The 230,686-nt window shown below is 71.4% G+C and carries 203 protein-coding genes, 2 tRNA genes and 1 pseudogene (2 of these 206 running past the window's edge); 97 read left to right on the top strand and 109 right to left on the bottom strand.

All coding sequences use genetic code 11. The annotated features are described in order from the left end of the window. A protein-coding gene (gene glsA / locus ACFQGL_RS14395) for a glutaminase A (RefSeq protein ID WP_377511359.1) crosses the window boundary here: on the top strand, positions 1 to 127 show its 3' portion. 1,508 nt of this gene lie to the left of the window's left edge; 127 of the gene's 1,635 nt are visible here — the last part of the coding sequence; its start codon lies off the left edge, out of view; it ends in the stop codon at positions 125 to 127. 92 nt (positions 128 to 219) lie between these two features. Continuing rightward, positions 220 to 1,239, top strand: a complete 1,020-nt coding sequence (glnII, locus tag ACFQGL_RS14390) for a glutamine synthetase (protein WP_377511356.1) — start codon at positions 220 to 222, stop codon at positions 1,237 to 1,239. Between the two features lie 95 nt (positions 1,240 to 1,334). Here the strand turns inward: glnII and ACFQGL_RS14385 are convergent, their stop codons facing one another. The 9 genes from ACFQGL_RS14385 to ACFQGL_RS14345 all read right to left on the bottom strand — a co-directional run bounded on the left by ACFQGL_RS14385 (position 1,335) and on the right by ACFQGL_RS14345 (position 10,197). Next, entirely contained in the window at positions 1,335 to 2,057 is a 723-nt protein-coding gene (locus ACFQGL_RS14385) for an isocitrate lyase/PEP mutase family protein (protein WP_377511353.1), read from the bottom strand. Positions 2,058 to 2,312: 255 nt separating this feature from the next. Next, entirely contained in the window at positions 2,313 to 2,756 is a 444-nt protein-coding gene (locus ACFQGL_RS14380) for an NUDIX hydrolase (RefSeq protein ID WP_377511351.1), read from the bottom strand. A gap of 27 nt (positions 2,757 to 2,783) precedes the next feature. Then, a complete protein-coding gene (locus ACFQGL_RS14375; RefSeq protein WP_377511348.1) occupies positions 2,784 to 2,921 on the bottom strand; it encodes a hypothetical protein in 138 nt (45 codons plus the stop codon). A gap of 332 nt (positions 2,922 to 3,253) precedes the next feature. Beyond that, on the bottom strand, positions 3,254 to 3,958 hold the full coding sequence (locus ACFQGL_RS14370; RefSeq protein WP_377511345.1) for a TauD/TfdA family dioxygenase: 705 nt from the start codon (positions 3,956 to 3,958) through the stop codon (positions 3,254 to 3,256). 51 nt (positions 3,959 to 4,009) lie between these two features. After that, positions 4,010 to 4,342, bottom strand: coding sequence for a hypothetical protein (locus ACFQGL_RS14365; protein ID WP_377511342.1), 333 nt, complete (start codon positions 4,340 to 4,342; stop codon positions 4,010 to 4,012). 344 nt (positions 4,343 to 4,686) lie between these two features. Continuing rightward, a complete protein-coding gene (locus tag ACFQGL_RS14360) occupies positions 4,687 to 5,457 on the bottom strand; it encodes a hypothetical protein (protein WP_377511339.1) in 771 nt (256 codons plus the stop codon). Beyond that, positions 5,444 to 5,938, bottom strand: a complete 495-nt coding sequence (locus tag ACFQGL_RS14355; protein WP_377511337.1) for an RNA polymerase sigma factor — start codon at positions 5,936 to 5,938, stop codon at positions 5,444 to 5,446. Before ACFQGL_RS14355 ends, ACFQGL_RS14360 begins: the two co-directional genes overlap by 14 nt. A gap of 164 nt (positions 5,939 to 6,102) precedes the next feature. Continuing rightward, the gene (locus tag ACFQGL_RS14350) at positions 6,103 to 8,937 is read right to left on the bottom strand and encodes a PQQ-dependent sugar dehydrogenase (protein ID WP_377511334.1); all 2,835 of its coding nucleotides are present in this window, start codon (positions 8,935 to 8,937) and stop codon (positions 6,103 to 6,105) included. 90 nt (positions 8,938 to 9,027) lie between these two features. Continuing rightward, positions 9,028 to 10,197, bottom strand: a complete 1,170-nt coding sequence (locus ACFQGL_RS14345; RefSeq protein ID WP_377511332.1) for a ThuA domain-containing protein — start codon at positions 10,195 to 10,197, stop codon at positions 9,028 to 9,030. Positions 10,198 to 10,488: 291 nt separating this feature from the next. Here ACFQGL_RS14345 and ACFQGL_RS14340 point away from each other — a divergent pair, with 291 nt between their 5' ends. Beyond that, entirely contained in the window at positions 10,489 to 10,884 is a 396-nt protein-coding gene (locus ACFQGL_RS14340; RefSeq protein WP_377511329.1) for an MmcQ/YjbR family DNA-binding protein, read from the top strand. 81 nt (positions 10,885 to 10,965) lie between these two features. Here the strand turns inward: ACFQGL_RS14340 and ACFQGL_RS14335 are convergent, their stop codons facing one another. From ACFQGL_RS14335 to ACFQGL_RS14310, 6 genes are all read right to left on the bottom strand, one after another. Then, positions 10,966 to 11,511, bottom strand: coding sequence for a GNAT family N-acetyltransferase (locus ACFQGL_RS14335; RefSeq protein ID WP_377511326.1), 546 nt, complete (start codon positions 11,509 to 11,511; stop codon positions 10,966 to 10,968). 69 nt (positions 11,512 to 11,580) lie between these two features. Further along, positions 11,581 to 12,597 carry a LacI family DNA-binding transcriptional regulator gene (locus tag ACFQGL_RS14330; RefSeq protein WP_377511323.1) on the bottom strand — a complete coding sequence of 339 codons (1,017 nt, stop codon included), beginning with the start codon at positions 12,595 to 12,597 and terminating at the stop codon, positions 11,581 to 11,583. Positions 12,598 to 12,643: 46 nt separating this feature from the next. Beyond that, on the bottom strand, positions 12,644 to 13,663 hold the full coding sequence (locus ACFQGL_RS14325) for an ABC transporter permease (RefSeq protein WP_377511320.1): 1,020 nt from the start codon (positions 13,661 to 13,663) through the stop codon (positions 12,644 to 12,646). After that, a complete protein-coding gene (locus ACFQGL_RS14320) occupies positions 13,660 to 14,634 on the bottom strand; it encodes an ABC transporter permease (RefSeq protein ID WP_377511317.1) in 975 nt (324 codons plus the stop codon). Before ACFQGL_RS14320 ends, ACFQGL_RS14325 begins: the two co-directional genes overlap by 4 nt. After that, positions 14,621 to 16,165 (bottom strand): sugar ABC transporter ATP-binding protein, encoded by a 1,545-nt coding sequence (locus ACFQGL_RS14315; RefSeq protein ID WP_377511314.1) that lies wholly within the window; start codon positions 16,163 to 16,165, stop codon positions 14,621 to 14,623. Before ACFQGL_RS14315 ends, ACFQGL_RS14320 begins: the two co-directional genes overlap by 14 nt. A gap of 25 nt (positions 16,166 to 16,190) precedes the next feature. Beyond that, the gene (locus tag ACFQGL_RS14310; protein WP_377511311.1) at positions 16,191 to 17,267 is read right to left on the bottom strand and encodes an ABC transporter substrate-binding protein; all 1,077 of its coding nucleotides are present in this window, start codon (positions 17,265 to 17,267) and stop codon (positions 16,191 to 16,193) included. 331 nt (positions 17,268 to 17,598) lie between these two features. Between ACFQGL_RS14310 and ACFQGL_RS14305 the strand changes: the two genes are divergently transcribed. From ACFQGL_RS14305 to ACFQGL_RS14255, 11 genes are all read left to right on the top strand, one after another. Further along, positions 17,599 to 19,953 carry an AbfB domain-containing protein gene (locus tag ACFQGL_RS14305; RefSeq protein WP_377511308.1) on the top strand — a complete coding sequence of 785 codons (2,355 nt, stop codon included), beginning with the start codon at positions 17,599 to 17,601 and terminating at the stop codon, positions 19,951 to 19,953. Positions 19,954 to 20,044: 91 nt separating this feature from the next. Further along, the gene (locus tag ACFQGL_RS14300) at positions 20,045 to 22,924 is read left to right on the top strand and encodes a beta-L-arabinofuranosidase domain-containing protein (RefSeq protein WP_377511305.1); all 2,880 of its coding nucleotides are present in this window, start codon (positions 20,045 to 20,047) and stop codon (positions 22,922 to 22,924) included. 243 nt (positions 22,925 to 23,167) lie between these two features. Then, positions 23,168 to 24,124, top strand: a complete 957-nt coding sequence (locus ACFQGL_RS14295; RefSeq protein WP_377511302.1) for an ABC transporter permease — start codon at positions 23,168 to 23,170, stop codon at positions 24,122 to 24,124. Continuing rightward, positions 24,121 to 25,113, top strand: a complete 993-nt coding sequence (locus tag ACFQGL_RS14290; RefSeq protein ID WP_377511299.1) for an ABC transporter permease — start codon at positions 24,121 to 24,123, stop codon at positions 25,111 to 25,113. Before ACFQGL_RS14295 ends, ACFQGL_RS14290 begins: the two co-directional genes overlap by 4 nt. 29 nt (positions 25,114 to 25,142) lie before the next feature. After that, positions 25,143 to 26,810, top strand: a complete 1,668-nt coding sequence (locus ACFQGL_RS14285) for an ABC transporter substrate-binding protein (RefSeq protein WP_377511296.1) — start codon at positions 25,143 to 25,145, stop codon at positions 26,808 to 26,810. Beyond that, a complete protein-coding gene (locus ACFQGL_RS14280) occupies positions 26,807 to 28,549 on the top strand; it encodes a dipeptide ABC transporter ATP-binding protein (RefSeq protein ID WP_377511293.1) in 1,743 nt (580 codons plus the stop codon). The genes ACFQGL_RS14285 and ACFQGL_RS14280 overlap by 4 nt, the downstream gene beginning before the upstream one ends. Positions 28,550 to 28,787: 238 nt before the next feature. After that, positions 28,788 to 34,250 (top strand): ATP-binding protein, encoded by a 5,463-nt coding sequence (locus ACFQGL_RS14275; protein ID WP_377511290.1) that lies wholly within the window; start codon positions 28,788 to 28,790, stop codon positions 34,248 to 34,250. Between the two features lie 49 nt (positions 34,251 to 34,299). Further along, positions 34,300 to 34,800, top strand: a complete 501-nt coding sequence (locus ACFQGL_RS14270; RefSeq protein ID WP_377511655.1) for a class I SAM-dependent methyltransferase — start codon at positions 34,300 to 34,302, stop codon at positions 34,798 to 34,800. A 118-nt stretch (positions 34,801 to 34,918) separates the two neighbouring features. Then, the gene (locus ACFQGL_RS14265) at positions 34,919 to 35,602 is read left to right on the top strand and encodes a TetR/AcrR family transcriptional regulator (RefSeq protein WP_377511287.1); all 684 of its coding nucleotides are present in this window, start codon (positions 34,919 to 34,921) and stop codon (positions 35,600 to 35,602) included. Positions 35,603 to 35,607: 5 nt separating this feature from the next. After that, positions 35,608 to 36,531 carry an ABC transporter ATP-binding protein gene (locus ACFQGL_RS14260; protein WP_377511284.1) on the top strand — a complete coding sequence of 308 codons (924 nt, stop codon included), beginning with the start codon at positions 35,608 to 35,610 and terminating at the stop codon, positions 36,529 to 36,531. Continuing rightward, positions 36,528 to 38,117 carry an ABC transporter permease gene (locus ACFQGL_RS14255; RefSeq protein WP_377511281.1) on the top strand — a complete coding sequence of 530 codons (1,590 nt, stop codon included), beginning with the start codon at positions 36,528 to 36,530 and terminating at the stop codon, positions 38,115 to 38,117. The genes ACFQGL_RS14260 and ACFQGL_RS14255 overlap by 4 nt, the downstream gene beginning before the upstream one ends. A 55-nt stretch (positions 38,118 to 38,172) precedes the next feature. Here ACFQGL_RS14255 and ACFQGL_RS14250 read toward each other — a convergent pair whose 3' ends face one another. Both ACFQGL_RS14250 and ACFQGL_RS14245 read right to left on the bottom strand, forming a co-directional pair. Beyond that, the gene (locus ACFQGL_RS14250) at positions 38,173 to 39,666 is read right to left on the bottom strand and encodes a sulfatase family protein (protein ID WP_377511278.1); all 1,494 of its coding nucleotides are present in this window, start codon (positions 39,664 to 39,666) and stop codon (positions 38,173 to 38,175) included. Positions 39,667 to 39,744: 78 nt separating this feature from the next. Next, positions 39,745 to 40,236: a MarR family winged helix-turn-helix transcriptional regulator gene (locus ACFQGL_RS14245; protein WP_377511275.1), complete on the bottom strand. Its 492-nt coding sequence runs from the start codon at positions 40,234 to 40,236 to the stop codon at positions 39,745 to 39,747. Positions 40,237 to 40,346: 110 nt separating this feature from the next. Here ACFQGL_RS14245 and ACFQGL_RS14240 point away from each other — a divergent pair, with 110 nt between their 5' ends. The 3 genes from ACFQGL_RS14240 to ACFQGL_RS14230 are packed head-to-tail and all read left to right on the top strand — an operon-like array spanning position 40,347 to position 43,163. After that, positions 40,347 to 41,396 (top strand): LLM class flavin-dependent oxidoreductase, encoded by a 1,050-nt coding sequence (locus tag ACFQGL_RS14240; RefSeq protein WP_377511272.1) that lies wholly within the window; start codon positions 40,347 to 40,349, stop codon positions 41,394 to 41,396. Then, complete coding sequence (locus ACFQGL_RS14235) at positions 41,389 to 42,420, top strand: LLM class flavin-dependent oxidoreductase (protein WP_377511269.1); 1,032 nt, start codon at positions 41,389 to 41,391, stop codon at positions 42,418 to 42,420. Before ACFQGL_RS14240 ends, ACFQGL_RS14235 begins: the two co-directional genes overlap by 8 nt. Before the next feature lie 38 nt (positions 42,421 to 42,458). Further along, positions 42,459 to 43,163 carry an NADPH-dependent F420 reductase gene (locus ACFQGL_RS14230; RefSeq protein ID WP_377511266.1) on the top strand — a complete coding sequence of 235 codons (705 nt, stop codon included), beginning with the start codon at positions 42,459 to 42,461 and terminating at the stop codon, positions 43,161 to 43,163. Positions 43,164 to 43,272: 109 nt separating this feature from the next. Here ACFQGL_RS14230 and ACFQGL_RS14225 read toward each other — a convergent pair whose 3' ends face one another. After that, positions 43,273 to 43,842 (bottom strand): hypothetical protein, encoded by a 570-nt coding sequence (locus tag ACFQGL_RS14225; RefSeq protein WP_377511263.1) that lies wholly within the window; start codon positions 43,840 to 43,842, stop codon positions 43,273 to 43,275. Between the two features lie 123 nt (positions 43,843 to 43,965). Here ACFQGL_RS14225 and ACFQGL_RS14220 point away from each other — a divergent pair, with 123 nt between their 5' ends. Further along, on the top strand, positions 43,966 to 44,685 hold the full coding sequence (locus ACFQGL_RS14220; protein ID WP_377511260.1) for a hypothetical protein: 720 nt from the start codon (positions 43,966 to 43,968) through the stop codon (positions 44,683 to 44,685). Here the strand turns inward: ACFQGL_RS14220 and ACFQGL_RS14215 are convergent. Beyond that, positions 44,675 to 48,253, bottom strand: coding sequence for a WD40 repeat domain-containing serine/threonine protein kinase (locus tag ACFQGL_RS14215; RefSeq protein ID WP_377511257.1), 3,579 nt, complete (start codon positions 48,251 to 48,253; stop codon positions 44,675 to 44,677). The genes ACFQGL_RS14220 and ACFQGL_RS14215 overlap by 11 nt on opposite strands. Before the next feature lie 96 nt (positions 48,254 to 48,349). On the opposite strand from ACFQGL_RS14215, the gene ACFQGL_RS14210 reads away from it, so the two are divergent. Genes ACFQGL_RS14210 through ACFQGL_RS14195 form a run of 4 tightly spaced genes read left to right on the top strand, consistent with a single transcriptional unit; the run spans position 48,350 to position 52,251 of the window. Continuing rightward, complete coding sequence (locus ACFQGL_RS14210; protein ID WP_377511255.1) at positions 48,350 to 49,024, top strand: DUF7019 family protein; 675 nt, start codon at positions 48,350 to 48,352, stop codon at positions 49,022 to 49,024. Between the two features lie 20 nt (positions 49,025 to 49,044). Continuing rightward, positions 49,045 to 50,367, top strand: a complete 1,323-nt coding sequence (locus ACFQGL_RS14205; RefSeq protein ID WP_377511253.1) for a protein kinase domain-containing protein — start codon at positions 49,045 to 49,047, stop codon at positions 50,365 to 50,367. 53 nt (positions 50,368 to 50,420) lie between these two features. Continuing rightward, on the top strand, positions 50,421 to 51,518 hold the full coding sequence (locus tag ACFQGL_RS14200) for a hypothetical protein (RefSeq protein ID WP_377511251.1): 1,098 nt from the start codon (positions 50,421 to 50,423) through the stop codon (positions 51,516 to 51,518). Beyond that, positions 51,493 to 52,251 (top strand): tRNA-uridine aminocarboxypropyltransferase, encoded by a 759-nt coding sequence (locus tag ACFQGL_RS14195; protein ID WP_377511249.1) that lies wholly within the window; start codon positions 51,493 to 51,495, stop codon positions 52,249 to 52,251. The genes ACFQGL_RS14200 and ACFQGL_RS14195 overlap by 26 nt, the downstream gene beginning before the upstream one ends. A 9-nt stretch (positions 52,252 to 52,260) precedes the next feature. On the opposite strand, the gene ACFQGL_RS14190 is transcribed toward ACFQGL_RS14195, so the two are convergent. The 4 genes from ACFQGL_RS14190 to ACFQGL_RS14175 all read right to left on the bottom strand — a co-directional run bounded on the left by ACFQGL_RS14190 (position 52,261) and on the right by ACFQGL_RS14175 (position 58,231). Beyond that, a complete protein-coding gene (locus tag ACFQGL_RS14190; protein ID WP_377511247.1) occupies positions 52,261 to 52,524 on the bottom strand; it encodes a hypothetical protein in 264 nt (87 codons plus the stop codon). Positions 52,525 to 52,543: 19 nt separating this feature from the next. Next, positions 52,544 to 53,632, bottom strand: a complete 1,089-nt coding sequence (locus tag ACFQGL_RS14185) for a hypothetical protein (RefSeq protein WP_377511245.1) — start codon at positions 53,630 to 53,632, stop codon at positions 52,544 to 52,546. Between the two features lie 65 nt (positions 53,633 to 53,697). Then, positions 53,698 to 56,931, bottom strand: a complete 3,234-nt coding sequence (locus ACFQGL_RS14180; RefSeq protein ID WP_377511243.1) for a lantibiotic dehydratase — start codon at positions 56,929 to 56,931, stop codon at positions 53,698 to 53,700. A gap of 1 nt (position 56,932) precedes the next feature. Continuing rightward, the gene (locus ACFQGL_RS14175) at positions 56,933 to 58,231 is read right to left on the bottom strand and encodes a lanthionine synthetase C family protein (protein WP_377511241.1); all 1,299 of its coding nucleotides are present in this window, start codon (positions 58,229 to 58,231) and stop codon (positions 56,933 to 56,935) included. Positions 58,232 to 58,323: 92 nt separating this feature from the next. Here ACFQGL_RS14175 and ACFQGL_RS14170 point away from each other — a divergent pair. Both ACFQGL_RS14170 and ACFQGL_RS14165 read left to right on the top strand, forming a co-directional pair. Continuing rightward, positions 58,324 to 58,397 (top strand) — tRNA-Arg (locus ACFQGL_RS14170). 9 nt (positions 58,398 to 58,406) lie between these two features. Continuing rightward, a tRNA-Arg gene (locus ACFQGL_RS14165) sits at positions 58,407 to 58,480 on the top strand. 51 nt (positions 58,481 to 58,531) lie between these two features. Here ACFQGL_RS14165 and ACFQGL_RS14160 read toward each other — a convergent pair. After that, positions 58,532 to 59,374, bottom strand: coding sequence for a sigma-70 family RNA polymerase sigma factor (locus ACFQGL_RS14160; protein WP_377511239.1), 843 nt, complete (start codon positions 59,372 to 59,374; stop codon positions 58,532 to 58,534). Positions 59,375 to 59,446: 72 nt separating this feature from the next. On the opposite strand from ACFQGL_RS14160, the gene ACFQGL_RS14155 reads away from it, so the two are divergent. Next, complete coding sequence (locus tag ACFQGL_RS14155; protein WP_377511237.1) at positions 59,447 to 59,872, top strand: SRPBCC family protein; 426 nt, start codon at positions 59,447 to 59,449, stop codon at positions 59,870 to 59,872. Positions 59,873 to 59,930: 58 nt separating this feature from the next. Here the strand turns inward: ACFQGL_RS14155 and ACFQGL_RS14150 are convergent, their stop codons facing one another. After that, a complete protein-coding gene (locus ACFQGL_RS14150) occupies positions 59,931 to 60,692 on the bottom strand; it encodes a nucleotidyltransferase domain-containing protein (RefSeq protein ID WP_377511234.1) in 762 nt (253 codons plus the stop codon). Further along, positions 60,689 to 61,363, bottom strand: coding sequence for a nucleotidyltransferase domain-containing protein (locus ACFQGL_RS14145; protein WP_377511231.1), 675 nt, complete (start codon positions 61,361 to 61,363; stop codon positions 60,689 to 60,691). Before ACFQGL_RS14145 ends, ACFQGL_RS14150 begins: the two co-directional genes overlap by 4 nt. A 273-nt stretch (positions 61,364 to 61,636) precedes the next feature. Between ACFQGL_RS14145 and ACFQGL_RS14140 the strand changes: the two genes are divergently transcribed. Beyond that, complete coding sequence (locus ACFQGL_RS14140; RefSeq protein ID WP_377511228.1) at positions 61,637 to 62,203, top strand: DNA topoisomerase IV subunit B family protein; 567 nt, start codon at positions 61,637 to 61,639, stop codon at positions 62,201 to 62,203. A 115-nt stretch (positions 62,204 to 62,318) separates the two neighbouring features. Beyond that, positions 62,319 to 62,825, top strand: a complete 507-nt coding sequence (locus ACFQGL_RS14135; RefSeq protein WP_377511225.1) for a GNAT family N-acetyltransferase — start codon at positions 62,319 to 62,321, stop codon at positions 62,823 to 62,825. Positions 62,826 to 62,921: 96 nt separating this feature from the next. Here ACFQGL_RS14135 and ACFQGL_RS14130 read toward each other — a convergent pair whose 3' ends face one another. The 3 genes from ACFQGL_RS14130 to ACFQGL_RS14120 are packed head-to-tail and all read right to left on the bottom strand — an operon-like array spanning position 62,922 to position 65,388. After that, positions 62,922 to 63,683 (bottom strand): ABC transporter permease, encoded by a 762-nt coding sequence (locus ACFQGL_RS14130; RefSeq protein WP_377511222.1) that lies wholly within the window; start codon positions 63,681 to 63,683, stop codon positions 62,922 to 62,924. After that, complete coding sequence (locus tag ACFQGL_RS14125) at positions 63,680 to 64,450, bottom strand: ABC transporter permease (protein WP_377511219.1); 771 nt, start codon at positions 64,448 to 64,450, stop codon at positions 63,680 to 63,682. Before ACFQGL_RS14125 ends, ACFQGL_RS14130 begins: the two co-directional genes overlap by 4 nt. Next, entirely contained in the window at positions 64,447 to 65,388 is a 942-nt protein-coding gene (locus ACFQGL_RS14120) for an ABC transporter ATP-binding protein (RefSeq protein ID WP_377511216.1), read from the bottom strand. Before ACFQGL_RS14120 ends, ACFQGL_RS14125 begins: the two co-directional genes overlap by 4 nt. A gap of 241 nt (positions 65,389 to 65,629) precedes the next feature. Between ACFQGL_RS14120 and ACFQGL_RS14115 the strand changes: the two genes are divergently transcribed. Beyond that, a complete protein-coding gene (locus tag ACFQGL_RS14115) occupies positions 65,630 to 65,794 on the top strand; it encodes a hypothetical protein (RefSeq protein WP_377511213.1) in 165 nt (54 codons plus the stop codon). 14 nt (positions 65,795 to 65,808) lie between these two features. Here the strand turns inward: ACFQGL_RS14115 and ACFQGL_RS14110 are convergent, their stop codons facing one another. From ACFQGL_RS14110 to ACFQGL_RS14080, 7 genes are all read right to left on the bottom strand, one after another. Then, positions 65,809 to 68,607 (bottom strand): AfsR/SARP family transcriptional regulator, encoded by a 2,799-nt coding sequence (locus tag ACFQGL_RS14110; protein ID WP_377511211.1) that lies wholly within the window; start codon positions 68,605 to 68,607, stop codon positions 65,809 to 65,811. 223 nt (positions 68,608 to 68,830) lie between these two features. Beyond that, the gene (locus tag ACFQGL_RS14105) at positions 68,831 to 69,571 is read right to left on the bottom strand and encodes a GNAT family N-acetyltransferase (protein WP_377511209.1); all 741 of its coding nucleotides are present in this window, start codon (positions 69,569 to 69,571) and stop codon (positions 68,831 to 68,833) included. A gap of 217 nt (positions 69,572 to 69,788) precedes the next feature. Then, positions 69,789 to 70,496 (bottom strand): TMEM175 family protein, encoded by a 708-nt coding sequence (locus tag ACFQGL_RS14100; protein WP_377511205.1) that lies wholly within the window; start codon positions 70,494 to 70,496, stop codon positions 69,789 to 69,791. 149 nt (positions 70,497 to 70,645) lie between these two features. Beyond that, positions 70,646 to 71,389, bottom strand: coding sequence for a tetratricopeptide repeat protein (locus tag ACFQGL_RS14095; protein ID WP_377511203.1), 744 nt, complete (start codon positions 71,387 to 71,389; stop codon positions 70,646 to 70,648). Between the two features lie 89 nt (positions 71,390 to 71,478). Beyond that, on the bottom strand, positions 71,479 to 72,027 hold the full coding sequence (locus ACFQGL_RS14090; RefSeq protein ID WP_377511200.1) for a type 1 glutamine amidotransferase domain-containing protein: 549 nt from the start codon (positions 72,025 to 72,027) through the stop codon (positions 71,479 to 71,481). A gap of 142 nt (positions 72,028 to 72,169) precedes the next feature. Further along, complete coding sequence (locus tag ACFQGL_RS14085; protein ID WP_377511197.1) at positions 72,170 to 72,931, bottom strand: GNAT family N-acetyltransferase; 762 nt, start codon at positions 72,929 to 72,931, stop codon at positions 72,170 to 72,172. Between the two features lie 117 nt (positions 72,932 to 73,048). Further along, entirely contained in the window at positions 73,049 to 75,949 is a 2,901-nt protein-coding gene (locus tag ACFQGL_RS14080; protein ID WP_377511195.1) for an AfsR/SARP family transcriptional regulator, read from the bottom strand. A 261-nt stretch (positions 75,950 to 76,210) separates the two neighbouring features. Here ACFQGL_RS14080 and ACFQGL_RS14075 point away from each other — a divergent pair, with 261 nt between their 5' ends. Next, the gene (locus ACFQGL_RS14075; RefSeq protein ID WP_377511192.1) at positions 76,211 to 79,138 is read left to right on the top strand and encodes an AfsR/SARP family transcriptional regulator; all 2,928 of its coding nucleotides are present in this window, start codon (positions 76,211 to 76,213) and stop codon (positions 79,136 to 79,138) included. Positions 79,139 to 79,214: 76 nt separating this feature from the next. Here ACFQGL_RS14075 and ACFQGL_RS14070 read toward each other — a convergent pair whose 3' ends face one another. Beyond that, positions 79,215 to 79,562, bottom strand: coding sequence for a MerR family transcriptional regulator (locus tag ACFQGL_RS14070; RefSeq protein ID WP_377511189.1), 348 nt, complete (start codon positions 79,560 to 79,562; stop codon positions 79,215 to 79,217). A gap of 54 nt (positions 79,563 to 79,616) precedes the next feature. On the opposite strand from ACFQGL_RS14070, the gene ACFQGL_RS14065 reads away from it, so the two are divergent. Further along, on the top strand, positions 79,617 to 80,948 hold the full coding sequence (locus ACFQGL_RS14065) for a PhzF family phenazine biosynthesis isomerase (RefSeq protein WP_377511186.1): 1,332 nt from the start codon (positions 79,617 to 79,619) through the stop codon (positions 80,946 to 80,948). Between the two features lie 205 nt (positions 80,949 to 81,153). Here the strand turns inward: ACFQGL_RS14065 and ACFQGL_RS14060 are convergent, their stop codons facing one another. Both ACFQGL_RS14060 and ACFQGL_RS14055 read right to left on the bottom strand, forming a co-directional pair. Continuing rightward, positions 81,154 to 84,285, bottom strand: a complete 3,132-nt coding sequence (locus ACFQGL_RS14060; protein WP_377511183.1) for an NACHT domain-containing protein — start codon at positions 84,283 to 84,285, stop codon at positions 81,154 to 81,156. A gap of 42 nt (positions 84,286 to 84,327) precedes the next feature. Continuing rightward, complete coding sequence (locus ACFQGL_RS14055) at positions 84,328 to 86,121, bottom strand: ABC transporter ATP-binding protein (RefSeq protein WP_377511180.1); 1,794 nt, start codon at positions 86,119 to 86,121, stop codon at positions 84,328 to 84,330. A gap of 86 nt (positions 86,122 to 86,207) precedes the next feature. Between ACFQGL_RS14055 and ACFQGL_RS14050 the strand changes: the two genes are divergently transcribed. Together ACFQGL_RS14050 and ACFQGL_RS14045 are read left to right on the top strand one after the other, a co-directional pair. Beyond that, positions 86,208 to 86,633 (top strand): MarR family winged helix-turn-helix transcriptional regulator, encoded by a 426-nt coding sequence (locus ACFQGL_RS14050; RefSeq protein ID WP_377511652.1) that lies wholly within the window; start codon positions 86,208 to 86,210, stop codon positions 86,631 to 86,633. A 186-nt stretch (positions 86,634 to 86,819) separates the two neighbouring features. Further along, positions 86,820 to 88,604 carry an N-acetylglutaminylglutamine amidotransferase gene (locus tag ACFQGL_RS14045; protein WP_377511177.1) on the top strand — a complete coding sequence of 595 codons (1,785 nt, stop codon included), beginning with the start codon at positions 86,820 to 86,822 and terminating at the stop codon, positions 88,602 to 88,604. An 18-nt stretch (positions 88,605 to 88,622) separates the two neighbouring features. Here the strand turns inward: ACFQGL_RS14045 and ACFQGL_RS14040 are convergent, their stop codons facing one another. Next, positions 88,623 to 89,753, bottom strand: a complete 1,131-nt coding sequence (locus ACFQGL_RS14040) for a carboxylate-amine ligase (protein ID WP_377511174.1) — start codon at positions 89,751 to 89,753, stop codon at positions 88,623 to 88,625. A gap of 108 nt (positions 89,754 to 89,861) precedes the next feature. Here ACFQGL_RS14040 and ACFQGL_RS14035 point away from each other — a divergent pair, with 108 nt between their 5' ends. Beyond that, positions 89,862 to 91,229 carry a flavin monoamine oxidase family protein gene (locus ACFQGL_RS14035; RefSeq protein WP_377511172.1) on the top strand — a complete coding sequence of 456 codons (1,368 nt, stop codon included), beginning with the start codon at positions 89,862 to 89,864 and terminating at the stop codon, positions 91,227 to 91,229. Between the two features lie 24 nt (positions 91,230 to 91,253). Here the strand turns inward: ACFQGL_RS14035 and ACFQGL_RS14030 are convergent, their stop codons facing one another. Then, entirely contained in the window at positions 91,254 to 93,887 is a 2,634-nt protein-coding gene (locus ACFQGL_RS14030; RefSeq protein ID WP_377511169.1) for a discoidin domain-containing protein, read from the bottom strand. Between the two features lie 202 nt (positions 93,888 to 94,089). Beyond that, positions 94,090 to 95,289, bottom strand: coding sequence for an ROK family transcriptional regulator (locus ACFQGL_RS14025; RefSeq protein ID WP_377511167.1), 1,200 nt, complete (start codon positions 95,287 to 95,289; stop codon positions 94,090 to 94,092). A gap of 239 nt (positions 95,290 to 95,528) precedes the next feature. Between ACFQGL_RS14025 and ACFQGL_RS14020 the strand changes: the two genes are divergently transcribed. The 12 genes from ACFQGL_RS14020 (at position 95,529) to ACFQGL_RS13965 (ending at position 107,051) form a co-directional block, all read left to right on the top strand. Continuing rightward, positions 95,529 to 96,827 carry an ABC transporter substrate-binding protein gene (locus ACFQGL_RS14020; RefSeq protein WP_377511164.1) on the top strand — a complete coding sequence of 433 codons (1,299 nt, stop codon included), beginning with the start codon at positions 95,529 to 95,531 and terminating at the stop codon, positions 96,825 to 96,827. 70 nt (positions 96,828 to 96,897) lie between these two features. Beyond that, complete coding sequence (locus ACFQGL_RS14015) at positions 96,898 to 97,887, top strand: carbohydrate ABC transporter permease (protein WP_377511161.1); 990 nt, start codon at positions 96,898 to 96,900, stop codon at positions 97,885 to 97,887. Next, positions 97,880 to 98,719, top strand: coding sequence for a carbohydrate ABC transporter permease (locus ACFQGL_RS14010; protein ID WP_377511158.1), 840 nt, complete (start codon positions 97,880 to 97,882; stop codon positions 98,717 to 98,719). The genes ACFQGL_RS14015 and ACFQGL_RS14010 overlap by 8 nt, the downstream gene beginning before the upstream one ends. A 29-nt stretch (positions 98,720 to 98,748) precedes the next feature. Beyond that, positions 98,749 to 100,125 carry a GH1 family beta-glucosidase gene (locus ACFQGL_RS14005; RefSeq protein WP_377511155.1) on the top strand — a complete coding sequence of 459 codons (1,377 nt, stop codon included), beginning with the start codon at positions 98,749 to 98,751 and terminating at the stop codon, positions 100,123 to 100,125. Between the two features lie 116 nt (positions 100,126 to 100,241). Continuing rightward, positions 100,242 to 100,928 (top strand): TMEM175 family protein, encoded by a 687-nt coding sequence (locus ACFQGL_RS14000; protein ID WP_377511152.1) that lies wholly within the window; start codon positions 100,242 to 100,244, stop codon positions 100,926 to 100,928. Between the two features lie 56 nt (positions 100,929 to 100,984). After that, positions 100,985 to 101,536: a 2Fe-2S iron-sulfur cluster-binding protein gene (locus tag ACFQGL_RS13995; RefSeq protein WP_377511149.1), complete on the top strand. Its 552-nt coding sequence runs from the start codon at positions 100,985 to 100,987 to the stop codon at positions 101,534 to 101,536. Then, positions 101,533 to 102,525 (top strand): FAD binding domain-containing protein, encoded by a 993-nt coding sequence (locus ACFQGL_RS13990; protein WP_377511146.1) that lies wholly within the window; start codon positions 101,533 to 101,535, stop codon positions 102,523 to 102,525. The genes ACFQGL_RS13995 and ACFQGL_RS13990 overlap by 4 nt, the downstream gene beginning before the upstream one ends. Next, complete coding sequence (locus tag ACFQGL_RS13985) at positions 102,522 to 104,612, top strand: xanthine dehydrogenase family protein molybdopterin-binding subunit (protein ID WP_377511144.1); 2,091 nt, start codon at positions 102,522 to 102,524, stop codon at positions 104,610 to 104,612. Before ACFQGL_RS13990 ends, ACFQGL_RS13985 begins: the two co-directional genes overlap by 4 nt. A gap of 28 nt (positions 104,613 to 104,640) precedes the next feature. After that, positions 104,641 to 105,006 (top strand): ArsR/SmtB family transcription factor, encoded by a 366-nt coding sequence (locus ACFQGL_RS13980; protein ID WP_377511141.1) that lies wholly within the window; start codon positions 104,641 to 104,643, stop codon positions 105,004 to 105,006. Next, positions 105,006 to 105,722 (top strand): SRPBCC family protein, encoded by a 717-nt coding sequence (locus ACFQGL_RS13975; RefSeq protein WP_377511138.1) that lies wholly within the window; start codon positions 105,006 to 105,008, stop codon positions 105,720 to 105,722. Before ACFQGL_RS13980 ends, ACFQGL_RS13975 begins: the two co-directional genes overlap by 1 nt. A gap of 181 nt (positions 105,723 to 105,903) precedes the next feature. Further along, entirely contained in the window at positions 105,904 to 106,341 is a 438-nt protein-coding gene (locus tag ACFQGL_RS13970; RefSeq protein ID WP_377511136.1) for an NUDIX domain-containing protein, read from the top strand. A gap of 32 nt (positions 106,342 to 106,373) precedes the next feature. After that, positions 106,374 to 107,051 carry a DUF6891 domain-containing protein gene (locus ACFQGL_RS13965; RefSeq protein ID WP_377511133.1) on the top strand — a complete coding sequence of 226 codons (678 nt, stop codon included), beginning with the start codon at positions 106,374 to 106,376 and terminating at the stop codon, positions 107,049 to 107,051. On the opposite strand, the gene ACFQGL_RS13960 is transcribed toward ACFQGL_RS13965, so the two are convergent. Beyond that, positions 107,001 to 107,621, bottom strand: coding sequence for a helix-turn-helix domain-containing protein (locus ACFQGL_RS13960; protein ID WP_377511131.1), 621 nt, complete (start codon positions 107,619 to 107,621; stop codon positions 107,001 to 107,003). The two genes, ACFQGL_RS13965 and ACFQGL_RS13960, sit on opposite strands and share 51 nt — an antisense overlap. Before the next feature lie 47 nt (positions 107,622 to 107,668). On the opposite strand from ACFQGL_RS13960, the gene ACFQGL_RS13955 reads away from it, so the two are divergent. After that, a complete protein-coding gene (locus ACFQGL_RS13955; RefSeq protein WP_377511128.1) occupies positions 107,669 to 108,454 on the top strand; it encodes a class I SAM-dependent methyltransferase in 786 nt (261 codons plus the stop codon). 228 nt (positions 108,455 to 108,682) lie between these two features. On the opposite strand, the gene ACFQGL_RS13950 is transcribed toward ACFQGL_RS13955, so the two are convergent. Continuing rightward, positions 108,683 to 109,381 carry a TetR/AcrR family transcriptional regulator gene (locus ACFQGL_RS13950; protein WP_377511125.1) on the bottom strand — a complete coding sequence of 233 codons (699 nt, stop codon included), beginning with the start codon at positions 109,379 to 109,381 and terminating at the stop codon, positions 108,683 to 108,685. A gap of 56 nt (positions 109,382 to 109,437) precedes the next feature. Between ACFQGL_RS13950 and ACFQGL_RS13945 the strand changes: the two genes are divergently transcribed. Continuing rightward, positions 109,438 to 110,562 carry an FAD-dependent oxidoreductase gene (locus tag ACFQGL_RS13945; RefSeq protein WP_377511122.1) on the top strand — a complete coding sequence of 375 codons (1,125 nt, stop codon included), beginning with the start codon at positions 109,438 to 109,440 and terminating at the stop codon, positions 110,560 to 110,562. Here the strand turns inward: ACFQGL_RS13945 and ACFQGL_RS13940 are convergent. After that, positions 110,525 to 111,352: an aminoglycoside phosphotransferase family protein gene (locus ACFQGL_RS13940; RefSeq protein ID WP_377511119.1), complete on the bottom strand. Its 828-nt coding sequence runs from the start codon at positions 111,350 to 111,352 to the stop codon at positions 110,525 to 110,527. The two genes, ACFQGL_RS13945 and ACFQGL_RS13940, sit on opposite strands and share 38 nt — an antisense overlap. Between ACFQGL_RS13940 and ACFQGL_RS13935 the strand changes: the two genes are divergently transcribed. Together ACFQGL_RS13935 and ACFQGL_RS13930 are read left to right on the top strand one after the other, a co-directional pair. Continuing rightward, positions 111,243 to 111,845: an Imm51 family immunity protein gene (locus ACFQGL_RS13935; RefSeq protein ID WP_377511116.1), complete on the top strand. Its 603-nt coding sequence runs from the start codon at positions 111,243 to 111,245 to the stop codon at positions 111,843 to 111,845. The genes ACFQGL_RS13940 and ACFQGL_RS13935 overlap by 110 nt on opposite strands. A gap of 119 nt (positions 111,846 to 111,964) precedes the next feature. Further along, on the top strand, positions 111,965 to 112,507 hold the full coding sequence (locus ACFQGL_RS13930) for a hypothetical protein (RefSeq protein ID WP_377511113.1): 543 nt from the start codon (positions 111,965 to 111,967) through the stop codon (positions 112,505 to 112,507). A gap of 105 nt (positions 112,508 to 112,612) precedes the next feature. Here the strand turns inward: ACFQGL_RS13930 and ACFQGL_RS13925 are convergent, their stop codons facing one another. Next, complete coding sequence (locus ACFQGL_RS13925) at positions 112,613 to 112,975, bottom strand: winged helix-turn-helix transcriptional regulator (protein ID WP_377511110.1); 363 nt, start codon at positions 112,973 to 112,975, stop codon at positions 112,613 to 112,615. A gap of 108 nt (positions 112,976 to 113,083) precedes the next feature. Between ACFQGL_RS13925 and ACFQGL_RS13920 the strand changes: the two genes are divergently transcribed. From ACFQGL_RS13920 to ACFQGL_RS13905, 4 genes are all read left to right on the top strand, one after another. After that, positions 113,084 to 113,923, top strand: a complete 840-nt coding sequence (locus ACFQGL_RS13920; protein ID WP_377511107.1) for an NAD(P)H-binding protein — start codon at positions 113,084 to 113,086, stop codon at positions 113,921 to 113,923. 159 nt (positions 113,924 to 114,082) lie between these two features. Further along, positions 114,083 to 114,580 (top strand): hypothetical protein, encoded by a 498-nt coding sequence (locus tag ACFQGL_RS13915; RefSeq protein ID WP_377511105.1) that lies wholly within the window; start codon positions 114,083 to 114,085, stop codon positions 114,578 to 114,580. A gap of 221 nt (positions 114,581 to 114,801) precedes the next feature. Then, positions 114,802 to 115,365 carry a DinB family protein gene (locus tag ACFQGL_RS13910; protein ID WP_377511102.1) on the top strand — a complete coding sequence of 188 codons (564 nt, stop codon included), beginning with the start codon at positions 114,802 to 114,804 and terminating at the stop codon, positions 115,363 to 115,365. Positions 115,366 to 115,767: 402 nt separating this feature from the next. After that, positions 115,768 to 115,974, top strand: coding sequence for a hypothetical protein (locus ACFQGL_RS13905; protein ID WP_377511099.1), 207 nt, complete (start codon positions 115,768 to 115,770; stop codon positions 115,972 to 115,974). 65 nt (positions 115,975 to 116,039) lie between these two features. Here ACFQGL_RS13905 and ACFQGL_RS13900 read toward each other — a convergent pair whose 3' ends face one another. The 8 genes from ACFQGL_RS13900 to ACFQGL_RS13865 form a co-directional block, all read right to left on the bottom strand. Next, complete coding sequence (locus ACFQGL_RS13900; RefSeq protein ID WP_377511096.1) at positions 116,040 to 116,621, bottom strand: hypothetical protein; 582 nt, start codon at positions 116,619 to 116,621, stop codon at positions 116,040 to 116,042. A 92-nt stretch (positions 116,622 to 116,713) separates the two neighbouring features. Continuing rightward, positions 116,714 to 117,406, bottom strand: a complete 693-nt coding sequence (locus tag ACFQGL_RS13895; protein WP_377511093.1) for an alpha/beta hydrolase — start codon at positions 117,404 to 117,406, stop codon at positions 116,714 to 116,716. A gap of 78 nt (positions 117,407 to 117,484) precedes the next feature. Further along, a complete protein-coding gene (locus ACFQGL_RS13890) occupies positions 117,485 to 117,754 on the bottom strand; it encodes a hypothetical protein (protein ID WP_377511090.1) in 270 nt (89 codons plus the stop codon). 186 nt (positions 117,755 to 117,940) lie between these two features. Beyond that, the gene (locus tag ACFQGL_RS13885; protein WP_377511087.1) at positions 117,941 to 118,153 is read right to left on the bottom strand and encodes a hypothetical protein; all 213 of its coding nucleotides are present in this window, start codon (positions 118,151 to 118,153) and stop codon (positions 117,941 to 117,943) included. A 331-nt stretch (positions 118,154 to 118,484) separates the two neighbouring features. Next, positions 118,485 to 120,428 (bottom strand): ABC transporter ATP-binding protein, encoded by a 1,944-nt coding sequence (locus tag ACFQGL_RS13880; protein ID WP_377511649.1) that lies wholly within the window; start codon positions 120,426 to 120,428, stop codon positions 118,485 to 118,487. 138 nt (positions 120,429 to 120,566) lie between these two features. Next, a complete protein-coding gene (locus ACFQGL_RS13875; RefSeq protein WP_377511084.1) occupies positions 120,567 to 121,823 on the bottom strand; it encodes an MFS transporter in 1,257 nt (418 codons plus the stop codon). Then, on the bottom strand, positions 121,820 to 123,265 hold the full coding sequence (locus ACFQGL_RS13870; RefSeq protein ID WP_377511081.1) for an ATP-binding protein: 1,446 nt from the start codon (positions 123,263 to 123,265) through the stop codon (positions 121,820 to 121,822). Before ACFQGL_RS13870 ends, ACFQGL_RS13875 begins: the two co-directional genes overlap by 4 nt. A 55-nt stretch (positions 123,266 to 123,320) precedes the next feature. Continuing rightward, the gene (locus tag ACFQGL_RS13865) at positions 123,321 to 124,988 is read right to left on the bottom strand and encodes an NAD(P)/FAD-dependent oxidoreductase (RefSeq protein ID WP_377511078.1); all 1,668 of its coding nucleotides are present in this window, start codon (positions 124,986 to 124,988) and stop codon (positions 123,321 to 123,323) included. 151 nt (positions 124,989 to 125,139) lie between these two features. Here ACFQGL_RS13865 and ACFQGL_RS13860 point away from each other — a divergent pair, with 151 nt between their 5' ends. The 3 genes from ACFQGL_RS13860 (at position 125,140) to ACFQGL_RS13850 (ending at position 128,427) form a co-directional block, all read left to right on the top strand. Beyond that, entirely contained in the window at positions 125,140 to 127,377 is a 2,238-nt protein-coding gene (locus ACFQGL_RS13860; RefSeq protein ID WP_377511075.1) for a hypothetical protein, read from the top strand. A gap of 25 nt (positions 127,378 to 127,402) precedes the next feature. Further along, the gene (gene smpB / locus ACFQGL_RS13855; RefSeq protein ID WP_377511072.1) at positions 127,403 to 127,894 is read left to right on the top strand and encodes an SsrA-binding protein SmpB; all 492 of its coding nucleotides are present in this window, start codon (positions 127,403 to 127,405) and stop codon (positions 127,892 to 127,894) included. 80 nt (positions 127,895 to 127,974) lie between these two features. Further along, positions 127,975 to 128,427, top strand: a complete 453-nt coding sequence (locus tag ACFQGL_RS13850) for a VOC family protein (protein ID WP_377511069.1) — start codon at positions 127,975 to 127,977, stop codon at positions 128,425 to 128,427. Between the two features lie 6 nt (positions 128,428 to 128,433). Here the strand turns inward: ACFQGL_RS13850 and ACFQGL_RS13845 are convergent, their stop codons facing one another. Further along, a complete protein-coding gene (locus ACFQGL_RS13845; protein WP_377511066.1) occupies positions 128,434 to 128,847 on the bottom strand; it encodes a type II toxin-antitoxin system Phd/YefM family antitoxin in 414 nt (137 codons plus the stop codon). A 37-nt stretch (positions 128,848 to 128,884) separates the two neighbouring features. After that, complete coding sequence (locus ACFQGL_RS13840) at positions 128,885 to 129,457, bottom strand: GNAT family N-acetyltransferase (RefSeq protein WP_377511063.1); 573 nt, start codon at positions 129,455 to 129,457, stop codon at positions 128,885 to 128,887. A gap of 192 nt (positions 129,458 to 129,649) precedes the next feature. Here ACFQGL_RS13840 and ACFQGL_RS13835 point away from each other — a divergent pair, with 192 nt between their 5' ends. Then, complete coding sequence (locus ACFQGL_RS13835) at positions 129,650 to 133,114, top strand: ThuA domain-containing protein (protein WP_377511060.1); 3,465 nt, start codon at positions 129,650 to 129,652, stop codon at positions 133,112 to 133,114. A gap of 180 nt (positions 133,115 to 133,294) precedes the next feature. On the opposite strand, the gene ACFQGL_RS13830 is transcribed toward ACFQGL_RS13835, so the two are convergent. The 10 genes from ACFQGL_RS13830 to ACFQGL_RS13785 all read right to left on the bottom strand — a co-directional run bounded on the left by ACFQGL_RS13830 (position 133,295) and on the right by ACFQGL_RS13785 (position 142,807). Beyond that, positions 133,295 to 134,197: a GNAT family N-acetyltransferase gene (locus ACFQGL_RS13830; RefSeq protein WP_377511058.1), complete on the bottom strand. Its 903-nt coding sequence runs from the start codon at positions 134,195 to 134,197 to the stop codon at positions 133,295 to 133,297. Positions 134,198 to 134,377: 180 nt separating this feature from the next. Beyond that, positions 134,378 to 135,625 carry a purine-cytosine permease family protein gene (locus tag ACFQGL_RS13825; protein ID WP_377511055.1) on the bottom strand — a complete coding sequence of 416 codons (1,248 nt, stop codon included), beginning with the start codon at positions 135,623 to 135,625 and terminating at the stop codon, positions 134,378 to 134,380. Further along, entirely contained in the window at positions 135,618 to 136,415 is a 798-nt protein-coding gene (locus ACFQGL_RS13820) for a sugar phosphate isomerase/epimerase family protein (RefSeq protein WP_377511646.1), read from the bottom strand. The genes ACFQGL_RS13825 and ACFQGL_RS13820 overlap by 8 nt, the downstream gene beginning before the upstream one ends. A gap of 2 nt (positions 136,416 to 136,417) precedes the next feature. After that, positions 136,418 to 137,572 carry a dihydrodipicolinate synthase family protein gene (locus ACFQGL_RS13815; RefSeq protein ID WP_377511052.1) on the bottom strand — a complete coding sequence of 385 codons (1,155 nt, stop codon included), beginning with the start codon at positions 137,570 to 137,572 and terminating at the stop codon, positions 136,418 to 136,420. Next, positions 137,569 to 138,720: a Gfo/Idh/MocA family protein gene (locus tag ACFQGL_RS13810; protein ID WP_377511049.1), complete on the bottom strand. Its 1,152-nt coding sequence runs from the start codon at positions 138,718 to 138,720 to the stop codon at positions 137,569 to 137,571. The genes ACFQGL_RS13815 and ACFQGL_RS13810 overlap by 4 nt, the downstream gene beginning before the upstream one ends. A 37-nt stretch (positions 138,721 to 138,757) precedes the next feature. Continuing rightward, positions 138,758 to 139,513 carry an ABC transporter ATP-binding protein gene (locus tag ACFQGL_RS13805; RefSeq protein ID WP_377511643.1) on the bottom strand — a complete coding sequence of 252 codons (756 nt, stop codon included), beginning with the start codon at positions 139,511 to 139,513 and terminating at the stop codon, positions 138,758 to 138,760. Positions 139,514 to 139,556: 43 nt separating this feature from the next. Then, on the bottom strand, positions 139,557 to 140,558 hold the full coding sequence (locus ACFQGL_RS13800) for an ABC transporter substrate-binding protein (RefSeq protein WP_377511046.1): 1,002 nt from the start codon (positions 140,556 to 140,558) through the stop codon (positions 139,557 to 139,559). Between the two features lie 24 nt (positions 140,559 to 140,582). Continuing rightward, positions 140,583 to 141,425 carry an ABC transporter permease gene (locus ACFQGL_RS13795; protein WP_377511043.1) on the bottom strand — a complete coding sequence of 281 codons (843 nt, stop codon included), beginning with the start codon at positions 141,423 to 141,425 and terminating at the stop codon, positions 140,583 to 140,585. A gap of 328 nt (positions 141,426 to 141,753) precedes the next feature. After that, a complete protein-coding gene (locus ACFQGL_RS13790; protein WP_377511041.1) occupies positions 141,754 to 142,470 on the bottom strand; it encodes a cupin domain-containing protein in 717 nt (238 codons plus the stop codon). Beyond that, positions 142,463 to 142,807, bottom strand: coding sequence for a cupin domain-containing protein (locus ACFQGL_RS13785; RefSeq protein WP_377511038.1), 345 nt, complete (start codon positions 142,805 to 142,807; stop codon positions 142,463 to 142,465). The genes ACFQGL_RS13790 and ACFQGL_RS13785 overlap by 8 nt, the downstream gene beginning before the upstream one ends. A 93-nt stretch (positions 142,808 to 142,900) precedes the next feature. On the opposite strand from ACFQGL_RS13785, the gene ACFQGL_RS13780 reads away from it, so the two are divergent. The 3 genes from ACFQGL_RS13780 to ACFQGL_RS13770 are packed head-to-tail and all read left to right on the top strand — an operon-like array spanning position 142,901 to position 145,508. Next, the gene (locus ACFQGL_RS13780; protein ID WP_377511035.1) at positions 142,901 to 143,974 is read left to right on the top strand and encodes a LacI family DNA-binding transcriptional regulator; all 1,074 of its coding nucleotides are present in this window, start codon (positions 142,901 to 142,903) and stop codon (positions 143,972 to 143,974) included. A gap of 35 nt (positions 143,975 to 144,009) precedes the next feature. Continuing rightward, positions 144,010 to 144,981 (top strand): phosphotransferase family protein, encoded by a 972-nt coding sequence (locus tag ACFQGL_RS13775; protein ID WP_377511032.1) that lies wholly within the window; start codon positions 144,010 to 144,012, stop codon positions 144,979 to 144,981. Positions 144,982 to 145,022: 41 nt separating this feature from the next. Continuing rightward, the gene (locus ACFQGL_RS13770; protein ID WP_377511029.1) at positions 145,023 to 145,508 is read left to right on the top strand and encodes a GNAT family N-acetyltransferase; all 486 of its coding nucleotides are present in this window, start codon (positions 145,023 to 145,025) and stop codon (positions 145,506 to 145,508) included. A 41-nt stretch (positions 145,509 to 145,549) separates the two neighbouring features. Here the strand turns inward: ACFQGL_RS13770 and ACFQGL_RS13765 are convergent, their stop codons facing one another. The 4 genes from ACFQGL_RS13765 to ACFQGL_RS13750 form a co-directional block, all read right to left on the bottom strand. Beyond that, positions 145,550 to 146,059 (bottom strand): anthrone oxygenase family protein, encoded by a 510-nt coding sequence (locus ACFQGL_RS13765; RefSeq protein WP_377511026.1) that lies wholly within the window; start codon positions 146,057 to 146,059, stop codon positions 145,550 to 145,552. A 64-nt stretch (positions 146,060 to 146,123) separates the two neighbouring features. Next, on the bottom strand, positions 146,124 to 146,738 hold the full coding sequence (locus tag ACFQGL_RS13760; protein WP_377511023.1) for a bifunctional 4-hydroxy-2-oxoglutarate aldolase/2-dehydro-3-deoxy-phosphogluconate aldolase: 615 nt from the start codon (positions 146,736 to 146,738) through the stop codon (positions 146,124 to 146,126). A 55-nt stretch (positions 146,739 to 146,793) separates the two neighbouring features. Beyond that, positions 146,794 to 147,819 (bottom strand): sugar kinase, encoded by a 1,026-nt coding sequence (locus tag ACFQGL_RS13755; RefSeq protein ID WP_377511020.1) that lies wholly within the window; start codon positions 147,817 to 147,819, stop codon positions 146,794 to 146,796. Between the two features lie 90 nt (positions 147,820 to 147,909). Then, positions 147,910 to 148,779 carry a S1 family peptidase gene (locus tag ACFQGL_RS13750; RefSeq protein WP_377511017.1) on the bottom strand — a complete coding sequence of 290 codons (870 nt, stop codon included), beginning with the start codon at positions 148,777 to 148,779 and terminating at the stop codon, positions 147,910 to 147,912. Positions 148,780 to 148,964: 185 nt separating this feature from the next. Between ACFQGL_RS13750 and ACFQGL_RS13745 the strand changes: the two genes are divergently transcribed. Beyond that, entirely contained in the window at positions 148,965 to 150,140 is a 1,176-nt protein-coding gene (locus ACFQGL_RS13745; RefSeq protein ID WP_377511014.1) for a low temperature requirement protein A, read from the top strand. A gap of 17 nt (positions 150,141 to 150,157) precedes the next feature. Here ACFQGL_RS13745 and ACFQGL_RS13740 read toward each other — a convergent pair whose 3' ends face one another. From ACFQGL_RS13740 to ACFQGL_RS13705, 8 genes are read right to left on the bottom strand one after another with little or no spacing between them, the layout of a single operon-like run. Then, positions 150,158 to 150,730, bottom strand: a complete 573-nt coding sequence (locus tag ACFQGL_RS13740; protein WP_377511011.1) for a nucleosidase — start codon at positions 150,728 to 150,730, stop codon at positions 150,158 to 150,160. A 36-nt stretch (positions 150,731 to 150,766) separates the two neighbouring features. Next, a complete protein-coding gene (locus ACFQGL_RS13735) occupies positions 150,767 to 151,375 on the bottom strand; it encodes a hypothetical protein (RefSeq protein ID WP_377511008.1) in 609 nt (202 codons plus the stop codon). Between the two features lie 21 nt (positions 151,376 to 151,396). Further along, the gene (locus ACFQGL_RS13730; RefSeq protein WP_377511005.1) at positions 151,397 to 152,590 is read right to left on the bottom strand and encodes an ABC transporter permease; all 1,194 of its coding nucleotides are present in this window, start codon (positions 152,588 to 152,590) and stop codon (positions 151,397 to 151,399) included. Further along, entirely contained in the window at positions 152,587 to 153,324 is a 738-nt protein-coding gene (locus ACFQGL_RS13725) for an ABC transporter ATP-binding protein (protein ID WP_377511002.1), read from the bottom strand. Before ACFQGL_RS13725 ends, ACFQGL_RS13730 begins: the two co-directional genes overlap by 4 nt. Continuing rightward, positions 153,324 to 154,577, bottom strand: coding sequence for an efflux RND transporter periplasmic adaptor subunit (locus ACFQGL_RS13720; RefSeq protein WP_377511000.1), 1,254 nt, complete (start codon positions 154,575 to 154,577; stop codon positions 153,324 to 153,326). The genes ACFQGL_RS13725 and ACFQGL_RS13720 overlap by 1 nt, the downstream gene beginning before the upstream one ends. 46 nt (positions 154,578 to 154,623) lie before the next feature. Further along, positions 154,624 to 156,246 (bottom strand): sensor histidine kinase, encoded by a 1,623-nt coding sequence (locus ACFQGL_RS13715; RefSeq protein ID WP_377510997.1) that lies wholly within the window; start codon positions 156,244 to 156,246, stop codon positions 154,624 to 154,626. Positions 156,247 to 156,251: 5 nt separating this feature from the next. Continuing rightward, on the bottom strand, positions 156,252 to 157,016 hold the full coding sequence (locus tag ACFQGL_RS13710; protein ID WP_377510994.1) for a response regulator transcription factor: 765 nt from the start codon (positions 157,014 to 157,016) through the stop codon (positions 156,252 to 156,254). A gap of 58 nt (positions 157,017 to 157,074) precedes the next feature. Further along, on the bottom strand, positions 157,075 to 158,355 hold the full coding sequence (locus tag ACFQGL_RS13705) for an efflux RND transporter periplasmic adaptor subunit (protein ID WP_377510991.1): 1,281 nt from the start codon (positions 158,353 to 158,355) through the stop codon (positions 157,075 to 157,077). 160 nt (positions 158,356 to 158,515) lie between these two features. Between ACFQGL_RS13705 and ACFQGL_RS13700 the strand changes: the two genes are divergently transcribed. Further along, positions 158,516 to 159,154 carry a hypothetical protein gene (locus ACFQGL_RS13700; protein WP_377510988.1) on the top strand — a complete coding sequence of 213 codons (639 nt, stop codon included), beginning with the start codon at positions 158,516 to 158,518 and terminating at the stop codon, positions 159,152 to 159,154. Between the two features lie 126 nt (positions 159,155 to 159,280). After that, the gene (locus tag ACFQGL_RS13695; protein ID WP_377510985.1) at positions 159,281 to 159,712 is read left to right on the top strand and encodes a Rieske (2Fe-2S) protein; all 432 of its coding nucleotides are present in this window, start codon (positions 159,281 to 159,283) and stop codon (positions 159,710 to 159,712) included. Between the two features lie 17 nt (positions 159,713 to 159,729). On the opposite strand, the gene ACFQGL_RS13690 is transcribed toward ACFQGL_RS13695, so the two are convergent. The 5 genes from ACFQGL_RS13690 to ACFQGL_RS13670 form a co-directional block, all read right to left on the bottom strand. Next, positions 159,730 to 162,477: an Hsp70 family protein gene (locus ACFQGL_RS13690; protein ID WP_377510982.1), complete on the bottom strand. Its 2,748-nt coding sequence runs from the start codon at positions 162,475 to 162,477 to the stop codon at positions 159,730 to 159,732. A 71-nt stretch (positions 162,478 to 162,548) separates the two neighbouring features. Next, the gene (locus tag ACFQGL_RS13685) at positions 162,549 to 163,613 is read right to left on the bottom strand and encodes an OmpA family protein (protein ID WP_377510979.1); all 1,065 of its coding nucleotides are present in this window, start codon (positions 163,611 to 163,613) and stop codon (positions 162,549 to 162,551) included. Further along, positions 163,613 to 164,239, bottom strand: coding sequence for a helix-hairpin-helix domain-containing protein (locus ACFQGL_RS13680; RefSeq protein ID WP_377510976.1), 627 nt, complete (start codon positions 164,237 to 164,239; stop codon positions 163,613 to 163,615). The genes ACFQGL_RS13685 and ACFQGL_RS13680 overlap by 1 nt, the downstream gene beginning before the upstream one ends. A gap of 487 nt (positions 164,240 to 164,726) precedes the next feature. Continuing rightward, a complete protein-coding gene (locus ACFQGL_RS13675) occupies positions 164,727 to 165,266 on the bottom strand; it encodes a GNAT family N-acetyltransferase (RefSeq protein WP_377510973.1) in 540 nt (179 codons plus the stop codon). 9 nt (positions 165,267 to 165,275) lie between these two features. Then, a complete protein-coding gene (locus ACFQGL_RS13670) occupies positions 165,276 to 165,878 on the bottom strand; it encodes a hypothetical protein (RefSeq protein WP_377510970.1) in 603 nt (200 codons plus the stop codon). A gap of 69 nt (positions 165,879 to 165,947) precedes the next feature. On the opposite strand from ACFQGL_RS13670, the gene ACFQGL_RS13665 reads away from it, so the two are divergent. After that, complete coding sequence (locus ACFQGL_RS13665; RefSeq protein ID WP_377510967.1) at positions 165,948 to 166,190, top strand: hypothetical protein; 243 nt, start codon at positions 165,948 to 165,950, stop codon at positions 166,188 to 166,190. 202 nt (positions 166,191 to 166,392) lie between these two features. On the opposite strand, the gene ACFQGL_RS13660 is transcribed toward ACFQGL_RS13665, so the two are convergent. From ACFQGL_RS13660 to ACFQGL_RS13630, 7 genes are all read right to left on the bottom strand, one after another. Further along, positions 166,393 to 167,121: a RibD family protein gene (locus ACFQGL_RS13660; protein ID WP_377510964.1), complete on the bottom strand. Its 729-nt coding sequence runs from the start codon at positions 167,119 to 167,121 to the stop codon at positions 166,393 to 166,395. Further along, positions 167,118 to 167,774, bottom strand: a complete 657-nt coding sequence (locus ACFQGL_RS13655; RefSeq protein ID WP_377510961.1) for a GTP cyclohydrolase II — start codon at positions 167,772 to 167,774, stop codon at positions 167,118 to 167,120. Before ACFQGL_RS13655 ends, ACFQGL_RS13660 begins: the two co-directional genes overlap by 4 nt. Positions 167,775 to 167,831: 57 nt before the next feature. After that, positions 167,832 to 168,770: a lysylphosphatidylglycerol synthase transmembrane domain-containing protein gene (locus ACFQGL_RS13650; RefSeq protein ID WP_377510958.1), complete on the bottom strand. Its 939-nt coding sequence runs from the start codon at positions 168,768 to 168,770 to the stop codon at positions 167,832 to 167,834. A gap of 63 nt (positions 168,771 to 168,833) precedes the next feature. After that, a complete protein-coding gene (locus tag ACFQGL_RS13645) occupies positions 168,834 to 169,658 on the bottom strand; it encodes a methyltransferase domain-containing protein (protein WP_377510955.1) in 825 nt (274 codons plus the stop codon). Continuing rightward, a complete protein-coding gene (locus ACFQGL_RS13640) occupies positions 169,655 to 170,734 on the bottom strand; it encodes a glycosyltransferase family 4 protein (protein ID WP_377511640.1) in 1,080 nt (359 codons plus the stop codon). Before ACFQGL_RS13640 ends, ACFQGL_RS13645 begins: the two co-directional genes overlap by 4 nt. Then, complete coding sequence (locus ACFQGL_RS13635; RefSeq protein WP_377510952.1) at positions 170,734 to 171,132, bottom strand: 6-pyruvoyl trahydropterin synthase family protein; 399 nt, start codon at positions 171,130 to 171,132, stop codon at positions 170,734 to 170,736. The genes ACFQGL_RS13640 and ACFQGL_RS13635 overlap by 1 nt, the downstream gene beginning before the upstream one ends. 2 nt (positions 171,133 to 171,134) lie before the next feature. Beyond that, a complete protein-coding gene (locus tag ACFQGL_RS13630) occupies positions 171,135 to 172,118 on the bottom strand; it encodes a zinc-dependent alcohol dehydrogenase (protein WP_377510949.1) in 984 nt (327 codons plus the stop codon). Positions 172,119 to 172,243: 125 nt separating this feature from the next. Here ACFQGL_RS13630 and ACFQGL_RS13625 point away from each other — a divergent pair, with 125 nt between their 5' ends. The 4 genes and pseudogenes from ACFQGL_RS13625 (at position 172,244) to ACFQGL_RS13610 (ending at position 179,761) form a co-directional block, all read left to right on the top strand. Further along, positions 172,244 to 173,077: a CDP-alcohol phosphatidyltransferase family protein gene (locus tag ACFQGL_RS13625; protein WP_377510946.1), complete on the top strand. Its 834-nt coding sequence runs from the start codon at positions 172,244 to 172,246 to the stop codon at positions 173,075 to 173,077. Then, the gene (locus tag ACFQGL_RS13620) at positions 173,077 to 174,828 is read left to right on the top strand and encodes a sulfatase-like hydrolase/transferase (protein WP_377510943.1); all 1,752 of its coding nucleotides are present in this window, start codon (positions 173,077 to 173,079) and stop codon (positions 174,826 to 174,828) included. Before ACFQGL_RS13625 ends, ACFQGL_RS13620 begins: the two co-directional genes overlap by 1 nt. A gap of 229 nt (positions 174,829 to 175,057) precedes the next feature. Continuing rightward, positions 175,058 to 176,329: pseudogene (locus ACFQGL_RS13615) on the top strand (choice-of-anchor A family protein); the annotation flags it as partial. A 3-nt stretch (positions 176,330 to 176,332) separates the two neighbouring features. Then, entirely contained in the window at positions 176,333 to 179,761 is a 3,429-nt protein-coding gene (locus ACFQGL_RS13610; RefSeq protein ID WP_465263528.1) for a DUF7507 domain-containing protein, read from the top strand. 71 nt (positions 179,762 to 179,832) lie between these two features. Here ACFQGL_RS13610 and ACFQGL_RS13605 read toward each other — a convergent pair whose 3' ends face one another. Together ACFQGL_RS13605 and ACFQGL_RS13600 are read right to left on the bottom strand one after the other, a co-directional pair. Beyond that, positions 179,833 to 180,282 carry an iron chaperone gene (locus ACFQGL_RS13605; protein WP_377510940.1) on the bottom strand — a complete coding sequence of 150 codons (450 nt, stop codon included), beginning with the start codon at positions 180,280 to 180,282 and terminating at the stop codon, positions 179,833 to 179,835. Positions 180,283 to 180,394: 112 nt separating this feature from the next. Then, complete coding sequence (locus ACFQGL_RS13600) at positions 180,395 to 180,979, bottom strand: helix-turn-helix domain-containing protein (protein WP_377510937.1); 585 nt, start codon at positions 180,977 to 180,979, stop codon at positions 180,395 to 180,397. Positions 180,980 to 181,053: 74 nt separating this feature from the next. On the opposite strand from ACFQGL_RS13600, the gene ACFQGL_RS13595 reads away from it, so the two are divergent. From ACFQGL_RS13595 to ACFQGL_RS13570, 6 genes are all read left to right on the top strand, one after another. Then, the gene (locus ACFQGL_RS13595) at positions 181,054 to 182,628 is read left to right on the top strand and encodes an FAD-dependent oxidoreductase (RefSeq protein WP_377510934.1); all 1,575 of its coding nucleotides are present in this window, start codon (positions 181,054 to 181,056) and stop codon (positions 182,626 to 182,628) included. A 210-nt stretch (positions 182,629 to 182,838) separates the two neighbouring features. Next, entirely contained in the window at positions 182,839 to 183,798 is a 960-nt protein-coding gene (locus tag ACFQGL_RS13590) for a carbohydrate ABC transporter permease (RefSeq protein WP_377510931.1), read from the top strand. Continuing rightward, complete coding sequence (locus ACFQGL_RS13585; protein ID WP_377510928.1) at positions 183,795 to 184,640, top strand: carbohydrate ABC transporter permease; 846 nt, start codon at positions 183,795 to 183,797, stop codon at positions 184,638 to 184,640. Before ACFQGL_RS13590 ends, ACFQGL_RS13585 begins: the two co-directional genes overlap by 4 nt. A gap of 29 nt (positions 184,641 to 184,669) precedes the next feature. Continuing rightward, positions 184,670 to 186,076: an ABC transporter substrate-binding protein gene (locus ACFQGL_RS13580; protein ID WP_377510925.1), complete on the top strand. Its 1,407-nt coding sequence runs from the start codon at positions 184,670 to 184,672 to the stop codon at positions 186,074 to 186,076. A 195-nt stretch (positions 186,077 to 186,271) separates the two neighbouring features. Then, positions 186,272 to 188,032, top strand: a complete 1,761-nt coding sequence (locus tag ACFQGL_RS13575) for a hypothetical protein (RefSeq protein WP_377510922.1) — start codon at positions 186,272 to 186,274, stop codon at positions 188,030 to 188,032. 94 nt (positions 188,033 to 188,126) lie between these two features. Continuing rightward, positions 188,127 to 188,903 (top strand): methyltransferase domain-containing protein, encoded by a 777-nt coding sequence (locus ACFQGL_RS13570; RefSeq protein WP_377510919.1) that lies wholly within the window; start codon positions 188,127 to 188,129, stop codon positions 188,901 to 188,903. Between the two features lie 52 nt (positions 188,904 to 188,955). Here ACFQGL_RS13570 and ACFQGL_RS13565 read toward each other — a convergent pair whose 3' ends face one another. Genes ACFQGL_RS13565 through ACFQGL_RS13555 form a run of 3 tightly spaced genes read right to left on the bottom strand, consistent with a single transcriptional unit; the run spans position 188,956 to position 191,606 of the window. Further along, a complete protein-coding gene (locus ACFQGL_RS13565) occupies positions 188,956 to 189,732 on the bottom strand; it encodes a nucleotidyltransferase domain-containing protein (RefSeq protein ID WP_377510916.1) in 777 nt (258 codons plus the stop codon). 45 nt (positions 189,733 to 189,777) lie between these two features. Continuing rightward, the gene (locus ACFQGL_RS13560; RefSeq protein WP_377510913.1) at positions 189,778 to 191,130 is read right to left on the bottom strand and encodes a hypothetical protein; all 1,353 of its coding nucleotides are present in this window, start codon (positions 191,128 to 191,130) and stop codon (positions 189,778 to 189,780) included. A 2-nt stretch (positions 191,131 to 191,132) separates the two neighbouring features. Beyond that, a complete protein-coding gene (locus ACFQGL_RS13555) occupies positions 191,133 to 191,606 on the bottom strand; it encodes a cupredoxin domain-containing protein (RefSeq protein ID WP_377510910.1) in 474 nt (157 codons plus the stop codon). A gap of 100 nt (positions 191,607 to 191,706) precedes the next feature. On the opposite strand from ACFQGL_RS13555, the gene ACFQGL_RS13550 reads away from it, so the two are divergent. Next, positions 191,707 to 192,570 (top strand): copper resistance CopC family protein, encoded by an 864-nt coding sequence (locus ACFQGL_RS13550; RefSeq protein ID WP_377510907.1) that lies wholly within the window; start codon positions 191,707 to 191,709, stop codon positions 192,568 to 192,570. Positions 192,571 to 192,826: 256 nt separating this feature from the next. Then, positions 192,827 to 195,220 (top strand): ricin-type beta-trefoil lectin domain protein, encoded by a 2,394-nt coding sequence (locus tag ACFQGL_RS13545; protein WP_377510905.1) that lies wholly within the window; start codon positions 192,827 to 192,829, stop codon positions 195,218 to 195,220. Between the two features lie 60 nt (positions 195,221 to 195,280). On the opposite strand, the gene ACFQGL_RS13540 is transcribed toward ACFQGL_RS13545, so the two are convergent. Then, positions 195,281 to 196,243 carry a hypothetical protein gene (locus tag ACFQGL_RS13540; protein WP_377511634.1) on the bottom strand — a complete coding sequence of 321 codons (963 nt, stop codon included), beginning with the start codon at positions 196,241 to 196,243 and terminating at the stop codon, positions 195,281 to 195,283. A gap of 176 nt (positions 196,244 to 196,419) precedes the next feature. After that, entirely contained in the window at positions 196,420 to 196,806 is a 387-nt protein-coding gene (locus ACFQGL_RS13535) for a DUF2267 domain-containing protein (protein ID WP_377510902.1), read from the bottom strand. Positions 196,807 to 196,990: 184 nt separating this feature from the next. Here ACFQGL_RS13535 and ACFQGL_RS13530 point away from each other — a divergent pair, with 184 nt between their 5' ends. The 4 genes from ACFQGL_RS13530 to ACFQGL_RS13515 all read left to right on the top strand — a co-directional run bounded on the left by ACFQGL_RS13530 (position 196,991) and on the right by ACFQGL_RS13515 (position 199,153). Next, positions 196,991 to 197,323, top strand: coding sequence for a nuclear transport factor 2 family protein (locus ACFQGL_RS13530; RefSeq protein WP_377510899.1), 333 nt, complete (start codon positions 196,991 to 196,993; stop codon positions 197,321 to 197,323). 11 nt (positions 197,324 to 197,334) lie between these two features. After that, the gene (locus ACFQGL_RS13525) at positions 197,335 to 198,171 is read left to right on the top strand and encodes an SDR family NAD(P)-dependent oxidoreductase (protein ID WP_377510896.1); all 837 of its coding nucleotides are present in this window, start codon (positions 197,335 to 197,337) and stop codon (positions 198,169 to 198,171) included. A 106-nt stretch (positions 198,172 to 198,277) separates the two neighbouring features. Further along, positions 198,278 to 198,646, top strand: coding sequence for an ATP-binding protein (locus ACFQGL_RS13520; protein ID WP_377510893.1), 369 nt, complete (start codon positions 198,278 to 198,280; stop codon positions 198,644 to 198,646). Between the two features lie 129 nt (positions 198,647 to 198,775). After that, a complete protein-coding gene (locus ACFQGL_RS13515) occupies positions 198,776 to 199,153 on the top strand; it encodes a nuclear transport factor 2 family protein (RefSeq protein WP_377510890.1) in 378 nt (125 codons plus the stop codon). Positions 199,154 to 199,180: 27 nt separating this feature from the next. Here ACFQGL_RS13515 and ACFQGL_RS13510 read toward each other — a convergent pair whose 3' ends face one another. The 4 genes from ACFQGL_RS13510 to ACFQGL_RS13495 all read right to left on the bottom strand — a co-directional run bounded on the left by ACFQGL_RS13510 (position 199,181) and on the right by ACFQGL_RS13495 (position 203,453). Further along, on the bottom strand, positions 199,181 to 199,690 hold the full coding sequence (locus ACFQGL_RS13510) for a hypothetical protein (RefSeq protein ID WP_377510887.1): 510 nt from the start codon (positions 199,688 to 199,690) through the stop codon (positions 199,181 to 199,183). Between the two features lie 69 nt (positions 199,691 to 199,759). Next, positions 199,760 to 200,245 (bottom strand): molybdenum cofactor biosysynthesis protein, encoded by a 486-nt coding sequence (locus tag ACFQGL_RS13505; protein WP_377510884.1) that lies wholly within the window; start codon positions 200,243 to 200,245, stop codon positions 199,760 to 199,762. Positions 200,246 to 200,356: 111 nt separating this feature from the next. After that, positions 200,357 to 202,459: a PQQ-dependent sugar dehydrogenase gene (locus tag ACFQGL_RS13500; protein ID WP_377510881.1), complete on the bottom strand. Its 2,103-nt coding sequence runs from the start codon at positions 202,457 to 202,459 to the stop codon at positions 200,357 to 200,359. A 37-nt stretch (positions 202,460 to 202,496) separates the two neighbouring features. Continuing rightward, positions 202,497 to 203,453 (bottom strand): LamG-like jellyroll fold domain-containing protein, encoded by a 957-nt coding sequence (locus ACFQGL_RS13495; RefSeq protein WP_377510878.1) that lies wholly within the window; start codon positions 203,451 to 203,453, stop codon positions 202,497 to 202,499. A 132-nt stretch (positions 203,454 to 203,585) separates the two neighbouring features. On the opposite strand from ACFQGL_RS13495, the gene ACFQGL_RS13490 reads away from it, so the two are divergent. Both ACFQGL_RS13490 and ACFQGL_RS13485 read left to right on the top strand, forming a co-directional pair. After that, a complete protein-coding gene (locus ACFQGL_RS13490; protein ID WP_377510875.1) occupies positions 203,586 to 204,620 on the top strand; it encodes a LacI family DNA-binding transcriptional regulator in 1,035 nt (344 codons plus the stop codon). Positions 204,621 to 204,874: 254 nt separating this feature from the next. Further along, a complete protein-coding gene (locus ACFQGL_RS13485) occupies positions 204,875 to 206,254 on the top strand; it encodes a glycosyltransferase family 39 protein (protein ID WP_377510872.1) in 1,380 nt (459 codons plus the stop codon). 23 nt (positions 206,255 to 206,277) lie between these two features. Here the strand turns inward: ACFQGL_RS13485 and helR are convergent, their stop codons facing one another. Then, positions 206,278 to 208,455 (bottom strand): RNA polymerase recycling motor ATPase HelR, encoded by a 2,178-nt coding sequence (gene helR, locus ACFQGL_RS13480; RefSeq protein ID WP_377510869.1) that lies wholly within the window; start codon positions 208,453 to 208,455, stop codon positions 206,278 to 206,280. Further along, positions 208,427 to 210,109: an MDR family MFS transporter gene (locus ACFQGL_RS13475; protein WP_465263526.1), complete on the bottom strand. Its 1,683-nt coding sequence runs from the start codon at positions 210,107 to 210,109 to the stop codon at positions 208,427 to 208,429. Before ACFQGL_RS13475 ends, helR begins: the two co-directional genes overlap by 29 nt. Before the next feature lie 434 nt (positions 210,110 to 210,543). On the opposite strand from ACFQGL_RS13475, the gene ACFQGL_RS13470 reads away from it, so the two are divergent. Further along, the gene (locus ACFQGL_RS13470; RefSeq protein WP_377510866.1) at positions 210,544 to 210,948 is read left to right on the top strand and encodes a hypothetical protein; all 405 of its coding nucleotides are present in this window, start codon (positions 210,544 to 210,546) and stop codon (positions 210,946 to 210,948) included. Here the strand turns inward: ACFQGL_RS13470 and ACFQGL_RS13465 are convergent. Both ACFQGL_RS13465 and ACFQGL_RS13460 read right to left on the bottom strand, forming a co-directional pair. After that, positions 210,945 to 211,358, bottom strand: coding sequence for an NUDIX hydrolase (locus ACFQGL_RS13465; RefSeq protein ID WP_377510863.1), 414 nt, complete (start codon positions 211,356 to 211,358; stop codon positions 210,945 to 210,947). The two genes, ACFQGL_RS13470 and ACFQGL_RS13465, sit on opposite strands and share 4 nt — an antisense overlap. Before the next feature lie 34 nt (positions 211,359 to 211,392). After that, entirely contained in the window at positions 211,393 to 212,562 is a 1,170-nt protein-coding gene (locus ACFQGL_RS13460) for an LLM class flavin-dependent oxidoreductase (RefSeq protein ID WP_377510860.1), read from the bottom strand. 193 nt (positions 212,563 to 212,755) lie between these two features. Here ACFQGL_RS13460 and ACFQGL_RS13455 point away from each other — a divergent pair, with 193 nt between their 5' ends. Genes ACFQGL_RS13455 through ACFQGL_RS13435 form a run of 5 tightly spaced genes read left to right on the top strand, consistent with a single transcriptional unit; the run spans position 212,756 to position 217,311 of the window. Then, on the top strand, positions 212,756 to 213,733 hold the full coding sequence (locus ACFQGL_RS13455) for an aliphatic sulfonate ABC transporter substrate-binding protein (RefSeq protein WP_377510857.1): 978 nt from the start codon (positions 212,756 to 212,758) through the stop codon (positions 213,731 to 213,733). Further along, complete coding sequence (locus tag ACFQGL_RS13450; RefSeq protein ID WP_377510854.1) at positions 213,730 to 214,560, top strand: ABC transporter permease; 831 nt, start codon at positions 213,730 to 213,732, stop codon at positions 214,558 to 214,560. Before ACFQGL_RS13455 ends, ACFQGL_RS13450 begins: the two co-directional genes overlap by 4 nt. Then, complete coding sequence (locus ACFQGL_RS13445) at positions 214,533 to 215,264, top strand: ABC transporter ATP-binding protein (protein WP_377510851.1); 732 nt, start codon at positions 214,533 to 214,535, stop codon at positions 215,262 to 215,264. Before ACFQGL_RS13450 ends, ACFQGL_RS13445 begins: the two co-directional genes overlap by 28 nt. Positions 215,265 to 215,278: 14 nt before the next feature. Beyond that, complete coding sequence (locus ACFQGL_RS13440) at positions 215,279 to 216,685, top strand: selenium-binding family protein (protein WP_377510847.1); 1,407 nt, start codon at positions 215,279 to 215,281, stop codon at positions 216,683 to 216,685. Then, positions 216,682 to 217,311, top strand: coding sequence for a hypothetical protein (locus ACFQGL_RS13435; protein ID WP_377510844.1), 630 nt, complete (start codon positions 216,682 to 216,684; stop codon positions 217,309 to 217,311). Before ACFQGL_RS13440 ends, ACFQGL_RS13435 begins: the two co-directional genes overlap by 4 nt. A gap of 97 nt (positions 217,312 to 217,408) precedes the next feature. Here ACFQGL_RS13435 and ACFQGL_RS13430 read toward each other — a convergent pair whose 3' ends face one another. Further along, positions 217,409 to 218,260 (bottom strand): alpha/beta fold hydrolase, encoded by an 852-nt coding sequence (locus tag ACFQGL_RS13430; RefSeq protein ID WP_377510841.1) that lies wholly within the window; start codon positions 218,258 to 218,260, stop codon positions 217,409 to 217,411. A gap of 156 nt (positions 218,261 to 218,416) precedes the next feature. Between ACFQGL_RS13430 and ACFQGL_RS13425 the strand changes: the two genes are divergently transcribed. The 3 genes from ACFQGL_RS13425 to ACFQGL_RS13415 are packed head-to-tail and all read left to right on the top strand — an operon-like array spanning position 218,417 to position 219,915. Continuing rightward, entirely contained in the window at positions 218,417 to 218,737 is a 321-nt protein-coding gene (locus ACFQGL_RS13425) for a hypothetical protein (protein ID WP_377510838.1), read from the top strand. Then, the gene (locus ACFQGL_RS13420; RefSeq protein ID WP_377510836.1) at positions 218,731 to 219,024 is read left to right on the top strand and encodes a hypothetical protein; all 294 of its coding nucleotides are present in this window, start codon (positions 218,731 to 218,733) and stop codon (positions 219,022 to 219,024) included. The genes ACFQGL_RS13425 and ACFQGL_RS13420 overlap by 7 nt, the downstream gene beginning before the upstream one ends. A gap of 24 nt (positions 219,025 to 219,048) precedes the next feature. Then, on the top strand, positions 219,049 to 219,915 hold the full coding sequence (locus tag ACFQGL_RS13415) for a metallophosphoesterase family protein (RefSeq protein WP_377510833.1): 867 nt from the start codon (positions 219,049 to 219,051) through the stop codon (positions 219,913 to 219,915). A 53-nt stretch (positions 219,916 to 219,968) separates the two neighbouring features. On the opposite strand, the gene ACFQGL_RS13410 is transcribed toward ACFQGL_RS13415, so the two are convergent. Then, complete coding sequence (locus ACFQGL_RS13410) at positions 219,969 to 222,362, bottom strand: galactose-binding domain-containing protein (RefSeq protein ID WP_377510830.1); 2,394 nt, start codon at positions 222,360 to 222,362, stop codon at positions 219,969 to 219,971. Between the two features lie 95 nt (positions 222,363 to 222,457). Continuing rightward, positions 222,458 to 223,336 (bottom strand): glucose-1-phosphate thymidylyltransferase RfbA, encoded by an 879-nt coding sequence (rfbA, locus tag ACFQGL_RS13405; RefSeq protein ID WP_377510827.1) that lies wholly within the window; start codon positions 223,334 to 223,336, stop codon positions 222,458 to 222,460. 171 nt (positions 223,337 to 223,507) lie between these two features. Between rfbA and rfbD the strand changes: the two genes are divergently transcribed. Then, the gene (gene rfbD / locus ACFQGL_RS13400; RefSeq protein ID WP_377510824.1) at positions 223,508 to 224,434 is read left to right on the top strand and encodes a dTDP-4-dehydrorhamnose reductase; all 927 of its coding nucleotides are present in this window, start codon (positions 223,508 to 223,510) and stop codon (positions 224,432 to 224,434) included. A 27-nt stretch (positions 224,435 to 224,461) separates the two neighbouring features. Here the strand turns inward: rfbD and ACFQGL_RS13395 are convergent, their stop codons facing one another. Next, complete coding sequence (locus tag ACFQGL_RS13395; RefSeq protein WP_377510821.1) at positions 224,462 to 225,520, bottom strand: GDP-mannose 4,6-dehydratase; 1,059 nt, start codon at positions 225,518 to 225,520, stop codon at positions 224,462 to 224,464. Between the two features lie 249 nt (positions 225,521 to 225,769). On the opposite strand from ACFQGL_RS13395, the gene ACFQGL_RS13390 reads away from it, so the two are divergent. The 5 genes in view from ACFQGL_RS13390 to ACFQGL_RS13370 are tightly spaced (each overlapping or abutting the next) and all read left to right on the top strand, a layout consistent with a single transcriptional unit that may run on beyond the window. Then, positions 225,770 to 226,813: a sugar transferase gene (locus ACFQGL_RS13390; RefSeq protein ID WP_377510818.1), complete on the top strand. Its 1,044-nt coding sequence runs from the start codon at positions 225,770 to 225,772 to the stop codon at positions 226,811 to 226,813. Continuing rightward, positions 226,806 to 228,371 carry a lipopolysaccharide biosynthesis protein gene (locus tag ACFQGL_RS13385; RefSeq protein WP_377510815.1) on the top strand — a complete coding sequence of 522 codons (1,566 nt, stop codon included), beginning with the start codon at positions 226,806 to 226,808 and terminating at the stop codon, positions 228,369 to 228,371. Before ACFQGL_RS13390 ends, ACFQGL_RS13385 begins: the two co-directional genes overlap by 8 nt. Then, entirely contained in the window at positions 228,368 to 229,216 is an 849-nt protein-coding gene (locus ACFQGL_RS13380) for a class I SAM-dependent methyltransferase (protein WP_377510812.1), read from the top strand. Before ACFQGL_RS13385 ends, ACFQGL_RS13380 begins: the two co-directional genes overlap by 4 nt. Beyond that, complete coding sequence (locus ACFQGL_RS13375) at positions 229,216 to 230,067, top strand: class I SAM-dependent methyltransferase (protein WP_377510810.1); 852 nt, start codon at positions 229,216 to 229,218, stop codon at positions 230,065 to 230,067. The genes ACFQGL_RS13380 and ACFQGL_RS13375 overlap by 1 nt, the downstream gene beginning before the upstream one ends. After that, positions 230,067 to 230,686, top strand: partial view of a glycosyltransferase family 2 protein gene (locus ACFQGL_RS13370; RefSeq protein WP_377510807.1) — the beginning only. The gene runs 691 nt beyond the window's last position; only the first 620 of its 1,311 coding nucleotides appear in the window; the start codon lies at positions 230,067 to 230,069; the stop codon falls past the right edge of the window. The genes ACFQGL_RS13375 and ACFQGL_RS13370 overlap by 1 nt, the downstream gene beginning before the upstream one ends.

Genomic DNA, 230,686 nt, shown 5'->3' with positions numbered 1-230,686 from the left:
CCTGGAACGCGGCGCCGACCCGGCGATACGCGACCGCTGGGGAGGCACCTCACTCTCCGACGCCGAGCGGGGAGCACACGACCACGTCGTGGCGCTGCTCCAACCGGCGCCGGCCCTCGTGGGTTAGGCGATCGCCGCCCACCTCGTACGGACGGGCCCGTTCGTACGATCACCGTTGCACCGGGCCGAACCGTGGCCCGATCACAGGAGAAGGAACACATGGCGTACAAGGCCGAGTACATCTGGATCGACGGGACCGAGCCGACCGCGAAGCTGCGGTCCAAGACGAAGATCATCGCTGATGGTGCCGAGCCGGGGGTCTGGGGCTTCGACGGTTCCAGCACCAACCAGGCCGAGGGTCACAGCTCCGATCGTGTTCTGCAGCCGGTGGCCAGTTACCCCGACCCGATCCGGGGCGGCGCGAGCCTGCTGGTGCTCTGTGAGGTCCTGAACATCGACGGTACGCCGCACGAGTCGAACACCCGGGCGCTGCTGCGTCCGGTGGCCGAGCGGTTCGCAGCCCAGCAGCCGTTGTTCGGTATCGAGCAGGAGTACACGTTCTTCCAGGGCACGCGGCCGCTGGGTTTCCCCGACGGCGGATACCCGGCGCCGCAGGGCAGCTACTACTGCGGTGTCGGCGCGGACGAGATCCACGGCCGGGCCGTGGTGGAGAAGCACCTGGACAACTGCCTGGCCGCCGGGCTGTCCATCTCCGGTATCAACGCCGAGGTGATGCCGGGGCAGTGGGAGTTCCAGGTTGGCCCGCTCTCGCCGTTGGAGGTCGCCGACCAGCTGTGGATCGCCCGCTGGCTGCTCTACCGCACCGCCGAGGACTTCGGTATCTCCGCGACGTTGGACCCGAAGCCGGCCAAGGGTGACTGGAACGGCGCTGGCGCGCACACCAACTTCTCCACCCAGGCGATGCGTACGGGTTACGCGGCGATCATCGAGGCCTGCGAGTCGTTGGGTCGGGACGACAAGCCGTTGGAGCACATCCGCAGTTACGGCGCGGGTGTCGAGGCCCGGTTGACCGGGGCGCACGAGACGGCGCCGTGGAGCCAGTACAGCTACGGCGTGTCCGACCGGGGCGCCTCGGTGCGGATCCCGTGGCAGGTCGAGGTCGAGCAGAAGGGTTACATCGAGGACCGCCGGCCGAACGCGAACGTCGACCCGTACACCGTGACCCGTCTGATGGTCGACACCTGCTGCACCGCGTTGGAGAAGGCCGACCTCGTCTGACACCCCGGCCCAGCTCCACCGCAACGCGTGCCGGGTCGGAGGTGTCGACACCTCCGGCCCGGCGTCGCACCGGCTCGCGCCCGCTGCCGGCCTGGTCAGTTCGGCGCGCGCAGCCCCGCCGCGAGTTCGCCGATCGCGCTGATCGCGTACCGCTGCATTCCCGGGCCGAAGGTGATCCGCGTCGCGCCCAGACGTGCCAGCTCGGTCACGGACTCCTTGTCGGTCCCGGCGGCCATGTTGATCGGGCCCGCGATGCCCTCGCGCAGCACCGGAAACGCCGCGGTCGGCGCCAGCAGCGGGTACACGCAGTCCGCGCCGGCGGCCACGTACAGACCGGCCCGTGCCACGGCGTCGGCCGGGTCACCCGAGCCGAACAGGAACGTGTCGACGCGGGCATTGATGAACAGGGCGTCACCCGCCTCGGCCCGCACCTCGGCCAGCCAGTCCGCGTGCCGCTGGGGATCCTTGAGCGTGGCGTGCCCCTCGGAATCCTCCAGATTGCAACCGACCGCACCCGCCTCCAGGAGCCGCTCGACCAACTCGGCGGGGGCGAGGCCGTAGCCACCCTCGATGTCGGCGGACACCGGCACGGAGACGGCCCGCACGATCCTCGCCACTGCGGCGAACATCTCCTCGGCCGGGGTCGACCCGTCCTCGTAACCCAGCGAGGCGGCGATCCCGGCGCTCGGGGTGGCGAGCGCCGGGAAGCCGGCGTCGGCGAAGACCCGGGCGCTGGCCGCGTCCCACGGCCCCGGCAGGACGAGCGGGTCGCCGGCGGCACGATCGTGGTGCAGGGCGCGGAAGGTCGAGGCGGTCATCGTTGTCACAGCTCCAAGCGGTGGTGGTACGGAGAACACGTCGAGGATAGAAGCCAGGTACGCCGCGTTCTGGCCGTACCGCGTGCGACCCCGAACTCCGGGACGATCGCGGACTCGCTCGGGATCGGTCGGTGCGGCGCGACCGATCGGCGAGGTACGGGCCGCCGGACCAACTTTGAGTGTCAGAGCAGGGGCGCGGAGCACGTCGGCGGGTAACGACTGATAACGAAGCAGGCCGACCTCAAGCCGAACTCGCTACGTCGTCAGCCGGCGCTCACGCCAGCGCTGGATGGTCCGCTTGTACGGCTCGGGCATGTGCAGATGAGGCACCTCGTCGTACGTGAACACGCCGAGTTCCTTGTGCTCAGCGGAATAGACGAGGGCCTCGTCGCCGACGTAGGTGGCGCCGAAGCTCACGATGAACACATGCCGGATCGGCGTGATCACGTAGACCCAGGAGTCGATGATGTCGACCTCCGTGATCGTCAACCCGAGTTCTTCGGCGACTTCCCGGCAGACGCCGTCCTCGGGTGTCTCGCCCACTTCGAGCTTGCCGCCGGGCAACTCCCACTCGTCACGCTCGTTGCGCAACAGCGGCACTCGGCCGTGGTGATCGATGACGAGCTTGACCGAGATCGGCAGCTGGTATTCGACGTACCCCGGGTTTCTCTCCACCAGGTACGGCGGTCGCTCGGTCATGCGGGCGATCCTTCCATGGGTGCGGTGTCAGCTCGGGGCCAGCAGGAGAGCCGCGATGTCGTCGGCCCGCTTGAACCGACCGACGCCACTGCCGGGTTTGCTTTCTGCGTCCCTGATCAGCTTCTCCAGGTAGTGCAGCCCTCGATCGCGTGCGTCGTTGATCACCACCCTTGGCCCGGGCCACGATCGCGCGGAAGGTATGGAAGTACGGCTCGGCTCCAAACTCGCCTTCGTGGTCCCGGACGACCGAGCCGTACTCGGCATGGCGTTCCTCGCGTCGCAACCGCAGCAGGAGCGCATAGAGTGCGGCGAACCGGGACCGGGTGCGAACGGTGTGGTCGTCGAGGATGGCTCGCAGCAGCGGCTCGGGATCGGGGTACGGCTCGATAACGGCCCGGACTGCCTGCGGAAAGGCCAGGTCCGACGGCGACGGCACCTTCGACAGCGCGGCGACGAGGTGGGCGCGGCTCTGCGGCGACGAGGCCACCGGGCGCGGTTTAGGAACTCGCAATCGGAAACCCCCGGTTCAACCATGCGTACGGATGGTCGCTGTTGACTCTCGCCAGGAACCGCACCAGCCTACGATCCCCGGTGAATGCCGTCCGCCCGTGCAGGAATCGGTGATTGTGCACAAGGTAGCCGTCGCCCACGCTCAGGTGCAGATATCGCGTCGTCTCGGAGGTCAGGCGACGAACCTCGGCCACGAGATCGGTACGCCCATCGGGGCTGTGCGGGCCGGCGATCCGGTCGTCGCGGTATCGAATACGGGCGTGGCCGGGGATGAACTCAACCACCGGTGGGCCGGGCTGGCCGATCGTCGTCCTCAGCCGCAGACGAGCAACTGCCGCGTCCTCTGCCCGCTGGCGGACGAGCATCAGTAGCCGGGCGCCGTCCACCAGTGTGGTGACTCCGCCGGTCGTTGCCGGAGCGAGCATCAGCGTGGCGAGCACGCTGGGCGGCTGCACGTGCAGGCTGCGATCAGTGTGCGGAGACAGGGGGAGGTCGGTGAAGCCAGCCTCGTTGTCACTAACGTCGCTGCGGACCCGAGGCGCGATGACGGTCAGCCCGTCGGCCACCTGGTGCGGATGGTCGACCGGGACCGTCCAGCGATCGAGCAGAGCCCTGACCTCTGCGACGGTCCCCTGCTCGATCAGGACGACGCCGTCGCGGGCGAGCGTCGCGGGCAGCAGATCCGGATTCACCTCGACCTCGTGTTCCGCCTCTACCAACAGCATTCGCCCGCCTACCCGTGGTCAATCCTCAGGTTCGTCCAGTTCGGCGGCCGCCGGAAGCTGCGACCGGTCGGGGGGCCGCACCGGGGCGGGGGTGGGCAAGGCCCCCAGGCCGGCTCTGTCCAACGCGGTGTGCAGGGTCCCAACCAGTTCCTTGAGCACGTCCTCCCGAGCCTGGTTGTAGGCGAGTTGTGCCGCCGCACCGGCGGCGGCGCCAGCGCGCTCGTAACCACCCCAGGTCTCCAGCCACTCATAGGAACCGTTGACGCGACGCATGCGGACGACCCAGTAGATGGAGCCCTGCTTGCGAACTGTCCAGTAGCTGCCATCGGCCGTGTAGTTCCGGTACGCCATGCGGACCAACATATCGGCCGAACACGGATGCCACCTCAGCCTTACATCCACTTCGGATCCCGGGTGACACGCGCTTACGGGCCGAGGTAAAGCACCCCTGCAGCAAATCGCCGTTCACCACTAAAGGCCGATCGGTGGTACGCCAATCCTGCCTCTGGGAATGGCGCGTCGATGCCTGCAACGCGCAGAGCGACATCGGGCCGGTCGACAATTCCCATCGCCGAACTGGCGCAGCCGCACAGCAGTCACGCTCCTAGAATTTTGATCACGCTGGTGGTCCTGACTCTGGCATCGACGCTCTCCCCGCGCAGCCCCGACTACAGGCCCGCGCGGAGAGCGTCGTTTCAGCCCGGCAGTGCCGCTTTCACCACCAGCGAGGCGACCGAGGGCGGGAGCGGAACACCGAGAGTCAGCTCCTCCCCGCGCTCTTCGACCGGGCCGAGCACCACCGCGACCTCGTAGCGATCTGGGCTGGCCCAGATCTCGGACCAGGTCAGGGACGGGCACAGCGTCTCGCGCGGGCCGAGCTGCTGTTCGTGAGGTTTGCCGGGAGCGAGATCGAACCCGTCGCGGATCGCGTCGACGCCCTGGCCGCTGGTGTCGCCCGGCGGGTTGAGCATCGGTCCTCCGCCGACAATGACGCCGTCCTTCAGGTAGAGCACCTGAAGGAGCGATGGCGGGCTGGAGGCCACCTGGACCGCCCGCGTGGCGGCGAATGTCACCGTTATCGCGGGACCCGAGTCGCCGCTCACCTTGACCACCGAGGACACCCCTGCGGTGAGGATGCCTGCCGAAGTTGAACCGGGGTGGTCGTAGCGGTCGCCGCAGACGTACACCTCAGGCTCTTTTCCGGTGGTGGCGGTGGGCCCGGTGGACGTCGCCGGCCCAGGCGTGGCGCCCGTACCGGTGATCGGATCACCGCCGCCGACGATCCCGGCCGCGGCGACCGTCACCAACGAAACCACCAAGATCGACGCCGCGCCGGTGCCGGCCGCCAGGAGAGTGCGCCGTCGCCGGACACGTGCGCGCAGGCGATCGGTCGTGAACGACGGCGCAGCCGCCCGGTCTGCCAGGCTCGCCAGCCGCTCCCGCCACAGACGATCATCGGACGGCACTGTCGTCCTCCCTGGTGTCGTCGTTCAGCAGCCCGGCCAGGCGGCGTCTCCCGTCGTGCAGGTGGCGTTTCACCGTGCCGGCGCCGCAGCCGAGTTGCGCGGCGATCTCTGGAATGGGCAGATCGACGTGGTAATAGAGGACGACACACGCCCGCTGTTGTGGGGTGAGCGCCAGGAGCGCGGCCCGGAGGTCGTGTCGGGCATCAACGGCACGTGAGTCGTCGTCGATCCGATCCGGTGCCACCGCGAACGGCATCACCCGCCGCCACACGCCGCGCCGGCGGACCCGGTCGAGGTAGAGGTTGAGCACGGCCTTGCGAACGTACTGCTCGGGGTTGTCGATCTCGTCGCGTCGCGGCCGGGTGAACGCCCGCACCAACGCGTCCTGCACCAGGTCTTCGGCGTCGCTGTCATTGCCGCAGAGCAGGAAGGCGTAGCGTTTCAGCGCCGCGCCTCTGGTGCTGACGAGATCCGTCAGCACTCGCTCCCAACCGGCCACAACAGGGTCCCCTCGGTGTTGTCCTCAGCATCTTGGACGAACCAGAGGCCGTTCCGGTTGGGGCACCGATTGGCAGCTTGGTTGTCGCCGCCCTGGACGGAGCGCGGGCCCGGCATGGTGGTCGACCATGCCGGGCCCGCTGTCCATCAGCTGTTCAGCGTGAACTTCTCCCAGGGCCCGACCGCCGTGCGGTTGGCGATCAGCGGTGCCGCCCCGGCGTTCTCCGCGGTCACGATCTGGTTGTTGACCACGGCACGGAGGCTGACCGTCCCATCGGAGTTGTTGATGAGCTGGAAGGTCTCCCACGCACCGATCGCCGCACGGTTGGCGATCAGTGGCTCAGCGCCCGCGTTCTCGGCGCAGACGTACATGCCGTTGACGCGTGAGCGCAGGGCGATGTTGCCGTTACCGGCGTCGACCCGGTCGAACTGCTCGGCCAGCCCGACGGTGGTGGCCTTCGCGATCAGCGGTCCGGCACCGCCGTTGTCGGCCGACACGTACTGGTTGTTGATCTGCGCCCGCAGGCTGACCGCCCCGCCACCGCCACCCGAGCCGGTGGTGAAGGTGAAGGAGTCGACGTCGAACAGGTTCCCGGCCCCGCCCTTGAACACGAGGTACAGCGTGGTCGTCGCGGCGGGCGCGTTGGTGATGCCGCCGGAGACGGTGGTGAAGGTTTCCCAGCTGCCGGTGACCGGGACGGTGACGGTACCCAGCAGGGTGCCGGTTGCCGATCCGGCGCGTACCTCGATGGTGCCGCCGGCACCCGCCGAGGAGACCCGCGCGCTGAACTGGGTGGCATTGGCCAGGTGGTACGGCTGGTACGAGATCCAGTCGTTGTTCTCGATGAAGCCGGCGGTCCGGCCGCCCTCGGCGCTGGCGTGGTCGGCGAGCTGGACGCCGGACTGGGCGCCGAAGTGCTCACCCTGCCGGTGTTTCGGCTGGAGCGTCTTGATGCTGTGCGTGGTGAGCCCACCGTTGTCGGTGTAGGAGGCGTCGAAGACGCCGAAGACGTTGGCCGCCGCGTCGTGCTCGCCGTCCACCGGGATGGTGATCGTGCCGCTGCAACCGGTCTTCGAGGTGATCTGGTGGGCGTGGCTGTCGTGGCCCAGCGCGTAGTTGAGGGTCACCCGACCACAGTTGATGGTGCCGTCCTGCGGGTCGCTCACGGTGATCTGGAACGGCACGGTGTCACCGAAGTTGAAGAGCTGCCCGTTGTTGGGCACGGTGAGCGTCACCGTGGGCGCGGTGTTGCCGACCGTGACCACCGGGCTCGCCGTACCGGACAGGCCGGTCGGGTCGGTGACCCGCAGGGTCGGGGTGTACGTGCCGTTGGTGGTGTACGTCTTGGTCGGGTTGGCCGCCGTCGAGGTCGTACCGTCGCCGAAGGTCCACAGGTAGCTCAGCGCCCCGCCCTCCGGGTCGGAGCTGCCGGCCGAGGAGAAGTTCACGGTGAGCGGGTTCGATCCCGAGGTGGGGTTCGCCGTCGCGACCGCGACCGGGCTGCGGTTACCGCCGCCGATGTACTCGACCCGGAAGAGCGCCTGGTCGTTCGCCCCGGTGCCGTAGTCCAACACGTAGAGCGCGCCGTCCGGGCCGAAGGCCATGTCCATCACCTGCGTACCGGTCCACGGGAAGTTGGAGATCTCCCCGCGCGAGCCGTCGCCGTTGACCGCGATCGCCTTGATCCACCGGCGACCGTACTCGCCGGCGAAGAACTGGCCGTCCAGCGACGCGGGGAACTTGACGCTGGAGTTGAGCCCGGCGTTGTACCGGTACACCGGTCCACCCATGGGCGACTCCGAGCCGCCGCCGAACTCCGGCGGTGAGCCCGCCTCACCGCCGTACCGGATCCAGCTCGGCTTCGCCGCGGGCAGCGTGGTGAGGCCGGTGTTGCGGAACGAGTTGTTCGTCGGCCCGCTCGTGCAGTTGTACTTGGCCTGCGACGGCCCGGACGGGAAGGTGTACTCGTTGTACGTCTCGGCCGTCGTGTTGGTGCCGGTGCAGTACGGCCAGCCGTAGTTGCCGGGCCCGGTGATGCGGTCGAACTCGACCTGACCGCCGGGGCCACGGTTCGGGTCGGCCCCGCCGGCGTCCGGGCCGTAGTCACCGAGGTAGACGATGCCGGTCGGCTTGTCCACGCTCATCCGGAACGGGTTCCGGAAGCCCATCGCGTAGATCTCCGGACGGGTCCGGGCCGTGCCGGGCGGGAACAGGTTGCCGGACGGGATGGTGTACGAGCCGTCCGCCTGCGGCTTGATCCGCAGCACCTTGCCCCGCAGGTCGTTCGTGTTGCCCGAGGAGCGCTGGGCGTCGAACTGCGGGTTGCGGTCGGTGCGCTCGTCGATCGGCGTGTACGAGTTCGACTCGAACGGGTTGGTGTCGTCCCCGGTGGTCAGGTACAGGTTGCCGGCGGCGTCGAAGTCGATGTCACCGCCGACGTGGCAGCACTGACCCCGGTCGTTGTCGACCTGGAGCATGATCCGCTCGCTGCCGATGTTGAGCGTGTCGTCGGCGTTCAGGGTGAACCGGGACAGTCGCAGGTGCCCCTTCCACCGGTCGAAGTCCGCGGCGGTCCCGTTCGCCGGCGCGTCCCCGGCCGGAGTGCTCAACGTTGGCGAGTAGTAGAGGTAGACGTACCGGTTGCTGGCGAAGTTGGGGTCGACGGCGACGCCCTGCAGACCCTCCTCGTCGTGGGTGTAGACCGAGAGGGTGCCGGCGACCTTGGTGTTGCCGGCCGCGTCGGTGACCCGCACGGTGCCGTTGCGGGCCGTGTGGATCACCGAACGGTTGGGCATGACGGCCAGGGACATGGCCTCGCCGAGCTCCGCCCCGCCGGTCGCCAGAGCGACCTGCTGGTAGTCGGCGGCGGGGATGACAGCCGCCTGGGCGGTGGACGGGGCGGCTACGGCCAGGGTCACGCTCGCGGCGGCGGTGAGCGCCGCGACGAGTGCCCGGGGCCAGCGCCGGGGATGAGCACGCATGATCGTCCTTTCTCGACGACCAGGGGCGGGGCGCGCGGGGGCGCGCCCCGACCGGATGGTGGCGACGGTGGGGGTGGTGTGGCGCGATTGTCAGCCGGTGACGAGGTCGAACTTCTCCCATTGACCGATGGCGGCCCGGTTGGCGATCAGCGCGGCGGCACCCGCGTTCTCGGCCACGACGTACTGGTTGTTGACCACCGCCCGGAGACTTACCGTGCCGTCGGAGTTGCGGACGAGTTGGAAGGTCTCCCAGGCGCCGACGGCGCCCCGGTTGGCGATCAGCGGGGCCGCGCCGGCGTTCTCCGCCGCGACGTACAGGCCGTTGGCCTTGGCACGCAACGCCACGTTGCCGCCGCCGAGGTCGACCACGTCGAACCGCTCGGTGGTGCCGGCGGTGCTCTTGTTGGCGATCAGCGAGGTGGTGGCGCTCGGCGCGCTGACGTACTGGTTGTTGGCGCGGGCGCGCAGGCTGGAGCCGCTGGGCGGCGGGGTCGTCGTGCGCGGCGTGCAGTCGGCCGCCACGGCGCCCGCGGCGACCCGCAGGCCGCCGAGCAGCATCCGGGTGAAGTTCGGATCGCTGTACGACTCCTCGGTGTGCCCGAGCCCGGTGTACCAGGCCCGGCCGCCTCCGTACGCCTTGCACCATGTGATCGGGTGGTCACCCATGCTGCCGCCGCTGTACGACGACTCGTCGAGGCTGGCCAGGACCCGCACGTTCGGCCGGGGGTTGGTGCGGTAGTTGTACCACTCGTCGGCGCGGACCCAGGTGTCACCCAGGTGGGCGGTGGACGGGTTCGACCGGTCCTCGACCCGGATCGTGGCGGTCTGGATCGCCGGGTGCGAGCTGAACCACGCGCCCACCAGCCCGCCGTACCACGGCCAGTCGTACTCGGTGTCGGCCGCGGCGTGGACACCCACGTATCCGCCTCCGGAGCCGAGGTAGGACTCCAGGGCCGTCTGCTGGGTGGCGTTGAGAACGTCGCCCGTCGTGGACAGGAAGACCACCGCCTGGTACTGCGCCAGGTTGGCGGTGGTGAACTGACCGGCGTCCTCGGTCGCCGTCACCGTGAACCCGTTCGCCGACCCGAGCTGCTGGATGGCCGCGATGCCGTTGGGGATGGACGAGTGACGGAATCCGGCGGTCTTGCTGAACACCAGGACCTTGGTCAGCGGTGCTGCCGAGGCCGGGGCCGGCGGGGCCACCAGGGTGGCCAGCAACACGGCCAGACCCGCGATGAGTGCTAACGCACGGGAACGCATGCTCTACTCCTCTGCTGAGCGTCGACCCGGGCGGGCACACCACTGGCGTGCGGGCCCGCCGAGGCCGGGTTGGCGGTGGTACGGAGCCGGGCCGCCGATGCTCGGCTGAGGCGGTACGGGGGATGCCGGAGGGCATCGACCCATATCGTTGAGGCAGTTAACCTCCGATGTCTGCGCGCCGTCAAGACCGCGTTTCGGGCATGTCACAGACGCCGACGGACCCGCTCCCACGGGTCCGCGCCAACGCGTAGCCTCGGCACATGCGGATGGTGCGCTCTGTGCGGGGTCTCGGTGGCTGACGCCGACGACGTACGCCGCCTCGCCCTGGCCCTGCCCCACGCGGTGGAGATCGACAGCGAGGGCTTCGACTTTCGGGTGGCCGACAAGGGGTTCGTCTGGTCGTATCCCGAGCGTAGGCCCGGGAAGCCGCGCCGAATCCGCACCGATGTCGCGGTGCTGTTCGTCGGCGACGAGGCCGAGAAGCAGGCACTCCTGCTCGGCGAGCCCGACCTCTTCTTCACCACGCCCGGCTACGACGGCTTTCCGCTGGTGATGCTGCGCCTGGCCGAGGTGGACCTCGTACGCCTGCGGGAGCTGGTGACCGACGCGTGGCGGATGCGCGCCCCGGCCGCGCTCGTCGACGACCTCGATGACGCCGACGGCTGGTCCAGCAACGTCCGGGGCTGAGAGCGTCAGCGATCCGAGGACTCGCCCGCCTCGGGCCTCAGGCCCGTCGTGCGAGGGTAGCGCGATGGTGCCGAGTCCTTATTACAGGTCCAGCGCGTAGACCCGGACCTGGCGGCCGGTGTCCGGCTGCACGGTCTCGCGTTCCAGCGACATGCCCAGCTTGACCATCACCCGCGCGGACGCCTCGTTGCCGACGATGTGGATGCTGACCAGCCGCCGCAGGCCGAGCGCGGCGCGGGTGTGGGCGACAACGGCCTGGGCCGCCTCGGTGGCCAGGCCCCGGCCCCAGTACGCGCTGCCGAGTCGCCAGCCGATCTCCACAGCCGGCATGATCTCGGGCAGGAAGGTCGGCACCGCCAGTCCGGTGAAGCCGGCGAGTTCGCCGGTCTCTTTGATCTGCACCGCGTACAGGCCGAAGCCGTGCTTGTCCCAGTGCCGCTGATAGGTGGCCAGTCGCGCCGCGGTCGCGGCCCGGTCCAGGGTGCGGCCGTCATGGATGTAACGCATCACCTCGGGCTGCGCGTTGACCGCCGCGAACCCGTCCAGATCATCGCTTCGCCAGCGGCGCAACAGAAGCCGCGGAGTCTCCAGGGCGGTGGCGTCAAGGGAGCTTGTCAGGTCGGGCACGCCCCCTTCGTAGCATCTCGGCGCCCACGGGGCGATGGATTATCCGGCCACCAGCACCACCGCTGGTGATCAGGTTCCCGGCGTACGGGTGCTCTCCCGGCGGATGAGGCGGAAGGGCGTCTGCACGGTGAGCGGCGCCGCGACCTCCGTACCCTCGATCCGGGCGACGAGACGACGCACCGCGAGACGGCCGATCTCCTCCTTGTCCGGCGCGATGGTGGTGAGGGTCGGGGTGCTGAACCGTCCCTCCTCGATGTCGTCGATGCCGACCAGCGCGACGTCGTCCGGCACCCGGCGGCCAGCTTCGGCGAGCGCCCGCAGCGCGCCGATGGCGGTCAGGTCGTTGTAGGCGAACACCGCGTCCGGGGGTTCGGGCAGCGCGAGCAGGGCCCGCATGGCGCGCATGCCGTCGAGTCGGCCGAACTCGTCGGTGTGGGCAACCAGCCGGGGGCGGAACGGCAGGTCGGCGGCCGCGAGGGCCTCCCGGTAGCCGCGCATACGCAGGTTCGCCGACTGTCGGTCGCCGCTGGGTGCCGCGCCGATGAACGCGATCCGACGGCGGCCGATCGCCACCAGGTGCGCGATGGCGGCGTGGCTCGCGGCGACGTTGTCGATGGCGATGTGGTCGTGCGGCACGTCGTAGACGCCCTCGCCGATGAGCACCAGTGGACTGTCGGCCGTGCGGGCCAGCACCTCTTCCCGACCGATCCGGACCGGGCTGAAGATCAGGCCGTCGATGATGTGCCGCCGGGAGCCCTCCAGGAGTTGCAGCTCGACCTCGCGGTCGGCGGCGGTGTTCTCCATTACCAGCGTGTAGCCGTGCCCGGCGGCCTCCCGGATGGCGATCTCGGCGAGTTCGGCGAAGTAGGGGTTGTTCAGCTCCGGGATGGCCAGAGCGATCAGGCCGGTACGCCCCCGGCGCAGGTGCCGGGCGCTGAGGTTGGGGCTGTAGCCGAGTTCGTCGATCGCCTTTTGCACCCGCTGGCGGGTGTGCTCTCCCACCGGCCGGTACCCGTTGACGACGTTGGAGACGGTGGCCAGCGAGACACCGGCGCGTTCGGCGATGTCCTTCAGGCTGACGCCCATCCACCGGCCCTTCCGGGTGCCACCGGCCAGTGGCGGAACGGCGCGCTCACCGAAGCCGTCGCACGCGGCTCAGGTAGGTCTGCGTCACGACGACCACCACCAGGAAGGCTCCGCTCACCACCGACTGGATCGAGGACGTGAGGTTACCGATCTGGTTGATCACGTTCTGGATGACCCCCAGCAACAGGACTCCACACAGCGTTCCGCTGACACTGCCGGCCCCACCGATCAGCAGTGTGCCGCCGATCACCACGGCCGCGATGGCGTCGAGCTCCAGGCCGACACCGAGAATGGTGACTCCGGAGCCGAGTCGCGCGGCGTTGAGGACGCCGGCGAGGCCGGCCAGCAGCCCGCTCAGCAGGTACGTGAGGATCTTGACCCGGGCGACCGGGAGGCCCATCAGTGCCGCCGCCTCGGCGTTGCCGCCGATCGCGAAGAGGGCCTGCCCGTAGCGACTGCGTTGCAGCAGGATCGCGCCGAGCACGCAGAGCAGCAGTGCGACGAAGACCGGGTACCCGATGCCGAGGGCCGTGCCGCGGCCCACGTCGAGCAGCCCCGAGTCCCGCGGCACGAGGTAGGTCTTCGCACCCTCGTCGGTGACCGCGAGCAGCAGCCCGCGCGCCCCGAGCAGGCTGGCCAGCGTGACGATGAACGGTTCCAGGCCGCTGCGGGCGATCACCAGGCCGTTGATCAGGCCGATCGCGCCGCAGACCAGCAGCGGTAGTCCGACGGCGGCCAGCGGACCCCACTGTGCCGCCCACGCGGCGAGCACACCGCCGAGGGCGAAGACCGAGCCGACCGACAGGTCGATCCCGCCGCTGATGATCACGAAGGTCATGCCGAGCGCCACGATGATCAGCGTGGCCGACTGGATGGCGATGCCGACGAGATTGTCCCGGCTGCCGAAGGACGGGAACAGCACGGCCGACACGAGACACGCGAGCAGGAGCACCCCCAGCGCTCCGTGGCGCTGGGCCAGAGCGGCGACCCGCTCGCTGGTGGCCGCCCGGGAGCGCGGACGCTGGACGGCGTCCACAGTCGTCAGTGTGTCGGTGCTACCGGTCATCGTGTCCTCCGCTGCCGGGCGAGATAGACGGCGAGCAGGATGATGACGGCCTGCGCGATCTGCGCCGTCGAGTCGGGCAGGTCATGCTTGATCATGGTGGCCCGCAGCAGTTGCATGAGCAGCGCGCCGGCCACCGTGCCGGGGATCCGGATCCGGCCGCCGGCCAGCGGTGTCCCCCCGACGACGACGGCCGTGATGGCCGACAGCTCGATCAGGTTGCCGATCGCCGAGGGGTCGCTGGCGGTGAGGCGGGCGGTCGCGAGGACGCCGGCCAGCCCGGCTAACAGACCGCAGAGCACGTAGGTGACGACCAGGATGCGCCGGACCGGCAGGCCGGCGAGGTGGGCCGCCGCGCGGTTGCCGCCGACCGCCACCAACTGCCGGCCGTACGTGGTGCGGTTGACGACGGCGCCGACGACGACCGCGAGCACGACGGCGACCAACGCCACCACGGGTACGCCGAGCACCTCCCCGCTGCCCAGCGCCAGCAGGTCGGGATTACGGATCTGCTTGAGCTGGCCGTCGGCGACGACCAGCGCGATGCCACGGCCCGCGACCAGCAGGGCCAGGGTGGCGACGATGGGTTGCAGGCCCACCACCGCGACGAGGGTGCCGTTGACCACGCCCGCCACCGCCCCGACGAGCAGCGCCATTCCGACCGCCGGCCACACGCCGAAGCCCAGATAGAGCGGGAGTACGGCGGCGGCGAGCGCCATCACCGAACCGACGGACAGGTCGATGCCCTCGCTGCCGATCACCAGGGCCATGCCCAGCGCGACGATCAGCACCGGGGCGACCTGCACGAGCTGCGTACGCAGGTTGGCGACCTGGAGGAAGTTGTCGGTGAACGCCGCGTTGAACAGCAGCAGGACCAGGACGGCGGCGTAGACGCCGTAGTCCTGGACGTACCGGGTCAGCGTGGCCCGGTCGACGGGCCGGCGCACGCGCAGCTCCGGCTCAACGGTTGTCATCGCCGTCCTCCTTGTCGGCGGCCAGCCTGGCCATGATGGCCTGCTCCGAGACGTCGTCGCCGGTCAGTTCACCGACCACCGCGCCGGCCCGGAGCACCACCACCCGGTCGGCCCCCTCGACCAGCTCCTCCAGGTCCGACGAGATCAGCACCACGGCGAGCCCTTCGCGGGCCAGCTCCACGATGAGCCTCTGCACCTCGGCCTTGGCCCCGACGTCGATGCCCCGGGTCGGCTCGTCCAGGAGCAGCAGCCGTGGGTTGAGGCAGAGCCACCGGGCCAGCAGCACCTTCTGCTGGTTGCCGCCGGACAGCTCGCCGACCCGCTGCTCGGGGCTGGACGCGCGGATCCGCAGGCGTGTGATGAAGATGTCGACGATCCGGTTCTGCCGGGAACGGCTGACCACGCCGGCCCGGGCGAGGCGGGGCATCGCCGCCAGGACGATGTTCTCCCGTACCGAGAGGTCCGGAATGATCCCCTCGGCCTTGCGATCCTCGGGCAGGAGCGCCACCCCGGCGCGCAGGGCGGTGGCCGGCGACATGCGCCGCAGCCGTCGACCATCCACCGTGACGGTGCCCGAGTCCAGCGGTAGGGCGCCGACGATGGCCTTCGCGGTCTCCGACCGGCCCGAGCCGAGCAGGCCACCGAGGCCCACCACCTCTCCCGGTGCCACCGTGAGGGAGACGTCGTCGAGCAGGTGCCGTTTGGTCAGCCCCTGCGCCCGCAGCACCGGGGCCGCGGCGACCGTCTGCCGGTCGTCGGTGAACGCGGTCAGGCCGTCACGCTGGACCTGGACGAGGTCCCGACCCAGCATGTGCGCGACGAGCCGCAGTCGGTCCACCTCGGCCAGCGGACCGCTGTGCACGACCCGACCGTCGCGCAGGACGGTCACCCGGTCACACAGCTCGTACAGCTCGTCGAGGCGGTGGCTGACGTAGACGATGGCGATCCCTGCGGCGCTGAGCTGTCGAACCAGCCGGAACAGGGTCTGGACCTCGCGCGGCTCCAGCGACGAGGTCGGCTCGTCCATGATCAGCACCTTGGCGTCGACGGCGACCGCGCGGGCCAGCGCGACCATCTGCTGCGCGGCCAGGCTCAACGACCGCAGCGGGCGGGTGACGTCGACGTCGATGCCGTAGCCGGCGAGGATGACGTCGGCCTGGCGGTTCATCCGCCCGAGGTCGATCAGGCCGTATCGCCGTGGCTCGCGACCGAGGAACAGATTGCGCGCCACGCTCATCAGCGGGATGAGGTTGACCTCCTGGTAGATCGTGGAGATCCCGGCCCGCTGCGCGTCCAGCGGCCGCCCGAAGGCGACCGGCTGGCCGAGGTAGTGGACCGTGCCACCGTCCGGTCGGTAGACACCGGTGACGACCTTGATGAGCGTCGACTTGCCGGCGCCGTTCTCGCCGACCAGCGCGTGCACCTCGCCCGGCAGCAGGGTCAGGTCGACCCGGTCCAGGGCGAGTACGCCAGGAAACCGTCTGGTGACCGCCCGCACCTGCAGCACGGGCGGCACCGCTGCCTCTGTCATGCGAAGAACCCCTTGGGACGTACGGTCAGTAGGCGCTGGCGAGGGATTCCCGTGCGTTGGTCTCGTCGTACTGCCGGTCGGAGATGATGACGTTCTCGCTGATCGCGGTGCCGGCGTAGAAGTCCTGGGCGGTCTTGAAGGCCAGTGGCCCGAACCGCGGATTGGACTCGATGACCGCGTTGATGGTGCCGTCGATGATTCCCTGGACGGCGTTGCGGGTTCCGTCGATCGAGACGATCTTGACGTCCTTGCCCGGGTTCTTGCTGGCCGATCGGAGTGCGGTCACCGCGCCGAGGGCCATCTCGTCGTTCTCGGCGTAGACCGCGGTGATCTCCGGGTTGCTGGAGATGAGTTGCTCCATCACCGCCTGGCCCTTGTCCCGGGCGAACTCGCCGGTCTGCTGGGCCACGATCTCCAGCCCGGGGCCCGCGGCCTTGATCTGGTCCACGAAGCCGCTGGTGCGGTCGGTGGTCACGTTGTTGCCGGACGCGCCGAGCAGGATCGCCACCTTGCCCTTGCCGCCGGTCACCTTGATCATCGCGTCGGCGGCCCGCTTGCCCTGCTGCACGAAATCCGAGCCGAGGAAGGCGAGGTAGTCCTTACAGCTGGACGCGGTGATCTTGCGATCGATGGTGAGGACCGGAACCTTCTTGGCCGCGGCCGCCTGCAGCGCCGGCTCCAGGCCGTCACTGTTGAGCGGGGCGACGATGAGGAACTGCGCGCCCTGGGCCAGCATGTCCTGGATGTCGCTGATCTGCTTGGACAACTGCGACTGCGCGTTGGTGACCAGCAGCTTCTTGACCCCGAGCTTGGCGGCCTCGTCGCGGATGGACGCGGTCTCGGCGATCCGGAACGGGTTGGCCTCCTTCTCGGACTGCGAGAAGCCGACCACGGCGTCCTTGAGGTCCAGCTTCGACGCGCCGTACTGGTTCAGGGTGCAGCCGGCGCCGGTCGGCGTCCCGGTGGCCACCACCTGCTGACCTTCGCTGCCGGCCGGCTCCGGCGTACCGTCGCTCTCGCTCTTGGTGCACCCGGCCAGCAACGCCGTCGCGGCGAGCAGCACGAGCGGAACACGTACCAAAGCTTGGTTTCTGGTGCTCATCTGATCACTCCTCATACGCGGTGGGTGGGGCGACGGCCGAGCCGGGACACGCGTGGGCGCGCATCATCGCTCGGCCGTAGCCGAGGTGTGGTGGTCGATGACGACCTGAGCAGACATTGACAAACAAGGATTGACGGGACGTCCGCCGTGCCTCTATAACGTTATACGGGTGGTGATGGATGTCAATACGATTGCCATTGCTCGTTGATGGAAATCCCGCCGACATCCGTTGATGACGTCCGTCCCTCGTCGAGTGACCACCCGACCGCCCACCGCCAGCGCGCTTCGGGCCAGTTGGACCGCCCGTGGCGACTCGTCCCCCGGAGACGGCATGACACGTCAGGTCCCCATCCGCCCCGCCCTGCCCCTGCTGCTGATCATCGCCCTGGTCGCCAGCGTGTTCGCCGCGCCCGCACCCCGGGCACACGCCGCACCGGCCAAGATCCCGCCCCTGACCACCCCGTGGACCAGCCAGGCGCTGGTCGGCACACCGCTGCCGGACTACCCGCGACCGCAGATGACGCGGCCGGACTGGCTCAACCTCAACGGCGAGTGGCAACTGCGCCAGTCCGCCACCGACGACGCACCGCAGTTCAACACCAACCTGCCCGAGCGGGTCAACGTGCCGTTCCCGGTGGAGAGCGCGCTGTCCGGCATCCAGCGGGCCGCCAACGACAACCGCAACTACCTGTTCTACCGGCGTACCGTCACCATCCCGGCGAACTGGTCGGGCCGACGGACCCTGCTGCACTTCGGCGCGGTCGACTGGCAGAGCACCGTCTGGGTCAACGGAGTCCAGGTCGGTGCGCACACCGGCGGCTACGACGCCTTCACCTTCGACGTGACCCCGCAGCTCACCGCCGGGACCAACGAGATCGTCGTGAAGGTGTGGGATCCCACCGACACCCGGCAGAACGGCAGCCTGCCCCTCATCGGCAAGCAGACCAAGACACCCGGCGGAATCTTCTACACGCCCAGCTCGGGCATCTGGCAGACGGTGTGGCTGGAGCCGGTGCCGACCGCCTCGATCAGCAGCGTGGACGTCTATCCGAACCTCGCCAGCAACACCCTGCGGGTCCGGGTCTTCACCCGGGGCAGCGTCAGCGGCCACAGCGTGCTCGCCGAGGCGCTGAACGGGACCACCGTGGTCGGCTCGGCCACCGGCGGTTTCACCGACTTCAGCGTGCCCGTGCCCAACGCCCGCCGCTGGTCACCCGACGACCCGTTCCTCTACAACCTGCGGATCACCCTGCGCAACGCCAGCGGTGCGACCGTCGACCGGACCACGCACTACTTCGGGATGCGCGAGATCACCACCGGCGTGGTGAACGGGGTGCTGCGGCCCAAGCTCAACGGGCAGTTCGTGTTCCAGGTCGGCACCCTGGACCAGGGCTTCTGGCCGGACGGCCTGTATACCGCGCCGACCGACGCCGCCCTCGCCTTCGACCTGCAGAAGCACAAGGACCTCGGCTTCAACATGGTGCGCAAGCACATCAAGGTCGAGCCGCAGCGCTGGTTCTACCACGCCGACCGACTCGGCCTGCTGGTCTGGCAGGACATCCCGTCGATGACCGCGCAGGACATCAACGCCACCGACGCCCAGCAGGCGCAGTTCGAGACCGAGGCACGCGAGATCGTCGACGAGCACCGCAGCTCCCCCGCCGTCGTGGCGTACACCCCGTACAACGAGGGCTGGGGTGAGCGAGCGCTGGCCGACACCCGCCGGGTCGCGCAGAACATCAAGAACCAGGACCCGACCCGCCTGGTCAACCCGCACAGCGGCCACAACTGCTGCCAGTCCCTCGGTGACCCCGGCAACGGCGACATCGACGACTGGCACGCCTACCTCGGACCGGACTCCCCCTCGCCGTCCAGCAGCCGGATCGCCGTGCTCGGCGAGTTCGGTGGGCTGGGTCTGCACACCCCGGGCCACGAGTACAGCCCGACCGGCAGCTTCTTCGCGTACGAGTGGCAGGCCAACTCGACCGTGCTCACGGACCGCTACGTGGGGCTGGTGCAGGGCGCCCAGAACCTGATGATCGGCAAGGGACTCAGCGCCTCGGTCTACACCGAGATCACCGACCTGGAGGGCGAGCTGAACGGCTTCGTCACCTACGACCGCCAGGTGATCAAGATGGATCAGGCCCGGGTACGCGCCGTCAACACCGCACTGATCAACGCCTCGAAGACCATCGGCAGCTCGGCGCCCGTCGCGCTGCCGGTGAACACCCGGCGCTCGTTGCAGGTCACCACGCCCGGCTACACCAACCGGTACCTGCGTCACCAGAACAGCCTGGCCTACACCGAGGTGGTCGACGCCGCGAGCCCGGCCCTGCTGAAGAGCGACGCGACGTACACCGTCCGGCCCGGTCTGGCCGACGGGAGCTGCTACTCGTTCGAGTCGGTCAACTTCCCCGGGCAGTACCTGCGGCACCAGGACTCCCGGGTCCGCAACTCGCCGAACGACGGGTCGGCCCTGCTGCGGGCCGACGCCACCTGGTGCGCCCGGGTGGGCCTGACCGGTTCGGGCGTGTCGCTGGAGTCGTACAACTTCCGGGGCAAGTACCTGCGGCACTACAACTCGGAGGTCTGGCTCAGCAACGGCACCGGCGGCGACGCGTGGAACACGCCGACACTGTGGACCGCCGACAGCACCTGGAACATCGCCGCCCCCTGGGCACCCTGACCGGTCGGTCTCCGGGGTCGGCCAGCACCGGCCGACCCCGGAGGCCCACGGCCCACACCTCAACCGATGATGTCGATGTCAGGAGGCTCCGATGGAGCGACGGACGCTGTTGCGCGGCGCGATTGGTGTCGCGGGTGGATTCGCCCTCGCCGGCCAGGCGGTGACCGCCGGGTGGGCCGGTGGCGCCGGCACTCCGGTGACGCTGGTCGGCGACACCTCCAGCGGTGGGCACTACTTCCCCTACCCCGCCGGGCTGACCCGGACCCCGTTCCTCAAGCTGCCCAGCGGCAGCACCAGGGCCGCCGGCTGGCTCGCCCAACAACTGGATCTGGACCGCACCGGCATCGCCGGGGCGTACGACGAGGTGTCGCACTTCCTGGTGCGCGCCGACAGCGGCTGGACGAACCCCGCCCGGGGCGGTTGGGAGGAGGTGCCGTACTGGCTGCGCGGCCTCGCGGGCCTGGCCGGCGTCACCGGAGACGCCGCGCTACGGGCCAAGCTGAGGCTCTGGGTGGACGGCATCGTCGCCACCCAGCAGCCGGACGGTTTCTTCGGCCCGGGCGCGCTGCGTACGTCGTTGGGTGGTGGGCCGGACTTCTGGCCGTACATGCCGATGTTGCAGGCGTTGCGGACCTACCAGGAGTACAGCGGCGACACCCGGATCGTGCCGATGCTGACCCGCTTCCTGCGCTACCAGAACACGTTCGGCGCGTCGGTCTTCAACCAGTCCTGGGGTCGGGTGCGCTGGGCGACGAACCTGGACAGCGTCTACTGGCTGTTCGCCCGCACCGGTGAGCCGTTCCTGCTGGATCTCGCCGACAAGATCCATCGATACAGCGCGAACTACGTGGACAACGTGCCGAGCTACCACAACGTCGACTTCGCGCAGGGCTTCACCGAGCCGGCCTACTACGCGCTGCGTGGCGACGCGTCGCTGACCGGGGCCTCCTACCGGACGTACGCCACGGTGCAGGGCACCTGGGGGCAGTTCGCCGGCGGCGGCTTCGCCGGTGACGAGAACATCCGCACCTACCAGCGCGACCCCCGCCAGGGCTTCGAGACCTGCGGAATCGTCGAGTACATGCAGAGCTTCGAGACGATGACCCGGTTCACCGGCGACCCGAGCTGGGCCGACGGCTGTGAGACCCTGGCCTTCAACTCGTTGCCCGCCGCGCTGGAGCCGACCGGCCATCGCAGCCTGCACTACATCGTCAGCGCCAACTCCGTCCAGCTCGACAACCGGCCCAAGACCCAGGGCCAGTTCCAGAACGGCTTCGCGATGCAGGCGTTCCTGCAGGGTGTCGACCAGTACCGGTGCTGCCCGCACAACTACGGGCAGGGCTGGCCCTACCTGACCGACAACCTCTGGTTGGCCACCGCCGACCGCGGGCTCGCCGCCGCCATGTACGCCCCGTGCACCGTCACCGCCACCGTCGGCTCCCCCGGTACGACCGTGACGCTCACCGAGCAGACGAGCTATCCCTTCGGCGGTACGGTGTCGATCCGCATCGGCACGCCGGCACCGGTGGCGTTCCCGCTGTACCTGCGGATACCGCTGTGGTGCTCGAACCCGACGATCACCGTCAACGGCACGGCGGTGGCCGTCGTCGCCGGCCCCGCGTACGTCGCGATCAACCGCACCTGGCGCGCGGGCGACACGGTCGCCGTGACCCTGCCCGCCACCGTGCGGACGACCACCTGGGCCGGCAACGGTCAGTCCATCTCGGTCAGCAACGGCCCCCTGACCTACTCGCTGCGGATCGGGCAGAACTTCGTCCGACGCAACGACCCGGCCTCAACCTGGCCGGAGTGGTCGGTCCTGCCGACCTCGTCGTGGAACTACGGCCTGCTGCCGGGCACCTTCGGGGTGCAGAACACCGGCGCCACCGGCAACCCGTTCACCCTCGACGGCACCCCGCTGGCGATGACCGCGCAGGGCCGCGCCATCGGGAACTGGCAGGCCGACGGCGAGAATGTCGTGAGCACGCTGCAACCGAGTCCGGTCGCCTCCGCCGAACCGACCGAGACGCTCCGGCTGGTGCCGATGGGGGCGGCCTCGCTGCGGATCACGTCCTTCCCCACGATCGGCGGCGACCGGGACTGGCAGCTGCCCGCCACGCCGTCGGCGTCGCACTGCTTCGCCGGAGACACCGTCACCGCGCTCAACAGCGGGTACGACCCGAGCAGCTCGTACGACACCTCCCGGCCGCGGTTCACCTGGTGGGACCACCTGGGGACGTCCGAGTGGACCCGGTACACCTTCGCCACGCCGGTGCGGGCAACCTCGGCCAGCGTCTACTGGTTCGACGACACCGGGCACGGGTCCTGCCGTACCCCGGCGAGCTGGCGGCTGGAATACCTGACGGACGCCGGCGGCTGGGCGCCGGTCGCGCAGCCCAGCGGGTACGGCACCGGCGTCGACGCGTACCAGACGGTGCGGTTCACCCCGGTCGCCACCACCGCGCTGCGGGTGGTGGCACAGCTGCGGCCCGGCTACTCCGGCGGCATCCTGCAGTGGCGGGTCGCCGCCACCCCCGCCCCGGTCACCCCGGGCGCCTGGTACCGGATCCAGAACCGGCACGCCGGCAAGGTGCTCGCGGTCAGCGGCATGTCCACCGGGGACAGTGCGAACGTCGTGCAGTTCGCCGACAACGGCACCGCCGACCACAACTGGCGGCTCGACCACACGGGTAACAACTGGTACACCATCGTCAACCAGCACAGCGGACTGCTGCTCGCGGTGGCGAACATGTCGCGGGCCAACAGCACGCCGGTGCAGCAGTACCACGACAACGGCAGCGCCGACCACTACTGGCAGCTCGCCGGCGACGGCGACGGCTGGTACCGCGTCCGGAACCGCAACAGCGGGATGGTGCTCGGGGTCGACGGCATGTCCACCGCCGACGGGGCCCAGGTCGTCCAGTACGAGGACAACGGCACCGCCGACCACCAGTGGCGGCTCCTTCGGTAACCAAGCGTGCCCGGGTGGCGTCGGCCAGGGCAGGAACGAGCAATTCCCTACTTAACTGGTATGTGTTGTAGGTCTCTTGTCCTGGATTTTCCCGGCGTACCTGCTGGAGCATGGGTCGTGCGACCGAAAAGCGGTCGTTATCCATCCGAACATGGCGGAAAGGGGTCGGCGTGGGCGGGCAGTGTTGCCGGGAGCGCTGAGCGGCCCGGTCCACCCAATCCCAGCACCCCGTAAGGAAGCCCCGTGTCCACCGACACCCATCTCGCGCCGCCAGCGCCGGCCCGGCCGCCGAGCCCGTCCCGCCGGAGCGGAGTCCGCCACTTCTGGCGCCGGCTGGTCGCCGACCGTTGGGCGACGGCCGGTGCCGGGATCGTGGTCTTCTTCCTCGTCGTCGCGGCGGCGGCGCCGCTGCTCTGCGCCATCGCGGGTCAGGACCCCTACACGTACGACCTGGACGCGCTGTCCGACTCCGGCGCGCCGCTGGGCTTCGGCGGCGGCATCAGCGCCGAGCACTGGTTCGGCGTCGAGCCGATGACCGGGCGCGACCTGTTCGCGATCGTGGTCTACGGCAGCCGCACCTCGATCCTGGTCGGCATCGGGGCGAGTGCCCTCTCGGTCCTGATCGGGGTCGTCGTCGGCCTCACCGCCGGCTTCTACGGCGGCTGGTACGACCGCGTCGTCACCCGGGTCGTCGACGTCCTGCTCGGCTTTCCGTTCCTGATCTTCGTCATCGGGCTCGGTGCGATCGTCCCGACCAGTCTCCCGAAGCCGCTGCTCCTCGTCGGTGTCCTCGCGATCTTCGGCTGGCCCGGTATCGCCCGGGTGGTCCGCAGTCAGACGCTGGCGTTGAAGCAACGCACCTTCGTGGTCGCCTCCACCGCGCTCGGCGCCGGCGGATGGCATCTGCTCGTACGGCAACTGCTGCCCAACCTCACCGCCACGATCATCGTCTACGCCACCATCAAGATCCCGTCGATGATCGGAGCCGAGGCCGGCCTCTCCTTCCTCGGCGTCGGCGTGCCGCCCCCGACCCCGGCGTGGGGCCGCTCGATCGGCGAGGCGATCTCCTGGGTCCAGACCGACCCGATGTTCCTGGTCTTCCCCGGCGCGGCGCTCTTCCTCGCCACGCTCGCCTTCAACCTGTTGGGCGACGGTCTGCGCGACGCGTTCGACCCGAAGACACGAGGACTGCGGCGATGAAACTCCTCCGTCTGGTCTCCGGACGCCTGCTCAGCCTGATCCTCACGCTGCTCGTGATCAGCCTGCTCACGTACCTCGTCTTCGTGCTGCTCCCGGGCGACCCGGCACGGCTGTCCTGCGGCCGGCCCTGCACCCCGGAGCGGCTCGCCGACGCCCGCGCCTTCATGGGGTACGACCAGCCCTGGTTGCAGCAGTACCTGGCCTTCCTGGGCGGGCTCTTCGGCGGCCGTACCTTCGGTTCCGGAGCCGCCGCGGTGCACTGCGCGGCGCCCTGCTTCGGCTACTCGTTCCGACTCAACGAGTCGGTCACCCAGCTCATCCTGGACCGCTTCCCGATCACCTTCTCGATCGCCATCGGCGCCGCCGTGCTCTGGCTGATCATCGGCGTCGGGGCCGGCGTCGTCTCGGCCGTGCGGCGCGGAAGCGCGATCGACCGGGCGGCGATGACGTTCTCGACCGTCGGCGTCTCCGCACCGAGCTACCTGGTCGGCCTGCTGGGCATTCTGCTGTTCGGCTTCACCCTCAACATGGTGCCGGTCAACGGGTACGTGCCGCTGACCGAGGATCCGGTGGGGTGGCTGTGGCACCTGGTCCTGCCCTGGTTCGTCCTCGCCCTGATCCACGCGGCGATCTACGCCCGGCTGACCCGGGGCCAGATGCTCGAGGTGCTGGGCGAGGACTACATCCGCACGGCCCGAGCCAAGGGGCTGCGCGAACGCAAGGTCGTCGGCCGACACGCCCTGCGCAACGTCCTCATCCCGGTGGTCACCGTGTTCGGGCTCGACCTCGGGGTGCTCCTCGGCGGCGCGGTCATCACCGAGCGGGTGTTCAGCATGCCCGGCCTGGGCGCCCTGTTGCTGGACGCGGTGGGCAACGTCGACCTCCCGCTGATCATCGGGGTCACGCTCTTCTCGGCGTTCCTGATCATCCTCGCGAACTTCCTCGTGGACCTGGTCTACAGCGTCCTGGATCCGAGGGTGGCGCGTTAATGCGCCTGACCATGAAAGGTAAAGCACCGATGAAGAAGAGATACGGCGCTCTCGCGCTCGGGGTCGTGCTCGCCCTGGTCGCCTGCAACGCGAACCCGGATGCCAAGACGGATGCCGACGGATCGACCGGGGCCACCGAGAAGGGTGGGACGCTGACGATCCTCAGCGCGCCCAGCGACATCCACTTCGACCCCGCGAAGAGCCAGAACCTGGCGATCACCACCCTGGGCCTGGTCCTGCGCCGGCTCACCACGTGGGAGGTCCAGCCGGGTCAGCCGGCGAAGGTGGTGCCCGACCTGGCCACCGACACCGGCAAGACCACCGACGGCGGCAAGACCTGGACCTACACCCTGAAGGACGGGCTGAAGTACGCCGACGGCGCGGCGATCACCGCGGCCGACATCAAGTACGGCATCGAGCGCTCCTTCGCGCCCGAGCTGTCCGGTGGCCTCGGCTACCACAAGAGCCTGCTCGTGGGCGGTGGCGAGTACAAGGGGCCGTACGCCGGAGCCGACCTGGCCTCGGTCGAGACCCCGGACGCGAAGACCATCACCTTCCACCTCAAGACGGCGTACGGCGACTGGCCGTGGATCGCGTCCATGCCGGCGTTCACCCCGGTGCCGAAGGCGAAGGACGACCCGAAGAAGTACGACCAGAACCCCGTCGCCTCCGGGCCGTACCAGGTCGAGTCGTACCAGCAGGGTGTCGCGGTCAAGCTGAGCCGCAACCCGAACTGGGACGCCGCCACCGACTCGGTGCGTACCGCCGGCCCGGACAACGTCGTCTTCCAGCTGGGCCAGGACACCACGGTCCAGGCGCAGCGGCTCATCGCCGACTCGGGTGACGACCGCCTCGCCTTCGGCGCCGGCTTCGTGCCGCCCGCCCAACTGGTGCAGATCGAGCAGAACGCCAGCGCGAAGCAGCGGCTGGTCACCTCGGACGCGGGGGCGCTGTCCTACCTGGCGATCAACACCCAGCGCGGGCCGCTGAAGGACCTCAAGGTCCGGCAGGCCATCGAGTACGCCGTGGACAAGCGGGCCTACCAGGTCGCCACCGGCGGCGCCATCGGCAGCGAGCTGGCCAGCACGTTGATCACCCCGGGCATCGCCGGGCGGGTCGACTACAACCTCTACCCCGCCGACCCGTCGGGCGACGCCGCCAAGGCCAAGCAGTTGCTCACCGAGGCCGGCCAGCCGAGCCTGAACCTCACGCTGCTGTCCCAGAACGACCAGCCGCACCTCGCGCAGTCCCAGGCCATCCAGCAGGGCCTGCAGCGCGTCGGCATCACGACGACCATCAAGCCGGTGGACGAGGAGGCCTGGACCGCCGAGGTGACCGGCGAAAAGGGTGACTACGACCTGACCGTCTCCAGTTGGCAGCCGGACTTCCCCAGCGCCAACGGCAACATCCAGCCGCTGTTCGCGTCCAGCGAGATCGGCGGCGGGGGCTACAACATGGCACGCTACTCGCAGCCCGAGGTCGACAAGTTGATCGAGCAGGCCACGGCCGAGATCGACCCGGCAAAGGCGCAGGCGCTGTGGGCGCAGGCGGACAAGCGCATCCTGCAGGACGCGCCGATCGTGCCGCTGACCTACACGAGGAACTCGTTCCTGCACGGCTCGAAGGTGCAGAACTTCTTCGTGCCGTCCTTCCCGGCCTACCCGAACTACCTGAAGGTATCGCTGAAGCAGGGATGACGGTCTCCTCCTCGGAGCCACGCCTCGCGACCGCCACCCGGTCACCGCTCCTCGCGGTGGCCGGGTTGGCCGTCTCGTTCGAGGTCGATGGCGAGACACACACGGCGGTCCGCGACGCGTCCTTCGAGCTGCGCCGTGGGCAGGTACTCGCCCTGGTCGGCGAGTCCGGCTCGGGCAAGAGCGTCACCGCGATGGCCACCCTCGGCCTGCTGCCGGCCACCGCCCGGGTCAGCGGCAGCATCACCCTGGCCGGCACCGAGTTGATCGGCGCCGAGCCGGAGCTGCTGCGCGAGGTACGCGGCGGCCGGATCGGCACGATCTTCCAGGAACCGATGACCGCGCTGAACCCGGTCTTCACGATCGGTGACCAGATCGCCGAGGCGATTCGTGCACACCGCCCGGTACGTCGTTCCGCCGCCGCGGCCCGGGTACGGGAACTGCTCGCCACCGTCGGCCTGGACGACACCGCGCGAGTCGCCCGGTCGTATCCGCACGAACTCTCCGGCGGCCAGCTCCAGCGCGCGATGATCGCGATGGCGATCAGCTGCGACCCGGTGCTGCTGATCGCCGACGAGCCGACCACCGCACTGGACGTGACCGTCCAGGCCGGCATCCTCGACCTGCTGCGGGACCTACGTACCCGGCTCGACATGGCCGTCCTGCTCATCACCCACGACATGGGCGTGGTGGCCGATGTCGCCGACGACGTGGTGGTGCTGCGCGACGGCCAGATCGTCGAGCAGGCCGACGCGGCGCAGCTCTTCAGCGCACCCCGGCACGAGTACACCCGGACGCTGCTGAATTCCGTACCGCGATTGCCCGAGCTGCGGCTCGACCAGCCGGAGCCGGACACGTCGGAGCCGAGCCGGGTGGACACGTCGGGCACGCCCCGTGCCGACGGCACCGTGCTGCTGCGCGACGTCGTCGTCGAGTACGCCGGACGGCGGCGCGGCCGTTCGGTCCGGGCGCTGGACGACGTCTCGCTGGACATCGCCCAGGGTGAGGTGGTGGCGCTGGTCGGCGAGTCCGGCTCGGGCAAGTCCACCCTCGGCCGCGCGTTGGCCGGCCTGGTGCCGGTGGCCCAGGGCACGGTGACCGTCGCGGGCATCGACGTGGGGCGGGCCGCCAGACGCGTCTTCCCCGGCCGTGAGCTGCGCGAGTTCCGCGCCCGGCTCGGCATCGTCTTTCAGGATCCGGCGTCGTCGCTGAATCCGCGCCGTACGGTCGGCGCCAGCATCGCCGAGCCGCTGTCGCTGCACACCGATCTGAGCTCGGACGCACAGCGCCGCCGGGTCGACGAACTGTTGGACGCGGTCGAGCTGCCGGCACGCCTGCGGGACCGCCATCCGCACGAGATGTCCGGTGGGCAGCGGCAGCGGGTGGCCATCGCCCGCGCCATCGCGCTGAACCCGGCGTTGTTGATCGCGGACGAACCGACCAGCGCGTTGGACGTCTCGGTGCAGGCACGAATCCTGGAACTGCTCCGGTCGCTACAGCGCCAGTTCGGCTTCTCGTGCCTGTTCATCAGTCACGACCTAGCGGTGGTCGAGCAGCTCGCCGACCGGGTGGCGGTGCTGCACCGGGGTCGGATCGTGGAGGAGGGCCCAGCGTCGATCGTGCTGCGGGCGCCCCGGGACCCGTACACCGCACGGCTGCTGGCGGCGGCCCCGGTCGCCGATCCGGCGCAGCAGGCCCTGCGGCGCAGCGCCTGGCGTCAACTCACCCACACCGCACCCTGAGGACGGAGGCACGGCCACCCTGGGTGACTACTCCGACACGCTACGTCTACGTCATCACGCGCTCCCGCCCCGGTAGCGCACCATAGCCAAAAACTCTTGTCTGGTTCCTACAACATCGGGGCGGGGGGTTCGGTGGTTGCGCCATGGCGCGCGCCGCCGGCAGACGGAAAGGTGATCGCTGCCGGGAGCCGTCGTCTCGCGGCACGCACGTCACAGGTCTACCAAAGGGGTCAGTCGGGTGTTCAACCGTGTCGCCATCGTCAACCGTGGTGAGGCCGCGATGCGTCTCATCCACGCGGTCCGAGAGTTGGCCGCGGAGACCGGCGTCCGGATCGAGACGGTCGCCCTGTACACCGACGTCGACCGCACCGCCACCTTCGTACGCGAGGCGGACATCGCCTACGACCTCGGTCCGGCGTCCGCCCGCCCGTACCTCAATCTGGCGCTGCTGGAGCGCGCCCTGACCGAGACCGGGGCCGACGCGGCCTGGGTCGGCTGGGGTTTCGTCGCCGAGGACCCGGCGTTCGCGGAGCTGTGCGACAAGATCGGCGTCACGTTCGTCGGACCGAGCGCGGAGGCCATGCGCCAGCTCGGTGACAAGATCGGCGCGAAGTTGCTCGCGGAGAAGGTCGGCGTGCCGGTCGCCCCGTGGAGCCGCGGAGCCGTCGAGACCCTGGACGCCGCCCGCACGGCGGCGGCCGAGATCGGCTACCCGCTGATGCTCAAGGCGACCGCCGGCGGCGGCGGTCGCGGCATCCGCGTGATCACCAGCGAGGCCGAGCTCTCCGACGCGTACGAGCGCACCAGCCAGGAGGCCGCGCGAGCGTTCGGCAGCGGCATCGTGTTCCTGGAGCGCCTGGTCACCGGCGCCCGGCACGTCGAGGTCCAGGTGATCGCCGACGGCCAGGGCACCGCGTGGGCGCTCGGCGTGCGCGACTGCTCCGTGCAGCGGCGCAACCAGAAGGTCATCGAGGAGTCGGCGTCGCCGGTGCTCAGCCCGGCGCAGGCCGCCGAGCTGAAGACGTCGGCCGAACGGCTGGCCGTGGCGGTCGGCTACCGCGGCGCGGCGACGGTCGAGTTCCTCTACCACCCCGGCGACCGGCTGTTCGCGTTCCTCGAGGTCAACACCCGCCTACAGGTCGAACACCCGATCACCGAGCTGACCACCGGGTTCGACCTGGTCAAGGCACAGCTGCACGTCGCCTCGGGCGGCAGGCTCGACGGTGAGCCGCCGGCGGAGCGCGGGCACGCCATCGAGGCGCGGCTGAACGCCGAGGACCCGGACCGCGACTTCGCGCCGTCACCGGGCCGGATCGCCCGACTGGACCTGCCCAGCGGGCCGGGCGTCCGGGTGGACACCGGCGTCAGCGAGGGCGACACCATCCCGGCCGACTTCGACTCGATGATCGCGAAGATCATCGTCTACGGCCGCGATCGCGACGAAGCGCTCGGCAAGCTGCGCCGGGCGATGGCGAACACCACGGTGATCATCGAGGGTGGCGCGACGAACAAGAGCTTCGTGCTCGACCTGCTCGACCAGCCCGAGGTGATCGACGGCAGCGCGGACACCGGCTGGATCGACCGCGTACGCGGTGAGGGCAGGCTCGTCGCGCACCGGCACTCCGCGGTCGCGCTGGCCGCCGCCGCCATCGAGGCGTACGAGGAGGAGGAGCGCGTCGAGCGGCAGCGGCTGCTGTCGACGGCGTCCGGGGGCCGCCCGCAGGTGCAGCACAAGAGCGGCCGACCGCTGGACCTCAAACTGCGCGGCGTCAGCTACCGGATGCGGGTGGCGCGGGTCGGCGCACACCGGTTCCGCGTCAGCATCGAGGCGGGCAGCCTGGTGCGTACCGCCGACGTCGAGCTGGACCGCTTCGACCGGCACACCGGCCAGATCGTCGTCAACGGCGTGCGGTACCGCCTGCTCACCGGCACGCACGGGCCGACCCACCTGGTCGAGGTGGACGGCGTGACGCACCGGGTCAGCCGCGACGAGGGCGGCGTGCTGCGCTCCCCCATGCCCGCGCTGGTCGTCGCCACCCCGCTGGAGGTCGGCGCCGAGGTCGAGGCCGGCGCGCCGGTGCTGGTGCTGGAGGCCATGAAGATGGAGACGGTGCTGCGGGCGCCGTTCCGGGCCCGGCTCAAGGAGTGCGCCGTCTCGGTGGGCAGCCAGGTCGAGGCCGGTATGCCGCTACTGCGGCTGGAGCCGCTCGCCGACGACGAAGCCGAGACCGCGGACAGCCCGGCTGCCGCCCCCGTCGAGCTGGACCTGCCCGCCTCCGCCGAGGACGTTCCGGCGTACCAGCGCAGCAGGCGCGGCCAGGAGGACCTGCGCGGACTGCTGCTGGGCTTCGACGTCGACCCGCACGACGACCGTCGGGTGCTCGACGACTACCTCGTCGCGCGGCGGGTGGCCGCCGAGGCCGGCCAGCGCCCGCTGGCCGCGGAGCTGGACCTGATCAACGTGTTCGCCGATCTCGCCGAGCTGAGCCGCAACCGGCCGACCGGCGAGGACGGCGGCGCCCACGTGCACAGCGCCCGCGAGTACTTCCACACCTACCTGCAGAGCCTCGACGTCGAGCGGGCCGGGCTGCCGGACGCGTTCCAGGCCCGGCTCGGCAAGGCGCTCGGGCACTACGGCGTCACCGACCTGGAGCGCTCCCCCGCGCTCGAGGCCGCCGTTTTCCGGATCTTCCTGGCCCAGCAGCGCGCGTCCGCCGACGCCACCGTCATCGCCACGCTGCTGCGCGCGTGGCTGCGGGAGACCCCGCCGGACGAGACGCTGCGCGAGCCCGCCGGTCTCGCGTTGGAGCGGCTGGTGGCCGCCACGCAGGTCCGCTTCCCCGCGGTCGCCGACCTGGCCCGGGGCGTGGTGTTCGCCTGGTTCGCCCAGCCGCTGCTGCGCCGCAACCGCGCCCGCGTCTACGCCGAGGTCCGCGGGCACCTGCGGCACCTCGACGAGCACCCGGACGCGCCGGACCGCACCGAGCGCATCGCCGAGATGGTACGCAGCACCGAGCCACTGGTACGGCTGCTCGGCCAGCGGCTGGTCCGTGACCACCTCGACAACGCGGTCATGTTGGAGGTGCTGACCCGCCGGTACTACGGCAACAAGGCGCTGACCAGCGTGCGTACCCGTGAGGTCGCGACCTGCACGTTCGTGGTCGCCGAGCGCGCGGACTCCAGCGTGGTCTCCGCGGCGGTGAGCTTCGACGCGCTGGGCAGCGCCCTGCGCGGGCTCGCCGAGCTGGCGGGCGGCGAGACCGCCGTCGACGCGGACATCTACCTCGGCTGGGAGAACCAGCCGGAGGACTTCGACGCGATGGCGGACGCCCTGCTCGACGTGATCGCCGCGCACCCGCTGCCGCCCCAGGTCCGCCGGGTGACCACCACCGTCGCGGGTCGCGGCGGCGCGGTGATGCACCACCACTTCACGTTCCTGCCGTCGGACGCGGGCATGACCGAGGACCGGCTGATCCGCGGCCTGCACCCGTACATCGCGCAGCGGATGCAGTTGGAGCGGCTGCACAAGTTCGACCTGACCCGGCTGCCGTCGTCGGACGAGGAGGTCTACCTCTTCCAGGGCGTGGCGCGGGACAACCCGTCGGACGAGCGGCTCGTGGCGTTCACCCAGGTGCGTGACCTGACCGAGCTGCGCGAGCAGGACGGCCGGCTGGTCGCCCTGCCGACCACCGAGGACGCCATCGCGGCCTGCCTCGACTCGATCCGCCGCGCCCAGTCGCGGCGACCGTCGAAGACGCGCTTCAACACCAACCGGATCGTGGTGTACGTCTGGCCGCCGAGCGAGCTCACCCGCGAGGAGATGGAGATGATCGCCGGGCGGGTACGCCCGACGACCGCGGGCGCCGGGCTGGAGGAGATCCTGTTCATCGCGCGCCAGCGCGATCCCCGGACCGGCGAGCTGACCAAGATGGCCCTGCGGATCACCTTCGACGCGGCGGGTGGCGCCGAGCTGATGACCATCGGCGCGCCTCCGGTCGAGCCGGTGCAGCCGCTCGACGAGTACCGGCTCAAGGTGCTGCGTGCGAGCAGCCGCAACACGGTGTACCCGTACGAGCTGACCGGCCGGCTCGGTGACTTCGTCGAGTACGACCTCGACGACGACCACGCGCTGGTGCCGGTGGATCGGCCCAAGGGACGCAACCGCGCCGCGATCGTCGCCGGAGTGGTCAACACGCCGACCGAGCGGCATCCGCAGGGTGTCACCCGGGTGGTGCTGCTCGGCGACCCGACGAAGTCGCTGGGCGCCCTGTCGCAGCCGGAGTCGCAGCGCGTGATCGCCGCGATCGACCTGGCCGAGCGGATGCGGGTGCCGGTGGAGTGGTGGGCGCTGTCCTCCGGTGCCCGGATCTCGATGACGACGGGCACCGAGAACATGGACTGGGTGGCCGCGGCGCTCAAGCGGATCGTCGAGTTCACCCAGTCCGGCGGTGAGATCAACATCGTGGTCGCGGGCATCAACGTCGGCGCGCAGCCGTACTGGAACGCCGAGGCGACGATGCTCATGCACACCAAGGGCATCCTGGTGATGACGCCGGATTCGGCGATGGTGCTCACCGGCAAGCAGTCGCTCGACTTCTCCGGTGGTGTGTCCGCCGAGGACAACTTCGGCATCGGCGGCTACGACCGGGTGATGGGGCCGAACGGGCAGGCGCAGTACTGGGCGCCGAACCTGACCGCCGCGCGGGACGTGGTGATGGCGCACTACGACCACACGTACGTCGCTCCGGGCGAGGACACGCCACGACGGGCGGGCACCACCGACCCGGTGGACCGGGACATCTCCGCGTTCCCGCACGACGTGCCGGGCAGCGCCTTCAACACGGTCGGCGAGGTCTTCTCCGCCGAGGCCAACCCGGACCGCAAGAAGCCGTTCGACATCCGCACGGTGATGCGGGCGCTCACCGACCAGGACCACCCGGTGCTGGAGCGCTGGGCGGGCATGGCCGACGCGGACACCGCGGTGGTGCAGGACGTACACCTCGGTGGCATCCCGGTGTGCCTGCTCGGCATCGAGTCTCAGGCGGTGCCGCGCCGGGGCTTCCCGCCCACCGACGGCCCGGACACCTACACCGCGGGCACGTTGTTCCCACGGTCGTCGAAGAAGGCCGCGCGGGCGATCAACGCGGCCAGCGGCAACCGGCCGCTCGTGGTGTTGGCAAACCTGTCCGGCTTCGACGGCTCCCCGGAGTCGATGCGCAAGCTCCAGTTGGAGTACGGCGCCGAGATCGGCCGGGCGATCGTGAACTTCCGCGGGCCCATCGTCTTCTGCGTGATCTCGCGGTACCACGGCGGCGCGTTCGTGGTGTTCTCGAAGGCGCTGAACCCGAACATGACGGTGCTCGCCCTGGAGGGCTCGTTCGCCTCCGTGCTCGGCGGTGCCCCCGCCGCCGCGGTGGTGTTCGCCGCCGACGTCAACGCCCGTACGGCGGCCGACCCGCGGGTACGGGAGCTGGAGGCCCGCACCGCGGCGGCGACCGGCACCGAGCGCGCCGCGTTCACCGCGGAGCTCGACGAGCTGCGTTCGTCGGTACGCGCGGAGAAGCTCGGCGAGGTGGCCACCGAGTTCGACCGGGTGCACAACATCCAGCGGGCCGTCGAGGTCGGCTCGGTGGACGCGGTCATCCGGGCCGCCGAACTGCGGCCGCGCATCATCGACGCCATCGAGTCCCGGTTGCGGTAGGGCGCCAGTGACCACCATCGCGAGTCGTCAGCAGTGGGTCGTGAGCACCATGGCGATCGACGAGGGCGACCGCGTGCTGGAGGTCGGCTGTGGCAGAGGAACAGCCGCACGGCTGATCGGCCAACAGCTGACCTCCGGCAAGGTCACCGCCATCGATCGGTCGGCCACCATGGCGCGGCTCGCCCGCCTGCGTCTGGCCGACCTCATCGAGGCGGGGACGGCAGAGGTACGCGACGACGCCATCGAGACGACCGACCTTCCGTCGGCCAGCTTCGACAAGATCTTCGCCGTCAACCTGAGCCTCTTCTGGATCGGTGCCACGCCCTCCGGGATCGCGCAGGTCAAGAGACTCCTCGCCCCGACGGGCATGCTGTACGTCTTCGGCGAGCGACCAACCGAGGCCACGGCGACCGCGATCGGCCGCAAGGCCGACGCCCTGCTCCGGGCACACGGCTTCACCACGTCGACGACGACCGCCACCGGCCGGGCAGGACGCGGCCTGGTGTGCGTGTCCGGCTTCGTCGGCCCAACGAGCGACAGCGGGCGGTAGTCCCGCCCCACTTCTGGCGGACGGACGAGCCCTTGCGCCGCCGCCGCTATACGCGCGTATAGTCGACTACCGGGACGGGTAGTCGGCTATACGTTCGTACAAGAGGGTGGTGTGGTGCATGGGGCGCCCGGTTGATGATCCGGCGTTCGAGGACCTGACGGCCCGGGCGCGGATCAGGGACGCCGCGATCCGACTGTTCGCCGATCGGGGCATCGACGGCACGACGGTCCGCGACATCACGGACGCCGCCGGCGTGTCACCGGGCCTGCTCCGGCACCACTTCGGCTCCAAGCAGGCGCTGCGGGAGACGTGCGACGCCTACGTCCTGGACCGGGTCATGAAGATCAAGGAAGAGCTCGTCCTCGAGGGCAAGGTGGCCAGCCCCGGCTTCCTGCCGTCGGTGCATCCGACGATCCTGCTGTTCTACCGGTACGTCACCCGCGCCCTGCTGGACGGCTCACCCAGCGCCGCGGCGATGTTCGACGACATGGTGACGCTGGCTGAGCAGTGGGTCAGCAAGAACGCGCCGCACGTCAGCGACGACCACCGGGCGTACGCGGCGGTGCTCGTCGGCATGCAGTCCGGCATCCTCGCGATGCACGATCACGTGTCCCGCGCGCTGGGCGTCGACATCTTCACCTCCGACGGGCACCTGCGCATGGTCGGCGTGCTGGCCGACTTCTACTCGAACCCGCTGCTCGATCCCGGGTTCGTCGCCATGGCCCGCCAATCGATAGAGACGCTGCGGGCCCCCAATCCGCCTACCGCCGCAGGGACCGACCCTGAGGCCGAAGGAGCATGAGGATCATGACCGAGGCGATCCGCGCTGACGCACTGGTCAAGACGTTCGGGCGCACCCGCGCGCTCAACGGGCTCGATCTCGAGGTGCAGACCGGGGAGGTGCACGGCTTCCTCGGCCCCAACGGCGCGGGGAAGTCCACCACCATCCGGATCCTGCTCGGCCTGCTCCGCGCCGACGCCGGCGCCGTCCGACTGCTCGGCGGCGACCCGTGGCGCGACGCCACGCACCTGCACCGCCGCCTCGCCTACGTGCCCGGCGACGTCACACTCTGGCCCAACCTGTCCGGTGGCGAGGTCATCGACCTGCTCGGCCGACTGCGCGGCGGGCTCGACAGCAGGCGGCGTGCCGAACTGCTGGAGCGCTTCGACCTCGACCCGAGCAAGAAGGGCCGGACCTACTCGAAGGGCAACCGGCAGAAGGTCGCCCTCGTCGCCGCCCTCGCCTCCGACGTCGACCTGCTCATGCTCGACGAGCCAACCTCCGGCCTCGACCCGCTGATGGAGGAGGTCTTCCGCCAGGTGATCCGCGAGGAGCAGCAGCGGGCCGGCCGTACCGTCCTGCTGTCCAGCCACATCCTCGCCGAGGTCGAGGCCCTCTGCGACCGGGTGACCATCATCCGCGAGGGGCGAGCGGTCGAGACCGGGACGCTCACCAGCATGCGACACCTGACCCGCACCTCGATCCAGGTCGACCTCGCCGGGCCGGCGACCGGCCTGGACGCGCTGCCCGGCGTGCACAACCTGCAGACCCACAACGGGACCACCCGCTTCGACGTGGACAACGCCGCGCTCGACGCGGTGCTGCGCCAGCTCAGCACGGTGGGCATCCGGAGCCTGGTAAGCCAGCCGCCGACACTCGAAGAGCTGTTCCTGCGGCACTACGACCGCACGCAGCCCGGCGCCCAGGCGCGAACGGCGGTGGCCCGGTGACCGCGCTGACCGGCACCCGCGCCCTGGCCCGGCTGGCGCTGCGGCTGGACCGCGTCCGGCTGACCGTGTGGGTGCTCGGCCTCGCGGTGATGCCGATGGCGACCGCGGCCAACTACCTCACGCTGTACCCGACCGAGGCGGACCTGCGCGCGGTCAGCGGCGTGCTGACCAACCCGTCGCTCGTCGCGCTGAGTGGCCCGCTGTTCAGCGTGTCGATCGGCGGGCTCACCGCGTGGAAGATCGGGGTGACCGAGTTCATCCTGGTCGGTCTCATGAGCCTGCTGACGGTCGTACGGCACACCCGTACCGAGGAGGAGACCGGCCGGCTGGAGCTCGTGCGGGCCACGGTGGTGGGGCGGTACGCGCCGCTCACCGCCGCCCTGCTCGTCACCGCGCTCGCGAACCTGGCCATCGCCGTACTCATCGCGCTCGGGCTGATGGCGACCGGGCTGCCGGCCGCCGGCTCGGTGGCGCTCGGCGTCGCGACCGGCCTCGTCGGGATGCTGTTCGCCGGGGTGGCGGCGGTGGCCGCGCAGCTCACCGCGGGTGCCCGGGCGGCCAGCGGCATCGCCAGCGCCGTCCTCGGCGGCACCTACCTGCTGCGTGCCGTCGGCGACACCGGGCCGACCTGGCTGAGCTGGCTGTCACCGACCGGCTGGGGTCTGCACCTACGCCCGTACGCCGGTGAACGGTGGTGGGTGGCCCTGCTGTTCGTCGGGGTCACGGCCCTCTTCGTCACGGCCGGGTACGCACTCGCCGACCGTCGGGACGTGGGTGCCGGCCTGGTGCCGGACCGACCCGGGCCGGCCCAGGCGTCCCCCGCCCTGCGCAGCCCGTTCGCGCTGGCCTGGAGGCTGCACCGCGGCCTGCTCCTCGGCTGGGCCATCGGCTTGGCGCTGACCGGGGCCGTCATGGGTGGCGCCGCCACCGGCATCGGCAATCTGACGTCGCCGAACCAGCAGCTCACCGACATCCTGACCCGGATGGGCGGGCGGACCGGCCTCACCGAGGCGTTCCTCGCCGCGATCTTCGGCATCGTCGGCATGGTGGCCGCCGCCTACACCGTGCAGGCCACGCTGCGGCTGCGTCAGGAGGAGACCAGCGGACGGGTCGAGGCCCTGCTGGCCACACGTGTCGGCCGGCTGCGTTGGGCGGCGAGCCATCTGACGATCGCGGCGCTGGGCACGGCGCTGCTGCTGGCCCTCTCCGGAGCCGCCGGCGGTCTCGTGTACGGCGCGCAGGTCCACGACATCGGCGGACAGGTCGCGCAACTGCTCGGGGCGGCGTTGGTGCAGTTGCCCGCCACCCTGGTGCTGGCCGGCTTCGGTACCGCCCTGATCGGCCTCGCACCGCGGCTCAGCTCGCTGGCGTGGGCCGCGCTCATCGCGTCCGTCCTACTCGTCGAGTTCGGTGCGCTGTTCGGGTTGGACCAGCGAATCGTCGACCTCACGCCGTTCGCGCACGTGCCGAAGCTGCCCGGCTCGGCGTTCACCGTGACGCCGGTGCTGTGGCTCACCGTCATCGCCGTCGCCCTGGGTGCCGCCGGGCTCGCCGGACTGCGCCGCAGGGACATGCCGGTGGCGTGAGCACCGCCGGACCGGGGGCCGCGCGCCTCGAACGCGCGGCCCCCGGCCTCCGCCGTCAGGCCGGCACGTGACCGGCCGTCCAGCAGGCCGAATGGCTGTGGCAGCCGACGTAGGCGACGAGCGCCGTGTGCAGCGCGGCGAGCCGTGCGGCCGGGAGCCCGGCGGCGAGGTTGTCGAGCTGGTGAGGGTCGACGGTGCGGTCGTAGTACTCCCGTTCGCCGTTGGAGTACTCGACGTAGGTGTAGGTCGCGGTCCGTAGCGCCTCGTACGTGGTGGGGCTGCCGTTACGCCGGTCCTGGGCATCGGGGTCGTCGGCCGCCTGGTTGGGCCCGTGGTGCTCGATCAACGCCCCGGTACGCCAGTTCGACGCCGGGTCGCCCCGGGTCAGGCCGAGTAGGCTGCGCCCGTCGACGTCCACGGCGACCTCGGCGGCGCCGATGCGCTGGAAGGTCGGCGCCAGGTCGACGTTCTGCACGATCTCGTCGCGCCGCAACCCCGGAACGGCACCCGGCCCGGCGACGACGAGCGGGACCCGCACGTCGGTGTCGAAGGCGGTCTGCTTGCCGCCGGTCAGCCGGTACTCACCCATGTGGAAACCGTTGTCCGAGCTGAACACCACGTACGTGTTGTCGGCGACCCCGCTGGCGGTGAGCTGGGCGCGCAGGTTGCCGATGAGTCGGTCCACCGCCTGCACGGACTGGGCACGCTTGCGGAAGTTGGTGTCCAGGGTGCTCTTCTCCTGGGCGGTGAGTGGCCCGTTGCCGGCCAGCCAGGACGGCGGGTCGCTGGGCAACCGGTCGTACGCAGCGGTACGTGGGGCGGTGAGCCCGGGGAAGTCGTCGAGGTCCTGGTTGGCGGGGGTGAACGGGCTGTGCGGGGCGAACGTCGAGACCTCCAGCAGGAAGGGTGTCCCGGCGGCGGCGGAGCGCTGGATGAAGTCCTTGCCCTTGCGGGACAGGACGTTGGTCAGGTAGTCGGCCGGCGCGCTGCCGTAGTGCACGACGGTGTGGTTCTCGTTGAGGTCGTAGTTGTACTCGGGGTAGCCGTTGCCCGCCACGTACCACTCGGACCAGCCGGGCGGGACGTAGGGCAACGCGCCGCCCTGGGTGTCCGCCGGCAGGTAGCCGTTGAGGTACTTGCCCAGGAACGCGGTCCGGTAGCCCTTGCCCTGCAACGCGGTGGCGAAGGTCCGGTTCTCGTTGCCCCGGCCCTTGAAGACCGCGAACCCGCCGTCGGCTCCGCCGTTGGTGAACACGCCGGTGTTGTGCGGCAGCTTGCCGGTGAGGATGGACGAGCGGGACGGGCAGCACAGCGAGTCGGTCACCGTGTAGTTGGTGAAGGTGACCCCCTCGTTCTGCAGCTGTCGTACCTGCGGCAGGTACTGCACGAGGTTCCACGCGAGGTCGTCGGTGAGCACGAAGATGATGTTGGGTGCGGTGGCGGCGGGCGCCGGGGCGGGTTCGGCGCCCCGTGCCGGTGTCCAGACGGCGAGCAGGCTCAGTGCGGCCACGACGGTGGCGGCCAGGAGGCGGCGGTGGGTGATAGCCATGCCGCCGAGCCTCGCGTACATCTGTCAGCATCTATTGAACAGGTGGTAATGATCCGGTCAACGCCCGGACGGGCGCCCTCAGCCCTCGGGGTTCCGATCGAGGTGCGTCCGCAGCGCCGCCGCGATCTCGCCCGCGGCGCGGAGCTGATCCGGCGTGAGGGCGTCGACGAACAGCTCGCGGATGGCGCGCAGGTGCGGAACGGTGGCTCCCCGGAACGCCTCCGCGCCGGCCGGCGTGAGGAGCACCTCCGCCCCTCGGGGAACGGTCGCGCACTCCTGGCGGCGGATGAGCCCGCGCCGTTCCATCCGCCCCAGGTGGTGCGAGAGCCGGCTCCGCTCCCAACCGATGTGGGTCGCGAGTTCCGAGGAGCGCATCTGCCGGTCCTGCGTCTCACTGAGGGCGAGCAGCACGGCGTAGTCGCCCGTCGAGAGCGAGGACTCGCTCTGCAGGCGCGACGCGAGCTGGGAGTTGAGCGCCTGCGTCGTCTCGATGAAGTCCCGCCAGACCCGTAGCTCCTCGGTGGTCGGCAGTTGGCGTCCGCTGCGCTGCTGGGCTGTGGCCTTCGTCATTCGCTCCTCCTGGTTGACATGTCAATTTCGAGGCTAACATGAGTGACGTGTCAATTGCCGGTGGCCGTTTGTGGGAGCCACCGCCTGGGAACGCGCGAGCGGAGGGGACGATGACAGCCGAAGGCTTTGAACTGGGGCTCAACTCGTTCGGGGAGGTGGCCACCGACGGCGGCCGGGTCCTGAGCGACGCCGAGACCGTGCGGCTACTCGTGGACGAGGCTCGGCTCGCGGAGTCGGTCGGGCTGGACGTGTTCAGCCTGGGTGAGCACTACCGCCAGGGGCACAACGACTCGGCCACACCCGTGTTGCTCGCGGCGGTCGCGACGGCGACCGAGCGGATCCGCCTCGGCACCTCGGTGACGGTGCTCAGCACGAACGATCCGGTACGGCTCTACCACGAGTTCGCCACGCTCGACGCCGTGTCGAACGGCCGCGCGCAGATGGTTCTCGGGCGCGCGTCGGCGACCGAGTCGTTTCCGCTGTTCGGCTACGACCTGGCCGACTACGAGCGGTTGTTCGAGGAGAAGCTCGAACTCTTCCTCAAGCTCCAACAGGACGAACCGGTCACCTGGTCCGGAACCGTACGCAGCCCCCTGGTCCGGCAGCGACTGCACCCCCGGATGCGGGCGGGCGGCATCCCGACCTGGATCGGCGTCGGCGGGAGCCCCAACTCGGTGATCCGCGCCGCCCGGCACGGACTTCCGCTGATGCTCGCGATCATCGGCGGGCGGCCCCAGCGGTTCACCGGCCACGTCGACCTCTACCTGCGAGCACTCGAACAGTTCGGGCGTCCCGTGCAGCCGATCGGGCAGCACTCGCTCGGCCTGGTCGCGGAGACCGACGAGGAGGCGGTGGAGACGTGGTGGAAATACTGGCAGCCGGTCGTGGCCAGCCTCGCCGAGGAGCGCGGTTTCTACAAGCCGGACCGCGCCCGCTACCAGGCGGAGATCGTTCACGGCGCGCTGTTCGTCGGGTCACCTGAGACGGTCGCGCGGAAGATCGCCACGGTGGCCCGTGATCTGCGGCTGAGCCGCTTCGACCTCAAGTACGACATCATGCACCTGCCCCGCGAGGCACGCGCACGCACCATCGAGTTGCTCGGCCGTGAGGTCGCGCCTCGGGTCCGGGAACTACTGGCGGAGGAGCCCACCCATGTCTGATCTCGAGTTCGGCCTCGACACCTTCGGTGACGTACCGCAGGACGACGCCGGCAAGCCCGTCTCCCACGCCGTGGCGATCCGGCAGGTCGTCGACGAGGCGGTGCTCGCCGACCAGCTCGGCGTCGACGTCATCGCCCTGGGCGAGCACCACCGCCCGGAGTATTCGGTGTCGACGCCGGAGACCGTGCTGGCCGGGATCGCCACCCGTACCTCGCGCATCCGACTCGCCTCCGGCGTGACGGTGTTGAGCTCGGACGACCCGGTCCGGGTGTTCCAACGGTTCGCGACGGTCGACGCGCTGTCGAACGGTCGGGCCGAGGTCATCCTCGGCCGCGGCTCGTTCACCGAGTCCTTCCCGCTCTTCGGCTACCACCTGCGCGACTACGACGTGCTGTTCGAGGAGAAGATCGAGCTGTTCGCCAAGCTGCTGGACGAGAAGCCGGTCACCTGGAGCGGCACCAAGCGTGCCCCGCTCGAGAACGCCGACGTCTTCCCGAAGACCGAGTCGGGGCACCTCTCCACCTGGGTGGGCGTCGGCGGCTCGCCGCAGTCGGTGGTGCGGACCGCCCAGTACGGTCTCCCGCTCATGCTCGCCATCATCGGCGGCGCTCCCGAACGCTTCGCGCCCTACATCGACCTCTACCGCAGGGCGGCCGAGCAGCTCGGCACGACCGCGCACCCGGTCGGGATGCACTCGCCGGGCTTCATCGCGGACACCGACGAGGAGGCCAAGGAGGTGTACTGGCCGCACTACCGGATCATGCGGGACCGGATCGGCAGGCTGCGCGGCTGGCCGGCGATCCGTCGACAGGAGTTCGACGCCGAGGTGGAGAACGGCTCTCTCTACATCGGCTCGCCGGAGACCGTGGCCCGGCGGATGGCTCGCGCGATCCGCAGCCTCGGCGTTGGCCGGTTCGACCTCATCTACACCGCCGGAGCGCAGCCGGTGAGCGCCCGGATGCGGGCCGTGGAGCTGTACGGCACCAAGGTGATCCCCCTGGTCCGTGACATCCTGGCCAGCTGACCAGTCCGCCGAACGCCCACCGGCAACGAAAGGAAGACATGAACGACAACGGCCGGAACCGGCCACCGACTCTCGCTGTCCTCGGGGCCGGCAAGGTGGGCACGGTGCTCGCCCGGCTCGCCATCGCCGCCGGCCACCGGGTGCTGATCGCCGGCTCCGGCGACCCAGCCAAGATCGCCCTCACCATCGAGGTGCTCACACCCGGGGCGGTGGCCACCACCGCGGTCGACGCGGTGGCCGACGCCGACATCGTCATCCTCGCCCTCCCGCTGGGCAAGTACGGCAACGTGCCCGCCGAGGCGTTGCGGGGCAAGCTCGTCGTCGACGCCATGAACTACTGGTGGGAGATCGACGGCATCCGGGACGACCTCACCGACCCGCGTACCTCGTCGAGCGAGATCGTCCAGGCCTTCCTGTCCGACTCCCGGGTGGTCAAGGCGTTCAACCACATGGGATACCACGACCTGGAGGACGAGGCCCGGCCAGCCGGCACGGCGGGCCGCAAGGCCATCGCGATCGCCGGCGACGACCCCGCCGATCTCGCCACCGTCGCAGCCCTCGTCGACGCGCTCGGCTTCGACCCGGTCGTCGCCGGCCCGCTCGCCGAGGGGGTACGGCTGGAGCCCGGCAGCGAGTTGTTCGGCGCCAACGTGAGCGCCGACGAGGTGCGCGTCATGCTCGACCGCTTCCCCGAGTCGGAGCGCGGACGGGTCATCACCGCGGCACGAGCAGCAACGTCGTAGCCGCTTAGATCCGCACAACTTCAGGGAAACTGCTGCCTCAGCGCCGCTCGAAGCGACACCATCCCTGAAGTTGCGCGGATCTTCTCTCGCCGTGCCCCGACGTACCCGGTCAGCGCGCCGCCAGGCCGAATTCGCGGTCGGTGAACAGGTCCACGTCGCGGGGCCCGAGTTTGGCGACAAGGCGGGCGTGCAGGGCGAGCTGACGACGCGCTTCGCCGAGGCGGCCGCTGGCGACGATCATCTCGTCGGAGGCCTCGAAGGGTTCCGAGCCGCAGGACTGCATCGCGGCGTCCAGCACCCCGTTGAACGCGGTCATCAGCCCGTTGGCCAGGGCAATGCCGTCCTGGTCACCGCTGACCCAGATCTCCGACCAGGCGTTCTCGACCGTGACCATGTCCCGGGCCAGCCAGTCGTGCAGCACCATCGGGCTCAGCGGTCGGTGGCCTCCCAGCAACTCGTTGCTCACCTCGCGCAGGCCCGAGTGCCAGTACTTGGTCTGCCGCAGAGCCTCGACCTTGTGCGCGAGGCGCAGGGCGCCGGACAGGATCAGGATGTAGGCCCGCCGAAGGTCGGCACGCTCCCGCTGTCGCCGCCTCAATCGACTCTGCAACATGACCACGAACAATGATGCGAAGGCGGTGATGGCCGAGGCGAGCAGAGCGGCGAGGGTTGATTTCACGCCGACATGATGCCTGTCAACGATTGGGCCCGATCCCGGGGGTCCGGGGCCGAAGCGCGCCCGCCTCCATTGTGGAAGACTTGCCTGGGCACCCACCCGGGCCGGGCGCCGAGCGGAGGCTGGATGACGACCACCGGTCGGGAACCGTCGACGCTGATCGACGCGGCTGTTCGCGTCCTGCGGAGCCTGGCGATCCACCCGCTCGCTCTCGACATCGACGACGACGGAGCGCGCGTGCTGACCGCCATGCCGGACCACGCGCTGCGAACGCGCAGCCGGGGCCCCTACAGCGAGGACAATCTGCCGCCCGAGGCCCTCGCGATGGTCGACTGGATCAGCCTGAAGTTGTCGGTCACACCCGAGCCGGTCAACCTGACCATCGAGGGCGGTGGCCCGTGGCCTCGCCTGCTCCTGGAGCTGACCGCCAGCCGGGTGGTCGTGCGCTACGTGGTGCCCGAGGACTCTCCGCCCGGCTATCAGCCGGAGCCGAACAACATCGGGCTGGCCGGCGACATCAACATAGCGCTGGGCTACCTTGCCAACTCCCTGCGCGCCGCGGGCGGGCGGCTGCGCCCCGAGCCGCCGATCGCGCTGACGCTGAGCTATCCGCAGGATCCGGACTACGAGCGGAACATCGCCCAGGTGCCGGCGGAGTTCCAGCATCTCATCGCGCCGGTCGTGGCCGACATCGCGGTCGACCGGAGTCGGTTCTCCCGCAAGCAGCGTGCCGCCCACGACGAGGCGCTACGCGCGTCGGCGTACAGCGATCAGCCGTTGGAGCCGTGGGGCAACGGCGGATTCACCACCCGGGTCGGTTCGGCACGGCTACGGGTCAGCCCGTGAAGTCGTAGTCCCAGTCCAGCTCCCACAGCCGGATCGCCGGTCGGCTGTCGACCGACACCAGGTTGCGGCCGTCGGCGGTGAAGGCGACGGACATGACCGGCTCCGGATGGCCTTCGCAGACGTGTACGCACCGCCCCGTCCGCACGTCCCAGACGCGCAGCGCCCGGTCCCGGTCGGCGGTCACCACGTAACGCCCGTCCGGGCTCACGTCGAACACGTCGGCGTCGGACGCGAGTTCGCACCGCACCCGGCCCGTGGCGGTCTCCCACACCGACGTCACCGCGCCGTGCGTGTCGCTGCGCGCGGAGATCACGCCGACCCGGCCGTCCCTGCTCAGCGCCAGGGTGTCACCCCAGCTCTCCTTGACGTGGAGCTGCCGGCCGGTGAGCACGTCCCAGGTGGTCAGCTGCCCCACCGCGTTGACCAGCAGCCGCCGGCTGTCCGGGGTGAACCGCAGCGGCACCGGCCCGAATCCGACGGGGATCGTGAACAGCGGGCGGCCGGTGCCGGTCTGCCACACCCGGCACGTCCGGTCCTCGACACCGGCCGAGGCGGCGTAGCGGCCGTCGTCGCTGAGCCGTAACGATCCCACCGGCTCCTGATGGGCCAGGATCGTGCGGACCAGGTGGGGTGGCCGCAGCCGCCACAGGCACAACGCCCCGTCGGTGTCACCGACGATCGCGTACTGGCCCGCGGCATCCATGGCGACCGCCCGGACCGCGCCGTGGTCGCCGTGCAGCTCCGCACGCCTCGTGCCCGCCTCCAGATCCCAGAGGTGCGCGGGTCCACCCCAGTCGGCGGTGACGGCGAGCTGGGCGTCCGCGGAGAGCTCGACGGTGTGCGCCTTGCCCACCCGCTCGGGAAACGTGTGCAGCTGCTGCCCGGTCTGCAGCTCCCACACCCGTACCCGGCCGTCGACGCCCCCCGTCACCGCCAGCTCGCCGTCGACACTCAGCGCGGGGCGCACTCCGGGCGTGAAGGTGAACGTGCCGCCGCGGAGTTCGTACCGCTGCCAGATGCCCAGCAGGTCGGTCCGCTCCCCCGCCGTCCGGCCCAGCCGCTCCCACACCTCGCGCAGCTCGGGATGACGCTCGAACCCGACGACGTCGCGGGCGGCACGCAGTTCCTCGGCTGCCGTGATTGTCAAGCCCTGCTCGGCGAGCTCGGTGGCGCGTTCGAACCGCTCCCGGACCTGCGCCTCGGTCGACAGCAGCGTCCGGACGGCGAGCGGGCGCTCGTAGCTCCACGGCGCTCGGAAGTCGGGTCGGGGCAGTCGGTAGAGGTGCACGCCGCCGTAGTCGTCACCGACGACGGCCGCGCTGCCGTCCGCGCTGATCGCCACGGACGTGAGCGAGAAGAGGTGGGACAACTCCGGTGGCAGGCCGTCGGAGCGGGGCACGACGGTACGCAGACACCGGCCGGAACTCGGCTCCCAGATCCGTACCGGCTTGTCGATGCCACTGGTGCCGATCGAGATCGCCCTGCGGGCGTCGTCGCTGATCACGATGGTGGAATAGCGGCTCAGGTTGCTCGGCACCGGCTCCCGCAACCGATTGGGCCTGGTCTCCCAGGTGTGTGCCACGCGCGTCTGGTGCCCGATCAGAAGGGCGTACGTGCCGCCCGCGCTCAACGCCACCTGATCGACACCGGTCATCCGCATGTCGGCCGACTTGAGCAGCCAGTGCAGCCGACGGCCGGTGCGGACGTCCCAGACCACCACACTGCCGTCCTCGGGCGAGGCCGACACCGCGACCGCGCCGTCCTCGCTCAGACCCAGCACCGCGACGGGTGCCGGGCTCTCATGGATCTTCGGCAGCAGACCGCCCGTTGCCGGATCGAGCTTCTGGAACGTGTGCGGTGGGTGGTCGAGCTCGCGCCGCACCCGCCCGCGGCTCATGTCCCAGACCTCGATCCGTCCGCTGTCGTACCCGATCGCGGCGGCACGCGCGTTGGTCAGCGCGAGCGCGGTCACGGTCGCTCCCCGATCGCTCAGGACCCGCACGAGGGCGGCCCGCCCCAGGTCCCACAGCTCGACCCGGCCGTCGTCCCGCGCGACGAGCGCCGTGTGCCCGTTCCGGGCGATCGCGATGGCCGTGACGGCAGCCGACGTGTCGTCACCCGCGCCCAGCTCCCGCTCGCAGCGGCCGTCGGGCATGGACCAGAGCCGGACAAAGCCGTCACCGTCTCCGGTGATCGCCACCCGTGCGCTCTCGTCGACCGCGACGGCGGTCACCGGGCCGTGGTGGCCGGTCAGTCGCTCGGATTCGGGCAGTGTGCGGCGGGCCGCCAGAACGTTGGCGGCGGCGGCCACGTCGGGGCTGGCGGACCCGGCGGCCAGTAGCCCGCGGGCCGCCTCGTCGTTCCCGCTCTCGGCGTGCACGAACCCGAGCAGGTGGTCGCTGTGCCAGTGCTCGCCCAGGATCGCCTGCGTCGTCCGCAGCTCGGCCAGGACCTGTTCGTCGGTGATCGTGCCGCGTCGCCATCGGTACAGCGCCCAGTTGTAGACGGCCGAGGCGTGGTGCGGGTCGATGTCGATGGCCCGGCTCCACAGTCGTTCCGACTCCTCCGGGCGGGCGAGGTCGAGCAGGGAGAGCGCCTGGTTGGAGAGGCTGCCGGCGAGCAGGCTCACCGCCGGTGGCGGCACCCGGGGGTACGGTGTGCCGACGGTGTCCGCGTACGTCTCGCTCACCGCCGCGGCCAGGTCCGCGAGGCTGTGCGGTCGGGTCGCCGGGTCGACGTCGAAACACCGCCAGAGCAGTTCGACGAGCCCCGGCGGCATCGGTTGGGCCTGCGGCCAGGCCTCCCCCGCCGCCAGGAAGTCGGCGAAGGCCTCCCGCGCCGTCTGGCCGTAGCGGCACGGCCGGCGGCCGGCGAACATCTCCAGTACGCAGAGCGCCCACGACCACACGTCCGTGGCCCGGGTGAGCGTGCCCCGCGCGCCGGCCGAGGCCTGAGCCTGCTCGGGCGAGCAGTAGGCGGGGGTCATTCCGCCGAAGCTGGCCCCCAGGCTGGCCCCTGCCCGGGTGTCGGGGCCACCGTCGGCCGCTGCCCGGGCACCTGCCAGGCCGAAGTCGGTGACCTTCGCGGTCCAGTCGCCGTCGAGGTCCACCATGATGTTCGCGGGTTTGATGTCCTGATGGATGAGGCCCTGCTGGTGGGCGTGGTCGATGCCCCACGCGGACTGCACGGCGAGGTCGAGCGCACGGGCCAGGAAACCGGCACCGGGGTCGTCCGGATCGCCGTGCAACCGCCCGGCCCGTACGACGTGCTCCAGCGACCCACCGGCGATCCATTCGGCGAACACGCACGGAAGCCCGTCGACGCGGCGCACGTACGCGCAGCTGACCACGTGCGGATGGAGGCCGAGCCCGACCCAGGTGCCCGCCTCGGCCTCGAACCGGCCGCGCCGCACCTCGGTGGTCAGTTGTTCGGGGCGCGGCACCTTGACCGCGAGGTCGGTGCCCCAGGTGCGGTGACGGACCCGGTAGACCAGGCCCATGCCGCCTTCGAGGGGTTCGTCGAGCACCTCGTACAGGTCCAGAATGAGGTCCCCGGGGCGCCACCGCATGCCAGAAGCCTGGCACCCACCGGTGCGCGGGACAACCGATCGTCGGCGGCGGGACGATAATCTCGTGGGGCGAACCGGGCCGATGAGGGAGTGACAGTGAGCTTTCGTTACTACCTCTACATCAGCGACGCCAAGGTCGACATGCTGTTGTCCCAGATCGACCCGGGCTACCACCGCAGGGGTTCCGCCGAGTTCAGCGTGAACCTCCCGTTCGTGGGCGCGAAGCGGAGCGTCGAGAGTCCCGGCGCGGATCAGGTCGCGCGGCTGGAACGGGTGACGCGCTATCTGGACGACCACGCCGACGTCGGATCCGTGGACGCACCCGGTCAGTTCTTCCGCGGGTTGCTGCCGATGCAGTGGGGGGCCGTTCCGGCCACCGGTGGTCTGTCACTCGTCTACTTCGCCGGCCGCACCGAGGACACGATCGTCGGCCTCGGTGGTTCCACGTTCCACGTCATCGGCGCGTCACCGCCCCCGGAGCCGGCCGCGTACGGGTTCGCCTCGTCCACGATGCCCGCTCTGCTCGCCGGGTTGGTCGACCCGGACGACGCCGATTCTGATCCGAGGGTGGCGCAGCTTCCGGAGGCGGCCGACGCCGAGGCTCTGGCCTCGGTGCACCAGGCCGGCACCCGCCTGCGGGGGCCGGCGCAGAACGTCGAGTTCCTCGCCAAGCGACTGCTGTCCGGCCCCAGCCCGTACCCGGAGCTGGACGGCCGACCCGGCATGAGTGTGCTGCTGGGCAGCCCGCTGTACGTGGCGTTGGTCGACTGACCACCCGGCAGGACGCTCTGGTGGGCGCCGACGACCAACCGGCCCGGCGACCCGGCGCGGCGGCCCAGGCTCGTCCGCCCGTCACGGTGACCGTTCAGGTCGGGTCCACCATCGAGGCGTACGTCTTCGACGACCGCACGACCGCGGTGGTGGGCCGTGCCCCCGCCTGTGGGATCCGTATCGCCGACGAACGGCGGCGCGTCTCCCGCTACCACTGCCTGCTCGACGTCAACCCGCCGACGGTACGGGTACGGGATCTCGGCAGCCGAAACGGCACCCGTGTGAACGGCCAACCGATCGACGGGGAACGGGAGCTGGGGCACGGCGACGAGGTCCGGGTCGGGCCCGCGACGTTGCGCATCACGATCCCCGAGGACCGGACGCCCGCAGCCACCGCACCGGCCGATCCGGATCCGGGTCGAGCCCTGCCGGCGCTGCTGGCAGCCGCGGCGCACGGCTCCCCCGGCCTGGACGACTTCGGCGAGCACCGGGTGCTCCACGAGATCGGCCGTGGCGGCCAGAGCGTGGTCTACCTGGCCCGCCATGAGCCGTCCGGCCGGATCGTCGCGCTGAAGACCCTCCTGGCCGACCGTGCCGTGGATCCGGCCGCCCGCGACGGCTTCCTGCGGGAGTTCGCCTGCACCCGGGGGCTGCGGCATCCGAATGTCGTCGCGCTGCACAGCGGCGGCTCGGCCGGAACCGCCTTCTTCTTCACCTGCGAATACTGCCCGGGCGGCAACGTCGCCGAACTCGTCGCCCGGCGGGGCGGTCGGCTCACCCTCGACGAGGCCGTACCGATCGCGCTCGACGCGTTGGACGGCCTGGCGTACGCCCATCGAGCGGAACTGCCGGTGACGCTGGCGGACGGCCGGACCGCGGTGTCCCACGGCCTGGTGCACCGGGACATCACGCCACCGAACCTCCTGCTCACCACCGGGGCCGGTGGCGGGACCGTCACCAAGATCGCCGATTTCGGGCTCGCCAAGGCGTTCGACCAGGCCGGCCTCTCCGGACACACCAGGACCGGCGCCATCGGCGGAAGCATCGCGTTCCAGGCCCGCACCCAACTGATCGACTACAAGTACGCCCGGCCAGAGGTCGATCTGTGGGCGCTCACCGCCTGCCTCTACTGGATGCTGACCGGCACGACACCCCGGGACTTCCCAGCCGGGACCGACCCGATCGCGGTGGTCCTGCGTACCCGGCCGGTGCCCGTACGGCAGCGTCTCGCGTCCGTACCGCCGCGGCTGGCCGCCGTGATCGACGAGATGCTCGTCGACAACCCCCGGGTTCCCGCGACAACGGCGCCCGAGCTGGCCGACGCCCTGCGGCAGGCGCTCTGACGGAAAGCCGGCAGCGCGGACGGTTGTGCGCCCCCGACGGGCACCATGTGCACATGGGACACCCGCCCAGCACGCCGCCGTACGCGACCCTGGCCGCCGGCACACCACTGGAGTGCGTGGTCGCCCTCGGCCACGACGACGAGGGTGACCAGGACGTGTTCGCCGAGTCCGGCGGTGTCGGTACGCCGCCGACGAGGGCCACGCAGGGCACGGCCGCACGACACCGCGCCCTGGTCGCAGCGCTGCTCGCCCGTGGGTACGCCGTGGGGGCCGCCGCCGCGACGCCGGCGCTGCAAGTCCTCGGACGGTCCCCGGAGGCGGACGGCTGCACCACGTACCTCACCCATCCGCACGCGTTCCGGCCGGTGCCCTCGGAACCGGGCCGTCCGGTGGTGGTCCGGCTCGTCGCGAACATCGATGGCCGACACGGCACCGCGGCGGCCTCGGCCCTGCTCGACGGGCTGCGGTCGGCGACGGTCTGCGTGTACCTCGGCCACCTGCGCTTCGGCCTCGGCCCCGACTTCGAACCCGCGCTGCCGGTCACGGTCGCCCCCGGCAGCGGGCTGCCCACCGCGCCGGCACGCCTGGCACGGCAGGCCGCACGCATCGGACGGCAACACGGCGAGCCGCTGGAGGCGACACTCGACCGGTGGCTGGCCGAAGGCCTGCTCCGGATCGAACGGGTCGGTACGAGTCGGGTGGTCCTCTCGCACCGCAACCTCGTCCCCGGCAGTGCCACCGCCCGGCTCACCCACTGGGTGGCGCGGCGGGCACCCGGCGGCCTGCCGGCGCCGGCCTTCGCCGAGCCCGCCGCGAGCGATGCGGAGCACGACGCCGGAACGGCCCTTGACCGGCACCGGCTCTGGGTGCTGCTGACCTGCCGTGCGACCGCGCTGTTCCCGGCGCTGCGCCGGGGCCTGGCACCGGCCCCGGTGTGGCTGGTCGGCCCACCCGACACGGTGTCGCTGGACGAGTCGCGCACGGTGCCGTGGATCCTCGACGCGCTCTGCGCCGGGGGCCCGTGGGCCGAGGTGCTGAGCGTGCTGGACGCGCGTGCGTACGGTGGTCGGCTGGTGCTGGACGCCCCGCCGGACACGTACGCGCGGGACACGGCGGGAGGGGGCGATGGTGGTCGACGAGCCCACGGCTGACCGACCGCATCCGACGGGGTCCGCGCGCCGCCGGCCCCGGTGCGCCGGCTGCGGCCGGCCGGTACCGGCCTGCTGGTGCCGTTTCGTCTCGCAGGTGCGCACCCGACACCGGATCGTCGTCCTGCGTCATCCACGCGAGGCACGGCACGCGTTCGGCACGGTGCCGGTCCTGGTGCGGACGATTCCGGACACCGAGGTGTACGACGGCGTGCGCCGCACGCCCGAGGCCACCCAGGCCATCTTCGGCGAGCCCGACCGACCTCCGCTGCTGCTCTACCCCGGCCCGGACGCCGGCGGCAGTGGCGTGACCGACGGAGCCGGTACGGGCGAGACAGCACGCACGCTCGTGGTGATCGACGGCACCTGGGGGCAGGCACGCGGCATGGTCAACGCCGATCCGGAGCTGAGCGCGCTGCCGAGGCTGTCACTCGTTCCGACATCGTCGAGCCGGTACGCGATACGGGCCCAGCCGTTCCCGCACGGTCTGTCCACCGTGGAGGCCGTCGCCGAGGCGCTGGTGCTGCTCGGCGACGAACCGGTCGTCCGCGATGCGCTGTTGCGTCCGCTCGCGGCGTTGGTCGGTATGCATCTGGCCTGCGCGGACGCGGCCGGCGGCGACGTGCTGGACGATCCGGTCGCGCTGGAGCGGGCGGGCTACCTGCCGCCGCTGCCCGCTGCACCGGCATCGCCCGCTACGCCGGCACCGCCGGCATCGCCCGCACCGCCGGTGTGACGGGCGCCGTCACTCCCCGCAGACCGGGTTGTAGCTACAGCCGCCGCCACACGAATCCTGGCAGCTGAACTGGCAACTGCTGCCCTCCTCGCTCCACTCCGGGCAGCCGCCGCAGGTGCCGCTCGCACCGATCTCCATCGGCGTCGCGAACCAGCCCGGCGAGACCCGCAGGTCAAGGTCGAACTCGTCGTCGTCCTCGACGAGCATCGTGCCCGTCGGGGAACCCGCCACGACGGGCGTGCCCGTGTCGTGGCGCGCATCGGAGTTGCGCATCCGGCTCACCCTCCTCGTGCTACTGCGGCATCTGGTCGCCGCGCAGCGGCCAGACATTGATGGCGTACGCGACGAGCGCCGGCAGGAACCACCACTCCGCGCGGTTGTCCGAGCCGAGCAGCTCAAGCCGGCGGGACGGGGCGTCGAAGCGCGACGTACGCGTGAGACGGTCTGGGTTGAAGGAGGCGAACTGCTCCTCCGCCTCGACCAGGCGGCGATGAAGTCGCCCCTCGTCACGGCGACGGGAGGCCGCCTCAACGGTGGCGTGCACGAAGAAGTCCGGATTCTGGGCCCGCGCCGCCTCGGTCAGCACACGCAGCGCCGGGGCGGGATCGGCGAGGATCCGGGCCACGTCCTCGACCTGCTGGTCACGCTGGAAGCCGCTGGTGGCCAGGACGTGCACCGCCTTGGCGTAGAGCAGCCCGGTGAACGCCTGGTGGAACGTCGCGTCCGGCGCCCGGTACGCGCGGTAGACGCTCGAGTAGCCCGGGTTGAACTGGCGCTGCAGGACGGTCGACAACTCCTGGACGACCGGCTCGAACGCGGCGTTGGTCGGCAGGATCTGCTCGACCGCCTCCACCAGGGACGCGAGCACACGGTGCGCCTCGGCGTTCGACTTCGTCACCGGAACGTCGATGGTCAGTGGTGCGAGCCAGGTGTGCACGTCGTTGTGGATCGGCGCGGCGGTCATCGACCGGCGGATCGCGTCCACGCGGCCCCGGACCCGCTCCGAGACGCGGGCGACCGGCCGCTCCTCCTCGGACGGGTCGTGCAGCAACTGCCGTTCGGGCGACTGGCGGCTGGCCTTGCTCGCGTAGAGAAGGACCCGGTAGAACCGCTGGCCGTCGCCCTCGCCCCGGGCGTACACCACGATCTCACCGGGTGCGGTCAGGCCGTCGGTGTGCCCGGTCAGCCAGTCATGGTTCTGCAGCACGGTCTCGATCGGGCACTCGGCCGGCAGCCGGACGCCCAGGGTGCGCAGCATCGATCGGGGCTCACGCAGATAGGCGAGAGCTTCCGGCGGCGACATCACCCAGGCGTGACCGAGCAGCGGTTGTGCGCGAAGAATCTTGGAGCGGGCCGAAACATCGACGATGTGGCTGGGCATCTGATCCCCCAGTGATCGCTCAGCGTTCTGTGCCGAGCACTCTACGCGCGGCGGTACGGTCGGCCCTAGCCTCCGATCGGGTGCTGTCGGTCAACAGACAGTGGCCACGCGAGCACGCTGCCCAGCGCCAAGCCGGCCAGCGCGAAGACCCGCTGTTCGAGTTCGGCACGGCCGCCGAGGAGCCGGTTCAGATGCATGTGTACGAGGCTGCGTACCACCTGCGGGTGTGGCGTCTCCAGTCGGCCGGCGGCGTGCTCGGCGTCCAGGCCGGCGGCCACCGGCGCGATGGCGGCCCGACGGGTGTCCAGGATCGACACCACCGGGTCGTCGACCGGCCCACCGGTGACCAGCGCGCGCATCCGGTGCTTGTCCGCCCGGAACTCGGCGGACTCCACCGGGTGCCGGCCGCTGCGGTGCGCGCGGTACCACCGCAGCCGGCGCGGCGGCGCGTACCCGAGTGCGTCCAGCAGGTCATCCACGGTCCGTACGGCCAGGTGCCGGCGGTCCGGGGCGGCGCGCACGTCCCGGTCGGCGAGCAACCGGCACACCGCCTCGCTGTCGGCGGCGAACAGCCGCTCCGACAGGTCCAACCCGGTGGGCCCGCCGTACCGCTCGACCTCCCGCTCGTACGTGTCCAGGCCGAACCGGTCCAGCACGCCCCGGTCGACCAGCCCCGCCGCCCAGTCGCACAGCCTCGGTAGCGCCTCCTCGCGCAGCCGCACCGGATCACCGGTGAACCGTAGCCGCAGGTGGAAGCGGGGGTCGGCGTACCGGAGGAAGAACCACGACTGCGCGGCGCCGGTCGCGCACAGTTGCCCGGCCAGCTCCGGTATCGGTCCGCCGAGCAGGTCGTCCGCCGTGTCCACCGGTAGGTACAGCTTGGCGTACAGCCAGTCCGAGCCCGGCGGACGCAACCGCACCGCTCGTGGGATCACCCGGCGCGGCGGCGAGCTCGCGTCCGGATCCGTGCCGCCCGCCGCCCCGCCCTCGTCGCCGCGCGGTTCGGCCACGGTACGGACCACCGGCACGACCAGCTCGACCAGCCGTCGGCCGTCCGGTGACCGCGCGGCGGCGGAATCCGGGTCGGGCAACGCCTCCTGCACGTCCAGCCGTGCGCCGGCCGGCAGCCGATGTCCCGCCGCCAGCAGGAGCATGGCCCCGACCTCGCTGTCCAGGTCGATCAGGAGCTGTTCGTCACGCGGGCCGAGCAGCACGTGCCGGGGCAGCCCGGCCTGCTTGCGTGCGACCGTCCGGTCCTGCTCGTAGGTGCGCAGGAACTCGCCGTCCAGGCTCCAGCCGGCGGGCCGCAGCACCACCCGACCCGCCTGCACCCGAGGTCGGAACGGCAGGTGCTCGGCCGGGCCCCAGGAGAACCTGTCCAGCATTCCCGAGTCGCCGTCGAAGCTCACGGCGTGCAGGAACTGCGCCAGCGGAGGCGACAGGGTCGGGCTGAGCAGGTGCAGACCGTACGCCCGCACGTCCACGCCGGTGCGGGTCCACACCAGCCGTAGCCGTCCCTCGCGCAACGTCACCGCCAGCTCGTCGAGGGGGATGACCCGACGCCCGTCCGATGGGATGGCACCGTTCACGGCGATGACGTGCTCGGGCAGGACCGGCCGGATCATGACGTTCGCCGGTCGTGGCCGTACCGGCTCGAAGACCAGTTCGGCCACGACCGGGCCGGCATCCCTCGTGGCCGGTTCCCGGCCCGCCACCTCGCCCTGCGTGACCGGTTGGCGGGCCGCCAGGTCGCCCAGCGTGACCGGTTCCCGGCCCGCCAGGTCGCCCAGGAACGCCAACGCGCCGTCGTCGAACAGGTGCGCGAAACGGCCGAACGACCGGCCGGCCGGCACGGTCACGCCGACGCCCGACAGGACGAGCAGGAAGTCGCCCTCGTCCACGGCCCGCGCGTCCCGGGCCGCCAGCGCGCAGAACAGGTCCACCGAGTGCGGTGCGGCCCCCTCCCGTCCCGCCGCGCGCTCCAGCTCGGCGATCCGGTGCTCGTCCAGCCACAGCACCCGTTCGCCGGCGCGGAGCGTCTCACCGGCGAGCCGGACCAGCAACCGGTCGTACGGGGCTCGGGGTGGCGGGGCCGCGTGCAGGTCGGGCAGCCCCGCGCTGACCAGGTCGAGCACCGGCACCAGCCGGTCCGGCCCGTACGCCTCGGTGAACACCGGTCGCCAGGCCGCCAGGCCGGGAAACCGGGTGGACCACGGCGTCAGGCGGGACAGCAGGTCGACCGCCCGACAGGCCTCCTGGGCGACCTCGGCGGGCAGCCGCACGGCCGGTCCGGAGAACGCCGCGTCCACTCCGAACGCCGCCGCGTGGGCGGCATCGGGCTCCGGCGGCACCCGTACCGTCGTGGTGGGAGCGGCCGTCCGCGTCGTCGCCTCGTGGGCGCGCTCCGTCGGCGGACCCTGGCCCGCCGCCATGGCCGGCAGTACGTCGGCGCGCGCGAGGAGCCGGGGCAGCCGGCGCAGCGCCTCGTCGGCTGGCAGGCGATCCCAGACCGCGAGTTCGTCCAGCAGGCCGTGCAGCGCCGCTGCGGCCGACGGGTCGACCTCGGCGAGCGCCCGTGCCACCTCCCGCGCGGGCGCCCCGGTCAACGCCGGTCGCAGCCCGGTGAGCAGAAATCCCCGCTCGACGAGCGTGTCCACGACAGCCCGGGTACGGATCGGGTCTCGGCCGCTGGCGGTGAGTTCGCGAACCAGCACGGCGTGGTCGGTGCCGGCCCGGCAGGCGGCCAGCGCTTCCCGAACCACGGCGGTGGCGCGCACGGATGACCCGCCGCTGCCGGTCGCGGCGTCCGGCACGACGGCTCGGCCGGCGCGCACGTGGGCGGCCGGATGCGTGGTGAGTCGTAGCCGCCGTGCCACGGGGTGCCGCTCCCACTGCCGCACCAGATCGAGCAGCCACGCCATGTCCGGGCGGGCTCGCCGGGTCAGCGGCCCCAGCGTGAGCCGGGTCGCATCACCCCAGCCACCCAGTGCCACACCGGCGAACAGGCCGAAGGGAGTCGGCCGGCTGGCCATCCGGATCAGATAGGAGGCCAGTGCGGTCCGTACCGGACCCAGGTCGGTGCCGGCGGCGGTACGCGCCTCGACCGCCTCGGCCATCGACGGGGACGCGATGGCCAGGGCCAGCGCCACGTTCGGCGTACGGGCCGACGCGGCCAGCGTGCGATCGACGTCGGTGCGGGACACCGACCGGAACAGCTCGTCGAGCTGGTCCACCGGCAGCGCCGGTGCCCGCACCAGGAAGGTCTGCGCCGCCTGCCAGCTCGGCCCTCGCCCCGCCACGTCAGGCCACCAGGAAGACGCGGTCCCAGGTCGGTGGCCGGTCGCCGGAGGCGGCCAGCAGCACCAGAGCCACGCCAGCCGCGCCGTCGAGCAGCCCCGCCACATCCTCCGGTGGCCCCGCACCGTCCACCCGCCGGTAGCCGTACGCGCTGGCCGGCTCGTACGCGTCGATCAGGCGGACGACCTCGGCCTCGATCGCCGAGCTGATCTCGCCGTCGCCGGTGTCCGCGGCGAACCGCAGCGCGATGTGCACGAGGCCGGCCTGGCCGTGGCAGAACGTCGGTGAGCTCATTCCCCGCTCGGAGGGCGGCCGGCGTAGCGCGCCCCGGATGGCATCCACCGCCTCGTCCCGCCACTGTGCACGGTCCAGCGCGCGGCCGGCCAGCCACAGCGCCCGCGCGCAGCCGGCGGTGCCGTAGCACCAGGCCATCCGCCCGGGCGGGGGCGCCGGAGCGGCCGGGTCGACGGACACGCCGTTGGGCCAGACCGGTCCCCACCGGTCGGTGCGTCGGTAACGGCGTAGCCAGTGCACCAGTGCCGTCACCGCGGCTGCCTCGGTGTCACCGCCGGCGCCCTCGCTCAGCGCGAGCGACAACGTGGCCAGTACGCCCGGCAGGCCGTGCGCGAGACCGAGGTTGAGCAGCGGTCGCCCGCCGTCCAACCGCAGCGCACCCCACTGCGGGGGTGTGACGAGGCGCGGATGACCGTCGCTGCGCGGATCGGGTTCGGCGAGTGCCGCCAGCACGGCCAGTGCTTCGCGCAGCGCCTCGTCGACCGCTGGTGTGCCGCGTCGGGCGAGCAGCGCCACGGTCACCCCGGCGAGCCCGGTGACGAGATCGATCAGCGGTGGCCGCAGCGGTGGGTCACTGTCGCGCACCTCGCCCGCCAGCACCGACGCGCTGCTGGCCAGGGCGATGTCGGCGCGCTCCAGGAACGCGCCGTAGCGGGGTCGGCCGCGCGCCAACGCGGTCGCGGCGACCGCCAGACCACCCCACCCCGTGTAGAGCGACGGGCCGAGCCGGGCCAGCGCCGCCGTGTCCCGGATGCTTCCGGCGAGTTGGACGTGCCCGACGCGGGCCCATCCATCGCCCGGTCGACACTCGTCGAGATAGCCGGCCAGCAGGGCCAGACCGGGAAATCCGGACGCCAGACTGGACGCCCGCCAGCCGTCGTCGGCGACCACGTCGGCCTCGGCCCGTGGCAGGGCGGGATCCGACAGTACGGGGTCGGTGCGGTCACGCAGCGCCGTGGCGACCGCCAGCGCGACGGCGCGGGCACGGTCGGCCGTGCCGTGCGTCACGGGCGGCGTCCAAGGGGGAACCGTGGGAGCTGTCGTCATCGGAACGGATGGTCGCACGCACCGGGGTCGCCGTGCTACCGTCCGTGCGGGACGTTCCCGTAGTTCAGAGGGGTAGAACACCGGCGAACGCAGCCGGAGGTCAGAGGTTGGATTCCTCTCGGGGCCGTTCCATCGCACCTTCGTAGTTCAGTGGGGTAGAACACCGGCAAACGCAGCCGGAGGTCGGGAGTTGGATTCTCCCCGAAGGTGCCCCTCCCAGTCCGCGCTGTCCAGCGACCGTCGCCACCGGCGTCGGGCTGATCACCGCGGCTCGACCGTGAGTCGGTCGAGACGGAGCGGGTCGGCGATGATGTCGATCGCGGCGATCTTCCCGTTGACGACGACGAACCGCAGGACCGTGGCGAGACGCCCGTGGGGTGTCACCACGATCGCGGGTGCGTCGTCGACGAGCGCGACTCGGGCGTGCTGGGCCAGGTGTGCGAACGTCAGTGCCTGCCGCGCGACGGTTCGCGGACCGTGCAGGCGAGTTGGCATGCCGGGAGGTGCGGCGACGGCGTCGGCGCGGGCGATGACGTCCGGGTCGAGCAGGTCGAGCAGCGCGGTGAAGCCGCCGTCGCGTGCTGCGGTGAGGAACGCGTCGACGACCGCCCGCTGCCGCGGCAGGTCGGTGTCGGGCGACCGACCGTTTCGCACCCGGTTTCGGGCACGGCTGGCGAGCATCTTGGTCGCCTGGGTCGAACGACCGACGATGGGCGCGATCTCTCGGAATGGCACGGCGAATACGTCGTGCAGGACGAACGCCAGCCGTTCCGCCGGCGCCAGCGTGTCCAACACGACCAGCAGGGCGACACCGACCGAGTCGGCCAGTACCGCCTCCTGCTCGGGCTCCCGGCCGTCCTGGAGCAGTGACAGCGAGGACTCCAGCGGTACCTCACGTCGCGCGCTGCGTGACCGGAGCACGTCCAGGCAGACGCGTGCCACGACGGTGGTGAGCCAGGCCCGCGGATTGTCGATGCCACTCGGATCGGCACGGGCGAGGCGGAGCCAGGTCTCCTGCACGGCGTCGTCGGCGTCGCTGGTCGAGCCCAGCATCCGGTAGGCCACCGCGCGCAGGTGGTCCCGGTGCGCCTCGAAATCGTCCACGGTTACCTCTCCGTCGTGCCGTCCGTCATAAACCTGACGAGTCACGACAGGCAGAGGTAACAAGGAGGCGTCATGGCCGAACTGGTCCACACGATAGAGGTGGCCCGCCCGCCGCAGGAGGTCTTCGCCTTCGCCACCGACCCGTTGCGCTTCGCCGACTGGCAGCACGACGTGGCGAGCGTACGGATGACCGGGGATTCGCGGTTCGCCACGACCCGGCGGATCAACGGCACCGAGCGCACGATGACCCAGGAGGTCACCCGCCTGGACCCGCCCCACGGCTGGGCGACTCGGGGCATCGACGGGCCGATCCGACCCCACGCGACGATCACCGTCGAACCTCTCGACGGCGGTGCCCGATCGCGGGTCACGTTCACCCTCGACTTCGAGGGTCACGGCGTCGGAGTGCCCCTGCTGCCGCTGGTCCGTCGGCAGGCGCGAAAGGCGGCGCGGGTCAGCTACGACAACCTCAAGCAGTTGCTTGAGCGCGACCGATGAGGTGCTGACGTGTGCGGATAGCGCCGCCCGCCCGGCCAGCGTGGCGGGCGGGCGGCGTTCACGGCTGCTGGATTCCGCCCAGGCGGGTACGGACCACCAGTTCGTGCAGGGCGGCCACGGCCTCCGGGTCCGCCTGGTCGGGCAGCGTCGAGTCGCCCCGGGCCTCCTCCAGCTCGGCACGCAGTCGCGGCACGTCGGCGGCGAGCCGCTGCGCGGTACCGGCGGGAAATGGCCCGTGCTCGGCCTCGCGTTTGGCCGCGACGAGGTCCGGCAGGTACGCCAACCGCGTCCCGAGCACACCGAGGTCCATCTCCAGGCGGCCGGTACGCATCAAATGGATCCCGGTGAGCAGGACCCGCAGCGTGTACAGCGCCGGCTTGAGCTGCCCGGTCCTGGCGAACAACCGCTCCTGCCCGGCCGCGAACCCGAGGTAGTGGTGCGCGTGATGACGGGTGACCAGCTGCGGGGCCAGCGCCGTGAGTTCGGCGTGCACCGGGGTGGTCACCACCACCAGAGGGGACAGCAACTGCTCCAGCACGTACCCGTTGCGGCTGTTCAGCAGGGTGGCGAACTTCAGCAGATCGTGACTGACCACGTCCAGCTCGACCCCGTCCCGCACCCCGGTGTGCTGCAACGTCTGCGGTCCGGTGCGCAACCCGACCACCTCGGCGGGCGCGAGCAGATGTGCGGCTCGTAGATCCAGGTCGGAGTCGACGGACGCGAACCCGTACAGATGCGCACCGCTGACGGTGGCGAACAGCAATGGGCGGGGCAGCGCGTGGGCGACCTCCGCGGACCAGGACGGCACGTCGAGGGTCACGGCAGGTTCCTTTCGCGTACGGCGGTGAGCAGCCGGTCCACGGATTCCCGGTCCGGCTGTTCCGGCAGGCTGCTGGTGGCCGCCGCGGCGGCCAGCTCGGCGAGCAGCTCGGTGGCCCAGGCGGTGAGAGCCGCCCAGGCAAGCTCGCCGCGTCGCACCGCGAGCAGTTCGTCGCGCAGGTACCGCACGTCCACGAGAATCTCCCCGGTACGCAGCACGTGCGCACCGGCGATCAACAGCCGGATCATGTGCATGGCCTGCTTGTGGTTCGTCTCGCCGGTACGGTCGCGGCGGGCCGCCACCCGGTCGAGCTGATCCCGGGCGTAGCTGCCGTAGGTCTGCGCCAGCCGCTGCGACAGGAACGCCTGCCGCGCCGCGAGCAACCCCTCCCCGTCCGCGGTGACCGTCTCGATCAGCGGCGACCAGAGCACCTCCAGGACCGTCGGATTGCCCTGCAGGGCCAGCACGCAGAAGCGCTCGAACTCCCAGGAGAACTGCTCGACCGCCGGCCCGTCCAGGTGGGTGGGCGGCTTGTCCAGCTGCCAGAACGAGCGGGTCGGCGCGACGAAGACACCACGCCGGTCATAGTCGGAGTCTGGAGTGTCAAGCCCGTACGCCCGCGACCCGACCACGACGGCGAGGACGGTGTGCCGCTCGACAAGATCAATCACGCTCGGCAACGTTACCCAAGTGCCACCCGGTGCGCGTGGGCATTTCCCGGCCGACGAACCCGGTGCCCAACGGCTCGCTCCTGCTACTTCAGGAACTCGAACAGCTGCCGGGTGGTCTCCTCGGGAGCCTCCTCGGGAATGAAGTGCCCGACCGGGACCGGCCCTGGTGCATCGTGCGGCGTCCGAGCACGAGTCCTGGCCCTGACCCGCACGACGCAGTTCTCCGACAGGGTCGCACTTCCCTTTCCCGGCCGGTTCAGGCACCGTGTGCCGGTGAGTGAGTACACCGCAGCGGGCATCACGGTCCTGGAATTCGACGAGTCGGTCCGCCGCCGGCCAGGTATGTACTTCGGGGTCGATCCGCACCTGGCCACCAACGTCCTGACCGCCGTCGTCATAGCGTCCCTGCACCCGGGCCCGAAAGTCGCGCCCACCGGCCCACCCGACGTCACCGCGGAGATCCTCGACGACCTCGCGTTCTCGATAACCGACAACTGGTCGACCGGCCCGGACGGCTCAACCGCCGGTTACCACGGATCGCTCCTGACCTCCTACCGCTGGGTGCACGCCGCGGCCGCCGCGGTGAGCACCCACACCACGATCGAGACCTGGCACGCGGGCCACGCCCTGCGGCAGAACCTCGCCGGCTTACGCCCCACCGGGCCACCCCACGATCTCGACGCGCCACGTGGCACCGGCACCAGACTGACCTACCACCTCGACCCGTCCCACTTCACACCGTCCACTCTCGACATTCCTACCCTCGACCTCCACGCCGAAGGCTGCTGCGACGTCCCTGGCCAGTTCCGTCTGCGCGGCAGCCGCACCACCACATCCTGAACCGGGCAGCGGTCCACATCAGCGTCCGGTGAAGGCAGCAGCAGCACGATGCGCTGGGCCGTGTTTCAGAAGTGCTCGTGTTGGATCTACTCAGAACGATGGGTAGCCTGCCGGCATGGCAAAGGTTGTCACCTACCTGGAGATGAACAACGCCCAGGACCTGCTACCCGGGACGGTGGTGCCGGAACTTCTGCTACGGCGCGTTGACGGTGGTCTGCCGCTCGTGCATGTCACCAATGGTCAGGTCGGGGGCCCCCACGGGTGGCGGAGTGCGTCTAGCACGAACGAAGAGTGGCAGGAACTGGTGCGGTGTCATCCGCTGCGCCAGTACTGGCTCATCACCCTCAAGGACGAGACCGTGGGGGTTGCAATTCTGGAACCCCAGCGTGACGGAGATGTGGAGATCACCAGCTTCGGGCTCGTGCCCGAATATGTCGGGAAGGGTCTCGGTGGCCATGCGCTGACGCTGACCATCCGGCAAGCCTGGGACTGTGCGGCCGTGGAGTCTCCGGCTGTCCGAAGGGTTTGGCTGCACACATGCTCGTTTGACCATCCGAACGCACTACGCAACTATCAGCGACGCGGCTTGACTGCCTATCGCACCGAGGTCGAAGCCGAATAGCAGTCGACTCGGGCCGAATCACGCCGGTGAGTACACGCGTGTCGGTGCCCGGGAGCGGCCCGCTGGAAAGCTATGACCACGCCAATGAAACACGGCCTAGCCGGCGAGGGTGGCCCCCAGCCGGCGTACGGCGAGCCGCAGGCAGAGCGCGCCCATGACGGCCAGGTACACCACCGCCACGAGCACCTTCACCGACAGGACGCCGAGTGCCGGGTTCCGCAGCAGTTCGATGGACTGGTAGAGCGGCAGACACTGCACCACGATCTGGATCGGGCGGGGGTAGACCGAGAGCGGATAGAACGTGGTGGCGAACAGGAACATCGGCAGCATGAACAGCTGGATGTACTGCATGTCCTGCCAGTCCCGCAGGTAGGTGACGACCACGACGCCCGCGGTGGCGAAGGCGAAGGCGATCAGCGCCGCACCCGGCACGACCAGAATCGCCCACGGCGAGGTGACCAGGCCGAGGGCGGCGACCACGGCCAGGAAGGCTGTGCTGACGATGGTGCCGCGCAGCACCGCCCAGCCGATCTCGCCGAGGGCGATGTCCCGCTCGCTCAGCGGGGTGGCGAGCATCGACTCGTACGTGCGGTCGGTCTTCAGTTTGCCGTACATCAGGAAGGTCGTCTCGTTCATGGCGCCGTTCATCGCCGCGGTCGCGAGCAGGGCGGGCGCCACGAACGCGGCGTACCGGATCGGGGTGCCGTTCGGCACGTCGGTGACCGTGCCCACCAGCACGCCGATACCGACGCCGACGGAGAGCAGGTAGAGCACCGGCTCGAAGATCTCGGCGAGCAGCACGTACCAGGTGTGCTTGTAGATCATGACGTTGCGCTCGACGAGCACGGCGGCGTTCACGCGGTGAGCCTCCGGGTGTAGGTGCGTCGGCCCGCGAGGTAGCCGGCCGCGATCAGCCCGAGCAGGACGGCCAGGTGGATCACGGTGGAGCCGGAGCCACGGCACAACTCGGCGCCGTGCCAGAGAGGGCTGGCCCAGACCAGCCGTTCCAGCCCGGCGGGGAGTTGCTCGGCGGGGAAGAACGTGCCGGAGAACATGTACAGCGGCAGGATCACGAACCGGAAGAGCGCGGTCAGCTTCGCCGGCCGCTGCACGGTGATCGCGTACGCGGCCACCGGCACGGCGAAGGCCATGCCGGTGAGCACCGACGCCACCAGCGCCCTCGGCGCGTCCTCCAGTTCGATGGCGCCGAACCCGACGAGGACCACGAGGATTCCGATCGCGGCGGTGAGTAGCCGGAAGGCGTTGAACAGCAGATGGCCGGTGAGGATGTCGGTCGGCTCCATCGGCGTGGTGACCGCTGCGCGGTAGTTGCCGCCCACCTGAGCGGACTGGAACACCGGCCCGGCCGCGTTGATGAAGCCCAGTTGCATCGCCGACGCCGCGAGCAGGCCGGGCGCGATGAAGCTGAGGTACGAGCCGTGCAGGTAGGTGCTGCCGCGGGCGTCGACCAGTTGGCCGAGACCGAAGCCCATGGCGCTGACGAACAGCAGCGGGTTGACGACGCTGATCACGGCCGTGCCCCGCCAGGTCCGTCGGTACAGGTGCCACCAGTACGCGACCTCGCGCGCCGCCGGTACGCGCAGGAGGCTGTCCGCGGCGCTCATTCGACCAGCGTCCGGCCGGTGAGGGTGAGGAAGACGTCCTCCAGCCCCGATCGGCGGACCAGCGCGGTCAGCGGATCGAGCCCGCGGCGGTGCACCTCCTCCAGCGCGGCCTCACCGTTGGCGGTGTAGCAGAGCAGCCGGTCGGGCAGCACCTCGATCCGGTCGCCGATCCCCCGCGCCTTCTCCGTGGCCAGCTCGTGCTGGTCGAGTGGAAAGCGCAGCTCCAGCACCTCGCGGGTGGCGTACCGCTCGATCAGCTCGCGGGGCGATCCATGCGCGACGATCCGCCCGCCGTCCATCACGGCGAGTCGGTCGCAGAGCTGTTCGGCCTCGTCCATGTAGTGGGTGGTGAGAATCAGCGTGACGCCGTCCTGCTTGAGCCGGAACAGCCGCTCCCACAGCAGGTGCCGGGCCTGCGGGTCGAGCCCGGTGGTGGGCTCGTCGAGCAGCAACAGGTCCGGTTCGTTGATCAGAGACCGGGCGATGGTGAGCCGGCGACGCATACCGCCGGACAACTCCTGCACCCGCGCCGTGCGCTTGTCGGTGAGCCGGGCGAATTCCAGCAACCGTTCGGTACGCTCGCGGATCACCGCGCGGGGCAGGCCGAAGTACCGCCCGTAGATCAGGATGTTCTCTTCGACGGTCAACTCGGTGTCGAGCGTGTCGTCCTGCGGCACCGAGCCGATCCGAGCCTTGATCGTGCGGCGTTCCCGAGCGGCGTCCCGACCCAGGATGGTCAGTTCACCGCCGCTGCGCGGAGACACACACCCGATCATCCGCATGGTGGTGGACTTGCCTGCGCCGTTGGGGCCGAGGAACCCGAACGCCTCGCCGCGGAGAACGTCGAAATCGATGGAGTCGACCGCGGTGTGCGTCGGAGGCCCCTCGTAGATCTTGGTGAGCCTTCGCGCGGTAACCAGTGCCGTTGATTCGCTCACGACGGAAGGCTACAAGTATTGAACGAAGGCCCGCAAGAACTATACGAGCCAAAGGAATTTCTCGACTCTGCAGCTCCTCGCCCCTAAAAACCCTGTTCGCGCAGCCAGCCGAGCGTGTGATCGGCGACCTCGCGCCATCCGCGACGAGGCTGTGGCCACCGTCGGCGAACAGCTGGAAGTCGTCACCGCCGGCGATCCGGCGTAGGGGCCATGAGCGACCCGGGCGACGGAGCCAGGGACCGTGTGGTCCGCACCCCCGCCGATGATCAGCAGCGGCCCGCGATCGCCGCCGCGTCAGGCTGACCGCGCCGGTCCGGTTCTGGTCAGCGGATACCTCGGCGAGCCGAGCGAGGTCGCCGCGGCGCTCTATCGGGCCGGTCGGGCGGCGGTGCAGGCACAGCGGTAACAGCCCTTGGCCGGCTAATGATCTGGCGGCCGGGCGGGCTGATCGGGCGCCGGCACGGCGTCGAGTACGCGTCGCACCTCGTCGAGGCGGACCCGCATGGCCTCGGTGCCCCCGTTCTGGAAGGTCAGCAGCACGGAGCGCGCCTCGGACCACGCTTCGCGGGCCCGCTGCGCCTCCCCCACCGTCAGCCTGACCTGCGCCAATTCGAGCAACGCCTCGAATTGGATCGGCTTCTGCCCGACCGACTGCGCTGAGTCGATCGCGCGTTCGAGCTGCTCGACGGCCTCCCGTTGACGATCCAGCTTGACCAGGAGGCAGGCCGCGTCCAGTCGAACCCGGCCGCCCTCGTGCAGGTTGCCGACCGCCTCGTTCAACCGGACCGCCTCCTGGAGAGCGTGCACGGCCTGCTCATAGTCGCCGCGCCGGCCGAGCACATCAGCGATGTCGGACAACGCGCGGACCTCGGCGCGGTGGTAGCCCACCGCCCGGTACCTCGCAAGCGCCTCCCGGTGCTCCCGCAACGCCGACTCGTACTGGCCCATCCTGATCAGGACGTCACCGAGATTCGTGTGCACGAACCCCTGCTCGAGAACGCACCCGTGCGCTACGAAGATCTCCTGCGCGGCGAGCAGCAGATTCCGGGCCTCTTCGTATGCGGCGAAGCTGAATCGCGCGCCCGCGAGGCTGCGGAGGACGTGGGCTTCGCCGAGCCGGTCGCCGGCACGTCGAGCCGCGCCCAGGGCCAGCCGCATCACTTCGACCCACTGGTAGAAGAACCCGGCCCATTGCAGATACTGCTGCATGGTCAGGGCGAGGTGCCACGGCACGATGCCGTGCTCCGTCTCGGCGGCGCGCCGAACCGCGTCACCGAGGACCTCCCGCTCCGCGCCGAACCACGCCATCGCCTCGTCGTACGACCCCGGCTTCTCCGGGTGGACCCCCGGCATCGGCGGTGGTGGCGCGATGGGGATCCGGTGCGGCACGAGGACGACCTGCGCGTTGAAGCTGCTGTGCAGGTAATGCTGCAGGAGTCGGCTGGTGGCGTCGTTCCGCTCCTGCTCGGAGTCGGTGTCAAGGCACAGTTCTCGCGCGTACGACCGCACCAGGACAGGAGAGCGATAGCGGGCGTCACCGCACTCCTGCACCAGCGCCGCCTCCTCGAGTTCGCGCAGTAGCTCCCGGGTCGGCTGCGGGTCCAGGCCGAGGAGGCTGGCGCAGGCAGTTGCCGAGACATGCGGGGACAGGGTCACCGACGACAACCGGAAGAGTCGTGCGGCTCCGGGACTCAACTGCCGATATGACCAGGCGAACGCGGTCCGCGGATCACTTCCAGAACGCCCGCCGTGCAGCGCCTCCAGCAGGTTCTCGCTCTGGGCAAGTTCGGCCGCGATCGCGGCCGGAGTGACCTGTGGGCGGGCCTCGACCCTCGCCGACACGATCGCCAAGGCCAGTGGCAGCCGGCCGCAGCGCGCGATGATCTCCTCGACGAGCTCGTTGCGAGCGTCCGGTGGCAGGGTGGGCAGGCGTTTCTCGAGCAGCAGCCGGGCGTCCGCCAGGTCTGGCACGTCGAGGTGCAGCAGGTATGCGCCGTCGTGGGCCGCGAGCCCGACCAGCGGGGCCCGCCCGGTGATCAGGACGAGGCTCTGGGCGGAGTTCGGCAGCAACGGTCGGACCTGTGCAACGTCCTGGGCATTGTCGAGCAGCAGCACAAGGCTCTTGTGCGCACTCAGGCTCCGGTACATGCCCACCAGCGAGTCGAACGAGTCGGGGATCTGCGCCGCGGAAACCCCCAGTGCGAACAGGAATGACCGCAACGCGGCACTGGGCGTCAGTGCCTCGGGCTCCTGTCCACGTAGGTCCAGGTAGAGCTGCCCATCGACCAGTTGGTCTGCGATCCGACGAGCGAAGTGCAGTGCGAGCGTCGACTTGCCCACCCCGCCGATGCCGTCCAGCGCCACGATCAACGGGCTCGTCCGAGCACCCGCGCGCCGTTCGCCGAACAGTTTGGTCAGGGTCGAGAGTTCGGCGTCCCGACCCACGAACGCCGGCAGGTCTGGTGGTAGCTGAGCCGGCCGTACGAGTGGGCCAGTCGGCCGGAGGTTGCCCGGCGGCGTGCCTGCGCGGTGCCCGGCCTCCGCCTCGTCCAGGTAGCTCGTCGCCGCCGGGACGCTCTGCGTGAGCACCTGCCGCTGGGCCTCCCGCAGGTCGGCACCCGGAACGATCCCCAACTCGTCGGCGAGACGGCCACGCAACGCCTGGAAAACGCTCAGCGCTTCAGCCTGCTGGCCCGTCGCGGCCAGCGTTCGGATCAAGGCGACGTGCAGGGGCTCGTTCAGTGGACCGAGGGCAACCGCTCGACGGAGAACAGGCAGCACCCGTGCCGGCTGACTCTCGCGCACGGCGAGCTCAGATGCCTCGATCGCCGCCTCGAACAATTCATTCTCGAGGGCCGAGAAGACAGCGGACGCCGCCGCGCTCTCGGCCAGGCCGTCGCCCGGCCGCCCCTGCCACAACAGGAGACCTTGCAGGTAATGGTCCAACGCAATGTCTGCCTGGCCCTCGCCGAGCGACTCTCGCGCGGATCGCAGGTATCGCCGAAAGGCCGCCAGATCCAGCTGGTCGACGTCCGCGTCGAACCGGTAGCCGCTGCCGTGGCGGACCAACCACGAGCCCTGGGCGCGGGCCGGCAGATCAGGCTCCAGGAGGCGACGAAGGGCGCCGACGTATTTGTGAATGACGTTGACAGCGCTGGGCGGTGGATTGTCCGACCACAGGAAGTCGACAAGCTGGGTCAGGCTGGTCGGCGTGCCCACCCGGGCCGCCAGGAGCGCCAGTATGCAGGATTGCTGACGGGGCCCGACATCCAACTCGACGCCCCCGCGCCAGATCCGTAAGGATCCGAGAATGTGAATCTGCACGTCTTCCACTGAGCCTGACCGCTCCCCCACTGCAACCTTGCTGACAGTCCATGGTGCCCGGCCTCTGCCGACAGCAAACGACCGGGCACCCGGATCACGTCAGATCCTCGGAATCGTCCTACGCCTCGGTCGCCGACGGAAAACGGAAAAGTCGATAGTGCGAGACCGTCTCGAACCCAATGCGTTCATAGACCGGGCGGCCGGCCCCGCTCGCCTGGAGCGTGGCGACCCGATGCCCAGCCATCCGCGCGAGCCGCAGCGCCGCCACCGTCAGCGCCGTTCCGATGCCGCGGCGGCGATGGCCGGAATCGGTGGCGACGCAGAAGACCCCGGCAACGTCCGAATTCAAGCTAACAGTTGCCGTTGCGACGGTCCTGCCGTCGACGATCCCAGCGAGGCGGACAACCTCCGGCTCGCGCGCAAGATAGTCGAGTTCCCGCTCGACCACCTGGTCGAGGCAGTGGGCGGGGACCCCCATCGGCTCCGCGTACGCGCCGACGAAAGCCTCGATGTCGGGTCGGTCGGTGGCCTGTCGGATCGTCAGACCATTCGGGATCGCCGGAACCGGCTGCTCAGCGGCAAGGTCCATTGCCATGATCGGCAGCAGCGAGACCTGCTCAGCGCCCGCGGCGAGCAGCCCTTCGGCGACACCATCATCGCTGTCATCTCCGACCCACCAGACCCAGGGCGATCCGTCAAGCTGGCGCTTCGCCTGACGGATCGCCCCATCCAGGGAACTGTTGCGTACGCGCAGGACGCCGTTGAGAAGGCCCTGCGGGATGCCCGAATGGTAGATCGGAAGGTCGACGTCGGGCTCATCGCCGCTCCAGCCGGTCCAGTACCGGCGGTTCGCCGCCAACTGCGGCTCAAGGTCATGAATTGAAGGTCCTGTCATACACACCAGATGCCGGCGAAGCCGGAAAGGTTCGACCCGGACCCCAATCACCTGATGTGGCCACGGTCACAACTCGCTCATTCCAGACAATGCCAAGAACTGATGACGAACCCTTGGTGTGACGCCTCGATCCTGAACGAATGGTGATCCTTACCGCGTGGCGAGTGCTGCCCGACCACCGTCATTCAGGATCACAGCTGTCGCGCTCGCGTGTGCGCTTCACGCTGGCAACCTCGCCGTTGATCGGCAGCCAGTAGAACGGAATGAACGCGGTGACCACGACGAGGCCGGCGATCGGTTGCACGGCACCCACCACGGTGCCAACGGCGATCCAGAAGGGCGCGGGGCGGAAGCGTCTGCTGATCGCCCTCGCGGTGGCGTCGTCGGTGGTGGAGGTCAGCAGACGGCGGCCGTACCTCGCGTACTCCCAGATCACGTTGAACAGGATGGCCGCCACCAGATAGGTGACTCCGTAGAAGATCAGCGCGGTTTGCTTCCCCTGGCCGGCTTCGAACGCGTGGGCCAGGACGGACGAACTGAACGGCAGGAACGCGATATCCATCAGCAGCAGCGTGTTGAGCAGGAGCAGCAAGCGGTCCGCGGAGCGGACGTGATCGAACATGACGTGGTGGTTCACCCACATCTGCCCGATCAGCAGGAAGGTGAGGACGTAGGCCACGTACGAGGGCCACAGCTCGATCAGACCGCGGAGCAGGTGTTCGGTGTCCTCCGGCGGGCGAATCTCCAGGACGAGCAGAGTGACGGCGATGGCGATGACCGCGTCGCTGAAGGTGACGACCCGCCTCGGATCCCGTTCCGCGCCGACCGGTGAGCTGATTCTGGTCGCGTCCGTCGTGGAGGTGTCACGAGGTGCGCGGCGCCAGCGCATGAGCCCTCCCCTCACCGGACCCCACTACCGACACTTCGGTTGCCGGGCGGCATTCCCGCCGTCGCAGTCCCCAAACCGGGCCAATCCACCCACCGACGCCGGGAAGCGGAGTCGCCGGCGCGGGCGCTACCGGACGCCGCGGCGGCACGTCAGCGGGAGCTCGCATCGGTGGCAAGGGTCGTGCGCGGATTGAGGGCGCCGCCGCGACCGTACTGCTCATCGAACGCATCCTGGCCGATCATCGACGTCGTCAACTCCCGCGCCCAGCGAAGCTCGGCGGCGTCGTCGGGGTCGGGCACCTGACCGAGCGCGCGAAACGCCTTGTCGGCCACGCCGAGCAGACGCGCGGCGCGGCTCCAGTCGCCGTCGACCGCCGCCATGACCGCCGACGCGACGAGCGCATAGGGTACGAAGTCGTCATACCCCTCGGCGAACACCCCCTCGCGTACACCGGCGAAGATCTCCCGGGCGCGCTCGATGTTCCCGAGCCGCAGCTCCGTGAATCCGAGGTTGTGGTACTCCGAGTTGACGGTCTTCGGTTGGGCCAGCGCGACATTCAACGCGATGCTGTCCAGGTACAGCTCGCGGGCACGGGCCAGGTCGCCGCTCATCCGCGCGACCGCCGCCAGGACGTGGCGGGGACGCTCCTCCAGATGCCGCTGGCCGGCCCGGATCGCCACCGCCAACGCCTCCGAGGCCAGGCGGTCGGCCTCGGTCAGATCGTCGGCACGCACGGCGAGCCGGGACAGCATGTACAGCGCTTCGACCTCCGCCGGGGCATCTCCGGCGGCACGAGCGCGCGCCACCTCGTCCCGACTCATCCGCGCCACGGCTGCCGTCTCACCGCGTCGGAATGCGGCGCGGGCGCGCCCGCTGTAGGAGTCGCTCGACATCTGTCACTTCTTTCCGCTGGTCAACACGGTCCAGGCCGGCGCGAGCCGGAACCCGATCGATTCGTACAACGCCCGAGCAGTCGCGGTGCTCATGCGCGGGTGGCGAAGAGTTTGACGACCTCGGCGGTGAACGCCGGGATGTCGTCCGGCCTCCGGCTGGTGACCAGGTTCCGGTCGACGATCACCTGCTCGTCGGCCCAGACCGCCCCGGCGTTGAGCAGGTCGGTACGCAGCGAGGGCCACGACGTGAGCGTGCGGCCGCGCGCGACGTCCGCCTCGATCAGCAACCAGAGCGCATGGCAGATCGCCCCCACCGGCTTCCCCGCCTCGAAGAAGTGCCGGACGAAGTCGACCACGTCCTCGTCGAGGCGCAACGTGTCGAGGTTGCCGACACCACCGGGCAGAACGAGCGCGCCGTAGTCGGCCGGGCAAACCTCGCTCACCACCCGGTCCACCGGGAAGGTGTCGGCCCTGTCGTAGTGGGAGGTGAGCTGGATTCGCCCACTCCTGATCGAGATGAGTTCCAGGTCCGCATCGGCGTCCTTCAGCGCGATCCACGGCTCGATGAGTTCGGACCGCTCCACCATGTCGGTCGCCAGGAAGGCGACCTTGAGACCGCTCAGCACACCACCGGCCATCGGCTTCCTCCCGTCCGCAACACCGGCACATCGTCGGTAGGCAGATCGTGGCAGCGGGGTGTGGACAAGGAGTGGATCGGTCGCCGCCGATGGCATCTGTTGATCCAGGCTGCGATCCATCGGGGAGGGATTGCCCGGGGCGTCACCCGAGCTCCGTGAAGATGGTCCACGTCTCCACGAGCCGGAAACCCATCGATTCGTACAGTGGGCGACCTGCGGCCGAGGCGTGCAGATAGGCGGTCCGCGCGCCGGCGGCGAAGCCGTCCGCCATCACCCGGGCGGTCATGGCACGGCCCAGACCACGGCTGCGAGCCGACGGCACCACCGCGATGTTGAACACGCCGATCGCACCGTCGCCCTCCGTCCCGAGCCCGGTGGCGACCGACCGGCCGTCCTCTTCGGCCAGGTAGCCGGTGAATCCCGGTGTGTCGAGCACGCCGCCGCCCATCAGCGCACCGAACGCGCCCTCGGGGACTTCGAAGCCGGCGGTCAGGACGTCGGTGTAGAGCGCGCTGCCGGCCGAACAGACCGGATGGATGGCGTTGCGGGCGTTCGTCCGGAGCACGGCGTCCTCGGCGGAACAGGCCATCAGCGGCATCTCGCCCCGGTGACCCAGACCGTGCCGGGCCGCGAGGGCGACGACCGCCTCGCTCGCATCGCCGCGCACGATGATCGACCAGGGGACGCCGGAACCGCCGACCTCGGTCGCCATCTCGTCCAGAGACGTCAGATCCGGCTCGACGCTGGTGCTGAACGCCGCGTTGAGCGACGCGACGGCGGTGTTGCTCACGAGTCCTCGCGCGTCCCCGTTCTCGGCGGACCAGCCCTTCGCCGGGCTGACCTCGCACAGCCGCTCGCACACCTCGAGCCACGCGGCCGACAAACGGTCGGCGGTCCTACTCATCGCTGTCGCACTCCTCTCGTCCCATTCTCGACAGCGACCGTAGTCAAGGAGAGTTGACAACCTCTTCCGCGAATCCTCGGCGCGGGCCCACCACGACACCGGTCGATAAAGTCCCGGTCATCTCGCCGCACCGCGCCGCCTCGACAGCTTCTCCGCGAGGCACCGGATTCCGGCCCGCAGGTGGTCGGGGCCGCCATCCTGGAACGAATCGAGCACCTCACGGGCCTTCTCGAACGCCTCATCGGCCCCGCTCATGTCACCCACCGAGAACAGCAGCTCGGACAGGCTCCGGAACGCCTCGAAGCGGTACGGGCCCTGGCTCATCTCGTCGGCGGCCTCGGCCGCCAGCTTGAGCTGGTCCACGGCGTCCTCGACCCGGCCCGTCTTCGCGAGGTTCTGCGCGATCGCGACCCGGATCCAGGCGTCCTCGTGCCGGTGCTCGATCTGCGCGTTGAGGTCGAGCGCCTGCTGCAACGCCCGGGCCGCCTCCTCGTGCCGTCCGAGGCGCGCGAGCGACTGGCCGTTGCTGGCGAGACTGCGGATCTCCGCCCGCCGGTTGCCCGCGCTGCGGTTCAGGTTGGTGGCCGTGGCGCTGCTCGCGAGCGCCAGCTCGTGCTGCCCGAGCGCGCTGTACACCAGGTGGAAGTCGACGTGCACCATCGCCTGCTCCGGAAACATGTCGTGCTCGGCGTAGATGCGCAGGGCCGCCCCCAGCAGGTCGAGAGCTTCCCCGTTCGCGTTGAAGAACCGCCGCGCGCCAGCCAGGCTGCGCAGCACGTGCGCCTCGCCGACCACGTCCCCCCGCTCCCGGGCGGCCCGCAGTGCGAGACACATGACGTCCTCCCAGTCCTGGAAGAGCCCGAACCACTCCAGGTACGGCTGCATGGTGATCGCGAGTTGCCACGGGACGATGCCGTGCCCGAGGTCGGCCGCGACCCGGACCGCCTCCTTGAGCACGTCACGCTGTCCGGCGAACCAGGCAAGGGCCTCGGGGTACGACGCCGGCCGCTCGGGTACGACGCCCGGCAGCGGTGGTGGCAGCGCGATCGGAGTCCGGTAGCCGTCGAGCACCACCTCGGCGTGCAAGCTGCTGTGCAGGTAGTGCTGGAGGAGGCGGCCAACTGCGGCATGCTGCTCGGCCGGCGGCTCGGTGGCGCGGAAAAGCTCCTCCGCGTACGCCTTGACCAGCACATGCGACGTGAAGCAGCCGTTGTCACCCTCGGCCACCAGCGCCGCCTCGGCCAGCTCCTCCAACTCGGCGCGGGTACGGTGCGGATCCTGCCCGGACAGGCTCACACAGGCATCGACCGTGATACCCGGGCTCAGCCCCGCCGACAGCAGCCGGAACAACCGGGCCGCTCCGGGGCTCAGCTGCCGGTACGACCAGGAGAAGGCGGTGCGGGGATCGCTGATCCCCCGGCCACCCGGGAACGCCGCGAGCCGACGGGCACCGTCGCGCAATTCGGCGGCCACCGACAGCAGCGACAGGTGCGGACGGGCACTCAGCCTGGCGGCGAGAATCGCCAGCGCCAGCGGCAGCCGGCCGCACAACTCGATGATCTCGTCCAGGGTGTCCGCGTCGGTGGCGTCGAACGCCCGGCTCTTCAGCACGGCGAGCCGGCGTCCGAGCAGCTCCCGCGCCTCCGGCAGATCCGGAAGGTAGGCCCGGTACAGGCGGGCACCGTCGGACGCGGCCAGGCCGACCAGCGGGCGTCGGCTGGTGACCAGCACCAGGCTGTCCGCGGAGTTCGGTAGCAGCGGGCGCACCTGTGCGGGGTCACGCACGTTGTCCAGCAGGACCAGGATCCGTTTCCCGGCCGTCAGGCTGCGATACGTGCCGGTCAGGGCGTCGAAGGTGTCGGGGACGTCCGAGGCGCGGATACCCAGCGCGTACAGCAGGGACCGCAGGGCGTCCCCGGCCGAGACGCTCCCCTCCTCGCCCTCGTGACCCAACATGTCGAGGTAGAGCTGACCGTCGGCGAATTCGTCGGCGACCTGGTGCGCGAAGTGCGTGACGATCGTCGACTTGCCCACGCCACCCATGCCGTCCACCGCGATCACCAACGGACTGGTGCGGTTCCGGTCGCGCATTCCGGCGACCAGATCGTGCAGGATGCTCAACTCGAACGCGCGCCCCACGAACATGGGCTGATCCGGCGGCAACTGCGCCGGGCGCACCTGCGGGACCCACCGGGCCGCCCCCGTCTCCGGCGTGGCGACCTCGACGTCGACCGGCTCCTCGGCGGCTGGTGCCACGTTCTGAGTCAGCACCTGCTGCTGTGCCATCCGCAACTCGCGCCCCGGGTCGATGCCCAGCTCGTCGGCGAGGCGTTCCCGTATCGTCCGGTACGCCGCCAATGCCTCGGCCTGATGCCCGGCGGCGGCGAGCGTCGTCACCAGGCTCGCGTGCACCGGCTCGTTCAGCCGGCCCAGCTCCGCCGCGAGCCGCAGCGGCGCGAGAATCTCCGCCGGACGACGCACCTGGACGGCGACCTTCGCCGCGCCGACCGCCGCGTCGATGAACTCGCCATCGACGCTCGCGAAGGCGGCCGCGGCCGTCACGCTGTCGGCCAGGGCGCCGCCCGCGGATCCGTGGCAGAGCCGTAGGGCGTCGGAGTAGCGCTCGAGCGCCTCCTCGGGCCGTTCCGCGACGACGCTCACCTTCGCCGCGGCGACGCCGTGGCGGAACGCGGCCAGGTCGAGGATCTCGGGGCCGATCATGAGCCGGTACCCGTTACCGTGACGCAAGAGGTACGACCCGGAGGACCGCAGCGCCAGTTCGGGCTCAAGCAGCCGACGCAGGGCACCGACGTACTTGTGGATGACGTTCACCGCACTGATCGGCGGCTCGTCGCCCCAGATCATGGTGATCAGATCGGTCATGTCGACCGGGCGTCCCGCCCGTACCAGCAGCAGTGCCAGCAGACACTGCTGCTGCCGGGGGCCCCCGTGCAATTCGACGTCGTCCCGCCAGAGCCGTAACGGACCCATCACCCGCAATCGCAGTCGTGACGTCACGAACTGGAACCCCCGGAGAACATGGTGACAGATTCAGCCAGAAGCCAGTTGAAGGACACTGAACAACCACTGCATTGATTCCACCGCTCGACCGCCGACAGATCGGTGCCCCGTACGGATAGGCCTGCACCGCAGGTCCCAGGGCGTAGACTTGGCCCTGCGGAGGCGGCCCGCCGGCCTGGTCCGCGCAGTTCTCAATTCGTCAGTAAATTGTTCGGTCGCCTGGTTTCCGTCGGGCCACCGAATCGGGGGAAATAGATTTTGCCTGCATCGGCCCGCGCTCTCCGCGCCAGCGGTGGCCTTTATGTTCAGATTCTCGGCCCGTTACGGATCTGGCGGGACGGCGTCGAGTTGGAGGCCGGCCCCCAGCAACAGAGCTATCTCCTGGCCCTCCTGCTCGCCCAGGAGGGAAGGCCGATCAGCACGAGCGACCTGATCGAATTCATCTGGGGCGAGGGCGCTCCGGCCAGTGCCCTCAACGTCATCCACAAGTACGTCGGTGCGCTGCGGCGCTTGTTGGAGCCCGCGCTGCCCGCCCGAGGACCAGGCTCGTACCTGCAACGGCGCGGCACCTCCTATCTGTTCACCGCCGCCCCCGGCATGCTGGATGCGGTTGTCTTTCGCGAGCTCATCGGGGCGGCCCGGGCGTGCTTCGCGGAGGGACGCCGCGACGCGGCGCTCGACTGCTACGTGGAAGCGCTGAGGCTCTGGCGCGGTCCCGCGGGCGGCACACTGGCCCGCGGCTCGGCGGCGAGGTCGATCTTCGCCGTGTTGGACGGTGAATTCTTCGACGCGTGCGAGGTGGCCGCCGACCTCGCGGTGGCGCTGGGGCAGTCGGAGCGAGTGCTCCCGCCGTTGCGGCTGGCCGCCTCGATGACGCCACTGCACGAGCCGGTGCAGGCGAGCCTCATCTCCACGCTGGCCGCGGCCGGGCAACAGGCAGAGGCCCTGTCGGTGTTCCGGACGGTCCGTGCCCGCCTCGCCGACGAGCTGGGCATCGACCCCGGGCCTGCCTTGCAGAACACCCATCAACAGGTGCTGAGCCGGACCATCATGTCCGCGGTACCGAGCGGTACCGACGAGGACGAGTCGTCGGACCTGGTCGAGAGCCCGCCGCAGATGCCGACCGCGCGGCCGGCACAGCTGCCACCCGACCTCTCCACGTTCGTCGGCCGCGCCGAGGAGCTCGCGATCCTCAGTGCACTGTTCGCCGGGGCGCGTGGCGGTGGTCGGACGAGCCCGTTGATCGTGGCCATGGACGGAATGGGCGGGGTCGGGAAGTCCACGCTCGCCGCGCACTTCGCGCACCTGGTCGCCGACACGTTCGTCGACGGTCAGTTCTATCTCGACCTGCGCGGGCACGAGGACGAGGGGGTGCCGGCCCAGGACGCTCTGCACTCGATGCTGTCCTCGCTCGGCCTACGGGTGTCCAGCTTTCCGGAGACCTTCGACGCGCGGGTCGGCACGTACCGCAGCCTGACGGCCGGCAAGCGCGTTCTGGTGCTGTTGGACAACGTCGGGGACCTGGCGCAGGTGCGCCCCCTGCTGCCGAACTCGGCGGAGAGCCTGGTCCTGGTGACGAGCCGGAAGCCGCTCGTCGGGCTCGCCGCGCTCGATGGAGCTCACCTGCTGCACGTCGACCTTCCTGACCTGCCGTCCGCGCGTACCCTGCTGCGACACCGCCTCGAACGATCGCCGAACCGGTCCGCCGCGGAGCTGGCCTCGGCCGCGGACGTCCTGGAGGAGGTCATCGACCTGTGTGGTCGACTGCCGCTGGCCCTGGCGATCCTGGCCGCGCGGCTGAGTGCCAGTCCCCGGCTCTCGCTGGCAGCCGTGGCCACCGAGCTCCGCGACGACGCACGACGACTCGCGGCCTTCTCCGGCGACCGTGGAGTCCGCGATCCGCGTACCGCCTTCGCGTGGTCCTACCGTCAGCTCAGCCCGGGCGCGGCCCGACTCTTCCGGCTCTTTTCGACCACCCTCTCACCCGGCGTCTCGGCCGAGGCCTGCGCCAGCCTCGCCGGAGAGCAGCCTCGGGTGACGCGCGGGCTGTTGCGGGAGCTGACCGACGCGGCCCTGCTGGACGAGGACCACACGGGTCGCTTCTCGTCACACGTCCTGGTCAAGGCGTACGCTGCGGAGCTTTTCCTGGCTCTTGATTCACCCGCCGAGCGGGAAGCGGCGGTCACCCGGCTGCTCCAGCACTACCTGCACAGCAGCTACCACGCCGCGGTCGTGTTGGCGCCGCAGCGCGCACCGGTCGAGCCGCCCCCGCCGTTGGCCGGGGTCGTTCCGGAACGACCGGGCTCCTACGACGTGGCCAGGCGATGGTTCGAGGAGCACCACGAGGTTCTGCACGAAGCGGTGCGACACTCGGCGGAGGCCGGCTTCGGCGCCGTCACGTGGCAACTCGCTGTCAGTATGCAGCCGGCGCTGCAGTGGACCGGACGGTTCCACGACTGGCAGGACATCATGCAGATCTCCCTGCGGGCTGCCGTCGCCAACGGCGATCGTGTCGGCGAGGCTCATGCCCTGCAGGGCTTGGCCGGCGGCCGGCACGCCTTCGGCGCCAATGAGGAGGCTCTCGACCTGCTGTCGACCGCGCAGGAGATATTCAGCCAGTTCGGGATGCTGTCCCGCCAGGGCATCGTCGAGCTGGACTTCCATCGGATGCACAGCGACCTCGGCCGGCACGAGCACGCGCTCGAAGCGAGCGAGAGGGCGCTGGCCCTGTTTCGCGCCGCCGACGTGGAGCCAGCACAGGTGTGGGCGCTGGAGGCCCGGGGTCGGTCACTCGTCCAGCTCGGCGCCTTCGACGAGGCTCGGGAGTCCCTGGAGGCGGCGCTCGCGCTCAGCCAGAGGATCGGGCGCAAGGGGGACGAGGCCGACATCCGTATGGCCACCGCCCAGTACCTCAGCCAGGTGGGCCGCCGGCACGAAGCCGTGCGGCAACTCGAACTGGCCCTGGAGTCGGCGGTCGAGACGAAGAACCAGCTCGACATCTTTCAGGCGTGGATCCTGCTCTCGGACGCGCTGCTGTCCCTCTCCGATGTGCCCGGCTCCTGCCGCGCGTGGCGGAATGCCTGCGACGTCATGCACGCGATGCAGAACGGGGGCACCCGGAGCATGCGGGATTCGGTCAACGACGTGGGCGGGAAGCTGGTGGAGGTCGTCCAGTACGGTCCGTAGGACCCACCCCGATCCGCTGCCCGGTACGCGACGCGCTCGCCGAACCAGCTCCATCCAACCGGGCGCCGATGGAGAACTACTGGATGGCCACGGGTTCGGCATCGTCGATCACCGAGAGCAGCACGTCACGGGCCTGCTCCAGGTCCCTGATCATCCCGTCGATGCGCGCCTTCTCGATCAGGAGACTGGCCCGAAGCTCGGGCGACTGCCGGCCGTCGAAGCTGGGCAGAAGCTCCGCGATCTTCTCGCTGCACACCGCCGCCGAGTAGAGCCGCTGAATCAGCCCGACCCGTTGCACCGCGTCGTCCCGGTATCGACGTTGGCCGCCGGAGGTCCGTTCACTGGTCAGCAGACCCTGCTGTTCGTAGTAGCGCAGGGAACGAACGCTCACCCCGCTGGCGATGGCGAGTTCACCGATCCGCATTGACGACTCCCCGGACTTGCAGCTGACACCAATGTCAGGTTTTAGGGTACCGGCATGGCACAGAACGAACGATCGAACGAGGTCCGTCAACTGCGCGTGGTCGTCGAAGCGGCGGACTACGACGACGCCGTGGCGCTCTACCAGGACGCGCTGGGCCTCAAGCGGCAGGCCGCCTTCGAGGGAGAGGGCGGGGCACGCGTCGTCATCCTCGACGCCGGCCGGGCAACCCTGGAGATCGCCAATCCCGCGCAGCGGGCGATGATCGACGACGTCGAGGTCGGCCGGCAGGTCAGCCCGCGCATCCGACTCGCGTTCGAGGTGGACGACGCGACGACCACGACGGACGCGCTGGTCGCAGCGGGTGCCGACCTCGTCGCCGCTCCGACCCAGACCCCGTGGAACTCGCTGAACTCCCGGCTCGACACCGCCGGCGGCCTGCAGATCACGCTGTTCCAGGAACTCGGTGCCCGGCAGCCCGCGTCTGTGCCTTTCGCGCTGGTGGACGTCTTCGGGGACGCTCCGCTCACCGGCAACCCGCTCGGCGTGGTGGACCTGACCGACTGGGACGGGCCCGTCCCCGAGGCGTGGTATTCCACCGTGGCCCGCGAGCTCAACCAGTCCGAAACCACCTTCATCCTTCCCGGACGGGACGGTGCCGTACGGGAACTGCGGTCGTACACGGCCGGTGGGGTGGAGGTCTTCGGCGCCGGGCACAACTCGCTCGGCGCCTGGTACTGGCTGCTGGCGACCGGACGACTCGGGAGCCTCGCGTCCGGCACGGAGATCGTCCAGCGCATCGGGGGGAGAGACCTGCCTCTCGTCGTCCGCGACGGCGGCCACATCGACATGGGCCAGACGGCCGCCAGCTTCGGCGCGTACGCCGATCCGGCACTCGTCGCCGGCGCCCTCGGCCTCGCCGTGGACGACATCTCCGACGCGCCGGCGCCGCAGGTGGTGAACACCGGAGCCGGCCACCTGATGGTCGTGCTGCAAAGCCGCGCGGCGCTCGCGGCGGCGACGCTGGACAAGTCCGCGCTGGTCGCCGTGGCACAGACGGTGCAGGCGCAGGGCGTCTACCTCGCCTGGCGAAGTGACACCGAGCCGCAGCCCACCGTCCACGCGCGGTTCTTCAACCCCGGCGTGGGGCTGGACGAGGATCCCGCCACCGGCAGCGCGGCCGGCCCACTCGCCGCCCTGCTGCACCGTCACGAACTGCTGGCCACCGATCAGCGGCTCACCATCGTCCAGGGCGAGGAGATGGGCCGGCGCAGCACGATCCGGGCCGCGGTGGCCGCCGACGGCACCGTCACGGTCTCCGGCAGAGGATTCGTCACCGTACGCGGAAGCATCCACGCGCCGAGCGCGGTCACCCCACCGAGCGCGTAGAAGCGGCGGAGCCGGACCGCGGATCGGCCCGGCTCCACCGCTGCCGGGCGGGCACGACCCCGCTCGATCGTGGATGTAGTGACCTGCGCCGCGCGCCGAGACCACTCCATCCAGGATCGAGCGCGTCGATCCGGCCGGACCGGCGCGATCATGGTTGGCGGGTGACCGGTCCAGGAGTGGCTGGCGTAGGGCGGCGGACTGTCCACTACCCGACGTGCCACATGGGTGCGCCGCGGCGGGCGGTCCTCGCCACGATCCCCGGGTCGGCGAGGACGCCGACCAGCCGACGGCTGACCGCCACCGCGACCGGCCCCAGCGTCGGATGTTCCACCGTCAGATGACAGAGCTGGAGCCCGATCTCGGCCAGCTCCCGCCGCGTCAGCGTGGAACGCCGGCCGCGTTGCTCGACGAGCGCGGCGTGGACCCGGCCCAGCAGGTCCTCGCGCTCGTCGGTGACCCGGCGCAGCACCTCGACCGACCAGCTCCACGTCTGCGCGAGCAGCAGGTCGTCCCGTTCCACGACCTGACCGGCCAGCAGCAGTTCACGGCGGCAGACCGCGATGGCAGCCCCCGCGTCGCCACCGTCCAGGAGCACGCGGGCCAGCAGTCCGGCCGCGATCGGCGCGGAACGCCCAAGCCCGCCGCCCTCGCCACCGCCCTCGCCGCCGCCCTCGCCGCCGGCCGAGGGCTGGGCACCGTCGCCCTCGGCCGAGGACTGGTCGTCACTGGCCGGGAGGAGTCGGTCCAGCAGCGCCCGCGCCCCGGCGGTGTCGCCCTGCGCGCAGCGCACCGCGGCCAGGAACTCGTCGGTCCCGGAATCGGCACCCGCATCCTCCCGGCGGCGCAACTCCTCGGCCGCGGCCCGCAGCTCGGCCAGCGGCGCACCGTCGGCGATCAGACGCGAGACCCGTTGACGCTGCGCGAGCACCGGCGTGGTGCCGGTGGGCGTGACCGGTGCGGGCATGAGTTCCAGCAGCTCCGCGAGGCGTGTCCACTGCCCGGCGGCGGCCCCGATCAGCAGCACCTCGCGTAACGCCGCCACGGTCAGGTTGTCGGCTGGTCCGATGTTGGTCGCCCGGGTCCGCAGAACATCGGCGAACGTACCGAGCGCCTCGGTCCAGTAACCGGCGCTGGCGAGTTCGAGGCCGAACTTCTCCCGGAGCCGACTTCCCCGCCGGCCCGCCACCAGGCCGGCGGCCAGGCGGCTCTGCAGCCGACCGTGCCGGAACCGGTAGGCACCCGCGCTGTGCCGTAGCAGGCCGACCGACTCCGCGTACGCCAGGAACGCCAGCAACGAGAACGGCAGCCGTTGCCGCAGGTCGAGCACCACCCGGACGACCAGGAACCGGATCCAGGCGGCGCCGCCGCGCCGGTACAGCCACCAACCCAACCCCAGACCCATTCCGGCGTACGCCAGGGACGACGGCGGTGGCATCGACGGCAGCAGACCGGTCAGCACCAACGCCGCCGCGACGGCGAACACCCGGATGACGGCGGTGGCGACGGAGAGCAGGGCCGACGCGACACTCGCGACGCGGTCCGCGTTGACGGTCTCGTCGGCGCTGGTGGCGCCCAGCTCGGCGGTCGGCGCGGCGACGTCGACCCGCAGGCCGGCCCGGACGGCGAGGTACCCCGCAAGGAGCACACCGACCACGAGGGCGGCCCGCAACTCGTCGGGCCGCTGCGGCAGGCCCGGCACGCGGTCCAGCCGGGACGCCACCTCGGGGGGCAGGGTGGCGAACAGCCCCAGCTCCATGAGTAGGAAGCCCCCCATGGCACCGAAGAACAGGCCAGTGACCAGGCCTTCGCCGAAGGCCCGCCAGCCGCCGACGAACACCACCCGGCGGGGCGTCTCCCGTGCCGTGCCGCCGCGCAGCGCCGCCGCGCACGTACCCACCAGGAAGGCGGCGAACCCCAGGCCGTCCGGGTGGCGGGCCAGCCAGAGCAGCAGGTCACGGACGCCCGGATCGGTGACCAGCGCGGCGGTCGAGGTGAGCGCGTCGTAGGAGTTGACGAGGACCACCCAGACGGCCAGCGCGGTACGCAGGCCGTCGATGACCGCCCAGAACGGGCCGGGCAGCGCGGCCGGCAGTTGCCACCAGCGGAACTCGCGCTGGTCAAGCGATTCCAGGTGCGCGGCGATGAAGTCCAGGTACCGCCGGGACGTGTCCGGATCCCACCGGCGCAGCCCCTGACGCCCGCGGCCCGAGCGCAGGGAGGCGTCGACGGCCCGGGTCAGCAGGTTGTCCTCCACCGACCGGCGGCCCTGCTCCAGGGCCAGCGGGACGAGTTCGCGCGGATCGGTGCCGGGCTGGTCGAACGCGGTACGGGCCATCGCCACCATCAGCGGTGTGGACAGCGCCCCGGTCAGCTCCGCGTCACCGCCGATCGTGGCGGCGACGGCCGACCAGTTGCCGGCCTGGTGGTAGGGGGCGGCGTCGACCAGGTAGTCGGCCACCTCGGCAGGGCTCAACGGTTCGAGCACCACCACGGCGGTGCCGCGCAGCTTCTCGCCCTTGACGAGGTAGCGCTCGTAGACCGAGGTGCGGCAGGTCAGCACGAACCGCTGGGTGGCCAGCTCGTTCAGCTGCTCCAGGCAGGCGACCAGCCGCTGCTCGGGCATCTCGTCGAGGCCGTCGAGGACGGGCACCACCAGATCCGCCTCGACGAGGTCGCGAAGGACGACCTCCCGGCGGGGGTGGTCGGCGGCGAGTTGCGGGTACCGGCGGGCGATCCGGTCGACCAGCCAGTCGGGGAAGCTCTGCTGGTCGGGGTCCCACGACGCGATGGGCAACGGCACCGGGACGGGTGCGTCGGGCTCACGGTGCGCGGGCAGTTCCCGGGCCATCCGCAGCGTGGTGATCGACTTGCCGGAGCCGGCCGGGCCGAGCAGCAGCAGTCGCCCGGACGGAATGCCCCGGTAGCGGCTCCACAAGGTGCCGTCGCGGCCGGAGAGATCCAGCGGGGCCGCGTCGCTGGACCGGCCGATCGCCCGCCAGGAGGGGAACAGCCGGTCCGGGCCGTTGGCCCAGCGCACCGGCAGCGGGTACGGCTCGTCGACGGCGCGCAGCAGCGTCTCGTCGGTCCGGTCGCGCCGGATCAGGTCGGCGAGCTGATCCGCCACCGCACGCCGGTCGGAGACGATCGCCGTGGAGACCGCCGGCCGGTTGGTGAAGACCTGGTCCAGGACGACGTAGACGGCGATGAACCCGGCGATGACGCCCCAGGCCCAGTTGACCTTCTCGAAGTCGTAGCGCAGCCAGACCCAGCTGGTCCCGCCCGCCGCCAGCGCGGCGACGATGGCCAACAGACCCCAGTTCCACACTCGACGCTGCACCGCATGATTGTGGTCGTTGTGAGGGCCGGCGGGACACCCCGCTCAGGCGGCCAGGGTGGCGTAGCGGCCGTTGCGGTGCAGCAGGCTGTCGTGGGTGCCGGCTTCGACGATCCGGCCGTGGTCGAGCACCGCGATCTGGTCGGCGTCACGGACGGTGGAGAGCCGGTGGGCGATGGTGATCGTGGTGCGTCCCTCGGCGAGCAGGTCGAACGCCCGCTGCACGGCTCGTTCGGTCTCGGTGTCCAGCGCGCTGGTGGCCTCGTCGAGGACCAGGATGCGCGGGTCACGCAGCAACGTACGGGCGATGGCCAGGCGCTGCTTCTCGCCGCCGGAGAACCGGTGGCCGCGTGAGCCGACCACGGTGTCGTAGCCGTCGGGGAGGTCGGCGATCAGGTCGTGGATCTGTGCCGCGCGGGCAGCGGCCTCGACCTGGGCGTCGGTGGCGTCCGGCCGGGCGTACCGCAGGTTCTCCCGGACGGTGGTGTGCAGCAGGTAGGTCTCCTGGCTGACCACGCCGACGATCGAGGCCAGGTCGGCCAGGCGCAGGTCGCGCAGGTCGACGCCGTCGATGGTCACCCGGCCGCCGGTCGGGTCGTGCAGTCGGCTGACCAGCCCGGCGAGGGTGCTCTTGCCGGAGCCGGTCTCGCCGACCAGGGCGAGGCTGGTGCCGGCGGGCACGTCCAGGGTGACTCCGGCGAGCGCGGCGGTGTCGCTGCCCGGGTAGCCGAAGGTGACGTCCTCCAGGCGTAGGTGCCCGTGGACCCGGGTGGGGTCGAGGTGCACCGGCTCGGCGGGGTCGGCCACGTCGACCGGCAGGTCGAGGTATTCGAAGATGCGGGCGAACAGCGCCAGCGAGGCGGTCAGCGAGACGCCCACGTTGAGCAGCCCCATCAGCGGCCGGAACAGGCCGCCCTGCAGGGCGGTGAAGGCGACCAGGGTGCCGATGCTCAGCGTGCCGGCGGTGCCGGGCAGCCCGGCGGCGAGGTAGATGACCGCCGGTACGGCGGCGAAGATGATGCTCATCGCGGCCATCCGCCAGCGGCCGGCCAGCTCGCTGCGCAGTTCCAGGTCGACCAGGCGGGCCGACGACGCGGCGAACCGGTCGATCAGCGCGGGCCCGGTGCCGAGGGTCTTGGCCAGTTGTACGCCGCTGACCGACAGGCCCTCCTCGACGGTGACGTTGAGGTCGGCCAGTTCGCGTTGGCGCTGGGCGGTGATCTCGCGGCGCATCCGGGCGACCCTGCGGGTCAGCCAGATCGCGGGCGGCAGCACCACGAGCGAGACCAGGGAGAGCTGCCAGGAGAGGGCGATCATGGCGACCGCGGTGGCGATCACGGTGGTGAGGTTGGCCGCGACGGCGGTGGCGGTGGACGTGACCACCGACTGCATGCCGCCGATGTCGTTGGTGATCCGGGACTGCACCTCGCCGGTGCGGGTCCGGGTGAAGAAGGCCAGCGACTGCCGCTGGAGGTGGCTGAAGACGTCGGTGCGCAGCCGGTGCATCACCTGCTGCCCGACCTGGGTGGAGATCCAGGTCTGCAGGACGCCGAGGGCCGAGGTCACCGCGGCCACCGCGACCATGCCCAGGACGAGCCAGACCAGCAGGGTCACGTCGCGCTCCGGGAGGGCCCGGTCGATCACCGTACGCAGCAGGAACGGGGTGGCCATCGCGATGATCGAGGAGGCCACGATGATCGCGGTGACGGTGGCCAACGCGGGCCGGTGGCCGGTGAACAGTCGACCGATGCGGCGCAGCGACACCTGGCGGGCCTGTGCCTTCTCGTCCGCGCTGACCGTACGCGGGCCGCGGTCGCGGCCTCTGGGGGTGGATTCCAAGGGGGAACCGCCTCTCGTCGGGGATATTGCTGAGGTTACCTCATCATGAGGGAACAACCGCATCTCCTGCTACCGTATTCCCCGTGATGGAGCGCACGGCGGACGGCGACGACGAGAGCCTGGCGGAGACGTTCTGGGCGGTCGCCGCACGACTGCGCCGGCAGGCGCGCGAATCCCTCGAACCGTGGGACGTCACGCCCAGCCAGTCCCGGGCACTCGGCGTGCTGGCCCGGCACGGCGAGCTGCGCCCCGGTTCGCTCGCCGAACACCTGCGCATCGCACCCCGGTCGGCCACCGAGGTCATCGACGACCTGCAGACCCGTGGGCTCGTCGAACGCCGGCCCGACCCGGCCGACCGACGGGCGACCCTGGTCGTGCTCACCGAGGAGGGCACCCGGGTCAGCGCCGCCATCCGGGCCGCCCGCCGGGCCGAGGCGGACCGCTTCTTCGGCCACCTGGACGACGCCGACCGCGACCAGCTCGCCCGCATCCTGCGTACCCTGCGCGGCTGACAAGCCGTCGAGCAGGCCCGCGCCCCCACGCGGCGACCGCCCGGCGCGGACCCCGGGTTTGCGCACCCCGCGCCGGGGTAGCCAGCGGCCCCGTCCGGTCGGCGGGGCCGGCCACCACTCGCCGGGGCGACGTCACAGGAGGATGCTCGTGCCACTGGTGTCCCACCCGCACCACCACCACACCTGATGTGCGGGATCAGCGGGGAGGCACGCTTCGACGGCAGGTCGCCGGACGCCGCGGCGGTCACCCGGATGACCGAGGCGCTGCGCTCCCGCGGCCCCGACGGCGAGGGACTGTACGCCGCCGACTGGGTCACCCTCGGCCACCGCCGACTGACCATCATCGACCTGTCCGACGCGGGCGGCCAACCCATGGTGCGCGACGACCTGGGCCTGGCGCTGGTCTTCAACGGCTGCATCTACAACTACCCCGAGCTGCGCGAGGAGCTGCGCAACGCCGGGTACGCGTTCAGATCGACCAGCGACACCGAGGTGATCCTGGTGGCCTACGCGCACTGGGGCGAACGCTTCGTCGACCACCTGGTCGGCATGTTCGCGATCGGGCTGGTCGACCGTACGCGGCGGCGCCTCGTGCTGGCCCGCGACCGACTCGGCATCAAACCGCTCTACCTCGCCGAGACCCCCGGACGACTTCGGTTCGCCTCCACCCTGCCCGCGCTGCTGCGCGCCGGCGACGTGGACACCGACATCGACCCGGTGGCGCTGCACCACTACCTGTCCTGGCACTCCATCGTGCCCGCGCCGCGAACCGTGCTGCGCGGCGTCCGCAAACTGCCGCCGGCCACCCTGCGGGTGATCGAGGCGGACGGGCGCAGCCGCGAGGAGGTCTACTGGCGGCCCGACTACGTCCGGGAACCGGCCGACGCCGGGATGGACGCCGTCGACTGGCGGGCCGCCGTCGGGGACGCGCTGCGCACCGCGGTACGCCGACGCCTGGTCGCGGACGTGCCGGTCGGCGTCCTGCTCTCCGGTGGGCTGGACTCCAGCCTCATCGTGGCGCTGCTCGCCGAGGCCGGTCAGCGGCACCTGCGCACGTTCAGCATCGGTTTCGACAGCCGTGGCGGCGAATCCGGCGACGAGTTCCACTACTCCGACCTGGTGGCCCACGCGTACGGCACCGACCACCACCGGATCCGGCTGGCCGACGACGACCTGGTACCCGCCGTACGACGGGCCGTGCTGGCGATGACCGAGCCGATGGGCAGCCACGACGTGGTCGCCTTCCACCTGCTCTCCGAGCAGGTGGCCCAGCACGTGAAGGTGGCACAGTCCGGGCAGGGCGCCGACGAGGTGTTCGCCGGCTACGGCTACCACCAGCCGCTCACCGAGGCGCCCCGGCACGGCGCGGGCGAGACGTTCGCCGCCGCGTTCTTCGACCGCGACCACGACGAGTTGCGCCAGATCGTCGGCCCCTCGTACGCGCTGGACCACGACGCCAGCCGGGACCTGCTCGCCGCGCACCTGGCCGCGCCCGGCGCGCAGACCGCGCTGGACGCGGTGCTGCGCCTGGACACCCACCTCATGCTGCCCGACGACCCGGTCAAGCGGGTGGACAGCATGAGCATGGCGTGGGGCCTGGAGGTGCGCACCCCCTTCCTCGACCAGGACCTGGTCACCCGGGTCGCGCACTGCCCACCGGAGCACAAGGTGGCCCGGGGCGGCAAGGGCGTGCTCAAGGACGTCGCCCGCGACGTGCTGCCGGCCGAGGTGGTCGACCGACCCAAGGGCTACTTCCCGGTGCCCGCCCTGCGCAAGGTGGACGGCCCGATACGCGAACTGGTCGCCGAGGCGCTGCAGGCGCCGGCCGCGCGTGAGCGGGGGCTGTTCCGCCCGGAGTACGTGGCACGGCTGCTCGCCGAGCCGGACCGGGCCGAGGCGGCGGCCGGCAGCAACAAGCTGTGGCAGCTCGGGCTGCTGGAGCTGTGGCTCCAGACGCACGACATCCGCTGAGCCGGCGATGCCGGCCGGTCAGCCGGCGACCGTACGGGCGGTCAGGTCGTCGAGCACGGCGCGCAGGTCGTCGGCGCCCTCCAGCACCCGGCGCTGCCGGGCTGCGCCGGTGCCGTCGCGGTGCAGCCGAGCCAGCTGCGCCAGCACGTACCCCAGGTCGCCGTGGCGTAGCAGGGCCGGAGCCGCCACGGCCATCAGCTCGTCGATCAGCTCCCAGGCCGGGCGCGTCCCGCCGCCGCGCAGGTCGATCAGCTCACCGTCCAGGCCGTCGTGCGCGGCCCGCCAGTGCGCGGCGGCGACCAGGCAGTCGCGCACCGGCGGGGCGAGCACACCCGCGCGCACGTCGTCGGCGAGGGTGGCGACCAGGGCCCGGACCAGGGCGGCGACCAGCACGGCGTCGTCCACGTCCGGGCAGACGTCGCCCACCCGCACCTCCACCGTCGGGTACGCGGCGGACGGCCGGGCGTACCAGTAGACCATCGCCGCGTCCAGCATGATCCCGGCGGCGATCAACTCGTCGACCGTCCGGTCGTAGTCGGCGGCGGAGTCGAAGTACGGCGTCGGACCGATGCTGGGCCAGCGTTCCAACTGCATCGACCGCCAGCTCGCGTGGCCGGTGTCCCGCCCGTCGTGCAGAGGCGAGTTGGTGGTGATCGCCTGCACCACCGGCAGCCACACCCGCAGGTGGTTGCAGACCTGCACGGCCAGCTCCCGGTCGGGCAGCCCGACGTGCACGTGACAGCCGCAGACCGCCGGATCGTGGGCCACCGGCCCGTACCGGCGCGACATCGCGTGGTAGCGCGGTTCGTCGGGCACCGTCCGGTACGGCTCGGCCACCGGTGTGGCCCCGACCGCCACCAGCCGGGCGCCGGCCGCCGTGGCTGCCTCGGCGGCGGAGCGTCGCAGCGCCACCAGGTGCGCGCGCAGCTCGCCGAGGTCGGCGCAGACCGGTGTCACCATCTCCACCATGCTGTGCCGGAACTCCTGGCGGCTCTGCTCCCGGGCCGCGCCACGCAGCGCGTCCAACACCTGGTCGGCCACCGGCATGTTCCGCCCGCTGTCCGGGTCGAGCAGCAGAAACTCCTCCTCGACGCCGAGCGTGAGGGTGGTCAGGTCGGGCATGGCGGCGACTGCCGGACGGTACGTCATGACCCCCTCCGTCAGCTCCTGCGGCCGTGCGGGAACCCACGGCCGGCGGGTGCCTCGGGTTCCCGCCGGGGCATGGGGACAAACCGCCGCGGGTCATGTAGCCGTCGGTTGCGGGTAAGCCCCGGCGTGATCGACGACCTGCGCGTGGTCGTGGTCGGCGCCGGTTTCTCCGGACTCGCCGCCGCGTCCGCGCTCGCCCGCGCCGGTGCCCGGGTGCGGGTGCTGGAGGCCCGGGACCGGGTCGGCGGCCGGGTGCTGACCCATTGGCTGCCCGACGGCACCCAACTCGACCTGGGCGCCCAGTGGATCGGGCCGACCCAGGATCGGATGTACGCGCTGGTCGCCGAGCACGGGCTGGACACCTTCGCCTCGGCGGCGGCCGGCGCGTCCACCCTGCTCTGGGCCGGCCAGCGACGGGCCGAGCCACCGGCGGAGGTGGGTCGGGTGCTCGACCTGCTCGACGCGTACGCCTCCCGGTTGGACCCGGTCGCACCGTGGCGGACGTCCGGGGCCGCGCGGTGGGACCGGACCCTTTTCGGCGGCTGGCTACGGACCACGGCCGGGGACGCGGACACCGCCGACTACCTGGGGCGGCTGCTCGCCGGCGGGCTGCTGGCCACCGGCGCGAACGAGATCTCCCTGCTGCACGTGCTGTTCTACCTGCGCAGCGGCGGCGGCACCCGGTCGCTGCTCGGCATGGCCGGCAGCGCACAGCAGGACCGGATCGTCGGCGGTCCGCCGGCGCTGGCCGAGCGGATGGCCGCCGCGCTGCCGCCGGGGACACTACGGCTCAACGCGCCGGTGTACGCGATCGGGCAGGACGCGCACGGGGTGCTGGTGCGCACCGACACCGAGGGCGTCGAGGGTGACGCGGTGGTGGTGGCGCTGGCACCGGCGCTGGCCGGTCGGATCCGGTACGACCCTGCGCTGCCGGCGCTGCGCGACGGGCTGACCCAGCGGATGCCGATGGGCTCGGCGCTGAAGGTGCACGCCGTCTATCCGGAGCCGTTCTGGCGTGCCGACGGACTCTCCGGCGTGGCCACCAGCAGCGTGGGCCCGCTCACCGAGACGGTGGACAACAGCACCCCGACCTCGTCGCGCGGGGTGTTGACCGGGTTCAGCTACGGCACGGACGCCGCGGCACTGCGGGCGATGTCCCCTCAGCGGCGCGAGCGGAGCCTGCTGGACGCGTTCGCCACCGTGGTGGGGCCGCGGGCCGGCGACCCGGTCGAGCTGATCGAGTACGACTGGTCGGCCGACCCGTGGACCCGGGGCTGCTTCTGCGGCGCGTTCACACCGGGCGCCTGGCGTTCGTACGGCCCGTGGTTGCGCGTACCCGTGGGGCGGGTGCACTGGGCGGGCACCGAGACGGCGACCCGCTGGGCCGGCTACCTGGAGGGTGCCGTGCGGGCCGGCGAGCGGGCCGCGGCCGAGGTGCTGGCGGGTGAGCGCGCCCGGCCGGCCCGGTCGGTGTGACGACCGGGCCGGCGGGTGCGTCGATCAGGGATACGTGGTCAGGTACTGCTGCTGGGCGGCCAGGTTCGCGGTGCCGCCGCTGTTGTTGATCACTCGGTTGATGGTGCCGACGCCACCGAGCGACACGGTCACCATGTTGGTGAACCGCACGTTCGGGTTGTTGGGCACCTCGAAGGCCCGTTCGGCGACGACCGCCGGGTTGACGTTGAAGTAGCAGTAGCTACCCATCCCGAACGCCTGATGGCTGGTCACCGAGTCGGCCACCTTGTACGCGGCGTACCCGCGGGTCGCGCCGTTCATCCAGGCGGCCTGGTTGGGCGGGTCGTACGGCATCTCGTTCTGGTAGAAGTACGTCTTGCCGCCGTTGCCGTTCCAGATCGTCTGGTACTTCTGGTAGTGCTCGACGAAGAGGCCGTACATGGTGACGTTGTCGCCGTTGACGGTCAGCCCGGTGTCGGCGGTGTTGAGCGTCCACCCGGTGGGCACGCCGGAGGCGGCGTGGTCGGCCCGCCAGAGCCACATGTGGTCGCCGATCACGTTGTCGCTGTTGACGGTCAGCGTGTTGGTGGCCTTGCCGACGTGCGGCCCGCCGATCCGGAAAAACACGTCGTGCAGCGAGGTCGGGTTGGCGGCGTGACTCGCCGCCGAGCCGGCCGGGCCGACCTCCATGAGCACCGGCGAGTTCGTCGTGCCGGCCTCGAACATGAGACCGGCCACCTTCACCCCGTCGACGTCGGCCACCCGCATTCCGACGCTGCCGTTGTCGGCCTGGATGGTCGCCAGGCCGAGGCCGAGGATCACCGTGTCGGCCCGGTTGACCTGGATCGGCTCGGTGACGTGGTGCACGCCCGGCGTGAAGAGCAGGTGGCGGCCCTGGGCGAGGGCCGCGTTGATGGTGGCCGCGCTGGTGCCCGGCTGGACGATGTAGAACTGCGACAGCGAGATGGACGAGCCGGCCGGGGTCTTGTTGTACCAGCTGGTGCCGGTGGAGTTGCTGCGCAGCGCCGGCACGAAGACCCGGTACTCACCGGTGCCGTCGATGTACAGGAACGGCTTCTCGCGTACCTGCGGGGTCTGCGCGATGACGGTGTGCGAGGGGTTGGGGAAGTGCGGCGGCGGAGCGCCGTTGACGCCCTGGAAGACCATGTTCCACACCGAGCCGGTCCAGCCGTTGCCGAACTCGCTGTTGCGCGAGTACCACTGCTGTTGCGAGCCGGAGACGACCAGGCCGTCGATGCGGGTGTCGGCCAGCAGGCCGCCGCTGGACCACCCGTCGCCGCCGTTCCAGAGCTGGATCTGGTTCTGCGCGCCGCGCAGGTGCATCCGCCGGTACGGCGCCGCCTGGGACACCGCCCAGCGCTCCACGGTCGTCCCGGCCGGCAGGGTCACCGAGAGGTTCTCCGCGGCCCGCCAGAAGTTCTGGGTGGCGTTGCCGCCCATCCAGAACGCCTCGGTGCGGACGTGTCCGTTGAGGTTGACGTCGTCCGGGCTCAGGCCGAGGCCGGCGACCTGGGTGAAGAAGCCGAGGTTGACGTCGGCGGTGTAGGTGCCGGGCTTGAACAGCACCGCGTACCGCTGCGGGCCGAACTGGTTCTGCTCCTGCTGGGTGAAGAGCGTGTTCAGCCGGCTCTGGATGGTGGACGTCGGGGTGCTCGGGTCGAAGACGAAGGTGTTCGGGCCGAGGTTCGGGTTGCGCGGGTCGGTGGTGTCACCCGGAGGCTCGGTGGTCCCGCCGGTGGCGTTCACCGCCAGCTCCCACAGCGAGTAGCCGTAGGCGGTGCCCCGGGCGGTGCCGTACACCCGCAGGTAGCGGCCGCTGCCGGTGACGTCGAGCGACTGCGTGCCGCCGGCGCCGGTGGTGGTCGAGTAGATGGTGGTCCAGGTGTTGCCGTCGGCCGAGGTCTGGAGCTGGAAGGCCCGGGCGTACGCGGCTTCCCAGGTGAGCACCACCCGGCAGATGGTCCGGGTGCTGCCGAGGTCGACGCGCAGCCACTGCGGGTCGCTGGCCGCGCTGGCCCAGCGGGTGCCGGCGTTGCCGTCGACCGCCGCGGACGCGGCGAGGCCGGCGTCCTGGATGGACGAGGCGGTGGCCGGCTGGTTGAGGGCCGCGTTGGCGCTGCCGCAGGTCGGCGTGCCGCCGCCGATCTCGCCGTAGACCTGGAACTCCCAGAGCGAGTAGCCGTATCCGGTCCCCCGGGCGGTGCCGTACATCCGCACGTACCGGCCGGCGCCGGTGACCGTCAGGTTCTGCGTACCGCCGGTGCCGGTGGTGGTGCTGTAGACGGTGGTCCAGGTGGCACCGTCGTCGGAGGTCTGGAGCTGGAAGGCGCGGCCGTACGCGCCCTCCCAGAGCAGGTTGACCTGGCTGAGGGTGGCTCGGGCGCCCAGGTCGACCTGAATCCACTGGGGATCGCTGAAGGCGCTGGCCCAGCGGGTGCCGGTGTTGCCGTCGACGGCGGCGGACGCCGGGGTGCCGGCGTTCTCGGTGGACGAGGCGGTGACCGGGCGTCCCTGGGACAGCAGGGTGGGCGCGGCCTGCGCCGGGGTCGTGGCGACCGCCGGGGTGAGCGCCGCGACCAGGGCCACGGCGAGCCCGACGAGCAGATGACGGACGGTACGCGGGGGGCGCGGGCGTACGGATGTAGCGCGAGATGTCATGACATTGCCTGTCGGTAGGGGGTACGGACGACGCGCGGGTGGGATCGGGCTCGCCCGTGGTGCCGTGGGTGGTGCCGCCGATGCGGCGCCGCGGGTCTGAGAGCGCTCTCGTTGGAGTGTTGCGGCGAGATTGCGACGGCGTCAAGACATCGATCTATAACACTGTTATTTATCCCGAAGGTTGGTTACGCGCGCTTTGCCCTCAACGGCGTACGCCGCCTTCGGTGAGGAACCGGGCGATCGGCAGCGTGGCGGCCCCCAACGCCACCGCGTCCACCCCGAGCCGGCACAGCTCGATCGACGCCTGTTCGTACGGCTGACGCAGCGCCTGCCGACCGGCGGCCTCCCGGACGGCCGGCAGCAGGTCGCCCAACGCCATCGCCGCCCAGCCGCCGAGCACCACCCGCTCGGGGTTGAACAGATTGATCAGGTTGGCCACCCCGGCGCCGAGATAACCGGCGGTCTCGTCCAGCACCCGGCGGGCGGTGGTCGAGGTCGAGCCGGCGGTGACCAGGGAGGCGAGCTGCGACTCCTCGTCCTCGCCGGGCACGGCTCGGCCGCGCCGCGCCTCCCGGTAACGGTCGATGATCGCCTCCGCGCCGACGTACGCCTCCAGGCAGCCGCGGGCGCCGCACCGGCAGGCCCGGCCGCCGTACACCAGGGTGGTGTGCCCCCACTCCCCCGCGCTGCTGGACGCCCCCCGGTAGGTGACCCCGTTGGTCACCACCGCCGCGCCCACGCCGGAGCCGACCAGCGCGAAGACGGCGTGCCGGGCACCCCGTCCGGCGCCGAACCACATCTCCGCCTGGCCGAGGGTCTTCGCACCGTTGTCGATGTGCAGCGGCAGGTCGGTGCCGGCGCCGATCAGGCGTTCCAGCGGCACCCGGTCCCAGCCGAGGGCCTGTGCGTGCACCACGGCCTGGGTGCCCTGCTCGACGACCCCGGAGACGCCGATACCGACACCGAGCACGTCACCGGGGGCCACCCCGGCCCGTCCGGTCACCGCGTCGATGCCGGCCAGCACGTGCCCGGCCACCACGGCGGGCTCGGTGCGTGCCGGGTCGAGCGGATACTCGACGCTGCCCAGCAGCGTCATCGCGAAGTCGAACAGCTCGACCCGGACCCGGGTCTCACCCACGTCCACCCCGATCACGAAGGCGAACCGGGGTGCGACGCGCAGCAGCATGCTGGGCCGGCCACCGTCGGACTCGGCCGCGCCGGCCTCGGCGACCAGGCCCTCGTCGATCAGGTCGGCCACCACGTTGCTCACCGCCGGCTGACTCAGCCCGGTGCTGCGCACCAGGTCCTGCCGGGTGAGCGGACCGTCGAGGAAGAGCTTGGTCAGCAGGGCGGACCGGTTGCGCAGCCGCACGCTGCGGTTGGTGGCTCGCACCAGCTCCACTCGTCACCTCGTTCCCGTCGATCGTCCGAGCGACTGTAACCGCCCTGTGCTTGACGACCCACCGGCCAACTACTTTAATGACGACATTCATTAAGCCGTGATGTAACTCCCGGGAAACGCCGACGGAACTCCGACGGCGCACCCCCGAACCCCGTCCGTTCAGCCGGCCAGCCGTCGTCCCCGACCCCTATCGACGACGAAGGTCGGCGGACCCCCACCACGCACCGGAAGGGCTGACCGTGTCGAGACGACACCTCGGGATATTCACCGCCGCCGTACTGGCCGCCGCCTCGCTGACCGCCTGCGGCGGCTCCGGCGACGACTCCGCCGGATCGGGCAAGACCCTCACCTACTGGGCCAGCAACCAGGGCGCCAGCCTGGAGGCCGACAAGACCATCCTCCAGCCGGAACTGGACAAGTTCGAGAAGCAGAGCGGCATCAAGGTCAACGTCGAGGTGGTCCCCTGGTCGGACCTGCTCAACCGGCTGCTCGCCGCCGCCGCCTCCGGCAAGGGCCCGGACGTGGTGAACATCGGCAACACCTGGTCGGCGTCCCTGCAGGCCACCGGCGCGTTGGTCGAGTTCGACGACGCCACCCTGCAGTCCGTCGGCGGCAAGGACCGGATCGTGCCCGCCGCGCTCGCCGCCGCCGGCGCGCCCGGCAAGCCGCCGGCCGCCGTGCCGCTCTACAGCATGGCGTACAGCCTGTACTACAACAAGAAGGCGTTCGCCGACGCCGGCATCACCGCACCGCCGACCACCTGGGAGCAGCTGGCCGAGGACGGCAAGAAGCTCACCAAGGGCGGCAAGTGGGGCCTGGCGATCGAGGGCGCCAACCCGTCCGAGAACGCGCACCACGCCTTCACCTTCGGTCAGCAGTACGGCGGGGACTGGTTCGACTCGGCCGGCAAGCCGACCTTCGACACCCCGCAGAACGTGTCGGCGATCAAGCGGTACATCGACTTCATGGCCGCCGACAAGATCACCAACCCGAGCAACGCCGAGTACGCGCAGAACCAGTCGGTCTCCGACTTCGCCAACGGCAAGGCGGCCATGCTGCTCTGGCAGTCCGCCGGCTCCAACCTCAAGACGCAGAACATGCCCGCCGACGCGTACGGGGTGGCCCCGGTGCCGTTCCTGGCCAGCCCGCCGGCCGGCGGCAAGAAGGTCAACAGCATGGTCGCCGGGATCAACATGGCGGTCTTCAAGCACACCAAGAACCGTGACGGTGCGCTGAGCTTCGTGAAGTTCATGACCAGCGACGAAGAGCAGACCATCCTCAACCGCACCTACGGCTCGCTGCCGGCGGTCAAGACGGCGGGCTCCGACCCGGCCTTCAGCGCCACCGAGCAGAAGACGATCCAGGAGACGCTGGTCACCACGGCGGCCCCGCTGCCCCAGGTGCCGGACGAGAGCACGTTCGAGACCCTGGTCGGCACCGCGATGAAGGAGCTGTTCGCCGACGCGGCGAGCGGCAAGCCGGTCACCGAGGCGTCCGTGAAGCAGAAGCTGACCGACGCGCAGCAGAAGATGCGCTGACCGACGCATCACCGGTGGCCGTGGCCGGGCTCGTCGTCCGACCACGGCCACCGCCTCCGAGAGGACCCCGATGGCAACCAGCACCACCGCGCCGGACGCCGACCGGCGCGAACCCCGGGCCGGGTCACCGGCCCGGGGTCCCGCCCGCCGGCGCCGTGGCCCGCGCCGTTCGTACCTGCCGTACCTGCTGCTCGTTCCGGCCATCGTGCTGGAACTCGCCATCCACGTGATCCCGATGATCGTCGGGGTCTGGATGAGCATGCTGGAGCTGACCCAGTTCCACATCCGCGACTGGTCCACCGCGCCCTTCGTCGGCCTGGAGAACTACCGGGCCACGCTCGACTTCGACAGCGCGGCCGGCCGGGAACTGCTGCACTCGTTCTGGGTCACCCTGATCTACAGCCTGCTCTCGGTCGGGTTCGCCTGGCTGCTCGGCATGTCGGCGGCGGTCGTGCTGCAACGACCGTTCCGCGGGCGGGCGATCCTGCGGGCACTCTTTCTCACCCCGTACGCGCTGCCGGTCTACACCGCCGTGATCACCTGGAGCTTCCTGCTCCAGCGGGACACCGGCCTGGTCAACCACGTGCTGGTCGACCAGCTCGGGCTGCTCAACGAGCGGCCGTTCTGGCTGATCGGGGACAACAGCTTCTGGTCGCTGTTGGTGGTGTCGGTCTGGCGCAACTGGCCGTTCGCGTTCCTCTGCCTGATGGCCGGCCTGCAGAACGTCCCCGGCGAGATGTACGAGGCCGCCGCGATCGACGGCGCCGGGTTCTGGCGTCGGCTGCGCTCGGTCACCCTGCCCATGCTGCGGCCGGTGAACCTGGTGCTGCTGCTGGTGCTGTTCCTCTGGACGTTCAACGACTTCAACACCCCGTACGTGCTCTTCGGCGGCTCCGCCCCGGAACAGGCCGACCTGATCTCCATCCACATCTACCGCAGCTCCTTCAAGACCTGGGACTTCGGCTCGGGCTCGGCGATGTCGGTGGCGCTGTTGCTGTTCCTGCTGGTCGTGTCGGCCGGCTACCTGCTGATCACCAACCGCCGGAGGGACCATGCGTGAGACCGCCGGTGAGCGCTGGGGCCGCCGCATCGTGCTGACCCTGCTCACCCTCTTCGTCGTCATCCCGCTGTACGTGATGATCACCTCCGCCGCGAAGCCGTTGCAGGACGTGCAGAACGGCTTCACCTGGTGGCCCAGCCGCCCGACCCTGCAGCCGTTCATCGACATGTGGAGCACCGTGCCGCTGGCCCGCTACCTGGTGAACAGCCTGGTGGTGTCGAGCATCGCGGCGGTCTGCTCGGTGGCGGTGGCGATCTTCGCGGCGTTCGCGGTCAGCCGGTACCGGTTCCGCGGCCGGGGGGTCTTCTCGGTGACGGTGCTGTCCACCCAGATGTTCCCCGGCATCCTGTTCCTGCTGCCGCTGTTCCTCATCTACGTCAACCTCGGCAACGCCACCGGCATCGAGCTGTACGCCAGCCGTACCGGCCTGGTGATCACGTACCTGACGTTCTCGCTGCCGTTCTCGATCTGGATGCTGGTCGGCTACTTCGACTCGATCCCGCGCGGGCTGGACGAGGCCGCGCAGGTCGACGGGGCCGGGCCGCTGCGCATCCTGTTCCGGGTCATCCTTCCCGCCGCCGTGCCCGGCGTCGTCGCCGTCACCGTGTACGCCTTCATGACCGCCTGGGGTGAGGTGCTCTTCGCCTCGGTGATGACCGACGAGGGCAGCCGCACCCTGGCCGTCGGCCTGCAGGGCTACTCCACCCAGTTCAACGTCTACTGGAACCAGGTGATGGCCGCCTCGCTGGTGGTCAGCATCCCGGTCGTCGCCGGGTTCCTGGCCCTGCAGCGCTACTTCGTCGCCGGCCTCACCGCCGGCGCGGTCAAGTGAGTCATTTCACCGCGAAGGAGAACCATCCCGTGCCGGACCTGTCCAAGCTGCCGCCCGACTTTCTCTGGGGTGTCGCCACCGCGGCGTACCAGATCGAGGGGGCCGTCGATGTCGACGGCCGGGCGCCGTCCATCTGGGACACCTTCTCCGCGGTCCCCGGCAACGTCGACAACGGCGACACCGGTGCGGTGGCCTGCGACCACTACCACCGCTGGCCGGAGGATTTCGCGCTGCTGCGCCAGCTCGGCGTGGACGCGTACCGGTTCTCGGTGGCGTGGCCGCGGGTGATGCCCGACGGCGTCGGCCGGGTCAACCCCGCCGGGCTGGACTTCTATGACCGGCTGGTCGACACGCTGCTCGCCGACGGCATCCGACCGTTCGTCACGCTCTACCACTGGGACCTGCCGCAGGCGCTGCAGGACCGGGGCGGCTGGCCGCAGCGTGCCACCGCCGAGGCGTTCGCCGAGTACGCGGCGGTGGTCGCCGCCCGCCTCGGCGACCGGGTGTCCGACTGGAACACCGTCAACGAGCCGCTCTGCGTGTCCTGGATCGGGCACCTGGAGGGGCGGATGGCCCCGGGCGAGCGCGACCTGGCCCGCGCGGTGCAGACCTCGCACCACGTGCTGCTCGGCCACGGCCTGGCCACCCAGGCGATTCGGGCCAACGCCGCCCGGCCGGCCTCGGTGGGGCTGGTGCTCAACCTCAGCCCGATCGAGCCGGCGACCGACCGGCCCGAGGACGTCGCGGCGGCGCGGCGGGCGGACGGGCACGTCAACCGCTGGTGGCTGGACCCGATCCACGGGCGCGGCTACCCGGCCGACATGATCGCCACCTACGGGGTCGAGCCGCCGGTGCGGGGCGACGACCTGGCGGTGATCGCCACGCCCACCGACTTCCTCGGCGTGAACTACTACTTCCGGCAGCTCGTGGTCGACGACCCGGCCGGCCCGCCGCCGTACGCCCGGCAGGTGCCGGTGCCCGGGTCGGTGGAGACCGCGATGGGCTGGGAGATGTACCCGGCGGGCCTGGAGCGGCTGCTGGTCGAGGTCAACGAGGAGTACCGGCCGAACCGGATCATCGTCACCGAGAGCGGCTCGGCGTGGGAGGACGAGGTCACCGCCGAGGGCGCGGTGGAGGACAAGGAACGTACCGACCACCTGGAGCAGCACCTGGCGGCCTGCGCGTCGGCGGTGGCCCGGGGCGTACCGCTGGACGGCTATTTCGTCTGGTCGCTGCTGGACAACTTCGAGTGGGCGTACGGCTACGACAAGCGCTTCGGGCTGGTGCACGTGGACTACGCCACCCAGCGCCGGACGATGAAGGCGAGCGGTCTGCGCTACGCCGACTTGATCCGCGCACACCAGCGTCTCGCCGGGGCGACCGGGACCGCCACGCCGGTGGCCTGACAACGGGGGCCGGCGGGGCCGGGCACCCTGGGCGCCACCACGGCGTCCAGGGCGCCGGCCCCGTCCCTTTCGGACAAACCGCCACCGCAGGTCGCGCCAGCGGCTAGCCTGCGGCCATGGCAGCAGCAGCCGACGAGGTCGGGCGGCCCGACGCCGGGCTCAGGACGTCCGAGACGGACCGGATGACGGCGTTCAGCGACGGCGTCTTCGCCATCGTCATCACGCTGCTGGTGCTCGAGTTGCGGGTCCCGGAGTACCACCAGGGCGAGCTGCTGTCCGCGCTGCTCGACGAGGGCGCGTCCTATCTGGCCTTCGTGGTGTCGTTCGTCTACGTCGGGGTGATCTGGCTCAACCACCACGCGCTGATCCGACTGATCCGCGCGACCACTCTCGCGTTGAGCTGGATCAACCTCGGCATCCTCCTCGGCGCGGTGATCATTCCGTTCCCGACCGCGGTGCTGGCGTCCGCGCTGACCCACGGTGACACCGCCGACCGCCGCGCGGCCGTCGCCCTGTACGCGCTGGCCGCCGCGCTCATGTCGGCACCGTGGCTGCTGTTCTTCGGCTACCTGCGCCGTCACCCCGCACTGCACGAGCGCGGGGTCAGCCCGGAGCACGTTCGGACGCAGCAGCTACGACCGGTCACCGGCCTGGTCCTGTACGGGTTCAGCGGCCTGCTCGGCTGGTTCGTCGACCCGCTACTGGGTCTGATCGGCATCATCGTCATGATCGTCTATCACGCGGTCACCAGCGAGGGGCTGCGCGCCGGCCTGCTGCGCCGTCGACGCGGCACGGGTCACTGACCGAAGGCATGTGGGTTATTCACCCGGTTTCGTACCAGTAACGCTAGTCTGGCCCGATGCAGGGCGGATCGACGAACGAGGCGGCCACCGACGAGCGGTACTCGTCCCGGGTGGCGTTCGACGTCAACGACACGCGCCGGGAGCTGACCCTGGACAACCGCACCACCCTGCTGGACGCGCTGCGTGAGCGACTCGGCCTGACCGGGGCGAAGAAGGGCTGCGACCACGGCCAGTGCGGCTCCTGCACGGTGCTGCTGGACGGCCGCCGGGTCAAGAGCTGCCTGGTGCTCGCGGTCACGCTGGACGGCCGGTCGGTGCGTACCGTGGAGGGGCTGGCCGGCCCGGACGGGCTGTCTCCACTCCAGGCCGCGTTCATCGCGCACGACGCGTTCCAGTGCGGTTACTGCACCCCCGGGCAGCTCTGCTCCGCCCGCGGCATGCTCGACGAGGTCGCCCAGGGCTGGCCCAGCGCGGTCACCGACGACCTCGCCGCGCCGGCCGAGCTGACCGACGCGGAGATCCGCGAGCGGATGGCCGGCAACCTGTGCCGCTGCGCCGCGTACCCGCACATCGTCGCGGCCGTACGCGAGACGGCGGCGACACGGTGAAGGCGTTCCGCTACCACCGGCCGGCGGACGTGGCCGACGCGGTCGCCGTACTGACCGCCGAGCCGCAGGCGGCCTATCTGGCCGGCGGCACCAACCTGGTGGACCTCATGAAGCTCGGGGTGCAGCGGCCCGACCTCGTGGTGGACGTGACCCGGCTGCCGCTGGACGCCGTCGAGGAACTGCCCGACGGCGGGCTGCGGATCGGCGCGACGGTCCGCAACAGTGACCTGGCCGCCCACCCGGTGGTCCGCCAGGACTACCCGGTGCTGGCCCGCGCCCTGCTCGCCGCCGCCTCCGGACAGCTGCGCAACCTCGCCACCACCGGCGGCAACCTGTTGCAGCGCACCCGCTGCGTCTACTTCCAGGACACCGGCAAGGCGTGCAACAAGCGTGATCCGGGCAGCGGGTGCGCCGCCCGGCACGGGCAGAACCGTGACCTGGCCATCCTCGACTGGTCCGACCTGTGCGTGGCCACCCACCCGTCGGATCTGGCGGTCGCGCTGGCCGCACTCGACGCGGTGGTCGAGGTGCACGAGGCCGACGGCGCCCGCGACGTCCCACTCGCCGCGCTGCACCGCTCCCCCGGCGAGCATCCGGAGCGGGAGACCACCCTGGCCCGGGGCGCGCTGATCACCGCCGTCCGACTGCCGGCACTGCCGGCCGCACGCCGCTCGACGTACCTCAAGGTTCGCGATCGGGCCTCGTTCGCCTTCGCCGCCGGCTCGGTGGCCGCGGTGCTCGACCTGGACGGCGACGTGGTCCGGGACGTCCGGCTGGCGTACGGGGCGGTGGCGCACCGGCCGTGGCGGGCCTACCGGGCCGAGGAGGAGCTGCGCGGTCGGCCGTTCAGCCCGGAGTTGGCCGCGCGGGCCGCCGACGCCGAGCTGGCCGAGGCACGTCCGCTGCGGCACAACGGCTTCAAGGTGCCGCTGACCCGGGCCATCACGGTGCGGGCGCTCACCGAACTCGCCGACGGCAGGCCGACATGAGCGCCGGGGCGGTCGGCCGTGCGTACCCCCGGCTGGAGGGCCGGGAGAAGGTCACCGGCACGGCACGGTACGCGGTGGAGTACCCGGTGGACGGGATCACCTACGGCTGGGCGGTGCCGGCCTCGGTGGTCCGGGGCCGGATCACCCGGGTCGACGCCGCTGCGACGCTCGCGCTGCCCGGCGTGCTGGCGGTGCTGCACCACGGCAACGCACCCCGCCTCGCGCCGGGCCGGGAGCCGGACCTGTGGCTGCTGCAGGACCCCTCGGTGTGCTACCGGGGGCAGTTCGTCGCAGTGGTGGTGGCCACCAGCCTGGAGGCGGCCCGGGAGGGCGCCCGCCTGGTCCGGATCGACTACGACGCCGGCCCGCACAGCACCGTGCTCACCGCCGACCATCCCGGCCTGTACCGCCCGGATCACGTCAACCCCAGCTACCCGACCGACACCGAGGAGGGTGACTTCGACGCCGGGTACGCCGCCGCTCCGGTCCGGATGGACGCCACGTACCGGACTCCGGCCTACCACAACAACCCGATGGAGCCGCACGCCACGACCGCGCAGTGGCAGGACGGGCGGCTGCTGGTGCACGACTCCAACCAGGGCGCGTCGGCGGTACGGGCCATGCTGGCCGAGATGTTCGAGCAGCCGGTGGAGTCGATCCGGGTGATCTCCGAGCACGTGGGCGGCGGCTTCGGCAGTAAGGGGTTCGCCAAGGCCGCGGTCGTGCTCGCCGCCCTCGCGGCGCGGCACGTGGACCGACCGGTCAAGCTGGCGCTCACCCGGCAACAGCTGTTCGGGCCGATCGGCTACCGCACCCCCACCATCCAGCGGGTCCGGCTCGCCGCCGACGCCGACGGGCGACTCACCGCGATCTGCCACGACGCGATCAGCCAGACCTCGACCGTGCGGGAGTTCGCCGAGCAGACCGCGGTCTACACCCGCAGCATGTACGCCGCGCCCCATCGCCGCACCACGCACCGGCTGGTCCGCCTCGACGTACCCACGCCGTTCTGGATGCGTGCGCCGGGCGAGTGCCCCGGCGCGTACGCCCTCGAGTCGGCGATGGACGAGCTGGCCAGCGCCGTCGGCATCGACCCGGTGGAGCTGCGGATCCGCAACGACCCGGCCGTCGACCCCGACCAGGGCACGCCGTTCACCAGCCGCAACCTGGTCGCCTGCCTGCGCGAGGGCGCCGACCGGTTCGACTGGGCCGACCGGGACCCCTCGCCCCGGTCCCGGCGTACGGGGCGTTGGCTGGTCGGCACGGGGGTGGCCGGGTCGAGCTACCCGGCCCGGGCCAGGCCGTCCTCGGCCACGGCAACCGCCCGGCCCGACGGCGGTTTCCTGGTCCGGATCGACGCCACCGACATCGGTACCGGCGCCCGGACGGCGATGTGGCAGGTGGCCGCCGACGCGCTCGGGGTTCCGCCGGAGCGGGTGGAGATCCGCATCGGCGACAGTGACCTGCCGGATGCCCCGTTGGCCGGCGGCTCGATGGGCACCGCCAGTTGGAGCTGGGCGGTGATCCGGGCATGTGAGGCGCTGCGCGGAAAGCTGCGCGACGGGGTGCCGTCCGACGGCGAGGTGACCGCCGAGGTGAGCACCGAGGACGAGGTGGGCGGGCAGCCCACCCTGCCCCGGTACGCGTACGGGGCGCAGTTCGCCGAGGTGCGGGTCGACGTGGACACCGGCGAGGTGCGGGTGAACCGGCTGCTCGGCGTGTTCGCGGCCGGACGGGTGGTCAACCCGACGACCGCGCGCAGCCAGCTCATCGGCGGCATGACGATGGGGCTGTCGATGGCGCTGCACGAGGAGGGCCTGCTCGACGAGCGGTACGGCGACTGGGTCAACCACGACCTGGCTACCTACCACATCACCGGCTGCGCCGACGTCGAGCAGATCGAGGCGTACTGGGTGGACGAGTCCGACGACGAGCTGAACCCGGCCGGGGTGAAGGGCATCGGCGAGATCGGCATCGTCGGTACGGCCGCGGCGATCGCCAACGCCGTGCACCACGCCACCGGCGTACGGATCCGCGACCTGCCGATCCGATTGGACAAGCTGATCGGACTATCACCGTTGGCTTAAATAAGTCAGTGGTGATATAAAGATCGCCGTGCACGCCTTCGACGTGCTGGGCGACCCGGTCCGGCGCCGCATCCTGGAGCTGCTCGCCGACGGCGAGCAGACCGCCGGCACGGTCAGCGGGACGATCCGCGCGGAGTTCGGCATCTCCCAGCCCGCCGTGTCGCAGCACCTCAAGGTCCTGCGGGACAACGGCTTCGCCACCGTACGGCCCGAGGGCACCCGGCGGCTGTACGCGGTCGACCCGCGCCCACTGCGCGAGGTCGACGGCTGGCTGGAGCACTTCCGCCGGTTCTGGACCCCACCCCTGGCGGCACTCGCCACCGAGCTGGCCCGGGGCCGACGAGAGCGTCGGCTACGCGGGCCGGCCGACCCATCCGACGAGAGGAACACCTGATGATCGACGCGACCGAGCAGATCAACGCCGTCCAACGCCAGGTCGGCAGCCGCACCCTGGAGGCCGGTGAGGCCCGGGTGTCCACGATCAGCCAGACGTACCACGCGACGGTCGACGATCTCTGGGACGCCTGCACCAGCGCCGAGCGCATCCCGCGCTGGTTCCTGCCGGTCTCCGGCGAGCTGCGGTTGGGCGGTCGGTACCAGCTGGAGGGCAACGCCCACGGCACCGTCGAGACCTGCGACCCGCCGCACCGCTTCACTGCCACCTGGGAGTACGGCGACGAGGTGAGCTGGATCGAGGTGCGTCTCACGCCCGTCGACGACGAGCGGACCCGCTTCGAGTTGGACCACATCGCGCACGTCGACCAGGATCGGTGGGCCCAGTTCGGGCCGGGCGCCGTCGGCGTCGGCTGGGAGCTGGGCCTGCTGGGTCTAGCCTCGTACCTGGCCGGCGACGGCAGCGGAGTGACCCCGGAGCAAAGCGCAGAGTGGAGCGCCTCCGACGAGGGACGCCAATTCATGACGCTGAGCAGCGAGGCCTGGGGCGCGGCGAGCATCGCCGCCGGCACCGACCCCGAAGCCGCCAGCTCCGCCGCCGCCCGCACAACGGCCTTCTACACCGGCGCCCCCGCCCCCTCCCCCTCCCCGTCGTCCCCGTCCCCGTCCCCGTCCCCCTCCCCCTCCTCGTCGCCCGAGCCCTCCTCGTCGATCTAGGGGAAATCGTCGCGAGTTGATCTCCGATCACGACGATTCTCCCTAGATCGACGGGGTAACGTGCTGCGGCATGACGGGTAGGGCGTACTCGCATTGCTCTTTCTGCGGTGTTGCTTATTCGGGGGACGGCGGGTGGCCTAGGGTCTGCGCGGCCTGTGGTGAGACTGTTTGGCGCAACCCCTTGCCGGTCGCGGTTGCGGTGCTGCCGGTTCGCAGCGCCGACGGCCTGGGCGTGGTGGTGGTTCGCCGAGACATCGAGCCGGCCCGCGGGCAGCTCACGCTTCCCGGCGGCTTCATCGAGTACGGCGAGGAGTGGTCCGACGCGCTGGTCCGGGAGCTACGGGAGGAGACCGGACTGGTCGCGGCGGCCCAGGACGCGCGTCTGTTCGCGGTGCACAGCGCCCCGGCGGGCGGCACGATGATGATCTTCGGGGTGCTACCCGAGCGGGCCGCCGAGGATCTGCCCCCATCGGCGCCGACCGAGGAGGCGACCGAGTGGCTGGTGCTCACCGAACCGGTGGAGCTGGCCTTCTCGACCCACACCCGGGTACTCGCCGACTTCCTCACCCCCACGGCATCCCACCGCACAGCGACCCGACCGGAGGTCTCTGGGGACTGAGACTGTCGGCGGTCCGTGTGAAGATCGTCGGCGTGACTGGATGGATCTACAACGATCGCCCCGAGGGCGCCCGGTTCCTGACCGACCGGATCGCGGAGCCGGGTCGCGGGCAGATCGAGGACGAGATCTGGGACTGGGTCGTGCGTGGCCAGGTCGACGCCGACGATTTCGTCGACTACCTCGAGGGCGACGAGGAGCGGCACGGCGCCACCGACGAGGAACTTCAGGCGGCGTACGAGACGGCACTGGCGGTGCGCCGAGAGCAGCAGCGCGGATGGGGTGCGGCGGTGCGGAGCAACCTCACCCGCGCCTTCGCCGAACTCAATGAGCTCGGCGTGTTGGCCAGGGAGAACTTCAGCTGCTGTGGCACCTGCGCGGCTGGCGAGATCCACGACGAGCGGGACGACTCCCGGCACTGGCTCGGCTACCTCTGGTACCACCAGCAGGACACCGAGTCGCTGCTCGCGAGCGACACGGGTGCGGTCTATCTCGGCTACGGCGCCTATCCCCCGGCGGATTTCGACGAGGTCGCCTACGGCGCCCTGTCGGAGGCCGAACAGCAGGCCAGCTACCAGGTCGACCTGGAGCGCCTATTGGACGAGATCGCCTTTCCGGTGCTGCGCAGGCACGGCATGCGGGTGGAGTGGAACCGCAAGCAGTCAACGCGGATCCTGGTCACCGGCGCCCAGTGGTACGCGCCGTTGATCTGACGCCCGCTCGGCCTGATGCTGCGGGCCCAGGTGGCTGCGTTCGCCTTCGTGGTCGAGGATGCAGAGGATCTCGGCTGGGCCGCCGTGTGCGCCGAACGCGTGCGGGACCATGGTGGAGAACTCGGCTGCCTCGTTTGTCGCGACCAGGATCGTCCGCTCGCCGAGCCGCAGCTCGATCGTGCCGGAGAGCACGGTGAACCAGTCGCGTCCCGGATGCACCCGCAGCTCGTGCGGCACCTCGCGGGTGACCCGCATCTTGGCGACGGTCTGCCTGCTGTCGCGGGAGAGCAGCCAGGTGGTGACGCCACGCTCGTCGTTGCAGTGCGGGCGAATCACCACGTCGTCGTCGGCTTCCGACTCGACGAGTTGATCGAGGCTCGTGCCCAGTGCCCGGGCGATCGCGGCCATCTGGTCCAGGGCGATGCGCCGATGGCCGGTCTCGATCCGGCTGAGCGTGGACGGGCTCAGCAGGCAGCGGCCGGCCAGCTCGTCGAGCGACCAGCCGCGGGCCATCCGCAGGCCGCGGATCCGCTGCCGAACCAGGGCCTCCAGGTCCTTGTCTTGCTGCATACGCAAGACTATATGCTTCAGGCGCATACCGTGGCTATCGTCGACGCATGGCACACGACCACCTGATCGAGATGCTGGACCTGGACGCCGAGGTCCTGCACGACTACCACCGCGACCTGATCGGCTGGGTCGGCCGCGAGGCCGTCGGCACCCCTCACATCGTCGACCTCGGCGCCGGTAGCGGCACCGGATCCCTCGCCCTCGCCCGGGAACTGCCCGGATCCACCATCACCGCGATCGACGTGTCCTCGCAGATGCTGGCCCACCTACGCAGTCGGGCCGATGCCGCCGGGTTGGGCGATCGGATCCGTACCATCGAGGCTGACCTTGACCTGCCCTGGCCCGACCTCGGGCCGATCGACGTGATCTGGGCCGCCTCCGCGATGCACCACATGGCCGACCCCGCGCGTGCGCTCGCATCGGCGTTCGACGCGCTGCGACCGGGCGGGCTGCTGGTGATCGCCGAGCTGGACTCGTTCCCGCACTTCCTCGCCGGCACCGCCGACGAGGGTGTGGAGAACCGCGGTCACGCCGAGGCGGCGAGACGTCGGCAGGAAGCGGGCCTGCACATGCACGAGAACTGGGGCGACCGGATCACCCACGCCGGGTTCACGGCAGTGACCGAGCGGAAATTCGACATCGACCTGCGGCCGCCGCTACCCGCAGCCGCAACCCGGTATGCCGAAGTCTCCCTGCTCCGGATGCGCCATGGCTTGGACGAGCGGCTCCCGCCGTCCGATCTCGCGGCCCTAGAGAAGATCGCCGCGGGTGTGGCCGGCCGCGACGACCTCAGCGTCCGCACCGAGCGGACGGTCTGGCTGGCACGCCGCTAACTTCTGACCGTCGTCGGCGGCCGCTCCTCGCCGGGCGGCCGCAGGGGTACGAGATCCACCGCCACGCTGGACCGGGCCGACGTGATCGCCTGCAATTCGGCAGCGAGCCGCCTCGACCGATGCGGACTCCTGCAGCACGCGAAACGCGCCTGAGTCCCGGTAGAAGGCTTTCAAGGCAGCGCGCGAGGCGCGGCAGGTTCGGACGGCTGATCAAGCTACAGCGGTAGGTCAGTTGTGGGGATGGCTGGTGATGCCGTCCAAGATGGTGGTCAGGTTGTGGTTGAAGGTCTCCTCGGCGTTGAGGTGGGCGCCCTCGATGACCAGCCGGGCGACGGTGGGATACCTGCCGGTCTCCAGAACGCGCGTGAGGTAGGGGCCGAGGCTGGCCTGGAAGGCGGCTTCGTCGGTGCCGGTGGAGCGGGTGGTCCGTCGCTCGGTGACCTCCCTGCGGAGTGCTCCGATGATGAAGGCGTTGAGGGCGCCCAAGGCCCGCTGGAGGTCGTCAATGCTGCGTACGCCCGGGGCCTGACTCAGCGCCGCGGCGGTCGACTCACCCACGGCGAGCGCGTGGGGCCCCAGGTGTGGTCTTCCGCCGAGCAGGTCGGAGAACCATTCGTGCGCAAGGGCGGCGTCACGGGTCCGGTGCACGATCGCCAGCACCGTGGCGCGCCACTGGGCGTGTTGGCCGGCCTCGGCGATCTGGGCATAGACGGCGTCGACCATCAGGTCGAGTAGTTCGGATCTGTTGAGCACATAGTCGTAGAGCCGCATCGGACCGACACCGAGCTCTTTGGCGATCTTGCGAACCGACAGTCCGTCGAGGCCGTGCGCGTCGGCAAGCCGGATCGCGGTTGCGGCGATCTTCGCGCGGCTCAACGGCACCGCCACCGCCCGCGGCTGCGGCTCGGGCCGTTCCCAAACGGGCAAGACTTCGCTACCGTACGGTGTATCCACGAAATACAGTGTACGGTACGGAGGCGGAGATGCGAATTGCGATCGCCGGTGGCGGCCTTGGCGGCCTGACGCTGGCACGAGTCCTGCGTCGGCACGGCATCGACGCGGTGGTGTACGAACGCGAGGCGAGCCGATCCGCGCGATCACAGGGCGGGATGCTCGACCTGCACCCGGAGTCCGGGCAACGGGCCCTGGCCGAGGCGGGTCTCACCGGCCAGTTCCGGTCCGAGGCGCGGCCCGACGGCGAGGAACATCGCATCCTCGACCCGGCCGGACGCACCCTCGTACATCACAAGCCACGCCCCGGCTCATTCTCCGGACGTCCGGAGATCGATCGAAGGGCGCTGCGTGACCTTCTGCTCGACTCGCTCCCAGGTGACGCGGTCGCGTGGCAGCGCCGGCTCGTCGCAGCGGCCCCGCGACGTGGCCAGGGCTGGGAGCTGACGTTCCATGGCGGCCACCGAGTCGACTGCGACATCCTCGTCGGCGCGGACGGCGCGCGCTCGGTTGTCCGGTCGGTGCTGACCGACGCCGGGATGTCCTACGTGTCAACTCATGTGGAGCTGAACGTCGAAGACGTCGACCGGCGTCACCCGGACCTCGCCGACCTGGTCGGCCCCGGGAACCTGTGGTGCATGGGCGTGAACCAGGTCCTTGCGGCGCAACGCCTGGGCGATGGCAGCCTACGAGTCGGGATCTCCGTGCGCGCAGAAGATCGCGACCTCGACACATACCGCAGTAAGCGTGCCCTGCTGGACATGTTCGAGGGCTGGGACCCACGCCTCACCGCCCTCATCGACGCCAGCGACAGCGCGCCGACACCTCGCAGGATCGAGGCGATGCCCATCGGTGAACGTTGGACCAACCAGCCGGGTATCACCCTCATCGGTGATGCCGCGCACCTCATGCCCCCGGTCGGCGAGGGTGCCAACCAGGCCATGCTCGACGCCGCTGAACTCGCTGGCCAACTCGCCGCCAACCCCACCGACCCGGACGCGGCGATCCGCGCCTACGAAGAGGCGATGTTCACCAGGATCCACCCGATCGCCGAGATGTGCGCACGAGTCCAGGCGATGATGCTGTCCCCCACCGCGGCGGAGGACGTCACCCGCTTCTTCACGGCGCGGCCCAGCGAGCCGGCACCCGCAGCATGAGAATGCGCCGCGCAGCCCGCCTCACCCCCGCGCGCACCCAGGTCGCGTCGTCGAACCCGAGCGCCTCCCGATAGGCGGCCCGCGCGCGGACATCGAACAGGCTCCAGCCCGGCCGCACCTCGACCGCAGGATCGCCGCGGCCGAGACCGCCGAAGTCGATCACTCCGGTGAGCCTGCCCCGGTCGACCAGCAGGTTGCCTTCCAGGAGATCGCCGTGCAGCCATACCGGCGGCCCGGGCCACTCGTCCGCCGCCATCGCCTCGTCCCACGCCGCGGTCACCGCCCGCCGGTCGATGCGATCGCCCAGCGCCACGATCGACCGGCGCGTCAGCTCCTCCCGCTGCACCAGAGGTACGCCGCGCTGAATCCCCTCCTTGACCGGCCCGCCCATCGGGTCGATCGCGATCATCGCGCGCACGAAGCCGGCGAGGTCGATGGCGAGGTCGACGAGGTCCTGCCCGGCTTGCGGGTTGCGCCCGTCCAGCCACGGGACGACCGTCCACGGCCACGGATAGTCCGCGCCCGGTCGGCCGACCGCGACCGGCGCGGGAACCGGCACCGGAAGATGCGGCGCCAACCGAGGCAGCCAGGCCGCGTCGGTCCCCACCTGGTCGACCGCCCACTGCGCCCTCGGCAACCGTGCCGTCAGGGAATCACCCAGCCGGAACAGCGCGTTGTCGGTGCCGTTCAACGGCTGCGGAACGATCGGCAGGTCCGACCATTCGGGGAACTGCTCGTCGATCAGGGCGCGTACCTGTTCGACGGCGACGACGATCTCTCCAGGGCGCATCGGCGCGACCGTAGAACCCGCTCGCTCATCCCGTCAATCGTCCACGTGGCCTACGGGTGGGCGTCGCTGCTCGGACCAGGCGCGCCGACGAGCCGACCGGTTCGGGTTTGCCGGTTGCCTTGTGCCCGTAGAAGCGGGCTGCCAAGATCCACCGGTGGATTCCGTAAGGGTGGCAGAAATCGCGCCGGGTGAGTACTCCTTGTCCTTGGAGGCAGGAACGACCGACGTGGATGACCTGATCTCGGAGCTGGGCCATGAGCCCAACGGCTACTTCTGGGAAGGGATCGCAGAACTGCTCGTCACGACCGAGGCCCCGACCCTTGAAGGTCGCTTCTCGTCCGATCCAGAGGGCGGCGCCTTTTACGCCACCAGCACAGACCGAGACGCGCTCGACGGCTTGGCTGGCTTGCTCCGCGCCGTCGCGGCCGACGGGCAACGCCTACGGCGGCTCCTGGAGTTCGCCGAGGCCACCGGTTTCGAATTCGACGATTGAGCCGCCCCGACGGCCGTAGTACTCGAGGCCCTGTCATCAGCTACGTCCGGATGACACCTGCGCCGGCTCTGCGGGGCGACGAAGGTGCAGGTTGGGCCGCTGGACGGCATGATCGAGCGGTGGTTGAAGCACTTGGGGCTCGATGGTTCCCAGACGAGGTCGGTCGCAACGAGGGGGAGGCCGCCTTCCTGGAGCGGCTTCGGCGGGAAGCATCCGGCTGGGACGTTGAGGGACTCTCGCCCGAAGACGACACATCGTCGCAGCGATGGCTGGTGCCGCTGTACATCGATGTTGATGTTCCAGGGCTCACCATCCGGCGTCGCACGTTGCAGGTCGGCTACTGGACTGGCGGGATGTCCGGACAGGCACTCCACGGTGCCTGGGGCGATGAATACCTCCTGGATGACCACAACGGCAACGAACCCGAGGACCTGACCGTGGTCGGGGTGCGGGCCAGCCATGAGGACTACGCGGAATGGGCCGCGGCCTGGCTGCTGCGCCAGCTGAGACGACCTGTCGTGCGGGAGGAGTGGCTGGCCGGCGATCGCGTGGTCGCTGGTAGATGGCGCCTGGACGATACTGGCCGCGTCCTCGCCACGAGTGGCAACAATCTTCACCGCTTGCTGCGCCGCCGCGCTGACCGTGTTGTCGCAGTGAGGTGAGCTTCGCAATGCCCGTCAGCCGGGTTGGTTTCCTGCGTACCGCACAGGTGTGGAGCCACGCTAACGGCCACGTCGCGTTCGCTGGTCAGTGCGGATCATGGCAGGTTATTGCGCGGTGTCATAGGCGTGTCGTGCCCGCTCTACCGTTGCGAGGCTGGCGTCGGCCCAGGTGGCGAGGTGAGCGAAGAGCGGACCGAGGCTGGCGCCCAGTTCGGTGATCTCGTATTCGACCCGGGGTGGGACTTCGGCGTGGTAGGTGCGTGTGACGAGTCCGTCGCGTTCGAGTTGGCGTAGTCGCTGGGTGAGCACCTTCGGCGTGATGTTGGTCAGCCGACGTTCCAGCTCCACGAAGCGTTGCCGGCCGTGCTCGTGAAGCGTCCACAGGATGGGTGTCGTCCATCGGCTGAACACGATATCGACGACCGGCGCGACCGGGCACGCCAGCTCGGGATTCGTCGACCGCTTCACGTGCCCTCCGTCACAACCGCGCCACTATCTACTAGGTACCTACTGTATCCGCGCTACTAGCGTTCCCCTCCAGCCGCGCGAACGACGCGGTCGAACTGGAGACGAACCATGTTTGTCGTAGTAGGTGCCACCGGCAACGTCGGCCGTACGCTTTCGTCGATCCTTGCGGCGACGGGTGCCGCGGTGACGGCGGTATCCCGTGGACGACGCCCGCTCGCCGTACCAGAGGGGGTCCGCCACCACCGCGCGGACCTCGAACGGCCGGAGAGCCTGCGCCCGGCGCTCGTCGGCGCCGAGGCGCTGTTCCTTCTGGTGGAGGGCGCCGGAGCGCATCTCGACATGGCTGACATCCTCCGGGTCGCCACGGCCGGCGGGGTGAAGCGCATCGTGCTGCAGTCCTCGCAAGCGGTCGGCACGCGGCCGGAGGCGGCGTCGCACGCTCCCCTGCACGCCATCGAGGACCTTGTGCGCCGGTCCGGCCTCGGTTGGACCATCTTGCGCCCTGGCGGCTTCGCGTCCAATGCGTTCGCGTGGGCCGACCCGATCCGGACCGCGCGGACGGTGGCCGCTCCGTTCGGCGACGTGGGCCTTCCGGTGATCGACCCGGACGACATCGCCGAGGTGGCCGCCGTCGCTCTCCGCGACAGCGGGCACGACGGCCGCACGTACGAACTGACCGGCCCGGCGCTGAGCACGCCGCGCCAACGGGTCGCCGATCTCGCCGCCGCACTCCGCGAGCCGATCGGCTTCGTCGAGCAGACGCCCGACGAGGCTCGCGAACAGATGTTGCGGTTCATGCCGCCGCCGGTGGTCGAGGGGACGCTGGCGATCCTCGGCGCGCCGACCGTACGGGAGCAGCGGATCAGCCCAGACGTAGCCGAGGTGCTGGGCCGATCACCACGCTCCTTCGCCTCGTGGGCCGCGCGCAACATTGACGTCTTCCGCTGACGCGTGACGCCCTTGCCCCGGACCGACGACCGGCCAGCCTTGATCGGCTGTCCGGTCATCGGCACGACAGGGTGCATCCTCGGCCTCCCGGGTAGCCCCGCGCACCGACCGCGGCAGAAGAGCGTGGACCGTTCACGTCGATCGGGCACAATGCCCCAGGTGATCGCTCCCGCACCGCGCCGAGTCGTGGAGAAGATCGTGCTGCTCGACTATGGGCAGTTCTGCCTCTGCGGGAATCCATCGCCCGACGCCGACTACACGACCCTGCTGGAACGAGCGATCAACGGCTCAGGCATCGCGGCAGACGACAACGGGATCGTCGTTATCTCCCCCCACCAGAACAACTTCGAGATGCCGTTCCGCCTGGAGGTGTGGGACGACGAACCTTTTGATGATCACGAAGACTGGGAGGAGGCCTTCGAGGCCTGCCTCCTGGTTGTCGATGACGTGCTCCGCTACTTCAGCCCCACGGACGCGGTCGCCACCTTCGAGGTCCCGAGCGGCCGGTACGCCGCACGGATATCGGGTCGCGGATTCGTCAATCGCGGCTGGCCCGGCTCGATCACCCCCGGCGACAGGTGGCGGGTGCAACTCTGGCCGTCCGCCGGCCACCTGCCCGAGCGGCGGCTCAAGGAATGGCGTCATCCCGCCGCGTGAGGGCGTCCACAACGGGCCGGGACACCGCTTCCGAAGAGTGGACAACGGTCGCGGACACCAGTGAATCATGGCCGTCTTCGAACATGCAGGCCCCGCCCGAAGGGCACGTCAGCGCCCAGCGTCATCTCCGGCGCGGTACGCCCTCGCGGCCCACGGCCCACGGCCGGCGACGGCGTTTGCGAGGGTCATCGTCAGGCTTTCGTCGTATGTAGTGTGCTGAAGTGACAAGAAGCGAGCGACTCGCGGACCAACTGGACCGGCACTGGCACAAGAACCTGCGGCCGCGGCTGCACGGTCTTGCCGATGAGGAGTACTTCTGGGAGCCGGTGCGTGGCTGCTGGAGCATCCGCCCACGTGGCACGTCGGCCACACCGATGTCGGCAGGTTCGGGAAAATGGACGATGGACTCCGCGTCGCCTGACCCGGTGCCGGCGCCGGTGACCACCATTGCCTGGCGGCTGGCCCACATCATCGTCTCCTGCCTGGGCTATCGGGTCGGATGGCACTTCGGCGGCCAGGACGTCGACTCCCAGACATTCGCCTACGCGGCGACCGCTGACGAGGCGCTGGGACAGCTCGACGAGATGTACGGGAGATGGAACGCGGGAGTCCGCGCGCTCTCGGACGCTGACCTGGAGAATCCGCCCACGGTGGGTCCCGAGCGGTTTCCCATGGAGGGCATCGTCCTGCACGTCAACAGGGAGCTGATCCATCACGGCGCCGAGATTTCCCTGCTGCGCGACCTCTACCGTTGGCAGGACGGAGCCGTGCCGCGCCGAGTATGACTTTCCGGTAACCGGCGATCGAGCTGTGGTGACCTATGTGGACTCCGTAACGATCCCCCGCAACACCCCACCAGCTTGACGCGGTCGCCATGCTGGAACCGGAGAGCGTCCGCCCGCACCACGCGAGGAGAACCTGTGCGCAAGCCAGCCAAGACTGCCGCCGTCCTGTTTGGGCTCGGTGTGGGTGCCACGGTCGGCCCGTCCCTCGGGCCGGCCGCTCTCTGGTCCGGCATCGCGGTGGCCGCGCTCGGCGTCACGCTCTCCCTGGTCGGCACGACGGAATCCGATCTCATAGGGGACCGCTTGGTCGATCGTGACGAGAACCCCGAACTAGCGGGTGCCGGAACGGCGGCCAAATCCGGGGAACGATGGCGGGATCGGGAACGGCCAACCCTCAGCGGCTTGAGCACTCGGGTGGAACAGATCCTCCGACTCGCCGAGGAACAGGCCGCGGACCACCGTGCCGAGGCGCGACTCGAAGCCGAGCGGATCGTCACCTCCGCCCGACGGGAGGCGGACGCTATCCAGCACCGAACGAACGAACAGGGAGCCGGGCACAGGCCGGAGTCCGTCTCCGACAGCGCCCACCCGGACGGCGCCACCACCTGACGAAAGTTTGAGCGCTCATTGACGGCGGCAGGGTGAATCCGTGGGCACCCGATCGCGGCATGAGGTCACCTCCAGGAGGGATTTCGGCTCGGCGGCCACTCCCCAAACAGCGACTCGTACTCACCGGTCTCGGCGGTGAGGACGAAATCGGGTGTCGTACTGGCGACCGCGTCACACAAGCGGGCCAGCAGTACCGGTACGGGCAGCAGGTCCAGCGACAGTGCTGTCGCGAGTTCGAGCCGCAGGGCGCGCAGTTCGGGCTGCTGATTGGCTTCGTCGCGCTGCAGGTGCTCCGCAGCGGATTGCATGATCGTTAGATCGCCGCCGCCGGAATAGTTCAGGCAGTCCCACCAGGACGGTAGCCCGATCATGACCGTCAGGGCGTCGGCGAGGGTCTGGCCGACAAGGCCGGCCTGCCCCTCAGAGCTGGCGTAGAGCACTCGTCGGGTTGGCCCGCGTTCACCGCAGAGGAAGAACGTGCCGCCAGTGAAATCACCGGCCACGCCTTCCAGTGCCTGCCCAGACGACAGCCAGACCCGTTCCCCGTGATCACCGCGCGTGAGGTCGAACTCGCAGACCTTCCACAGCAGTTCGGCGAGACCCAGGTCTTGGCGAACCGCTTCCAGAATCTCACCATCGCTTCTCACGCGGCGCACGCTAGCAGTCAGCCGGACCGGCCCGTCTTCAGATCCACTCAAGGCACCCCGGCATCCGCTCATCGGCACGTGCTCGCGTCTGCTCAGTCGGCTGGAGAGATCCACGGTGCGGTCACGGCAACGATCGTGGCGGTAACCGCGTCCGGGTCGACGAGTTGGTGCAGATGTCCACCGGCCACCTCGGCGACGCCCCAGCCGCGCTCGCGCGACTCCTGCGCCATACGGTCGTACGGCGGCCCGAACAACAGATACCCGCACGGCCGGTGATCCCAGCCGGCGGGGACCGGAATTTGTTGCTCGTAGTAGCTGATGGGCAACCGGGGCTGCTCGGCCGAGACGGCCCACCTGGTCTGCGGATCGGGGAACAGCGATGCGACGTCATCCTCGTCCCACCACGTCGTCCACTGTGGCAGCCGACCCCGTGTGACCTTCGTCCGCAGGTAGGCCAGACGCTCGGGCGATGCGGCGGGCGCGTATCCGGCCCGCGGAGGCAGACGGGCATCGACGAAGAGACACCCGACGACCGGACGCCGCACCGCCTGCACGACAACCGGGACCAGCAGGCCGGCGTTGCTGTGCGCTACCAACACGATTGGCTGACCCTGCGGTAGGTGGGAGAGGCTTTCGTTGATGGTCGCGCTGACCCGTGGCCAGAACGGCGGGTCGTCTTCCCCGACCACGTCGATCAGCGACGGCACCACCGTTTCGGCACCCAGAGCTGCGAGCCGGGCCGCCACGGGCGCCCACGTCCGAGGACCCAGCAGCAGGCTGTGCACCAGCACGAACCCAGGCATCACCCGTTCAGCATCGACGACACCGCCTGCCGTCGCTACCCGAGCCGTCCATGCCGCAAATCAGGCATCCGACTCGTACGGCAGCGGCTTGAGCCCGTCCTCGCCTTGCCACCAGCGCGAGTCCTTACCGTAGTAGATGGTACGAGCCCAATCGTCCGGCGATTCGTGGAAGATCAGGTCCTTGTCGCCGATGTGGTCGAGGTGTCCCCAGGCTTGATTCACCCGGCCCACCGCCTCGTCCCGAGTGATCGGGAATCGCACCAGCATCTCGTGCAGAATCTGCTCGACGAAATCTCGGGCCTTGTCGGACATGCGCAGTTGCAGCTCCACGGCGTACTCCCTCGCTTCACCGCACCGGGTGCCTATCCAGCATGCCCGATCGAGCAGCGGACCGACCCTTTCGAGGAGGTCGCCAGCCGAGGCGCGCGATCGGCGGCATGTGCGGACACCCTGCGTTGGGTCCGGGCACTAAGCCTGGAGCCCGGCCTGCCCCACTCACGGTGCCGGTACCGTGCGTCACTGAGCCCAGGGGTGGCGGAACGGCCGCCCTCCGTCGGTCGTCGGTAACGCTGCAATTCTCGCAACCCAGTGGCCGACGTAGGTCTCTATTCCCTCGGCATTGCGCTCAATGGTCAACCAGTCCCACGCAGCGTCGCGAACCTCCCGTTGGGCGATCATCTCGGTGCCATCGCCGTAGTCGAACGGGTAGCCGTCAACGATGTCCGACAAGTCCCCGTAGATGTTATACAAACGGCCGACGTGGGCGGGGGGGCAGGTCGATCAGCGCACACATCAGCTCCCCGACGACCCCCACCGGGTCTTCTCTGCCCTTCAGCACTCGATGCATGTATCCATCGATGAGGTCGATCACAGCAGCCAAGGAAGACGGTACGGCGTCGGTCACCCTCTCATGGTCGCTTGCCGTGTCGCCCGCGCCGCTCCTGACCCCGACAGCGGACAACGTTTCCAGGCCACGATGTCGCGACGAGACGAAAAGATCGAGTGCTCTCTCATCGGCAGATCCGCGCACGTGATCTCGGGCTAATTGCGGTCCAGGAGGTCAGCGGGGCACCGCGTCGTCGGCACCAGCGAGATAGCCCGCCGCCTGCAACTCGAACAGCTCGCCGTAGAGGCCGCCGGCCGCCATCAGCTCGTCGTGACTTCCCTGCTGGACGAGCCGTCCCTGGTCCATCACGAAGATCCGGTCGGCGTGTCGGACGTTGGCCAGCCGGTGGGTGATCAGGACGACCGCCCGGTCCGGTCGACGGCGGAGGTGCTGGAACAGGGCGTGCTCGGCACGGGCGTCCAGTGCGGCCGACGGCTCGTCGCAGATCAGCAGGGCGGCGTCCCGGTAGAGGCCACGAGCGGCGACGAGTCGCTGCCACTGCCCGCCGGACAGCTCATGACCGTCCTTGAACTCCCGGTCGAGCAGGGTGTCGTAGCCGTGTGGCAGCCCCACGATCATGTCGTGGGCGGCGGCGGCACCGGCTGCCTCCCGCACCGTGGGGCCGGGCCGCTCCGGCGGTCGGTCGTGTCGACCGACGCGGATGTTCTGCCCAGCGGTGAACGGGAACTTCCACCACTCCTGCGTCATGACGGCCACCTGCGCGCCGACCGTACGCGGGTCCAGTTCGGCGACGTCGACGCCGTCCCAGCGGATCGTCCCGCCGGTCGGCCGGTAGAGCCCCGCGATCAGCTTGGCCAGCGTGGTCTTGCCGGAGCCGTTCTCGCCGACCAACGCGATCACCTCGCCCCGCCGGACGGTCAGGCTGACCCGGTCCACCGCCGCCGCCTCGGTGTCCGGGTAGCGCAGGCTCACCTCGTCCAACTCGATGACGTCGACGCCCTCGGCCGCCCGGTCGCCGCCGATCGGCACCCGGGTGTGGGCGCGTTCCAGGAAGTCCCGGTAGTCCTGGTAGTAGAGCGCGTCCTCGTACAACGAGTTGGTGGCGACGACCGCGACACCCAGGCTGTTGCGGGCGGACTGCAGCGCGAGCAGGGCGGTGGCCGCCGCCGCGAGGGCGACCATCCCACCCAGCAGCAGGCCGCCGAGGACCGCGTACACGCCGAAGGTGGCCAGCCCCGCGACCGACGCGCCGATCACCCGGGTGCCCGTCTGGGACCGGACCAGCCGCAGCTGGGCCCGGGTCTCCACGGCCATCACGCCGCGGTACTCGGCGAGCAGGAAGTCGCGCATCTGGTACGCGCGCACCTCGGCGGCGGTGTGCCGGTTGGCCATCAGGTGGGCGAGCATCCACATTCGACGCCGCCGGGTGATCCGGGCCAGCATCGCCAGATATTCCCGGCGGGCCATCCGCACCGCGGTGATCGCCTGCGGCACCGCCGCGAGCAGCAGACACGGCAGCAGCAGCGGCTGGATGACGGTCACCGCGACCGCGGTGGCGAGGATGCCGACCACGCCGGTGACCAGGTCGACGGTGTGGTCGACGATCCACGCCGCCTCGGCCATCCCCCGGTCCCGTGCGCGGTCCATCTCCTCGGCGAAGCCGGCGTCGTCGAAGGCGGCCAGGTCCACCGCCGTGGTGGCCTCGAACAGGCGCAACTCCACCTGGTAGTTGATCTGCGGGGTCAGCCGGGCCTGGGCCCAGCCGGCGGCGATCGCCAGGCCACCGCGTGCCGACACCGCCGCCGCTGCCACGATCAGCGCCGGCAGCGCCGCGCGGACCCGGTCCGGGGTGGGACCGGCGGAGAACAACTCGCGCAGCACGCTGGTGGTGGCGAGCAGGCCGAACGTGGTCATCACCCCGGCGGCGACGTTCAGGCCGATCGAAGCGGCGGTGTCGCCGCGGTTGGTCGACCAGGCCAGCGCCACCGCCTCGCGGACCAGCCGGGGCAGCCGGCGGGCGACCGCCCAGAAGCTGGTGTGCGCGAACTCCCACGCGTGGTACAGCCAGTCGCCGTCCTCCAACTCGGGCAGCATCGTGGCGGCGGACGGATCGACCGGCTGGTCGTCGGCCGGTTCATCGGTGCGCTGGCGTGCCATCGACTCCACGGACCCTCCTCGGGGGCGGGGACCACGAACGCCGCCCGAGACTACTGCCCGCGATGACTCAGTGTCTCCACGTAGTCGGCGCGTCGCACGGGTGTGTCAATGGCGTGTCGTCGACGGCGACGCACAGCGTCACCGCGCGGTCGGCTGAAGCTCCCGCCGGTTCGCGGCCGACTCGGATCCGGCCCGCCGGATCGGGGAGAACAGCCCCGCGATCGCGACCAGCAGGCAACCCACGCCGGCGACGAGGGTGACCCGGGGGACGCCGTACCGGGCGGCGGCCCAGGTCAGCGCGGCGGCACCGGCCGGGCCGAGGGAGAAGTGCGTGCTCCAGAAGGCCGACGTCACCCGGCCCAGCAGGTGGTCCGGGGTGATCTCCTGGCGCAGCGACATCGAACAGATGCCGCCGACGCTGATGGCGCCCAGGTACAACCCGGTCAGTACCGCGACGGCGGGCACGTTCCCGGCCAGGCCGATGCCCACCACGGCGAGGCCGCACACCAGGTGCGCGCTGACCCAGGTGACGCCGAAGCCCCGCCGACGGCGCAGCGGCGCCACCAGCAGCGCGCCGAGGACCGTACCCACGGCGGCCAGCCCGAGCACGGCGCCGACGGTGCCGTCGGAGCCGCCGAGGTCGTGCTTGATGTGGTAGATGAGCACGTCGGTGAAACCGAACGTCAGGAAGATGAACACCGACAACAGCACGGTCAACGTACGGAGCACCGGCTGCTGCCAGATGAAACGAATCCCGGCCAGGAACTCGGCCAGCGGCCTCACCCGCCCCGAGGCGGCCGGCGCACCGTCCCCGAGTGGTTCGGCGGGCTCGGCGGGCCGGAGCCGGACCAGCCAGAGGCCGGCCGCCGACAGCGCGAAGCTGGCCGCGTTGATGGCGATGGCCGCGGTGGGCCCGAAACGACTCGACACCACACCGGCGAGCAGCGGCCCGGCGACGGCCGCCGCCGCGTACGTCGCCTGCAACCGACCATTGGCCTCGGTGATCCGCTCACGGTCCACCAGATTCCGTACCGCGGTCACCGCGGCGACCTGGAACACCATGCCGACGGCCTCGCAGATCGGCAGGACCACGAAGATCAGCCAGAGCTGCGGGCCGGCGAGCCAGACCAGTGGGATGAGGCCGTAGAGCACCAGCCGGGTCAGGTCCGCGGCGATCATCAGGGTGCGCCGGTCGTACCGGTCGACCAGGACCCCGCCGAAGACCCCCGCGCCGACGGACGCGGCCCCGGCCACGGCGGTGAGCAGGCCCATCGTCGCGACCGAACCGGTGGCGTGCAGCACCAGCAGCGGCAGCGCGATGTACGCGAACGCGTCACCCAGGGCGGAGAGCGACTGGGCGGCCCAGTACGTGCCGAAGTTGCGGTCCGCTCTCACGCTGCTCCCGCCGTTGACGGGCCCTCGCTGAACGGCAGCAGCACCCGGAAGGTGGTCCGGCCGGGCTCGGTCTCGACCCGGATGTCGCCGTGGTGCTTGTGCACCACGATCCGGTACGAGATGTCCAGCCCCAGCCCGGTGCCCGTACCCACCGCCTTGGTGGTGAAGAACGGCTCGAAGATCCGCGGGCGTACCTCAGGCGCGATGCCGGGGCCGGTGTCGGTGATCTCCACCGCCAGCATCTCGCCGACGAGTCCGGTGCGGACGGTCAGCACGCCCTTCTCCCCCATCGCGCCCAACGCGTTGTCGATCAGGTTCGTCCACACCTGGTTCAACTCGGCGGCGTACGCCGGCACCGGTGGCAGACCGCGGTCGTACTCGCGGACCAGCTTGACCTGGGCGGGGATCTTCGCCTTGAACATCACCAGCGTGGCGTCGAGCAGGTCGTGCACGTCCACCACCTGGTGCGGCGCACGGTCCAGCTGGGAGTACTGCTTGGCGGCGCCGACCAGGCCGGAGATCCGGGTCACCGCGTCGCCGATCTCCCGCATCAGCAACTCGGTGTCGACGGTGTAGGTGAGCCAGCGCACCGCCGCCTCCAGGTCCGCCGGGCCGACCGCCTCCTTCACCTGAGCCAGCCAGGGCGCGTCCAGCCCACCGCCGACCAGAATCGGCGCCAGATCCCAGCCGCCACTCACCCCGTGCTCGTCCAGCCAGTCGGTGAGGGTGTCCTCGGCGTCGGCCGTCGCCATCGGAGTCAGCTTCGGCGCGGTGGCCACCCGAGCCACCGCCTCCTCCTGCAACGCCACCAGCCCACGCAGTGCCCGGCCGTCCAACCGGCCGTCGGCGACCATCGCCAGCTTGTGCCGCATCCCGGCGACCCGGTCGCGCAGCACCGACGTGGCCCGGACCGCCGCCGCGGCCGGGTTGTTCAGCTCGTGGGTCAGCCCCGCCGAGAGCGAGCCGAGCGCCAGCAACCGCTCCCGCTCGCCGACGATCATCTGGCTGTCCCGCATCCCGAAGAACAGGCCCTCCAACAGGTGCATGGGCATCGGGAACCAGGACCGCAGGGCGTACGCGAAATCCTCCGCCGGCAACACGAAGAACTCCGCGTCGGTCACCGCCCGCAAACTGTTTCGGTAGATCTGCTCGACCTGGTCGCCCAGGTACGCCTGGGTGGCTCCGCCGTACACCCCACGCTGGTCGGTCCGGCTGGTCTCGACATCGTCCCCACGCACCTGCCGGCTCAACGCCACCGCACCGCGCAACAGCACGAAAAAGCAGGTGGCGGCCTCGCCCTCGCCGTACACCAGGGTGCCGCCGGCGCGCTGCTCAACCCGGCCGCGCTCGGCCAGCCAGCCGAGCTGCGCGTCGTCCAGGGTCTCGAACAGGAACAGGGTACGCAGCTGCTCGGGCGTCAGCCGATCCGTCTCGGTACTCACTGGGCCTCCTTCGTTCGCGACTGCGGGGCTCGCAGACCCGGCGCACTCCTCGCGCTCACTGGGCCTCCAGGTAGCGGTGCACCAGCGACACCGCCATGGCGCCCTCGCCGACCGCCGAGGCGACCCGCTTGACCGACTCGGCGCGTACGTCCCCGGCGGCGAACACCCCGGGCAGGCTGGTCTCCAGGTGGTACGGGTCGCGGGCCAGTGACCAGCCGGCCGGGCGGTTCCCACCGCTGATCAGATCCGGGCCGGTGACGATGAAGCCACGCCCGTCGCGGACCAGCACACCGTCCAGCCAGTCCGTCCGAGGCTCGGCGCCGATGAAGATGAACAGCCACGAGGTGTCCACCGAGCGGGCCTCGCCGGTGCGGGTGTCGCAGAGCGTGAGCCGTTGCAGATGATCGTCCCCGGCGCCACCGACCACCGCGGTGTGCGGGTGCACGGTGATCCGGTCGATCCGTTCCAGCTGGTCGATCAGGTACCGCGACATCGAGGCGGTCAGGTCCGCGCCCCGGATCAGCAGGTGCACCCGGGCCGCGTACCGGGAGAAGTGCACGGCGGCCTGACCGGCCGAGTTGGCCCCACCGACGATGTAGACGTCCTGTTCGACGCAGCTCGGCGCCTCGGTGGCGGTGGAGCCGTAGAACACCCCTCGGCCGGTGAAGTCGGCCAGCCCGGGGGCGTCGAGCACCCGGTAGGAGACCCCGGTGGCCAGCACCACGGTGTGCGCGGCGATCTCGGTGCCGTCGCCGAAGCGCAGCAGCCGGGCGCCGCCGGCCTCGCTCAGGCCGACCACCTCCCGGGCACTGAGCAGCTCGGCGCCGAACTTCACGGCCTGCCGCCGGGCCCGGTCGGTCAACTGCGCGCCGGAGACGCCGTCCGGGAAGCCCAGGTAGTTCTCGATCCGGCTGCTCTGCCCGGCCTGCCCGCCGGTCGCCCGCCGCTCGACCAGGACGGTCCGCAGCCCCTCCGACGCGCCGTACACCGCCGAGCCCAGGCCGGCCGGGCCGCCGCCGATCACCACCAGGTCGTAGAAGTCGGCCGCCGGCACCACGGTGAGCCCGGCCAGCCCGGCCAACTCGGCCTCGCTCGGCGCGATCAGCGCCTTGCCCTCGGCGGTCACCACCAGCGGTACGTCCGCCTCGGTGGCGCCGGCGGCGTCCAACAGCCGGGCGCCCTCGGGATCGTCGGTCAGCAGCCAGCGGTACGGCACCAGGTTGCGGGCCAGGAAGTCGCGGACCTTGAACGACGGCGCCGACCAGCGGTGCCCGACCACCCGGATCTCGGTGCTCGCCGCGTCCGGGGTGACCGCCCACGCGTCCAGCAGGCCGTCCACCACCGGATACAGCTTCTCCTCCGGCGGATGCCAGGGCTTGAGCAGGTAGTGGTCCAGGTCGACCACGTTGATCGCCTCGATCGCGGCGTCGGTGTCCGCGTACGCGGTGAGCAGCACCCGACGGGCGGCCGGGAAGATGTCCATCGCGGCCTCGAGGAACTCGACGCCGGTCATCTCCGGCATCCGATGGTCGGCCAGCAGCAGCGCCACCTGCTCGCCGCGCAGCTTTACCTCGCGCAGCGCGTCCAGCGCCTCCGGCCCCGAGGTGGCTCGCAGCACCCGGTAACGGTCACCGTAGCGGCGCCGAATGTCCCGGGCCACCGCCCGGGAGACCACCGGGTCGTCGTCGACGGTCAGGATCACCGGGTTCGCCATGGCGCCCATGAAACCACCTGGCGGGGCCGAACCGCACCAGGGGCGCGACGGACCCGGGTGCCCGGCGCACGGTTGGCCGGGCCCGGGACGGGTAAGCCGGGTCGCCGCGTGGGTGGTCGCAGACCGACCCGCCCGGCTGCCGCGCACACTCGGGGGGCCCATGGGGGACGCGTCGACGACCGGACCGACGACGTCGGTCCGGGTCGTGGAGCTGCGGGTGCACGGCGTCTCCGGCGCTGGGGCCGACCAGGTGCTGGACCGGCCGCACGTGCAGCAGGTCGCCGGGGACCGTAGCGGCGGCTTCTACCGCCCGCGTGCCGGCTATCCGGGTGCCACCGGGGCGGGTGGGGTGACGCTGGAGGCGTACCGCTGGAGCGACCTGCCGTCCGGCACGGCGGTGCGGACGCTGTCCCTGGTGTTCCTGCTGCCGTTCATGCTCTGCAACGTGGCGCTCTGGATGCGGCCGGCGAACCGAGCCTCGAAGCACACCATCGTCGCGCTGTGCCGGATCCTCGCGCTCACCATCACCATGCTCTACGTCCTCTCCATCGTCGGGGTGGCGCTGGACCTGATCGCCTGGCGGTGCATGGGCACCCCGTCCTGCCTGTCCCAGCGGAGCTGGCTGTCCTGGCTCGGCGGGCGCTCCACCGGCCTGCGCCTGGGTGTGCTGTCGCTGGTGCCGGTCGCCGCCATCGGGATCGTCTGGGCGCTCGGCGCACGCCCCGGCCACTCGTTCGACGCGTTCCGGAGCCCGGTGCCGAAGACCTCGGCACACCGGTTGAGCGCGGTCGGCCAGTGGGACGCCGCGCCGATGGTCGGCCGGCTGCGCTCGGTGCACGTCGCGGCGGCGTTCGCCACCCTGGACGGCAGCCTGCTCGCCGCCCGGGCCAGCGTGGGCGCCTCCCCCGCGATGGTGCTGCTGCTGGTGGCCACCGGGGCGGTGCTGCTCGCCTGCCTGGTGCTGCTCAGCGCGCCGTCGATCATCGACGGGATGGGCGCGACGCCCCGGAGGGACGGGGTCACCCGAGGGCTCCGCACGATCAGCTGCGGCCTGACCATCCTGGTGGTCGTACACATCGTCAAGAGCCAGAAGCCGTGGCCGCAGGGCGGCACGCTGCCCGGGTACGGCGCGATCGTGGCCTGGCTGTTCGTCAGCCAGACCGTCCTGGTGGCCATCCTCGCCGCGATGGTGATCTGGCGCCGGGGCGGACGGCGCACGGGCGCGCCCCTGCGCGCGCTGGGCGCGCCGGTCTTCGTCACGATCGCCGCGGGGCTCGCCGTGGCGTTCTCCGCCGAACTGGTCTACCGCGTGTCGGACCTGCTGGACCGTGGCGGGGACACCACGGACGGGTTGGAGACCAGCCCGACACTGGCGTACAAGTGGGCGATCTTCGGGTTCTTCCTGGCGGTGCTCACCGCGGTGCTGGTCGCCGGCCTGGTGACGGTGCTGACCCGCCGAAAGAGGCGACGGGCCGCCGCGGCGATCGTGTCCGCCGACTTCCCGCACGCGCCTCCGGAGGCGGCGGACCGGATACGCCAGGTCGAACGGGCGGTAGCCCGGGCCCGGTTCACCGAACGGCTGGAGCCACTCACCGTGGTCTACGCCGGCCTGGCCGCGCTGGGCCTGTCCACCAGCGTGCTCGGCCTCATGCAGCTCTATCCCGGCGACGTGCTCCAGCACTACGTCCGGGTGCCCGCCGACCTGGTCAACTTCCTGATCGCGACGGGCAGCTACGCGATCGCCGGAATCGTGATCGGGCTGGTGATCGGCGGCATCTTCGCCTACCGGACGGCACAGTTCCGCCGCTACGTGGGCGTGCTGTGGGACCTGGGCACCTTCTGGCCCCGGGCGGCCCATCCCTTCGCCCCGCCGTGCTACGCCGAGCGTGCCGTGCCGGAGCTGGCCAAGCGGATCACCTACCTGGTGGAGAAGGGTGACCGGGTGCTGCTGGCCGGGCACAGCCACGGCTCGGTGCTGCTGGCCGCGACGCTGCTGCAACTGCCGGCCCGAGTCACCGACCGGGTCGCACTGCTGACCTACGGCACGCCGTTGAGCCGGCTCTACTCGCGGCTGTTCCCCGCGTACGTCGGCGACGAGGTGCTGCGGGAGATCGGCGAGCGGGTCGGCTGGCGGTGGGTGAACCTGTGGCGCGACACCGACCCGATCGGCGGTTGGGTCTTCGCCCCGCACCGGCCCGGACGTACCGCAACGCCGAGCGGGCCGGCCGCGACGGTGGACCGTCGGTTGACGGACCCGACCGACGTGGTGCCGCCGCCCAGCGACAGCGTCCCGCCGCCCATCCTGGGCCACTGGCCGTGCGAGTCGCAGGAGTCGTTCGCGGCGGCCGTCCGGGACCTGGCCGATCGGCTGCGCGCCGACCGGCCGTCGACCGGCTGAGCCACCGGCCGGATATCGTCGCCGGGTGACCCCGTCCAAGCAGCCCGAACGCCGGCTGATCGCCTCCAACAAGAAGGCTCGACACGACTACACGGTGCTGCGCACGTACGAGGCGGGCATCGTGCTGGTCGGCACCGAGGTGAAGTCGCTGCGCGAGGGGCGGGCGTCGCTGGTGGACGCGTACGCCCACGAGCGCGACGGCGAGATCATGCTGTACGGCCTGCACATCGCCGAGTACGCGTACGGCACCTGGACCAACCACGCGCCCCGGCGTACCCGCAAACTGCTGCTGCGGCGGGCGGAGATCGACCGGATCCTGGAGAAGGTCCGCGAGGGCGGGCTGACGCTGGTCCCGTTGTCGATGTACTTCGAGAACGGCTGGGCCAAGGTCGAGCTGGCCCTGGCCAAGGGCAAGCGCTCCTACGACAAGCGGCAGACGCTGGCCGAACGGGACGCCAACCGGGAGATCGCCCGGGAACTGGGCCGACACCTCAAGGGCCACCCGCGCCGGGTCTGACGGTTGACTCCGGTGCGGCGACACGCCGGCATCGAGCGTCCTGGTTGCGAGGACTCAACGTAACCAATATAACTGGTTACATGGCATTGAGTTGGAAGCTGGTCATCGACAGCGCGAACGCGCCCGTCCTCGCCGATTTCTGGGCCGCGGCCCTGGAATATGAGGTGGAGGATCCCAGCGCGCTCATCACGCAACTGCTGGCCGCCGGCCGTGTCGACGCGGACGCGGTCGTCGAGCACGACGGCCGCACGACCTTCCGCGGCTATGCCGCGATCCGCCACCCCGAGGACCCGTTCGACCAGGCCAGCGGTGTCGGCCGCGGCCGACGACTGCTGTTCCAGGAGGTGCCCGAGAGCAAGTCGGTCAAGAACCGCCTGCACATCGACGTGCACAGCGAGCCGGGCGGCCTGGACAAGCTGGTGGCCCGACTGGAGGGGCTGGGCGCGACCCGCCTTCGCGAGGTCGACCAGGGCCCGGCCGGACACTGGTGGGTCATGCAGGACCCGGAGGGCAACGAGTTCTGCGCGGCGTAGGCCGGGTCAGCCGGCGAGCAGGTCGGAGTGCGCGGCGCGCAGCCGGGCCAACGCCGGGTCGCTGCCCGGGACGACCCGGCGCTCCAACTCGGCCCACACCTCGGCCAACGCCGCGCGGACGGCACCCAGCTCGGCGGCGTGCCGTTGGCCGCTGCGCCGGTGCTGCTCGTCGAGGCGACGGGCCCAACCGGCGGTGACCGTGGCGAGCCGGTCGGCGTCGGCACGGGCCTGGGCGCCACTGCGGGCGGCGGCGGCCGGCACGATCGCGGCGACCGGGCGGGGATCGCCGTCGCGGGTGACGACGGTGACCGCGTCGGTCAACTCGGCAAGCGCGACGAGCTGACTGAACCGGGTGCGCGCCTCGCGCAGCGGCACGGAGCGCGGCGGGTCGGTGTGTGGGGTGAGCGCGGGGACAGCCATGGATGCATGCTGCCGCCCGGGTACGACAGAACCGTCGTCAGTGGACGGCGCGCTGCGGCGCGGCCGTACCGGCCACCCACTCGTCGGCCAGCACCGACCAGATCTCGAGGTCGATCCGCCCGCGTGGGCTCGGGTAGAGCTGGCGCAGAGTGCCGTCGTGGCGCAGGCCGAGCCGTCGGGCGAGCGCGATGCTGCGGGCGTTGTCGGCGTTGGTACGCCACTCCACGCGCTGGATGCCGCGTTCGCGTACCGCCCAGTCGACGATGCGCCGGATCGCCGGTGCGACGATGCCCCGCCCCTGCGCCGCCGGCTCCAGCCAGCAGCCCACCTCGCAGACGCCCACCGTGGCGTCGAACGCCGCGAACAGGACGCCGCCGACCAGCGTGCCGTGCCACCACAGGCCCCAGATGCCGCCCGTGTCGCTGGCCCAGCGGTCGGCGTACCGCTGCAGCAGCGCGCGGGCGCCGGGCAGGTCGGTGGCGGCGAAGGACGGTGACACCCAGGGCTCGATGTGCGCGCGGGCCCGGTCCAGGTGGGCCAGGAACTCCTCGGCCCGCCACGGCTCCAGCGGGCGCAGCTCAACATCCTCGGTCAGCGGCAGGGCGAACACCGGGCCTCCAGGGGGTGCGGTTCGAACGTCGGCAAGCAGGCTCGCACAGGCCCGCCCGTCGATTTCACGGCGGCACGGCGCAGGAAACCGCTTACCTCGACGCTATTGACGGCCATCACTGCCTGTCAGTACCGTGATGCGGGCAGCGAGAAAGCGCTTTCCGACCCTCACCGTCCGACAGGGAGCGCCCCCATGCCCAAACACCTGCGCGCGATCTGCCTCGCCCTGCTCATCGTCGCCACCGTGCTGAGCACCACCACCGCCCTGCCCGCCGAGGCCGCCCCCCGCTTCCGGGTGCTGGTCTTCTCAAAGATCACCAACTTCTACCACGACTCGATCCCGGCCGGCGTCGCCGCGATCCAGCAACTCGGCACCGCCCACAACTTCGAGGTCGTCGCCACCACCGACGCGGCCGCGTTCACCGACGCCAACCTCGCGACCTTCGACGCCCTGGTGTTCAACAACACCAACTCCACCCCGGCCTCGGGGGACCTGCTCAACGCCGGCCAGCGCGCGGCGTTGCAGACGTTCATCCGCAACGGCGGAGGTTGGGCCGGCCTGCACGCCGCCTCGGCCAGCGAACGGGACTGGCCCTGGTACGAGGGCCTGGTCGGCACGATCTTCGACTACCACCCGGACTTCTCCGCCACCGGCGGCACCTTCCCCGGCCGGGTCAAGGTGCTCGACCGGGCGCACCCCTCGACCCGCAACCTGCCGGAGCTCTGGGAGCAGAGCGAGGAGTGGTACAACTGGCGGACCAACCCGACCGGCAACGTGCACACCCTCGCGCAGATCAAGGTGCGCGACGGGATCAACGGGTTGGACGAGGGCGTCGACCACGCGTACTCCTGGTGTCAGCGCTACGACGGCGGCCGGTCCTGGTTCACCGCCGGCGGGCACGCCAGCTCCCGGTTCTCCGAGCCGGCGTTCCTGGAGCACCTGCGCTACGGCATCGAGTGGGCGGCCGGCGCGGTCGCCGGCGACTGCTCGGCCACCGAGACCGGCAACTTCGAGCGGGTCGGGCTGGTCACCGACGACCTCGCCGACCCGTTCGAGCTGGCCGTCGCGCCCGACCGCAAGGTCTACTACATCCAGCGCACCGGCGCGTTGAAGGTGGTCAACCAGGACACCCTCGCCGTCACCACGCTGCTGGACTTCGCGTACACCCCGGCGATGACCGACCAGTCCGACGGGCTGCTCGGGATGACCCTGGACCGCAACTTCGCCAGCAACGGCTGGGTCTATCTGCTCTGGTCCGACAAGACCCTCAAACAGCTCAACCTGTCCCGGTTCACGGTGGCCAACAACAGCGTCGCGCTCTCCTCGGAGAAGCGGCTGCTGACCATCCCCACCCACCGTGGTGTGGGTCGGGCCAACTCGCACATGGGCGGCTCGCTGACGATGGACGCGGCCGGTCGGCTGTACGCCGGGATCGGCGACAACACCGATCCGTTCGCCTCCAGCGGCTACACCCCGATCGACGAGCAGGCCGGGCGGGCCGCCTGGGACGCCCAGGGCACCGCCGGCAACACCAACGACCTGCGCGGCAAGATCCTCCGGATCACTCCGCAGGCGGACGGCACGTACACCATTCCCAGCGGCAACCTGTTCCCGGCCGGCACCGCGAAGACCCGCCCGGAGATCTACGCGATGGGCATGCGCAACCCGTTCCGGATCACCGTCGAACCGCAGACCAACGCGCTGCTGGTCGGCGACTACGGCCCGGACGCCCGTACCGCCGACGCCAACCGGGGTCCGGAGGGGACCGTCGAGTTCAACCGGATCACGACGGCCGGCAACTACGGCTGGCCGTACTGCGTGGGCAACAACATCCCGTTCAACGACTACAACTTCGCCACCAGCACCTCCGGGGCGAAGTTCAACTGCGCCGCGCCGGTCAACAACTCCCCCAACAACACCGGCCTGACCACTCTGCCGGCGGCGAAGTCGGCGCTGGTCTGGTACGCGTACTCCGCCTCCACCCAGTTCCCCGAGGTCGGCACCGGCGGTGGCGGACCGATGAGCGGCCCCGTCTACGACTACGACCCGGCCAACACCCGCACCACCAAGTTCCCGGAGTACTTCGAGGGCAAGTGGATCACCTACGAGTTCACCCGCAAGTGGTTCAAGACCCTCTCCATCCACAAGACCGCGCAGACCTTCACCGACCCGCGCTTCGGCCCGACCACCGTTGGCGCCCTTCAGTCGATCAACGGAATCTTCGGCAACATGAGCTGGATCCAGCCCTTCGAGGCGGAGTTCGGCCCGGACGGCTCGCTCTACGTCATCGACTTCGGCGAGGGCACCGGCAGTGGGCGCGGCGGCAGCAACGCCGGTGCCGGCATCTACCGGATCGACTACGTGGCCAACGGTCGGCCGCCGACCGCGAAGATCGTCTCCAACCCGGACAGCGGTCGCCCGCCGCTGACGGTGGCGTTCTCCTCGGCCGGGACGACCTCCGGTGACGGCTCGGCGCTCAGCTACGCCTGGGACTTCACCAACGACGGCAGCGTCGACTCCACCGCCGCCAACCCGAGCCACACCTACTCGACGGCCGGGAAATTCACCGCCCGGCTGACCGTACGCAACAGCGGTAACGGCCTGACCGCGAGCGCGGTCACCGACGTGGTGGTCGGCAACACCCGGCCCACGGTGACCATCAACGTTCCGGACGGCGGGTTCTTCGACTTCGGCGACAAGATCCCGTACACGGTGACGGTCACCGACCCGGAGGACGGCACCATCGACTGCGCGAAGGTGACCGTGCAGACCCAGCTCGGCCACGACTCGCACGCCCACCCGCTGGACGTGTACACCGGCTGCTCGGGGCTGCTGGCCACCGAGGCGGACGCCGGTGACGGGCACGGGCCCGGGCAGAACCTCTACACGCTCGTCACCGCGCAGTACACCGACAACGGCGCGGCCGGCGGCGTACCGGCCCTGACCGGCTCGACCCGGGTGCAGTTGCAACCCAAGAGCAAGGAGGCCGAGCACTTCAGCACCCAGTCCGGCCTCACCGTGAACGACCGGGCGACCGCCCGCGCCGGCAAGCGGCTCGGCGACGTCGACCACAACGACTGGGCGGCGTACGGGCCGGTGGACCTGCGCAACGTCGGCTCGGTGACGCTCGGCGTGACCAACGGCGGGCTCGGCGGTGACATCGAGCTGCGCACCGGCTCACCCACCGGCACCCTGATCGGTAAGGCCACGATCACCTCCACCGGCGGCTGGGACAACCTGGTCTCGCCCACCGTCACGTTGACCAACAAGCCCGCCGGGACCACCACCCTGTACGCGAAGTTCGTCAACGCCGCACAGGTCGGCGGCACCCCGGACCTGCTCTCGATGGACTGGCTACGGTTCAACGGTGCCGGCGTCAAGCAGGAGCCCGGCGGGTCGCTCTCGCTCGCGGCCAGCCCGGCCAGCGGAACCGCGCCGCTGAGCACCACGCTGACCGCCACCGCGACGGCCGGGTCCGGGCAGAGCATCACCGACTACGCGTGGGACTTCGGCGACAACAGCGCCGTCACGCACGGTGCCACGCTGCGGTCGACCAGCCACAGCTACGCCCGCAAGGGAACCTTCACCGCCCGGGTGACGGTCACCTACACCAGCGGCGAGACCCGCTCGGCAAACCTGACCATCACGGTCACCTGATCGCGGGCCGGCGGTGGTCGACGGGTTCAGCCCGTCGACCACCGCCGGCATCCGCGTGCGTCCGGGCCATCGGATTGCCCACAACATCCAGGACGCAGTGGCCTCAGGCGTGCGGTATGCCACTACATCCTGGATGCTGCGCGGATCAGGCACGCAGGCACGCGCGCCGTGCGGCGCCGATCAGATCAGGTCGATGCGTTCCTGGGCGATCGGGTAGCCGACCTTGGCAAAGGTGACGGCCATCGGGTGGTTGGTCTGATCGGTGCCGGCCACGATCCGGTCCACACCCTCCTCGGCGAGCAGGTGGGTGGCCTCGACGAGCAGGTCGTAGGCGTATCCCTGGCCGCGGTGCTCGGGCACCACGCCGATGTAACCGATGAGCGGGTCGCCGTGATTGCGGCAGGGGGCGCTCAGGCCGACCAGGTCCCCGTCCGGGGTGTAGGCCAGCCGCCACCAGTCGCGTGGGCTGGGCATCCAGCGCAGATAGTCCAGGTCCTCCTGGGCCGCTGCGTCCAGGCCGGACGTGGCGATGGTGCGACGTACGTGCGCGTCGAGACTGCCCTGATGAATCCGACGGAAGACGTCGAGGATCACCGCGTCATCGGGTTCGGGGCGGAACACGAGACGGCCGGGACGGTCTGGAATGCCACAGTCCGGCGTCCACCGGTATCGGTAACGTTCGACGAGCAGGGACAGGCCGGCGGCCTCCGCAGCGTCGATCCGGGCCTGGGCCTGCTGCCGGACGGCAGGATCGTCGCGCCAGCCCGGGGGCAGCTTCAGGGAGTACTGGGCCCTCAGCGGCGAGTCGCGCAGTAGCCGTACCGCGGCGTCGTGTTCGGTGAAGTCGAACCAGTCCAGCGCCAACGGTTCGGCGTCGTCCGGGCCGGCCCACCAGGCGGCGCGAGCCACGACGACGCCGTCGCGAAGGGCCACCCAGGTCCACTCGGGCCGGTATTCGCCCGCCGCCGCCATGCCGGCGTAGGTGTCGCCGAAGGCGGCGAAGCCCACCAGGCCGGGATCGGGCAGGGATTCGAAGAGTTCTGCCTCGCCCGCGACGAGCGGGCGGATGACCAGGTCGGTCACGTGGTTCCTTCCGGGTAGCGACGTGCTCCCGTCAGAACCGCGACGCCCTCGCAAGCGGGTGGGAGCACATGACAGTCATTCTGACCACGGTTCCCACCTCCTCTGTCCGTCGAGAGCGCACGCAGACGTTAGCAGCCGGATCTGTCGGCGGGCCACCGCATTAACTTCATGATCGAGTGCTCATGGGGTGGGAGGTAGTTCACGGGGATGCCGCCGCCAGAGCAGGGTGAGCGCCCCGGCCAGGGCCAGCCCGAGCAGCGGGGCGACGGCCACGCCGGCGAGGGTGCAGGCGACCGCGAGCAGCGCCGGTGGGACCCAAGACCAGACGGGCACGGTACGCGGGGCGCGACCGCGTCGACGCGCCGCCGCCTCCACGGCCATCGGCACCACCAGCACCGGCAGCGCGGCGGCCAGCAGGGTCAGCCACGGCAGGACGAGACGGTCGAAGCGGGCCACCGCCAGCACGCCCCCCAGCACCGCCACGCCGAGCATCGCCGCACGCGCCGGCACCCGCGGCGTCACCCCCCGCAGCGCCAGCGCACCGGAGTATGTCGTGGTCAACGCCGCGGCGAAGACCGCCACGGCGACGAACAGATTGGCGTACGCCGCCAGCCCCGATCCGGCGGCGAGCAGCGCGACCACGTCCGCCGAGCCGGTCCGCAGCCACAGGCCGGCACCGGCGAGCACCCCGAGCAGGGCCGGCCCGATCAGCAGCCCCACGCACCAGACGAGGTCCCGCCGCCGGGCCAGGCCGACACTGAAGTCCGGTGCGCGCAGCGCGAAGACCGCCGCGTACCCGATCAGCGCGGCGGCGTCGGCGAGCCCACCGGCGGCGAGGCGCACCGGCGCCCCCGGCGGCGGCAGCGCGGTCAGGCACCAGCCGACCAGCACCACCGCGCTGAGCGTGGTGACCACGGCGACCCGGTTGCCGAACCGGGCCGGCGCAAAGGAGACGACGAGGACCGCCACCTCCAGCAGCGCCGGTCCGGCCCAGCCTGGCAGGTGTGTCAGGGCGGCCAGCGAGGCACCGCCGAGGCCGACGTTGAACCCGTTCCAGCCGATCATCGACACGGTCAGCACGACCGCCAGGAGCAGCCGCGAGACCCGCCCCAGGTACGCGGGCAGCACCGCGGTCAGCGTCCCACCGTCGCCGAGCGGCGGGCGCAGGCCGATCCGGCCCTGCCCCCAGAGCAGCGCCGCCATCAGCACGCCGGCGACCAGCAGCCCCGCCACCGGCACCGCGCCGCCGTGCCGGGCCGCCATCGCCGCGCCGAGCACCAGGGTGGCCGCCGCGGTGCCGATGCCCAGCCACGCGCCGACCGCCGCCGGCCACCGCCGCTCGCCCGCGTTCGCCGCGATGGACGACGACGAGCGGCCGGCGGCACCCGGTCCGGAGACCGACCCGGCCCCGAGAACGCGATCAGACAACGTGGCCGAGGTAGCCGGCGATCGCCGCGTCCAGCACCTCGGCACCGGGACGTGCCCACACCTCGGCGGAGAAGACCTCCACCTCGATCGGGCCCCGGTAACCGGCCGCGTCCACCGCCTCGCGCAGCCGACGCAGCTCGATGCAGCCGTCGCCGGGCAGCGCCCGGCCGAGCAGCACCCCCTGCGGCAGCGGGGTCACCCAGTCACAGACCTGGAACGCGGCGATCCGCGCGCCGGCCCGGTCGATCTGCGCGTATACCGTGTCGTCCCACCAGATGTGGTACGCGTCCACGACCACGCCGACCACCGCCGGGTCGTACCGCTCGGCGATGTCCAGCGCCTGGCCGAGGGTGGCGATCACGCAGCGGTCGGCGGCGAACATCGGGTGCAGCGGTTCGATGGCCAGCCGGACCCCGGCCGCCGCCGCGTGCGGGGCCAACTCGCCGATCGCGTCGGCGACCCGGCGTCGGGCACCGTCGACGTCCCGGCTGCCGGCCGGCAGCCCACCGGAGACCAGCACCAGCTCGGGTGCCCCCAGGGTGGCGGCCTCCTCGATGGCCCGCAGGTTCTCCGCCCGCCAGTCGTCGGTGGAGAAGAAGCCGCCCCGGCACAGCGAGGTGACGGTGAGACCGGCGTCGCGGACCAGCTTCGCCGAACGGGCCAGGCCGTACTCGGCCACCGGCTCCCGCCACAGCCCGATGCCGGGCACCCCGGCCGCCACGCAGCCGGCCACCACGTCGGGCAGCGGCCAGTGCTGGGCGGTCGCCTGATTGAACGAGAACCGTTCCAGAGTCACTGGACGACCCCCGCCACGGTGAAGAGCGCCCGGGCGCGGGCTGCGGCCAACTCGGCGTCCGGCAGCAGCCCGGCGGCGTCGGCCAGGGTGAGCAGAGTCGCCAGGTGCGCCGGGGAACGGCCGGACTGCGCGCCGCCGACCATCGTGAAGTGGTCCTGGTGCCCGGCCAGCCAGGCCAGGAACACGATCCCCGTCTTGTAGTGCCAGGTCGGCGTCGCGAAGAGGTGCCGGGCCAGCGGCACGGTCGGAGCGAAGATCTCGTCGTACGCCGGCAGGTCCCCCCGGTCCAGTGCGGCCAGCGCCGCCGCCGCGGCCGGCGCGATGGCGGCGAACACGCCCAGCAGCGCGTCCGAGTGCCCCACCTCGTCGCCCCGGATCAGCTCCGGATAGTGGAAGTCGTCGCCGGTGTAGAGCCGAACCCCGGCCGGCAGCCGGCGGCGCAACGCCACCTCGCGACCGGCGTCGAGCAGTGACACCTTGATGCCGTCGACCTTGGACTGGTGTGCCTTGATCAGCTCCAGCACCGTGTCGGCGGCCAGGTCCAGGTCGGTAGCGCCCCAGTAGCCGGTCAACGCCGGGTCGAACATCGGCCCGAGCCAGTGCAGCACGACCGGTTCCTCGGCGGCGGTCAGCAGCTCGTCGTACACCCGTAGGTAGTCCTCCGGGCCGCGGGCCGCGGCCGCCAGGTGCCGGCTGCACATCAACACGGGCCGGGCGCCGGCCGCGCGTACGTCATCGAGCTGTTCCCGGTAGGCCGCGCGGACCGCGTCCAGGGTTGCCGGGCCGGCCGGAAGCTGGTCGGTGCCGACCCCGGCGACGATCCGCCCGCCCACCGCGCGGGCCTCGGCGGCGCTGCGCCGGATCAGCTCCCGGGTGGCCGGGTAGTCCAGCCCCATGCCCCGCTGGGCGGTGTCCATCGCCTCGGCGACACCCAGCCCGTACGACCAGAGGTGCCGCCGGAAGGCCAGCGTGGTGTCCCAGTCCACGGCCGCGGGAGCACCCGGCACGTTCTCCGCGCCCGGGTCGGCCACCACGTGCGCGGCGGCGTACGCGATCCGGCCGGTCGCCGGCGCGGCCGGGCGGGCGAACCCACTCCCCCCGGCCAGCCGATGCCGCCGTCCACCGGGCAGCACCACCTCGGGCCCGCTCACGAGTTCAGCTCCGGCACCTCGACGCGGACGCCCTCGCGGGCCGCGCGCAGCCCCAGCTCGGCGAGCTGCACACCGCGCGCGCCGGCCAGGAAGTCCCAGCGGAACGGCTCGCCGGCCACCACGTGCCGCAGGAACGCCTCCCACTGCACCTTGAAGCCGTTGTCGAACTCCTCGTTGTCGGGCACCTCGGCCCACTGGGCGCGGAAGTCCTCGGTGACCGGCAGGTCCGGGTTCCACACCGGCTTCGGGGTGACCGCCCGGTGCTGGACCCGGCAGTTGCGCAGCCCGGCGACGGCGCTGCCCTCGGTGCCGTCGACCTGGAACTCCACCAACTCGTCGCGGTACACCCGCACGGCCCAGGACGAGTTGAGTTGGGCGACCACCCCGCCGTCGAGCTCGAAGATGGCGTACGCGGCGTCGTCGGCGGTGGCCGGGTAGCTGCGGCCGTCCTCGTCGACCCGCTCCGGGACGTGCGTCGCGGTGAGGCAGGAGACGGCGTTGACCCGGCCGAACAGCTCCTCCAGCACGTAGTGCCAGTGCGGGAACATGTCGACCACGATGCCGCCGCCGTCCTCCAGCCGGTAGTTCCAGGACGGACGTTGGGCGGGCTGCCAGTCTCCCTCGAAGACCCAGTAGCCGAACTCGCCGCGCACCGAGAGGATCCGGCCGAAGAAGCCGCCGTCGATGAGCCGCTTGAGCTTACGCAGCCCGGGCAGGAAGAGCTTGTCCTGCACCACGCCGGTACGGATCCCGGCGGCGTCGGCGGCGCGGGCCAGGTCCAGCGCGCCGGCGGTGTCCTCGGCGAGGGGCTTCTCGGTGTAGATGTGCTTGCCGGCCTCGATGGCCTGCCGGATCGCCTTCTCCCGCTGCTGGGTGACCTGGGCGTCGAAGTAGATCTCGACGTCGTCGCGGGCCAGCGCCGAGGTCAGGTCGGTGGTCCACTCGGTCAGCCCGTGCCGCTCGGCGAGCTCCCGGAGCTTGGTCTCGTTACGCCCGACCAGGACCGGTTCCGGCCAGATGGTCGTGCCGTCGGCCAACGCCACACCGCCGGAGGCGCGGATGGCCAGCAGCGAGCGGACGAGGTGCTGCCGGTAGCCCATCCTTCCGGTCACGCCGTTGACGATGATGCCGATCGACCTGCGGGTCATGGTGTTCCTTCCGTCGTGCTGATCGTGCCGATCCCGCTCAGTGGTTGGCGGCCGCGCTGCCGAGCAACCCGCGCAGGTCGGTGGCTAGCCGGTCGAAGCGGGGATCCGACATCACCTGCGCGTAGTCGCGGTGCGCCGGCAGTTCGACCGGGAAGATGCGGATGATCCGGCCGGGTCGTGGGCTCATCACCACGACCCGGGTGCCGAGGAAGACCGCCTCGGCGATGGAGTGGGTGACCAGCACGACCGTGGTGCCGGTCTCCCGCCAGATCCGGTGCAGCTCGGCGTTCATCTGCTCCCGGGTCAACGCGTCCAGGGCACCGAATGGCTCGTCCATGAGCAGCACCGGCGGGGAGTGCAGCAGCGCGCGGCAGAGCGCCACCCGCTGCTGCATGCCACCGGACAACTCGTGCGGCAACGCCTTCTCGAAGCCGGTCAGGCCGGTCATCTCGATCAGCTCGTCCGCCCGGCGGGCCGCCTGTGCCCGGTCCATGCCGCGCATCTCGGCCTGGAGCAGGATGTTGGCCCGCGCGCCCCGCCACTCCAGCAGCGCCGCCTTCTGAAAGACGAAGCCGATCTCCTTCTGCGGGCCGCGTACGGGACGGTCCAGCAATGAGACGTCGCCGCTGGTGGGCTTGACCAACCCAGCGACGATCTTGAGCAGGGTGGACTTGCCGCAGCCGGACGGACCGACGATGGTGACGAACTCCCCCGGCTCGATGTCCAGGGACACGTCGTCCAGCGCGGTGGTCTGCGAACGCCGGGTGGTGAATCGGACGGTCAGCCCGGACATCCCGATGGCGGTGCCGGTCCGTACCGGCGCGGCGGTCACCGGGTCACCCCTGGGCCGCGTACGAGGCGTCCCAGTACGCGTTGGGCGCACCCGGGTTCTTCAGGTCCGCGTAGCGGGACATCAGGTCGATCGTCTCGGTCCACTGGGCCTCGGTGTTCACGCCGGGCGGGCCGTTGGCACCGATCAGCGGCACGTTGAGGGTGAGCTGCTTGGTGAGCACCTCGGGGGCGGGCTCGTTCTCGGCCAGGGCGACCATCGCGCTCACCGCGCCGGCGGGATCCCGGGCGGCCTCGGCCCAGGACTTCTGGGTGGCCCGGACGAACTTGCGGGCCAGCTCCGGGTCCTTCTGCAGGGTCTGGGTGTTGGCGATCAGGCCGGTGCCGAGCAGGTTCATCCCGTAGTCGGCGAAGAGCAGCACGTCGACCTTCTTGCCGGTCTTGCTCTCGATCGTCGGCGCCTGGTCGTGGAAGAAGCCCATGATGGCGTCGACCTTGCCCTCGGCCAGCGCGGCGATCTTGCCGGCCGCGTCCACGTTGACCACCTTGACGTCGGTCTGCTTGAGGCCGTTCTTCTCCAGCCAGGCCGGGAAGGTGGCGTAGAGGGCGTCGCCGGGCGTACCGCCGACGGTCTTGCCCTTCAGGTCGGCCGGGGTCTTGATGTTCTCCTCGGCGAAGAACTCCACCGAGGAGGGACCCTTCTCCAGGTACGCGCCGAGGCTGCGTACCGGCATCCCGCTGGCCACCGACTTGAGCAGCACCGGGCTGTCCGCCCAGCCGAAGTCGGTCTGCTTCTGGGCGACCTGCTTGACGGTGTTGCCCGAGCCGTTGCCCGGCAGGATCTTCAGGTCGATGCCCTCGGCGGAGTAGAAGCCCTTCTGGAGCCCGTAGTAGAACGGGGCGTGCTCGCCGTAGGGCACCCAGTTGAGGGTGAGCGTGACCTCCTTCTTGCCGTCGGCGCCGGTGGTGCCGGAGTCGTCCCCGCCGCAGCCGGTGGCGGCGAACAGCAGGGCGGCGGTGGCCAGGATGGTGGTGGCGGTGCGTTTCATTCGGTGCCTCCGTGATGGGGTCGGTCAGGAGGTGGTGAGTGACACGCCGGCCCGACGGCTGGCGTGCCACGGAATGAGCAGTGCCTCGGCGATCTCGACCAGGACGAACAGGACGATGCCGATGGCGGACATCAGGATCAGGTCGGCGAACAGCAGCGGGGCGTCGAGGTTGCCGTTGGCCAGCAACAGGACGTAGCCGAGCCCCTCGCTGGCGCCGACGAACTCACCGACCACGGCGCCCACCACCGCGAGGGTGACGGCCACCTTGAGGCCGGCCATCAGGTGGGGCAGCGCGTTCGGGAAGCGGATCTTGCGGAACGTCCGCCACGGGCCGGCGCCCATCGTGGCGGAGAGGTCGAGTAGTTCCGGGTCGGTGGAGCGCAGCCCGGCCACGCCGGAGATGACCACCGGGAAGAACGCGATGAGCACGGCCAGGATGATCTTCGGGGTGAGGCCGAGACCGAACCAGACCACCAGCAGCGGGGCGATGGCGATCTTCGGGATGACCTGTGCGAACAGGACGATCGGGTAGAGCGCCTTGTCCAGGGTGCGTGAGTAGGCGATGGCGACCGCGGTGGCCAGCCCCAGCGCGGCGGCCAGCACGAAGCCGATGACCGTCTCGTAGAGGGTGACCAGGGTGTGCCGGGCCAACTCGGACCACTGGTCGGTCATCGTGGTCCAGACCTGGCCGGGCGTGGGCACCAGGTAGTTGGGCACGTACTCCCGGGCGGCGACGAACCACCAGATCGCGAAGAACGCCGCCAGCACCAGTGCCGGGCGCCAGAGCGCGTCGGCGAGGGCCAGCGCGCGGCGGCCGAGCGTCGGGCGCGGTGGGCGGCCACCGCCGTCGGCCGGAGGTCTCGCCACCGTGGATGGACCGGAACCGTCGGCGTCCGGTGCACCGGGGGGCCCGGAGGCGGAAGCGGCTGACCGCCCGCCAGGCACCGTGTCGACGGGGGCCTGCCGGCCCGCCGTGTCCAAAGAGTTCTCGGTCACGCGAAACCTCCTCGGGGCCCGGCGCAGCACCCGTGGTCCAGGCCGGTCGACGGATCAGGCAAACGCTTTCCTGGAGCGTAGGCGGCGCTTCGACGCCGGGCAAGGCCTTTCCTCGATCCATTCGGCGAGCCGTCCAACCCGGACCGACGGCGATGCGCCGACCAGGTCGCCGCTGACCACCCCGACCGCAGATGGGCCGTCAGGCGGTCGCCGGGTAGGTGTCCAGCAGGCCGCACATGCCCAGCCGACCCCGCTCGACCGGCTCGTCCACCGCGTACACCCCGGCCTCGCCCAGGTGGCGGGGATCGCCTCGCTCCAGGGCGTCGAGTTGGCGACCGGTGCCGGCGGCGGCCAGCGCCGCGCCGGCCTCCCACCGCTGCCGCCACCGTGCCAGCAGCGGCTGACGCAGGGCGACCGCGGCGGCGTGGAAGGCGGCCAGCGCCGTCGGCCCGCCGGACCGCAGCGCCTGGAAGCCGGTCACCGCGAGGTCACGTCGGCGGTACGCGGCCCGCACGTCCGCGCCCGGCGCTCCCCCGTCGGGCAGTGCGGCCGCGGCGGCGTACGCGGCCGGATCGGCCAACACGTCGGGCGGGAAGGTCAGCACCGCGTCCCCGGCCTCGGGCAGGCCGCTGTTCTGCATCAGCACCACGATGCTCAGCCCGCCCCCGTTGACCAGGCGGTGCACGGTGCCCGGCTCGAACCAGACGACCGTGCCCGGCCGCAGGGGTGTCTCCCGGAAGCCGGTGGCGGTCAGGGTCTGCACGGCCCCCTCGCCGTCGGTCACCACGTACCCCTCGGTGCAGCACAGGTGCACGTGCGGTGTCCCGCCGACCAGGCCGTCCAGGGCGACGGTGTCGTAGACGCGCAGCCGGGAGACCCCGACCCCACCGGGCAGCGGGGCCGGCCGGTCAGGCATCGAAGTACTCGTCGGTGTCGTCGGCCGCTGGCAGCGACACCAGCAGCACGGTGAGGTCGCCGATGGCCCGGTGCCGGCAACCCGGCCTGATCAGGAACGCGGACATCGGCCGGGCCGGGTGGCGTACGCCGTCCAGCTCGACCTCTCCCTCGCCGGCGAGCACGACGTAGTACTCGGTGGCGATCCGGTGGTGATGGGTGACCGCGTCCTGCACCTGGAGCAGGTGCACGCTGGCCTGGCCGTCGCTTTCGGCGACGAAGCCGCGGCGGGTGGTCCCGCACGAGCAGCGTCGGGCGGGCAGTTCGTCGAGTTGGAGTACCGCGAAGCGATCGGACACGGCCGGGCCTCCCTGCGGGAAAGGGCTTTCTCTGCGGTACCGTGACGCTAGCCGGCACGGCGAAATGCCGTCAACAGACCGAGGGGGCGGGCCATGGCGACCCTGTCCGATGTGGCGCGGCGCGCGGGCGTCTCGCCCGCCACCGCCTCTCGCGTGATCAACGGCAGCAGCAAACCGGTCACCGACGAGCTGCGCGAACGGGTGCTGGCCGCCGTGGCCGAGCTCCAGTACGTGCCGAACGCCCACGCCCAGTTGCTGGCCCGCTCGCACCGCAGCGCGGTCGGCGTGATCGTGCACGACGTCTCCGACCCGTACTTCGCCGAGATCACCCGGGGCCTGCAACGGGTCGCCACCGACCAGGGCCGGTTGTTGATGATCTGCAACAGCTACCGGGACCCGGACCGTGAGTTGGAGTACGTGGAGCTGCTGCGCGGCCACCAGGTGGCGGCGCTGATCCTGGCCGGCTCGGGCTACCACGACGAGGCGTTCACCCGACAGCTCAACGAGAAGCTGGCCGCGTACGAGGCGACCGGCGGGCGGGTCGCCGTGATCGGCCGGCACGAGCACTCCGGTGACGCGGTGATGCCGGACAACCGCGCCGGTGGCTACCTCGCCGGGCGGGAGCTGTGCGAGCTGGGGCACCGGGCGATCGGCGTGGTGGCCGGCCCGCGCATCCTGACCACCACCACCGACCGGCTCGCCGGCCTCCGGCAGGCCCTCGCCGAGCAGGGCCACGACCTGCCCGAGCGGCGCATCCGGTACGCCGAGTTCGACCGCGACGGCGGTGCCGAGGCCACCGCCCGGCTGCTCGACGCCGACCCGGAGCTGACCGCGATCGTGGCGCTCAACGACTCGATGGCGATTGGTGCGCTCGCCACCCTGCGGGCCCGCGCGACGGCCGTGCCGCAGCAGGTCTCCGTGGTGGGGTTCGACGACATGCCCATCGCCCGGGACGTGACGCCGGCGCTGACCACCGTGCGGTTGCCGCTGGTCGACATGGGGGTCCGCGCGATGTCCCTGGTGCTCGGCGCGGACGCGCCGGCCCCCCGGGTCGAGGTGCTGCCCGCCGAGCTGATCCGCCGCGACACCGCCGGCCCCGCGCCGGGGCAGCGGCACGACGCCGCCGGTTCCGTTCCTCGCGCCCGCCGGGGTGACGTCACCGCGTGACCAGCCCGACCCAACGTCCCCTCACCACGAACGACGTGACGCGCCTGGTCCGCGCGTCGTTCGGACCAGGGACCCGGGTACGTGACGCGGGCCCGCTGGCCGGCGGCGGGTACGCCACGGTCTGGACGGCGCTGCTCGACGACGACCGTCGGGTGGTGTTGAAACTCGCCCCGCCGGCCGGTACGCGACTGCTGCGCTACGAGCGTGGGCTGTGTGCGGCCGAGGCGCGATACTTCCGGCTGGTCGGTGAGCGGGTGCCGCAGGTACCCGTACCACCGGTGCTGCACCACGGCACCGACCCGGCGTACGGCGAATGGCTGGTCACCGCGATGCTGCCCGGCCGGTCGCTGCGCGAGCTGGCCGAGGCGGGCGTGGCGGTGGACGACGCCCCGGCGCGGTACGACCTCGGCGCGGCCCTCGCCGCGCTGCACCGGGTGACCGGCGACCGGTTCGGTTACGACGGCGACCGGGCCAGCGGATCGACCTGGCGGACGGCGTTCACCGCGATGCTCGACGCGCTGCTCGCCGACGCGGCCGACTGGGGCGTCCGGCTGCCGGTCAGCCCGGACCGGCTCCGCACGCTGGTCGGGCGGCACGCCGCCGTGCTGGACGAGGTGCGCCGCCCGGCGCTGCTGCACTTCGACTGCTGGGACGGCAACGTGTTGGCCGCGCCCGACCCGGCCGGCCGACTGCGGCTGTGCGGGCTGGTGGACGGCGAACGGTTCCTGCACGGCGATCCGCTACTGGACCTGGTGTCGCCGCTGTTGTTCCGTCGGATCGAGGACGAGCCGGAGCATCCGCTGCTGCGCGGCTACCGCTCGGCCAGCGCCGATCCGCTGGTGCTGGACGCGTCCGCCCGTCGTCGGCTCGGTCTCTACCGGCTGCACCTGTATCTGCTGATGACCGTGGAGATGCCCAGCCGCGCCATGACCCCGCACAGCCATCCGCAGCGGCACGCCCGGCTCGCGGCGCTGCTCGACGAGGAACTCGCGGCGCTCGGCGGGTAAACCCGTTGTCCGTCCGACGGGCCGTCCGTAATCTGCCGCTCGTGCTGATTCGGGAGTTCGTGGCGCAGGACTGGTCGCAGGTCTGGCCGATCGTCGAGGAGGTGATCCGGGCCCGGGACACCTTCACCTACGACCCGACGATGACCGCCGACGCGGCGTACGCCGTCTGGGTGGAGCCGCCGCCGGGCCGGACCGTCGTCGCCGTGGACGGCGAGCGGGTGCTCGGCACCGCGAAGATGGGAACGAACAAGCCCGGCCCGGGCGCGCACGTGGCCACCGCGAGCTTCATGGTCGCCGCCGACGCCCGGGGCCGGGGTGTGGGCACGGCTCTGTGCCGGGACGCGCTGGCCTGGGCCCGCCAGCGGGAGTACGCGGGCATGCAGTTCAACGCCGTCGCGGAGAGCAACCGGTCGGCCGTCGAGCTGTACCGGCGCGAGGGCTTCGACGTGATCGGCACGGTGCCCGGCGCCTTTGCGCATCCGAGCCTCGGCCGGGTCGGCCTGCACGTGATGTACCAGGAGTTCTGACCGGTCCGGCGTGCTGGTGCCGCCGGACCGGCCCGTCGTGGTCAGCCGGCGTGTCGCCCCGCCACGCTCAGGGCCCAGGCGAGCAGCCCGAACGCGCCGGTCGAGACGACGGCCCGGACCACGTTGCCGCGTACCCAGGCCACCTCGAAGCGCTCCCGCAGGGAGCCCAGGTCGGCAATCTGGTCGACGTCACCGGCCCGGGCCAGCACGTTGTTGAGCGGCACGTTGACGACGGCGGTGACGCCGAGCACCACCAGGTACAGCGCCAGCGCGGCGAGGATCCACGGCAGCGCCGCGCGGTGCGCGGCACCCAGGTGCAGCGCCGCCGCCAGCAGTGTGCACAGCAGTGCTCCGCCGAAGCAGACCGCGAACCATCCGTTCAGGATGGACTCGTTGATCCGCTGCATGGCGAGCACCAGCGTACGGTCGTCGGTGCGGCCCAGGGCCGGCATGATCGCGTGGCTGAACACAACGAACAGTCCGGCCGTCAGGCCGGTGGTGAGAGTGGCCGCCAGCAGGCTCGCGGTACGCAGGAAACCCATGTCGTCCATTGCACCGGTCGTCGAGCGCCCTGGCCATGCTCGACAGCGTCGGGCGCATACGCGAGCGTCTCGCTCACGGTGTCGGCGCGGGAGCGAGCAGTTCGGACAGCCGGTTCAGCTGGTTCGGGTCGGTCAATGCCGAGCCGACCGCCACCACCCGTACGCCCGCGGCGAGGAACGCACCGGCGTTGCCCGCGTCGAGGCCGCCGGTGGCGACGAAACGCAGCTGCGGCAGCGGACCCGCGATGGCCCGGAACCAGGCCGGACCGAGCGAGATCGCCGGGAACGCCTTGAGCCAGGTGAGACCGTGCCGCAGGGCCTGCTGAGCCTCGGTCGGGGTGGCCACACCGGGCAGGTGCGGCAGGCCCCGCGCCGCGGCGGCGTCGGCGATCGCGAGGTCCAGACCGGGTGCGACGGTGAACGCGGCACCGGCATCGGCCGCGGCGGCGACCTGCTCGACGTCGAGCACGGTGCCGGCACCGACGATCCGGCCGCGCTCGCTGCCCGCCTCGACGGTGGCGCGCAGCGCCGCGACCGCGTCGGCGGTGGCCACCGGCACCTCCACCACGTCGATGCCGAGGTCCCAGGCACGGTTGGCGAGCCGGACGGTCTCCGCCACCGGCAGGCCGCGCAGGATCGCCATCACCCGGGCGCCGCCGAAGACGTGCTCGAAGTCCACCGTGGTCATGCTCCACTCCATCCAAGGTCGCGGGAGTTCTGCCGGGTGCTGCGCCGTACCACGCTCAAACCTCCACCTGCGCGCCGGTCAGGTCCAGTGCGGACCAGGCGTCCACGGGAGCGGCGAGCAGTCGGTCGAACCAGGCCCACGGCGGCACCGGCGCGTTGTCGCCGCTGCTGCCCAGCGCCTGCGCCGCGACCAGGTGACCGAGGCGCAGCCGGCGTACCGGGTCGAGGTCACGCAGCAGCCCGGCCAGGTAGCCGGCGGCGAACGCGTCCCCGGCGCCGACCGGCTCGACCACCGTCACCCGGGGTGTCGGGACGAAGACCGGCTCCGCGTCTCGGTGCAGCGCGGTGGCACCCACCGCGCCGTCCTTGACCACCACCGTCTGCGGACCCGGCAGCAGCCGGCGTACCGCGGCCGGGTCGGCGGTGCCCCACAGCGCGTACGCCTCGTCCTGACCGACGAAGACCAGGTCGCTGCGGTCGGCGAGGTCGCGGAGCACCGGCGCGGCCCGGTCGGCCGACCAGAGCCGGGCCCGGTGGTTGACGTCGAAGCTGACCAGGGCGCCCGGTAGCGGCCGGTCGGTCACCGCGTGCTCGACGAGCGCCCGGCAGGAGGCGGAGAGCGCCGGGGTGATCCCGGACAGGTGCAGCACCCGGGCCCCGGCCAGCCGTGGGTCGGCCAGCACGCCCGCTTCCAGCCGGGACGCGGCCGAGCCGGCCCGGTAGTAGTGCACGGCGGTGGCGTCCGGGCCCGGGTCCTTCACGTACAGGCCGGTGGGGGCGGCCGGGTCCACGGTCACCAGGTCGACCCGGACCCCGGCGGTGGCGACGTGCCGCACGACGGCCCGGCCGAAGGGGTCGTCGCCGACCCGGCTCACCCAGGCCGCCCGGTGCCCGAGTCGGGCCAGGTAACCGGCCACGTTGGACTCGGCGCCGCCGACCGCGACACCGACCTGTTCGGCGTGCTCCAGCGGCTCGCCCGGCGCGGGGCAGAGCACCACCATGGTCTCCCCCACCGTGGCCACCTCGACCGATGGGAGACCGGCCGAGGTGGTCGCGTGGTCGGGTCGGGGATCGGGCGGCATCGGCGTCCTCGCGAAAGGGGGTTCGGGGTGCCGCCGAGCCTAGGTGCGTCGCACCGGACGAGCAACCGGTCGCGCGGTGCGCAGCGGCTGTCAGGGGATCGTCAGCCCGTAGACGGCCAGCACCTCCGCTATCGGCTGGTAGTAGGTGGTGCCGCCGGAGGTGCAGTTGCCGCTGCCTCCGGAGAGGATCCCGAGGATGGTGCCGGTGGCCGCCACGTAGAGCGGGCCGCCGCTGTCGCCCGGCTCGGCGCAGATGTTGGTGCGGATCAGGCCGTAGATCACGTCGCCGCTGGCGTAGTTGACGGTCTGGTTGAGACCGGTGACCACGCCACAGCGCACCCCGGTGGTGGAGCCGCTGCGGCACACCGCCTGACCGATGTACGCGGTGCCGGGACCGTTGATCGGCACCATGCCGGGATAGGTGTAGACGGCGCTGGGATGGGCGATCCGGCCGGTGTAACGGATCACCCCGAAGTCGTTGGTGGGATAGCTGGTGCCGGCACGGGTGCCGAGCACGGTGGCCTGTGTGCTGTCGGTGTACCAGGTCGTGGCCACGTTGGTGCAGTGTCCGGCGGTGATCACGTAGTAGGTGCTGCCGCTGCGCGCGTTCGCGCCGAGCGAGCAACGGCTGCCGCCGCCGTAGATCGCCTGCCCGGCGGCGATCAGGGTGCGCAGCGTCCCGGGCTCCCGACGCAGCAGCGCGCCGGCCCGGTCGGCCACCGCCCGCAGCGCCGTCAGCTCGGAGGCCGAGACGGTGTCGTCGACGGTGATGGTCATCCGGCCGGTGGCCGGGTCGAGGCCCCAGGCGGTGCCCGCCGTGCGTACCCCGGCCAGCACGGCCGCCGGGTCGGCGGCGGTCGCGGCTGGCGCGACCCGGTCGGGGACGGCGGCCTGCGCCGCGCCGGGGGCGACGAGCAGCAGGGTGGTCAGGACGAGGGCGACGAGCGGGGAGCGGCGCATCCGAACCTCCGCGGAGATCGAGATATATGGATGCGGTCAAGCATCTCCCGACCGCTGGCGCGCCCGCAACCTCCGGCCGGTCGCGTGGGCGACAGCGCGGCGCGCGTCGGTGGGAAACGCCGATCCGGGTACGGGCCGCGACGGTGGCCCCGATAATCCTCCAGAGACGCGGCGGGAGGCCGGGCATGACCACCGGAGGCACAGCGGCGCTGGTACGCCGGCCGGACGGGTCGTCCCGGGCCACGCTGCTGGAACTGCTCTTCGACGTGGTCTTCGTGGCCGCCCTCGCGCTGATCTCGAAGCTGATCGCCGACCGCGACTCCTGGGCCGGCGCCGCACCGGTGCTGCTGATGCTGGCGGCGATCTGGTGGACCTGGTCGGTCACCTCGACCACCACCGACTTCTACGATCCGCAGCAGCGCCCGATCCAGGCCATCCTCATGGTCGCCATGCTGGGCTCGGTGGGCATGGCGGCGGCGCTGGCCACCGCCGGCCACGCGATGATCTTCGCGGTCGCGTACGTCACCGCGCACGTGGTACGCGGCGTCATCCTGGTCACCACACTGCATCGACAGCGACACCGGCCGGCCGTGATGCGGGCCAGTCGCTTCCTGTTCTGGTTCCTGGTGTCCGGTGTCTTCTGGATCACCGGCGGGCTCTCCAGCACCCTGCACTGGACGTTCTGGACCATCGCCATCGTGATCGACCTGGTCTCCGCGGCGGCCCGCTACCCGACCCCGTGGCTGGGCCGGGTGCCCCTGGACCAGTACGAGCGGACCACCGAGCACCTGGGCGAGCGGTACCAGCAGTTCGTCATCCTGGCTCTCGGCGACGTCATCCTGGTGCCCACGCTGGAGGTCAGCTCGGCCGAGTTCACCACCGCCCGGCTGATCACCCTGCTCTGCGCCTTCGTCACCATGCTGCTGCTCTGGCAGATCTATGTCTTCCGGGCCGGCGAGTTGGTACGCGGCCTCTCCGCACGGGCCCGCCGCCGGGCGTCGCGGCTGGCCCCGTACACCCATCTGGTGTTGCTGGTCGGTGTGATGTGCACGGCCGCCGCCTTCGACCTGGCCGTCGAGCGGCCGACCGGTACGACGCCGGTGCGGTGGCTGATCCTGATCGTCGGTGGCCCGGTGCTGTTCGTGCTCGGGCGCGACCTCTTCACCTGGCGGGTGTCCGGCATGGTGCCCTGGCGGCCGGCCTGGCTGCTGCTGCCGCTGCTCATCCTTCCGTGGGCCGGCGGCTGGCCCCCGGTGCTGGTCATCGTGGTCGTCGCGCTCGGGCTGGCCGGGGTCGCCCTGGGTCACCCCACCGACCGGGCGACCACCGCGGGGCTGCGGGCCCGGCAGCCGGGCAGCTGACCGAGGGCGGGTGGGGATCAGGCCAGGTGTCGCGCGGCCCAGTCGGCGAGGTCCCGGGCGCAGGCGTCCACCGACTCCCGCCAGGTCCGCACCGCGCCGTCCCCCGCCTCGTCGCTGACCTGCTTGACCAGCCGGCACGGCACGCCGGCCTGCGCCGCGGCCCAGGCCACCGCGTACCCCTCCATGTCGACCAGGTCGGCACGCTGTGCCAGGCGGTCCCGCGCGGCGTCGTCGGCCACGAACGTGTCGCCGGTGGCCAGCACCGCGCCCTCGACGGCCAGCGGCAGTGGCGCGCCGAAGGTCTGGCCGGTGAGCACGCGCAGCAGCTCGGTGTCCAGGTCGTGCTGGAGCACGGTCGCGATCTCGTGGATCCCGGTCCAGCCCGGACGCAGGGCGCCCGCCGTGCCCAGGTTGAGCAGCAGGGCGGGGTGCGGCCCGACGGCCAGCACCGTCGCCACCGCGCTGGCGGCGTTCACCTTGCCGATGCCGGTGAGCAGGACCGGCAGCTCCGGCGGCAGGTACCGGGCCTCCTCCTCGACGGCGAGCACCACCAGCGGACGATCGGCACGGACCGTACCCCGAAGAATCACCGGAGCATCGTACGGGCCGGCCTGCGGCAATGCGGTTCAGCCCCCGGCGGTGACCGTGGTGGCGGTGACCGTGCCGTCGGTCGCCGAGCCGCCCTGCACGGTGACGCTCTGTCCGGCCTTGAGAGCGGTCAACGTGCTGGCCTTGGCGGTACGGACCGCGGTGTCGTCGGTGGTGCGGACGGTGATCACGGTGCCGTCGGTGGTCTCCAGGTAGAGCGTCCCGCCGTCGACCAGCTTCACCTTTCCGCTGGTGGTCCCCGGCGCGCTCGCGCCACCGGTCGCAGCCGTGCCGCCATTCTGGCTCGCGCCGCCGTTCTGGCCGGTGCCGCCGTTCTGGCCACGCCCGGCCCCGCCGGGAAAGGCGGTGGGGAAACCGCCCGGGAAGCCGGCCCGCCCGGACCCGGCGGTGCTCGACGGCTCGCCCCAGCGTTGCTGCACCTGCACCCCGCCGAGGAAACCGGCCAGCACCAGCACCAGCGCACCGAGCACCGGGGTGGCCCGGTTCCACCAGCGGCGCGGCGCCGCAGCGGCGAGCGCCGCCGTCAGGTCCCGCTCCGGAGTCCCCGGCTCGGGAGCGTGCGCCGCGGGTCCCGCCGCCGGCTGGTCGTCGACCCGATCGAAGATCACGGTGTCGCTGCTGTCCATGTCATGTCCTCGCATGTCGGCCTACTCGTAGCGCAGGGCGTCGATGGGGCGCAGCCGGGCCGCTCGGGCCGCGGGCAGGCCGCCGAAGAACAGGCCGATCGCGACCGAGACGCCCAGGGCCAGCCCCACCGAGCTGGGCACGATCACCGGGTGGACGCCGACGATGGTGAACCGGGCACCGATCAGCGCCGTCGCCACCCCGAGCGCCCCTCCGAGCAGGCTCAGCAGGGTCGCCTCCACCAGGAACTGGGTCAGCACCGTACGGCGGCGGGCGCCGAGCGCCTTGCGGATGCCGATCTCCCTGGTCCGCTCGGTCACCGTGACCAGCATGATGTTGGTGATGCCGATGCCGCCGACCAACAGGCTGATCGCGGCCACCGCGCCCAGCAGCACGGTGAACGTGTCGGCCGTCTCGGACTGGGTCTGCAGCAGCTGCGCGGCGTTCTGGATCCGGTACGGGGTGCTGCCCGAGGTGGACGCCGGCAGGCGCTGGGCGAGCACGGTGGAGATCTGTCCCTGCGCGGCTGACACCCGGTCCGGGTCGGTCGCCTCCACCAGGATCGAGCTGAGCGGCCCGTACCCGGTGAGCACCTCGCGTACCGCCCGCAGTGGGGCGATGGCGGTGTCGTTGGCGTCCTGGAAACCGGTGGAGGACCTGGCCGCCAGCACCCCGACCACGGTGAACAGCGCACCGCCGACGGTGACCTGCCGGCCCACCGGGTCCACCCCGGCGAACAGCTCGTCGGCCACCGTCCGGCCGAGCACCACCACCCGGCGACCCTGCGCCTCGTCGTCGGCGCTGAACGCGGCACCGCTGGCCACCGGCGAGTTGGCCGCGGTGAACCAGCTCGGTCGGGTGCCGACGAACTGCGGCACCTCGTGGTCGGTGCCGTCGACGGTCAGGGTGGCGCTGGTGGTGGCGAGCGGGGAGACCGACCGTACGTCGGGCGCGAGCACCGGGTCGGCGAGCGCGTCGGCCACCTGGAGGGTCAGCCCGCCACCGCCACCACCCCGGTTGGTGCCGGTCACCGTCAGCGTGTTGGTGCCCAGGGCCTCGATCCGGTCGGTGATCGCCTGGGCGGAGCCGTTGCCGACCGCGACCAGCAGGATCACCGCGGCGACACCGATCAGGATGCCCAGCATGGTCAGCGCCGAGCGGAGCTTGTTGGCGGCGACGCCGCGCAGCGCGAACCGGACGGTCTCGGCGAGGTTCATCGCCCCACCCCCGCCGCCGCGTGCCGCCCGCCCTGCCGGACGTCGGAGCGGACCTGCCCGTCGAGCAGCCTGATGAGGCGCCCGGCCCGGGCACCCACCTCCGGTTCGTGGGTGATCAGGACGATGGTCCGGCCCTGCGCGTTGAGCTGGTCGAAGACGGCCAGGATGTCCTCGGTCGAGCGGCTGTCCAGGTTGCCGGTCGGCTCGTCGGCGAGCACCAGCGCCGGCTCGGTGACCAGCGCCCGGGCCACCGCGACCCGCTGCTGCTGGCCGCCGGAGAGCTGGTTGGGCTGGTGGTCGGCGCGGTCGGCCAGCCCCACGGCGTCCAGCGCGGCGAGCGCCCGCCGCCGCCGCTGGCCCGCCCGCACCCCGGCGTACGCCAGTGGCAGCTCCACATTGGCCAGCGCGGTGGTCCGCGGGATCAGGTTGAACGCCTGGAAGACGAAGCCGATGAGCCGGTTGCGGACCAGGGCGAGCTGGCGGTCGGCGAGCCGACCCACGTCCACCCCGTCCAGCAGGTACTGCCCGTCCGACGGCACGTCGAGACAGCCGAGGATGTTCATCAGTGTCGACTTGCCCGAGCCGGAGGAGCCCATGATCGCCACGTAGTCGCCGGCGGCGACGGCGAGCGAGACCCCGCGCAGGGCGTGCACCGCGGCGGGACCCTCGCCGTACACCTTGGTCAACGCGCGGACGTCCAGGACCGGTCGACGTGCCGCGTTCCCCGTGGTCATCAGCGGGTGCCGTTCCCGCCTCGGGCACCGCCACCGGAGAAGCCGCCACCGCCGGGGAAGCCACCACCTGGAAGGCCACCGCCGCCCGACAGGCCGCCCCCGCCGGGGAGACCGCCCCCGGTGCTGCCCGTGCCGCTGCTCTGGGGCAGGACCACCCGCTCCCCCTCGGTCAGCCCCTCGGTGACCTCGTACGCCTGGTCGCCGGCGAGACCCACGGTGACCCGCCGGCTCTCCTGCCCGGTCTCGGTGACCACCGTGACGGTGTGCCGGTCGCCGGTGCCGGTGACCGCCGCCGAGTTGACCAGCAGCACGTCCTTGGCGGTACCGGTGACCACACTGACCCGCACGGTCTGGCCGGGCTTCGCGCCGGTCGGCAGCTTGGCCACGCTGACCGTGACGACGTACGTGACGACGTTGTTGGTGGTGCTGGCCTGCGGATCGACCGCGACCACCGCGCCGGCGGCCTGCGCGCCCTGCAACGCGTTCCAGGTGATGGTGGCGGCCTGACCATCCTTGAGCCGGGTCGCGTCCGCCTCGGCGAAGCCGGCGGTGACCTGGAGCTTCGTCAGGTCGGCCAGCTCGACGAACCCACCGGTGGACCCGGAGCCGGAGCCGGTCGAGCCGCTGCCGCTCTGCTGCCCGCCCGAGGAACCGCCGGAGGAGCCTCCGGTCGAGCCGCCGGAGGAGCCGTTGCCGGCGGACCCGCTGGCGGAACTGCCGACGGTGCCGTTGACCGCGACCACCGTGCCGGCCATCGGCGCGGTCAGTCGGGTGCCGGTCACCCCGGCCTGTGCCTCGTCCACCGCCAGCTCGGCCTGGGTCACCGAATTCTCCGCCGACGAGGTGTCCGAATCGCCCTCCTCGGCGCGGTCCAGCGCGTCCCGCGCGGCGGTCAGGTTCGCCTTCGCCATATCGAGGTCACGCTGCGCGGCGGCCGGGTCGACGGTGGCCAGCAGTTGGCCCTTCTTCACCAGGTCGCCGACCCGCACCGGAATCGCGGTGACGGTGCCGGCCGTGGCGAAGCTGGCGCTGGCCGTCGAGGCGCTGCGTACCGAGCCGTCGGCCGTGACGGTGGCGGTCACCGTCCCCCGGGACACGCTGACGGTCCGGGTGCCGGTGGGCCGGCCGGCCTCCGCCGAGTCCCCGCGTACCGACAGCCAGGCCCAGGCGCCGCCGCCGGCCAGCAGCAGGACCAGGGCGGCGTTGACCGCGACGGGAGGCCGGCGCAGGACGGCCGGCAGGCGCACTCGCATGCCGGTCAGCCTCGCCGGCACGCCTGGGAGGATCTTCGACGCAAGCTCAGAGCTGGCTCGGAATCGATGCCGCCGGGTCGTCGCGCGGCGCAGGCGTCTCCGGGGGTACGGCGGGCAGCAGCACCCGGAACGTCGTCCCCGCGCCGGCCGCAGTCTCCAACTCGATCCAGCCGCCGTGCGCGTGCACGATCGACGCGGCGATCGACAACCCGAGCCCGGAACCACCGCCGCCGCCCCGGCCCCGGCTCGGGTCGGCCCGGTACAGCCGTTCGAAGACCCGACCGGCGTGCTCGGCGGGTACGCCCGGCCCGTCGTCGTGCACCTCCAGCACCGCGTACCCGTCGGGGGCAGACGCGGGCACCGGCCCGGAGCGGACCAGCGGCCCGGCCGACGGGGTGGCCAGCCGACCGACCCGTACGGTCACCCGGGTCGTCGGCCCGGTGTGCTGCACCGCGTTCCCGACCAGGTTCGCGGCGACCTGGCGCAGCCGATGCTCGTCGCCGAGCACGGTCGGCGTCTCGAAGGTCGGGTCGTGCTCGGCGAGCGTGCTGAGCCGCACCGGCCGACCGGGCGTACGCGCGTGCGCGTCGCGGATGGTGTCCGCGACGATCTCCAGCAGGTCCACCGGACGCAGCGTGGGCGTACGCTGCCGGTCCAGTCGGGCGAGCAACAACAGGTCCTCCACCAGCACGCCCATCCGGGCGGCCTCGCTCTCGATCCGGCCCATCGTCTCGTCCAGCGCGGGGCCGGCCGGGGCGCCGCCGCGCCGGTACAGCTCGGCGAAGCCGCGGATCGACGTGAGCGGCGTCCGTAGCTCGTGCGAGGCGTCCGCGACGAACTGCCGCAGCCGGCGCTCCGAGGCCGCACGGGCGCTCATCTCGGTGCCGATCCGGTCCAGCATCAGGTTCACCGCGGCACCCAGTCGCCCCGGCTCGGTGTGCGGGTCGGTGTCGTCCACCCGGTGGGCCAGGTCACCGCCGGTGATGCCGGCGACCACCCGCTCCATCCGGGTCAGCGGGCGCAGCCCGAGCCGCACCACCGAGGCGGCCAGCAGGCCGAGGCCGAGCAGCACCCCGCCGGTGACCGCGACGTCGATGAGCAGCAGCCGATCGGCGGTCTGGCTCGCCTCGGCCAGCGAGGCGCCGACCACCACGACCGCGCCGGTCCCGCCCGCCGGCACGGCGTACAGCCGCCAGTCCGCGCCCCCGTCGCCGCCGGGGACGGTGTACGGCCGACCGGCGCGGGCGCGGGCGGTCACCTCGGCCAGCGAGCCCGGGTCGGGTGCCGCCGCGCTGGGGGTGCTGCTGTGCTCGGCGTCGCGGGTGCCGTCGGCCCGGTAGTACAGGAACAGCTGGTCCGGCCCGAGCCGGGCGAGCCGGCCGGGCGGGCCGCTGCCCGGCCAGGGCCCCGCCGGGGCCGGCGGGGTTGGCGCCGGAGTCGGCACGGCCGAGGGGTTGGCGCTGGCGGGTGCCAGGCCGGGGCGGGGCCCGCCGGTGAACGGGCGGACCTGACCGGCGAGCTGTTCGTCGACCCGGTCCACCAGATAGCTGCGCAGCAACAGCAGACCGGCGGTGTTCGCCCCGATCAGGGCCAGCGTGGCGAGCGCCCCGACGACCAGGACCAGCCGGGACCGCAGCGTCCAGTGCGGCCACGGACGCGGCCGGGGCAACCGGCTCACTCGTCGCCGCGCGGCAGCCGCAGCGTGTAGCCGACCCCACGCACCGTGTGGATCAGCGGCGGACCGGACCGGTCCACCTTGCGCCGCAGGTAGTAGACGTACGACTCGACGATCCGCCCGTCGCCACCGAAGTCGTAGTTCCAGACCCGGTCCAGGATCTGCGCCTTGCTCACCACCCGACCCGCGTTGACCAGCAGGTAGCGCAGCAGCCGGAACTCGGTGGGCGACAGGTCGACCGGTCGACCGCCCCGGCGTACCTCGTGGGCGTCGTCGTCCAACTCCAGGTCGGCGTAGCGCAGCAGCCGGGTGTCCGGAGGCGGCGGCAGCTCCGATCGGGTACGCCGCAGGATGGCCCGGATCCGCAGCACCACCTCCTCCAGGCTGAACGGCTTGGCCACGTAGTCGTCCGCACCCGCCACCAGGCCGGCGACCCGGTCCTCCACGGTGTCCCGGGCGGTGAGGAACAGCACCGGCACCGGCCGCCCGGCGGCCCGCAGTCGGCGGGCCACCTCGAAGCCGTCCAGGTCGGGCAGCATCACGTCCAGGATGACCAGGTCCGGGTCGAACTCCTGCACGGCGGTCAGCGCGGCCCGCCCGGACCCGGCCACCCGCACGTCGTACGCGACCAGCCGCAGGGTGGCGGCCAGCAGGGTGGAAATGTTCGGCTCGTCGTCGACCACCAGCAGGCGGGCGTGAGCGGGTGCGCCGTCGGCGGTCGGCGTGGGGCCGGCCGTGGGCGGCCGGAGGATGTCGGTGTGCACCCGAACTGCGTACCGGGCCATCCTCCACGCTGACTGTGCCGAACCTGTGCGCCGGCTGTCACCAGGAGCGCAGCACCAGCTCACCGGGCGCGAGGCCGGAGGTGATCTCGGTGTACTGGCCACCGCGCAGCCCGATCGTGACGACGCGGGCCGGCCCGCCGTCGGCCGGCTGCACGGTGCCGGTACGGTCCGCGCCGTCGTGCACGGCGGTGGACGGCACCCGCAGCGCGTCCGGCACGGCACCGGTCCGGACCGTCACCGCGGCGCTCTGCCCGACGAGCAGGTTCTCCGGTGCGGTGGTGAACGACAGCACCACGCCGTAGCGGACCATCGTGCCGTCGACGGCACCGACCGGGTCGACCTGCACCACGGTCGCCGCGAACGTCTGCTCCGGCCGGTCGGCCAGGGCCAGCGTCGCGCTCTGCCCGACCGCGAGCGCCCCGGCGTCGGCCTCCGGGAACTTCGCCGACACCTGCATGGCGTACGTGTCGGCCAGCGTGATGAAGGTGGCCCCGCGGGCGACCTGGCTGCCCACCGGTCCCGCGACGCTGAGCACGGTGCCGGCCATCGGCGCGGTGATCGTGGTGCCCGCGAACGCCTCGCGCGCCTCGGTGAGGGTCGCCTCGGCCTGGTTGACCCGGCGCTGGGCGGTCAGGATCTGGTCCGTACCCCGGGTGGCGGCTCCGCCGGCGCAGCCCGCGCCGCTCGGCCCCGGAGCGCCCGGCGTCCGGGGTGCGCCGGTGGCACTCGGCGCGGGACGGCCAGGCGTGCGGGTCGGCGGGGCGGAGCTCGCGGTAGGTCGGGACGTCGGGCTGGCGCTGGCGGTGGGCGTGGCGGTCGTCGGCGTCGCGCCGGGCGTGCCGGTGGGCTGCGGCCAACGCCACGCCACCGGCCGCACCCCGGTGCCGGTCGGGCAGCTCGCCGCCGGGTCGTCGCTGGATTCCCGGGCCTTGGTCAGCGCGTCCCGGGCCTCGTCGAGGTCGTCCTCGGCGTCCTGGACGGCGTCCGCCGCACCGGCGGCGTCGGCGTCGGCGACCGAGGCGAGCCGCTGGCCCACCTTCACCACGCTGCCCGGCCGGACGTCGACCGTCTGCACGGTGCCCGCGACGGTGAAGCCGAGGCTGCGGGTCGTGGCCGGCGCAACGGTGCCCGAGGTGGCCACCTCGACCACGACCTGCCCCCGGTCGACGGCCACCGTCACCGGCCGGGCCGGCGCGTCCGCGGCGTCGGCGGACCAGGCGTACACGCCAGCCCCACCGAGCAGCAGCACGCCGACGGCGCCGGCCGCCCACCATCGGGCCCGCCGGGTACGCCAGCGTCGCTTCAGGCCGATCCCCATGGTCGGGCAGTCTGCGCACCGCGCCTCGTCGGCGGCTCGACCCCACCTCAGAGTTGGCTCGGAACCGGGCGCTCCGAGGGAACTCCGAGCCGGGTCCGAGCCGCCGACGAGGTACGACCGGTTCGCTGAGCAGGTCCCGGAGCAGGCTTGAGGAGTACCCGTGCCGTTGACGCAAAGACGCCGCCTGGCGGCCGTACTGACCACTGCCGCCTCGGCCGTGCTGCTGCTGGCGGCCTGCGGCGGCGGGTCGGACGACAGTGCCGCGCCGAGCGACGCGGGTGGGGCGGGGAACGCGTTCGCCGCGTACCAGGACTGCCTGCGGGACAACGGTGTGGCGCTGCCGACCATGGACCCGTCCCGGTTCCCCGGCGGCGCGCGCGGCACCGCCCGCCCGTCCGGCTTCCCGACCGCCCGACCGTCCGGCTTTCCCACCGCCCGGCCGTCCGGCTTTCCGACCACCCGACCGTCGGGTAGCGCCGACCCGTCGCGCGGCGCGGGGCGGGGTTTCCCGGGGGGCGGCCGGCCGGCCGGGGTCGACGAGCAGACCTGGGAGAAGGCGCAGCAGGCGTGCGCGTCGGTGCGGCCCAGTGGCCGGCCGGGCGGCTTCGGAGGCCCGGACGCGTCCGGTGCGCCGGGGACCCGACCGGGCGGGTCGGGCGACGGACGGGCCACCGCGTACCGCACCTGCCTGAGCAACCGCGGTCTGGACCCGGACCACCCGGACAGCGGCGACCCGAAGACCAAGGAGGCGCTGACCGCCTGCGCGGTGCTCAGCCCCTCCCCCCGACCCTCTTCGTGACGGAGGTTGGCGTCCAGCCAACGTTCAGCTCGGTCGCATCGCGCGTCCAGCCAGGTGCGGCAGGCTGATCCGGCGAGCCACCGGACCCGTCCGGATGCGCCGACGCCCGACGGAGAGGTGACCAGGATGTACGACGGGCAGGAGTTCCTCCGCGACGACCGCTGGTGCCTGAGCCGACGCGCCCTGCTGACCGGAGTCGGCGCGGTCGGGGCGGTCGGACTGCTGAGCGCCTGCGGCGCCACCGGCACCCCGGCGGGCGGGGCGGTCGCCACGGCCGGCACCGTGCTGGCCCGCACCGCCGACGTCCCGGTCGGCGGTGGCACGGTGGCCAACGGCGTACTCGTCGTCCAGCCCGAGGCCGGCACCTTCAAGGCGTACGACGCGACCTGCCCCCACCAGGGCGTACGCGTCGGCGCACCGCGCGACGGGGTGATCACCTGCCCCGCGCACGGCTCCACCTTCGCAGTCGCCGACGGCACCCGCCTGGGCGGGCCCGCCCCGAAGGGCCTGACCGAGGTCCCGGTCCGGATCGACGGCACGGACATCATCCGAGCCTGACCGGGCGGCCCCTCGGGTCAGTCCTCGGACAGGCGGTACAGCACGAAGTCCTTGTCCGCCCCGCAGGCCAGCACCCGCGTGTTCCAGGAGCAGGACGCGCTGCGGATGTCCTGGAGCTGGCCCAGTTCGTCGACCTTCCCCGACTCGGCCCACACGCCGGCCACGCTCCGGTCGCCCGGCACCGTGCTGGTCTGCTCGGCGAAGACCAGCAGGTTGCCCTCGTCCAGCCGGACCGCCACGCCGTCCCGGTCGCGCAGCACCGGCTTGCCGGCGGCGTCGAAGAGGGTGACCTTCGGTTCCGGATAGTCCCGCTGCGCGAGCAACTGCTCGCTGAGCGGAACCAGGTCGGTCACGCCGGGCGCCGGCCAGTGGATCGCCGCCTCGCCCTCGGTCACCGCCACCACCTCGGTACGGGCGGCCTCGCCGTTCGGCACGTCCAGTAGGCATACTCGCTGCTTGCCGCAGGCCACCAGCTCCTTCGGCCGGTGCTGGTCGTCCGCTGCCCGGTAGAGGACGCGGGGCTCCGCGCCGGACCCCAGGTCGTACGCCAGCAGTTGGTACCCGCCGTCGCTGTTGGCCACGAAGAGCCGGTCCTCGTGCGCCACCACCAGGTCGTCCAGGTCGGCGACGTTGCCCCACTGACGTACCAGGTCGCCGGAGGCCATGTCGATCAGCCGGACCGACCGGTCCGCGCCGACCTGCACCAGCCGCCGCCCCTTCGCCGCCCACGGGTCGCGCGGCGTGCCGTCGAGGAAGGCCGGCCCGCCGGCCGCCTCGGCGCTGCCCACCGGCCGGACGACGGTACGGCTACCGCCGTACTGATCGCGGGGGTTGGACTTGTTCCACGCCTCGTTGCCGTTGCTCAGCTTCAGGCCGACCAGCCGCCCGGCGGTACGGTCCACCAGCACCGCCGTGTCGTCGGCGAAGTAGACGTCGTCGTCACCGTGGATGGCCCGGTTCCAGCGCTGCGTGCCCGACTGCCCGTCGAGCACGGCCAGCGCTCGCGGCGTGCTGTCGCCCGGCGCGTCGGCGAGGACCGCGACCGCCCCCGGGACGGCGACCAGCCCCGTCCAGCTGTCGGCGGTGACGCCGGTCTGTTTGCGCCACAATTCGTCGCCGGTGCCGGAGTCGACGGCCACCACCTCGAGCCGGTCGTCCGGCAGCGGGTAACCGAGGTAGGCCCGGTCGCCGAGGACCGCCGTGAACGTGTCGGTCGGCCGCTCGGCGCCGGCCTTCACCCGGGTCGGCCCGCTCAGCGCGAACTCCAGGTCCGGGTAGCGGTCGCGGGTGAGATAGAGCGTGCCGGCGGTGGCGACCCCGGCCAGGGCGAGCACGGCGGCGAGCACCACCCAGCGGGCCCGCCGCCACCGCGTACCGCCGGGTGGGACGGGCGTCGGCGGCGCGGTGGTGCCGGACCCGCCGACCAGGGTGGACGGTACGCCCGGCGGGCCGGGCGCGGGCAGCGCGGGCGGCGGTCCGGCCGGCGGGGTCGGCGCGGGCAGCGCGGGCGGCGGTCCGGCCGGCGGGGTCGACACCGGCGGTCCGGCCGGCAGGGTCGACACCGGCGGCGCGGGTGCGTGCGCCGGGGCGATGGCCGGTCCGGCGTAGGCGGGCGCGGATACCGGGCGGTGCAGCGGCAGATCGGTCAACGCGCCCTCGGCCACCGGCAGCTCCGGCTGGTCCAGCACCGTCGGTGCCACTCCCAGCTCGGCGTGCAGCATCCGGGCCACCAGCGGGATTCGCGACGAGCCACCGACCAGGAACAGTCCGGCGAGCTGGTCGGGGCTGAGCCCGGCGGCGGCGATCACCTCCCGGGCCCGGTCCACCGCGCGGCGCAGCAGTGGCGTGGCCACCCGCTCCACGTCCGCCCGGGTCAGTTGCACCGCATCGGCAACCCCGGGTACGGCGACGGGAGCCACCGTGGACCGGGACAGCGTCTCCTTGGCGCCCCGGACCTCGTCCCACAGCCGGACCTGATCGCGGCGCTGTGCCGGATCAGACGGCCGGATCAGACGGGCCCACTGGGCGGCGTGCCGATCGCCGACCAGCTCGCCGACCCGCTGCACCAACGCCGCGTCGAGGTCCAACCCGCCGAGGTCGGGCAGGCCACCGTCGGCGACCACGCTGAAGCCGGAGTCACCCCACGGATCGGCACCCTCGTTGCGCAGCACCGCCACATCGAGCGTCCCGCCGCCGAAGTCGAACACGGCGATCGAGCCGCCGACCGGCACCGGCCGGTGCAGCACCTGGGTGTAGTAGCGGGCGGCGGCCACCGGCTCACGCAGCAACCGGGTGCCCGGCGGAGTCGGCCCGGCGAGGGTGTGCTCGGCCGCCTGCGGCCAGCCGGCCCGCAACAGCGCGTCGGCGAGCACCTGACGCCGCGTCCCGTCCCAGGCCGCCGGGCAGGTGAGCACGGCCGGCGGCAGGAAGCCGACCGCGCCGACCGCGGCTCGCGCGACCGCCGCCAGCACCGCGGCGAGCAGCTCCGCTGGCGGGTACGAGCGGTCACCGAGCAGTACGGCCGGCTCGTCGACCCGACGCTTCGGGTTCGCCTCGAACCGGGCCGGGTCGGCCTGCGCCAGCCGCCGCGCGTCCCAGCCGACGTGCAGCCGGCCGTCCGGGTCGGCGTACACCGCCGACGGGCTGACCGGCTGACCGTCCACCAGCAGCGGACGGGTCCGCCCGTCCGGCCAGCGCAGCACGGCGACCGTGTTGGACGTACCGAGGTCGACGCCGAGGGCGAACCCCTCGTGCTGGCCTGCCATGTGCCCGATACCTCCGCCGCGACGAGGGGAACTCAGCCCCGCATCGTACGCAGCCGGCACCTCCCCGCTGATCACTCGGTCAGGGATGTGGCGCTGCTGGCGATCAGCTCCACCCGTCGGTTCACGGCCCGGTTGGCCGCCGTGGTGTCGGGGACCTTGAGACGCGTCTCCCCGTACCCGTTGGCGCTCAACCGATCGGCGGTGATGCCCTGGCCGGCCAGGAAGGCGTGCACCGCCTCGGCCCGAGCACGGCTCAGGATGAGGTTCGACTCGGCCGGACCGGTGGCGTCGGTGTGACCCTCGATGCGAAGGTGGGTGCTCGGGTTGGCTTTGAGCAGCTGGGCCACCTCGACGAGACTCGCCTCGGAGGTGGAGGTCAGTGCGTCGCCGCCGGAGGCGAAGGTGAGCTGCGGCAGGTCCCGCAGCTGCCGCTGAACGTCCGGCACCTCGATCTGGTCGACCACCCTCGCACCGGTTGCGCGTGCCGCCGCCAGCACCGCGTCGTGGTGCGCCTCGGATGAGACCCGACCGGTCAGGGTCAGCGCGCCGCCGTCGAGTTGCACGGTCGTACCGTCCGAGTCGCGACCGAAGGCCCGCAGCACGTCCGCCAGGCCGGTGAGCGCGGTGTCGGTCACGCCGGCATCGACGGTGAGGCGGTCCTCGACGCTCTCCGCACCAAGGGCGCCCGCCGCGGCGACCAGCGCGGCGCGAGAACCGTCGGTGGGCACGGTGCCACTGACCGAAGCCGTGCCGTGGCCCATCGCCACCAGGGCCGACGGGAGTACGGGCACAGCGGCCTGCACCACCGCAGGCACCTGCGCCTCGGCGTCGCGTACGCCCTCCAAAGGCCGGACGACGTCCAGGGCCCGATCGGCCTCGGCGGACGAGCCGGCGGTGAGCCGTCCATCGCGGCCGGTGAAGGTGACCTGCACATCGGAGAGACCCGCCGACTGCAGCGCCTGCGTCGAACGCTGGGTCAGATCGGCCTCCATCCGGTGCCGGTTCGGGATCTGCTGCGCCGCCATCAGGACGGTCAGACCAAGCACGGCCACGATCAGCCCGACCAGCGAACGTCGCTTGCCGGTCGACGTGTTCGGCTTCTTGGTCTTGTTCAGCTTGTTCAGCTTGTTCGACATCAGGCCCGCCCCGTGTCCCGGCCGGCCACCAGCAGCTCGGTGAGTTCGGCGAACCCGGTTTCGTCGCCGTCGGCGAGCAGTTGTGCCTGGCGACCCCACGTGACGAGGCTGGGAGCGAAGGTGAGACCGGCCGCCTCGATGGCCGCGCGCCGCGTGCTGTCATCGGCCTCGGCGAGCTGACGGAAGCTCCGGATGCCGGCCGCTCGTAGGGCGTTCGCCATCTTCGGCCCGATGCCCTCGATGCGTTCCAGTTCGTCGTCGCGGCTCTCGGCGGGTACGACCTCCGCGACGACGGGTTCGACCGACGCAGCGGGGCCTTCGGGGGTCGGTTGCGGACCGCGGGCCTCGACCGCTCTCGCCCCGTCGTCCACGACGACCGGTCGGGTTTCCTGGTCGCTTTCGATCGTTCGGGCGTCACGCGCGGCGGTCACCCGGTGTGCGAGGACCGCTTCGGAGTGCCTGGTCGGCGCCACCACGTCCTCATCCGCGACCAGCAGGTCGGCAGACGCGTCGCCGGTCGAGGGCGGCGAGGATTTCCGGTTTCCCCACACGAGCCAACCAACGAGCAACCCCAACAGAAACGCTGCCAGGATAATGAGAAACGACTGGTTGATAAACCAGGCCACGTGAGGCCTCCAAAGTGAGCGTACAAGGATGCATTACCGAATGCCTGCGCACAGGCCGCCCTTGATCCTATGTGGACAACGGTGTTTGAGGTAGCGTCGGGAGTCCGGATGAAATCACAATTTCGTCTCGAATGTTTGCGCACCGGCAAGGCTTCATTGCGTGATATTCGAGTCACCTTGTGAAGTGACTATCCAATCGTCACCAACGCGTTCCTGCGCGCACACGAGGCACCGGCTGCCCACCCATCCACCCAGGTCAGATACTCCAGAGGGCGACCAACGTCCAGCACGTCGCGATCAGGACCGGACGGTCAAATGTCCATGACTCCCGACGGCTTCGCCACTCAGAGAACATGCATGGAAGCTCTCCGGAAAACGCCTCGGGCGGCAGTATTACCGGCAACGAGTTCTTATCGATCACGGGTGGCGGCCTCCCGATCCGGAACGCCACCAAAAGCACGATCGGCGGCAGAACCAGAGCCCCGCCTCAGCCTTGAACTGACGCCGCCGGCAAATCGATTAGCAGCAGGTCCATGGGCGTCCCGTCCGGCAGCGCCGACCGTGCGACCTGCCGCCACCCGGCCCGCTCGTACATCCGACGCGCAGCGGCCCGGGGATCGGATGCCAGGGTGGCGTACCGCTCGGACCGCCCGTCGAGCAGCCGCCGCAACAGTCTGGAGCCGATACCTTCGCCACGCCGGTCGGGAGCGACGATCCACTCCATCACGGCGAACTTCTCCGCGACGAGCACGTGGCCGGGTGGTTCCTGGTCGGCGCGCGACCACCAACCGCCTACGGACATCGTCCAGCCATACGCGACCCCGATCAGTGAGCCGCCGTCCTGCGCCGCGACGAGGGTGAACCCGGGCCGGGTCGCCTCAGCCGGCAGACCGCGGGCAAACCGTTCCACCTGCTCCGGCCCTTCCTCGTATGGGGGTTCCGCGTAGACGTTCGAGTACAGCTCGATGAGTGGAGAGAACAGCGGCGCGGCTGTGGTGCCGTTGTGGACCGTGTAGGTGACGAGCACCCCCGGATGCTAGGCGGCGAGCCGCTCCACGATCTCGCCATAAACGGAACGGCGCCGTTCAGCTTCGGGCACCAGGTCCGCTACCTGACGGGCGACGGACCGCAGCAGCGTGTTGTGCTGGTCCACCGGTAGGCCGTCCAGCAGGTCCGCTGCCAGCCTGAGCCCGTCGGGGATGTGTCCGCCCCGGACGAGGTCAGAAAGTTGCCGCACCGTCGCAATCGCCTCCGCGTGCCGGCCGGCGAGGGACAAGACCTGTGCCCGCCCGGCCAGCAGCCCGCAGGTCGCCGAGGTGGCCTGCCCATGCAGCAGTGGCAGCACCTGATCCGACAACGCCACCACCTCGGTCGGGGAGCGGCCGTCGTAGCAGCCGTTAACGACGTCCCACGCTCGTACCAATACCGGCGCGTCCAGATCACCGGATTCGTCGGCAGCCCGCTGCGCGGTCCGCCACCAGCGCCGAGCCATTGTTGCCTGTCCTGAAGCGACCAGACCGAGCGCGACGATCACGGACAGGCAACCGGCCGCGCGCAGTAGTTGAAGGCGGCGGGCACCTGTGTCGACGGCGATCTGGTGTTGCAGGACGGTGAGGTCACCGAGCAGCTTGTCCCTCACGACCTCGGCGGGCTGGCGGTACTAGCTGGCGAAAAGCCTCAGCCGCCACTACCTGCGAGGGCGTCGAACATGATCGAGCTGGACGTGCCCCGCGGCACCCGTCTCCTCCTGCTTGCCAACGAGATCCGCCCCAACCCGACTGCGCGCGACGAGCTGGTGTGGGCAGTGGCCGTTTACCCCGGCGTCAGTGGTGGGATGGTGCTGATGCATGGCCACTTGTGCAGCGCTGAGGGTGATTGCGCGCGGGGCTGGTGCTTCGAGGCGCGGGTACTGGTGGCGGCGATTCGTGCAAATCTGAACGGTGCCCGATGAGCGCCCCCGGTTCAATGGAGGTGGCCGGATGGTGGCGGTGGGACCAGACCGCCAGCCCGACGCCGACGCACCCCGGCGCATGGAACCGCTAATGGGTGAGAGCGATATGACTCAGAGGTATAAATATGCCTCTGAGTCATACCGCTCACTGCCGACACCGCCCCCGCCCGCTGCCCAACCGCCCGAGCGCTCGGGGTAGGGGTCAGGGGACTTCGGGGCAGCGGGTGGAGAGGGCGTAGCGGAGGAGGACCACGTCGCCGATCTGGCGTACCTCGGCCAGTTTGGCTCGGTGGCCGGGGTTCCAGGGGTACGCGCCCTCGCTTGCGAACCGGGGCGCGCGGGCGTCGCCCACGAAGAACGGGGCGATTACCAGGTGCAATTCGTCGGCGAGGCCGGCGTTGAGGAACTGGGCGTGCACCGTTGCGCCGCCCTCCACCATCAGTCGCCGTACGCCCCGGGCGGCCAGGTCACCCAGTAGCCAGCCGGGGTCGACCTGCTCCCCCGCGTCGACCACCGTGGCCAGTCGGCCGACCCGCTCGCGGGCCTTCTCCAGCGAGCCCGAGGCGCAGTAGACGAGCCGGCCTGGCGCACCGCCCCGGCTCGGCTCACCGGCGGTGAAGAACCGGGCGCTCGGGTCGAGGTCCCCCCGGGTGGTCAGGGTGACCTTGATGGGTGAGGCGGGTCGTCCGCACGCCAACCGCTCGGCCCGGCGCTGCGCCGAGCGCACCAGCAGCCGGGGATCGTCGTGTCGTATTGTGCTCGCGCCGACCAGGATGGCGTCGCAACTGGCCCGCACGGCGTCGACCCGGTCCAGGTCGTCCGCGTTGGACAGCAGCAGCCGCTGGTCCGAGGCGTCGTCGATGTACCCGTCGATCGAGGTGGCGCAGCTCAGCAGCACGTACGGCCGCTCCGGCGCCGGCCCGGCACTCACGGGCTGACCGGCAGGTCGGCGGCGGACGAAGCAGCCTTGGCCGCCTTCGCCGCGAGGTAGTCGGCGTTGGCCGCGGAGAGGAAGACGCCGGTGGGGACCCGCTCGGCGACGTCCACGCCCAACCGGGTCAGCTGTTCGGACTTGTCCGGGTTGCTGCTGAGCAGCCGGATCCGCGGCACGCCCAGCGTCGCCAGCATCTGCGCGGCGACGGTGTAGTCCCGCTCGTCCTCACCTCGGCCGAGCGCGAGGTTGGCCTGGTAGGTGTCCAAACCGGCGTCCTGCAGGGCGTACGCGTCGAGCTTGGCGTACAGGCCGATGCCGCGACCCTCCTGGCGCAGGTAGAGAAGGAACCCGCCGACCTCGGCGATCCGCTGCACCGCCTCGCGCAACTGCGGCCCGCAGTCGCAGCGCTGGCTGCCGAACACGTCGCCGGTCAGGCACTCGCTGTGCGGGCGGACCAGCGGGGGTTCACCTCGGGCGGCCAGTCGATCCAGCGCACCCGCCCAGTCGCCGAGGCCGAGGGCGAGGTGTTCCCGACCGTCCACCAGGCCCTTGAACGAGAACACCCGAGCGGTCGTGTCGTACCCGTCGGGAAACGTCAGCGGAACCGTGACCTGTGTGCGGACCGTGGCGACCGGCAGTGCTTCGGGCATGGGACTCCTTTGTGCGGCGCCACCATCGTGTGGCGGCGCGTACCGTCTCACCATCGATCAACAGTCGCCGGTCGATGCGGCTTCCCGACCCGGGGTGGGAATCCGGGTCCGCCGGGCGAGCAGCACCGCGGCGCCGGGCAGGCTGGCCACCAGCACCAGTGCTCCGTAGACGGTGGCGGTTGCGACGCCCTCGGCGGCGCTGAGACCGGCCGCGCCGAACGCCCAGGCGGCCACCCCCTCGCGTGGGCCGAAGCCGGCGATGTTCAGGGGCAACCCCATGGCGAGCAGCGCCAGCAGGGTCAGCGGCAGGAGCCGGGACAGCGGGGCGTCCGAGCCGGCGGTACGCGCCGCCACCAGGAAGGTGGCCAGGTGACCGGCGACCATCACGGCGGAGGCGAGCAGTACACCGAACCAGGTCCGCCGGGCCAGCAGCCCCGCACGCACGTCCGCCACCGCGGTGCGCAGCGCCCGCGCCCACCGCGAGCGACCGGCGTACGGCAGGACCCGTGCCAGCAGCAGCCCGGCCAGGCCGGCGGCGGTCAGCAGCACGGCGGCGATGGGCAGGTACGGCCGCACCGGGGACGGGAAGGCGGCCAGCACGACCAGGGCGACGGCCACCTGGACCACCTGGCCGGCGGTGCGCTCCCAGTCGACCGCGCGGATGCCCCGGCCGAGGTCGCCGGCGTCCCGGCCGTGGCGTACCGCCCGGTGTACGTCGCCGAGCACCCCGCCGGGCAGGGTGGCGTTGAGGAACACCGCCCGGTAGCAGTGCGCGACCGCGGTCGCCATCGGCAGTCGCACGCCCAGGCCGCCGGCGACCAGACTCCACCGCCACGCCGCGCAGACCGTCGTGAGTACGCCGATGAACAGCGCCGCCGCCAGCGCGGGCGCGTCGATCAGACGTACGCCGGCCAGGAACGGGCCGCTGCCCACCTGCCACAGCAGGACAGCGAGCAGACCCGCCCCGCCGACCGCTCGTGCCCAGGCCCAGAACATCGGCGCCGTCCTCCCTGGAGATCGTCCACCTGCCCTAGTGCACGTACCGGGAGGGCGAGAGGTTCAAATGCCGGCGAGCAGGTCCCGGTGCTCGACCACCACGGCGAGTCGGCCGGCCGCAGCGTCGGCCAGTCGACGGCGGGCGTACGCCTGGGCCGGGCCGGCCAGGTCCGGCCGCTGCTCACAGGCCGCCCCGAGCCAGCCCCGGAACCATTCGGCGGCCAGTTCGGCCTGCTCCGGGCCGAGCCGCCACGGGCTGGGACGTTCCCGCACGGAAACACCCCGCCGGGCGAACGCGGCGGCGGTGGCGGCGACGGCGTCCGGGCCGAGCAGACCCCGGCCGTCGACGGTACGGCGTTGGTGGTCGTTGAACGCGGCCTCGATCGCCGGGTCCAGTGGGTCGGCCGGGGTGAGGTGGACCCGCCCGGTCACCGAGATCGCGAACAGGGTGGGAACGCCGGCGTCGGCGCAGGCGGCGACCACCCGCTCGACCTCCTCGCCGGTCAGCATGTCCAGCAACGCCGACGCGGTGACCAGCGCGCCGTCGGCCAGATCGGCGGTGGTCAGCCGGGTGAGGTCGCCCTGGCGGGTACGCACCGTGACCGGTGCGCCGTCGGCGGCGGTCACCCCGATCATCGCCTCGGCGGCCCGGTCCAGCAGGTCGGCGTCCCGGTCGTGCAGCACCCAGTGCTGCGGGCCGGGCAGCCGTGCCGCCATCCAGCGGCTCATCGAACCGGTGCCGCTGCCCAGGTCGTGGATCACCGTCGGGGCGTCGCCGGTCAGCCGGGGACGTACCGCGTCCAGCAGGTCCTCGGCGCGGGCCGCCGCGTCGGCGGGTTCGCGCAGCCGCAGCCAGTCGGCGAACGACAGGGTCTCCTCGACGGTCATGCCGCCACCTCCTCCAGTACGGCGGCCAGCAGCGCGGTGGTCACCGGCCAGCCGGTCAGGGCGTCCCGTCGGGCGTGGGCGGCGAGCCGCAGCCGGGCACGCAGGTCCGCGTCTCGCAGCCAGCGGGTCAGCGCGCCGGCCAGAGCGGCCGGGTCGTCCACCGGGACCAGCAGCCCGGGCCGCGCACCGTCGGGGGCGTGGCCGAGCGCCTCCGGCAGGCCGCCGACGTCGGTGCCGAGCACCGGCAGGCCGCGGGCCAGCGCCTCGGTGACCACCATGCCGTACGTCTCGCCCCGCGACGGCAGCACCAGCAGGTCGGCGGCGGCGTACGCGTCGTCCAGCGCCGCGCCGGTCAACGGGCCGGCCAGCCGGACCCGGTCGGCGAGGCCCGCGGCGGCGAGTTGCCCCCGCAGCCGGTGCACCAGCTCGGGTTCCCGGCTCAGGGTGCCGGCGCAGACCAGCGTCCAGGGCAGCTCGGCCAGCCTGGACAACGCGTCGACGAGCACGTCGTGTCCCTTGTGGCGGGTGACCGCCGCGACGCAGAGCAGCCGCGCGCCGGCGGCCGAGCCGGACGCCGACGGCGCGGGCAGCACCCCGGGGGGCGCGGCCCGGACCCGCTGGGTGGGCAGCGGGTGGCGGGCCAGCAGTCGACGGCGGGTCCACTCGCTGGTGGTGATGACGGCCCGGGCGCTGGCCAGCGCCCGACTCTCGGCCTCGTCGTCCAGCGGCAGGTGTACCAGGACGACCAGGCGCAGCCGCCGGGCGTGTGGGGCCAGCAGATCCGGGACGGTCGAGGCGATCAGGCCGTCGAGCAGCATCACGGCGTCGTTCGGCGCGGCAGCGAGCAGCCGGGCCAGCGCCGCCCGGGAGGCCGGTTCGGGGTCTGGCCAGGACCCGGGGACCGCGTGCTCGTACACCGACCAGCCCGCTTCGCCGAGCCCGCGGCAGATCCGCCGGTCGTAGGTGTTGCCGCCGCTGGGGGTGGCCGGATCGTCGATGTCCCCGGGCAGGACGACGTGCACCACGCGACCGGTCGCGCCGGGCCGCTCGGCCGACACCGCCCGGCCCGCCTCGATCACAGCGACCGCTCGTAGCTGGCCCAGGCCACGTGCGACTCGTGCAGGGTGACGGTGATGCCGGCCAGCTCCCGCGCCCCGGCGCCCAACTCGCCGGCGTGCACCCGCTCGACGAGCCGGTCGGCGACCGTACGGGCCAGCACCTCGGTGGTGGTGTTCACCCCGGCGAACGCGGCCTCGTCGTCGAGGTTGCGGTAGGTCAGCTCGCCGAGCACGGCCCGCAGTTGCTCGGTGGCCAGGCCGATGTCGACGACGATGCCGTCGGCATCCAGGTCCGCCCGGCGGAACGACGCGTCCACCACGAAGGTCGCGCCGTGCAGACGCTGGGCCGGGCCGAACACCTCGCCCCGGAAACTGTGGGCGATCATCATGTGGTCCCGAACGGTCACGCTGAACACGGTCACTCTCCGTCGTCGTAGGTGATGAGGTGGCAGAGCGCGGGCAGGTCGCCCGCGGTCAGTCGGGCGAGCACGTCGGGCAGCTCCGCGAACCGGGACGCGCCGGTGATCAGCGCGTCGAAGGCGGGATCGTCGAGCAGGTCCAGGGCGAGCGCCAGCCGGTCGGTGTAGCTGCGCCGGCCGCGCCGGGCGGGCGAGACCATGCCGACCTGGCTGCTGCGGATGGTCAACCGGCCAGAATGGAACGCGCCACCCAGTGACACCTGCACCGGACGGTCGCCGTACCAGCTCAGCTCGACCACCGTGCCCTCCGGGGCGAGCAGGTCCAGCGCGCGTTGCAGCCCGGCCGCGGTGGCGCTGGCGTGCACCACGAGGTCCCGGTCGCCGGCCGCGTCCTGCGGGCGGGCGAACCCGACACCGAGGGCGCCGGCCACCCCCGCGCGGCGCGCGTCGGTGTCGACCAACTCGACGTGTACGCCGGGGAAGCGGGCGAGCAGCGCGGCGACGCAGCATCCCACCATGCCGGCGCCCACCACACTGACCCGGTCGCCGACCAGTGGCGCGGCGTCCCACAGCGCGTTGACCGCTGTCTCCACCGTGCCGGCGAGCACGGCTCGGGCGGGCGGCACCCCGTCCGGCACCGGCACCACGGCGGTGGCCGGCACCACGTACGCGCTCTGGTGCGGGTGCAGGCAGAACACCGTGCGCCCGAGCAGCTCCGGCGGACCCTGCTCGACCACGCCGACGCTGAGGTAGCCGTACTTCACCGGACCCGGAAAGTCACCCTCCTGGAACGGCGCACGCATCGCGGCGTGCTGGTCGGCGGGTACCCGGCCGGCGAAGACCAGGGTCTCGGTGCCCCGGCTCACCCCGGAGTAGCGCGCCCGGACCAGCACCTCGTCCGGGCCCGGGACCGGCAGTGACACCGGCCGGATCTCCGCCGCGCCGGGCTCGCGCACCCAGCAGGCGTACGCCTCGCGGATCACTGTCGCGCACCTCACCTCTGCTCCGGCCGAACCGAACGGCCACATTTCGCGTATTTCCTGTCGGGGTCGTCGATCATAGACACGGAGGTACGGTGCCCACGGTTCGAAGTGGTCCGATGATCGGGATGGGCGCGCAACTGGTCGTGCTGGCGGCGCTGGCGGCAACGGTGGGGCTGGGCAGCGCTGGTTGGCTGGCCGGTGCCGGCTACGCGGTGGTCACCTGCCTCGCGTTGAGCCGAGGCCTGCACCGAGCCGGCTCGGTGCGGCTCGGTCCGGCGGACCGGGTGACACTGACCCGGGCCGTCCTGGTCGGTGCGGTCACCGCGCTGGTGGTGGACTCGTTCGCCCGGCCCGCGCCGGTGGGGTTGCTGGTCGCGGTGAGCGCGGTCGCGCTGCTGCTGGACGCGGTGGACGGCCGGGTGGCACGGCGTACCGGCACGGCCAGCGAATTGGGCGCCCGCTTCGACATGGAGGTCGACGCGTTCCTCATCCTGGTGCTCAGCGTCTACGTCGCGCCGGCGACCGGTGGGTGGGTGCTGGCCATCGGCGCGATGCGGTACGCGTTCGTCGCGGCGAGCGTGGTGCTGCCCTGGCTGAGCGGGTCGTTGCCGCCGCGCTACTGGCGCAAGGTGGTGGCCGCCGCGCAAGGGGTGCTGCTGACGGTGGCCGCGGCGCAGGTGCTGCCGGGACCGTGGACCATGTTGGTGCTGGTGGCGGCACTGGCACTGCTGGTCGAGTCGTTCGGTCGGGACGTGGCCTGGCTGTGGCGCCGCCGCCCGGGGCACCGTGCACCGCGCCCGGTCGCCGTGCCGGCCCGCCCGGTCGCCGTGCCGGCCCGCCCGGCCGCCGTGCCGATCCGCCCGGTCAACGTGCCACCGCTGGTACCGGTACTACCGGTGCACGCTCCGGCGATGGCGGCCCGCTCAAGCGGTACCGTCCACTCCGACTGGAGGCTGTGATGACCCTTCCCGCTTGGGCGCACCGGATCGGCGGCAGGCTCCGCCCGCGCCGTCCGGTGGCGGACGAGTCGTCGGCGCGTACTCCCGGCGTGTCGGCCGCGGCAGGGCGCGGCCCGGCGCGGCGGGTCGCGGGGTGGGTGGGCAGCGTGCTGGCCGTGCTGCTGGTGTTCGCCGTCCTGGTCGGCCCGGACCGGCTCGGCCTGCTCACGCCCCGGGCCTTCCTGCGCATACCGCTGGAGGGGCTGCTCGTCGCCGCGCTGCTGCTGGCCCTGCCGACGCGACCCCGGCGGGTGGTGGTGGCGGTGGTCGGGCCGCTGCTCGGCCTGCTGGCCATCGTGAAGCTCGCCGACCTGGGCTTCCGCGCCGCGCTCGACCGGCCGTTCGATCTGGTGCTGGACTGGCTGCTGCTGGACGACGCGTTCGGGTTCGTCCGCGACTCGGCGGGTCGGGCCGGCGCGATCGGCGCTGCCGTCGGCGTCCTGCTGCTGGTCGGCGCGCTGCTGCTGGTGCTGACGCTGGCGCTGCGGCGGCTGGCGTCGCTGCTGGTCCGGCACGAGCGGACGGCGACCCGGACGGTGGCGGCGCTGACCGTCGCCTGGGTCGCCTGCGCCGTCGTCGGGGTACGCGTCGCCCCGGGCGCGCCGGTCGCCGACGCGGGTGTCACCGCGCTGGTCGGCGCGCACGCCGGGCAGGTGGACGAGCGGCTACGCGACCGGGAGGCGTTCACCGCCCAGGTCGCCGCCGACCCGTTCCGTGACGTCCCGGGCGACCAACTGCTGACCGGGCTGCGAGGCAAGGACGTCATCATCGCGTTCGTGGAGAGCTACGGCCGGGACGCGGTGCAGGACCCGGAGTTGGCACCCCAGGTCAACGCCGTTCTGGACGCGGGAACCCAGCAGTTGCGCGCCGCCGGGTACGGCGCCCGCAGCGGCTTTCTCACCTCGCCCACCTTCGGCGGTGGCAGTTGGTTGGCGCACGACACGCTGCTGTCCGGGCTGTGGACGGACAACGAGCAGCGGCACCGCACCCTGCTCGCCAGTGACCGGCTCACTCTCAACGGCGCGTTCCGCCGGGCCGGCTGGCAGACCGTCGGGGTGCTGCCGGCGGCCACCCAACCGTGGCCGGAGAAGGGGTTCTTCGACTACGAGCGTTACTACGACGCGGAGGCGCTCGACTACCGGGGGCCCTCGTTCAGCTACGCGCCGATGCCCGACCAGTACACGTTGTCGTTCTTCCAGCGGCAGGTCCGGGCGGGCGCGGGCCGTCCGCTGCTGGCGGAGATCCCGCTGGTCTCCAGCCACTCGCCGTGGACCGCGGTGCCGAACATGATCGGCTGGGATCAGGTCGGCGACGGCTCGATCTATCACGGCGCGGCGGCCGGCCATGCGGACAGCGGCGACGCCGACGACCGGGACACCGGCCGGATCCGGGCCGGTTACCGACGGGCCATCGGTTACTCGCTGCAGACCCTGATCTCCTACGTGCAGACCTACGGCGACGACGACCTGGTGGTGGTCTTCCTCGGTGACCACCAGCCGGCGCCGGTGGTCACCGGCGAGGGGGCCAGCCGGGACGTGCCGATCACCATCGTCGCCCGCGACCCGGCGGTGCTGAACCGGGTGGCGGGCTGGGGTTGGCAGGACGGCCTGCGGCCCGGCCCGCAGGCGCCGGTGTGGCCGATGGACACGTTCCGGGACCGGTTCCTGACCACCTTCGGGCCGTCGACGCCACCGCTCGCCGCACCGCGCTGACCCCGACTATTCGGACAAACCCCCCACACAGCATCAATTGCCTCGTTACGCTCCCGGAGCACATCTGACACACGGGGGCGTGATGAGAATTTTTTCGTGGATCAACCGTCGGCCACGGACGGCCGCACTGGTGGCGGTCGGCGGCGTGCTGGCGGTGAACGGTCTGCTGGCACCGATGCCCGCCGCGTCCCCGCCCACGAACCGGGTCCTGGCCGCGGTCGACGGATCGATCGGGCCGATCAACCCGGTGGCCCCGGCGCAGAGTTTCGGGGTGATGACCGAGGGCAACGCCAACGTGGTCACCAACGAGAACGAGGGCACGATGGCCGTTGGCGGTGACCTCAGCTTCGGCAACTATCAGCTCGCCAACAACACCGCCGGCTCGTTCGTGGTCCCGGGTGACGCGAACCCAACCGCCCTGGTCGTGGGTGGACGGGTGAACTTCGCCGGCAGCGTCCCCGGCAGCCGCCTCCAGGTGCTCTCCAACGGGTACGCCAAGATCGGCAACCTGACCGGCACCGTCGTCCGCAACACCGACAACAACGGCGCCCAGGTCAACACCCGGATCCTGCCGAACAACAACTACGACGCCTACCCCCGCGTCGAGTTGGTCACCCGGCAGCCGGTCGACAGCGTCGGGCCCGCCTCGCCGATCAACTTCGGCGCCGCGTTCGCGTCCTTCCGGGACACCACCGCCGGCCTGGCCACCTGCGACAACACCGTGGTCCTGCGTACGCCCAACGGTGACGTGCTGCCCCGGCCGATCCCGGCGGGCAGCAACGCCGTGGTGACGCTGACCCCGGGCGTGACCAACGTGCTGAACCTGAGCGCGAGCGACCTGAACAACATCCAGACGCTGACCTTCGCCAGCCAGCCCACCGCCAGCACGCCGCTGCTGGTCAACGTGGACACCAGCGGCGTCGGCAACACCTTCGCCTGGAACGTCCCGAACTTCTCCGGTATCGGCGGCACGCAGGCCCAGTACGTTCTGATCAACTTCCCGACGGCCACCGCGATCACCCTCACCGCCAACTCGGCCACCGTCGAGGGGACCATCTACGCGCCGAACGCCAGCCTCACCGACCTGTCGTCCAGCAACACCGAGGGCAGCGTCATCACCCGTACGCTGGACCACCAGGGCGGCGAGATCCACTACTTCCCGTTCAGCACCACACTCGCCTGCGAGGGAGCGACCCCGGCCAGCATCGCGTTGATGAAGTCGTCGACCACCGCGGTGATCACCAGCGTCGGCCAGCAGGTGCCGTACTCGTTCTTCGTGGTCAACACCGGTGGCGTGACCCTGACCAACATCGTGGTCACCGACACGCAGACCCCGCCCTCGTCGAACGCGAACCTCGGGCCGATCACCTGCCCGGTCACGATCCTCGCACCCGGCGCGAACACCACCTGCACGGCCACCTACACCGTCACCCAGGCCGACCTGGACAACGACGAGGTCACCAACTCCGCGACCGTCCAGGGCAGCCCACCGACCGGTGGCCCGGTGATCTCGGAGCCGGCCACCCTCACGATCCCGACGGAGGTACCCACCGCCGCCATCACGGTGGTGAAGTCGTCCACCACCGTGGCCATCACCACGGTCGGGCAGCAGGTGCCCTACCGCTACCTGGTCCTCAACAGCGGCGGCCTGACCCTGACCAACATCGCCATCACCGACGTGCAGACGCCGCCGTCGTCGAACGCGAACCTCGGGCCGATCACCTGCCCGGTCACCACCCTCGCACCCGGCGCCACCACCGCCTGCACCGCGACCTACACGGTGACGCAGGCCGATCTGGACAACGACGGCGTCACCGATACCGCCACCGCCCAGGGCACCCCGCCCGGTGGCGGCACCCCGGTCACCTCGCCGCCCTCGACGCTGACCATCCCCGAGGCGGGACTGGTCGCCTCGATCGCGGTGACCAAGACCTCCACCACCGCGTCGATCACCACCGTCGGGCAGCAGGTGCCGTACCGCTTCCACGTGGTCAACAACGGTGGCCTCACCCTGACCGGTGTCAACGTGACCGACGTGCAGGCGCCGCCGTCGTCGAACGCGAACCTCGGCCCGATCACCTGCCCGGTCACCACCCTCGCACCCGGTGCGACCACCATCTGCACGGCCACCTACACGGTGACCCAGGCCGACCTGGACAACGACGGAGTCACCAACACCGGCACCGCGCACGGCACCCCGCCCGGCGGCGGCGCACCAATCGACTCACCGCCCTCGACGCTGACCATTCCGGAGACCGGCCTGGTCGCCTCGATCGACATCACGAAGACCTCCACCACCGCCACGATCAGCACGGTCGGGCAGCAGGTGCCGTACGTGTTCCACGTGGTGAACACCGGCGGGTTCACGCTCACCGGCGTGACCGTCACCGACACGCAGACCCCGCCGTCGTCGAACGCCAACCTCGGCCCGATCACCTGCGCGACGACCACCCTCGCTCCGGGCATCAACACCACCTGCACCGCCACGTACACGGTCACCCAGGCCGACCTGGACTTCGGCTCGCTCAACGACAGCGCGACCGCGCAGGGCACCCCGCCCGGCGGGCGTCCGCCGGTGCAGTCGCCGCCGGCGACGTTGACGATCCCGGCCGGTGAGGTCGTCTCGGCCATCTCGGTGGTAAAGTCCTCCACCACGCCGACGATCGCCACCGTGGGCCAGCAGGTGCCCTACCAGTTCCTGGTCGTCAACACCGGCGGCACCACGCTGAGCAACGTCAACGTGACGGACGTCCAGGCGCCGCCGTCGTCGAACGCGAACCTCGGCCCGATCACCTGCCCGCAGGTCACCCTCGCGCCGGGTGAGTCGACCGCCTGCACCGCCACGTACACCGTGACGCAGGCCGACCTGGACAACGACGAGGTGACCGACACCGCCACCGCGCACGGCACCCCGCCGAACAGTGACACCCCGATCGACTCGACACCGTCGACCCTGGTCATCCCGGCGGCCGACCTCACGCCGTCGATCTCGGTGGTGAAGACGTCCACCACGCCGATCATCAACTCGGTGGGCCAGCAGGTGCCGTACCGGTTCCTGGTCGTCAACACCGGCAACGTGACGTTGAACGGCGTCAATGTCACCGACGTGCAGACCCCGCCGTCGTCGAACGCGAACCTCGGCCCGATCACCTGCCCGGTCACGACCCTGGCACCGGGCGCGTCCACGACCTGTACGGCGACGTACACCGTGACCCAGGCCGACCTGGACAACGACGGGGTCACCGACGTCGCCACCGCCCACGGCACCCCACCCGGAGGCGGCACGCCGGTCGACTCGGCACCCTCCACGCTGGTCATCCCCGAGGCGGGGCTGATCGCCGCGATCACGGTGGTCAAGGTCTCGGAGACGGTCGCGATCAATATGGTTGGCCAGCAGGTGCCGTACCGGTTCCACGTGGTCAACACCGGTGGGCTCACCCTGACCAACGTCAACGTCACCGACGTGCAGACCCCGCCGTCGTCCAACGCCAACCTCGGGCCGATCACCTGTGTCGCCACCGTCCTCGCGCCCGGCGCCCAGACCGCCTGCACGGCGACGTACACCGTGACCCAGGCTGACCTGGACAACGACGGGGTCACCGACGTCGCCACCGCCCACGGCACCCCACCCGGAGGTGGCACGCCGGTGGACTCCCCGCCGTCGACCCTGACCATCCCGGAGGTCGGAGTCATCGCCAGCATCGACGTGGTCAAGGCGTCGACGACGGTGGTTATCACTGCCCCGGGCCAGGAGGTGCCGTACACCTTCCTGGTGGCCAATAACGGTGGTCTCACACTGACCGGGGTGACCGTCAACGACACCGTGCTGCCGCCGTCCATTCCTGACTCGCTCGGCCCGATCACGTGCGGCCCGCAGAACGTTCCCAACGGCCAGGTGACCCTGGCACCGGGCGCATCCATCCAGTGCCGGGCGACCTATACGGTGAGCGAGGCGGACTTCGCTGGCGCCTCGCTGAACAACGCCGCCTCGGCGACCGGCACACCGCCGTTCGGTCCGCCGCCAGTCTCCCCGCCGTCGCCGCTGGACATCCCGATCCCGCACCCGGCGATCGCCATCACCAAGTCGGTCACGCCGACCACGGTGTCCGCGACCGGTGATGTGATCACCTACGAGTTCGTCGTGAGCAACACCGGCACCACCGCGTTGAGTGCGGTGACGGTCGACGAGACGGAGTTCTCCGGCACCGGTACGCCCGGTGCGATCACCTGCGGCACCCCGCCGGTGGCCAACGGCAGCGTCACGCTGGCGATCGGGGCGAACACCACCTGCACGTCGACCTACACGGTGACCGCGGCCGACATCGAGGCCGGTCGGATCACCAACACGGCCGTCGCCGCCGGTACGCCGCCGACCTTCCCCGGCGAGCAACCGCCGAGCCCGGTGCGCTCCGGACCGGCCACCGCCGAGGTGACCGCCACCCGGGGTGCGGCGATCACGGTGGTGAAGTCCAGCAGCACCGACAAGATCACCCGGCCGGGCCAGCACGTGCCGTTCCAGTTCGTGGTCACCAACACCGGGCAGGTGACGCTGACCGACGTGACGATCACCGACACCCTGACCGCGCCAGCGTCCTCGGCGAACCTCGGGCCGATCACCTGCGGCCCGGGCCAGACCGCCAACGGCTCCGTCACCCTGGCGGCGGGCGCCGCCGTCACCTGCACCGCGACGTACACGGTCAGCAAGGCCGACTACCACCACGGGTCGGTACGCAACACCGCGACCGTGACCGGCACGCCGCCCTCCGGGCCCGCGCCGGTGTCACCGGGGTCGACCATCACCATCCCGGTGCGGGGCAAGCTGCCGGTGACCGGTGAGTCGTACCCGCTGACCTGGATGGGTGCTGGCGCTCTGGCCGTACTGCTCGGCGCCGCACTGCTGCTGGTCGCCCGGCAACGCAGGACGCGCGCCTAGCGCGAACGGGGCACGGGGGTCGCGTCGGCTGACAGCCGGCGCGCCCCCGGCCCCGCGCTGCGGGCCGACGGTCAGGAGACCGCGGCCCGCACCAGCTCGACGACCCTCTTCTCCACCGCCGGGCTCCACTTCTGCAGCGCGTACGCGACCGGCCACAGATCGCCGTCGTCCAGGTTGGCCGTGTCCTGGAAGCCCAGGGTCGAGTACCGGTAGTTGAACTTGCCGGAGTCCTGGAAGAAGACGACGATCTTCCCCTCGGCGTTCGCGTAGGCGGGCATCCCGTACCAGGTCTTCGGCGACAGCTCCGGGGCCGCGGCGGACACCGTCACGTGCACACGCTCGGCGAGCGCACGATCGTCCGGCGCCATCTGCGCGATCCGGTCGAGGACCGCCTGCAGCCCGTCGGCCTGCTTGGCACCCTTCTTGCCCTCGGCGCGCAGCTCGGCGGCGCGCTCCTTCATCGCGGCGCGCTCCTCGGTGCTGAAGCCGTCGGACACCGGCGGGGAAGTCTTCGCGGACATTCTCGGGCTCCCTCTCGTTTCAAGGTCCGGCATCATGCCGGCCACCTGGGAAAAGGCTAGGCCCGACGGCACTCGCGACGCTTCTCGAATCCTGATCGATCGCCGCCTGCGATCACCGGCCGGCGGGACGGGCGCGGACGTGCAGCCGCTCACCCTGCGGCCCGAAGAGGGTGAGGATCTCGGCGGTGCCCGGTCCGGGATTGACCATCAGGTGCGGCAGGCGGGTGTCGAACTCGACCACCTCGCCCGGCGTCAGCGTCAGCTCGCGCTCGCCCAGCAGCAGGCGCAGTCGGCCGGAGAGCACGTACAGCCACTCATAGCCCTCGTGGGTCTGCTGCGTCCGGTCTCCGGTGGGTGTGTTCGGCGGAAGGATCTGCTTGAACGCCTGCAAACCGCCCGGCCGGCGGGTCAGCGGCAGGAACGTCACACCGTGGTGCACGATCGGTTTGGGGTGCACCCGCGGGTCGCCGGTCGTCGGGGCGTCCACCAGCTCGTCCAGGGGCACCCGGTGGGCGCGGGCCAACGGGAGCAGCAGTTCCAGGGTGGGCCGCCGGCCGCCGGACTCCAGCCGGGACAGGGTGCTCACCGAGATGCCGGTCAGCTCGGCGAGCTGGGCCAGCGTGGTGCCGCGCTGCTGGCGCAGGGTGCGCAGCCGTGGGCCGACCGCGGCGAGCGCCGCACTGTCGTCGTTTGCCATAACGGCAAGGATAGTTGCCGCCTGCTCGGTCCCGGCGGATGGTGGGCGCAGCGACGAGCGGAGGGTGACACCCAGTGGACGAGACGTACGACGTGGTGGTGGTTGGCGGCGGCGCCGCCGGTCTGAGCGGGGCGCTGGCACTGACGCGGGCACGGCGGTCGGTGCTGGTGATCGACTCAGGCGAGCCGCGCAACGCCCCGGCCGGGCACGTGCACAACTACCTGACCCGCGACGGCACACCGCCGGCCGAGCTGCTGGCGACCGGCCGCACCGAGGTGGCCGGCTACGGCGGGCAGTTCCGGACCGGCCGGGTGGACGCGGCGAGCCGGGACGACGAGGGCTTCAAGCTCAGCCTCGACGACGGGAGCACCCTCCGGGCCCGGCGGCTGCTGGTCACCACCGGGCTGACCGACGAGCTGCCCGACGTGCCCGGAGTGGCGCAGCGGTGGGGCCGCGACGTGCTGCACTGCCCGTACTGCCACGGCTGGGAGGTTCGGGACCGGCGGATCGGCGTGCTGGCCACCGGGCCGCTGGCCCTGCACCAGGCGGAGATGTGGCGGCAGTGGAGTTCGGACGTGCTGCTCCTGCTGCACGACGCCCCGGCTCCGGACGAGGCGGCGGCCGAACGGCTCGCCGCCCGGGGCATCGCCGTGGTGCCGGGTCCGGTGGCCGGACTGGAGGTCAGCGGCGACGCGTTGACCGGCGTCCGGCTCGCCTCGGGCCGGGTGGTGGCGCTGGACGCGGTGGTGGTCGCGACCCGGATGGTCCCCCGCGCCGGCCTGCTGGTGGGGCTGGGTCTGGCTCCGGAGGAGGTGACGATGGGCGAGTACGTGATCGGCACCCAGATCCCGGCCGACCCCTCGGGGGCGACGAGCGTCCCGGGCGTCTGGGTGGCCGGTAACGCGGCCGACCTGCGCAGCCAGGTGATCTCCGCCGCCGCGGCCGGGCTCAATGCCGGCGCGGCGATCAACGCCGACCTGATCGCCGCGGACACCGAGGCCGCGCTGACCGCGTACCGGCAGATGCTGGCCACCGCCTTCGAGGCGCCGGCCTGGGAGGAGCGCTACCGGTCCCGGCCGACGGTATGGAGCGGTCGGCCGAACCCCCAGCTGGTCACCGAGGCCGCCGACCTCAAGCCGGGGCGGGCGCTGGACGTGGGCAGCGGCGAGGGCGCCGACGCGGTGTGGTTGGCCGAGCGCGGGTGGCGGGTGACCGCCGTGGACATCTCCACCACCGCGCTGGGCCGGGCCGCCGGGCACGCCGACGCCGCCGGCGTCGGCGACCTCATCGAGTGGACGCACGCCGACCTACGCGAGACGCCGCCGGCGCAGGAGGCGTACGACCTGGTGTCCGCCCAGTTCATGCACCTGCCTCCGGAGCAGCGGCGGGAGTTGTTCACCCGGCTGGCCGCCGCCGTGGCACCGGGCGGCACCCTGCTGATCGTCGGGCACCACCCGTTCGACCTGTGGACGTCGGCGCACCGGCTGCACGTACCGGACATGATGTTCACCGGTGAGGAGGTGGCTGACTCCCTCGACCCGGCCCGGTGGGAGGTGCTGTCCGCCGAGGCGCGGCCCCGGACGGGCCACGACCCGGAGGGCCAGGAAATCACCCTGCACGACGCGGTGCTGCTCGCCCGTCGGCGCTGAGCACGGGGTGCCGTGGCGGCCGGAGGCGGGAGCGGTCGGTGCAACGAGCGGTATACCTCAGAGTCATATTTATGCCTCTGAGGTATACCGCCCGATCGCCAGATGCCCGCGGCGCGAGGTGACGCTGCGTAGTGCAATGTCACTGTCGCGTCAGCCGTCCGCCACCTGATTCACCCCGGCCGGACGCGCGGGCTGTGCAGGCTGCCCAGCGTGACAGCTCCGACCCTGCTCGCGGCGAACCCCGCCGCGCGTACCGACCGGCCGCCCGGCCGAAGCCGCCGGGGCGCCGCCCCGGCGCGAACCCGGGAAACGGCACTCGGCCTGCTCTTCGTCCTTCCCGGCCTGGCCGGCCTCGGCGTCTTCGTGATCTTCCCGCTGTTCCAGGCGGTGTTCCTGGCCACCCGGGGTAACGACATCCTGGGCAACCCGACCCGGTCGGTGGGGTTGGCGCACTTCCACGAGCTGCTCACGCCGGAATTCGGCACGGTGCTCTGGCAGACGCTGGTCTTCACCGTCCTGGTGGTGGTGCCCGGCGTGCTGCTGCCGCTCGCGCTCGCCGCGCCGATGACCCAGCGCCTGCCCGGCATGCGGGTCTTCCGGACCGCCTTCGCCCTGCCGTTCGCCTACTCGGTCTCGGCGGCCAGCGTGGTCTGGCTGATCATGTTGAATCCCGGCATCTCGCCGGTGAACTGGGCGCTGGGTCTGATCGGCGTTCCCGCGCCGAACTGGACCACCGAGCCGGGCTGGGCGATGGCCACGGTCGTCGGCGTCACCGTGTGGATGGTCTCCGGATTCAACCTGCTCGTCCTCGCCGCCGGCCTGGCCGGCGTGGACGAGGAGGTGTTGGAGGCGGCCCGGATGGACGGCGCCACCGGCCCCCGGCAGTTCGTCAGCATCGTGTTGCCGATGATCTCGCCGAGCCTCTTCTTCGCCGTGGTGACCACCACGCTGGCCGCGCTCCAGGCGCTCGGCCAGGTGCAGATCATGACCGACGGCGGGCCGAACGGGCACACCCGCACGCTGGTCTATTCGATCTTCGACAACGCGTTCCACAACAACAACAGCAACTTCGGGCTGGCCAGCGCGCAGGGTCTGGTGCTGTTGGTGATCGGCGTACTGATCGCCGTGGTGCAGTTCGGCGTCCTGGAGAGGCGGGTGCACTACCGGTGAGCAGAAGCGTGAACCGACCCGGTCCGGTACCGACCGTCCTGACCTACCTCTGGCTGGGCATCGCCGCGGTGGTGCTGCTCTTCCCGGTGCTGCTCACCGTGCTCGGTGGCTTCCTGCCGTCAAGCGCACTGCTGCACCAGCCGCCGCAGCTCTTCGGCGGCAGTTGGACGCTGGAGAACTACCGGGCGGCCTGGCGACAGCCGGTGGTGCCACTGGCCCCGGCCTTCATGAACTCGCTCTTCGTCGGGCTGAGCGTGATGCTCGGGCACCTGGTCACGTCGTGCCTGGCCGCGTACGCCCTGGTCTTCCTGCGCAGTCCGCTGCGCCGGCCGATCTTCTGGCTGTTCCTGGCCACGATCATGGTGCCGTACGAGTCGATCGTGGTGCCGAACGCGCTGTTCATCCGGTCGATGGGCATCAACGACAACCGACTCAGCCTGATCCTGCCGTTCCTGGCCAGCGGCTTCGGCGTGTTCATGCTGCGCCAGGCGTTCGCCCAGTTTCCCCGGGAGCTGCGCGAGGCCGCCGTCATCGACGGCTGCGGCCACCTGCGGTTCCTGGTCACCATCCTGCTGCCGGCCAGCCGGCCGGCTCTGATCGGCATCGCCGTGTGGTCGTTCCTACAGGGCTGGAACATGTACTTCTGGCCCTTGATCATCTCGTCCAGCAACAACTCGCTGAACACCCTGCAGACCGCGGTCTTCGCCCTCAAGGACAACGAGGGCGGCAGCCCCGCCGTGCTCCTGGCCGGCATCACCATCACGTTGGTGCCGACGCTGCTGCTGGTCATCTTCGGCCAGCGCTGGCTCGTCCGGGGCTTCACGGCCGGCGCGGTCAAGTAATTCCCTCACCCCAGTAGTAGGAGGAAACAGTGCGTACCACTCTGCGCCGGATGGCGGTCGGGCTCTCGCTCGCCGCCCTCACGGCCACCGCCGCGGCCTGCGGTTCGGCCACGTCGAACAGCAGCAACGCCAGCAGCAGCACGGACGCCCCGGCGGCGAGCGCGCTGGACGGCAAGGGTGAGGTGTCGATCGACTTCTGGCACGCGATGAGCGGCAAGAACGGCGAGGCGCTCAAGCAGCTCACCGACCAGTTCAACGCGAAGAACAAGGGTCGCGTCAAGGTCAACCTTCAGTTCAAGAACACCTACGACGACACCCTGTCGGCGTACAAGGCCGCGCTGAACAGCGGGCAGGCGCCGGACGTGGTGCAGGTGTACGACATCGGCACCCGCTTCATGATCGACTCGAAGTCGATCGTGCCGGTGCAGTCCTTCGTGGACGCCGACAAGACCAACACCTCCGACATCCAGCCGAACATCGCCGGCTACTACTCGGTCGACAACAAGCTCTACTCGATGCCGTTCAACACCTCGATGCCGCTGCTCTACCTGAACAAGACGGCGTTCACCAAGGCCGGTCTCGACCCGGCGAACCCGCCGAAGACGCTCGACGAGATCACCGCCGCCGCCCGCAAGCTCACCGTCAAGGACGCCAACGGCCGGGTCACCCAGTACGGCTTCGGCGCGGCGCTCTACGGCTGGTTCCTCGAGCAGTGGACCGCCTCGGGCAACCAGGAGTACTGCGACCAGGGCAACGGCCGCGACGGCCGGGGCACCACCGTCAAGCTGGCCACCGACGACCACATCAAGCTGCTCGCCTGGTGGAAGAAGATGGTGGACGAGGGCCTGGCGCCCAAGCTGGACAGCAACACCACGACGGCCGACAACGCGTTCACCGCCGGCACCGTGGCGATGACCCTGGAGTCGACCGGCTCGCTGGGCGGCTTCCTCAAGAGCGCCGAGGGCAAGTTCGACATCGCCACCGGCAACTACCCGAAGATCAACGCGACCGACGCGGGCGGCCCGATCATCGGCGGCGCATCGCTCTGGGTCGTCGGCAAGGGCAAGGACGACGCGCACAAGCGCGCCGCCTGGGAGTTCGTGAAGTCTCTGTCCGACAAGGACACCCAGGCCACCTGGCACACCTCGACCGGGTACTTCCCGATCAGCAAGGGCGCGCTGGAGACCGACGTCGACAAGCAGTGGGTGGCGCAGCGGCCGCAGTTCCAGACCGCCATCACCCAGCTGCAGAACACCCCGTTGAGCAAGGCCACCCAGGGCTGCCTGCTCGGCGCGATGCCGCAGGCCCGCAAGGCCGCGGAGCAGGCCATGCAGGCGGCGGTGCTCAGCGGCACCGACCCGCGCGCCGCGTTGGAGCAGCAGGAGCAGGCCCTCACCACCCCCATCAAGGACTACAACCAGTCCGTCGCGGGCTGACCCACGCCCCAACCACGCTGGCCGGTCGCCCACCCGCGACCGGCCAGCGTCGCTTTCCCGACCCTCCCCCCTTACTCCTTCCCCACCCCAGGGCCTACGCTCGGCGCGGGCTCGGCGGTAGCGTTGCGCCACACTCACGGCCCGCGGGGCGGTCGACCGCCGACCCTGGCGCCTCGATCGTATGGAGGATGGTGCATGTCCATCGGCGCTGAGCCGCTCGCAGGACGCGACGATGCGGCCTCGCGGCCGAGCTTCGAGCTCACGCTGCGCGGCTACGACAAACGCCAGGTCGACCGGCACCTGGAGGAGCTCGACGGTCAGCTCGCCATGCTGAGCGGCGAGCACGGACGCTCCGCCGTCCGGGTCCGTGAGCTGACCGCCGAGGTGCAACGGCTGCGCGCCGAGTTGGCCGAGCTGCACGAGCAGCCGGCGCAGGTGGACCGCGCGTCGTTCCACGATCTGGGCCCGATGGTCGGCGAGATCATGGCCCTGGCCGAGAAGCAGGCCGCACTGATCACCGATTCGGCCACCGACCGGGCGAACGAGCTGCGGACCGAGACGGAACGGATCCTCGCCGACACCCGGGAGCGGGCTGCGCAGGCCCGCCAGGACCTGGCCGAGGAGCTGGCCTCCCGGCGCGCCGAGCAGGAGCAGGCGCACGAGGAGCGGCGCAGCATGGCCGAGGCCGAGCTCACCGCCATCCGCGAGCACGCCGAGCAGCTGCGCGCCGACGGTGAGGCCGCGCACGATCGCGCGCAGCACGAGGCTAAGCGGATCACCGAGCAGAGTGCGCAGCAGCTCAACCAGACCCGGGTCGCCGCCGACGCGCTGATGAAGTCGGCCCGCACCCAGATCCAGCAGGAGCTTCAGGCCGCCCGGTCCAAGAACCAGCAGGAGATGGCCCAGTGGCAGGCCGGGGTGGAACGCGAGATCAACGAGCGTCGGACCGTCGCCGAGCAGGAGGTCGCCGAGCAGCAGGCGGCCGCGGAGCGGGAGCTGGCCGAGCAACGCAGCGCGACCGAGCAGCAGATCGCCGCGCTGCTGGCCGAGGCGCAGCAGCACGTCACCGAGCTGCGTAACCGGTCCGACGAGCAGGCCGCCGCCCACCAGGAGCAGCTCACCGCCCTGCAGCAGGAGATCGAGGAGCGCCGGCAGGAGTCTGCCCAGCTGCACGCCGAGTTGGAGACCGCCAGCCAGCAGCTCGCCGAGATCCGCCAGGAGGGCGAGACCCTGGAGAACGAGCTGACCCGCGTGCAGCAGCGGCTGAACGAGGTCCGCCGCGACCTCACCGCCGAGAGCACTCGGTTGGAGGAGGCCCGGCGAGCCGGCGATTCCGCCGAGCGGCACGCCAAGGAGGTCCGGGCCCGGGTGCAGCGGGAGGCGAAGCGGGTGGCCGACCTGGCCGCCGCCGCGGTCATGGCCGCAGCGGCCGGCGGTTCGGAGACCGCCGAGTACCCGATGGTGGGTGCCCGGTCCGTGGACCGGACGGGCGTCGACCGGATCAGCGTCGAGCGCGCCGACACCGACCGACCCAGCGCCGGCCCGTCCGGCGATGACCAGCCCGGCCACGAGCAGAGCGGCCACGAGCAGAGCGGCCACGACCAGTCCGGCCACACGCAGTCCGGCCACGACCAGTCCGGCCACACGCAGTCCGGCCACACGCTGCCCGGCCACGAACAGAGCGGCCACGACCAGCCCGGCCACACGCTGCCCGGCCACGACCAGCCCGGCCACGAGCGGGACGGCGGACCGGCCCTCGCGGACGACCCGGCCGTGTCCGCCGACCGTGCCGTCGTCCCGGAGCGGCCCGACACCGACACCGACACCGACACCGACCTCGGGCGGCACGGCGGCGTCGGCGACCCCGTCCTCCGGCGGCACGTCGGCGACCCGGCTCCCGTACCGTTCCTGCCCTTTGGACAGCCGGTCAGCGAGAACGGTGCCGCCCGGGGCTGACGCCACGACGATCGAAACGGGTCCGGGGCGGATCTGCACCGAATCTGCACAACGTCTTCGCGGTACGCCCGCGACGCTGTGTTTGGGTGGGTGGATGAGCCAGCTCACGGCGGCGACCGCCGCTCCGGACCAAATCGCCTACCTGGACACGGCCGCTGCCACCGCGGTCGGCATCGCGTACAAGCAGCGGTTTGTCGACGCCCTCGACGTGCGGCCCGGTCATGCCGTGGTGGACATCGGCTGCGGCCCGGGAACCGATCTCGGGCGACTGGCCGACGCCGCTCAGCCCGGCGGCCTGGTCGTCGGAGTCGACCGCGAGTCGCGGATGCTGGCCGAGGCCGGTCGGCGGCTGGCCGACAGACCGACCGTCGAGCTGCGCGAAGGCGATGCGCACGCACTCCCGCTGGCCGACGCCAGCGTGGATCGGGCCAGGGTGGATCGCGTGCTGATGCACGTCGAGGATCCCGCGACGGTGCTGGCCGAGGTTCGTCGGGTGCTGCGCCCCGATGGCGTGTTCGCGATGGCCGAGCCGGACTGGGACACTCTGGCGGTCGCCGACGAGGACGTGCGGACGAGTCGCCGCTTCGCCCGGTTCGTCGCGGGGCGGGTGCGCAATCCGACGATCGGCCGGGAGCTGGTCCGGCTGTCGGCTCAGGCCGGCCTGCGGGTGCGCTCGGTCGAGGCCGTCGCCGTGGTCTTTCGGGATTTCGACACGGCCGACCAGATTCTGGGCCTACGGCGCAACTCCGCTCGCGCGGTGGCGGCCGGGGAGTTGACGGAGGCGGACGCTCAGCCGTGGCTTCAGCGTCTGATGGCCGGCCCCATGCTGGCGGGTTTTACGTTCTACCTGGTCACCGCTGCCCGCCCGTAACGGCCTTCGCAGCGGTTCCGGCCAGCCGACCAGTCCGGACAGCTGCCGGCCGCTATTCGGGCTGGTCGGCGATCTCGGCACGGACCCGGTGTTGGAAGGCGCGGGCCTGCGCGCCGGTGGGTGGCGGCCCGCCGTGCCGTGCGGCGATCGACTGGCGGATCACCTCGGCCTGTTCGCCGGTGTCGAGGAGCCGTCGACCGGCCGCGATCTTGGCCAGCCAGACGCCGTCACGGTGTCGCACCAGGGATCGGCAGGCGCCGAGCACCGCATCCTGGGCACCGGGCGCGGGCCGGTCGTCCGGAGGCGTCGGCAGGGCAAGCCACCAGGACAGCGCCTCGATCAGCAGGTGGCGCAGGTCGGCCGGCGACAGGTCGGCGAAGGCCTCCCCCGCCGGAGGTCCGAGCAGTGGCAGTCCACTCTGGTGCAGGATGCTGCGGTCCAGTCCGTACCAGAATCGGCCGTCGGTCGGCGGGCGGTCCGCCGGGTCGAGGGTGCACCGGAACGGCATCTCGGCCCCGGTGTTCAGCTCGACCTCGAAGCCCGGCGCCGGGTTACCGGCGGCGGCCACCGACCGCTGGTAGGCGACCAGCTCCAGTCCACGCGCGGGGCAGGGCAGCGCCTCGTGCCGCAGCCGCGCCACCAGTGTGCGCTTGGCGGTCTCGGTCAGCGGCCCGGCGCAGACCAGCGCCACGTCCACGTCGCTGCGGCCGGGCTGGTACGCGCCGAGCCCCACCGAGCCGGCGGCGTACGCGCCCACCAGGTCGTCACCCAGCACGTCGCGGGCGGTCGCGACCAACTCGTCGAGGTAGCGGCGAAGATCGGAGTCCACGCCCCATCCTGACAAGTGGCGCGTACCGCCCCGGATCCGGGTGCGTCAGCCGGCGTAGAGCAGCAGCAGACCGGCGACGGTGTAGGCGACCATCAGCGCCAGCAGTGGGAGCTGGCCGGCCACCGCTCGGGCTCGGGGGAACAGGTACAGGGCGCGGTCGTGAGCGAGCAGCGTTCCGAGCAGGTGCCCGAGGATGATGACGGTGATCTGGAGGCTGGCCACCCCGGACGGGGTGACCAGGGCGGTGTGCGTCTGCCAGTCGGCGGTGCCGAGCCAGTTGGCGCCGGTGTCCAGAGGGTCGGAGAGCAGCGCGACGGTGCGCTGACCCTCCAGGATCAGCAGCGAGTAGTAGTGCGCCACCAGGTAGCCCGCCGCGATCGGCACGATCGAGTGGGCGAGCTCGCCGGGCAGTCGGCGGGCCGAGGCGTCCTCGGTCGCGCTCGCACGCCCGATCCGGGCGGCTGCCCCGGTGGCGACGAGGTACGCGACCGCGACGGCGGCGATGACCAGGATCAGCCCGCCGCTTCCGGTGACCGCCGGGGGCAGCCCGTTCTCCTGCGCGAAGCGCAGCCAGGCCGGGGCGTTGGAGAGGCTGTCGAACATGGTCGAGCCGAGCAGCACGACCACCACGGCGACCAGCCCGGGCTGGGGCCGTAGCCCGGCGATCCCGTCGAGCGGGTTACGCCATACGAGCACGCCGTCCGCGGCCCTGCCGATCGGGGCGAGTCGGCCGATCAGCTCGCTGTACACCTCGAACGGGTCGGCCCGGTCGAACCAGCCTGCGCCGAACAGCGCGGCCCCGGCCAGCATGACCACCACGTACCCGGCCAGCCAGGCGGTGATGACCGGCAGGGTGGCCCGGTCGGGCGCGACCAGTTCGAGCCAGACGAACGCGAACAGGGTGGCGGCGGCCGGCCAGAGCCCCAGGCCGGCGGGCAGTTCGCGGGCACCGCGCGCCGGGTCCCGCCGGGCCGCCAGTGCGGCGAGCAGGTGCACGGTACGCAGCGGATTGACCGCCCGCCAAACCGGTCCGAGCAGCAGCGACACCGGCACCAACCCGACCCACAGCAGCACGTAGAGCGCGCCGGCCGTCGGGTTGTCCGGAGTGTCCGGTCCGGCCAGCAAACCCAGGCAGAACCAGCCGGCGGCGAGCAGACCGAGCCCGCGCAGCACCCACCGGAACGACGGCGCGTCGAGGATCCGGGCCAGACGCTGCGGTACCGGTCGACCACCGGTGGCGTCCCGGTCCAGCCGCGGCTCGCGCCACAGCAGGCCCAGCGCGAGGAACGTGACGACCAGGGTCAGAGCCGCGGCGACGACGAGCTGCGGCAGCGTGATCGGGAGATCCTGCCGGCCACCGACGCCGTGCGCCAGCACCTCGGGAGCGCCGGTCACCATGGTCAGCGGACGACGAGCTGGAACAGCACCAGCTCGGTCTCGTGCGTCTCCACCTCGAACAGCCCGGTCTTGTCGGCGCGGAACTCCACCGACGCGGCCTTGCCGGCCGGCAGCCGCGCGCCCAGGTCGTAGCCGTGCACGTGCAGCTCGTCGGCGACGTCCGAGGTGACCGTGATCCGGACCAGCTGACCCTTACCCACGGTGACCCGCCCGGTCGGCGGGTCGACCCGGCGCTTCGCGATCGTCACGGTGATCTGCCGGTCCACCGCCGGCGTGCTGGCCGCGGCGCTCGGCGTGGGGCTGGCCGACGGCGTCGGCGTGGTCGCGACGGTCGGCGGCGCAGTGCTGGTCGGGGGTGTCGAGGGGGTGTCCGTGGACGGCTCGGCATCCGCACCGCACCCGGCGGCGAGCAGGGCGGTGAGGACGCCGACGGCGACGACGGCGGGTACGCGGGGACCGATGGCACGAAGGGGCACGGCGGACTCCGAACGACGCGAGGGGACGGGGCGGCGATGATCGTCGGGGAGGTGAACTCTACGTCTTGTTCCGCGGCGGGGAAATGACCATCATGAACGAATGCGATCGAGGCTGGTCACTGCGCGTCACGTCCTGAGCCGTACCGTGGCGGCGCTCGCCGCGGCGCTGGCGGTCTCGCTGCTGCTGCCCGCCGCTCCGGCGTCGGCGCACGGCCAGTTGGCGACCTCCACCCCGCTCACCGGGACGGTGGTGCGCGATGCGCTGACGCAGGTGGGGTTGTACTTCACCGAGAAGCCGGCCTCCAACGCGCACTTCACGGTCACCGCGCCGAACGGGTCCAGGGTGGACAACGGCTGGTCGTACGGCGAACCGAAGCGGTTGGACAAGCCGGTCCAGGAATACTTCATGGTCAACGGCGTGTTCGAGCCCCGGCTTTACCACACCGGCTTTCCGGCCATGGTGTCCGTCGCGCACTGGCCGGCGAAGGGAAAATACACGGCCACCTACCTCTCGGCCGCCTCCGACGGTGAGGCGGTGCGGGGCAGCGTCACCTTCGACTACCAGGGCCCCAGCACGGCGGCGCCGGCCGGTTGGACGGTGCCCACGGACGGGCCGGCGCCCACGCTGCTCGCGCTGATCGACGGCACGCCGTCGCCGGGCAGTGGCCAGGCCGGCACCAGCCCCAGCGCGACGGGCGTGATCGGCGCCCCCACCGACCAGCCCGCCGGGGCCACGCCGAAGCAGCAGGACGGCGGGTTCCCTGCCTGGCTGCTGCCCGCCCTGCTCGTCGTGGTGGTCGCCGCGGTCGTGCTGGTGGCCTCCCGCCGTCGCCCCGCCACCCCCGCACGCCGCACCACCACCTCGGCCCGTCGGCCCGCCACCCCGGCGCGCAAGACCGCCACCTCGGCCGGCAAGCCCGGCAACCGGGCCGGTGGGCCGGCGCGGCGCGGGGGGCGTCGGTAGGTCGCGGCACCTCCTACACCGGGGCATTTCTCGCGTACGCCGCGAACTTTCGCACGAACATCGGGAACTTTTGATGTATCGATGCAAAGGCATGGACACCCTGATCGAAACCCCTTAATGTCTCGACCCATCAACCCGGTGTTTCCGAATCGTCACTCGTCGGCGTCGAGGGCGTTACGGAGCCGGGCCCGACGGCCACCACCCCACCACTGCGCCACGCCGGCCGTCGGACACTCCTACCCTCGATGGAGGAACGATGGGCACACGGCTGCCACGCCGATTCCGCAGTCCTGTCCTGGGTGCGCTGGCACTCGTCCTCGCCGCCGGCTTCTGGGCCGACCCGGCCGGCGCCGCCCCGGCACAGGAACCGGGCGTCACGCTGCGCGTCTACGACGTGCAGGTGCCGCTCTCCGAGATCTGTACGCTCAAGCCCGCACAGACCCCGAACGTGGACAAGCTCATGCCCACGATCAACTGGTCGTCGGCGGCGGACTTCGGCTTCGAGGACAACTTCGTCTCGCAGGTGCTCGGCAACATCACCACCCAGGCCGGCAGCTACGCGTTCCGGCTGAGCAGCGACGACGGGTCCAAGCTCACGATCGACAACACCGTGGTGATCAACCACGACGGGCTGCACGGCGCCACCCCGCCCAAGGAGGGCACCGTCACCCTCACCGCCGGGCTGCACCCGCTGCGGATCGACCACTTCGAGCGTGCCGGTGGCCAGCAGATCACCCTGGAGTGGAAGCCGCCCGGCACCTCGTCGTTCGTGGTCGTCCCCAACTCGGCGCTGAGCACCGACGCCGGGGTGGTCCGGGTGACCGCTCCGGGACGCAAGGAGTGCGAGGGGGTCGCCGACTCCCCCGGCGACGGCCTGCCGCTCACCGGCGTACACCCCGGCTACACGCTGACCAACCTGCGGCCCAACGGCTTCCAACCGAAGGTCACCGGGATGGACTGGTTGCCCGACGGCCGGCTGGTGATCTCCACCTGGGGCGGCAGCGACCAGTCCGGCACCTCCGTGGACGGTGAGGTGTACATCATGGGCAACACCGGCGGCGCGACCGGGCCGGGCAACGTGACCACCAAGAAGATCGCCGGTGGCCTCAAGGAGCCGATGGGCCTCAAGGTCGTCGACGGGGTGGTCTACGTGTCGGAGAAGCAGCGGCTGACCCGGCTGGTGGACACCAACGGCGACGAGGTGGCCGACCGCTTCGACACCGTCGCCACCTGGCCGTACGGCGGCAAGTTCCACGAGTTCGCGTTCGGTCTGCTCTACCAGAGCGGGTCCTTCTACGTGAACCTGTCGGTGTCGATCGACTACGGCGGCGCGACCACGGTCCCGCAGCCCGCCGTCAACCGGGGTACCGCCATCCGGGTCAACAAGGACACCGGCGCGATCAGCTACATCGCCGGTGGGCTACGTACCCCGCACGGCATCGGCTGGGGTCCGGAGGGTGGCATCTTCGTCACCGACAACCAGGGCGGCTGGCTGCCCGCGTCGAAGCTGGTGCACATCAAGCAGGGCCGGTTCTTCAACCACTACACGACCCCGGCGGGCCCGTTCGACAACAGCCCGGTCACCGCACCGGTGCTGTGGATGCCGCAGAACGAGATCGCCAACTCGCCCAGCACGCCGCTGTACCTGACCAGCGGCCGGTACGCCGGCCAGTTCGTCATCGGCGACGTGACCTACGGCGGCCTGCAGAGGGCCTCGGTGGAGAAGGTCAACGGCGAGTACCAGGGCGCCCTGTTCCGGCTCACCCAGGGCCTGGAGGCGGGCGTCTCGGAGGTCAACATCGGCCCGGACGGCGCGATCTACGTCGGTGGGCTCGGCGCGGGCGGCAACTGGGGTCAGGCCGGCAAGCTGACGTACGGGCTGCAGAAGCTCACCCCGAACAGCGCCACCACCTTCGAGATGCTGGCCATGCGGGCCACCGCCGCAGGCTTCGAGGTGGAGTACACCCAGCCGGTCTCGGCGGAGACCGCCGCCAACCTGGCCGCGCACTACAAGGTCAAGCAGTGGCGGTACCAGCCGACGTCCAGCTACGGCGGCCCGAAGATCGACGAGGAGACGTTGACCGTCACCTCGGCGACCCTCTCCGCCGACGGTAAGAAGGTCACCCTGGCCATCAGCGGCCTCAAGGCCGGCCGGGTGGTCTACCTGCGCTCGCCGCGCCCGTTCACCTCGACCAGCGGCCAGTCGCTGTGGAGCACCGAGGCGTGGTACACGCTCAACGCCATACCGGGCAGCACCCCGCCGCCGACCGGCGGGCGCATCACCGGCGTCGGCGGCAAGTGCCTGGACATCGACAACGCCGGCACCGCGGACGGCACGAAGATCCAGCTCTGGACCTGCAACGGCACCGGCGCGCAGACGTGGAGCCGGGTCGGCGAGACCTACCGGGCCCTCGGCAAGTGCCTCGACGTGGACAACGGCGGCACGGCCAACGGCACCAAGGTCCAGCTCTGGACCTGCAACGGCACCGGCGCGCAGGTCTGGCAGCCACAGGCTGACGGGTCGATCCGCAACCCGCAGTCGGGCAAGGTGCTGGAGGCCGCCGGTGGCGCCACCGCCGACGGCACCCAGATCCAGCTCGGCACGTACTCCGGTGCCGCCTATCAGAAGTGGGTGGTCAGCGCCGGTTAGCACCCGGTGGGGCGCGGTCTGACCGACGACCGGTCGGACCGCGCTCCGCTCGGCGCCCGCTCAGCGGAACAGCACCGGCCGGTTCCCCCGCGCGCCAACCAGGTGGTTTCGAACGTTGATGTCCTCGATCCAGTCGGTCACCAGCAGGCCCCGGGTGGTCAGGTCGGTCATCACCCCATTGCGCCAGAGGAACGGGTGCCACTGGTCGACGGTGCTGCTGTACCCCACCACCACGCCCCGATCGTTGATCGCGGTGGCCCGGCTCCAGTCGCCGCCGAGGGTACCCAGGTCGGTCAGCGTCCCGTTGCGCCAGCGGAACGCCCGCCCGTTCGCCGCGCCCACCACCTGGCCCCGGTTGTTGATCCCGACGGCCTCGCTGCCGATCTGGGTGAGCGCCCCGTCGTGCAGCAGGCCGCCGACGCAGGTGCAGGGGTAGTCCTGCGGCGGGACGTTGAACCCGCCCACCACGTCACCCCGATTGTTGAGGTCGCTGGTGAACTCGTAGAAGTACTCCCGGCCCAGGTCGGTGAAGACGCCGTTGCGCCACAGGAACCGGTGCGGCATGTCGCCGCCCGGTTCGCTGGTGCCGAGCACCTGTCGCCGGTCGTTGACGCCGATCGCCACGCTGTTCTCGCCGCCCAGGGTGCCCAGGTCGATGAGCCGACCGTCGCGCCAGAGCACCGCGCGGGTCAGGTAGTCCGCGCCGTACGAGGTGATCGCCACGTCCCCGAACTCGTTGACGTCCACGGCGGCGGAATTCGTGTCGCCGGGCAACACCCCGAGGTCGGTGATGACGCCGCGACGCCAGAGCACGGCGTGGCGGGAACCGTCGGCGACAGTGCTCCAACCGACGATGTCGCCACGGTCGTTCATCGCCGTCGCGGCGCCGTCCCCGCCACTCAGGGCGCCCAGGTCGACGACCCGGTAGGTGCGCGGGGACGCGGCGGCGGGGGCGGGGGCAGCGGTGGTCAGCGCGACGACGGTCGCCGCCGCGGCAGTCAGCAGGGCGCGCGGGGACACCATGAACCTCAAGGGGACGCTCCTCGGCTCGGAGCGGCGAGGGCCCGGCAGACGGGCGCGGCCGGCCACCACCACTGCGCGTTCGATCGGTCACGCACAGTAGATACGGCACCGTTACGGCACGCCAGCGACCGAACGGCCATCGATACCTGGGCGTCCGGTGGTGGAGGCGAGGTCGGTCAGGGGCCGTGCGGCAGCGGCTGCGCCAGCGCTCGCAGGTCCGCCGGCAGTTGGGACATCGCGTCCTCGAACTCCCGATGCCCGACGACCCGGTGCATCGTCTGGAGCACTGCCCGCGCTCCCCGTTCAGCGGCGGGACGGTCCGTTCCGGCGCGGTCCGCCACCCGGCGCAGGAACTCGTCGTAGCCGAACGCCTCCGGCGGCTCGACGGCCTTGACCAACAGCGGACTCAACTCGTCGGCCACGTGGGGTGCCAGCGCGGCGGCCTCGCCGCCGCTCAGCCGTTCGGTGAGGGTCCGCAGGACGGCCTCGATCAACGAACGCGCCTGCGCCGGTGGGACACCCGCCCGTGCGGCAACCTTGTCGACGAACGCCAGCTCGGCCATTGCCCCGCCCTTCCCGTTCCGGAGACGCGTGGCTACCCGGGCCCACCGGCGGCAAACCCGGCACCGATCCCCCGATCTGCGGTTCTCCGGTTGGTCCGCGCGGTGCCGGCACGGTCTCGTACGGTGGGATCGAACGGGGATTCTCGCGGCGGCCCGGCGGTGGCCCACGGCGCAGGAGGAGCAGATGGCGGTCGACCTGCCCGAGGTGATCGACCGATACTTCCAGGCTGCTCAGGCCGACGACCTGGACGCCTTCGTCGCCTGCTTCGCGGACACCGCGAGCGTGGCCGACGAGGACCGGGTGCACGAGGGGCGGCCCGCGATCCGGGCCTGGCGACAGCGGACGATGGCGGACACGTCGTACACGGCCGAGCCCCTGGCGGCCACGCCGCAGGCGGGCGACTCGTACCTGGTGCGCACCCGGGTCTCCGGCAGCTTTCCGGGCAGCCCCATCGAGCTGCGGTACCGGTTCACGCTGCGCGACGACCTCATCGGGGCCCTGAACATCCGCTCGTAGCAGGAGGCAACGTGTCCCGAGTCTGGCTCATCACCGGCAGCTCACGAGGGCTCGGCCGCGCCCTCGCCGAGGCTGTGCTGGCCGACGGTGACCAACTGATCGCCACCGCCCGCAACCAGGCGCAGCTCGACGACCTGACCGACCGGTACGGCGACCAGGTCCGGGCGGTCGCGCTCGACGTCACCGATCCCGCCGCCGGCCGCGCCGCGGTGCGCAGCGCGGTGGACGCGTTCGGAAGCCTGGACATCCTGGTCAACAATGCCGGGTACGCCGACGTCGCCGCGATCGAGGACATGCCGGAGGACGACTTCCGGGCGCAGATCGAGGCCAACTTCTACGGTGTGGTCAACCTGAGCCGGGCCGCCCTGCCGGTGATGCGGGAGCAGGGGCGGGGGCACATCGTCCAGATCTCCAGCGTCGGTAGCCGGGTGGCCAGCACCGGTCTGGGCGCGTACCAGTCCGCCAAGTGGGCGGTCGCCGGATTCTCGGCGGTCCTCGCCAAGGAGGTCGCGACCTTCGGGATCCGGATCACCAGCGTCGAGCCGGGCGCGCTACGGACCGACTGGGCCGGTTCCTCGATGCAGATGCTCCCGGTCAGCGAGCCGTACCGGCCGGTCATCGAACCAGCCCGCGAACGACTGCGCGGGGCCAACGGCAGCCAGCCGGGCGATCCGGTCCGGGCCGCCCAGGCGATCATCCGAATCACCCGGGTCGACGATCCGCCCGGCCGGCTGCTGCTCGGCTCTGACGCCGTGGCGGGCGCCGGGGCTGCCGCCGAGGCTCTCGCCACGTCGGACGCCCGGTGGCGCGAGCTGAGCGAGTCCATCGGCTTCGACGCGGCCTCCTGACCGGACGACCCCGATCACCGCCGAACGGACGACACGGTCAGTGAGCCCGCAGGTGACATGATGTGCCGGCACGGCTGTCGCTTCGAGGAAGGGTGCTGCTGCCCTGATGCCGGACACCATGGCGTACCAGGTGGCGACCGACCTGCGGGCGCTGCGCGCCTTCGTCAGCGCCCGGGCCCTGGCCCGGGGTATGCCACCGCACCGGGTGGAGTTGCTGGCGCTGGCGGTCAGCGAGTTGGCCACCAACACGTTGCAACACGCCACCGGCGGGGGCCGGGTCCACCTGTGGGCCGAGGCGGACCAGCTGATCTGCGACGTCATCGATCAGGGAGCGGGGCGGGCCTTCGGCCGGGACATGCCGGCGGCCGACGCCGCGCGGGGGCGGGGCCTGGCCATCGTCGAGCAGATCTGCGACGAGGTCGCCGTGCTCGACGGGCCGGAGGAGACCGTGGTACGGATCCGGCTGGGCCTGTAGAACCCGGCCGGGGGTGATCGAGCTTGCGGCCACCGGGCCGATCCGCACCCGTTCGAGCCGCGCCGGCTGCCACAATGCGGTAGCACCGACGGACGTGGCACCGGGCGGACGGATCAGGAGGACGGCACCATGCCGGACAGCGAACGCGAGGCGGAGTTGCTCGACGCCGAGCGCACTCTGCAGGCCGCGCAGCGGGCCGGGGACGTGGCGGCCCTCGACCAGTTGCTCGTCGACCAGCTGATCGCCATCGGCCCGGACGGCGGCAAACACACCAAGCGGGACGACCTGGCCGCGCACCGGGACCGGACCTCGGTCATCGACGAGCTGGTCGAGGAGGAGCTGGACCTGCTCGTCGTCGGGTCGACCGGGGTGACGTTCTTCCTGGGCCGGGTCACCGGGGTGTTCGATGGCGCGGCGTTCTCGGCGCGGCTGCGCTACACCCGCACCTGGGTGCACGACGACCCGCATGGCTGGCGGATTCTCGCCGCGCACATCAGCCCGGTCTGAGCGGGCCGGCCGTCGGGCGCGAGCGGCTCAGTCGAGCAGGCCCTGCTCGTCGAGGAAGGCGTACCAGCGGTCGGCGGCGGGGGTCAGCTCGGCGTACCCCGGGCCGAGCAGGTAGTAGTGCACGAACGAGGCCAGGTCGGGGGCGATCTCCTCGAAGGTGTCGGACATCGCCCACTCGGTGCCGGTCGGCGGGAAGTACCAGATGGCGCCGGTGCCGCGCTCCAGGAAGATCGGCTCGTCGCTGCGGGTGCCGATCACCAACCAACCCGCCCGGTCCGCCGGGATGGGTGACCAGTCCGGTGCGGAGTCGAGGTAGTACTGGATGTCGGCGAGGGTCGAGGTGGACCGCAACTCGATCCGCCCGGCACGCAGCCCGTCGGCGACCAGCAGGAGGTCCCGCAGTCCGGTCGGGGTGCCGGCCGGCACGGCCTCGGCGGCCGCGCCGTCGCCGAACTGGGCGTACCCCAGGCTCGCCGGTTGGTCCTCGGCCAGGTCGGCCCGCAGCTCTTCGACGAGCTCGCGCAGCTCGGGGGTCACGCCACCACCTCCAGTCACCGTCGCACCATTGTGGACCTTGATGGCCACCGCGCGATCGCCCGGCCGACACTATGGCGCGGGTACCCGCTGCACCGTCACCTCGACCGGGCCGATGCGCAGTACACCGTCGTTGAGCGGCGTGCAGCGGATGCCGCCCGTGGTGCGCAGCGCCTTCCACGCCCCCGGGCCCACCGTGACGTCCATCCACGCGCACGGCCGGGCCGCCCGATTGACCCGCAGGCTGACCGGGCCGTCGCCGGAGTCCAGGACCAGCACCTTGCCGATCAACTCGTCGACGGCGATGCCGGTGGTGAGCACGTTGCGCCGGACCTGCGCCAGGCCGACACCGGGTGGCAACGACTCCTGGGCGATCACCGTCACGCTGGCGTCGCGGTGCGCCGGCTGCCCGAAGTACCGGTCGCCGACGATGCCGAGGTCGGCCCGGATCCGCACCACGTCGACCAGTTCCCCGGGCGGGGCCGGCGCCGGACCGTCGGCGGGCCGGCCCAGGAAGCGGTGCACGGGCGAGGCCAGCAACTCGACGATCCGCGACATGGCAGCGATTCTACGAACCGAATGGCACCCTCCGGGCCAGCTCAGCGGCCCGGGCACCGGACAGCGGTGGGGACGGCGGCACGGGTGCCGCCGTCCCCACCCCCACGAGCGTCAGGCCGGCGTACCGGTGACGGTCAGATTTCGTACGCGGCCGACGTTGTCGAACGAGCCGAAGCCCACCCGCCCGGAGCCGAAGGTGGTGTCCTTCGCGGTCAGCAGCGGGTCCTTGTGCCCGTCGACGTACACCGCGATCTCTCCGGTGGCCGGCAGGTGCACGACCCGTACGCGGTGCCAGGCGGCGTCGGTGATCGCCGGGTTGGCCCCACGGGACCGGCCGTTCCACTGGTGGTCGAGGCGTTCCCGGTCGGCGTTGTTGACCTTGAAGATGCCGTTGTGCGGATAGATCGTGTTGTCGGTGGAGAGGTGGGCGTAGTAGAACTCGGTGTCCGAGCGCCAGCCGAAGACGATGATCACGTCCCGGTTGGTGACCTCCACCGGCGTGTCGAGTCGTACCTGTGCCTCGATCTCGACCGACGACCACGCCGGCCCGGCGGTCAGCACGGCGTACTCGAAGGGCCGGCGCGGGCCCGGCCGGCTCTCCCCGGCCTCGGCGAGGATCACCTCGTCGCGGGTGAACTGCCACTTGGCCGGGGTGACCGGCGCCCAGTTCTGCGCCCCGGCGGTGCGGCGCAGGGTGGTGCAGCCGACGTCGCCGCTGGCGAACTCCCGGGTGCCGGTGACCTTCCAGATCTTCCCGTTGGCCTTGGCGACCACATAGAGCTCGCCGGCCGCGTCGGTGCCGAAGCGCAGGTCGACCCGGTTGGGATCGCCCGGAGCGCCGGGGCCGGAGAGGTCGCGCATCCGCACCGGGACGCCCGCGGCGTCGAACAGGGCGAGCTGGTGGATCGGGGCCAGGCCCCGGCCCCGGCGCATCTCGCTGGCCTCGGTGTAGAGGACCTGGCCGTCGACCAGGTCACCGAAGACGTACTTCCCGCGCAGCGCCGGCAGGGCACGTCCCCGGTAGACGAACCCGCCGGCCACCGCGACGCCGACGTCGTCGGTGCAGTTCCAGCCGGCGGCGGGGTCGTGGTCGTACGCGGCGACCGGGTACGTGTAGCCGTACCGGTCGTCGTCGGCGGGCAGCGGGTAGAGCCGGTCGCAGGGGTTGGTGGCCGTCTTGTCGAAGACGAACGAGCCCTCGCGCTCGCTCCAGCCGAAGTTGTCACCGGCGCGGACCTCGTAGATCGCCTCGACGGCGTGCTCGCCGATGTGCCCGAGGTACATCCGCCCGGTCGAGCGGTCCCAGCTGAACCGGTGCGGGTCACGGAAGCCGACCGCGTAGATCTCGCCGAGCGCGCCGGCCTGCCCGACGAACGGGTTCCGGAGTGGGATGCCGTACCGCCCGTTGGCGGAGTTGGTGCCCCGGGGGTCGATCCGCAGCAGCTTGCCGTGCGGCAGGCCCAGGTTCTGCGGGTCGGTGTTGCGGGCGCCCTGGCCGCCGTCGCCGACCGCGAGGTACAGCAGCCCGTAGTCAGCGCCGTGGCGCTTCGCGGTGGGATTGAAGTTGATCTCCTGAATGCCGTGCACCTGACCGCCGAAGCCGATGCGCAGCACCTCCCGCCGGGTGCCGGCGAAGGTGTCGGCGGCCGGGTCGGTCGCCGTCCACTCGGTGATCACACCGTGGTAGATGGTGTTGGGCTGGGCGTAGTCCGGAGTGCTCGTCGCCACCGTCGCCAGCTCGGTGTGGATGGTGTAGAACCGGCCGTTGGTGCCGAACTCCGGGTGGAAGGCCACGTACCCGAAGCCCTGGCCGAGGCCACGGCCGGAGAAGAACTTCGGTGCGAACGTCGTGGCCACGTCCAGGTAGACGTGCGGTACGCCGTCCTCGACCAGGTAGAGGCTGCCGTTCAGGTCCGGCACGGCACGCCGGCCGGAGCCGTCGGGCAGCTCCATGATGGTGTTGATCCGGGCGGTACGCATGAGCCGCTGGTCGGTCGGGGCCGGTGTGGGCTGTGACTGCGGGAAGCTGGCGTACTCGCTGAGGACCAGCCCGATCCGGGACTGGATCGGCATCTCGGGGATCGGGTCGTAGACCGCGCCGGCGGCCTGGGCGGGTGTCGCGACCAGGGTGGACAGGGCCAGCACGACGGCGGTCAGACCGGCCGTCAGCACGGATCTGCGGATGCCGTGGACGCGGTGGTGGAGGGTGCGCACGCGTGTCTCCTTCTCGGTGGAACGGTGCCGAGGGTGGTCAGCGGGCCAGGTGGCGGTACTGCCTCCGTACGTCGCTCGCGGAGACCACGCTGTCGAGGAACATCAGGCCGTCCATGCGGCAGTCGCACGGGTTGCGCTCCAGCGTGTCCTGGGGGAAGCTTCCGCCGATCTTGATGCCCCGGGGGTCGGAGGCGGTCGTCACGTGCGGGCCGGGCCCCGACACGAGCCACGGGTCGTCGGTACGGGTGTAGAAGCCGTCCACCGGTTCGCCGTTGCGGTAGAGGGCGAGAGCGCCGGTGCCGAAGTCGAAGGTGGCGGCGAGGTGCACCCACTCCCCCGCCGGCAACAGGGCCCGCCAGTCCTGGCTGGCGGCGAACGTCTGCGAGTTGCCGCCGTCGAGCCGCCGGCCGAGTGCGACCAGCCGCAACTCACCGTCGACGTCGATCAGCTCCAGCAGGGCCCGGACGCCGTGGCCGTCGGAGTCGCCGGTCAGCACGCCGGCCAGGCCGATCGCGTTGTACCGGTCGGTCGGGTCGGCGGTGGTGGAGTTGGGCAGCGGCGCGTCCATCTGCAGCTTGAACCAACCCATCACGGTGGTGCCCGCGGTGGCGCTGAAGGCGCGCAGGGTACGCACCCCGCTGGCCGACCAGGTGCCGGCCTTCCAGTCGTCGTTGCCGGCCACCGCCGGGTCGATCTGCCGGGTCTGCACGGCGTTGCCGCTGCCCCGGTAGGCGTGGTCCCGTACGCGCATCGCGGCGCCGCCGTTGAGCAACTCGATCTCGGTGCCGGAGCGGCCCTGGTCGCGTTCGAGCGCGGGGTCGCCCGGCACCGGGTGGTCGAAGTCGTAGGCGGCGACCAGGTGCGCCCGCAGGGCCGGGTGGACGTCGGAGGGTTGGTCCCGACCGGCCTGGGCAGGTGGCGCCCCGGTGCCGGTGAGCACGCCGACAGCCAGTAGGGAGACGGTTGCGACGGCGGCTCTCCTGGCCCTGGACATCGCGTTCACCTCATTTCGCGGCACGCCGGTGCCGGTCACGTAAGCGCTTACGTAAGCGCTTCCGTACCCTAAGCTCGGCCCAACGTCACGTGCAATAGATCAGGTGACATGAATGTTTCCGGGGAGTTGCGGATGCCCAGGCCTGGCCAACGGCTGCGCCTCGTGGACGTGGCCGAACGCGCCGGCGTCTCGCTGGCGACCGCGTCCCGCGCCCTCGCCGGCCGCGAGGGCGTCAGCGCCGAGGTGGCCGACCGGGTCCGTCGGGTCGCCCGCGAGCTGGGTTACGTCGCCAACCCGTACGCCCGCACCCTCGCCGGCGGCGCCAGCTCCACCGTGGGTCTGGTCGTCCACCAGGTCGACGACCCCTATTTCTCCGAGATCGCCGGCGGGGTCATCCAGCTCGCCGCCGAGCAGGGGCTGCTGGTGCAGATCTGCCAGTCCGGCCGGGACCCGGCGTACGAGCTGCAACAGCTGCGGCACCTGATCGCCCAGCGGGTCGGCGTCATCCTGATCAGCGGCTCAGGGTACGACGATCCACGGGTGGAGGCCGAGGCCCGGGCCGAGCTGGCGGCGTTCCAGGAGCACGGTGGCCGGGTCGCCGCGATCGGACGCCACGCGCTCGGCGTCGACGCCGTCCTCCCGGACAACGAGGCCGGCGGCCGGGCGCTCGCCCAACACCTGGTGGACCTCGGCCACCGCCGGATCGCGGTCGCCGCCGGCAGCGCCGGGCTCACCACGGTCGCCGACCGACTCGCCGGCGTGTCGACGGCCCTGCGCGAGCGCGGGTTGGCCCCCACCGACCTCGCCGTCGTGCACGGCGACTTCACCCGTGGCGGCGGTCGGGCGGCCACCGAGCAGATCCTGCACGAGCACCCCGAGACGACCGCGATCATCGCGCTCAACGACGCGATGGCGATCGGGGTGCTGTCCACGCTGCGGGCCCGCCGCGTGCCGGTGCCCTCCCGGATGTCGGTCGTCGGCTTCGACGACGTGTCCTTGGCCGCCGACCTCGCGCCCAGCCTCACCACCATCCGGCTGCCGATGACCGAAATGGGCCGCACCGCGCTCACCCTCGCGCTCAAGCCCCGCTCGACGCGTCCCCGCCGCCGCGCCACCGGGCACCTGCTGGTCGTCCGCGACTCGACCGGCCCGGCGCCGGTGGCCTGACTCCCGCCGACAACCGCTGTTCACCCACTGGCAGGTCGGCGGACGGTTCGCGTACCACTCGGTGATCTTGAATCGGTGCGGCCGGCACCACCATCGGGGAGCAGATCATCACCGTCACCTGGCCGTCGCCCCGCGCCGACGTCACCACCGTCCCGTCCGTTGTCCCCGCCGCGCCGACCAGGGAACCACACCAGCCATGGCCGGATCGTGCCCGAGCGGTGGCCCGGCTGGCGCAGTGGACAGGACCAGCACTGGTGGCGGCACTCCTCGGGCTGTGGCGGCTGACCGGACCGGCACTGTGGGCCGACGAGTTGGCCACCTGGGGAGCGGTACGGCTCTCCTGGTCACAGTTGTGGCAGCTCGCCGGGTCGGTGGACGCGGTGCTCACCCCGTACTACGCGGTGCTGAAGCTCTACACCGCCGTGGCGGGCACCTCCACGACTGCGCTGCGGTTGCCCTCGGTCGCCGCGATCGTCGGTGCCACGCTGGTGGTGACCGCACTCGGGCGGCGGGTCAGTGGCCCGTGGACCGGTGTCAGCGCGGGGCTGATCTTCGCCATCCTGCCCGTGACGTCGCGCTACGCACAGGAGTCCCGGTCGTACGCCCTGGTGATCCTCGGTGCCGCGGTGGCACTGCTCGGCCTGGTCCGCCTGCTGGAGAACCCCTCGCCCGGCAGACTCGCCGGTTACAGCGCCGCCACCGCTCTCGTCGGTCTCTTCCACCCGCTCAACGGACTGCTCATGGTCACCGGACACGCCGTCGCGGTCGGTGTCTGGCAGCTCCAACAGCGGACCGGTGGCTGGCGGGCCGCAGCACGATGGATGGTGGCGGCCGGCGTGGGCTCGCTGCCGGCGGTGGCCCTCTCGGTCTGGGGGGCCGGTCAGACCGCCCAGGTCTCCTGGATCCCGTTGGTCGACCTCAGCGCGCTACAGGCGTTCCCGGAACGGCTCTTCCACTCGGCGGCCGTCGGCGGGCTCGTCCTCGCCCTCGCCGTCGTCGGACTGCGCCGCAGTCCGCCGTACGTCTGCCTGGCCGGCGCGGCGTTCGTTCCGTTGGTCCTGCTCCTGCTCGCCGGCACCCAGCTGCACGTCTGGGTGGCCCGATACGTCCTCGTGGTGCTGCCCGCCCTCGCCGTGCTGGCCGCCTCCGCCCTGACCCGCCTCGGCGGCCCCCGTACGCTCATCGTCGTCGGCCTGACCGCCGTGCTGGCCTACCCGGCTCACGTCACCGTCCGCGCCTCGTTCGGCCACACCCAGGACTCGTTCCGCATCGCGACGGTCATCAGCCCGCGTTACCGCCCGGGCGACGTCGTCGTGTTTCCCGACACCCACCCGAGCATCCCCTGGTCGCCGCGGGACATCTATGAGCGGTACCTGCCGGTGCCCCGCCCGGCGGACGTGTTGCGGACGGCGGCCCAGCGCACCGACGGCCGCTTCCTGGCCCGGGAGTGCCCCGACGCCAACTGCCTGGGCAGCCCACCGAGGATCTGGGTGGTCCGCGCGGACAGCTCTGTCGACCCGCTGCGCGACATGGCGCAGGGTAAGCAGCAACGGATCCGGACCGGGTACCGGACCGTGCAGCGCTGGCAGTACCCCCTGCTCGGCATCGCCCTGCTGGAGCGCCTCCCGGCGTGAGCCGCACCGAGGGCACCTAACGCTCAGTGGCCGGGGCTGGTGAGGATGACGAGTTGCTGGGTCGCGCGGGTCATCGCGACGTAGCGGTCGACCGCCCCTTCGATGCCGGTGCCGAACGACTCGGGGTCGACCAGGACGACCAGGTCGAACTCCAGCCCCTTGGACAGCTCCGGGGTCAGCGACCGGACGCGGGACGTCGGCTGGAAGGTGGGATCGCCGATGACGCAGGCGATCCCCTCGGCGTGCGCGGCGAGCCAGGCGTCCAGCACCGAACCCAGATCAACGGCGTTTCCGTGTACGACGGGCACGCCGGTGCCCCGGATCGAGGTCGGCACGTTGGCATCCGGGAGTACGGCCCGGATGACCGGCTCGGCCTCCGTCATGATCTCCTCGGGCGTCCGGTAGTTGATGCTCAGCGAGGCCAACGTGATCCGGTCCAGCCCGATCCGTTCGAGCCGTTCCTGCCACGACTCGGTGAACCCGTGCCGGGCCTGAGCGCGGTCCCCGACGATGGTGAAGCTCCGGGACGGGCAGCGCAGCAGCAACATCTGCCACTCCGCGTCGGTCAACTCCTGCGCCTCGTCGACGACGATGTGCGCGAACGGGCCGGCGAGCAGGTCCGGGTCGCCTCCGGGCGGAGCGGTCTCGTCGGCCAGGGCGGCCTGGACGTCCCGTCGTAGGTTCACCATCGGTTCCCGGCTGTCCTCGGCTTGGAGCAGGTCGTCGACGACCTTGTCCATGTGCGCGCGTTCGGCGGCGACCGCGGCCCGGTGCTGGCGCTGACGTCGGGACGCCTGCGGGTCGCCGAGCCGCTGCCGTGCCGCGTCCAGCAGCGGCAGGTCGGACACCGTCCAGGCCGTGGCGTCCGCGCGTTGGAGCTTGCGCACGTCCGCGGGGCTGAGCCAGGGAGCGCACCTGCGCAGGTAGGCGGGTACCGACCACAGGTCGCCGACGAGGTCCGCCGCTTCGAGCAGCGGCCAGGTGCGGTTGAAGGTCGTCCGCAGTTCCCTGTTCCGCACCAGCGACCCGCGCAGCAGTTGGGCCGGTTCGTCGCCGTCGTACTTGTCGATCAGGATCGTCAGCAGCGCCTCCCAGATCTGGTCGCGCGCCTCGTTGTGCGGGGTGCCGGAGTCGGGCGCGTCCAGGGCCTCGGCCCAGTCGTCGGCGCTCAGCCAGATCTCGGACGACTCGGTCGTGACCGTCATCGGCGTGCTGGGCGGCTCCTCGTAGAACCGGACGGCCGCCTCGATCGCGTTCACCAGGTTCGCCGACGACTTCAGACGGGCGACGTCCGGGTCGGTCTCGACCGTCGCCGTGGCTCCCTCGGGCACGAGGTCGCGCAGGGTGCAGGTCTGCACGTCGTCCTCACCGAGGCTGGGCAGGACGTCGGCGACGTACGCCAAATAGGGCTGGTGCGGACCGACGAACAGCACGCCGCCCCGGCGGTGCCCGAGTCGGGGGTCGGAGTAGAGCAGGTACGCGGTGCGGTGCAGCGCGACGACGGTCTTGCCGGTACCCGGACCGCCGTCGACGACGAGAGCGCCGCGGGATCCCGCCCGGATGATGGCGTCCTGGTCGGCCTGGATGGTGCCGAGCACGTCCCGCATCCGGCCCGACCGGTCGCCGCCCAGGCTGGCGATGAAGGCGGACTGGTCGTCGAGCGCGGCGTGCCCCGCGAACCCGTCCGCGGTGAACACCTCGTCCCAGTAGTCGGAGATCCGGCCGCGGGTCCAGCGGTACCTGCGGCGGCTCGACAGTCCCATCGGGTTGGCGTGGGTCGCGCCGAAGAACGGCTCGGCCGCGGCGGAACGCCAGTCGAGCAACAGCCGCCGGCCCGTGCTGTCCGTGAGGCCCAGCCGTCCGACGTACACGGGCTCGGTATCGTCCGCGCCGACCATCCGCCCGAGGCACAGGTCCACACCGAAGCGGCGCAGCGTACGCAGGCGGGCGGTCAGCCGGTGGATCTCCAGGTCCCGATCCATCACCTGCTGGCCGATGCCACCCGGGGCCCTGCGTTCGGCCGCGAGGCGGTCGGACAGTTCGGCCGACAACTCCTCCAGGCTCTCCGCCAGGGCCGCGAAGTGCTGCTCGTCGAGGGCGATCAGCGCCGGGTCGGCCTTCGCGGCGAGGCGCTCGGGAAGGTCGAACACACTGGTGGTCAGGGGCACGTCGTCAGCTCCGATCCGCGGCTTCGCGCGCACGGCGCTCCTCGCCGGTGAGGGTGGACAGCGGCTTCTCCTTGATGAAGAGCACCGCGAGCACGGCGAGGAACCCGATCGGCGCGGCCACCAGGAACAGGTCCGAGGTCGCCGTACCGTAGATGTCGCGGATCACGGCCAGGACCGGCGCGGGCAGCGTTTCGAGGTCGGGCACCTTGGCGCTGCCACCCCCGGTCGCCGACGTACCGAAATGGTCGACGAAGAGCGAGGTCACCCGGTTGGTGAGCACCGCGCCCAGCGCGCTCACCCCGATCGCGCCGCCCATGCTCCGGAAGAAGGTCAGCGTCGAGGTGGCCGCGCCCAGCTCGGCGGCGGGTACGTCGTTCTGCGCGGCGAGCACGAGGTTCTGCATGAGCATGCCGACCCCGACCCCGAGCACCACCATGTAGATCGCCAGCCGTACCACGCCGGTCCTCGCGTCGATCGTGCTGAGCAACAGGAACCCGCCGGTCATCACGATCGAACCGGCCACCAGGTACGCCTTCCAGCGTCCGAACCGCGTGATGAGTTGTCCGGCGACCGTCGAGGACACCAGCAGACCGAGGATCATCGGCAGGCTCATCAGGCCGGCCACCGTCGGGGACTTGCCGAGCGACACCTGGAAGTACTGGGACAGGAACACCGTGCCGCCGAACAGCGCCACGCCGACCAGCGTGCTGGCCACCACGGTCAGCGTGACCGTACGGTTGCGGAAGATGCCGAGCGGGATGATCGGCTCCGCGACCCGCGACTCGGTCCACACCGCGAGGGCGAGCAGGAGTACGCCCCCGCAGACGAACGCCCCGGTCTGCCACGAGCCCCAGGCGAAGTGGTGACCGGCCAGGCTGGACCAGATCAGCAGCGTACAGACGCCCGCCATGATCAATAGTGCGCCCAGCCAGTCGATCTGCACGGTCCGGCGGACGACCGGCAGGTGCAGCGTCCTCTGCAACAGCGCGATCGCGGCCAACGAGAACGGGACACCGATGAAGAAGCACCAGCGCCAGCCCAGCCACGAGGTGTCCACCAGCACGCCGCCGATCAACGGGCCGGCGATCGTGGCCACGCCGAACACCGCGCCGAAGATGCCGGAGTAGCGGCCCAGCTCACGGGGCGGGATCATCGCGGCCATCACGATCATCGCGAGCGCGCCCATGCCGCCGGCGCCGACGCCCTGTGCGATGCGGCTGATCAGCAGCACCGTGACGTTCGGCGCGAAGCCGGCGATCAGCGAGCCGACCACGAACAGGCTCAGGGAGAGTTGGATCAGCAACTTCTTGCTGTACAGGTCGGCCATCTTGCCCCAGAGCGGCACGGTCGCGGTCATCGACAGCAGTTCGGTGGTGACCACCCAGGTGTAGACCGACTGGGTGCCGCCGAGATCGGCGATGATGCGCGGCAACGCGTTGGAGACGATCGTCGAGGCCAGGATCGTGACGAAGATGCCGAGCATGAGGCCGGACAGCGCCTGGATCACCTCGGCGTGCGACATCCGCCCGGCCTGCTGGGCCGGTACCTCGTCGGGTGCCGCAACGGCCGCCTCGGGGCGTGTCGGCGCGGCAGCCTCGGCGGGTACGGGCACGCCGGCGACGGCCAGGTCGTCCGGTGGGATGGCCCCCGGGGCCCCCGCCGTGGCGGGCTCGGGTTGCACGGTCATCAACTTCTCCTCGGTGGTTCGGTGTGGCCAGGCCGGCGGCGAGCACCTGGTCGGCGAACGAGGCCGCGACGTCGCGCAGCGCGAGGTCACCGTGCCGCGCGTGGCACCCCGTTACGCATGCTGGAGCGCCTGTCGATCGGCGCGCTACCGCCCCGGGTGGGCGATGCCCGCGGACGGTGGCTCCACGCGACGGCATGGGCGGACGGCTCGCGCCGGCCAGTTCGGGACTCCCGTTTCCGCAGGTTATGGCCTTCGGCCGGCAATTCTGCGGCATAACCCGGGTCTTGCCGCAAGGCCCCCCATGCGGTATATGTTAGAAGTGGCAGGGATTGAGTGCTTCCCTCTCCCTCACACTTTGATCATCACCGCGCACACGCAGTGGTGAGTACCCGTGCCCATTCCCGGGTGGGCGTCGCGCGGGGGATGATCGCCCGATGACGGCGACGAGGGGTACGCGCGCACTGCTCGGTGCTCTGTTCCTGACGGCGGCCACGGTCGGGGTGTGGTTGCTGTGGCTGGGCTGGGACACCGAGTACACAGTGGATCCACAGACCGGCGCGAGCAGCGGCCCGTACGAAGCGTGGCAGGTCGTCGGTTGCGTGTTGACCCTCGCGCTGCTCGCCGCCCTCGCCGGCGCGCGACTCAGCCCGTGGCTGGTGGCGCCGGTCATGACGGTCGCCTTCACGGTGGCCTGGTCGTGGCAGGCCGCGTCGACCGACGACAGCGGGTTGTGGGCCGTCGGAGCGATCCTGGTGCTGGTCGCAATGGCGGTCGGCAGCACCGCGGTGAGCCTCGCCGCGCAGCGGATCAGCCGACGCCCGGCGCGCCGACCCAGTTAGGGCACAGCGTTGAGGTACTGCCGCAGGACCAACGCGGAGGAGACCGCCAGCGAACGGGCCAGCACCTCGTCCCGTGGGACGAACACCATGGCCTGGCCCTCGCCGAGCACCACGTCCTCCTGCCCCGCCAACGTCGTGCCGCCATAGACGTGCACCGTGACGTCGTGCGGGAAGCCCTCCTCGTACGGGCGCGGGTCACTCCACAGTGGGCGCAGCTCGCTCGCCGTCAGTCCCGTCTCCTCGCGCAACTCACGGCGGGCAGCCTCCTCGGGCGTCTCGCCGGCCTCGATGCGGCCACCCGGCAGGCTCCACTGGTTCGGCGAGACGCTCGTGTTGCCGTCGCGGTGTTGCAGCAGCACCGCGCCCGACGGGTCCACCAGCAGCACGAGCGCGACCTCGTAGGTAGCCATCGCTAGATCATGTCAGGTCGCGGAGGGTGACCGATCAGCGCGCCGGAGCGGGCGCCGGTGATCCGGCGAAGGGGATGTCGACGTGCACCGCCGCTTCCGGCTGGCCGTCGGGGTGCCGCCACAAACCACGCTCGCGCAATATCGGCAGTACGCCCTCGCCGAACCAGTACGCCTCCTCCAGGTGCGGATAGCCGGAGAGGATGAACTCGTCGATGCCGAGCGCGTGGTACTCGGCGATCCGGTCGGCGATCTCGGTGTGGCTGCCGACGAGGGCGGTGCCGGCCCCGCCACGGACCAACCCGACCCCGGCCCACAGGTTGGGTGCGACCTCGAGGCCGTCGCGGGAGCCGCCGTGCAGGTCGAGCATCCGGCGCTGCCCCTCGGACTCGCTGCGGCGCAGGCCGTCCTGCACCGCTTGGACGTCCGCCTCGGCGACGCCGTCGAGCAGGCGGCGGGCCTGTGCCCAGGCCTGCTCGGCGGTGTCCCGGGCGATGACGTGCAGCCGGATGCCGAAGCGAAGCTGCCGCCCGGCCTCGGCGGCGAGTGCCCGGACCCGGTCCAGCTTGTCGGCGACCTGGGCCGGCGGCTCCCCCCAGGTCAGGTAGACGTCGCTGTGCCGTACCGCCACCGGAAGGGCGGCCGCCGACGAGCCACCGAAGTAGACCGGTGGGACCGGGTCGGGCAGCCGGTGCAGCCGCGCCTGCTCGACCCGCAGGTGGGCGCCGGTGTGGTCGACGGTCTCACCGCGCCACAGCGCGTGCACCACGTGCAGGAACTCGTCGGCGCGCGCGTACCGGGAGTCCTTGTCGAGGAAGTCGCCGTACGCTCGCTGCTCCTGTGACTCGCCACCGGTGACCACGTTGAGCAGCAGCCGACCCCGGGACAGCCGCTGGAAGGTCGACGCCATCTGGGCGGCCAGCGTGGGCGCCAGCAGCCCGGGCCGGAAGGCGACCAAAAACTTGAGGCGTTCGGTCACCTCGGTGAGCATCGCCGTGCTCAACCAGGCGTCCTCGCACCAGGCGCCGGTCGGGGTGAGCGCGCCGACGAAGCCGAGCTGCTCGGCGGTGCGGGCGATCTGCCCCAGGTAGGCCACGCTGGCCGGGCGGGCGGCCCCCGCGGTGCCGGTCGGCACCCCGTGCCCACCGCCGACGATGTCCCGGCTGTCACCGTTGGTGGGCAGGAACCAGTGGAAGGTGAGGGTCATCGCGGCTCTTTCCTCCAGTGCGCGGCGGGAGCGGGTGCGGCGGCGCACGCGGCGAGGGCGGGCACCTCCTGAGGGGTGGGACGATCCCGCCGACAGCCTACCCATAAAACCTATCGGGTTAGTAGGCTACCGCCCACGCCGACCACGCCGGTCGATGCGTACGGACCCGCATGTCCAACCTCAAGGAGCCGCCATGCGTACCCTCTGGACGAACCGTCCCCCACACCGCCGCCTGCTGACGGCCGTGCTCGCCACGGTTGCCCTGCTCGTCACGGCCGGCGTGAGCGCCTGCGGCGAGTCGGCCGACGCCGGGGGCGACAGGGGCGCGCTGCGGATCGGCTACCAGCGCTTCGGCGGCCTGAGCCTGGTCAAGGCACGCGGTGCCACACCGGGCGTCACGTGGTCGCTGTTCGAGAGCGGTCCCGCCCTCACCGAAGCCCTCAAGGCCGGAGCCATCGACATCGGACAGGTCGGCGAGGCGCCGCCCGTCTTCGCCGCCGCCGGCAAGATCCCGTTCTCCATCATCGGCACCTCGGTGCCGATCCCGCAGGGCGAGGCGGTCCTGGTGAAGGCGGACAGCCCCTACCGCACCTTCGCCGATCTCAAGGGGAAGACGGTCGCCCTCAACAAGGGCTCCAACGTGCACTGGCTGCTGGTACGGCTGCTGGAGGCGAACCACCTGACGTTGAAGGACATCCAGGTCAAGTACCTCAAACCCGCCGAGGGGCGGCCCGCGTTCGACAGCGGGCAGGTCGACGCCTGGGTGATCTGGGACCCGTACTTCGCCCTGGCCGAGCAGCCCGGGGTCCGGGTGCTCGCCGACGCGACCGGCCTGGCCAGCAACCGCGAGTACGTCCTGGCCGCGCCCGGCGCGGTCGCCCAGCGCACCGACGACGTCCGGGCGTTCCTGCAGAGGTACCGCGAGGTGACCGACTGGGGCATCGCACACCCCGAGGAGCGGGCCAGCACCCTCGCGCCGGAGCTGAAGATCCCGCAGGACGTGACCAGCCGCGCCCTGGCCCGCAGCGCCCGGCCGCTCGCCCCGGTCACCCCGGCCATCGGCGACGAACTCCAGGCGATCACCGACAGCTTCATCGCCCTGGAACTCATTCCGGGCCCGGTCGACATCCGATCCCGGGTGGACGACCGGTTCAGCGAGGTGTTCCGGTGACTCGTACGACGCTCGCCGAGGCCCCCACCGAGGTCGTCGCCGCCGCACCGGCGCCGTCCCGACGCCAGCGGCCGGCGCGACGCTGGCGGCTGGTCAGCCCGGTCGTGCTGGTGCTCGGCTGGGAGCTGGCCGCGCGGACCGGACTGCTGGCGCCGGAGAAGCTGCCGGCACCGAGCGACGTGCTCGCCGCCGGTTGGCGGCTGGCCCGCGACGGTACGCTCGCCACCCACCTGCTGGACTCGCTCACCCGTGCCGGGGCGGGGCTGTTGATCGGCGGTCTGCTGGCCCTGCTCCTGGGCACCGTGGCGGGCCTGCTCCGGCTCGGCGACGACCTGGTCGATCCTCCGGTGCAGATGGCCCGGATGCTGCCACACCTGGGTCTGGTGCCGTTGCTGATCATCTGGGTCGGCATCGGCGAACCACTCAAGATCAGTCTGGTCGCGTTGGGCGCCTTCTTCCCGATCTACTTCAACACCTACGCCGGCATCCGGGACATCGACGAACGGCTGGTGGAGGCGGCCCGTACCTGCGGGCTGGGACAGGCCGCCCGGCTGCGCCACGTGGTGCTGCCCGGCGCGCTGCCGTCCCTCTTCCTCGGCCTGCGACTGGCGATCGGGGCCGCCTGGCTCAGCCTGGTGGTTGGCGAGCAGGTCAACGCGCAGACCGGGATCGGTTTTCTGATGATGGAGGCGCGGGAGTTCAGCCAGACCGACGTGGTGGTGCTCGGCCTGCTCGTCTACGCGCTGCTCGGGCTGATATCCGACGTTGCGCTGCGGGTCCTGGAGAGGAGGATGTTGACATGGCGTCGCGGACTGCGGGCGACCTGACCGGCCCGCCGGCGGTGCTGACCGCCCGCGCGGTGCGTCGGTCGTTCGGGCCGACGGTCGTGTTGGCCGGGGTCGATCTGACCATCGCGCGGGGCGAGGTGGTCGCCCTGCTCGGAGGCAGCGGTTCCGGCAAGAGCACCCTCCTGCGGATTCTCGCCGGGCTGGACGGCGAGGCCAATGGCGAGATCATCGTGCACGGCACCGCCGCCGTGGTCTTTCAGGAACACCGGTTGCTGCCCTGGAAGCGGGTCGCCGACAACGTCGGGCTCGGCCTCTCCGGCGCGGACACGAGCGGGCGGATCCGCCGGGCGCTGGCCGAGGTCGGGCTGGCCGAGCGGGACCGCGCCTGGCCGGCCGAGCTGTCCGGCGGGCAGGCGCAGCGCGTCGCCGTCGCGCGAGCCCTGGTCCGCGAGCCCGACCTGCTGTTACTCGACGAGCCGTTCGGCGCCCTGGACGCGCTCACCCGGCTCCGAATGCAGGTGCTGCTACGCCGGCTACGCGCCGAGCACGGCTTCGCCGCCCTCCTGGTCACTCACGACGTGGAGGAGGCGCTGCTGCTCGCCGACCGGATCCTGCTCCTGGACGAGGGCCGCATCGTCGCGGACCTGCCCGTCGACCTCGCACCCACCCGTACGCCGGACGAGCCGGCCTTCGGCGCGCTGCGCCGCCACCTCCTCGATCGACTCGGCGTTCCCACCACCTGACGAGCGGAGACCCGATGACCCGCTGGACCCCCGATCCCACGTTCTATCCCTCCCCCTCCGAGGCCGTGACCGCGCCGGCCGAGAAGCTCGCCTACGTGGCGGCCTTCGACCGTACGGCCAGGCGTCCGGACGCCATCGTGGTGCTGGACACCGACCCGGACTCCCCCGACTACGGGCGGGTCGTCGGCTGGACCGACCTGCCCCACCTCGGCGACGAGTTGCACCACTTCGGGTGGAACGCGTGCAGCAGTGCGCTCTGCCCGACCGCTCCGCACCCGCACGTCGAGCGGCGCTACCTGATCGTGCCGGGCCTGCGCTCGTCCCGGATCCACGTCCTGGACACCCAGCCGGACCCACGCCAGCCGCAGGTGACCAAGGTGATCGGCCCGGAGGAGCTGGCGAAGCGGGCCGGCTACTCCCGGCCGCACACCGTGCACTGTGGCCCGGACGGCATCTATCTCTCCGCGCTCGGTGGCGCGGACGGTGCCGAGGGACCGGGTGGCATCGCCATCCTGGACCACACCACGTTCGAGGTCCGCGGGGCGTGGGAGGCCGACCGGGGCCCGCAGTTCCTCGCGTACGACCTCTGGTGGCACCTCACCCAGGACGTCCTGGTCACCAGCGAGTGGGGCACCCCGTCGATGATCGAGGACGGCATCATCGGTGAGCTGCTGCTGGGCCGGCGGTACGGGCACGCCATCCACTTCTGGGACCTCGCGAAGCGCCGGCACGTGCAGCGCGTCGACCTCGGCGACCAGTACCAGATGCCACTCGAACTGCGTCCGGCGCACGACCCGACGAAGTCGTACGGGTTCGTCGGGGTGGTGATCAGCGTCGAGGACCTGTCCGCCTCGGTCTGGATGTGGCACCGCGACGGCGACGCCTGGGCGGTCACCAAGGTGATCGACATCCCGGCCGAGCCGGCCGACCCGGCGGACCTGCCCGACCTGCTCAAGCCGTTCGGCGCGGTGCCGCCGCTGGTGACCGACATCGACCTCTCGGTCGACGACCGGTTCCTCTACGTCTCCTGTTGGGGCACCGGGGAGCTACGGCAGTACGACGTCAGCGACCCGCTGCACCCGGTGCAGACCGGCTCGGTGCACCTCGGTGGGATCGTCCGTCGCACCGCGCACCCGTCGGCGCCGGACGAGGCGCTGGCCGGCGGCCCGCAGATGGTCGAGGTGAGCCGGGACGGCCGGCGGGTCTACGTCAGCAACTCCCTCTACGGCGCGTGGGACGACCAGTTCTACCCCGACGGGGTGGGTGCCTGGCTGGCCAAGCTCGACGTCGACGGGGACGCCGGTGGCCTCACCCCGGACCCGCGGTTCTTTCCGCACGGCGACGAGTTCCGGGGCCTGCGGGTGCACCAGACCCGGTTGCAGGGCGGCGACGCGTCCTCCGACTCGTACTGTTTCCCGTGACCGTCGCCACCTGGGCGACGCTCGCCGCGCTCGGCGCGTTCCACGGCCTGAACCCGGCCATGGGCTGGCTGTTCGCGGTGGCCCGCGGTCTGCAGGAGCGCAGTCGGTCGGCCCTGCTGCGGGCGCTGCCGCCGATCGCGGCCGGGCATCTCGCCTCGGTGGGAATCGTCGCGGCGCTGGTCACCGCGACCCGGTCGGTGACGGCGAGCACCGCGCTGGCGGTGGTCGGCGGCGTGCTGCTGGTCGGCTTCGGGCTGTGGCGGCTGCTGTCGGAGCGGCACTTCCGTTGGGCCGGGATGCGGCTGTCGCCGGCACAACTCGCCGGCTGGTCGTTCCTCATGTCCTCGGCGCACGGCGCGGGTCTGATGCTGCTGCCGGTGCTGATCAACGAGCAGGTGCCCGGAGGCCACTCCGGGCACCTGACGGCCGCGCCGGTGGGCGCGTTGCCCGGTCTGGCGGCGGCCGGCGTGCACACCGTGGCGATGTTCGGCACGGCGCTGGTCATCGCGGTGCTGGTCTACCAGGTGCTCGGGGTCGGAGTGCTGCGTCGGGCCTGGTTCAACGTCGATCGACTGTGGGCCGGAGTGTTGGTGGCGGCCGGGCTGGTCACGCTGATCCGGGCATGATCGCCGGACACACACGACACCCGGCCCCGGTGCGAACCGTGGGCCGGGTGTCGCAACGCCCTCGCGGCGCCGGCGTCCGATCGGCTACCGGGACGGGTCAGGCGCGCGCCTTCGCCGGCTGCTTCATGAAGTCCATGATCGCCTTGTTGACGTCGTCGGCGTGCGTCCACGGGATGCCGTGCGGCGCTCCCTTGAGCGTGACGAGGCTGGCGGTCGGCATCATCGGCGCGAGCCGCTGACCGGTCACCGGGTAGGGCAGCACGTTGTCCTTGTCACCCTGGACGATGAGGATCGGCACGTCGATCTTCGGCAGGTCGGGTCGGAAGTCCTCCAGCCAGGCGGACACGCAGTCGTGGGTGCCCTTGCCGGAGCCACCCGCACCGATCTGCCAGTGCGCGTGGAACGCCTCCTCGCTGACCAGCTTGCCCTTGTTCTCGCTGTAGTTGAAGAACGCGTCGCAGAACGTCGTGAGGTACGCGAAGCGGTCCTTGATGATGGCCTGCTGGAAGCCATCGAAGAGGCTCTTGTCGACGCCCTCCGGGTTGTCCTTCGTCTTGAGCAGGAACGGCTGCAACGGGCTGAGCAGAACGCCCCTGCTGGCTCGCTGGGAGCCGTAGTTGGCCAGGTAGCGGACCACCTCGCCGGTGCCCATCGAGTGACCCACGATGGTCGCGTCGCGCAGGTCCAACTCCGTCATCAGGACGTCCAGGTCCGCGGCGAAGGTGTTGTAGTCGTATCCGTTCGCCGGTTGGGCGGAGTTACCGAAACCGCGCCGATCGTAGGTGATCGTCCGGTATCCGGCGTTGAGCAGCGCGGTGGTCTCCTTCTCCCAGGTCGCCCCGTTGAACGGGAAGCCGTGGATCAGCACCACCGGCTTACCGGATCCGTGGTCCTCGTAGTACAGGTCGATGGGCGCGGAGTTTTCCGTCCCCACGGTGATGAAAGGCATGTTCGTCTCCTGCTCCGGTCTTGGCTGTCGGACGCCTGGGCTTTCCCGCCCGGCCAGCGGATATGCCGCCCCCACCCACGACACGGAGTCATCGACATTTATCTACCCGGTTGTTAGGGTCGCCGGTAGAAAAGTTTCGACGTACCGGAGGTGGGCATGCCTCGAAGGATCCGCACGGGGATCACCGCACTGACCATCGGAGCGGCTCTGGCCGCTCTAGACCCCACACCGGCACACGCCGACCCGGTGGTGCCCCGGCACGCCGTCGTGATCTGCCAGAGCGCCAGCTTCTACGCCAACTACGACTCCGCCGGCGGCCCGACCGGCCTGAAGCGCACGCTCACCTACGGCAACAAGATCGGCCATACGCCCGGCGCACACCCGGTCTACAACGGCTGGGCCGCCTCGTTCGACTTCGGTCCGAACGACTGGGGCTACCTGCGGGCCGAGTGCATCGGTGGGTACGACTCGTGGTGACCCGGGGCGTCACCCGCGCGACAGCCGGGCTGCTGGCCGGGATCATCGCCGCGGCGCTCGCCGCGCCGACTCCGGCGCAGGCCGCCAACGGCACGATCGGCCAGCGGGAGACCGTGTGCGCCGATGACCTGTTCGTCCGCACCGAGCCCGTCGGGGCCTGGATGGGCACCCTCTACCGGGGGCAGACCTTCCTCGTCGAGGCCCCCCGCAGTGGCGGCTACGTCTACGGGTTCGCCTACGGCTACATCAACCGGCGCGGCTGGGTGCAGGATGGCTGGTTCTGCTGACCAAGCCGGCCTAGCCTCAAGGGCGTGAGTCTTCCGCCCCGGCTGCGGGCCGTCAGCGACCTGCACATCAGCTATCCGGAGAACCGCTCGTTCGTGCAGGAGCTGCACCCCGACAACGACGGCGACTGGCTGCTCGTCGCCGGCGACGTGGCCGACCGGTACGCCGACGTCGAGTGGGCGCTCGGGCTGCTCAGCAGCCGGTTCGCGAAGGTCGTCTGGGCGCCGGGCAACCACGAGCTGTGGACGCCGCCGAAGGACCCCGTCCGGCTCCGCGGTGAGGCGCGCTACCAGGAACTGGTACGACTGTGTCGAGAGTTGGGAATCGTGACCCCGGAGGATCCGTACCCGGTGTGGGACGGCGACGGCGGGCCGGCCACGATCGCCCCGCTCTTCGTCGGCTACGACTACACGTTCCGGGTGCCCGAGGCGAGCAGCAAGCAGGAGTCGCTGGACCTGGCGTACCAGGCCGGGGTGGTCTGCACCGACGAGATGCTGCTGCACCCCGACCCCTACCCGAGCCGGGAGGCGTGGTGCGACGCCCGGGTCACCGAGACCGAGCGCCGGCTCGCCGAGTGCGACCCGTCCCGGCCGACCGTGCTGGTCAACCACTATCCGCTGGTACGCGAACCCACCGACATCCTGTGGTACCCGCAGTTCGCCCAGTGGTGCGGCACGGTGCGTACCCGGGACTGGCACCTGCGTTTCGGCGCGTCCACCGTGGTCTACGGTCACCTGCACATTCCCCGGACGACGTTCTACGACGGCGTACGTTTCGAGGAGGTCTCGCTCGGCTATCCGCGCGAGTGGCGGCGGCGCGGCCCGGCGCCCAACCCGGTGCGCACCATCCACCCGGCCGACGACCTGCGCCGGCTGCGTCAACCCGCCGGCTGACCAGACGCCGCGACCGGTGACGGCCGCCGGCCGGAGCCGGCGGCCGCCCGACGTCAGCTGGCGTAGACCTCCAGTGTCGACAACTGACCGGCCGGCCAGCCGGTGTTACCGGTGACGGTGATCCGCACGTAGCGGGCCTGCGCGGCGGGGAACGTGAGGGACACCTGGTTGCCGCTGGCCGGGTCGAAGGTCCGCCCGGCCGAGGCGACCAGCGTGCTCAGGCTGGTGCCGTTGGCACTGCCCTGCACCGTGAGGGTCTGCGTCCGGGTGCCCCACGCCGACGACGGCGGCAGCTTGAGCACCACCCGCCCCACCGTGCTGGACGCGCCCAGGTCGACCTGGACCCACTGCGGGAAGGCGTTGTTGACGCTCTCCCAGTAGCTGTTCGGGTCACCGTCGACCACGTTGCCCGACCCGTAGCTCTGGGTGTGGCCGCTCTCCGTGGTGGGTCGACCTCGGGCCAGGTCCGCGTTGGTCGGGGCGTCGGTGGTGACCGTGACCGTGTTGGACGCGTTCGAGGTGTTGCCGGCGGCATCCCGCGCGGTGACCGTGAGGCTGTAGGAGGTGGACGCGCTGAGCCCGCTCACGGTCGCCGTGGTGCCCGTGACGGTGGCGACCACCGTGCCACCGCGACGCACCTCGTAACCGCTCACCCCGACGTTGTCGGTGGACGCCGTCCAGGCCAGCGACACGCTGGTCGTCGTCTTGCCGGTCACCGTGAGGCCACTCGGCGCGCTGGGCGCGGTGGTGTCCCCCGGCGTGTCGGTCGCCGCGTACACCTCGACCTGGGCGAGCTGCGCGGCCGGCCAGCCGGTGTTGCCGCCGACGCTGAGCCGCACGAACCGGACGGTGGTGGGCGGCAGCGTACGGGTGACGGTGTTGCCGGTCGACGGGTCGAAGGTGAACCCGGCAGCCGGCGCGATGGTGCTGAAGGACGAGCCGTCGGTGCTGCCCTGCACCGTGATGGTCTGGGTACGCGTCTCCCAGCCGCCGGGCAGTCGCACCACGAGCCGACCGATCCGGTAGCTGGCACCGAGATCGACGCCCCACCACTGCGGGAAGGAGCCACCGGCGCTCTCCCAGTAGCTGCCCACGTTGGAGTCCACCGCGTTTGACGCCGGGAACGGGCCGTTCTGGCTGCTCGCCGAGGTGGGCCGGCCGGCGGCCAGGTTCGCGCCGGTCGGTGGTGGCGTGCCGACCACCGGCGGCGTGGGGCGTACCGGGGTGAGCGCCAGTTGCCCCTTGAGCATCCGGCCACCGTCGGCGGTGATCCGCAGGTAGTAGTCGGCCGAGCAGGCCACGCCGTCCTCGTCCAGGGCCCGGATGTTCGCGCCGGCCGGGGTGGTGGCCTGGGTCTCGGACGTCTTGGCGATCTGATTGCCCTCGTTGTACTCGTCGAACATCGACACGTAGAGGCCCTGCGAGCCGAGCCGGACCATGTTGTAGATGTGCCGCCAGTAGAAGTCGCCGTGCTTACGGTGGCCTCCGGCGAGGTCGCCGGGCATCACGCAGGGCAGGTAGTCGATGCCGCGAGCCGCGCAGTCGGCCATGTCACCAACGTTGACGTTGTTGTAGTACGAGTCGAGCTCCTCCACCGTCCTGGCCCGGTAGACCATCCACGGCGAGATCGCGTTGAACGCGTGGTAGACGTCCAGGAAGCCGGGGCGGGAGTCCTCAATGCCCTGCCGCCACCAGGTGGGCACGCCACCGATGACGTAGCAGCCCTGTGCCTTGAACCAGTTGACGACCTCCAGGCAGGGCGCCGGCGCGAAGGGTCGGCTGGGCTCGCTGAAGCCGAAGCCCCAGATACAGACGACCGGCTTGCCGTTCTGTCGGGCGTACGCGCTGGACGCGGTGTGGGCGAGCATCTTCGTCGTCCAGTCGGTCTTGATGTCCGACTGCATGGTCAACCAGTCGGTGACGTCGTACATGATGTAGAACTTGCGGCCGTAGCGTTCGGCGGCCGAGCGCACCTTCTGTGTCATCGCGTCGCGGGTCGGCCCCTCGTCGCCCGTCGGGTTGAACCGCTGCAGGGCGGCGGTGTCGCAGCCGTACTCCTGCATCCAGCGGAAGTGGGTGTCCACCGTCTGCTGGTCATAGGAGGAGAAGAGGACCGCCGGCGAGCCGTTGCCGAGGTTGGGATACGCGGTGGGGTACGTGTGCGTGTACTCCCGGGTGTCCGGCCAGGACACGATGGTGGTGTTGCTGGGCGAGGGCGGCTGGAACCGGTCCCGGCTCCAGTGCCACCAGCCGCCGATCGGGGCCGAGTCGCCGGAGGCGCTGAACCAGCCCTGGTAGCCGACCGTCACCTTGCCGACCACGTCCCCGGGGGGACTGGCGGCGTGTGCCGGGCCGGTGAGCGAGGCGAGCAGTTCGGTGGTGGAGGCGGCGGCGAGGGCGGACCCCGCCAGCGCCGACGTGACGAACCTGCGGCGGGAGACCGCCATGAGGACCACTCCTTCGGGACGGAAGGCATTGACGGTCATCGTGGCAGTAACGGAGACTGGCCCGCAATACTTCGACTAAACGATGAAATTATTCATCAGCTAGTGGGAAGTTCTCGCTCCAGTAGGCGGAGCAGGTACTCGCCGTAACCGCTGGTCCGCAGGGGAGCCGCCAACGCTCGGAGCTGATCGTCGCCGATCCACCCGGCACGCCAGACGGCCTCCTCGACACAACCGATCTTCTGGTCCTGCCGCTCCTCGACGACGCGAACGTACTCCGAGGCCTGCACCAGGTCTGCGAAGGTGCCGGTGTCCAGCCACGCGGTGCCCCGCCCCAGCACCGTCACCGACAATTCACCTCGGCGCAGGTATTCCTCGTTGACCGCTGTTATCTCCAATTCTCCCTGAACGCTCGGCCGAAGTTCACGAGCTATCTTCACCACGTCTGACGAGTAGAAGTAGAGGCCGGGTACGGCATAGTGCGACCGGGGCCGGGCCGGCTTCTCCTCGATCGAGACCACCCGCGCGGATGCGTCGAACGTCACTACAGCATGGTCGGACGGATTCGCCACCGGATAGGCGAAGATCCGGGCACCGGCGACAACGTCATTCTGCCGCAACCGGCTCCCCAGGCCGACACCATGCAGGATGTTGTCACCGAGACTGAGCGCCGCGGGTTGCCCGTCGAGGAAGTCCTCGGACAGAATGATGGCCCGGGCGGCGCCCCTGGACTTCGCCTGCACGACGTACTCCAGGTGAAGGCCCCACTGGCTGCCGTCACCGAGCAGCCGACGAAACTGACTCCGATTCTCCGGGGTCGTGACGATCAGGATTTCCCGGACGCCAGCCATCACCAACGTGGACAGCGGGTAGTACACCATCGGCTTGTCGAATACGGGCATCAGCTGTTTCGACACCGCGTATGTCACCGGCCACAACCGGGACCCGGTGCCACCAGCGACTAAAATGCCTCGCATGAGGACATGCTAAACATAAGAATGTGCCCTTGACTGGGCAACCTCGGACACCAAACGTGAAAGCGCCGCTCGCGACTGCCGCGTCTTCTACCCTGATCCGATGAATAGTCCAAACATTGCTCGGACGCGTGCCCGCGGCTGCCGGGGTCGGTGTCCGGCTGGAGACCGCTGATGGTCCGCTGGCTGGTGACCGGCGCCAGCGGGATGCTCGGGCGCGACCTGATCGACGCGCTCGGCCGCCGAGCCGACGCCGCGGTCACCGCCGTCGACCGCGCCACCCTCGACATCACCGATCCGGCGGCGGTGTCCCGGCTGGTACCGGGGCACGACGTGGTGGTCAACGCCGCCGCGTGGACGGACGTGGACGCCGCCGAGCACGCCGAGGCCGCCGCGACGGCGGTCAACGGCGCGGCCGTGGCCGATCTGGCCCGGGCCTGTGCCGAATCCGGCGCCCGCCTACTCCAGATCTCCACCGACTACGTGTTCGCCGGCACCGCCCGTACCCCCTACGGGGAGTACGCGCCCACCGACCCGGTGAACGCGTACGGCCGGAGCAAGTTGGTTGGCGAGGCGGCCCTTCGGCTGCTCCTGCCGGAGCATGGCTACCTCGTCCGTACCGCCTGGCTGTACGGCGAGCACGGCCGCAACTTCGTCGCCACCATGCTGGGCCGCGCCGCCGAACTTCCGGCGGTGCAGGCGGTCGCGGACCACATCGGCCAACCGACCTGGTCCGGGGCGCTGGCCCGACAACTGGTCGAGCTGGGCCAGGCCGCGCACCTCGGGGCCGCGCCGCCCGGCATCTACCACGGCACCAGCGCCGGCCAGACGACCTGGTACGACCTGACCCGGGCACTGTTCGACCTGGCCGGCCTCGATCCGGAACGGGTACGCCCGGTGCCGCACACGTCGTTCCCCCGTCCCGCCCGTCGGCCGGCCTACAGCGTGCTCGGGCACCAGCGGTGGCAGGGGACCGGCGTGAACGTGCAGGCCCCCTGGCGCGACCAGCTGGAGCAGGCTCTGCGGACACCCAGGTTTGCCGCGCTGGCGCAGATCGCCCGGGACAAGTCGCCCCGGTTGCAGACATCCGGCCACCGGTAACCGGCCGGCGCGGTGGGCCGGCCGCCGCTAGCGGTTGGTCAGCGCCGGGTCGAGGTTCCGCGCCGCGGGCATGATCTGAGCGCCAGCCTTACGGCGGCGACGGGCGTCGCGGACCATCATCCGCACACCCTCGGTGAAACCGACGCTCGGCTGCCACCCGAGCAGGTCGCGCGCTCTTCTGGTGTCCAGCGACATGTTGCGAATCTCGCCTGCCCAGGGTAGCGGTTCGTAGCGGGGCGCCTGCGCGACGCCGGCGGCCTCCTGGACGGCCTGGTAGACCTCGTTGACGCTCAACTGCCGGCCGGAAGCGATGTTGACCATTCCCACGCCGTCGTGATGAGAGGCGATGGCCACCGCCTCGGCGACGTCGCTGACGTGGATGAAATCGCGGGTCTGCTTGCCGTCGTCGTAGATGACCACCTGACGCCCGTCGAGCAGACCTTCGGTCATCAGGGACACGACACCGCAGTCGCTGCCCCCCTGCCGAGGCCCGTAGACGTTGCTCAACACCATCGAGGTGTAGGCGAGGCCGTGCTGACGGCCGTACCAGTCGAGGTAGTGCACGGCGGTGGCCTTGCTGATCCCGTACGGGCCGACCGGGGCCATCGGATGGTCCTCGGCCACCGGCAGCTCGTCGACGGAGACGCTGCCGAAGACGGCGCTACTGGCGGCGTTGACCACCAGTCGCACGCCGCTACGGACGCACGCGTCGAGCACGTTCACGGTGCCGAACACGTTGACGTCGGCGTCGTACAACGGGGAGCGGCCGGCGGCGGGGACGCTGGGCTGCGCCGCGAGATGTACCACCACCTCCGGCTGCCACTCGTCGATGATCTTCACGCCCTCGGGGGTGCGGATGTCGGCGGAGAAGACGTCCGCCTCGGTCAACCCGCCGTACGCGGCGTCGGCCAGATTCTCGAGCCGACCGGTGGAGAAGTTGTCAAGCACCCGGACCTGACTGCCCATCAACATCAGCCGGGCGACCACGTGGCTGCCGACGAAGCCCGCACCTCCGGTCACCAGGACGCGTCGAGGCGCCAGGCTCGGAGACTGGTCGACACCAGCGGCATGGTCTGGAACATCCATTGTGGAGACTCCTTGGTTCGGCGAGCTTGTCGACCCGCTGCGGCAACCCGGGCAACCGCCGACGACCATAACCCACCAAACAGTTACGAAACGGACTTTTGGCTACACGATCTAGCGCGCTCGCGGATCCCGTACCAGAGAAGTTTTTTCTTTGCCATTTCGGTGGTTTTGGGTCTTTCATCCCTAATAGGTTGCTCCCGGGTGCTCATCCGGGTGCCCTTGAGCACCCGACGGGGGGAGGTCGCCGCGTTGAGGGAGACCTCACACACACCGCCGGTGCCCGGCGTTGCCGCGACGCCCGACGTCGACACGGCGATTCCGCACCAGGAAATCCCACCGCACCGCCCGCACGTCGCCGGACCGCTCGGGGGCAACGCCGGGTCGGACCCCGCCGGACGGCGGGTACGCGTGGTCGTGCTGGAGCCGAGCAACGTGGCACCGGTGCCGGACCGGCTCGACGACGAGTTCGACGTGGCGGTCCGACTTGCGGTACCTGCACGTGCCGATGATGTCGGGACGGTCCTGGCCCAGGTCCGACCCGGGCTCCTGCTACTCAAGCACTCGCTGGAAACCATCGACGAACGGCTCATGGCCACCTGCATGAGTTTCGGCGTGGAGATCATGGTGCTGGCCCGGCCCGTCTACGGGCTGCTGCGGGCACCCACCATGCGACGCTTCGGCGGGCTGCCCTGGATCCGCCTCCGTTCGGGGGCGGGCCGCCCCCGCGGCGAATGGCTCAAGCGGTTCTTCGACCTCGGCGTGATCCTGCTCAGCACCGTCGTGGTGGTCCCACTGATCCTCATCGTCGCCGCCGTCGTGTCGTTCACCGGCCCACCGTTCTACCTCCAGCAGCGCGTCGGGGCGGGCGGCCGGCTGTTCCGGGTGGTCAAGTTCCGCACCATGCAGGTCGGCGCCGAGAGCGTCACCGGCCCGGTCCTGGCGCAGCCGGACGACGCGCGGGTCACCCGGGTCGGACGCTGGCTGCGGCGGTCCCGGCTGGACGAGCTGCCCCAGCTCTGGAACGTCGTGCGCGGCGAGATGAGCCTCGTCGGGCCCCGACCGGAACGTCCGGAGTTCATCGCCGACTTCCAGCGGCTGCCCCACTACGACCTGCGGCACCTGATCCGCCCAGGGCTGACCGGGATCGCCCAACTCACCGGCGGATACGCGGCCACCGTCGAGGACAAGCTCCGCTGCGACCTGCTCTACCTGAACTGCCGTTCGATGCGGGTCGACCTGGCCCTGCTCCTGCTGACCGTCGTCGAACTGCTCCGGGGGTTCCCCCGTGGCTAGCCCAGCCAACACGGTCGACGCGCGGGTCACCCGCAACACCGCCAGCATGCTGGCTGCCCGGGTGGTCATGGCGCTCTGCGGGTTGATCTCGGTGCCGGTCATCTACGAGCACCTCGGGCCCCGCGAGTTCGGGGTGTGGGTCGTGCTGGCCGGCCTGCTGGCGATGGCTGCCCTGGTCGACCTCGGGCTCGGCTCCGCTCTGGTCCGTGAGGTGGCCCGAGCCGAGAGCGCGGCCGACCGGGACCTGGTGCGCCGGCTGCTGGGGCTGGGGCTGGGCTGGGCGGCACTACTCGGGCTCCTCACCCTGGGGGCGCTCGGCGTCGGCTGGCCGTGGCTCACCGCGCTGTTGCGCCTGGATGACCTGGCCGGCGAGGCCTGGCACGCCACCCTCTGGCTGGTCGTCGGCCTGGTGGCCGGCGCCGTCGAGCTGCCCTGGCGCGCCGTGCTGGAGGGTGGCCAGCGGTACGGGTCCCTCGCCGCGATCGGCGCGGGTAGCGCCGTGCTCGGCGCCGCGCTGGCCATCCTGGTCGTACGCCTCGGTGGCGGGCTCGCGGCCTTGGCCGCCTCCGCCGCGGCGACCGGCGCGCTCCGTACCCTGCTGCTCGCCGCGGCGACCCACCGGCGGCACCCCGAGCTGTCGCCGCGGTGGGGCCGGTTGGACCTGCGAGAGGTACGCCGGGTGGGCTCGTACGGCCTGCGGGTACAGGTGTCCAGCGGTGCCGGTGTGGTCAATGTGGAACTCGACCGTCTCGTCCTCGGCGGCGCCTTCGGTCCGGCCGTCGCCGGTGGTTTCGACCTGGGCACCCGGCTGCTCAACCTGCTCCGCCTGCCCCCGGGCTTCGCCCTCGTCGTGCTGTTCCCGGCGGCCGTCGCCCGCACGGTCGCCCGGGGCACGGGATGGCTGGACCGGTTCTATCTATCCGCCACCCGCTACCTCGCGCTGTTCCTCGCACCGGCAACCGCCGCCCTGATGGTCAGCGCCGACCCGTTGGTCCGGCTGTGGCTGGGGCACCAGGTCCCCTGGGCCGCGGCGAACATCGTCATCCTCGCGCCGGCCTACGCCATCAACCTGATCACCGGGGCGGCGACCATCGTCGCCCGCACCGAGGGCCGCCCCGGGCTGGAAACGCGCTACGTACTGCTCTCCGTCGTGCTCAACCTGGCACTGACGGTGCCGTTGCTGTGGTTGTGCGGCCCGCTCGGCGTACCGCTGTCGACCGCACTGGCGGTGGTGCTGAGCACCGGGTACTTCCTGGTCTACTTCCACTCGGCGACGGCCAGGCCGCTGCTCCCGCTGGCGCGGGCGATCTGGCCGCCGGTCGCGACGGCGGTCGCGGCGGGGCTGATCGGTGCCGCCGCCGGCCAGTACCTGCCGGACGGCCCGGGTCGGCTCGACGCCGCTGCGGCTGTGGCAACCCGGGCCGGCCTGACCCTGGTCGTCGCCGTCGCGCTGCTCGTCGTCGGCGGCCACGTCGGCGCGACCGACCGGACGCGACTGCACCGGCTGCTGCGCACGCCCGCCGCCGTCCTGTCACCAAGCGGCGGAGGCCAGCGATGAGCATCGACAGCCGGACTGCGCGGTGCGTGGTGTGTGGACCACGCGAAGCCCATCTACCCCGGCTGGGTGGACTGTTGCGCCGCTGCACGGCCTGCGGGTTCAGCTGGACGGCGCAGGCACAGACCGAGGCCGACGGGCGCTACGACGAGGACTACTTCGCCGCTGGCGGCTACGACGACTATTTCCGGGCCGAGCCACGCCGGTTCGAGGCGCGACGGCGGCTGCGCTGGCTGCTGTCCGCCGTCCGCCCCAAGGTCCTGCTCGAAGCCGGCCCCGCCGGCGGCTACTTCCTCGAAGCCGCCCACCACGCCGGCATCACCACCAGCGGCATCGAAGTCAGCGAAGCCGCCGCCCGCTTCGCCAACGAACACCTCCACATGCCCGTACGCCACGGCTACTTCGAAACCATCGCACCCACCCTCACCGCCGACACCGTCTGCGCCTTCCACGTCCTCGAACACGTCGAAGACCCCCGCGCCTTCCTCCACGCCGCCCACACCGCCCTGACCCCCAACGGCTGGCTCGCCCTCGAAGTACCCAACATCGCCTCCGCCGCCGCCCACCGCCTCGGCCGGGACTGGCCGGGCCTGCAACCGCGCTACCACCGCTGGCACTTCACCCCGGACACCCTCGTCCGGCTGGTGACCGCCGCCGGCTTCGAGGTGGTCCGGCAGGACACCGTGGTCTTCCGCTACTACATGCCGCTCGGGTACCGGCTGCGGCACGCACGACACCTGCTACCCGCCGACCTGATCGGTCTCCGCTCGCCGCGGCTGACCCACCCACGCCTCGGCGACCTGCTCCGAGTGATCGCTCGGATCCCTCCTACCGGACGGAGTTCCTGATGAAACTGGATCGGATCGAGCTGGTCCAGTGCCAGCTCTGCGGCCGCGCGGGTGGACATTCGTCGACCCTCGACGATCTGCTGTGGAGTTGTCCGGACTGCGGCTTCGTCTGGACGGCAGGCAGCGCCAAGCCGCCCGCGGAGCTCTACGACGAGGCCTACTACACCACCGACGGATACCAGGACTATTTCGCCTCCGCCGGTCAGCGCCGGTTCGAGGCGCGACGGCGGCTGCGCTGGCTGCTGTCCGCCGTCCGCCCCAAGGTCCTGCTCGAAGCCGGCCCCGCCGGCGGCTACTTCCTCGAAGCCGCCCACCACGCCGGCATCACCACCAGCGGCATCGAAGTCAGCGAAGCCGCCGCCCGCTTCGCCAACGAACACCTCCACATGCCCGTACGCCACGGCTACTTCGAAACCATCGCACCCACCCTCACCGCCGACACCGTCTGCGCCTTCCACGTCCTCGAACACGTCGAAGACCCCCGCGCCTTCCTCCACGCCGCCCACACCGCCCTGACCCCCAACGGCTGGCTCGCCCTCGAAGTACCCAACATCGCCTCCGCCGCCGCCCACCGCCTCGGCCGAGACTGGCCTGCGGTCGCCCCCGCGTACCATCGCTGGCACTTCACCCCGCAGACGCTGAGCCGGATGCTGATGGAGTCCGGATTCCGGGTGATCTCGCACGACACGGTGTTCTCCCGGTTCTACTGGCGGCCGATGGGCCGGCTGCGCAACGCGCGGGATCTGCTCGTCGCCGATCTTGCGGCCAGCCGCTCGCCGCGGGTGACCCACCCGCACCTCGGCGACCTGTTGCGGGTGTTCGCACGCCGCGACGACCGGGCGGTGTCGTGATGCGCGCGCCGCAACTCTCGGTGCTGCTGGTCAGCTGGAACACCCGCGAGCAGACCCGGCAGTGCCTGGAGTCGCTGGCCGCGACCGCCGACCCGGAGCTCGACTACGAGGTGGTGGCGGTCGACAACGGATCGGCCGACGGATCGGCCGACCTGCTCGCCCACCAGCCTCGGGTCCGGCTGATCCGCAACGAGCGCAACACCGGTTTCGCCGCCGCGGTGAACCAGGCGTACCGGCAGGCGACCGGGCAGTTGATCCTGCTGCTCAACAGCGACGTCCGGTTCCACCCGGGCGCGCTGTCCCGGATGATCGACCACCTTCGGGAGCGACCCGAGGCCGCCGGGGTCAGCCCGCTGTACCTCAACCCGGACGGCACCTTCCAACAGCACTACGTCCGGCTGCCCAGCTTCACGGCCACCATCGCGCTGGTCACCGCGTGGCGCAAACTGCCCGGATTCCGCCAGGCACTGCACACGTTCCAGATGCGCGGGGAGGACTTCAGCCGGCCCCGGCGGCTCGCGTCCGGTAGTTGCATGCTGCTGCGCCGGGACGTGCTCGAACCGCACCAGGTCTTCGACGAGACCTTCCCGATCTACTGGAACGACGCGGTCCTCGCCCG

This window comes from Micromonospora vulcania, assembly GCF_042658605.1.
Lineage (GTDB): Bacteria > Actinomycetota > Actinomycetes > Mycobacteriales > Micromonosporaceae > Micromonospora > Micromonospora vulcania.
The sequence above is the reverse complement of the archived record's forward strand: the minus strand, read 5'-3'. Positions and strand labels throughout refer to the sequence as shown.

Coding starts and splice junctions, on each gene's coding strand:
- ACFQGL_RS13440 (WP_377510847.1), top strand. CDS start 215,279: ATGACCCGCTGGACCCCCGATCCCACGTTCTATCCCTCCCCCTCCGAG.
- ACFQGL_RS14040 (WP_377511174.1), bottom strand. CDS start 89,753: ATGACGTACCGTCCGGCAGTCGCCGCCATGCCCGACCTGACCACCCTC.
- ACFQGL_RS14185 (WP_377511245.1), bottom strand. CDS start 53,632: ATGCCCAGCCACATCGTCGATGTTTCGGCCCGCTCCAAGATTCTTCGC.
- ACFQGL_RS14000 (WP_377511152.1), top strand. CDS start 100,242: ATGGCAGCAGCAGCCGACGAGGTCGGGCGGCCCGACGCCGGGCTCAGG.
- ACFQGL_RS14325 (WP_377511320.1), bottom strand. CDS start 13,663: ATGACCGGTAGCACCGACACACTGACGACTGTGGACGCCGTCCAGCGT.
- ACFQGL_RS14345 (WP_377511332.1), bottom strand. CDS start 10,197: ATGCGTTCCCGTGCGTTAGCACTCATCGCGGGTCTGGCCGTGTTGCTG.
- ACFQGL_RS13720 (WP_377511000.1), bottom strand. CDS start 154,577: ATGCGAGTGCGCCTGCCGGCCGTCCTGCGCCGGCCTCCCGTCGCGGTC.
- ACFQGL_RS13545 (WP_377510905.1), top strand. CDS start 192,827: ATGGGCACACGGCTGCCACGCCGATTCCGCAGTCCTGTCCTGGGTGCG.
- ACFQGL_RS14220 (WP_377511260.1), top strand. CDS start 43,966: ATGACGACCACCGGTCGGGAACCGTCGACGCTGATCGACGCGGCTGTT.
- ACFQGL_RS13865 (WP_377511078.1), bottom strand. CDS start 124,988: ATGGGCGCCATGGCGAACCCGGTGATCCTGACCGTCGACGACGACCCG.
- ACFQGL_RS13570 (WP_377510919.1), top strand. CDS start 188,127: ATGAGCCAGCTCACGGCGGCGACCGCCGCTCCGGACCAAATCGCCTAC.
- ACFQGL_RS14010 (WP_377511158.1), top strand. CDS start 97,880: ATGCGTGAGACCGCCGGTGAGCGCTGGGGCCGCCGCATCGTGCTGACC.
- ACFQGL_RS13750 (WP_377511017.1), bottom strand. CDS start 148,779: ATGCGCCGCTCCCCGCTCGTCGCCCTCGTCCTGACCACCCTGCTGCTC.
- ACFQGL_RS13530 (WP_377510899.1), top strand. CDS start 196,991: ATGGCGGTCGACCTGCCCGAGGTGATCGACCGATACTTCCAGGCTGCT.
- ACFQGL_RS13430 (WP_377510841.1), bottom strand. CDS start 218,260: ATGCCTTTCATCACCGTGGGGACGGAAAACTCCGCGCCCATCGACCTG.
- ACFQGL_RS13650 (WP_377510958.1), bottom strand. CDS start 168,770: ATGTTCTGGGCCTGGGCACGAGCGGTCGGCGGGGCGGGTCTGCTCGCT.
- ACFQGL_RS13375 (WP_377510810.1), top strand. CDS start 229,216: ATGAAACTGGATCGGATCGAGCTGGTCCAGTGCCAGCTCTGCGGCCGC.
- ACFQGL_RS13800 (WP_377511046.1), bottom strand. CDS start 140,558: ATGAAACGCACCGCCACCACCATCCTGGCCACCGCCGCCCTGCTGTTC.
- ACFQGL_RS13705 (WP_377510991.1), bottom strand. CDS start 158,355: ATGGGGATCGGCCTGAAGCGACGCTGGCGTACCCGGCGGGCCCGATGG.
- ACFQGL_RS13490 (WP_377510875.1), top strand. CDS start 203,586: ATGCCCAGGCCTGGCCAACGGCTGCGCCTCGTGGACGTGGCCGAACGC.
- ACFQGL_RS14030 (WP_377511169.1), bottom strand. CDS start 93,887: ATGACATCTCGCGCTACATCCGTACGCCCGCGCCCCCCGCGTACCGTC.
- ACFQGL_RS13395 (WP_377510821.1), bottom strand. CDS start 225,520: ATGGATGTTCCAGACCATGCCGCTGGTGTCGACCAGTCTCCGAGCCTG.
- ACFQGL_RS13845 (WP_377511066.1), bottom strand. CDS start 128,847: ATGGCTGTCCCCGCGCTCACCCCACACACCGACCCGCCGCGCTCCGTG.
- ACFQGL_RS13470 (WP_377510866.1), top strand. CDS start 210,544: ATGACGGCGACGAGGGGTACGCGCGCACTGCTCGGTGCTCTGTTCCTG.
- ACFQGL_RS13455 (WP_377510857.1), top strand. CDS start 212,756: ATGCGTACCCTCTGGACGAACCGTCCCCCACACCGCCGCCTGCTGACG.
- ACFQGL_RS13520 (WP_377510893.1), top strand. CDS start 198,278: ATGCCGGACACCATGGCGTACCAGGTGGCGACCGACCTGCGGGCGCTG.
- ACFQGL_RS14385 (WP_377511353.1), bottom strand. CDS start 2,057: ATGACCGCCTCGACCTTCCGCGCCCTGCACCACGATCGTGCCGCCGGC.
- ACFQGL_RS14095 (WP_377511203.1), bottom strand. CDS start 71,389: ATGTCGAGCGACTCCTACAGCGGGCGCGCCCGCGCCGCATTCCGACGC.
- ACFQGL_RS14245 (WP_377511275.1), bottom strand. CDS start 40,236: ATGACGAAGGCCACAGCCCAGCAGCGCAGCGGACGCCAACTGCCGACC.
- ACFQGL_RS13755 (WP_377511020.1), bottom strand. CDS start 147,819: ATGCCGCCCGATCCCCGACCCGACCACGCGACCACCTCGGCCGGTCTC.
- rfbD (WP_377510824.1), top strand. CDS start 223,508: ATGGTCCGCTGGCTGGTGACCGGCGCCAGCGGGATGCTCGGGCGCGAC.
- ACFQGL_RS14380 (WP_377511351.1), bottom strand. CDS start 2,756: ATGACCGAGCGACCGCCGTACCTGGTGGAGAGAAACCCGGGGTACGTC.
- ACFQGL_RS14265 (WP_377511287.1), top strand. CDS start 34,919: ATGGGGCGCCCGGTTGATGATCCGGCGTTCGAGGACCTGACGGCCCGG.
- ACFQGL_RS14070 (WP_377511189.1), bottom strand. CDS start 79,562: ATGCGGATCGGTGAACTCGCCATCGCCAGCGGGGTGAGCGTTCGTTCC.
- ACFQGL_RS13540 (WP_377511634.1), bottom strand. CDS start 196,243: ATGGTGTCCCCGCGCGCCCTGCTGACTGCCGCGGCGGCGACCGTCGTC.
- ACFQGL_RS13655 (WP_377510961.1), bottom strand. CDS start 167,774: ATGCCCGAAGCACTGCCGGTCGCCACGGTCCGCACACAGGTCACGGTT.
- ACFQGL_RS13560 (WP_377510913.1), bottom strand. CDS start 191,130: ATGGTGACCGGCGCTCCCGAGGTGCTGGCGCACGGCGTCGGTGGCCGG.
- ACFQGL_RS14270 (WP_377511655.1), top strand. CDS start 34,300: ATGGCGATCGACGAGGGCGACCGCGTGCTGGAGGTCGGCTGTGGCAGA.
- ACFQGL_RS13725 (WP_377511002.1), bottom strand. CDS start 153,324: ATGACCACGGGGAACGCGGCACGTCGACCGGTCCTGGACGTCCGCGCG.
- ACFQGL_RS13695 (WP_377510985.1), top strand. CDS start 159,281: ATGTACGACGGGCAGGAGTTCCTCCGCGACGACCGCTGGTGCCTGAGC.
- ACFQGL_RS13790 (WP_377511041.1), bottom strand. CDS start 142,470: ATGCCTGACCGGCCGGCCCCGCTGCCCGGTGGGGTCGGGGTCTCCCGG.
- ACFQGL_RS13955 (WP_377511128.1), top strand. CDS start 107,669: ATGGCACACGACCACCTGATCGAGATGCTGGACCTGGACGCCGAGGTC.
- ACFQGL_RS14285 (WP_377511296.1), top strand. CDS start 25,143: ATGAAGAAGAGATACGGCGCTCTCGCGCTCGGGGTCGTGCTCGCCCTG.
- ACFQGL_RS13760 (WP_377511023.1), bottom strand. CDS start 146,738: ATGACCACGGTGGACTTCGAGCACGTCTTCGGCGGCGCCCGGGTGATG.
- ACFQGL_RS13575 (WP_377510922.1), top strand. CDS start 186,272: ATGTCCATCGGCGCTGAGCCGCTCGCAGGACGCGACGATGCGGCCTCG.
- ACFQGL_RS13425 (WP_377510838.1), top strand. CDS start 218,417: ATGCCTCGAAGGATCCGCACGGGGATCACCGCACTGACCATCGGAGCG.
- ACFQGL_RS13730 (WP_377511005.1), bottom strand. CDS start 152,590: ATGAACCTCGCCGAGACCGTCCGGTTCGCGCTGCGCGGCGTCGCCGCC.
- ACFQGL_RS14190 (WP_377511247.1), bottom strand. CDS start 52,524: ATGCGCAACTCCGATGCGCGCCACGACACGGGCACGCCCGTCGTGGCG.
- ACFQGL_RS14195 (WP_377511249.1), top strand. CDS start 51,493: ATGGTGGTCGACGAGCCCACGGCTGACCGACCGCATCCGACGGGGTCC.
- ACFQGL_RS14315 (WP_377511314.1), bottom strand. CDS start 16,165: ATGACAGAGGCAGCGGTGCCGCCCGTGCTGCAGGTGCGGGCGGTCACC.
- ACFQGL_RS13645 (WP_377510955.1), bottom strand. CDS start 169,658: ATGACCGTCGAGGAGACCCTGTCGTTCGCCGACTGGCTGCGGCTGCGC.
- ACFQGL_RS13810 (WP_377511049.1), bottom strand. CDS start 138,720: ATGACCCGCAGGTCGATCGGCATCATCGTCAACGGCGTGACCGGAAGG.
- ACFQGL_RS14090 (WP_377511200.1), bottom strand. CDS start 72,027: ATGGCCGGTGGTGTGCTGAGCGGTCTCAAGGTCGCCTTCCTGGCGACC.
- ACFQGL_RS14125 (WP_377511219.1), bottom strand. CDS start 64,450: ATGAGCGCCGCGGACAGCCTCCTGCGCGTACCGGCGGCGCGCGAGGTC.
- ACFQGL_RS13515 (WP_377510890.1), top strand. CDS start 198,776: ATGCCGGACAGCGAACGCGAGGCGGAGTTGCTCGACGCCGAGCGCACT.
- ACFQGL_RS13380 (WP_377510812.1), top strand. CDS start 228,368: ATGAGCATCGACAGCCGGACTGCGCGGTGCGTGGTGTGTGGACCACGC.
- ACFQGL_RS13445 (WP_377510851.1), top strand. CDS start 214,533: ATGGCGTCGCGGACTGCGGGCGACCTGACCGGCCCGCCGGCGGTGCTG.
- ACFQGL_RS13975 (WP_377511138.1), top strand. CDS start 105,006: ATGATCGACGCGACCGAGCAGATCAACGCCGTCCAACGCCAGGTCGGC.
- glnII (WP_377511356.1), top strand. CDS start 220: ATGGCGTACAAGGCCGAGTACATCTGGATCGACGGGACCGAGCCGACC.
- ACFQGL_RS14015 (WP_377511161.1), top strand. CDS start 96,898: ATGGCAACCAGCACCACCGCGCCGGACGCCGACCGGCGCGAACCCCGG.
- ACFQGL_RS13835 (WP_377511060.1), top strand. CDS start 129,650: ATGCCCAAACACCTGCGCGCGATCTGCCTCGCCCTGCTCATCGTCGCC.
- ACFQGL_RS14330 (WP_377511323.1), bottom strand. CDS start 12,597: ATGGGCGTCAGCCTGAAGGACATCGCCGAACGCGCCGGTGTCTCGCTG.
- ACFQGL_RS14300 (WP_377511305.1), top strand. CDS start 20,045: ATGGAGCGACGGACGCTGTTGCGCGGCGCGATTGGTGTCGCGGGTGGA.
- ACFQGL_RS13780 (WP_377511035.1), top strand. CDS start 142,901: ATGGCGACCCTGTCCGATGTGGCGCGGCGCGCGGGCGTCTCGCCCGCC.
- ACFQGL_RS13620 (WP_377510943.1), top strand. CDS start 173,077: ATGACCCTTCCCGCTTGGGCGCACCGGATCGGCGGCAGGCTCCGCCCG.
- ACFQGL_RS13745 (WP_377511014.1), top strand. CDS start 148,965: ATGACCACCGGAGGCACAGCGGCGCTGGTACGCCGGCCGGACGGGTCG.
- ACFQGL_RS14320 (WP_377511317.1), bottom strand. CDS start 14,634: ATGACAACCGTTGAGCCGGAGCTGCGCGTGCGCCGGCCCGTCGACCGG.
- ACFQGL_RS14240 (WP_377511272.1), top strand. CDS start 40,347: ATGACAGCCGAAGGCTTTGAACTGGGGCTCAACTCGTTCGGGGAGGTG.
- ACFQGL_RS13535 (WP_377510902.1), bottom strand. CDS start 196,806: ATGGCCGAGCTGGCGTTCGTCGACAAGGTTGCCGCACGGGCGGGTGTC.
- ACFQGL_RS14260 (WP_377511284.1), top strand. CDS start 35,608: ATGACCGAGGCGATCCGCGCTGACGCACTGGTCAAGACGTTCGGGCGC.
- ACFQGL_RS13985 (WP_377511144.1), top strand. CDS start 102,522: ATGAGCGCCGGGGCGGTCGGCCGTGCGTACCCCCGGCTGGAGGGCCGG.
- ACFQGL_RS14310 (WP_377511311.1), bottom strand. CDS start 17,267: ATGAGCACCAGAAACCAAGCTTTGGTACGTGTTCCGCTCGTGCTGCTC.
- ACFQGL_RS13475 (WP_465263526.1), bottom strand. CDS start 210,109: ATGACCGTGCAACCCGAGCCCGCCACGGCGGGGGCCCCGGGGGCCATC.
- ACFQGL_RS13410 (WP_377510830.1), bottom strand. CDS start 222,362: ATGGCGGTCTCCCGCCGCAGGTTCGTCACGTCGGCGCTGGCGGGGTCC.
- ACFQGL_RS13495 (WP_377510878.1), bottom strand. CDS start 203,453: ATGTCCAGGGCCAGGAGAGCCGCCGTCGCAACCGTCTCCCTACTGGCT.
- ACFQGL_RS13665 (WP_377510967.1), top strand. CDS start 165,948: ATGATCGAGCTGGACGTGCCCCGCGGCACCCGTCTCCTCCTGCTTGCC.
- ACFQGL_RS14290 (WP_377511299.1), top strand. CDS start 24,121: ATGAAACTCCTCCGTCTGGTCTCCGGACGCCTGCTCAGCCTGATCCTC.
- ACFQGL_RS13465 (WP_377510863.1), bottom strand. CDS start 211,358: ATGGCTACCTACGAGGTCGCGCTCGTGCTGCTGGTGGACCCGTCGGGC.
- ACFQGL_RS13550 (WP_377510907.1), top strand. CDS start 191,707: ATGCGATCGAGGCTGGTCACTGCGCGTCACGTCCTGAGCCGTACCGTG.
- ACFQGL_RS13735 (WP_377511008.1), bottom strand. CDS start 151,375: ATGGACAGCAGCGACACCGTGATCTTCGATCGGGTCGACGACCAGCCG.
- ACFQGL_RS13690 (WP_377510982.1), bottom strand. CDS start 162,477: ATGGCAGGCCAGCACGAGGGGTTCGCCCTCGGCGTCGACCTCGGTACG.
- ACFQGL_RS14045 (WP_377511177.1), top strand. CDS start 86,820: ATGTGCGGGATCAGCGGGGAGGCACGCTTCGACGGCAGGTCGCCGGAC.
- ACFQGL_RS14350 (WP_377511334.1), bottom strand. CDS start 8,937: ATGCGTGCTCATCCCCGGCGCTGGCCCCGGGCACTCGTCGCGGCGCTC.
- ACFQGL_RS14235 (WP_377511269.1), top strand. CDS start 41,389: ATGTCTGATCTCGAGTTCGGCCTCGACACCTTCGGTGACGTACCGCAG.
- ACFQGL_RS14155 (WP_377511237.1), top strand. CDS start 59,447: ATGGCCGAACTGGTCCACACGATAGAGGTGGCCCGCCCGCCGCAGGAG.
- ACFQGL_RS14100 (WP_377511205.1), bottom strand. CDS start 70,496: ATGCGCTGGCGCCGCGCACCTCGTGACACCTCCACGACGGACGCGACC.
- ACFQGL_RS13920 (WP_377511107.1), top strand. CDS start 113,084: ATGTTTGTCGTAGTAGGTGCCACCGGCAACGTCGGCCGTACGCTTTCG.
- ACFQGL_RS13625 (WP_377510946.1), top strand. CDS start 172,244: ATGGGCGCGCAACTGGTCGTGCTGGCGGCGCTGGCGGCAACGGTGGGG.
- ACFQGL_RS14230 (WP_377511266.1), top strand. CDS start 42,459: ATGAACGACAACGGCCGGAACCGGCCACCGACTCTCGCTGTCCTCGGG.
- ACFQGL_RS14135 (WP_377511225.1), top strand. CDS start 62,319: ATGGCAAAGGTTGTCACCTACCTGGAGATGAACAACGCCCAGGACCTG.
- ACFQGL_RS13805 (WP_377511643.1), bottom strand. CDS start 139,513: ATGTCCGGGCTGACCGTCCGATTCACCACCCGGCGTTCGCAGACCACC.
- ACFQGL_RS13960 (WP_377511131.1), bottom strand. CDS start 107,621: ATGCAGCAAGACAAGGACCTGGAGGCCCTGGTTCGGCAGCGGATCCGC.
- ACFQGL_RS14200 (WP_377511251.1), top strand. CDS start 50,421: ATGGGACACCCGCCCAGCACGCCGCCGTACGCGACCCTGGCCGCCGGC.
- ACFQGL_RS14085 (WP_377511197.1), bottom strand. CDS start 72,931: ATGAGTAGGACCGCCGACCGTTTGTCGGCCGCGTGGCTCGAGGTGTGC.
- ACFQGL_RS13945 (WP_377511122.1), top strand. CDS start 109,438: ATGCGAATTGCGATCGCCGGTGGCGGCCTTGGCGGCCTGACGCTGGCA.
- ACFQGL_RS13600 (WP_377510937.1), bottom strand. CDS start 180,979: ATGGCAAACGACGACAGTGCGGCGCTCGCCGCGGTCGGCCCACGGCTG.
- ACFQGL_RS14050 (WP_377511652.1), top strand. CDS start 86,208: ATGGAGCGCACGGCGGACGGCGACGACGAGAGCCTGGCGGAGACGTTC.
- ACFQGL_RS13850 (WP_377511069.1), top strand. CDS start 127,975: ATGGCATTGAGTTGGAAGCTGGTCATCGACAGCGCGAACGCGCCCGTC.
- ACFQGL_RS14215 (WP_377511257.1), bottom strand. CDS start 48,253: ATGCGGTGGCGCCCCGGGGACCTCATTCTGGACCTGTACGAGGTGCTC.
- ACFQGL_RS13860 (WP_377511075.1), top strand. CDS start 125,140: ATGGGGGACGCGTCGACGACCGGACCGACGACGTCGGTCCGGGTCGTG.
- ACFQGL_RS13685 (WP_377510979.1), bottom strand. CDS start 163,613: ATGTCGAACAAGCTGAACAAGCTGAACAAGACCAAGAAGCCGAACACG.
- ACFQGL_RS13505 (WP_377510884.1), bottom strand. CDS start 200,245: ATGTCGCGGATCGTCGAGTTGCTGGCCTCGCCCGTGCACCGCTTCCTG.
- ACFQGL_RS13995 (WP_377511149.1), top strand. CDS start 100,985: ATGCAGGGCGGATCGACGAACGAGGCGGCCACCGACGAGCGGTACTCG.
- ACFQGL_RS13765 (WP_377511026.1), bottom strand. CDS start 146,059: ATGGACGACATGGGTTTCCTGCGTACCGCGAGCCTGCTGGCGGCCACT.
- rfbA (WP_377510827.1), bottom strand. CDS start 223,336: ATGCGAGGCATTTTAGTCGCTGGTGGCACCGGGTCCCGGTTGTGGCCG.
- ACFQGL_RS13940 (WP_377511119.1), bottom strand. CDS start 111,352: ATGCGCCCTGGAGAGATCGTCGTCGCCGTCGAACAGGTACGCGCCCTG.
- ACFQGL_RS13460 (WP_377510860.1), bottom strand. CDS start 212,562: ATGACCCTCACCTTCCACTGGTTCCTGCCCACCAACGGTGACAGCCGG.
- ACFQGL_RS14305 (WP_377511308.1), top strand. CDS start 17,599: ATGACACGTCAGGTCCCCATCCGCCCCGCCCTGCCCCTGCTGCTGATC.
- ACFQGL_RS14365 (WP_377511342.1), bottom strand. CDS start 4,342: ATGGCGTACCGGAACTACACGGCCGATGGCAGCTACTGGACAGTTCGC.
- ACFQGL_RS14250 (WP_377511278.1), bottom strand. CDS start 39,666: ATGGCTATCACCCACCGCCGCCTCCTGGCCGCCACCGTCGTGGCCGCA.
- ACFQGL_RS13880 (WP_377511649.1), bottom strand. CDS start 120,428: ATGGCACGCCAGCGCACCGATGAACCGGCCGACGACCAGCCGGTCGAT.
- ACFQGL_RS13605 (WP_377510940.1), bottom strand. CDS start 180,282: ATGTCCGCGAAGACTTCCCCGCCGGTGTCCGACGGCTTCAGCACCGAG.
- ACFQGL_RS14280 (WP_377511293.1), top strand. CDS start 26,807: ATGACGGTCTCCTCCTCGGAGCCACGCCTCGCGACCGCCACCCGGTCA.
- ACFQGL_RS14065 (WP_377511186.1), top strand. CDS start 79,617: ATGGCACAGAACGAACGATCGAACGAGGTCCGTCAACTGCGCGTGGTC.